The organism is Pseudomonas sp. SIMBA_067, from assembly GCF_046534675.1.
Classification (GTDB): Bacteria; Pseudomonadota; Gammaproteobacteria; order Pseudomonadales; family Pseudomonadaceae; genus Aquipseudomonas; species Aquipseudomonas putida.
Window position 1 is genome coordinate 971,623 of record NZ_JAWRYH010000001.1, and the last position, 182,988, is coordinate 1,154,610.

Genomic DNA, 182,988 nt, shown 5'->3' on the forward strand with positions numbered 1-182,988 from the left:
GACATCGTCGAGCCCCTGGCCCTCAAGGAACCCCGCATAGGTCGCTGATCATGCCTACCGCCCCGCGCTATTGCCCGCACTGCACCACGGAACTGGCCCGGGGCGTTCCCACAGGCGACACCCACGAACGCCTGCACTGTACCGGCTGCGGCTACATCCACTACATCAACCCGAAGATCATCGCCGGCTGCATCATTGAGCGCGATGGCAAATACCTGTTGTGCCAGCGCGCCATCCCGCCACGCCCCGGCACCTGGACCTTGCCGGCCGGGTTCATGGAGGCTGGCGAAACCACCGAGCAGGCGGCGCTGCGCGAAGTCTGGGAAGAAAGCGGCGTGCGTGCCGACATCGTCTCGCCCTACTCCATCTTCAGCGTGCCGAAAATCAGCGAGGTGTACATCATCTTCCGCGCCAGCGTCACCGAAGAAACCGGGCAGTACGGGCCGGAGACCCTGGCATACAAGTTCTTCGAACCCGACGAGATTCCGTGGGACGAGATCTACTACCCGGCAATCCGGCAGATTCTCGAGCGCTACATCCTTGAGCGGCAGGCTGGGGTGTATGGCATTTACATGGGCAATGATGACACCGGCAAGGTGCACTTCATTCGCTAGCACAGACCACCACAAAATACTCGCCAACCGTCTATTCTCGGTGCACCCTAAAGACCTTGAAATAAAGGACCGACAGAGCACATGGCGAAATGGCTAGACGGCGGCGGGCTGATGGCCGAACGCATCCGCAACCACGACTGGGCCAGTACCCCCCTGGGCCCACTGGAACATTGGCCCGATGCGCTGAAGACCACCATGGCCCTGTGCCTGGCCTCGCGCTTCCCGCAGGCCGTACTCTGGGGCCCGGACCTGCTCACCCTGCACAACGATGCCTTCACCCAGATTCTCGGGCGCAAGCCCCTGGCCCTTGGCATCCCCTTCCGCGACGTGTGGCAGGAAGCCTGGGCCGACATTGGCAGCATGGCTGACCGTGCCCTGGCTGGCGAAGCGGTGTACATCGAAGACTTTCCGCTGATCATCGACCGCAACGGCGGCCCGGAGCGGGCCTATTTCACCTTCTGCTACAGCCCGATTCGCGGCCTTGATGGCGAGGTGCTGGGCATGCTCGACACGGTCACCGAAACCACCACCAGCGTGCTCGCCAACAGGCACCTCAACTTTCTCGACGCACTCGGCCGTGCCATAGCCGACGCCACCGCCGCGGACCAGATCCTGGACACCACCACGCGCATGATGGTCGAGCACCTGGGCCTTTCCAGTTGCGCGTATGCGGTGATGGACGCTGACGAGGACGGTTTTACCATCTGTGGCGACGCGGTGGCCCCCGGCTCGCCGAGGCTGGTGGGCCAGTACCAACTGCACGACTTCGGCCGTCTGGCACTCAGCCGCCTGCGCAGCGGCCTGCCGCTGGTGATCAACGACAACCTCAGTGAACTGGCCGCCGACGAAGCCGCCACCTTCCAGGCCATCGGCATTACCGCCACCATCTGCATGCCGCTGATCAAAGGCGGCCGCCTCATCGCGCTGATGGCGATCCATGACAACGCACCGCGCACATGGACACCCTACGAACAGGCGCTGATCAGCGAAGTGACCGAGCGTTGCTGGGCGCATATCCAGCGGGTTCAGGCCCATGCCGAAGTGCGTGAGGCCATGGCTGCACTGGAGGCGCTGAATGCCACCCTCGAACACCGCGTCGACGAGCGCACCACCCAGCTGGTGCACACCGAGGCAGTGTTGCGCCAGGCCCAGAAGCTGGAAGCCATCGGCCAGCTGACCGGTGGCGTGGCGCACGACTTCAACAACCTGCTGACGATCATTCGCTCGTCGTTGCACTTTCTGCAGCGCCCCAACCTTGATGAAAAACGCCGCGAGCGCTACATCAAGACCATATCTGACACAGTCCACCGTGGTGCCAAACTGACCGGCCAGCTACTGGCCTTCGCCCGCCGCCAGGCCCTCAGCCCCGAAGTGTTCGAGGCCGGGCCACGGCTGGAAGCCATGGCCGACATGCTCGACACCGCCACCGGGGCGCGCATCCAGGTCGAGCTGCAACTACCGCAGGCGCCGTGCCACATCCGCGCCGATCTCAGCCAGCTGGAAACCGCGGTGATCAACCTGATGCTCAACGGGCGCGACGCCATGGCCGGCGAAGGCACCTTGCAGCTGCGCCTGCAGGCTGACCAGCGCCTGCCTGCCCTGCGCGGCCAGCCTTCACCGCCAGCCCGGTTCGCGGCGATTTCGGTGAGCGACAGCGGTGTGGGTATTGCCGCCGAACTGCTGGAGCGCATCTTCGACCCGTTTTTCACCACAAAAGCCCCGGGTGAGGGTACCGGGCTCGGGTTGTCGCAGGTGTTCGGTTTTGCCAAGCAGTCCGGGGGCGATGTACAGGTAGCAAGCATCCCCGGCCAGGGCACCACCTTCACCCTTTACCTGCCACAGGAGGATCCGCCTGCGGCCTCGGCCGAAGACGCCTCGGCCAGCAGCCACTGATACCATTGCAGCGCAATGGACGATCAACGGCGCCCTTCTGCCAGCATGCGCAGCGCCAGCCCTGCCAGCACGGTGCCCATCAACCACCGCTGAACCTGTTGCCACAGCGGCCTGCCAGCCAGAAACACGGCGATGGACCCAGCCATGACCGCAATCATCGCGTTGACCGTGACGCTGATGGCGATCTGTGTCGAACCCAGCACCAGCGACTGCACCAGTACGCTGCCATGGCCCGGTTCGATGAACTGCGGCATCAGCGACAGGTACATGACGGCGATCTTAGGGTTGAGCAGGCTGGTGGCAAACCCCATTGTGAACAGCCGCCGCGGGCTATCGGCGGGCAGTTCACGGACCTGGAAGGGTGAACGGCCACCGGGCCGCAGCGCCTGCCAGGCCAGGTACAGCAAGTACAGCGCGCCACCGATACGCAGCGCGTCGTAGGCAAAGGGAACTGCCATTACCAGCGCCGTGATGCCCAGGGCCGCGCAAAACATGTAGATGACAAAGCCCAGAGCCACACCCCCCAGGGAAATCAACCCGGCCTTGCGGCCCTGGCAGATCGAACGGGAGATCAGGTAGATCATGTTCGGCCCCGGGGTCAGCACCATGCCGAGGCAGATCAGGGCGAAGGTAAGCAGTTGGGTGGTTTCAGGCATGGGGCACATCCTGGTTGTGCGTGGGTTTGCGGCGAGTGTATCTGAAGCCATTTGTCACGGGTGAAATCAGTTGATCTGCCCGGCTATCAAACCCAGGGCCACGGTAATCATCGCCACCCCCGATACCCGCCCGACCAGCTTCGCCGCCCCCGGCCGGGTGCTCAGCACGGCTTTGGCGCCATAGCCGACCAGTGAGTAGATCACCAGCGAGCTGCACAGGTGCACCAGGCCTAGCAGCAAGATCTGCAAAGGCACCGGCCAGCTCGACTGCGGGTCGGTGAACTGCGGCAGCAAGGCCAGGAACAGCAGGAACACTTTCGGGTTCAAGCCGCTGACGCAAAACCCTTTCAACGCCCAACGCGAACCCGACTCCCCCTCACCACCCTGCCCGGCCTCGGGCAATGCCGGGCTCAGCAACAGGTTGCCGCCCAGCCACAGCAGGTAGCTGCACCCTGCCAAGGTCAGCAGGGTGAGCGCCAGCGGGTGGCCTGCCAACAGGCTGCCTACACCCGCAGCCACCACCAGTGTCGCCAGGAAATGCCCCGACAACATCCCCGCCACTGCGGGCATCACCCAGCGCCCGCGCATGCCTGCCGAAATGGCGTAAGCCCAGTCTGCACCGGGGGTGATCACGAACAGCATCGACACGGCCCAAAATGCCGTCAGCACACTGATAGCCACTTGAATCTTCCTTATCTACTGCCTTGGGATGTCGAAAGATTACGGATTCCGCTCGGGGATTTTCTTTCATATATTCCCTGTAATCGTTCAATTACCGGAAGATCCTTCTCAATGGACAGAACTGACAGAAAAATACTTGCCGAGCTACAAAAAGACGGTCGGCTGTCGGTAACCGAGCTGGCCGAGCGTGTGGGGCTCAGCCTGTCGCCGTGCCATCGGCGCTTGAAGGCACTGGAGGAGTCCGGGGCGATACTCGGCTATCACGCCCGCCTGGCGCCGAGCGCCTTGGGGCTGAACTTTGCTGCGCTGGTGTTCGTGACCCTGCGCGAGGTCACCCGCCAGCCAGTGGCGGATTTTGAAGCGGCACTTTCGGAGATCCCGCAGATTGTCGAAGCGCAGCGGTTGTTTGGCGATCCGGATTACCTGCTGCATGTGGTGGCCAAGGACCTACCGGCGTTTCAGAAGCTGTACGACGAGAAACTGACCAGCATTCCCAACGTGAAGCGCCTGAGCTCGACCCTGGTAATGAAAGAAGTGATTCAGGACCGGTTGCTGCCGATGTAGCTCCATCGCCTGTAGTGGCCCTTTCGCGGGCTCGGCCGCTGCCACAGGTTCACCACAGGTACTGAACGCTGCGCCATACCTGTGGCATCGGGCAAGCTCGCGAAAGGGCCGATACAGGCAACGATTCAGCTGCCCTGAAAACGCGCATCACGCACCATCAAAGCCCACCGATTTCTACCGACACAGGGCTCAACCCCTCTATCCCAGGCCCTACCGCCAACTGGCACCGTCCTTGCTAACGTCACCCGCTTAAGCTTTTGTCAGCCTTAGGTTTTTTAAGGTTTATGGGTACATATTTACTAATTTCTCGTTATCCCCGCGCCCCGCATCATCCCTCCAACAAGAACGCGTCGCCCATCGCCGGCACGCCCCCGGGCAGCTCCCGATGCCCTACCTTGCCTTGGAGTCAGTCATGACCAGTGCAGCCAATTCGGCACCCCTGATAGAAAAACACACAATCGGCTACGTGCCCCCGCAAGACCGCCATGGAAAGGTAAGGGATCTGTTCACACTGTGGTTCGGCGGCAATATCGCGCCGCTGCCCATCGTCACCGGCGCGCTGGGCGTGCAGCTGTTTCACCTGAACCTGATATGGGGCATCGTCGCCATCCTGGTCGGCCACCTGGTCGGCGGGGTACTGATGGCACTGCACTCGGCCCAGGGCCCGCAAATGGGCATCCCGCAGATGATCCAGAGCCGCGCCCAGTTCGGCACCCTCGGTGCGCTGCTGGTGGTGGTGATCGCCGGCGTCATGTACATCGGCTTCTTCGCTTCCAACATCGTGCTCGCCGGCAAGTCGCTGCATGGCGTGGTAGACACCGTGCCGGTACCGGTGGGCATCGTCATCGGTGCGCTGGGGTCGGGCATCATCGGTATCATCGGCTACCGCTTCATCCACGTGCTCAACCGTATCGGCACCTGGGTGCTGGGCATCGGCATCGTGGTGGGCTTCGGCTACATCTTCACCCACGTGCAAAGCGACGACTTCCTGACCCGTGGCAGCTTCAACCTGGCCGGCTGGCTGGCCACCGTGTCGCTGGCGGCGCTGTGGCAGATCGCCTTTGCGCCCTACGTGTCGGACTACTCGCGCTACCTGCCGGCGGATGTGAAAGTCAGCTCGACGTTCTGGACCACCTACCTGGGCTCTGCCCTGGGCTCGAGCCTGTCGTTCATCTTCGGCGCCGTGGCGGTGCTGGCGATCCCGGCAGGCATGGACACCATGGATGCGGTCAAGCTGGCCACCGGCACCCTGGGCCCGATCATGCTGGTGCTGTTCCTGCTCAGCGTCATCAGCCACAACGCCCTCAACCTGTATGGCGCGGTGCTGTCGATCATCACCCTGGTGCAAACCTTCGCTTATCGCTGGATTCCTACTGCCAAGAGCCGTGCGGTGCTGTCGCTGATCGTGCTGTCGGCCTGTTGCGTGGTGGCGGTGTTCGCCTCGGCAGACTTCATCGGCCACTTCGTCGACATGGTGCTGGTGCTGCTGGTGGTGCTGGTGCCGTGGACAGCGATCAACCTGATCGACTTTTATGTCATCCACAAAGGTGACTACGACATCCAGTCGATCTTCCAGGTCGATGGCGGTATCTATGGGCGTTACAACCCACAGGCTTTGATTGCCTATGCGGTAGGTATCGTGGTGCAGATCCCGTTCATGAACACGCCGCTGTATGTCGGGCCGATTTCCGAGCACATCAACGGGGCTGACCTGTCGTGGCTGGTAGGGCTGGCAATTACCTCGCCGCTGTACTGGTGGCTGGCCAGCCGTGACAGTGCCTACCGTCGTCGGCAGACGAGTGCCAAGTTGGCCATGGGGCACTGATTCAACCTGTAACGGCCTCTTCGCGGGCAAGCCCGCCCCCTACCCAGGCTACGTCAGTACTTGTAGGAGCAGCCTTGTGCTGCGAAGAGGCCAGTAAGGAACAAGATCTTCTTCAGCAGAAATGGCCTCTTCGCAGCACAAGGCTGCTCCTACAACTCCTGTACATGGCTTGAAGGCGATGCCAGGCAGGAGGCAAATCCATCAGAGGTTGTAAGCCCGCTCATTGTGCTCCGCCAGGTCCAGCCCCTGCTCTTCTTCCTCCCGGCTGGCCCGCAGCCCGACAGTCAGCTTGATCGCCCCGAGAATCGCCCAGCTCACCACGAAGCAGTACACGAAGGTGAACGCCACCCCCTTGAGCTGCACCAGTGCCTGCCCAATGGGCGATACGCCCTCCACATAGCCCCCCAGCGATGGCGCTGCGAACACCCCGGTCAGCACCGCCCCGACCATCCCGCCAACGCCATGCAGCCCGAACACATCGAGGCTGTCGTCATACCCCAGCGCCTGCTTGAGCCGGGTCACGGCAAAGAAGCAGATGGCCCCCGTCAGCACACCGATCACCAGCGCACCCAGGGGCCCGACGAACGCGCAAGCCGGTGTGATGCCCACCAACCCGGCCAATGCCCCCGAAGCTGCACCCAAGGCAGTCGGCCGGCCATGCATCACCTTCTCGGTCAGCAACCAACCGACAATCCCCGCACAAGCCGCCACCATGGTCGCCAGCATCACCACCCCGGCCCCCTCGTTGGCCGCCAGCCCCGAACCCACGTTGAAGCCGAACCAGCCCACCCACAGCAACCCCGCACCCACCAGGGTAAAGCCGAGGTTGTGCGGCGGCAAGGCCACCTGCGGGTAGCCCTTGCGTTTGCCCAACATCAACGCAGCAGCCAAGGCAGCCACGCCAGAGTTGATATGCACCGCAGTACCACCGGCGAAATCCAGCACGCCCCAGTTGACCATCAACGCCCCCGGCCCGCCCCACACCATATGGGCGATTGGTGCGTACACCAGCACGAACCACGCCGCCATGAACAGCAACGAAGCGCTGAACTTCATGCGCTCGGCAAAGCCGCCGGCAATCAGCGCCGGGGTGATGATGGCGAACGTCAGCTGGAACACCGCAAACACGCCTTCGGGGATGGTGCCGACCAGGCTGTCATGGCCGATATCCAGCATCAGTGCCTTGTCCAGCCCGCCGATGAAACTGTTGAAGGTGAGCTGGCCCTCGACCATGCCGGTGGTATCGACCACCAGGCTGTAACCGAACAATACCCAGAGGATGCCGATAACCCCGGCCACGGCGAACAGCTGGGTGAACACGGAGAGGAAGTTCTTGGCACGCACCATGCCGCCATAGAACAGCGCCAGGCCAGGGATGCACATCATCAACACAAACATCGCGGCGCAGATCATCCAGGCGGTGTTGCCGGTGTCCAGGGTGGTTTCGGCGGCAGTGGCCTGGGTGGCCAGGGCTAACAACATTACAGCGAGGCTGAGGTGCTTCATCGAGTCACTCCTGTGGAAATGGTGGGGGCCCGTGGGGCTGCTTTGCAGCCCTTTCGCGACACAAGGTCGCTCCTACAGGGGAGCGCGCAAGCTCAGGCACTGCAATCCCCTGTAGGAGCGGCCTTGTGCCGCGAAAGGGTCGCAAAGCGACCCCAGTAACCGATGGATCAGTACTGCGCCTGCCCCGGCACCCAGGCCGTCCCCGCCAACGGCACCCGCGCCATCGCCGCCGCTTCCACGGTCAATGCCACCAGGTCCTCCGGGTCAAGGTTGTGCAGGTGCGACTTGCCACACGCCCGGGCCATGGTCTGCGCCTCCAGCACCAGCACACGCAGATAGTTCGCCAGCCGTCGCCCCGCCTCCTCCGGGTTCAGGCGCTTGGCCAGCTCCGGGTCCTGGGTGGTGATGCCGGCCGGGTCGCGGCCGTTTTGCCAGTCGTCATAAAAGCCGGCGGCCGAGCCAATCTTCCTCAGCTCGCTGTCCAGGCGGGGGTGGTTGTCACCCAGGGCGATCAGCGCCGCCGTACCAATGGCCACCGCGTCAGCCCCCAGGGCCATGGCCTTGGCCACGTCGGCACCGTTGCGGATACCGCCAGAGACAATCAACTGCACCTTGCGGTGCATGCCCATTTCCTGCAGCGCCTGCACCGCCTGCGGTATCGCCGGCAAGATCGGGATGCCGACGTGTTCGATGAACACTTCCTGAGTCGCTGCTGTACCGCCCTGCATGCCATCGAGCACGATCACGTCAGCACCGGCCTTCACCGCCAGCTTGACGTCGTAGTACGGGCGGCTGGCGCCGATCTTCACGTAGATGGGTTTTTCCCAGTCGGTGATCTCGCGGATCTCGGCAATCTTGATCGCCAGGTCGTCCGGGCCGGTCCAGTCCGGGTGGCGGCAGGCGCTGCGCTGGTCGACGCCGATCGGCAAGGTGCGCATGCCGGCCACCCGCTCGGTCACTTTCATGCCCAGCAGCATGCCGCCACCGCCCGGCTTGGCGCCCTGCCCGAGGACGATCTCGATGGCGTCGGCCTTGCGCAGGTCATCGGGATTCATACCGTAGCGCGATGGCAGGTATTGATACACCAGATGCTGCGACTGGCCGCGCTCTTCCGGGGTCATGCCGCCGTCGCCGGTGGTGGTGCTGGTGCCGGCGATGGTCGCACCACGGCCCAGCGCTTCCTTGGCATTGGCCGACAGCGCACCGAAGCTCATGCCGGCGATGGTCACCGGGATTTTCAGGTGAATCGGCTTTTTCGCAAACCGGTTGCCAAGCACCACGTCCGTGCCGCACTTCTCGCGGTAGCCTTCCAGGGGGTAACGCGACACGCTGGCGCCCAGCAGCAGCAGGTCGTCGAAGTGCGGCACACGGCGCTTGGTGCCACCACCGCGAATGTCGTAGATGCCGGTTTCGGCGGCACGCTGGATTTCCTGGATGGTCAGGCGATCGAAGGTGGCCGACTCACGCAGTACCGGTGGGAATTGCTCGCTCATGGGAATGCTCCTGGATCAGTACGCGCTGGCGTTGTCGACTTTGAAGTTGTACAGCTGGCGGGCCGAGCCGTAACGTTTGAAATCGGCGGCCTTGTGGTCAAGGCCAGCCTTGTTCAGCAGTTCCTGCAGCTCTTGCAGGTGTTCGGCGCGCATTTCCTTTTCGATGCAGTCCGAGCCCAGTGACTGCACCGAGCCCTTGACGTAGATGCGCACCTCATACAGCGAGTCGCCCAGCGCATCGCCGGCATCGCCACACACCACCAGGCGCCCGGCCTGGCCCATGAAGCAGCTCATGTGCCCGATGTTGCCGCCTACCACGATGTCCACGCCTTTCATGGAAATACCGCAACGGGCACCGGCGTCACCCTCGATCACCAGCAGCCCGCCATGGGCAGTGGCACCAGCGGCCTGGGAGGCACTGCCTTTGACCCGCACCGAACCGGACATCATGTTCTCGGCCACACCCACACCGACGTTGCCGTGCACGGTGACACTGGCCTGCTGGTTCATGCCGGCGCAGTAGTAGCCGGCATGGCCTTCGATATCCACCGCCACGGCAGCGTTGATGCCCACAGCCAGGTTGTGCTTGCCGCCAGGGTGGGTCACTTGCCATTCAAGGTCCTGCACCTCGTCGTGCAAGGACTGGTTGAGCACACGCACCGAAGTGCTGGACAGGTCGATCGTCTTCATAAGGTTCTCCAAGGGTTCGGTGGCAGGTCAGGCGCTTTCGCGCTCCCAGACGTACAGCGTGGCCGGGGCCGGTTCCCAGACCTTGGCGTGCTCGATGCCTGGCAGGCCGGCCAGTGCCTGGTATTCCGAGGCCATGGCCACGTAGTCTTCCGTCTCGGCCAGCACCGCCGGCTTGCAGGCAATCGGGTCGCGGATCACGGCAAAGCCGTTGCGGGTGCCGATGGCAAAGGTGAAGAAGCCGTCCAGGTCTTCCAATGCGCCATCCAGGGCCTGGGCCAGGCTGTCACCCTGCTGCAGGCGCCAGGTCAGGTAGCCGGCGGCCACTTCGGTGTCGTTGTCGGTTTCGAAACTGATGCCTTCGCGCTTGAGCTCCTGGCGCAGGCGAAAGTGGTTGGACAGCGAGCCGTTGTGCACCAGGCACAGGTCGGCGCCGGTGGAAAACGGGTGGCTGCCTTCCATGGTCACGGCGCTTTCGGTGGCCATGCGGGTGTGGCCGATGATGTGGCTGCCCTTCATGCCGGCCAGGCCGAAGCGACTGGAAATTTCCGCCGGCAAGCCCATGCCCTTGAGGATTTCGATGCTCTGCCCGGCGCTCATGATGCGCACGTCCGGCGCGAGCGCAGCCAGCGCGCCGCGGGCCGCAGCTTCATCGGTATGCACCTTGAGCACTGCGGCGCTGGCGTTCTGGAACCAGTCCAGCGAGCAGCCCAGGTGCCCTTCCAGCTGGCCCATCAGGGTGGTCCACGGGTAATTTATATCGGCCGCTTGCAGGGTCAGTTTGACCCAGCCATCGGCCACTTCGTCGCCGTAGATGGCAAAGCCGGCGCTGTCCGGGCCACGGTCGGTCATGGCTTCGAGCATGGGTTCGAACAGCTTGCCAAGCTGGGCTTCCAGCTCGGGCTTTTTCAGGTACAGGCCTACAATTCCACACATGGTGATGCTCCTTACTAGGCAGTGGGCGACCGCTCTCGTATTGGCCGCCCAGGGGATTGGGGGCGGTCAGAAGAACTCGGTGTAACGCTGGATTTCCCAGTCGGAGACGTGGCGGCAGTACTCCACCCACTCCATGCGCTTGAGCTTGATGAACTCGTCGACGATCTCGGCGCCCAGCACCTCGCGGAACAACGGGTCGGCTTCGAGCGCGTCGGCGGCCTCCTTCAGCGATTGCGGCAGGGTCTTGATGCCGCGTGCGGCAATTTCTTCAAGGCTGAGGTTGTAGAGGTTTTCATTGCACATCTCGCCCGGGTCCAGCTGGCGGTCGATGCCATCCAGGCCGGCGGCAATGATCGCGGCGGTGACCAGGTACGGGTTGCAGCCGGCGTCCGGCAGGCGAAACTCCAGGCGACCATAAGGAATGCGTACCATCGCCGAACGGTTGTTGGCCCCCCAGGCAACGAAGGCCGGGGCCCAGGTGGAGCCCGACAACGACCGGCCCACCACCAGACGCTTGTAGGAATTGACCGTCGGCGCCGCAAAGGCACACAGCGCCGGGCCGTGTGCCATCAGCCCTGCGGCAAAGTGGTAGGCCAACTTCGACAGGCCCATGCCGCTGCTGTCGGACGGGTCGTGGAACAGGTTCTTGTGGGTGCTGCTGGCCAGCGACAGGTGAAAGTGCATGCCGTTGCCGGCGCGCTTGGGGTCGGGCTTGGGCATGAACGAGCAGATCATGCCCAGGTCGTTGGCGATCTCACCGGCGGCCATGCGGAAAAAGGTGAAACGGTCGGCCGACTCCATGGCATCGCTGTAGGTGTAGTTGATCTCGAACTGGCCGTTGGCGTCTTCGTGGTCGATCTGGTAGATGTCGAAGCCCACCGGCTGCAGCGCCTCGGTCAGGCGCTCGAGGAACAGCCGCGAGCGCGACAGGCCCTTGTAGTCGTAGCAGGGTTTGTCGAGGTTGTCGGAGGCGTCCACCAGTTGCAGCTTGCCGCCTTCGTCGCGGCGGAACAGGCTGAACTCAGGCTCAAGGCCGGTATTCAGGGTCCAGCCCTTGTCGGCCAGGCGCTGCACCTGCTGCTGCAACACGTAGCGGGTGTCGTAGGGCCAAGGCTGGCCGTTGACATGGCCCACGCACACCACCCGGCCATAGCCCGGCTGCCAAGGCACCGGAACCAGCGTGGACAGGTCGCCGCGGGCCATGAAGTCCGGGCCGTGCGGCTCCATGCCCATGCCGCAGATGGCGAACCCGGCAAAGCCGGCGCCCTCCTCGGCTACCATCTTCAGGCCCGATACCGGCACCGATTTGGTCTTCGCCGAACCATGGATGTCGACGAACTGCGCCAGCACGTACTTGATGCCGTGTTGGTCGAGGGTGCGTTGGGTTTCTGCTGGCAACATGGTTGAACACTCCTGGGCAAGGGGCAATAATTCCGCAAGGGAAACTTACTTTCCTCTCAGGAATGCAATGCGCTTGCCAAGTTTGTTCAAGGTGCGACCTTGGGTGTCTGTTCGGGCCTCTGCGCGGGCAAGCCCGCTCCCACAGGATTCGCCGCAAAGCCGTATGGGAGCGGACTTGCCCGCGAAGAGGCCGGCACAGGCAAGACAAAACCCAGGCAGGTTTTTCTGTTCTATTTATGGGAAACTTGTTTTCACCTGAGGAAAGAAGCGGCCAGCGCAGCTGCATTTCGCACTTTCCCAGTGCGAAAACTTTTTTCTTGAACTGAAACCGTGCAGGACATTCGATGTCGACTGAAACCGAACCGCGCCTTCGCCTGGAGCAGTACCTTGGCCTGCAGATCAAGCGCCAGCGCCAGGCCCAGTCCCTCAAGCTCGCCGATGTGGCACGCATTGCCGGCATCAGCCAGGGCATGCTGAGCAAGATCGAGAACGCCCAGGTATCCACCAGCCTCGACACCCTCAGCCGCCTGTGCGACGTGCTGGGCATGCCGATGGCCAAGCTGTTCAGCCAATATGACCAGCCCGATGGCAATGCCCTGCTGGTGAAGGCCGGCGAAGGGCTGGAAGTGGTACGCCGCGGCACCGAGAAGGGCCACACCTACCACTTGCTCAATCACGCCAGGGGGCCGAAGAAGAACTTCGAGGCCTATATGGTGAGCATGGACGACGCCAGCGAAGAGTTCCCCACCTTCGCCCACCCCGGCACCGAGTTCCTCCACTTGCTGGAGGGCGAACTGGTGTACCGCCATGGCAACCAGCTCTATCACATGCACGCCGGCGACAGCCTGACCTTCGACGGCGAAACCCCGCACGGCCCGGAGCAGTTGGTGCAGGTGCCCATACGGCTGCTGTCGATCATGAACTACAGCGACGAGTGAGGCGGCGCATGGCCGCTGGTGCTGGGCTTATCGTGCTGGCCACCCTTCCGGCAGCGGCGCGCAAGGCACCGGCCGTGCATTGCAATACCAGCCGCTGCCCGCATTGATCAATGCACTGTGGATAGTTTGCGCTATACGAACAAGCGAGCGTTGGCTGCGGTGGAGCACCCAGCCTATGGACTCATCCAGCGGATGAGCGCCTGGCCGCCAACACTTTTGATTTCTGGTCAAACCAAGCCCGTATCGCCGACCAGGCTAACCTCGACATGCTCTTCTTCGCAGATGTCCTGGGCTTCTACGACGTGTTCGGCGGGAGCGCTGAAGCAGCAGTGAAGTGGGCGGTAGAAGGGCCTGCGAACGACCCGTTGATGATCATTCCGGGGCTAGCTGCGATCACCAGGAATCTGGCATTCGGCGCTACCGTTACCACGACCTACGAGCATCCCTTCACGCATGCCCGGCGCTTCAGCACGCTCGATCACATAAGCGCAAAGCGGCACCTTCCGGTCTCGCCTCAGAGATGACCGCTCGGACCGCCTGCCATCGTCTGCTTATGGAGCGTCTTTCCGACAGCAGTGACTCAGGGCTGAATCGCCCCACACAAAGGGAAGCTTTCGCTCCCCTTTGTGCTCAGGTGGTCACTTCATCGTCACTACGACCTTACCTTTAGCTCTGCCTTGCGCGACGTAAGCCAAGGCATCGCGTGTCGCGTTCAACGGGAAGGTACGATCCACTACAGGCTTGATGACCCCGGCTTCAACCAGCTTCGCCAGCTCAGCAAGTTGCGCACCACTCTCCCTCATGAACAGAAACCTGTAACTGACCCCCTTCTGCTCCGACTTTTTCCGGATCCCCCGGCTGATCAACCGAACGATCTGCTGGAACAGCCAGGAGAGACGAAGCTGCTCTGCGAACTCAGGGGTGGGTGGGCCTGAGATGGAAATCAACTGACCACCCGGCTTCAGTACCTTGAGCGATTTATCGAGAACGTCCGCCCCCAGGCCACTGAGCACCACATCGTAATCACTCAGTTGCGATTCGAACGGCTGCGTCTTGTAATCGATCACCACGTCCGCACCCAGCGCCTTGACCCACGGCACGTTGACGGTACTCGTGGTTGTCGCGACGAATGCTCCCAGATGCTTCGCAACCTGAATGGCGATGCTACCGACGCCACCGGAACCAGCATGGATCAGTACCTTCTGGCCTGGATGAACCTTGGCGATTTCCACTAAAGCCTGCCAGGCCGTCAGAGCCACCAATGGCAGCGACGCCGCGTCCTGCATACTCAGGTTGGCAGGCTTGAGTGCGACTGCCGCTTCGTTGACGCCCACGAACTCCGCGAAACCGCCCATGCGCGCCTGATCTACACGAGCGTAGACCTCGTCCCCAACCCGGAACCGACTGACCTTCCCACCCACCCGCTTCACCGTACCAGCAATATCGTTACCCAGGATCAGCGGCATCCGGAAAGGCAGAATCAACTTGAACTCGCCTTTCCTGATTTTGATATCAAGGACATTCACGCTTGCAGCGTGCGTCTCGACCAGCACATCGAAATCACCCACCTTGGGCTGTGGCACTTCAGTGATGTCACCCTCGACCTCTTTGCCGTAGCGGTCAATCAGAAACGCTTTCATACCTTCAAGATTCCACAATGTAGACGTGCCTCATTTATCCGACTCCAGGCAATGATGGCCTCACCCGTTCACGTTGCCCCTCGTGTGCAACAGCACAGGCCGGCCTGGCCTTACTCTTCCAGGAATTGAAGGGCGTGTTTCAGGAAGCGCTCAGGGAACTGGAAGTGAGCGGCGTGACCGGAGTCGGGGTAGATCAGCAGCTGGGCATTTGGAATGCTCTGCACCAGGCTCCACGAATTGATCGAAGGGATCATGACGTCATCGACGCCATTGACCACCAAGGTGGGTTGCTTGAGTGCGTTGAGGTAGGAGAAGCGGTTCTCACCCTGTGCCGACTGGACATAGGCCGCAAAAGCAGCCCCCTGAGCCATGGCAACCTCAACGGAACTTGGCGCGTCCTGATCGGCACGCTGATTGCGTCGCTCCCAGAACGCCAGGCCCGCGCGTCTGGCAGCATCCGAGCGACCGAAGAAGAGGAACAGGAAGTCTTCGATGGTGGGCACAGGGTTTGACGCGGCTTCTCTCACACCCTCCGCCATGCTTGGATCACCACCGCGCAGACCGGTGCCTATCAGCAGAAGCTTGCGCACCAACCCAGGGTGACGCAGCGCCACTTCCTGAACCTGCAGACCACCGATGGAGAAGCCAAGCAGGTCGACCTGGGTCAGCCCCAGAGCACTGATGGCTGCTGCGATGTCATCCGCCATTTGCTCAATGGTCGTGGCCGGAATACCCGACGACGAAGCCACCCCCCTGCCGTTCAGCAGGATCACTTCACGGCCCGCAGCCAGACCATCGGTGATTATCGGGTCCCAGTGATCGAGACCGCCACGGAAGTGGGCGATGAAGACCAGAGGCACACCCGCAGCATTACCCCAGCGGCGGTAAGTGAAGGTGTCGCCGCCTACTTGTACTGTGCGGGTCGGAACGGTGAGATGGGTATAGCTCATGACGTTTTGCTCTCTCGGTGGAAGACCTGGCTTAATGATGATGATCGTAATCCATTTGGTCAACGACTTTGATGATGAACGTAATCAATGTAAGCTATTGCTTGGCTTGATAGCAGAGAGCGCGGAGAAATGAAGGTCACAAAGGCCCAGGCCCAGGCGAACCGGGCCCGTATCGTAGAGACATCCTCTACGCTTTTTCGTGAGCGCGGTTACGATGGCGTGGGTGTTGCCGATCTCATGGCAGCTGCCGGCTTTACCCATGGAGGCTTCTACAAGCACTTCAAATCCAAGGCGGATCTGATAGAGGAGTCGGCAGCGTGTGGCATTGCCAAGACGATCGATCAGGTGCAGGGCCTCGAACTGACTGAATTCGTGAGCTACTACCTCTCACGAAAACACCGGGACGAGAAGGGTACGGGTTGCACGCTAGCGGCCCTTGGTGGAGATGCCGCACGCCAGTCTGATGACATCAAAACCGCTTATGCGGCCGGAATCGAGGACTTGCTGGAGGCCTTGATACAACCAGCAAAAAGCCGTGAGGATATTATCAATACCTTCGCCCATATCCTTGGTGCCTTGGTTTTATCGCGTGCTTGCCCGGACGATTCGCCACTGGCCGATGAAGTGCTCAGCGTCTGTCGAGACCGCATTCTGGGGAAGCGGCCTACTCCTACAGCTTGAACTTCACACAAATCGTACTGTTCCGGGCGAGCCGGTCCAGCGTGATTGCATTGGCTCCATACCCTGAATAGCTTTTCACCAGCCGCATGCCCAGGCCTGTTCCGCTTGGTTCGGGATAAGACTCAGGAAAGCCCTCCCCCTCGTCCCTTACCGTAATGAAAGCATGGTCGCCTGCATCCTGGACGCTCACGTCTATGGTGCCCTTGCCGTACTTGAGGGCATTGGTGATCAGCTCGGAAATGACCAGGCCCAACGGCGCCATCCGCTGTGGAGGGAGAATGAAAGCGTCGGCATCGAGAACGATCTTTCGCTCAGCCAGCGCCGACCCCAGGTCACTCAACAAGGCGCCAAGATACTCTGATGCCAGGACGCCCTGGGTTTCTGCGGTCCGATAGAGGCGTTCATGCACACTGGCAATCGTCAGCACACGGCTGGCTGCCGTCTGCAGCTGGATCTTGACCGCCTCATCCGCCGACAGATTGGCTTGAAGCTGCAGCAGGGTGTTCACCAGGTGCAGGCTGTTCTTGACCCGATGGTGAATCTCTTCGAGATAGAGATGGCTGTCGCTCAGCTTGGTGTTCTGCACGGCAATCAGCGACAGCAGCTGAGCCTCATGCTGGTGCCGCTCGGTAATGTCCCGCGACACCGCGATCAGTCTGTCCACCTTGCCCTCGGTACTCAGAATGGGCGCGATAGTGACGTCCCACCATCTCGGCTCATCGGTGGCCGTAGGGCAGTAGGCCTCAAACCTTGCCGGCTCGCCGGCCACGGAACGCGCCATGGCATCACGCACCACCGCCTTGGAGTCATCAGGCCACAGCTGGGTCCACGGCTTGCCGCGCACCTCTGCCAGCTCGCCGATGTGCATGAGGCACATCCCGGCCTCATTCATGAATTCGATGTCGCCGTGCGTGGTGAGGATCTTTACGCAGTCCGGACTGGCATTGAGCATGCTCTCGGAATAGCGATCCGGTAACTGGTCATCTGCCGCATTTGCCAGGCGCTCCACGGCCATGGAGATGACGTTGGAGATACCCTCGAGGAAAACCAGGTCGCTTTCGATGAAGTCGTCACCGTCGGTGCTATCCGCCTCAAGCACACCAAAGGGCCTGAGCGCCCCCCGGATAGGCACATTGATGGCGCGTTCGATACCGTATTTTTTCAACAGGTCCGGCGTGCGGAAGCGTTGTTCCTGGCCCAGATGGTTGGAAAGCACCGGCCGGTAGGTGGAAATGGCATAACCCGCCGGACTGGCCACATCCCCACCGACCTTGGCGTGGCCGATATCCGAGGGATCCCAACCGACGCCATGGGTCAGCAAAAAATCGTCACTCCCAGGCAAGGGCATCAACACCTTGGCAAAACGCGTGTTCATGCCGTTGGCTACTACGGTACAAGCCTGCGTGAGCAAAGTATCGAGATTCGTCGACCTGAGCGACGACACGCCATACTCCACCACCAACTGATGCTGCTTGTGTAAACGGGCCTGTGACTTTTGTAGTGCAAGCCTGATCATTTCATCGGGAGGCAGTTGATGCATGGGTTCTCATCCGCAGCTGGCCAATATGGAAGATTATTTTCGAGAGCGCCTTTTGACACCGTGGAGCCTGCGGGCGTGCCGGACAGGGATCGAAAAAGTTTCGGGTCTTCATTTACCAACGATCCTGGATCGATGGCAATGACGAAAACCATCTAAGCGCGACGGTAATGGGCAAGTATAGATCGCTCGGCTTGCCAACAACCCAAGCGCCACCCGTCAGCCGCGTGAAACCACTGGTCATGGCCGCTGGCCGTATGGCTACAGGATCGGGGTTTTTATTATGGCTCGCAGTGTATTGGTAGTAGAGGATGACGAGTTGATCCGAACCCTCGCCTGCGAGGCGCTGGAATCGCTCGACCTCGACGTGCACAGCTGTGGCTGCGTCGATGAGGCGATAACGGTGCTGGAAACAATGGCCCACCTGGACCTCGTATTGACCGATATCCAGATGCCTGGCCAACTCAATGGCGTGGATCTTGCGCACCTGATCATTCATCGCTGGCCGGCCACCGCCGTGATGGTGATGTCGGCCGGCCAACTTGATCCCGGCGTTCGCCTGCCTGAGTGTTCAACGTTCCTGTCCAAACCCTGGACGCTTGACCAGTTACTGAATGCGGTTGAGCGACAGCTATCGCCTAAGGCAAGTGTTTGAGGACGGGGCCTTGCTCGAACACGCTCGGCATCCCACACAGCGGAAAAGGCGCTGGAATGACTTCCCGGCGTTCATTGCCATGATCGAGCGCGGTGTATATCGCGCTGGAGCCGGTGTACGCAATCATCGGCGCGTGGTGGTTGTTTGGTAACCAGCCGAGCTTGCGCATGGCGGCGGGGGCTGCGTTGATCGTGCTGGCGACCATTCTGGCGGCGGGGATGATCAACTTGCTGTCCTGATGCCAAACCCTTTTGCTGTCGCATCTTCATAAGAGGGCGGTGGAACGTATTCAGGCGGTGGGCCATTGAGCGAAGGATCAGTGCTAGAGGAGCTAGGGCGCCTTATAGCAAAGAGAGGGGTATTGTTATATCTACCATGCCATGTGTATTCGTATCCCTTGACCCCTCTGGGAAGCTGCCCTCTGTTCACTGCGAAGACCTGCCCTTCTTTGTGCACAGATACGGTCGGAACAAAGTTTGCAACAAAATCAACATCCGGCCGTTGGAAGCGAATTATCCCTTCAACCTTGGACAGTTTTGTGAATACATGATTATTTCCTGCGGGTAAGGCCAGCAAAGCGTTAACATCAGACGGTTCTTGAGCTAAATGTCGGATAAAAGGTTTGAGCGTCATAGGCGCATTATTTTCCCGTAGCAGAGCGGTGGCACCGGTCTTCTTCATTGCACCCAAAGTTTTAGCCATTCCAGAAAGGCTGACTCTCAACTGACCTGAAGGGTCTGAGTAATTGATGGGGTCACCTGTGCAATAGGCGTATGCATTCAGCCCTCCTCTGTCAAACGGGCTCAATACGTCAGGCCCTGTCAAACGCCTGAGTGATGGGCTGAGCAGTCGATACCCGTTACCCAACGGATAGCACCCCGTCTGTGTATCACGCCATTCGCCAGTGAAACCAACCATTGCCAGTTTTTTCTGGACAGGCGAAAAACCATAGGGTGAATAAGCCTCGCAATCGTGAAGGTTAATAGCGTGGGCTGCCAATACGGTATTGGCTGCGTCGCTTTGCAACAGCGTGGCCGATGTTTGTAACTGGGCTAGCGCCCTGCTATCAGCACGCATTAACCGCGTGTTTTCCAAGCCGATCAAACAAACCAGTCTGGTGTTGGCGTAGAACAGGCGCACACTGGGGACCTTGTTATCTATCGTGCTCATTTTTACGTCACCTCTAGCAGAGGTGTTTGACAGTACACGGTAGATGACAGGGTCGATACTGGTAGATCTGCCAGGTCAGCCTGGCCTTCAGTTATCCGCCTTCAGGTAACAAACTGCGGTCAAACATGAATGCCCGCTCCCCTTGCGGCGTGTACTGGTACAACTGCTGCGGCCGGCCCAGTTTTGGCTGGTGCTTCTCGCCGGTATCCCTTACCCAACCCAGCTCGCGTAAACGCTCCAGACGCTTGCGCACAGAAGTACCGTTCACCGCCTGGCCCAGGCAGGCCTGCACCGCCCCGAGCGCATCCTGCACTGTAAACTTCTGCGCCAACAGGTAAAGCGGCAGGCTGCTGTACACCGTCTTTGCCGCCAGCCGTTCGCGGGCCCGCTCCACCAGCAGATTGTGGTCAAAGGGCAACAGCACCTTGCGCCCCAGCACACTGTCCAGATCGAAAAACGCCAGTTGCTCGCCTTCGACGGCCTGCGCGGGGTTGAGCAACGCCAGGTAACAGGTGCTCAACGACCACCCTCGTGGATCGCGGAATGCATTGCCCTCGGTACCCACCTGCTCCATGTAGCACGGTTGCACCCGGGCCTTCTCGTGCAGGGCCCGGCTGGCGGCATCTTCCAGACTGGTGTCGGGGGTACGCCCATTTACGATGACCCCGGGCAAGGCCCATTGCCCGGCATGCGGCTCGCGCTCACGACGGTGCAACAACACTTGCAGATGCTGGGCATCAGGGGCCAGGCGCAGGGCGACAATGTCGACACTGGCCAGGACTTCGACTGTACTCACCGTGCAGCTCCTTGTTCAGTAGCACAATAATCCACCAGAGCATCTAAGTAAGGCAACCACCAACCCCATATCGTTTGCCACTTGACATACTTAATACACCAGGTGAATTATATAGCCATTCCAGCAAGGAGAACCGCCATGAAGATCGCCAGTTTCGATGTCGACGCGCAAAACGGCTTCACTGCCAACGCCCCGCTGGAGCTGCCCGTGCCCGAAGGCGACGAAATTGCGGATGACCTGAATGCGATGGCCTTGCGCGCCGACCTGCGCCTGGGCAGCAAGGACGCGCACCCGGCCAACGCCGCCTGGGTGGTCGCCGACCCTGCGCACATGCTGCAATCCCTGCAACTGGCCAACGCCGACCTGACCTGGGTCAGCCACTGCGTCCCCGGCACACCGGGCTTCGCGCTGCTGCCCGGCCTGCCCGCCCCCATCGACTACGACTACTTCGTGTGGAAAGGCGTCGAACCTGACCTGCACCCCTACGGCGCCTGCTACCACGACCTTGCCGAGCGCCGCTCTACCGGGGTGATCGAATACCTCAAGGTGCAGCAGGTGGGCGCGGTGATCGTCGGCGGCCTGGCCCTGGACTACTGCGTCAAGACCACCGCCCGCCAATTGCGCCAGGCCGGCTTCCAGGTGCTGCTGTACCTGCCGGCCTGCCGCGCGCTTACCCAGGCCGGGGCCATCGAGGCGTGTGGTGCGTTGGCCGCCGAGGGCGTGATCCTCTGCGGCGACGAGGACGCGCTTGACCACCAGCTTGCCCTGATCAAGGAAGACCGCCCATGAGCGACAGTGTTTTTGGCCCACGCATCATCCAGAACCTGCTGGACACCGACTTCTACAAGATCACCATGATGCAGGCGGTGCTGCACAACTACCCCAACGCCGAGGTGGAATGGGAGTTTCGCTGCCGCAATGGCGAAGACCTTTCCCCCTACCTGGCCGAGATCCGCTATCAGGTGGAGCAACTGGCCGAGGTTACCGTCACCCACGACCAACTGGCCTATCTGGAAAAAATCCCCTTCCTCAAACCGGACTTCATTCGCTTCCTCAGCCTGTTTCGCTTCAACCTGCGCTATGTCCAGGTGGGCCTGGATGGCGCCGGGCAACTGGCAATCCGCGTACGTGGGCCGTGGTTGCACGTGATCCTCTATGAGATCCCGCTGCTGGCGATCATCAGCGAAGTACGCAACCGCTACCGCTATCGCGAAGTGGTGATCGAGCAAGTTGGCGAACGCCTCTACCAGAAGCTGGACTGGCTCAAAGCCGAAGCCAGCACCGATGAGCTGGCCGGCTTCCAGCTGGCGGACTTCGGAACCCGGCGGCGCTTCTCCTACCGCGTGCAGGAAGAGGTGGTGCACATCCTCAAGTACGATTTCCCCGGGCGCTTCGTCGGCACCAGCAATGTGCACCTGGCCCGCGAGTTCGAGCTCAAGCCACTCGGCACCATGGCCCACGAATGGTTCATGGCCCACCAACAGCTCGGCCCACGCCTGGTCGACAGCCAGGCCGCTGCGCTGGAATGCTGGGTAAGAGAGTACCGCGGGCTGTTGGGTATTGCGTTAACCGACTGCATCACCATGGATGCCTTCATTGGCGATTTCGATCTGTACTTCGCCAAGCTATTCGATGGCTTGCGGCACGACTCGGGCGATCCACTGGCGTGGGCGGAAAAAGCCATTGCCCACTATGAGCGGCTGGGGATCGACCCGAGGAGCAAGACCCTGATCTTTTCCGACGGGCTGGATTTTTCCAAGGCGCTGGGGCTGTACCGGGCGTTGCATGAACGGATCAATGTGAGCTTTGGCATTGGTACCAAGCTCACGTGTGATATCCCGGGGGTTGAGCCGATGAACATGGTGATCAAGATGACCGGCTGTAATGGGGCGCCAGTGGCGAAGATTTCCGACAGCCCGGGCAAGACGCAATGCCGGGACGAGAATTTTGTTGCTTATCTGAAGCATGTCTTTCATTTGAATTGAGGTTGCCTGCACCGGCTTCTTCGCGGCAAAAGGCCGCTCCTGCATGTACAAAGCCATTGAATGCTACGTACCCCTGTAGGAGCGGCCTTGTGCCGCGAAAAGGCCGGCACAGTCAACCGACCTGTTGCATACCCACACACAACTCAAGAAACCGCGCCGCCGCCCGCGATGGCGTCGCGGCATGCGGCATCAGAATGGAAAACCGCCTGACCAAAGGCTGCGGCGCAACCTGCAACCTGTGCAGCGCCCCATCCTCATGGCGGATGGACATCGCCGACACAAAGCCAACCCCCATCCCCGCACGCACCGCCTCCTTCACCCCTTCCACCCCGGCAATTTCCAGCGCTACGCGCATCGCCACACCATCGCGGGCAAACGCCCGCTCGACAATCTGCCGCACCCCCGAGCCGCTCTCGCGCAGCACCAACGGGTAAGCACCCAGCGACGCCAAGACCTGCTGGTCACTGCCTGCCAGCGGATGACCACTGGGCACGATGGCAACGATCTCGTCCTCGCGCCAGGCCGTCACTTGCGTACCCAAGGGCAACTCCTGCCCAGGCGGCCCTTCGATCAGGGCGATGTCGACACTGTCCAGCGCAGCGACGATCTCTGCCGTGTTGCCGTGCGATGTAGTCACCAGCACGTCCGGGTGGCGGGCATGGAAGTCGGCGATCAGGTAAGGCAGCAGGTAGCTGGCAGGTGTGGTACTGGCACCGATACGCAAGGTACCGCGCTCCAGGCCACGCATAGCCTCACGCAGTGCCTTGGCCTGGCGGAAGGTTTCGCGCAGGCGCTCGGCATGGGCCAGCAACTGCTCGCCGGCTGCCGTCAACCGCACACCACGGCCGGCACGCTGATACAGCGGCTCGCCAAAAGCCTCCTGCAGCAGCTTGAGCTGGCCGGACACCGCCGGCTGCGACAGGTGCAGCGCCTGGGCCGCATGGCTGATGTTGCCGTGCTCGGCGACAGTGGCAAACGTTATCAGCTGTTCAGGGGTCATGATTAAAAAATATCAGATAAACAGATATTTGCCATTCCAAATTACGATTTTTTATAAGCTTATAACCAGATTAACGTAGGCCTTGTCGAAACACCTGTCCGGAGGACTCACATGGCCACGGTTCCGTCCCACCCCGCTTATTCGCCTACCCTCTCTACCCGAGGGCGGCTCAACGGCATCCTGTTCGTCGCGCTTTTTGCGCTTGCGGTCACTCAGCTGGCGGCCTTGCCTGCCATCGCCAACCTGGGCATCAGCCCGTTGATTGTCGGAATCGTCGCCGGCGCGCTGTACGGCAATGCCTTGCGCGATGGTGTACCGGCCAGCTGGGCTGCCGGCATCAACTTTTCGGCCCGCGGCCTGCTGCGCATTGCCGTGGCCTTCTTTGGCCTGCGGGTCAGCCTGCAGGAAATCGCCGAAGTCGGCTGGTCGGGGCTGCTCGTGTCGTTGCTGGTGGTGTCCAGCACCCTGCTGATCGGCCTGTGGTGTGGCATGAAGCTGTTCAAGCTGGACCGCGATACCGCTCTGCTGACCGCCGCTGGCAGCGCCATCTGTGGCGCCGCTGCCGTGCTGGCCTTCGAATCGGCACTGCGCAGTGCCCCGCACAAGAGCGCCATGGCCGTCGGCAGCGTGGTGTTGTTCGGCACCTTGTCGATGTTCCTCTACCCGCTGGCCATCAACGCCGGCTGGCTGCACCTGGACACCATGGGCGCCGGGCTTTTCCTGGGCGGCACTATCCACGAAGTCGCCCAAGTAGTGGGCGCAGCCAGTAACGTCAGCCCTGAAGCCACCCATATCGCCACCATCGTCAAGATGACCCGGGTGATGCTGCTGGTGCCGGTACTGCTGGTGGTAGGCCTGTGGATCAGCCGCTCGCGCAAGGCCGGCCAGGCGCAGGGCAATGGGCGCATTGCGATGCCCTGGTTCGCCTTCGGCTTCCTTGCCCTGGTGCTGGTGAATTCGCTGCAGGTACTGCCGGGTAGCGTTACCCAGGCGGTGAACAGCCTCGACACTTTTGCCCTGACCATGGCCATGACTGCACTGGGTATGGAAACCCGCTTCAGCCAGATTCGCCAGGCCGGGCCAAAGGCGCTGGCTACCGGGGCGATTCTGAACCTGTGGCTGGTAGGCGGTGGCTTGGCAATTACCCTCGGCGTGCAGAAGCTGTTGGGATAAATCGGGACCGGGTTGGCTTCTTCGCGGGCTTGCCCGCTCCCACAGGGATCCGCACTGCACCTGTGAGAGCGGGCAAGCCCGCGAAGAAGCCAACCCGGTCTCAAGGTTTTTCACCAGCCCCCTCGTTGCCGTCCACATTTCTCGGTATGGTGTTGTCAAAGAAGGATGTTTTACCCGCACAGGAAAGACTTAGATGCCTCAACGCAATGTCATCAATGCATCCGTCAGCCCCAAAGGCAGCCTGGAAACGCTGTCACAACGTGAAGTGCAGCAACTGAGTGAAGTCGGTACCGGTAGCCTTTACACCCTGTTCCGCCAGTGCGCCCTGGCCATCCTCAACACCGGCGCCCATGTCGACAATGCCAAGACTATCCTCGAGGCCTACAAGGACTTCGAGGTTAAAATCCACCAACAGGACCGCGGCGTGCGCCTGGAGCTGCTGAATGCCCCGGCCGACGCCTTCGTCGATGGCGAAATGATCGCCAGCACCCGTGAAATGCTGTTCAGCGCCCTGCGCGACATCGTCTACACCGAGAGCGAGCTGGCCAGCCAGCGTATTGACCTGGAAAGCTCGCAGGGCATCACCGATTACGTGTTCCACCTGCTGCGCAACGCGCGCACCCTGCGCCCGGGTGTAGAGCCGAAGATGGTGGTGTGCTGGGGCGGCCACTCGATCAGCACCGAGGAATACCAGTACACCAAGAAGGTCGGCCACGAACTTGGCCTGCGCAAACTGGACGTGTGCACCGGCTGCGGCCCTGGCGTGATGAAGGGGCCGATGAAAGGCGCCACCATCGCCCACGCCAAGCAGCGCATGCATGGCAGCCGCTACCTGGGCCTGACCGAGCCGGGCATCATCGCCGCCGAGGCGCCCAACCCGATCGTCAACGAGCTGGTGATCCTGCCGGACATCGAGAAACGCCTGGAAGCCTTCGTGCGTGTCGGTCACGGCATCATCATCTTCCCGGGCGGTGCCGGCACGGCCGAGGAGTTCCTCTACCTGCTGGGCATCCTCATGCACCCGGACAACCACGAGGTGCCGTTCCCGGTGGTGCTCACCGGCCCGCGCAGCGCCGAGCCTTACCTGCAACAGTTGCATGCCTTCGTCGGCGCCACCCTGGGCGAGGCGGCGCACCGCTTGTACGAAATCATCATTGATGACCCGGCCGAGGTTGCCCGGCACATGGTCGAAGGGCTCAAGGAGGTCAAGCAGTTCCGCCGTGAGCGCAACGACGCCTTCCACTTCAACTGGCTGCTGAAGATCGAAGAGAGCTTCCAGCGCCCGTTCGACCCGACCCACCAGGCCATGGCCGAGCTGGACCTGCGCCGCGAGCTGCCACCCCATGAACTGGCTGCCAACCTGCGCCGGGCGTTTTCCGGCGTTGTAGCGGGTAACGTGAAGGACAAGGGCATCCGCCTGATCGAAGAGCACGGGCCGTACCAGATCCGCGGCGACAGCGCTGTGCTGGATCCACTGGGCCGGCTGCTGCAGGCCTTCGTCGACCAGCACCGCATGAAGCTGCCGGGCGGCGCGGCGTATGTGCCGTGCTACCAGGTAGTGACCTGACACCCGCTGCCTAAACAGTCATCCCAGGCTATTGGGGCTGCTGCGCAGCCCCATTAGTCTATTGGTTGAGGTCAGCCATCGGCCGCTCAACAAACCGAATGCTATCGCGCCCACTGCGTTTGGACTGGTACAAGGCCACATCCCCCTGCTCGATCAACGCCGCCAGGCTCGCCGGTGGCTGGTCGAACAGGTTCACGCCGATGCTCAAGGTAACCGCGTGCGGGGTGGGAACGGTCTTGCCGGCATACTGCTGGAATAGCTCGCGCAACATCCCACCCAGCTCCACTACCTGCTCGCTACTCGCCCCGCTCAACAAGATGACGAACTCATCACCGCCCAATCGCGCGGCCAGCGCCCGCTCGGGCAGCGCCGTGCGAATCATCTCGCTCAGGGCAATCAGCAACCGGTCCCCGGCAATGTGCCCATGCAGGTCGTTGACCAGCTTGAAGTTGTCAATGTCGATCAGCAGCAACGCCCCAGGCTGCGCCGGGCTCACGTCCTTGAAGAATTGCCCCGCCCGCACCTCCAGCGCGCGCCGGTTGTACAGCGCGGTCAGCGGGTCGCGGGCTGCCAGCCGGGCAATCCGCTCCTCGCGCCGATAGCGCACAGTGCCGGTCATCGACAAGGCAATCAGCATGATCGCCATCGCCCCCTCGACCAGGGAAACCTGAATGATCAGCCCGCCAAAGGTGGCCAGGTCAATCAACGTACCCGGCGTGATCGCAATGATCGCCTTCGCTACATAGAACAGCCCATGAATCAACAACACATAGCGCAACTGCACTGCCCCGACACTCAGCGACTTGCCATGCGGCCGCAGCAGGAAGCTGGCCTTGAGCGTCAGCGAGGCGACCAGCAACGAGTTGACCATCAGCATCACCTTCGACCACTGCGGCCCTACGGGCAGCAGCAGCAAGGCGAACCAGACCACCACAATGATCAGCCAGGCCCGCGACAAGCGGTCCTGGGTAAAACGCAGTACGCCTAGCAGGAAAAACCAGTGCGCCACCACCAGCAAACCGTTGGCAAACCAGATACCGATGAACAACAACCCGACCCCGCGCAACAAGGCCAGGACACAACCGACAGCAATAGTGGCAAACCCGGCACTCCAGAACAGCAGTGATGTTTCGCGGACACTGCGCCACTCAATCGCCAGGTACAGGGCAGCCGCAGCTGCCAGGGCGACCGAGATGGTCAGCATCGTGGGTGGATCTAGCGCCATATACGCATTGGCCTATCTGGTTAACGAGGAAAAGGCCCGATTGTATGCGCTCGTGATGACTTTTCAGAGGGGCCTTGCACGGTTGACTGCAAATGATAGCCCAGCCCCTCTAGATGGAGGCATGCCAGCAATATCATTTTGACATCAAGGCACCGTGTTCACTACAGAAATCGCAGTGGTCTCGCCCCCCGCGCCCGGCCAGTGGATGACCGGCAGGCACCAGCATCACCAGGCGCTCGGTGCGAAACGGCAGCGATACCACGCCCTCACTGGCCTTTCGCGACACAAGGCCGCTCCCCCCAAAAAACGTACAGCATCGACTGGTGCAATGCCTCAGAGCACGCGCTTGATCAACGGCTCCAACCGGCTGAAACGCAACCGCCGCAGAAGCTTGCGTACTTCCTTGGGGTGTTCGGCCTTCACCCCCAACGCCTCTGCCGAGGCAATCTTCGGCGCATGCCGGCGCAGCTCGCTCAGCTCCGCTTCCCTTGGCGCCAGCCATTGCCCTTGCGGGTCATCGATCAGCAGGCCGTTTTCCAGGTCCAGGTTGAACCCGCGCGGGTTCAGGTTGTTCCCGGTCAGCAGCGAATAGCGTTGGTCGACCCACACGCCCTTGGCATGGAAGGTATGCCCGGGATCGTTCCAGATCCGCACTTGTAGCTGGCCGCTGGCAATCGCCGCATGGCGGCGTCGGGCGAAGGCACGCAGGTTGTCTTCGTACAGATAAGGCAAGGCGCCACTGGCACTGAACGGCTCACCCGGGGCGATGTAGAAGTCGTTGGCCGTGCGATCACCGACGATCAGCTCAACGTGCACCCCCCGCTCCAGCGCATGGTCAAGCTCGCGCATAACCACCCGCGGCGGGTTGAAATACGGCGTACTGATGATGAGTTGCGTGCGCGCCGCCGCCAACAGAGCGCACATTGCCCGGTTCAACGGGTTGCCACGGCCCACGCCCAACAGCGGAATCACCCGCAACCCCTGCCCTGCCACGCTGGATGGTGCCTCGTAGGCCATGCGCCGCAACCGCGCTCGCAAGCGCCGGATATCGCCGCGCAGGCTGCGGGTGGCAGGTTGTGCAGGCAAGTCGAGGCGTGGTGTGGCGGTGTGGTGCAACAGGCGCTGTACCAGGTCGACCATGGCGTCGGCAAGCCCCTGCGACTGGAACAGGTGGTAGCGGTCCAGGCGATAGCGGTCGAAGCGGTGCAGGTAGACGTTGTTCAGGCTGGCGCCGGTGTAGATCACGCAATCGTCGATGATGCTGCCCTTCAAGTGCAGCACGCCGAACAGCTCGCGGGTCTGCACCGGCACCCCGTGAATGACGATATCCAGCCCGCGCAACTGGCGCTGGGCCTGATACCAGGCGGCGTTACCCGGCTGACGCCCGCCCCCCAGCAGACCACGGCGGGCACGGAACCAGTCGACCACGATGGTGATTTCCAGACCTGGCCGCTCGGCCTTGGCCTGGTACAAGGCATCCAGCACTTCCTGGCCAGCCTCGTCTTGCTGCAGGTACAGTGCGACGATGACGATGCGCCGGGTCGCGGTGCGGATGCGCTCGAGCAGGCAGGCGCGGTATGCCTTGGCATCGGGCAGCACCTGGATCGACTCGGGCGATATGGCGTAGCCTGGCAATGCCGCCAGCATGGATTCGGGGTTCACGAACGATCACCTTCTCTGTGCAATCACTGTCGGCCCTGCCAGCCGGCGGGGCCATTCCTGGCCGCTGCGCCCGGGGTGTAAGATCAACCCGGCAACGACCTATAACAACAAGAACCACGCGAGGCTGTATTTCTCTCTGCCCCTGACGAACTCTGCCTCAGCTTGCACAGGAACAGCGCAATGGTCCACCCCGCTTCTACAAACCTGTCGCCGTCTATTGTAAAGAGTTGTTCCGTAAAGACCTTCGGCTTTCTGATTTTGCCCAACTTCACCACCATCGGTCTGGCGTCGGCGGTGGAAACCCTGCGCATGGCCAACCTGGCCGCGCGCAAGCTACTGTTTCGCAGCGTGCTGATTGCTGCGGACGAGGCACCCGTGGTCGCCAGCAACGGCATGCGGGTACTGCCCGACTACAGCATCGCCAACGCCCCGGAGCTGGACACGTTGCTGGTGGTCGGCGCCAACCCGATCGACCGTGGCCGTAGCAGCCGCCCGCTGATCGACTGGTTGCGCAAGCTGGCCCGCCAGCACCTGCCATTGGGCGGTATCTGCACCGGTAGCTACCTGCTGGCCAAGGCCGAACTGCTCAAAGGCTACCGCTGCACCATCCACTGGGAAGACCTGCCGACATTGCAGGCGCACTTCCCCGGCATTGTCATTTCCAGCCAGCTGTTCGAACTGGACCGCGACCGTTATACCTGCTCGGGCGGTGTGGCAGCCATGGACATGATGCTGCAACTGGTGGCCCGCGAACCCGGGGGCCAGGACATTGCGGCCAAGGCGGCAGAGCTGTTGCTGTGCGACCGGGTGCGGGGCGAGCGCGATCGCCAGCGGGTACCGCTGCGCACCCTGCTTGGCAGCGCCCAACCCAAGCTGAGCCAGGTGGTGGCGATCATGGAGGCCAACCTGGAAGAACCACTGGGGCTCGAGGAGCTTGCCAGCCTCAACGAGGTGACCGTGCGCCAGCTGGAGCGGCTGTTCCACAAGTACCTGCAGCGCACGCCCAGCCAGTATTACCTGGAGCTGCGGCTGTCGCGGGCGCGGGAGTTGCTGCTGCGCAGCGATGTGCAGGTGCGCGAGGTGGCGCTGGCCTGCGGGTTCAGCTCGCCGGCGCATTTTTCCAAGAGTTACAGCCGGTTCTTTGGCTTGTCGCCGCTGGGGGAGCGGCGGCAGGCCTCTTTACACTGATCCAGATCTTGCAATAGTTTTGCCGGCCTCTTCGCGGGTTCACCCGCGAAGAAGCCAGTACAGGCTTATCAATCTTCCAGTGCCGAGTGCGCCGTTTCCCGGCACATCAGCATCGCCACCAGTGCCACCAGTGCTGCCGCCAGCAAATACCCCGCCGGCGCCAGCTTGCTGCCAGTCACCTGAATCAGCCAGGTGGCAATGAACGGTGCAGTCCCGCCAAACAGCGCGTTGGCCACATTGAAGCTGAGGGCAAACCCACTGAAGCGCACCCGGGTCGGGAAAATCTCGGCCAGCAGGCACGGCAAGGTTCCGTCGTTCATTGCCAGTATCGCCCCGAAGCAAATCTGGATCGCCAGGATGACCAGCAGCGGTTGCCCGTCAAGCAGGCGGAACAACGGCACGGTCAGCCCCAGGAACAACAGCGAAGCCACCACCAACATGGTCTTGCGGCCAAACCGGTCGGACAGCCGCCCCATCAGGAAGATCAAGCCAATATAAGTGGCGAGCGATACTGTCGAAGCAATGAATGAATCCCGCTCGCTCATGCCCATTTCACTGGACAGGTAGGTCGGCATGTAGCTGAGCAGCAGGTAGAACGCCACCGCGTTCAGGCAGGTAACGCCAATGCCGATGGCCAGGCTGCGGCGGTGCTGGCCCAGCAGCTCGCGCAGCGGCGTCGGGGCCATGCCGGCCTTGTGTTCCAGGCGCTGCTCCATCTCCAGGAACTTGGGCGTGTCCTGCAGGCTCATGCGGATATAGCGCCCCACCAGGCCGAACGGCGCCGCCAGCAGGAACGGCAGGCGCCAGCCCCATTCATGCAGGGCTTCGCTGCTGAGCAGTTCGTGCAGTACCGCCACGAACGCCGCACCAAACAGCAACCCCGCTGCCGTGCTGGCCGGCACGATACTGGTGTACAGGCCACGACGGCCGGGCGGCGCGTATTCGGCCAGGAACGCCGCAGCACCGGCGTACTCGCCCGACGCAGAAAAACCCTGCACCAGGCGGATCAGCAACAGCAGCGCCGGCGCCCACAAACCGATTTGCGCATAACCAGGCAGCAGGCCGATGCAGAAGGTCGATACCGACATGATCAGGATCGACCACGACAGTGCGTTGCGCCGGCCATGGCGGTCGCCAAAGTGCCCCCAGACGATACCGCCTAGCGGGCGGACCAGGAACGACAGGGCAAACACGGCGAAGGTTGCCAGCAGGCCGTTGGTCTTGTCGGTCTGCGGGAAGAAGGTGGCGGCGATGATGGTGGCCAGGTAGCCGTAGGCGGCGTAGTCGAACCACTCGACGAAGTTGCCCATGAAACTGGCCCGGGCGGCCTTGCGCAGGGCCTGGCGTTCGGCGTTGTGTGCGGGACCGGCGACGGCGGATGGGTCAAGTGTGGTGCTGGACATGACGGGTACCCTCTGGTTCTTTTAATTGGAGGCAGGGTCTGGTGGTCATACAGTGATATTTTTGTTGTCCGGGTTGGCCTCATCGCCGGCAAGCCAGCCCCCACACGGGACTCCACAGGCATTGCATGCTGTGCAGTATCTGCAGGCGCTGGCTTGCCGGCCATGAGGCCAGCTGCGGTCTTTATTTGCGAATGATGTTGTGCTCCGGCCCATACGGGAACCTGGTGATGTTCTCGGCGCCGTTGTCATTGACGATCAGGATGTCATGCTCGCGGTACCCGCCCGCCCCCGGTCGCCCTTCGGGCAGCATGATCATCGGTTCGATCGACACCACCATGCCAGGCTCCAGCACCGTGTCGATGTCTTCGCGCAGCTCCAGCCCCGCTTCGCGGCCGTAGTAGTGGCTCAAGGTGCCGAACGAGTGGCCATAGCCAAAGGTGCGGTACTGCAGCAGGTCGTGGCGCAGGAAGATTTCGTTCAGTTCACGGGCGATGTCGCTGCAGCGCATGCCCGGGCGTACCAGTTTCAACCCAGCCTCGTGCACCTCCACGTTGGCCTGCCACAGGCGCAGGTATTCATCCGGGCAATGGTCGAGGAACAGTGTGCGCTCCAGCGCGGTGTAGTAGCCAGCGATCATCGGGAAGCAGTTGAGGCTAAGGATTTCACCCTTGCCGACGCGGCGGCTGGTCACCGGGTTGTGCGCGCCATCGGTGTTGAGCCCGGACTGGAACCAGGTCCAGGTGTCCATCAGCTCCGCATCGGGGAAGCGCCTGGCAATTTCACGGACCATCGCCTGGGTGGCATGCAGCGCCACTTCATACTCCGGCACCTGCTCGCGCAGCGCCTCCACCACCGCCGCACCGCCAATGTCGGCCACCTGCGCACCTTGGCGGATCAGCGCCTGCTCCTCCGCCGACTTGATCATGCGCATGCGCATGCACGGCGCGCCAATGTCCAACAACTCGGCTCTGGGGTAGCAGGCGGCCAGCTTGGCGTGGTTCTGCAGGTTGAGGTGGTCGTGTTCGACGCCGATGCGCGAGGCCAGCGGCAGCGCCTGCTGGATGGCAACGAAGTAGTTGTCGCGTTGCCAGTCGGTGTAGACGATGTTGTCAGTGCCGACCGTGCGCCGCCAGGGCTGCCCGCCATCGATATTGGCGCTGATCGAGACGACCTTGTCCTGGGTGATCACCAGCGCATACGGGCGGCCGAACGAGCAGTAGAGGAAGTCGCTGTAGTAGTTGACGTTGTGATACGACGTGAAGATCGCCGCTTCGATGTCCTGCTCGGCCATGTAGGCCCGCAGCCGGGCGTGGCGGGCTGCATATTCCTGCGCCGAAAAGGTCGGCTGCACCTTGTCGCCATTGCGGATTTTCAGGGTCTTGGGCATTTGCATGGTCGGGGTTCCTTGTCGTTGTGAGCACGCTGTTCAGGCCGGCCGCCTGAGAAGCATTGCAACAGAACCGACGAGGACGTTTTTGTATCTATCCGACCTGGAATTGGCGGGATCACCAGGGCCAAGGGGGCTGCTCTGCAGCCCCCCGCAACACCGTTACTTCAGGTCAAAACGATCCAGCTCCATGACCTTCTGCCAAGCGGCCACAAAGTCCCGCACGAACTTGTCACCCCCATCACTGCTGCCATACACCTCGCTCAACGCCCGCAGCTGGGCATGCGAACCAAACACCAGGTCAACCCGGCTACCACTCCACTTCACCTGCCCGGTCTTGCGGTCGCGGCCTTCGAAGGCCTCGTTGTCCGCCGAGGTCGGCTTCCATTCCACGCCCATGTCCAGCAGGTTGCGGAAGAAGTCGTTGCTCAGGGTGCCGGGCTTGTCGGTGAACACGCCCTGCTTGCTGCCGCCATGGTTGGCGCCCAGCACGCGCAGGCCGCCAATCAGCACGGTCAGCTCCGGCGCCGTCAGCGTCAGCAACTGGGCCTTGTCCAGCAGCAGCTTCTCAGCCTTGACGCTATAGCGGGCCTTGGTGAAGTTGCGGAAGCCATCGGCCAACGGCTCTAGCACGGCAAACGACTCGACATCGGTCTGCGCCTGAGACGCATCGACGCGGCCCGGGCGGAACCCTACGCTGCCCGTGTAACCGGCGTCCTTGGCGGCTTTTTCAACGGCTGCGGTACCGGCCAGCACGATCAGGTCGGCCAGAGAAACCCTCTTGCCGCCGTTGTTGAACTCGCCCTGGATCTTTTCCAGCGCCGCCAGCACCTTATCTACCCCCTGGTTTGCAGCCCAGTCCTTCTGCGGTGCCAGGCGCACGCGGGCGCCATTGGCCCCACCGCGCTTGTCGGAGCCGCGGAAGGTCGACGCCGACGCCCAGGCGGTGGCGACCAGTTCGCCCACGCTCAAGCCCGAAGCCAGGATCTTGGTTTTGAGATCTGCGATGTCTTGCTCGCTGATCGTGGCTGGATCTGCCTTGGGCAACGGGTCTTGCCACAGCAACTCTTCGTTGGGCATTTCCGGGCCCAGGTAGCGGGCCAGCGGGCCCATGTCGCGGTGGATCAGCTTGTACCAGGCACGGGCAAAGGCATCCGCCAGCTGGTCAGGGTTGTCCTTGAAGCGACGGGCGATCGGCTCGTAGATCGGGTCGAAACGCAGCGCCAGGTCGGAAGTAAGCATCGACGGTGCGTGTTTCTTGCCCGGATCGTGGGCATCCGGCACGGTGCCTGCGCCTTTGCCCTCTTTCGGCCGCCACTGGTGCGCACCGGCCGGGCTCTTGGTCAATTCCCACTCAAAGTTGAACAGGTTGTTGAGGTACTCGTTGCTCCACTTGGTCGGGGTAGAAGTCCAGGTCACTTCCAAGCCGCTGGTGATGGTATCCCCGCCTTTGCCGGTACCAAACTTGTTGGGCCAGCCCAGGCCCTGCAGCTCAAGGCCAGCAGCTTCCGGCTCGGGGCCGACATTGTCGGCAGGGCCGGCACCATGGGTCTTGCCAAAGGCGTGGCCGCCGGCGATCAGCGCCACCGTTTCTTCATCGTTCATGGCCATGCGGCCAAAGGTTTCACGGATGTCCTTGCCCGAGGCCACCGGGTCGGGGTTACCTTCCGGGCCTTCCGGGTTCACGTAGATCAGGCCCATCTGCACGGCGGCCAGCGGGTTTTCCAGGTTCCGCTCGGCCGACAGGTCGCGATTCTGTTCTTCGCCGTGCTTGGCCGGCTCGGCCACCAGGTCCCCCTGGCCTGGCGGCTGGGCCTTGACCTGTTCCTTGCCGTAGCGGGTATCGCCGCCCAACCAGACCTTTTCCGAGCCCCAATACACATCTTCGTCCGGCTCCCACACATCGGCGCGCCCGCCAGAGAAACCAAAGGTCTTGAAGCCCATGGATTCGAGGGCAACGTTACCCGTGAGCACGATCAGGTCGGCCCAGGAAATCTTGTTGCCGTATTTCTGCTTGATCGGCCACAGCAGGCGCCGGGCCTTGTCCAGGCTGACGTTGTCCGGCCAGCTGTTCAGAGGGGCGAAACGTTGCTGGCCAGAACCCGCGCCACCGCGACCATCGCCGATGCGGTAGGTGCCCGCGCTATGCCAGGCCATGCGGATGAACAGCGGACCGTAGTGGCCGAAGTCGGCGGGCCACCAGTCCTGCGAGTCGGTCATCAAGGCGGTCAGGTCTTGCTTCAGGGCCTGGAAGTCGAGGCTCTTGAACGCCTTGGCATAATCGAAGTCCGGATCGGGGCTGGATTTCGACGAATGCTGGTGAAGAATGCGAAGGTTGAGCTGGTCAGGCCACCAGTCACGGTTGGTGGTGCCGCCACCTGCGGTTTGATGGAACGGGCATTTCGATTCGTTCGACATCTGCGGGTACCTTTGGGTCGGTTATCCAGATTTCCGGTCTATGCCAGGTGTTCTTTCAGCCGAGCGTGTGGGCTCGTGCTACCCCTCATCAGGTCTACACGGGGCCACGGGAAAGACTAGACCAGCTTGGGCAGAGTTCTAATAGAGTGGCTGTTAGGGGTTGATAGGCTGGCTCTGTCAGGTTTGCTTGTGCTGGCCTCTTCGCAGGTGAACCCGCGAAGAGGCCAGCACATTCATACAAGGCAAGCAGGCCAGCGGCGTGCTTCAATACACCGCCAAGCCCTCTATTCCGGAACCTGAGCCCAATGAACCGCAACGACCTGCGCCGCGTTGACATGAACCTGCTGGTGCTGTTCGAAGCCTTGATGATCGAACGCAACCTGACCCGCGTCGGTGAAAAGCTGTTCATCACCCAGTCCACCGTCAGCGCCGCCCTCGCCCGCCTGCGCGAGCTGTTCGACGATCCGTTGCTGATCCGCAGTGGCCGGGCCATGGAACCCACGCCAAGGGCCCTGCAGATTTTTGCCGAACTGGCGCCAGCGATGGACGTGATTTCCGCCGCCATCAGCCGCGCCCGCGAATTCGACCCGGCCAGCAGCTGCAATGTGTTCCGCCTGGGCCTGTCGGACGATGCCGAGTTCGGCCTGTTCCCGGCCTTGCTGCAGGCCCTGCGCGAAGAAGCCCCGGATATCAGTGTGGTTGTGCGGCGCGCCAACTTCCTGCTGATGCCTGGCCTGCTGGCCAGCGGCGAAATCTCGGTAGGTGTGAGCTACACCACCGACCTGCCAGCCACGGCCAAACGCCGCAAGCTGCGCGACATCGGCGTGCGCGTGCTGCGCGCCGACGACCGCCCCGGCCCGCTGACCCTCGACGAATACTGCGCGCGCCCGCATGTGATGGTGTCGTTCTCCGGCGACATGAGCGGCAACATCGACCTGGACCTGGCGCGCATCGGCCGTTGCCGCAAGGTGGTGCTGGCGGTGCCGCAGTTCGGCAGCCTGCGCGCCCTGCTGCGCAACACCGAGCTGATTGCCACCGTGCCGGACTACGCCGCCTGCGCCCTGGCCGACGACGGTAGCCTGCGCGCCGACCCGGCGCCGTTCGACATCTCCGAGGCCGAGCTGTCCATGGTCTGGAGCGGCGCCCAGGACAACGACCCGGCCGAGCGCTGGCTACGCGAACGCATCCTGCAGTTCATGGCCCGGTAGGTAATCACTCACTTCTTGCGCTGCATCCACGCCGCGCCCAGCCCACTGAGGCAGATCACCGAAATTCCCGCCAGGCTCAGGCTATCCGGCACCTGGCTATAGAATAGAAGCCCAAGCAACCCGGCAAACACGATCTGGCAGTAGCTGAACGGTGCCAGCAACGCCGGTGCCGCATGGCGGAAGGCCTGGGTCAGCAGCAGGTGCGCAGTCATGCCAAAGCCACCCAGCGCCAGCATCAGCAGCGCATGGTCCCAACGCGGCACCACCCAGAAGAACGGCACCAGTGCACTCATTGCCAGGGTGTTGCACAGCCCTGCATAGAAGTTGCTGGTGGTCGGGCTGTCATGCGCAGCCAGAATGCGCGTCAGCAACTGATAAAAGCAGAAGCCCAACGCCGAACCGAAAGGATACAGAATGGCCGGGGTAAACATCGCCCCACCCGGGTGCACCACCACCAGCACGCCGATAAAGCCCATCACCACCGCCACCCACTGCCCCACCGTCACCCGTTCTTTCAACAGGGGTGCCGATAACGCGGTGACCAGCACCGGGGCAAGAAAGTTGACCGCAGTGGCCTCGGCCAGCGGCAAGTATTGCAGGCCAGTGGTAAACAGCAGGCTGGTGCTCAGCAGGCTCAAGGCCCGCAGCGTCTGCAACACCGGGCGGCGCGTACGCAGCACGTTAAGGCCTGACTTGGGCAGGAAGATGCCGGCCATCAGCAGCGTATGCACCACGTACCGGGCCCACACCACCATGACGATCGGGTACAGGCCGCCGAGGAATTTGGACAAAGCATCGTGGCTGGCAAACAGCAACGTCGCCACCACCACCAAGGCGATGCCGCGCAGGGGTTGGTTGACGCCGGACAGCGGTGTACTGGAACTCATGGCTCTCTCGATGACGGCGCGCCAGCAGGCAAGCCCAGGGAAGGCCGCACAGGCGTGGCCTGGCGGATGCGACTGCTCGAATTCTAGAAGAGATGCCGCAGCATAAGGAAGTTCATTTGCCGCTTGTCCACGCCGGCTGCAATTACTGTTCGCTGATCGACCACTTTGTGCCTTGAACGCATGGCCCGGGCCTCGCTGATCACCCACCATCGAGTGCGAACCCTGCACACCCTACAAGGAATTTACATGCAAAGGCTCACCACCCGTAACGGTCTGGACCTGCCAGCAATCGGCCTGGGCACCTGGCCAATGACCGGCACCGAATGTACCCAGGCCGTGCACCAGGCGCTGGACGTGGGTTACCGGCACATCGACACTGCCACCGCCTACGAAAACGAAGCGGCCGTTGGCCAGGCCCTGCGCGACAGCGACGTGCCACGCGAGCAGATCCACCTCACCACCAAGGTGTGGTGGGACCGCCTGGAGCCCAAGGCCATGCGCCAGTCGCTGGAAGACAGCCTGCGCGCCCTGGGCACCGAGCAGGTCGACCTGTTCCACATTCACTGGCCCGGCAAGGATTGGGACCTGGCACGCAGCATCGACACCTTGGTAGCGCTGCGTGACGAGGGCAAGGCGCGCCACATTGGCGTGGCCAACTTCCCGCTGGGCCTGCTGCGCCAGGTGGTGGAAACCCTGGGTGCGCCGTTGTCGGCGATCCAGGTGGAATACCACGTACTGCTCGGCCAGCAACCGCTGCTCGACTACGCCCGCCATCATGACCTGTTGCTCACCGCCTACACCCCGCTGGCCCGCGGCCAGGCGGCGGCGCAGCCGGTGATCCAGGCGATTGCCCGCAAGCACGGCGTGCTGCCCAGCCAAGTGGCGCTGAAGTGGTTACTGGACCAGGACGGTGTGGCGGCGATCCCAAAGGCCAGTAGCCGCGAGAACCAGCTGGCCAACCTGGCAGCATTGAACGTGCAACTGGACGACGAGGATCGCGCGGCGATTGCCCAATTACCGAAAGATCAGCGGGTGGTAAGCCCGCCGTTTGCGCCAGACTGGAATAGCTGAAATTCGTAAGCGCGACACGGACCTTGTGGGAGCGGGCGTGCCCGCGAAGAAGCCAACTCGGTGGCTGGCACCGGCTGCGCCGGTGTTCGCGGGCATGCCCGCTCCCACAAGGATTGCACAAGCTCTTAAAATTTGAGCAAGACAATTACCCCCACAATGGGCTGCGTGAGCCGTCAGCTAGGCGTAATGACCTGCTTCAACCGCTCACTCGCCGGTGCCGGCCGCCCGTACAGGTAGCCCTGGAAATGCGAGCACCCTTCCGCCGCCAGCCGGCGCATCTGCTCTTCCGACTCCACCCCTTCGGCCGTGGTCTTGATCATCAGGCTGTTGGACAGGTCGGTAATGGCACGGATGATCGACATCGCCTCACGGCTTTCGCACATGTCATGCACGAACGACTTGTCGATCTTGATCCGGTCGAACGGGAACGACCGCAGGTAGCCGAGCGATGAATACCCGGTGCCGAAATCGTCCAGCGAAATGGACACGCCCAGGTCTTTCAGCGCGCGCAAGGTGCGCACGTTTTCCTCGCTGTTACCCAGCAGCACCGACTCGGTGATTTCCAGCTCCAGGCGCTGCGCCGGTAGGCCCGAGTCGGCCAGGGCCAAGGCCACAACCTGCACCAGGTTGGCATTCTTGAACTGCACCGGCGACAGGTTGACCGACACCGTCTGCTCGCTGTCCCAGCTGGCCGCTTCCTGGCAGGCCAGGTTCAAGGCCCGGGTGCCCAGCTCATGAATCAACCCGGTTTCCTCGGCAATGGGGATGAAGTCCATGGGCATCACCATGCCACGGCTCGGGTGCTCCCAGCGCAGCAAAGCCTCGTAGCCGGTGATGCAGTGGGTCTGCTGGTCGACCACCGGCTGGTAGTGCAGTAGCAACTGGCCCAGGTGCAGCGCAGTACGCAGGTCGGTTTCCACCAGGCGGCGCTGGCGGGCTGCAACGTCCAGTTCGACCTCGAAGCACTCGTAGCGGTTTCGCCCGTTGCGCTTGGCCTCGTACAGCGCCATGTCGGCATAGCCGAGCAACTGCTCGGCCTGGTCATTGTCATCGGGGGCAATGGCAACGCCGATGCTCACCCCCACCGTGAACTGGTGGCCTTCGATCTGGAACGGCGGGCAAATGGCATTGATCAGGCGCTGTGCGGTGTTGCACGCGGCATCGCGGCCATCAAGCCCGGTCAGCACCACGGCAAACTCGTCACCGCCCAGGCGGGCCAGGGTGTCGTGTTCACGCAGCTCACGGCGCAGGCGCTTACCCAACTCACGCAGCAGCTTGTCGCCGAAGGCATGGCCCAGGGAATCGTTGATGTTCTTGAAGTTATCCAGGTCCAGGCACAGCGCAGCGGTCAGCTTGGCGTTCTCGCTGCCACGCACCAGCGCCTGGCGCAGGCGTTCGTTGAACAGCGTGCGGTTGGGCAGCCCCGTGAGCGCGTCATGGTGCGCCATGTGGTGGATCTGCGCGTGGGCGGCCAGTTCCTCGGTGGCATCCTCGGCAACAAACAGCACGTAATCAGCCTGGCCTTCGCGGTTCTGGCTGAGCAAGGTACGGCTGCGCAGGGTACGCGGGCCACGGGCGGTGTCGACCCGGGTCTCGGCAGCATGGCCCTTGGTGCTACGGGCGCCACGGGCCAGCTGCTGCTCAAGGTAGTCGGCAGCCGCCGGGCTCAGGCACTCGCCAGGCAGTTGGCCGATCATGCTGCGCTCTGGCCCGCCGAACAGGCGCTCGGCCTGCTGGTTGGCCAGCAGGATACGCTGGCTCTCCAGGTCCTGGACGATGACGCTGGCGGGGATATTGGCAATGACCGAATCCAGGAACTGCGAAAGCTTGGCCATTTCCTGGCTGTACTGCTCGGCCAGTTCCTTGGCCTGCAGCAGCTCCAGCTCCTGACGGCGGCGTTCGGAAATGTCGCGGGTAACCTTGGCAAAACCCACCAGTTGGCCGGCATCGTCGTACACCGCGTCGATCACCACATGGGCGTGGAAGGCCGAGCCATCCTTGCGCATGCGCGAACCGATTTCTTCAAAGCGCCCGGTGCTGCGCGCCTGCTCCAGGTTATGCGCGGGCAACCCGGCGGCGCGCTCGGCATCGGTGTAGAACAGCGAGTAATGCTGGCCGACGATTTCCTCGGCGTGGTACCCCTTGGCACGCTGAGCGCCGGGGTTCCAGTTGGCCACGACACCTTCGGGGGTGAGCATGTAGATGGCATAGTCCACCACACTCTGAATCAATAGCCGGTACATGATGTCGGGGCTTGCGACTAACGACATGAACTTTACCTGAACCTTCGAAGCGCATGAAAAGGGACCCCGGCAAGCAGTGGCCGGGCTTCTGAAAGCGTTGATGGCATTATGCCGCTCATGACGATTTTGTGAAGTAGCTCACAAAAATGTCGCTATTCCTCTTCAAGGACGAACGAAGGCGGGCAAGCCCTCAATGGCGGGCGCCGCTCACCAGGAAACTGAGCAGGTCCGGTTCATCAGCCAGGGCAATGGCCTGCGCCGGGCGCGACAGGTTCGCCAGCACGGCCTTGCAGAACGCCACGGCCGGGGCATCATGTGCGTAGCACCGCAGCAACCAGTCGCCCTCGCCGCACAGCAACTGCAACGCCACCGCTTGGCCGATGCCCTGGCGGCGGTATTTTTTCAGGATGAACAGGTCAGCCAGTTCCAGCGCGTCGATGCCCGGCAATTCGCTGCGTTCCACCAGTACGAAGCCGGCGATGAAGCCGTCCGCCAGCACCAGGTAGGCGCCCCAGCCGTCGTCCTGCCAGTAGCGGTGCAGGTGCTCGTCGTGGATATAGAAGCGGCCGTCCACTTCGACGTCCTCCTGCTCCCAGTCGGAGGACTCGTAGGAATAGAACTGGTAGAGGTTGCGGATCAGCGGGGCCTGGTCAGCGGTGGTTGGCAGCAGCGCGATGGGCAGCATAGGGTGGGGCTCAGGCAAAAGGTCGATTCTAGATCACCGGGCCCAACAGCAAAAAGCCCAGGCCCTCCCCGCACGGAAAGGCCCAGGCAAAAACACAGCGAAAAATGGTCAGCACGTTGGGGGCGCTACGCGCCCCTTTCGCGACACAAGGCCGCGAATGGGCTGCGCAGCAGCCCCAACGGTTTCAGCCTTCCTGCAACGCACGCGGCCGGTGGCTGCGTGCCTCGGCCTCCAACGCCGTGGCCCCCTGCAGGTGGAAGTCGAACGCCAGTTCGGCAAAACGCTCGCCTTGAACGCCGCGGTCACGCGCCGCCGCAGCATCCTCGACAAAGCGCAGCTCGCCGATCAGCCCGTCACGGGTGGCGTAGGCAAAGTCGTCCCACAGGTACTTGTCACCCTCGAAGTTGATCTGCGTGGTCAGGTGGCGGTGCCCGGGTGCCGAGATGAAGAAGTGCACATGCGCCGGGCGCTGGCCGTGACGCCCGAGCAGGTCCAGGCATTCCTGGGTCGGGCCCTGCGGGTCGCAGCCATATCCCGATGGCACGATGGAGCGCGCACGGTAGCGGCCCTCGGCATCGGTGATGATGCGGCGGCGCAGGTTGTACTCGGACTGGGTCGAGTCGAAGTACGAATATGTACCTTGGGTGTTGGCGTGCCAGAGGTCGACGGTGGCGCCGGCCAGCGGCTTGCCTTCGGCGTCGAACACCTGGCCTTTCAGGAACATCACCACCCCTGGGTCGGTGCCGTCATCCATGCGCGCTTCGCCTTGTACCAGCGGCGCCCCGGCGACATACAGCGGGCCTTCGATGGTACGCGGGGTGCCGCCACCCAGGCCGGCTTCGGCATCCTTGGCGTCCTGCAGCAGGTCGAGGAAGTGCTCGATGCCCAGGCCCGCAGCCAGCAGGCCAGCTTCGTTACGGCCACCCAGGCGGTTGAGATAATCAATGGCGTGCCAGAACTCGTCTTCGGTGATTTCCAGGTCTTCGACCAGGCGCGCGGTGTCTTGCAGCACACGCAGGATGATCTGCTTGAAGCGTGGGTTGCCTTCGGCGTGGTCCAGGCCCGCCACTTTGTTGAAGAAGGCTTGAATGTCGGCAGTGTGGGAAATTTTCACGGTCATCGTGCGTACCTCATATTGTTCTTGTCAGGTAGACAGGTGCGTATCAGCGGTCGTCGCTGTGGATCGACGAGGGATGCCGGCACAGGCCGTCGACCTCGATGTCCATGTACGGGAACAACGGCAGTTGCATCAGGGTGTCGTGCAACGACTCGACGCTGGGCACATCGAATACGCTGTAGTTGGCGTAGTGCCCGGCAATGCGCCACAGGTGGCGCCAGGTCCCTTCACGTTGCAGGCGCTGGGCCAGTTCCTTTTCATCGGCCTTGAGCTGGGTGGCCTTGGCCGGGTCCATGTCCACCGGCAGTTTCACGGTCATCTTCACGTGGAACAGCATGATTATCTCCTTGTTTGCTGATCAGCGACGGGCGAAGCGCGCCAGGCGCTGTTCGTCCAGGGTCAGGCCCAGGCCTGGGGTACGGGGAATGTGCAGCTGGAAGTCGCGATATTGCGGCGGCTCGTTGACGATTTCTTCGGTCAGCAGCAGCGGGCCGAACAGCTCGGTGCCCCAGGTCAGTTGGCGTAGGGTGAGGAAGGCGTGGGCCGAGGCCAGGGTGCCGATCGAGCCCTCGAGCATGGTGCCGCCATACAGGCCGATACCGGCGGCCTCAGCGATTTGCGCGGTGCGCAGCACGGCACGCGGGCCGCCGTTCTTGGCGATTTTCAGGGCAAAGATGCTGGCGGCGCCGTCGGCGGCCAGGCTGAAGGCATCCTCGACGCTTTCGATGGACTCATCGGCCATGATCGGTGCAGGGCTGCGCTGGTTCAGGCGCACCTGGCCACCGCGGTTGATACGCGAAATCGGTTGCTCGATCAGGTCGATGCCGTTGTCGCCAAGCACCTGGCAAGCGCGGATGGCCTGGGATTCGTCCCAGTACTGATTCACGTCCACTCGCACACTGGCGCTGTCGCCCAGTTCGCGTTTTATCGTCACCACGTGTTTGAGGTCCTGCTCCACCGGGTTGGCGCCAATCTTCAGCTTGAACACCCGGTGGCGGCGAATTTCCAGCATGTGCCGGGCTTCGGCGATATCACGGGCGGTGTCGCCACTGGCCAGGGTCCAGGCCACTTCCAGGCTGTCGCGCACGCGGCCGCCCAGCAGTTCGCTGACCGGCAGGCCCAGGCGTTTGCCCTGGGCGTCGAGCAAGGCGCTTTCGATACCCGACTTGGCAAAAGTGTTGCCCTTGGCCAGCTTGTCAAGCTTGAGCATGGCGGCGTTGATGTTGTCCGCCGCCAGGCCGATCAGTGCCGGGGCCAGGTGGGCGTCGATGTTGGCCTTGATGCCCTCGGGGCTTTCGTAGCCATAGGCCAGGCCACCGATGGTGGTGGCCTCACCGATACCTTCCACGCCATCGCTGCAACGCACACGCAATACCACCAGGGTCTGCTGCTGCATGGTGTGCATTGCCAGCTTGTGCGGGCGAATGGTCGGCAGGTCGACGATAATTGCATCAATACGTTCAATCAGCGCGCTTGTCATTGTTGCCAGGTCCCGTCAGGTCGGGCTGCCAGTTGCAGGCCCGAATGGTGCATTACTTGATTGTTCAAGGATTGCGCGAGACCCTGATGAACGTCCAATATCAAATGAATCTCCCACCATACCCTGGAGGTCTGATGGAGCTGCGCCACCTGCGTTACTTCAAGGTCTTGGCCGAGACCCTGAACTTCACCCGCGCCGCCGAGCTGCTGCACATTGCCCAACCGCCCTTGAGCCGGCAGATCAGCCAGCTGGAGGACGAGCTCGGCACCTTGCTGGTAGCGCGCGAACGCCCTCTGCGGCTGACCGAGGCCGGCCGCTTCTTCTACGAGCAGACCTGCACCGTACTGCAGCAACTGCAGAACATCAGCGACAACACCCGCCGCATTGGCCAGGGCCAGCGCCAGTGGCTGGGCATCGGCTTTGCCCCCTCGACCCTGTACAACGTGCTGCCAGAGCTGATCCGCGAGCTGCGCCAGGACAGCGAGCTGGAACTGGGCCTGAGCGAGATGACCACGCTGCAGCAGGTGGAAGCGCTGAAGAGCGGGCGCATTGACATCGCCTTCGGGCGCATTCGTATCGAGGACGCGGCCATTGCGCAACAGGTCCTGCGTGAAGACCCGCTGGTGGCCGTGCTGCCCAAGGGCCACCCGCTGGCGGGCAGCCCGCTCAGCCTCGCCCAGCTGGCTGGCGAAGCGTTCATCCTCTACCCGGCCAACCCCCGGCCCAGTTATGCCGACCACGTGCTTGCGCTGTTCGCCCAGCACGGCATGAGCATCCGCGTCAGCCAGTGGGCCAACGAACTGCAGACGGCCATTGGCCTGGTGGCCGTCGGCGTGGGGGTAACCCTGGTGCCAGCATCGGTACAACAGCAGCACCGCACCGATATCGAGTATGTCGGCTTGCTTGATAGCAGCGCCGTCAGCCCGATCATACTTAGCCGGCGCAAGGGTGACGTGAGCCCGATCGTGCAGCGGTGCCTGGGGTTGATCGAGCAACAGGCACCATGAACAAACCTTGCACCCTGTGGGAGCGGGCGCGCCCGCGAACACGGGCAGAGCCCGTGCCATCCACCGAGTCGCCTGCTTCGCGGGCATGCCCGCTCCCACAGGGTATGTGTTGTGCTCAGGAATGTGCTTGAGCGCGGCGGCGGTAGGCCAGCAGCAGGAACACGAACCACAACGGCATCACGCACAGCGCCAACCGGGTATCCGGCTGCAGCGCCAGCAGCACCAGCACAAAGCCGAGGAAACCCAGGGTGGTGATGGCCATCGGCACCCCGCCCGGCAACTTGAACGCCGAGGCGTCGTGCGCAGTCGGGTTGCGTTTGCGATAGGCAAGGTACGCCGCAAGGATCATCGACCAGGTAAAGATCACCAGGATTGCCGACACGGTGGAAATCAGCGTGAACACCGTCATCACCTCCGGGATGATGAACAGCAGGCTCAACCCGATCAGCATGCACACGCCGGAAAACACCAGGCTGTACACCGGCACGCTCAACGCCGAAAGCCTGGCGAACAGGGCCGGCGCGTTACGCCGCTCGGCCAGCCCGAACAGCATCCGGCAGCCCGAGTAGACACCGCTGTTGGCCGAAGAGGCTGCCGAGGTCAGCACCACGAAGTTGATCATGCCGGCCGCCGCGGGGAAGCCGGCCAGCAGGAACAGCTCGACGAAGGGGCTGCGGTTGGCCGGCACCTCGGCCCACGACACCACGCTGATGATGCACACCAGCGCCAGGATGTAGAACAGCAGAATGCGCAAGGGGATAGTGTTGATGGCCTTGGGCAGCGAGCGATGCGGGTTCTTTGCCTCGGCGGCGGTGGTGCCGATCAGTTCGGTGCCGGCAAAGGAAAACACGGCAATCTGGAAGCCGGCAAAGAACCCGCTGATGCCATGGGGGAGCACGGCGCCCGGCGCGACCACGTTCGACAGCGAAGCAACCACGCCATTGGGTGAGGTATAGGAGGTGGCGATCATCACCGCCGCTGTGATGATCAACAGCACGATGGCGACGATCTTGATGATGCCGAACCAGAACTCCACCTCGCCAAAAATCCGCACCGCCAGCATGTTCAGCCCCAGCAGCACGAACAGGGTGAAGAACGCGGGTAGCCAGGCCGGTGCATCGGGGTACCAGTACTGGAAGAACCCGGCCACCACGACCACGTCGCCGACCACCGCCACGCTCCAGCTCAGCCAGTACGACCAGCTCAGCACAAAGCCGGCGCGCGGCCCCAGGTAATAGGCAACGATATCGGCGAACGACTTGAAGCGCAGGTCGGATAACAGCAGCTCGCCCATGGCGCGCATGACGAAGAACACGAAAAACCCGAGGATGGCGTACACCAGCAGAATCGAGGTGCCGGACAGCGCGATCACCTTGCCGGAGCCCATGAACAGGCCGGTGCCGATGGCGCCGCCTATGGAAATCAGCTGAATGTGGCGGTTTTCCAGTGTGCGTTGCAGGTGCCCTTCACGGTCGGGCGTTACCGGTTTGCTTTGCTCAAGGCATGCGGGCATGTCTTGCATGGCGACCTCTTGTTATTGTTGGCCTGTCACATGTCGCGGTGCCGTAACAAAGCCCTTTACAGGCTTCGCCACGGCTGGTTACGCGGGTTAGCGCGCGCTTTCGAACCCTTGCAGGGTGTTCACGGCGTTGATGCCGATTTCGTCGACCATGTAGCCGCCTTCCATCACGAACAGGGTCGGGATACCCGCACTGGCGATCTCGGCGCCCATGCGCAGGAAGTCTTCGCTGATGAGCTTGAAGTGGCTGATCGGGTCATCCTCGAAGGTGTCGACCCCCAGCGACACAACCAGAAACTGCGGCTTGTGCGCGACAATGCGCTTGAGTGCATCCTGCAAAGCCGGCTGGTACTGGGCCCAGCGCGTGCCCTTGCCCATCGGGTAATTGGCGTTGAAACCCTCGCCAGCGCCTGCGCCTTGTTCATGGGCGTAGCCGGAAAAGTACGGGTAGGACACGTGCGGGTCGCCATGCAGGGAGGCGAAGAACACATCGGGGCGATGGTAAAAGATGTTCTGTGTGCCGTTGCCGTGGTGGAAGTCCACATCCAGCACGGCAACGCGTTTGGCGCCTTGGCTCAGGCAGCGCTCGGCTGCGATGGCGGCGTTGTTCAGGTAGCAGTAGCCGCCCATGTATTCCCGTGCTGCATGGTGCCCCGGTGGGCGGCACAGGGCGAAGGCGCTGTCGGCACCGTCGATGATGCGCTGCATGCCGGTCAAGGCAACGTTGGCGCTGCTGCGCACCGCCTCCCAGGTGCCGGCGGTGATCGGGGCCCCCGCGTCCATGGCATAGAAGCCCAGCTTGCCGTCGATGAAGCCGGGCTCACGGTCAATGGCCAGGTCGCGCACTGGCCACACCAGCGGCAGCGCATCGTGGGTTTTGCCGGTATCGGCCCATTCCGACCAGGCGTTTTCCAGGAAGCTTACATAGCGCTCGCTGTGCGCCGCCACGTAGCAGCCACGGTCGAAGGCCTGTTCGGCAATGACATCGCCAAGGCCGGTGCTGTGCACCCGGGCCAGCACGGTGTCGGCACGCTGGGGGTTTTCGAACGATGGCGTAATGGCGCCGTCCTTGAGTTCCGAGCCATGGTGCAAGCGGTGGTTGTTGCTAAATACTGTCAGCACACGAATGTCCTTTTTCAAGGGGTTACCGGATAACCAATTTTCGCGACAGAGCGGTGAAAATGCTTTGCTTTATGCTCAATCAAACTGGATGCTTGAGCAAAGCATTCACAAGGTTGGCCACCTATGAGCAAAGCCTTTGCTATTGAACAACTGGACGACACCGACCGCGAGCTGCTGCGCCTTTTGCAGGAGGACGGCACCCTGTCGAGCGCTGCGCTGGGCGAGCGTTTGTCGATGACCGTGACGCCCTGCTGGCGCAGGCGCAAACGGCTGGAGGAGCTGGGCATCATCAAGGATTACCAGGCCAACCTCGACCGCAGGAAGCTGGGCTACGACGTGATGGCGTTTGCCCAGGTGCGCTTTGGCAACCATTCGGCCAACGCACCGGATGAGTTCGAGCAGGTGATCCTGAAGCTGCCGCAGGTGCTGTCCTGCCACAAGGTGACCGGCGAGGCTGACTATGTGCTGACGGTGTTGGCAAATGACCTGGAGAGTTATGGGCGATTCGTGGAAGAGGTGTTGCGCCGTCAGCCAGGCATTGCCTCGATCCAGTCGAGCCTGGCGTTGCGCGAAGTGAAGGCGGTTTCCCGAATACCCGTGCCCTGAAACCCACCGCGCTGCGCTTTTGATTTTTGTAGGAGCAGCCTTGTGCTGCGAAGAGGCCATTGCAACTGAAGATAATCTTCAGCCTTACCGGCCTCTTCGCAGCACAAGGCTGCTCCTACCGGGTGATGCGTTAGCCTGATTGATGGTGCAAGACAGTCGATCCCACAAAAAATCAAAAGCAGACCGCGCATGATTTGGGTGCAGCCTACTCCGGCAAGCTGTAGCGCTCGGCAAAGTACTGGCGGAAAAAGTCCACCGCCACCCGCACCTTGGCCGAGCTGGCCAGCGGCGAGGTGTACACCGCCCAGATGTCCGCCGGCTGGTGATAAGCCTCCAACACCTGCACCAGGCGCCCGTCCTGCAAGCTGTCGTGCACGTCCCACCATGAACGCAGCAGTATCCCGCGCCCGTCCAGGCACCACTGGTGCGCCACTTCGCCATGGTTGGTCGACAGGCCGCCGGTCACCCGCACGCTTTCTTCACCCAGCGGACCCATCAGTTGCCACACGCCGAACGGGTGGTCGCGCTCCTTGATCACCAGGCAGTCGTGGCTGCCCAGGTCGCCCAGCACCTTGGGCGTGCCGCGCCGCGCCAGGTACGCCGGGGCGGCGCACAGTACACGGCGGTTTCGGGCCAGCGGCTTGGCGATCAGGTTGGGGGCGATGGCGTTGCCCACGCGGATGTCCAGGTCGACACCTTCGGCAATCAGGTCCACCAGGCGGTCGTGCACATCCAGGCGAATGTCCAGCCGCGGGTAGCGCTCGGCCAACTCCGACAGAGCCGGCGCCACGAAGCGCCGGCCCAGCCCCAGGCTGCTGGCAATGCGCAACTGCCCGGCCGGCTCGCAGTGCTGGGCACTGATGTCATCGCCCATGCGCTGCACGGCGTCGAATATCTGCAATGCCCATTGATACACCCGCTCGCCCTCCTCGCTCACCGTCACCCGCCGGGTGGTGCGGTGCAACAGGCGCACTTCCAGGTTTTGCTCAAGCATGCGAATGCGCTTGCTGATGTACGCCGCCGACATGCCCAGCTCGTCGGCCACGGCCGCGAAGCTGGCGCGCTTGGCCACTTGCAGGAAGATATTGAGGTCGTCGAGGCTGGGCAGATTATTCACGTATCGTGTTCCAAGAATCCATGATTGGCCAGATTATCTCCGGACCAAGCCCTTATAGCATGACCAGCACCTGTTCCCTAGACAACGAGTGCACCCCATGAGCAAGACCTTCAGAATCGCGGCAATCCCAGGCGACGGCATCGGCAACGAAGTACTGCCTGAAGGCATTCGGGTGGTCGAGGCCGCTGCGCGCAAGCATGGCCTGGACATCAGCTTCGAGTTCTTCGAGTGGGCCAGCTGCGACTACTACCTGGCCCACGGCAAGATGATGCCGGACGACTGGTTCGAACAGCTCAAAGGTTTCGACGCCCTGTACTTCGGTGCCGTTGGCTGGCCAGACAAAGTGCCGGACCACATCTCGCTGTGGGGTTCGCTGCTCAAGTTCCGCCGCGACTTCGACCAGTACGTGAACATTCGCCCGGTGCGCCTGTTCCCCGGCGTACCCTGCCCGCTGGCTGGTCGTGAACCCGGCGACATCGACTTCGTGGTCATCCGCGAAAACACCGAAGGCGAGTACTCGTCGCTGGGCGGGCGCATGTTCGAAGGCACCGAGAACGAGTTCGTGCTGCAGGAATCGGTGTTCACCCGCCGTGGCGTCGACCGCATTCTCAAGTATGCCTTCGAAGTGGCCCAGACCCGCGAGCGCAAGCACGTCACCTCGGCCACCAAGTCCAACGGCATGGCCGTGAGCATGCCGTACTGGGACGAACGCACCGCCGCAATGGCAGCCAATTATCCGGAAATCAGCTGGGACAAGCAGCACATTGATATCCTCTGCGCCCGCTTCGTACTGCAACCAGACCGCTTCGATGTGGTCGTGGCCTCGAACCTGTTCGGCGACATCCTGTCCGACCTCGGCCCGGCCTGCGCCGGCACCATCGGCATCGCGCCATCGGCCAACCTGAACCCCGAGCGCAAGTTCCCGTCGCTGTTCGAGCCGGTGCACGGCTCGGCCCCGGACATCTACGGCAAGAACATCGCCAACCCGATCGCGATGATCTGGTCCGGTGCGCTCATGCTCGATTTCCTCGGCAACGAAGGCACCGACCCACGCTACCGCGCTGCCCATGATGACATCCTCAAAGCCATCGAGCAGGTCATCGCCGCCGGTGACGTAACCCGCGACATGGGTGGCCAGCAGTCTACCCAGCAAGTGGGCCAGGCCATCACCGCGCTGATCGAAGCCTGATGTACCTGGGGCCGATTGTCAGAAGTGTCTGACAATCGGCCCTTTGCCTCTTGCGAGCGGCGTGGATTGTATGCAAAATCTGTTAACCATTAGATATTAGTTAACTTACAGTTAACGGCCAAGGAAGGAGTGGTACCGCAACACCCCGGATGCCTGCCGGGTATAACAAGTACGCCAACGTCCAGGAGACGATGATGTCGCACAAGAATAAAAAGATTGATGTGTTCCTGATTACCGTGAGCCTGATCGCCGTACTGCTCACCGTGATCGGCCTTGCAGCCTTCCCCGCCCAGGCTGAAAGCGCCGCCAACCAGTTGTTCGAGCTGTCCACCCGCACCTTCGGTACCAGCGTGCAGGTGCTGGTGTTTGGCAGTACCCTGGCCGTGCTGTACCTGGCCTTCAGCAAGTACGGCAACATCCGCCTGGGCAGTGGCAAACCTGAATACGCCACCGCCACCTGGGTGTTCATGTTCATCTGTGCCGGCATGGGTTCGTCGACCCTCTACTGGGGCGTGATGGAATGGGCCTACTACTACCAGACCCCGGGCCTGAACATCGCCGCGGCCACCCCCAAGGCACTCGAGTACAGCGTGGGCTACTCGTTCTTCCACTGGGGCATCAGCGCCTGGTCGATCTACGCCCTGGCCTCATTGGCCATGGCCTACCACTTCCATGTACGCAAGAAGAGCGGCCTGAACCTGGCTTCGGTTATCGAAGCGGTGACAGGTTTCAAGGCCACCGGGCCGGTGGGCCGTACCGTCGACCTGATCTTCCTGCTGACCATGATGGGCGCACTGACCGTGTCGCTGGCCCTCACCGCCTCTACCCTGACGCGCGGCCTGCATGACCTGACCGGCACCCCGGATACGTTCACCGTGCAATTGATGGTGATCGGCGGCGTGGCGGTGATGTTCTCGCTCAGCTCCTACATCGGAATCGATGGTGGCCTGCAGCGCCTGAGCAAGATGGTGTGCATCGGCGCGCTGGTGTTTGCCGCGGTTGTGCTGTTGGTGGGCCCGACCCAGTTCACCCTCAACAACACTGCCAACTCGATTGGCCTGATGATCCAGAACTACGTGCACATGAGCCTGTTTACCGACCCGGCGGGCGACGGTGCCTTTACCCGCAACTGGACGGTGTTCTACTGGCTGTGGTGGGTGTCGTACGCCCCGGGCGTGGCCATGTTCGTCACCCGCGTTTCGCGCGGCCGGCAGATCAAGGAAGTGGTCCTGGCCCTGCTGCTGGGGGGCAGCTTCGGTTGCTGGTTCTTCTTCGGCGCGCTGGAAAGCTACAGCATGCACCAGTTCATCACCGGCGCCGTGGATGTGCCGAAAATGCTCGCCGAACAAGGCGGCGAATCGGCCGTGACACACCTGCTGCTGGCCTTGCCGTGGGGCCAGGTGTTCCTCGGTGTGTACCTGTTCATCATGGCCATCTTCTGTGCTTCGCACATGGACGCCGCGGCCTATGCGGTGGCTGCCACCAGCACCCGCAACCTGCGTGAAGGTGACGACCCGACACCCACCCACCGCCTGTTCTGGTGCGTGGTGCTGACCTTGGTGCCACTGGCCATGCTGTTCGCCAAGGCCTCGCTGTCGACCATGAAGACCGCCGTGGTGCTCACTGCAATCCCGTTCATGGTGATTCTGCTGGTGAAGATATATGGCTTCTTCAAGTGGATGATCGCCGACTACGGCCAGGTACCGGCCCACGTCATCGAAGAAGAGGCTGCACGGATGGCCGGTGAGCAACCTGCCGACCATGCCCCGCGCAGCGCTGCTGCCGTGCATTGATTGAATCAGAGGGGCCGTACCGCGGCCTCGTTAAATGGCTGCAAATTTTTTTGCCTGATCTGTTAACCAACAGATACGCGTTAACCAATAACTATAAACCGAGCTTGTGAGAAACCTGTCATGAACGACTTCAAACGCCTGCCCGCCGATTTCTGTGCGAACGCCGACGAGGCCTTCACCATCCCGGCCACTTTCTACACCAAGGCCGCGGTGTTCGAACACGAGAAAGAAGCCATCTTCGCCCGCAGCTGGATTTGCGTGGGCCACCGCAGCGAAGTGGCAGACAACAATGCCTACATCACCCGCGACGTGATTGGCGAAAGCATCATCGTCGTGCGCGGCCGTGACAGCGTGCTGCGTGCGTTCTACAACGTCTGCCCGCACCGTGGCCACCAGCTGCTCAGCGGCAGCGGCAAGGCCAAGAACGTCATCACCTGCCCGTACCACGCCTGGACCTTCAAGCTCGACGGCGAACTGGCCCACGCCCGCAACTGCGACAACGTGGTCAATTTCGACAAAGAGAACTCCACCCTGGTGCAGCTGCGCGTCGAGGAATACGCCGGCTTCATCTTCATCAACATGGACATGGATGCGGGCTCCGTCGAAGACCAGCTGCCAGGCATGCAAGCACGCATGCGCGAAGCCTGCGCGGTAATCGACGACCTGCACCTGGCGGCGCGCTTCGTCAGCGACACCCCGGCCAACTGGAAGTCGATCGTCGACAACTACCTGGAGTGCTACCACTGCGCCCCGGCCCACCCAGGCTTCTCCGACTCGGTCGACGTCGGCCAGTACAGCCACACCATGCACGGTAACTGGACCCTGCAATATGGCCTGGCCAAGCCTTCGGAGCAGTCGTTCAAGTTCGACGAAAACGTGAAAGACCCGTCGTTCGCCGGCTTCTGGGCCTGGCCGTGCACCATGTTCAACGTGCCGCCAGGGGCCAACTTCATGACCGTGATCTACGAGTTCCCGGTCGATGCCGAAACCACCCTGCAGCACTACGACATCTACTTCCTCAACAAGGAAATCACCGAAGAGCAGCAGAAGCTGATCGACTGGTACCGCGAAGTGTTCCGCCCAGAAGACCTGCGCCTGGTCGAAAGCGTGCAGAAGGGCCTGAAGTCGCGCGGCTACCGTGGCCAGGGCCGGATCATGGCCGACCGCGAGCGCAGTGGCATGAGTGAACACGGCATTGCCCACTTCCACAACCTGATCGCCGTGGCCCACCTCGACGATTGATGGCAACCGCTCCACGTTTATTTGCACGTAAAGGTGCGCGGCAGGGCCTGCCGCGCACCCAGGCAGTCGAGGTGAACCATGGCCAACACTTATGAAATGTTCAGCGTACGCGTAACCGACGTGGAACACGCCACGCCGCTGATCAAGCGCTTTACCCTGGCCCGCGAAGACGGCGCGGCGATGCCCGCCTTCACCGGCGGCAGCCACGTCATCGTGCAGATGCAAGGCGCCGACGGCAGCCAGTTCAGCAACGCCTACTCGTTGATGAGCGACCCGCGTGACACCCGCAGCTACCAGATCGGCGTGCGCCTGGAAGAACAGTCCAAAGGCGGCTCGGCGTTCATGCACCAGCAGGTGGAAGTCGGCACCCGCCTGACCATCTCCTCGCCCAACAACCTGTTCGCCCTGGACCCTTCGGCTGGCCGCCATGTGCTGATTGCCGGCGGCATCGGCATTACCCCGTTCCTGGCGCAACTGCATGAGCTGGAAGGCGGTAGCGCCGATTACGAGCTGCACTATGCCTTCCGCGCGCCTGAGCACGGCGCGTTCCAGGACCAGTTGGCCAACGGCCCGCACGCCGCCAACACGCGGTTCTACATCGACAGCCTCGACCGCAAGCTTGATCTGGCCGCCCTGTGCGCGGGTCTGGACGAGCAGGCGCACTTGTACGTGTGCGGCCCCAAACCGCTGATCGACGCGGTCATCGCCTGCGCCGCCCAGGCCGGCATTGCCGAGCAGCGCGTGCATTGGGAACAGTTTGCCGCCACCCCGGTCACCGGCAGTGCCTTTACCGTAGTGTTGGCGCAATCGGGCGTGGAACTGCAGGTGGAAGAAGGCATGACCATTCTGCAGGCCATCGAGAAGTCCAAGGCTGCCAAGGTCGAGTGCCTGTGCCGGGAAGGCGTGTGCGGTACGTGCGAGACGGCCATCCTTGAGGGTGAAGCCGAGCACTATGACCAGTACCTGAGCGATGAAGAGAAAGCGGCGCAGCAGAGCATCATGCTGTGCGTTTCCCGCGCCCGCACTGCGCGGCTGGTGCTGGACCTTTAACAACCGCCCGGCTGATGTTGCCCGTACCGGCCTCATCGCCGGCAAGCCAGCTCCCACATGGACCGCATCGCCCTCCAGCCATGTCCATACCTGTGGGAGCTGGCTTGCCGGCGATGAGGCCAGTGCAGGCAGCACAAGGCCATTTCCCCAAAAGAGGCAGCGTGAGCACCCGTCAACCAAAAGTTGACAGCTTGGGTATACTGGCAGGCTCTTGGCCCAGATCAGGACACCCTGCCGATGTTGGAAAACAGCTTCGCCTTCCGCCTCAAGGAACTGCTCGAGCATCACAAGCTGACCCTGCAAGCCGTGGGCACGGCCTTGGGCATTTCGCGCACCGCCGTGCACAAGTGGACCCGCGGCGGCGAGATCGACTACGACAACCTGCGCAAGCTGGCCGACTTTCTCAAGGTCAACTGGATCTGGCTGCGCTATGGCGACGAAGCACTGCAGAACATCCAGCAACCGCAGGTGGTCGAGCTGCCGATGACCGACGTGCGCCGGCGCCTGACCGCCGAGATCATGGAAAGCGAAACGCGTATGAAGCTGGCCCAGGAAGGCGCACGCATCGTTACCTGGGAATGGAACCTGATCAGCGACGAAGTCACCTACTCGCCCAACGTCGAGCAGGTCTATGGCTGGCCCGTCCATCACAACGAAGACTTCTGGAAGCACCTGCCCGACGAAGATGTGCAGCGCATGCAGGTGATGTACGCCGATGCGGTGGCCGACGGCAGTGGCTGTGAATGCGACTTCCGCATCACCCGCCCGGACGGTGAAGTCCGCTGGATTTCTTCCCGCGCCACAGTGGTGCGCGACAGCGCCGGGCGCTCGGTAAAGATGGTTGGCATCAGCATGGACAACACCGAACGCCAGGTGGCCCAACAGGCGCTAAGCCAGAGCGAGGAACGCTTCCGGGCGATCTTCGAGCTGGCCTGGGGTGCCCTGGCCTACATCGACCCGGACGGCACCTGGCAGCGGGTCAACAACAGCCTGTGCGAGTTGCTGGGCTACAGCGCCGATGAACTCTACGGCATGACCTTCCAGCAGATCACCCACGCCGACGACCTGACGCAGAACCTGCAACTGCTGCAACGCATGCTGGCCGGTGAAACCGAGCGCTACGAAGTGGAAAAACGCGTGCGCCACAAGAACGGCGAGTACATCTGGGTACGCGCCCGCACCTCGCTGCAGCGCCGTGGCAATGGCGAACCGGAACACCTGATCAGCGTTTTCGAAGACATCAGCGCCGAGCGCCAGGAACATGAACGGCTCCAGGCGCACATTGCCGCCCTGGAAGCCCGCCTGGCGGCTTCGTGAGCAGGCTTACGCGAAACGTCACGGCCCCGATTGATCGCCGCGCAGCCAGTCGATAAACCGTGCAAACAACTCGGACTGCGAGTTGATCTCCAGCTTCAGGTACAGGTTCTTGCGGTGCATGCGCACCGTCTCCGGTGAGATGCCCAGCTCCAGCGCGGTCGACTTCACCGAGTGCCCGCGCAGGATCATGTGTGCCACCTCCCGCTCACGGTCGGTCAGCACCTGGCAACCAAAGCTGTCGAACGCCGCCTGCAGGCTGCCGTGTTCGGCCGATGCTGCGCCGGGCTCCAGGTTATGCCGGGCATAACGCCCCAACAGTTCCCGCACCATGGGCTCCAGCGCCCGCAGCAGGTCGACCTGCCCGGCACTCAGAGGCGTGCCGCTGTAACCTTGGAACAGGCTCAGCGACAACTTGCGGCCAGGGCTGAGGTCGACGATGTAGTAGCTGTCTTCGCTGCAACCGGTGCCCAGGTAATAGGCCTTGTAGTAGTCGCTGTCGAAGAAGTTGTCGGGGGCGATTTCCTGCAGGTGGTAAAAGCCTTCGGCCAAGCCGCTTTGCACGGCCAGGCAGAATGGGTCGAGCAGGTAGCCGGCACTGAAATAACGCTCAAGCACCGCGGCGTGGTGCAGCTCGGGGATGCCTTGCTGGTACAGCAGCTGCGGCGCCCGCCCTTGGCACTCAAGGCTGATCATCATCGATTCAACCTGCACCAGCTGGCCGATGGCAGCAGCCACATACTCCAGCGCCTCGGGCGTATCGCTATTGGCCAGCGCACGCTGCAGCGCCGCATGCCATTGCTGCAGCGCGCCCATTGTCAGGGTAAGCGGGGTGTCGGGAGTGGCCTGGGTCATGCCCGGCAGTCTAGCCTGCCAGGCACGCCCCCGCACAGCCCTTTGCGCCAGGTTCATCGGCCTTGGTACAAGCCAAGCGCAGTCAGTTCGCGCGCGGTTTCGAGGATGCACTGGCGCAAGGTCTCGACGATCTCGTCCACCTGCGCATGGGTGACGATCAGCGGTGGCGACATCACGTTCAGGTGCATGATCGGGCGCACCAGCAACCCGCGGGCCTGGGCCTTGCTGTGGATGCGCTCACCGATGTTCACCTCATCCGGGAACAGCGACTTGCTGGCCTTGTCGGCCACGAACTCAACGCAGGCCATCAGCTTCATGCAACGCACATCACCCACCAGCGGCAACTCGCGCAGGCTCTGCAGGCGCTGCTCCAGGTAGCCACCCACGTCCTTGACGTGATCGAGCAGTTGCTCGCGCTCGATGATCTCGATGTTCTTCAGCGCCGCTGTACAGCACACCGGGTGACCACTGTAGGTAAAGCCATGGGTGAAGCAGCGGCCCTTGCCCGGCTCGGCAACCACTTCCCAGATCCGCTCGGAGAAGATACACGCGCCCAGCGGCAGGTAGGCCGAGGTCAGGCCCTTGGCGGTGGTGATGATGTCGGGGGTAACGCCAAACAGTTCTTCGCTGGCGAAGAAGGTGCCCAGGCGCCCGAACGAGGTCACCACTTCGTCGGCGACGAACAGGATGTCGTAGGTCTGGCACAGTTGCCACATGCGCTGGAAGTAGCCCTCGGGCGGAATGATCACCCCGCCCGAGCCCATGATCGGCTCGGCGAAGAACGCCGCCACGTTGTCGGCCCCCAGCGACAGGATCTTGTCCTCGAACTCGGCCACCAGGTAGTCGAGGAATTCCGCCTCGTCCATGTCGTGCGGGGCACGGTACGGGTTGGGGTTGGAGACGTGGTGGATCAGGTCGTGGTGATAGTCGAACTCCGGCACCCGGTCGGCGGCCTTGTTGCCGATGGACATGGTCAGGGTGGTGGAGCCGTGGTAGGCGTTGTAGCGGGCAATGATGTGCTTCTTGTGTGGCTTGCCGCGGCAGTTCTGGTAGTACTGGATCAGCCGGTAGGCGGTGTCGACAGCAGTCGAGCCGCCGGTGGTGAGGAACACGTGGTTCAGGTCGCCCGGTGCCAGCTGCGCGAGCTTCTGGCACAGTTCGATGGCCACGTCGTTGGCCATGTCGGAGAACGGGTTTGAATACGCCAACTGGCGCACCTGATCGGCAATGGCCAGGGCCATTTCCTCGCGGCCCAGGCCGATATTTGTGCACCACATGCCGCCGACGGCATCGAGGAAGCGGTTGCCGTGGGTGTCACGAATGTAGGCGCCCTCGCCGGCGACGATGTTCAGCGCGCCTTGCTCGCGGTGCTCGTCGAACACATGGTAGCCGTGCATGTAGTGGGCCTTGTCGGCCTCCACCAGCGGGTCGTGGGCGATAGCGAATGCTTTGCTTGGGGTGGCCATGGGCAGCTCCTTGGCGAGAATTTTTGGGCAGTGTTCAGAAACCGGTCTTGACCGTGCTCCAGACCCGGGTGATGGCGCGCATGTCCTTGGGGCTCTGGGTTTTCTGCGCGAACAGGCGCTCACGGGTTTGTGCGTCGGGGTAGATGGCCGGGTCCTGGCGGATATCGTCACGCACCAGCGCGGTGGCGGCGGCGTTGCTGTTGGCGTAGTGGATGTAGTCAGTGACCTTGGCCATGGTCTGCGGCTGCAGCAGAAACTCGATGAAGCGGTGGGCGTTGGCCGCGTGCGGCGCATCCTTGGGGATGTACAGGTTGTCGAACCAGATCAGCGAACCTTCCTGGGGGATGAAGAACGACAGCTTGATGTCCTTCTTCGCTTCCACCGCACGGGCCTGGGCGGTGGCGTAGTCACCGGACCAGGTCAGCGCCAGGCACACATCGCCGTTGGGCAGGCTGGTGAGGTAGTTGACCGAGTCGAACTTGCGAATGTAGGGGCGGATGCCCAGCAGCAGTTGTTCGGCGGCCTTGAGGTCGGCGGCCGACGCGCTGCGCGGGTCCTTGCCCAGGTACTGCAGGGCCAGCGGGATGACCTCGGTGGGCGCGTCCATCAGGGTGACGCCGCAGTCGGCGAAGCGCGAGACGATCTTGGGGTCGAACAGCATGGCCAGCGAACCGATCGGTGCGTCGGGCATGCGCGCGGTGATCTTGTCGACGTTGTAGGTTACCCCCGAGCTGCCCCAGGTATAGGGCGCCGAGTACTTCAGGCCAGGGTCGTATCCCTGCAGGTTGTTGACCACCTGCTGATCGAGGTTTTGCCAGCTGGGCAGTTGCTGCTTGTCCAGTGCCTGGAACACGCCGGCGCTGATCAGCGGGGGGACCAGCGAGGCGTTGAGCATGACCAGGTCGTAGCCGGAGCGGCCGGTCAGCAGTTTGGTCTGTACCGTTTCGTAGCCGTCGAAGGTGTCGTAGATGACCTTGATGCCGGTGGCCTTCTCGAAATCGGCCAGGGTGGTTTCGCCGATGTAGTCGGTCCAGTTGTACAGCCGTAGCGTGTTGGCGTTGTCCACCTCTGCCGCCTGGGCCAGGCTGGCACCAGACGCCAGCAGCAGACCACCAATCACCTTCAGTACCTTGCGCATGGCAACTCCATCGTGTGAATGCTCCGGAACGAGCCGATGGGTTCACTATCGAGGGATTTGCCGAGGGGCAACATACCCCGAATGTGTGGGTGGTCGTTTTTGGGCAGGTAAGTCTTGTAACAAGGCAACTGGCCTCATCGCCGGCAAGCCAGCTCCCACAGGGAAACCACAGTCCTGAGGCCTCGTGGTTTCCCTGTGGGAGCTGGCTTGCCGGCGATGAGGCCAGTACAGGCGATCACACCAGCGGGTACAACGCCTCATCGAACTGGGCCAGGCGGGGGAACACCAATGGCTGGTCGTCCGAGAGCTGCTCCAGGCGCTGCCGGTATTGCTGCAAAAAGTCCTGCCGCGCCTCAGCGCTGATGTAAGGCACATGCCAGGCCACAAACGGCGGTAGCACCTCGAAACCGACATAGGCCAGCGTACCCCGCAGTATCGGCCGCAGCATGTCTTCCAGCGGGCCATGAATCGCCCCTTCGCCAAACATGTGCGCCCGCCCGCCCAAGGTCACGGTCACCAGCGCCTTCTTGCCCGCCAACCCGCCCTGGTCGTAGAAACGCTTGCCGCCATAGCACACCCCCGACACCAGCACCCGGTCGATCCAGCCCTTGAGCATGGCCGGGGCCGAGAACCAGAAGATCGGGAAGTTCAGCACCAGCAAGTCGGCCCACAACAACTTGTCCAGCTCCTGCTGGATATCCTCGGCAATGGCGCCGCGCTTGACCCCCTGGCGCTGCTCCAGGGCATACACCAGGTACTCGGGGTTCTCACGCTGGGTGAAGTCATCGGCACTGGCCACCGGGTTCCAGCCCATGGCGTACAGGTCGCTGACCTGCACCTGGTGGCCCTGGGCGCGGAAGGTATCCACGGCCTGGTCCCGCAGGGCAGCGGTGAACGATTGCGGCTCGGGGTGAGCGTGGACGATCAGTACATTCACAAACATTCTCCTTACACAAAACAGGTTGTCTTGCAGCGGTGGCTCAGCACTGTACGGCTTTCACCTCGACGAACTCCGCCAGGCCCTCTTCGCCCCACTCGCGGCCGTTGCCCGACTGCTTGTAGCCACCGAACGGCGCCTGGTAGTTGAACCCGCCCCCGTTGATGAAGCACTGCCCGGCCCGTATCTGCCGCGCCAGCGCCAGGCCATGCTCGCGGCTGCCCGCCCACACTGCGCTGGACAGGCCGAACGGCGAGTCATTGGCCAGCGCCAGCGCCTGAGCCTCGTCGGCGTAGGGGATGAGGCACAGCACCGGGCCGAAGATTTCTTCCTGGGCAATGCGCATGCGGTTGTCGACGTCGGCGAACAACGTGGGCGCCACGTAGAACCCGCGCTCGAAGCCGCCGTGATCACCACCGCACAACAAGCGCGCGCCCTCCTCCTGGCCCTGGCGAATGTACTCGAGCACTGTGCGCCGCTGGCCTGCCGAACACATCGGCCCGAGGAAACTGGCCGGGTCACGCGGGTCGCCCATGACCAGTGCGCGGGTTTCGGCCTCGGCGATTTCCAGCGCCTCGGCGTAGCGGCTGGCCGGCAGCAGCATGCGGGTCAGTGCCGTGCAGGTCTGCCCCGAGTTGATCATCACGTCCTGCACGCCGTGGCGCACCGCAGCGTGCAGGTCGGCATCGGCGGTAATCAGCAACGGTGATTTGCCACCCAGTTCCAGGCACACCCGCTTCACCGTCGGCGCAGCCGCTTGTGCCACCCGCACCCCGGCACCGGTCGAGCCGGTGAACGACACCATGTCCACCTGCGGGTGCCGGGCGAGGGCTTCACCGACCTTGGCACCTGGGCCGCTGACCAGGTTGAACACCCCTGCCGGCAGGCCGATGGCGTCGATCATCTCGGCCAGCACAAACGCGTGCAGCGGCGTTTCCTGGCTGGGTTTGACCACCACCGTGCACCCGGCAGCCAGGGCCGGCGCCAGCTTGCCGATCATCTGGTGCAGCGGGTAGTTCCACGGGTTGATGAATGCGCACACGCCAACGGCCTCGCGGTACACCAGCGAATTGCCGATTTCGCGCACCTCATCCATCAGCCCGGCCAGTTCGGCGTACTGCGCAAGGCCCACAATCGGGCCTTCGACCTGCACCGCCTGGCACCACTGCACCGGCATGCCCAGCTCGTCGGTAATAACCTCGGCCATTTGCGCCGCACGGTTTTTCAGCTGTGCGACCAATGCCCGGATGTATCCGGCGCGCACGCTGGACGGCGTGCGCGACCAGCCGTCGAAGGCCCGCCGCGCCGCCATCACCGCCCGCTCGACATCGGCCTCGGCGCCCAAAGGTACCCGGCCAATGGCCTGTTCGGTGGCCGGGTCGATCACCTCAGCCATGCCCTGCCCGCTCGGCACCTGCCAGGCGCCATCGATGTACAGCCGCGCATACTCACGCATGGCCGTACTCCCGTTTCAGCTCGTCGGCACAGCGGGCAATGCGCTGGCAGGCATCGACCAGCGCCGCATCGCCCAGCACCAGGCCCAGGCGGATATGCCCGGCAGCGCTGGGGCCGAACGCTTCGCCGGCGAGCACCGACACGCCCTGGCGGTCCAGCAGGCGGTCGGCAAAGGCCTGGGCACTTACGCCGGTCTCGCGGATATCAACCATCACGAACATGCCACCATCGGGCTTCAGCGCCTTCAGGCCCGGGCAGCCGGCCAGCTGTTCGCACACCAGGTCACGGCGCTGGCGGTAGGCCTCGCGCATGGCGGCCAGCTCGGGCAACGGCTGCTCCAGCGCCACCACGGCGGCGTCCTGAATGAAGTCGGGCGAGCCATACAACATGCACAGGGCGAGGTTTTCCAGGTGGGCGGCCAGCTCGGCCGAACCCACTACCCAGCCCACCCGCCAGCCGGTCATGGCATGGGACTTCGACAAGCTGTTGAGGGTGGCGGTGCGTTCGGCCATGCCCGGCAGGCTGGCAGGGCTGACATGCTCGCCCTCGTACAGCAATTCGCTGTACACCTCGTCAGAGATCAGCCACAGGTCGTGGGCGATGCACAGTTCGGCCAGTGCTTCCCAGGTAGTACGGGGCAGGCTTGCCCCCGACGGGTTATGCGGGCTGTTCAAGGCCAGCGCGCGGGTGCGCGGGGTGATACGCTCGGCCACGTCTTGCGGGCATACCCGAAAGCCGTTTTCCGGCTTGACCGGCACCGGCACCACCTTGGCACCACAGGCACCGAACACCGCCTCATAGGTCACATACATCGGTTCGGCGACAAGCACCTCGTCGCCTGGGTCCAGTACGCACTGGGCCACGCAGTACAGCGCGCACTGGGCCCCTGCCAGCACCGTCACCTGATCGGCGTCGACGGCCTGGCCGCTACGCTGCTGGTGGCGCCTGGCGATGGCCTGGCGCAGGGCCAGCTTGCCGCGTACATCGGCGTAATGGGTGTGACCCGCCTGCAGGCTGTCGATGGCCGCTTCGACAATCGGCGCGGGGGTGTCGAAGTCCGGATCCCCCACCGACAGCAGCAGGATGTCCTTGCCCTCGGCCTGCAGCGCCAGGGCGCGGTAGTGGATGTCCCAGGCCGCAGCCCCGTCGCCGGCGATGCGTTGGGTAAGCTTGGCGTAGCGCATGGCAATCTCCCTTCTTTGGCGGTTTCAGTCGACGAGGATCTTCGGGTTGGAACTGCCCCACACGGTGTACAGGTCGGCCAGCAGCGCGCCGTTGATTTCTTCCATCTCGGCCTGGGTGATTTCGCCCCCGGCCTGCTTGCCGAACAGCACCACTTCGTTGCCACCCTTCACGTCCGGGAAGTCGGTGACATCGACCATCAGCGTGTTCATCGACACCTTGCCCACCACCGGTATGCGGTGGCCGTTGATCAGCACATGGCCCTTGTTGGTGAACACCCGGCGATAGCCATCGGAATAGCCGACGGTGATGTTGGCCAGGCGCGAATCACGGGCCAGGGTGAAGGTGCGGTCGTAGCCGACGGTGTTGCCAGCCGGGTAACTGTGCACCGCCGCCACGTGCGATTTGAACTGCATGGCGCGTTTGTATTCGGTGCGCGCCGGTACGGTGTCACCGAACAGCGCGCCACCGGTGCGTACCATGTCCAGGCGCGCCTCCGGCACCTCCAGCGTAGCGAACGAGTTGGCGGCGTGCAGGGTAAGCTTGCTGCGGTCGAGCTTCGCGTGCTTGATCAACCAGTCGGTCTGTTCGTTGAAGGCCGCCAGGCCCTTGCGCACATCGTCCTTGTCTTCCACGGCGAAGTGGGTCATCAGCGCGACCAGTTTGAGGTGCTTCTGATCGGTGATCTGCAGCGCTTCGCCACGGCCGGACCAGGTGGCCATCTCCACCCCGTTGCGGCTCATGCCGCTGGAGTTGAGCGCCATGTGAATGCGCAAGGTCTTGCCATGGCGCGCGGCGATGGCATCGGCCTGGCGGGCAAATTCGGCGCTGCCCACCAGCTCTTCCATGTCGTACTGCAAGGCATCTTCCAGCTCGCTGAGGCTGGCCAGGCGTACCCGCACCAGTTGCCCGGTGAAGCCACTGGCGCGGACCACGCGGGCCTCCTCGTTGCTGGCCACCGCCACGCAGGGCACGCCCTGGGCGATGATCGATGGCATTACCAGGCCGATACCGTGGCCATAGGCATCGGCCTTGAGCACGGCGCACAGCTTGGACTTGCCGGCCAGCTCGGCCTGCAGGGTGCGGATATTGTGTTGCAGAGCGCTGGCACTGACCTCAACCCAGGCGTTGCTGTTCTGCACGGTCAGGGTGTTGGTGCCGTTGTCCATCGACAACGGGGGGGCCGCATACAGGGGGGCCTGTCCGGTGATCAGAAGTGCCAGGGATGCAGCCAGAAGGGTACGGCGAAAGGGCATGGTGGTTACTCGTGTTCTTTTCGTTGTACGCGCCTTAACAGACGCAGGTGTGTTTGAGTTCGATGAACGTCACGCCGGGGGTGGCGAAGCCGCTGGCCAGGTCGGCTTGCAATGCATCCAGGTCGCGTGGCTGGTGCACGGTGCAGCCGAAGGCGCGGGCCAGGCCGATGAAATCCGGGTTGCGCGGCAGCACGCCGACCGGCTCGATATCCAGACCGAGCATATCGTCGCGGATCTGGCCGAGGGCGTCATTGTTCCAAAGCAACACCACCAGCGGCCGGTTCAGCTCCTCGACGGCAGTGGCCAGTTCCTGGGCGGTGTACAGGAAGCCGCCATCACCCACAAGTACCAGGCCGGGACGGTGGTCGCTGGCGAACATGCCACCGATGCCAGCCGGCAGGCCGTAGCCGAGGGTGCCGTAGCCGGTGGGGTGCAGCCAGCTACGTGGTGCCCGGCTGGTGAAGGCGTAGTTGCCGGTGTAGGCCAGTTGGGTCATGTCGCTGCTGATGAACGCATCGTCGGGCAGCACGGCGGCAATGCGGTCAAGAATCGCCTGATGGGTGGCCTGCAACGGTGCATGCCCATTACGAATGGCCTGGCGCAGGTTGCTCACCGCTTCGCTGGCCTGGGCCGGGTCTCGGTCGAGTGCTGGCAGGTGTTCGAGCAAGCCGGCCAGGGTTTGCCGGGCATCACCTTGCAAGGCAATGGCACAGGGGTAGAAGTCGTTGAACTTGCGCGGGTCGATGTCCACGCGCAGCAGCTCGCCAGTGATCGGCAGGCGCTCGCGCCAGAAGTCGGTGTCGGCCATTTCGGTGCCCACGGCCAGCACCACATCAGCCTGGCTGATCAGCTGCCAGCCGGGTTCCACGCACAGGCTGGAACCGGCATTCAGGGGCGCCTGCGGCGGCAGCAGGCCCTTGCCGGCCACGCTGGTGAATACCGGTGCCGCCAGCCGGGTGCTCAACTGCGCCAGTTGCTCGGCCGCGTGCAGCGCACCACCACCCGCGATGATCATCGGCCGCTTGGCCGCTGCCAGCTTCAGGGCAGCCTGGTCGAGCATTTCGCGGCACGGCTGGCCACGCTCGGGGCGGCGTGCCACCTCATGGCTCCAGTCACGACTGACAGGCGCAGCCAGCACGTCCAGGGGCACCGAAATGTGCACCGGGCGCGGCCGCTCGCTGTCGAACACGGCCCAGGCACGGGCGATCAGCTCGGGCAGGTCATCGCCGCGCAACGCCACGGCCGAAAACGCGGTGATCGGCGCAGTCATGGCGCGCTGGTCCTGGGTTTCATGCAGGCAGCCCCAGCCTTTGCCCAGGCTGGCGGTATGGTTGACGCTGGAAATCACCAGCATCGGGATGGAGTCAGCATAGGCCTGGCCGATGGCGGTGGCGGCGTTGGTCACCCCCGGGCCGGTGATGACGAAGCACACCCCCGGCTTGCCGCTCACGCGCGCATAGCCGTCAGCCATGAAGCCGGCGCCCTGCTCGTGGCGGGTCAGCACATGGCGGATACCGCTGCCTGGCAGGCCACGGTACAGCTCCAGGGTGTGCACCCCGGGGATGCCGAACACGGTCTGCACGCCGTAGTTGGCCAACAGGCGCACCAGCGCCTGGCCGGCCGTCAGGGTAAGGTCATTCATGTCGTTCTCCTTGCGCCTGGCCGAGGCGGATCAGCGCGTCGACCGCGGTGGTGCCGTGGGCACCGACCATCAATGGGTTCACATCCAGCTCCAACAGCTGCCCGGCGTTTTCGCAGGCGTAGTCGGCCACCGCACGGATAGCTGCGACCAAGGCGTCGAGGTCGGCGGCCGGGCGGCCACGGAAGCCTTGCAGCAGGCTGGCACTGCGCAGGTTCAGCAGTGCGGCGCGGATGGCGCTGTCGGTGGTGGGCAACAACAGGCTGACACTGTCCTTGAGCAGTTCGACCAGCACCCCACCGGCACCGATCACCAAGGCCAGGGCAAAGTCGTGTTCACGTTTGATGCCCACTATCAGCTCGGCCAGCGGCGGCTCGGCCATGGGTTCGAGCAGTACCTGGTCGAACGCGACGTGCGGGGCGTAGGCAGCGATGCGCTGGCGCATCTGCAACAGTGCAGCTTCCAGGGCGGCGGCATCACGCAGGTTCAGCGCCACCGCACCGGCTTCGGTCTTGTGCGGCAGCTGTGCGCTGACCGCCTTCAGTACCAGCGGGTAACCCACGCAGGCGGCGTCTGCCACAGCGAGCTCGGGCGTACTCAGCACACCTGCCGGCACCGGCAGACCGAAGGCGCGCAGGGCCTGCTTGGATTGCCATTCGTCCAACAGTCGGCTTTCGCCCGTGAGGGCCTGCGGGCACAGCGGTACCCGCGCAGCCTCGCCCTGGTCCAGCAAGCGGGGGCGGTTCCTTTGGTAAGCGACGATGCGCCCCCAGGCCGCCAGGCCATCTTCCACGCCCTGCAGGGCTGCGATGCCCCGCGCATGCAGGCGCTCACGCGCACTGGCAGGCAACAGTTCCGGGAAAGCCGAGGTGACGAAGCCGATCTTTCCGTGGCGTTCAACGGCATCGCAGTACAGTCCAAGCAGCAGGTCGCATTCCTTGCGCTCGCCGGTGAACGCCGCCGGGTAGTCCAGCACCAGCATCGCCGCGCCCGCGGCGCCGCTCAGGGTGCTGTCGAGCATGCGTTGCAGGGCGGCTTCATCGCCCCAGATGGCAGTGGTGAAGTCCAGTGGGTTGACCAGGTTGGCATAGCCCGGCAACACCTCGGCCAGTGCCGCCACCTGCCCTTGCGCGAGCTTCGGCAGTTGCAACCGGTTGCGTTCGGCATAGTCGGCAATCAGGCCGGCATCGCCGCCTGAGCAGGCCAGCGCAATCAGCTCGCCATCTGCCGGCAAGCGTCCGCAGGCTGCGGCCTTGAGCGTTTCGACAAAGCTCACCGGGCCGCTGACGCGGATCACGCCCAGGCGCTGGAACAGGCTGTCGTACAACGCATCGGAGCCGGACAACGAGCTGGTGTGGCTCAGCGCCAGTTCAGCGCCGATCTGCGACACGCCAGTCTTCAGGGCAATGACCGGTGTACCCTGCTGCAATGCCTTGTAGGCTGCGCGTGAAAAGCCCGGCACGTTCTTCAAGCCTTCCAGGTGCAGCCCGATGGCCGTTACCCGTGGGTCGTCGAGCAGCACGTCCATCAGCTCGGCCACGCCCAATTGCGCCTGGTTGCCGACCGAGGCCATGTAGGCCACCGGCAGCGAGCGGTCGCTCATGGACAGGTTGTAGGCAAAGTTGCCGCTCTGGGTGAGGATCGCCACGCCCTTCTCCACCTGCTGGCCGCCATGGGCCACCGGCCACAGGGCGGCACCGTGCAGGTAGTCAAGCAGGCCATAGCAGTTGGGGCCGAGCAGGGCCATGTTGCCGGCCGCAGCGAGCAGGCGCTGCTGCAACTGGCGGCCCTCTTCGCCGCTTTCGGCAAAGCCGGAGGCATAGCAGATGGCACCCCCGGCGCCACGCGCGGCCAGCTCGGCAACGCACTGCAAGGTCAGCTCACGGTTGGTGGCGATGAACACCGCGTCCGGGGCGTAAGGCAAGTCGGCCACGCGGGCCACGCAAGGGATACCTTCCAGGCTTTCATGCTGCGGGTTGACCAGCCACAGCTCACCGCCAAAGCCGCCTTCGGCGCAGCGCTTGAGCGCCCGCGCCATGCTGCGCCCGCCAACGAAGGCCAGGTGCCGGGGCGCCAGCAGGCGCTTGAGGTTGTCACGAATCGATTGCGACATGGGTGTTCTCCTGGCGCTCAGCGCAGCAGCGGGCGCAGCAGTTCGCGGGCGATGATGTGCCGCTGGATTTCCGAAGTGCCCTCCCAGATGCGCTCGATACGCGCGTTGCGCCAGATGCGCTCAACCGGCCCTTCATCCATCAGGCCCATGCCACCGAAGATCTGCACGGCTTCGTCGGCGACCTTGCCCAGCACTTCGCTGGCAAACAGCTTGGCCATACCGGCCTCACCGTCGGTCATGTTGCCCTGGTCCATCTTCCAGGCGGTGTGCAGGGTGAGCATCTCCGCAGCGCGGATCTGCGTGGCCATGTCGGCGAGCTTGAACGACACCCCCTGGTAGCTGCCGATGGCCTGGCCGAACTGCTTGCGGTCGGCGGCCCACTGCAGCGACAGGTCGAGGGCGCGCTGGGCCTGGCCCACGCAGTTGGCGGCGACCATCACCCGGCCGGCGGTCAGCCAGGCGTTGGCCACTTCCCAGCCCTTGCCGACTTCGCCCAGCACCTTGTTGGCCGGCACCCGGCAGTCGTCGAAGAACAGCTCGTAGGTGTGGTAGCCACGGTTGCTCACGCACTTGGGGCCGCGGCGGATGGTCATGCCCGGTGTGCCGCGGTCGACCAGCAAGGCCGTGACCGCATTGCGCTTGCGGCCGTTGTGCTCGTAGGTGTCGGTGACGGCGAAGACAATGGCAAAATCGGCATGGCCGGCGTGGCTGATGAAGTGCTTGCTGCCGTTGATGACAAAGTCATCGCCCTGGCGCACGGCGCGGGTCTTGATGGCGTTGGCATCGGAACCGGCACCCGGTTCGGTGAGGGCGAAACAGTCGGTTTTCTCGCCCTGCACGCAAGGCAGCAGGTAGTCGTTAACCTGCTCGTCCTTGCAGGCCATGAGGATTTTCGACGGGCGTGCGACAAACACATGCACCGCCCAGGACACCTTGGACAGCTCACGTTCGATCAGCGCCTGGGACAGGTAGTCCAGGCCACCGCCGCCGACTTCCTCAGGCATGTTGAAGGCATAGAACCCGGCGGCGATGGCCTTGCCACGGATGTGCGCGGCCAGCTCTGGCGACACGGCATCGGCGCGGTCCACCGCTTCCTCATGGGGCAGCAACTCTTTGGCAACAAAGCTGCGTACCGCTTCCACCAACATTTCTTGTTCTTGGGTCAGTTGGAAATTCATCTGCGAAGGTCCTGGTCAGGGTCGGTATCGGGTTACTGGCCGGTGAAACGGGGGGCGCGGCGTTCAACCGAGGCTTGCAGCGCCTCGGCGCCATCCTGGCTGCGGCCGCACAGCAGGCCGGCGTGGCGCTCGGCCTCCAGCTGCTCGGCCAGGGTGCGCCGGGCGCCGTCGCGGATCAGCTGCTTGGTCTGCGCATAGGCGAACGTCGGGCCATTGGCCAGGCGCCCGGCCAGCTCGGCCGCCACGGCGGGCAGTTGCTCGTCGGCGCAGACTTCGCTGACCAGCCCGGCCGACAGGGCGCGCTCGGCGCCCCACAGTTCATCGAGGAACAACAGGCGCTTGGCCTGCTCGCTGCCGATCAGCCGTGGCAAGTGCCAGCTGGCGCCGGCATCGGGGCTGTAGCCCATGCTGGTGTAGCCAGCCTTGAAACGCGCAGAGGCGGCGGCGATACGCAGGTCGCAGCACAGGCTGAGGTCCATGCCACCGCCCACGGCGGTGCCGTTGATGGCGGCGATGGTGGGCTTGTCGAGGCTGTGCAGGCGCAACATAAGGGCGTGGGCGGTTTCGGTCCAGCCGTAGCTTTCCAGGGTGCCCGCAGCTTCGGCGGCGGCCCACTCGGCCAGGTCGGCACCGGCACAGAAGGTGCGGCCGCCGCCGGTGAGCACCACCACGCGTACGGCCGGATCGCTGTTGTGGCTTTCGAGCAAGGCGTGCAGTTGCTTGAGGGTGGGGATGTCCAGCGCGTTGCGTTGCTCGGGGCGGTTGAGGGTGATCCAGGCAACGCCGGCTTCGACTTTGCTCAACAGTGACGACGACGGGGTGGTCATGGGGGGCCTCGGTGTTGTTGTGATGGTTTTGGGAGGGCTTGACGAGGGAGATACTAAACGAGTGTTCAACAAGGCGGGATGGGCTGTTACAACTTCGCACAACTCGGTTTTTGCTGTTACGCGGGTTTCTTTTGGCATTGCATTTTCGTTGCCTGTGAGATCGAGCGCCGCCCGCGCGGCGCTTCGCAGCACAAGGCTGCTCCTACATCTGTTTCGGGCCAGTTATTCCTGAGACGAAGGCGCGCGGCCCCTTTGCTTCCACCGCGATATCGCGTCAGGCAAACAAGGCGATCGCGTGCGCAGGCACAGGCGTGACTGGCCCGAAACAGATGTAGGAGCAGCCTTGTGCTGCGAAGCGCCGCGCGGGCGGCGCTCGATCTCACAGACAATAAAAATGTTTCGACGAACACTTACAACCAACGACCCACGGCATCAAACGCCAGGCGCGCTGGGCTCAAAGGCACCCTGCCGGCGGCGATTGACGAAGAAGTACGCCGCGTAGCACAGGGCAATGAAACCAAAGCCCCAGTACAGCGACGGCCGCTGGGTTTCATCCAGTGCCAGGAACACAAACAGCGAGCTGCACAGGGTGATGCACAGCAGCGGCACCAGTGGGTACAGCGGCGCCCTGTACTTCAGGTCCTGCAGTTGCCCACCTTCACGCAGGTAGGCCTTGCGGAAGCGGTACTGCGCCAGGGCGATGACGATCCAGGTTACGGTGCCGGACATGCCGCTCACCGCCATCAGCACCATGAACAGGGTGTCGGCGGCAATGAAGCTGGTCATCAGCGACACCAGGGCAAAGCACAGGGTGATGCTCAGCGCCCGCAACGGCACGCCGCGCTTGCTCAGCGGTGCCAGGCTTTTCGGCGCCATGCCGCTCTTGGACATCGCCCAGAGAATGCGCGTAGAGGCATACAGCCCGGAGTTGCCCACCGACAGGATGGCGGTGAGGATGACGAAGTTCATCACGTCGGCAGCAAAGGGGATGCCGACCATGTCGAACACCTGCACGAACGGGCTTTCCATCAGGCCGGCCTGCTCGAACGGCACAATGGCCGACAGCACGGCAATCGCCAGCACATAGAAAATCAGCACGCGGAACACCACGTTGCGCACCGCCCGCGGGATGCTTTTTTCCGGGTGCTCGGTCTCGCCGGCCGCCACGCCCATGATTTCGCAGCCCTGGAAGGCATAGACCACGGTCATCATCACCGCGAACACCGCCGACAGGCCGTGGGGGAACAGCGACTCGCCCACCAGGTTGTCCAGCATTGGCGCCGGTGCCCCGCTGCTCAGCGGAATGGCGCCGAAGATCACCAGCAGGCCAATGATGATAAAACCAAGGATGGTCGCCACCTTGATGCCCGAGAACCAGTACTCGGCCTCGCCAAAAGCGCGGGTGGCCAGGGCGTTGAGGCCGAACAGCACAACCACGAACAGTGCCGACCAGTACCAGATGGGCACCTCGGGGAACCATCGGGTCATCAGCATGCCGGCAGCGGTGAACTCCAGGCCCACGGTAGTGGCCCAGCTCATCCAGTACACCCAGCCGATCATGAAGCCGGTGGCCGGGCCGATGAACTTCGTGGCGTGGGCCTGGAACGAGCCGGACACCGGCATCTGCACCGACAGTTCACCCAGGCAGACCATCACCAGGTACATCAGCAAGCCGGCCACCAGGTACGCCAGGATCGCGCCCACCGGCCCGCCCTGGTTGATGGTCACGCCCGAACCCATGAACAGGCCGGTGCCGATCACCCCGCCCAGCGACAGCATGAAGATATGCCGGCTTTTCAGGGCGCGGGTGAGCTGGATTTTTTCGTGGTTGTCAGTCATGGCGCACCTCGCCATTGCGGCAGGTGCGGGGGGCGGTACGAAGGAGGGGCTGAGCGCTACGGCATGTCATTATTCTTGTCTCCAATAAGCCTCATGGACCGCGTGCAACACGGTTGCCATGGATTATTGGAAACGGATGTAAGGTGCCGTTGTACGAACGGATCGAAGATGTAAAAAGTCGTAAGTTTTTTGTACGTCAGCTCTGGATCAACTGTTCCAGGGTCGCACGGGCCTGGCCGAGCTGGTTTGCCAGTGGTTCGGCAAGTGCGTTCAGCCCCTGCCCGTCATGCTGGCGGGCTGCGTCTTCCAGGCGTCGCAACAGCGCAGCCAGGCCAGAAAAACCCAGGGAGTCGCAACTGCCGGCCAGGCGATGGGCCAGGTGCAGCACTTCGGTAAAGTCCTGGGCCGGCAGCGCCTCGGCCAACGCCGTGGCGTGCTGCTCCAGTGACTGGCGCAACACCTTCAGCAGGCCTTGCAGCTTCTGCTCGCCCAGCAGCGAGCGGTGGGTGGCCAGCAGCGACCAGTCCATGTTCGCGTCAATACCGGCCTCTTCAGTCGGCTTCGCGTCGGCCAGCGCCTGGCGCAGGTTGGCTAGCCGCAGAGGCTTGGCCAGCACACCTTGCATGCCGGCTTCCAGGTAACCCGACACTTGCCCCGGTTGCACGCCAGCAGTCAGCGCCACTATCCGGCTGTGGTGGTTTGGCCCGGGGGTGGCGCGAAGCTGCCGGCACAGTTCCACCCCGCTCATGCCGGGCAGGTGAACGTCGAGCAGGATCAGGTCGAAGCGCCGCTGTGCACACAGCTGCAGGGCCTGCCCGGCATCCTCGGCAAAGCTCACCCGGTGGCCATCGCGCACCAGCAGGCCGCCCGCCACCTCACGGTTCAGCGCGACGTCCTCGACCACCAGGATATCCAGGCTGGCGCTGACCGACTGGGCTAGCTTAGGAGGTGAATCCGGCTGCCCAAGGGCGATGTCGAGCTCGAACCAGAAGCAGCTGCCCTGCCCTTGTACACTGTCCAGGCCAATGCAGCCTCCCAGCTTTTCCACGAGGTGCTTGCAGATCGCCAGGCCCAGACCGGTGCCGCCGTAGCGGCGTGCCACGGCTTCGCTGGCCTGGACGAAGCGGTCGAAGATTTTTGCCTGGACGGCCGGCTCGATGCCGATGCCATTGTCACTGACAGACAGCCGCAGGCGCTGCGTGGTCGCATCGCTGGCCAGCACCTGTACCTTGAGCCGCACCTGGCCGTGCTCGGTGAATTTGATGGCATTGGCCAGCAGGTTGCTGAGCACCTGACGCAGGTACTGCTCGGCGCCGTGCTGGTAACCGGCTAATTGCTCATCAACCTCCAGATTCAGTGTGTCGCCGTTGTCCGCAGCCATGGGTTCGAGCAGCGCCAGCACTTCCTGGCACAACTGGCGCAGCGAAAAGCCGACCAGCTCGGCGCGGCTCTCACCTTCTTCGAGCCGGGCGAAATACAGCACTTCGTTGAGAATCGCCAACAGCCCCTCGCCGGCCTTGTACAAGGCTTCCAGGCGCTGACGGTCGGCCGCATCCAGCCGGCCACCGCGTAGCAGCTCGGCCATGCCCAGGATACCGTTGAGCGGGGTGCGCAGCTCGTGGCTCATGGTCGCCAGAAAGCGCGACTTGGCCAGGTTGGCGGCCTCGGCTTCATCCTTGGCCCGGGCCAGGCTGGCGGTACGTCGTTCGACCATGGCCTGCAGTTCGTCGCGCTTGTCTTGCAACGCCAGGCGGTCGCGCTCGCGGCGTTCAATGTCGCTGAGGATGGCGCGGCGCATATCGTCCAGGGCATTGGCCACCGTATCGATTTCGTCAGGGCGCGATGAACGGCGGCGCCCCAGGCGCAACGGTTCCTGCCATTGGCCGGCGCCAATACGCCGGGCGAACTCGGCCATCACTTGCAGATGGCGGGTGACCAGACGATAGAACAGCCCCGACAGCGCCACTGCCAGGCCGCACAGGAACACCCCCATCCACAGCAGGCTGGCAAGGCCGGTGGCGTAAAGCCGACGGTGCACAGCTCCCAGGTCGATACTGACTTCCAGCTCACCCAGGTGCCTGGCCGGCCCCGAGGGGGGCTGATAGTTTAGGGGGAAGCGCTCGATGCGCAGCGGCCCTTTGGGTTCGGCCTCCCCTCGTAGCAGTTGAAAATCGTCGCTGACCAGGCGCACCCGGGCCACGTCGGAAAAATCCACCAAACCGCGCAATTGCGTATCGAGCTGGGCCTCGTCCAGGTCCCACAGGCTGCGCTCCAGGCTGGCGAGGTAGCCGGCGCGGATCAACGCCATGCGCGCCTCGATGTCGCGCATCTCGCGGCGGTATTCGAAATACAGCTGCACGCCACTTGCCAGCACCGTGAAACACAGGCTGAACAACAGGATGAACCGCAGCAGGCGGCGCAGCAGGCCATCGGTGTGCAGGCGAATCATCGGGCATCTGCCGGCAGGTTGATCATGTCGCGGTAGGTGACCTCGCTCTGCTCCAGCCAGCGCGCGATCTCGCCAGCCTGGTTCATGCGCCGCAACTGAGCGTCGATTTCGTCCATGTGCTGGCTCAGGGGTGATTGCCGCGATACGGCAACGCGCAGGTAGTCCACGCTCAGCGCGCTGGGCAATACGCGGATGTCCTGCGCGCCTGCCAGGTGCTCGATGAACAGTTGACCGGTGCGCCGCTCCTGGATCACGTAGTCGATGCGCCCGCGGATCAGCTTGCCGAAGTTCTGCTGGCTGGAAGACACCCGCTCGATGTTCTGATGCCGGGCGACGAAGCGGTCGAATTCGGCGCCGTAGCTTTCGCCGTACAACAGGCCGCCGCGGTAACCGGCCAGGTCCTCCAACTGCTGGAACTGCACTGGCCGTTTGCGGTTGTAGAATACAGCCACTTCCTCGCGCATTACCGGCTCCGTGGAAAAATGCATGCGCTGGTCACGTTGGTCGCTGTTGTAGGCCAGCACCACGTCCACCCTCCCGGCGGCAGCGTCCATCAGGCAGCGTTTCCAGTTGCCCAGCACCACGTTCTGCACTTGGTAGCCCATGCGGGCGAACAGCTCGCGCACCACGGTTGGCGCCAGGCCACGCACCTGGTGGCCGTCGCTCCAGGACATCGGCGGGTACACCGGGTAATCGCAGTAGCGCACCGTTTCTGCAGCACCGGCTGGCACGGCAAGCAACGCCAGCACCATCGCCCAGGCACGGCGGGCGCGGTAGATCATGCGGCCACGCTGGCAGTGAACAGGTAGCCGGTGCCGTGAATGGTGATGATCAGTTGCGGCTCGGCCGGGTCATCGTGCAGCTTGCGCCGCAGGCGACCGACCAGCACGTCGATGGAGCGGTCGTTGGGCACCCACTCGCGGTTGCGAATCTGGTCCATCAGCTGGTCGCGGCTCAGGGTATGGCCGCTGTTGCGCAGGAACACGCTGAGCAACTGGAACTCACCGTGGGTCAGCAGGGTTTGCCCGCCGCGTGGGTCGATCAGGCGCCGGCGGTCGGTGTCCAGCGCCCAGTCGGCAAACTGCTTCAACGACTGCGCGCAGGCCGGTGCCGGGTGCACTTCGCGGGCATGGCGCACGCGGCGGATCAGGTTTTTGGCGCGTGATACCAGCTCGCGGGGGTTGAGCGGTTTGATCACATAATCGTCGGCGCCGCACTCCAGGCCGACAATGCGGTCGATGTCATCGTTGCGGCCGGTGATGAGGATGATGCCCACCTCCGAGCGCACGCGCAGCTCGCGGGTCAGGGTGAGGCCGTCCTTGCCAGGCAGGCGGATATCCAGCAGCACCAGGTCGACATCCTGGCTGGCGAGCAAGGCTTCGGCCTTTTCCGCCGTATCGGCGCAGTGCACGTCATAGCCTTCCTGGGACAGATAGGCCTGCAGCAAGTCACGAATAAGCGGATCGTCATCGACGATCAATACCCGAGGCGTCATCGCGTGTTGTCTCTTTTTTATTGGTGTTGTTCTACACACTCGCGCCAGCAGCGTACTCGTTACTGAACAGACGATCAACAGCCCTCGGGCAGGCTGAAGCGCCGCCGACCACCGGCCTGCAGGCCATCGACCCAGGCCTCGCAGATAATCACGCCCTGCTCGGGGGTGAAGGTGCCGGGGTTGAGCCCCGACTCCAGCCACAGGCCATCGAGCAGGGCACTGAGGCTGATGGCCGCGAGGTCGGCATCGAAGCCCTGCCAGCCCTCCTGCGTGGCCAACTCGGCCAGCAACCGGCTCAGCTCCTTGCGGTACTCGCCATAGGAATGGTCATGCACCTGGTTGATCGCGTCGGCCGTCTTTACCGCGCCCCAAAACGCCAACCAGGCGTCGAGCAACTGCGGGTCGAGCAACTCTGCACAGAACGAGGCGCGGAAAAACGCCGACAACCGCTCGCGGGCATTGGGCGCAGCCTGCGCCATGGCTTCACGCAGCAGCCCCATCACCCGGCCGGTGACGGCCAGGTAGGCTTCGGCAACCAGTTCGTCCTTGCCGGCGTAGTGGTGGCTGATCAGCCCGACCGAGACCCCGGCCTCGGCCGAAATCTTGCGGATCGAAGCCCCTTGGAATCCGTGGCGTTTGAGGCACACCAGGGTCGCTTCGACCAGGTTGGCCTTGCGCAATTCCGGCAGCATGCGGTGGTAGCGGGCTTCCTGGCTCATCAAGGGTTCTCGGTTCAGGGGCTGGACTGAACGACTGTACAACAAGCCGGACTGCGTGATAAACCCTTGGCACACGTACCCACAACAACAAAAGCGGCTGCCATGAACGACCTGATCACACGCGAGCTGGACCAAGGCCTGCTGACCCTGGCCTTCAACCGCCCCGACAAGCTCAACGCCCTGAACACCGCCATGTACCAGCAACTGGGCGACCTGCTGCTGGCAGCGGGTGAAGACCCTGGCGTCGATGCCATTATCATCACCGGTGGCGCCCACTGCTTCACCGCTGGCAACGACCTGCGCGACTTCCTCGACAACCCGCCCACTGACCTGGACAGCCCGGTGTTCCGCCTGATGCGGGTGGTCATGGGGCTGGACAAGCCGCTGATCGCGGCAGTCAGTGGCGCAGCAATCGGCATCGGCGCCACCTTGCTGTTGCATTGCGACCAAGTGCTGGTCAGCCGCTCGACCAAGCTGCGCATGCCTTTCGCACCGTTGGGGGTGTGCCCGGAGTTTGGCTCCAGCCTGTTGCTGCCACGCTTGCTTGGCCAGGCCCGCGCCGCTGGCCTGCTGCTGGGTAACGTGTTGCTGGATGGCGAACAGGCGGTGGCTTGGGGGTTGGCCAATGAGCTGCATGAAGATGGCGAACAGTGCCTGGCCGCCGCGCGCAAGCTGGCGCGGCAGCTGCAAACTTACCCGCAGGCGGCGCTGCGCATCAGCAAGCGGCTGATGAAGGACAGCCAGCGGGCGGAGCTGGAGGCCACGGTGGCGCGGGAAAGCCAGTTGTTCATCGAGTGCTTGCGCACCGAAGAAGCACGGGCCGTGCTACAGCGTCTGATCAAAGACTGAAACGATGACGCGTCCCTTGTGGGTGCATGATCGCGGGAATGTATTGCACTAGTACCCGGTCATCTCCAGATACCCGCGCCCACCGGCACTCCCGCTCAACCGCACCGGCCCTTCCCAGTACGGGAACCGTGTGTCCATCCAAGCCCGTGGTTCCACCGCCTCGACCTGCACATCCACCCCATGCGCCGGCACCTGCACCCGCCAGCGCGTCGGTACCTGTTTGCCATGCTTCTGCTCGGCCCAGGCCAGGGCCTGCAACTGAACCTGCGCGCCTTGCAGCGCTACCACTTCACCTTGCGGGCCAACCCACGTGCCGGCGCGGTAGGCATCGCCCTCAGCCTGACGCACCTGGAACAACATCAGCCTGGCACCACTGTCCAGGTGCAGGGAAAACCAGTCCCACCCCGTTTGCCCGGCCGCCAGCGGCTGGCTGCTCCATTCCCGGTCCAGCCAGGCCTGGCCGGTGACCGCGATGCACATGCCATCACGCTCTACCTCCCCGTGCACACGGTAAAACGGCTGGCTGTAATAGTAAGAAGCCTGCCCCTTGCCGGATTTCTCGCTGTAACCCTGGTCGCCGTGCAGCACCAGGGGGCGATCACTGCGCAAACGCAAGGCGTAGCGAAAACCTTCGCCACCGGCAGCCATTTGCAGGCTTTCGATGCCCGCCCTGCCCTGCAACGACCAATCATTGATCCACGCCCGGAACGGCTGGGCCTGCACGCCGGCCTGGCCGATACCGCCGCGGGCCAGGGTTTCGCCAGACTGGTGGCCACCCGGCCCGGTCAGGGCCGCGTGCCCCATCCACAGGTTGGGGCTGTTCCAGTCGGTGGTTTCAGGGCCGGGGCGCAGGGCCGAGCGGAACAGGGTCCACTGGGCGCCCCAGTCACGCCCCTGGGCGTCCTTGAGGTTGGCGGTGACGTACCACCATTCGATGCGAAAGCCATCGTGCGCGCCATGGTCACGCGGGAATTCCAGGCGATGCGCGCGGGCCACCTGGCTGAAACCGTCTGCCTGCTGCCCCAGCCCGGCATAGCTTTGTGGCGCTGGCGGGTCACAAGCGCATAGCAGGCCGCATAGCAACAGCAAGGCGTTACGCTTCATCGGTAAACGGCCTCAACAGTTCGCGGGGCTGGCGGCGCGCCAGTTGCCACAGCGGCCAGGCGCTGGCCAACAGGCTGGAGAACAACCCCAAGGCGGCCAGTTGCAGCAGCTGCACGGGGAATACGTAAAGCGGCAGGCGCCAGCCGAACGCCTGCACGTTGACCACCGCCACCAGGCACCAGGCCAGCAACACCCCCAACGGAATGGCCAGCAGTACCGTGAAACTGCTCAGCATCAGTGTCTGCCCCAGGCTCAACCACACCAGTTGCCTGCGCTGCACACCCAGCGCCCACAGGGGTGCCAGTTGGCTCAGCCGCGTTTGGCCCAACGTCAGCAAGTTGATGAACAGCGCCACGCCGGCCACGCCAAGCGTGAGGCTGTTGAGCGCGGCAGTGGCGGCAAAGGTGCGGTTGAACACCTCGGTAGACCAGCGTTTCAGGCGCGCCTGCTCCACTACGCGGCTGTCGTCCAGGGCGAAGCGCTGCTGCAACGCAGCCTTGATGACGGGCAATTGCTCAGCGGGCAGATCAACGCTCAAACCGGTCAGCGTGGCCTGCGGCCAGTGCGTGCGCAACCAGCTGGCATTGACCAGCACGTGCCCCTTGGGGTTACCGTAATCGGCATAGATCCCCACCACTGTCATCGCCTCTGAAGGCAGCGCCAGGCGGTCGCCCAGTTGCACCTTCAGGCGCCTGGCCAGCTGTTCGCTGAGCATCACCGCATGCCCGCCGGCCAACGCTTCCCAGGCGTGAGGCTGCTCCTGCAGCAACGGCCAACGCTTGAGGTAGCCCGGGTGATCGACGATGCCCTGAAGCTGCACCGGCCAGCCCTGCAACTGCGTTTCTACCCGCCAGCCGGGCAGCACCACACTGGCTGCCGATTGCTGCCCTAGCCATTGCGCAATTTCCAGACCTTGGCCTGTATCCCGAGGGCTGACGTACAGGTCGGCAGACAGGCGCAGGTCCAGCCAGCCGACAAAGGTCTTGCGAAAGCCTTCGGTCATGCTGCCCACGCCAGCACTGGCAGCCAGCGCCAGCAACAGTGCCATCAGCGCCAAACTCAGTGCCGGCAGTTGCTGGCGGCTATCGGCGACGAACCATTGCGCCAAAGGCCGCCGGCAATACCGCGTCAGCAAGGCCAGAGCCCGGTCGAGCAAGGCCGGCAACAACAGCGCCGCCGCCAGCAACAGCCCAGCCAGCATGGCAAACGCGCTGGCCAGGCGGTTACCCAGCACGCCACAGCCCAAGGCCAGCAGCAACAGGACGCCCGCTATGCAAGCCTGGCGCCTCAACCATGGTCCCTGCGCCAGCCGCCAAGCCTGAGGCTGCGCCAACGCCAGCAATGGCAACCGGGCTGCACGTAACACACTGCCCAGCCCTGCCAGCAATGCCCCCAGCACACTCACAAGCACCCCCACCAGCCACCACCACGCGGGCAGGCTCAGGGTACCGGCAACCTGGGCGCCGTACAGGCCGCGCAAACTGGCTGCCACATCGGGCAACAACCACGCGGCCAGCACATACCCGCTGGCCACACCGGCCAGCCCTCCCAGGACGGCGAACAGACCCAGCTCCAGCATCAAGGCGCACAGCAGGGTGTTCAAGCTGACGCCACAGGCGCGCAGATTGCGGATCAACCCACGCCGCTGTTCTAGCGCCAGACCGATTGCGGCATGGGCGATAAACAGGCCTACGACGAACGCCAGCAGGCCGAGAGCAGTCAGGTTGAGGTGAAAGCTCTCAGTCAGCCGCTGCAACCCGCCGTCGTCCTGTTGCGGTTGCAGTTCGAGGTAAACCGCAATATCAGCAGGCAGCGGCCCTGGCTTTCCGGCCACCAGCAACCGCGACAACTGCCCAGGCGCGTGCAGCAACCGCTGGGCATGGCCGATATCGACCACGATCACCCCAGGCGCCAATGCAGGCTGCAGGATCATGGGGGGTAGCAATTGCCCTTCGCTGTCGCGCACCGCTGCCCCACGCTCTGCGCCCAGTTGCCGCAAGGTGTCTGGCCCGGCCCACGCTTGCCCGGGCGTGCCGATGAACGCTTGCACATCGAATGCTTGCGGCTGCACACCGGCAATGCTGCTGGCCGGCGGCAGGCTCAAAGGTTCGATGCCCAACAAGCGCACACTGCGCGCGGGCTCCCCAGGCAAACGCAAGCGCCCTTCCAGCACGGGCGTTACTGGCCAACCCTGCTTGCGCAATTGCACGTAAAGCCCTTGGTCGAAGCGCTCACCGTTGCGCGGCACCAGCTGCGCCTGCAGCGGCCCGGCCAGCACGGCACTGGCGCGGGCGTAGTCGCTGCGTGCCTGGCTGTTCAGCGCCTGCACGCCCGTCCACAGCGCCGTGGCCAGCCACAGACCGGTGAAGATGCTGAAAAACTGCACACGATGGCGCCGCCAATGGCTGAACAACGCCAACAGGGCCAGCGACAAAAGCCTCATCACCCCGACTCTGGCTGAACGCGACCGGCCTGCAGCTGGCAACGCCCCTGCAAGCGTGCCGCCAGCCGGGGGCTGTGGGTCACCATCAGCACACCGCTGCCGGCCTCGGCGACCAGTTGCAGCAACAGGCTCAGCACCTCATCGCTGCTGGCTTCGTCAAGGCTGCCGGTGGGTTCGTCGGCCAGCAGCCAGGCCGGGCGCCCAGCCAGGGCGCGGCCGATGGCGACCCGTTGCTGCTGGCCACCGGACAACTGCTCAGGGTAGCGCGCCAGCAAACCTGCCAAGCCCAACTGCTCTGCCAGGTAACCCACCCATTGTGGGTCATGCCTGCCAGCCAGCCTGGCCTGAAAGGCGAGGTTCGCCGCCACGTCCAGGCTACTGATCAGGTTGTATTGCTGGAACACCAGGCCAATCCCCTCCCGCCGCCACTGCGCCAGCGACGCCTCGGAACGGCCGTCGAGCGGGACGTCGTCGATCAGGATGCGGCCGCTGTCGGCACGGTCCAGGCCGGCAATCAGGTGCAGCAACGTGCTCTTGCCGCTGCCCGACTCCCCCATCAGCGCCAGGCTGCTACCGCGTGCCAGACGCAGGTCCACGCCCTGCAGGACAGGGAGCGGGCCTTGGGGGGTGGGGAATGATTTGTGGAGCTGTTCGATGGCGAGCATCGACGGGCCTTTATGGTATGCGTTTGCTTAGTAATAGCAGGTCCGACACGCAGTGGTGCGAAGCCATCCTCCCCCGCCTCGTCGTATGGTTATCTCTTACGCCACGAAGTTAATGGATCCATATAAATTCGATAATCGCACAATACCCAGCATAAACCGCTAGATTTTATTGACCACAAGTCTGCATCATGCCTCTAATGGATCCATTAAATAAAAACAAAACCCTGGAGAGCCTCCCCATGTACCCCAAAAACACCTGGTACGTCGCCTGCACCCCCGACGAGATCACCACCAAGCCCCTTGGACGGCAGATCTGCGGCGAGAAGATCGTGTTCTACCGCGCCCAAGAAAACAAAGTGGCCGCCGTCGAGGACTTCTGCCCCCACCGCGGCGCGCCGTTGTCGTTGGGCTATGTCGAGGACGGCAACCTGGTGTGTGGCTACCACGGCCTGGTCATGGGTTGCGACGGCAAGACCGTCTCGATGCCGGGCCAGCGAGTGCGTGGCTTTCCCTGCAACAAGACCTTTGCGGCCGTCGAACGCTATGGCTTCATCTGGGTCTGGCCCGGCGACCAGGCGCAGGCCGACCCGGCGCTGATCCCGCATCTGGAATGGGCGGTGAATGATGAGTGGGCGTACGGCGGCGGGCTGTTCCACATTGGTTGTGACTACCGGCTGATGATCGACAACCTGATGGACCTCACCCACGAAACCTACGTGCATGCCTCCAGCATCGGCCAGAAGGAAATCGACGAGGCGCCGCCAGTCACCACCGTCACCGGCGACGAGGTGGTTACCTCCCGGCACATGGAAAACATCATGGCCCCGCCCTTCTGGCGCATGGCCCTGCGTGGCAACGGCCTGGCCGACGACGTGCCGGTGGATCGCTGGCAGATCTGTCGCTTCACTCCGCCGAGCCATGTGCTGATCGAAGTGGGCGTAGCCCATGCCGGCAAGGGTGGCTACCACGCCGAGGCCCAGCACAAGGCGTCGAGCATCGTGGTCGATTTCATCACTCCGGAAACCGACACCTCGATCTGGTACTTCTGGGGCATGGCGCGCAACTTCGCCGCGCACGACCAGGCCCTGACCGACGACATTCGTGAGGGCCAGGGCAAGATTTTCAGCGAAGACCTGGAGATGCTCGAACGCCAGCAACAGAACCTGCTGGCCTACCCCGAGCGCAACCTGCTGAAGCTGAACATCGATGCTGGCGGCGTGCAGTCGCGCAAGGTGCTGGAGCGGATCATCGCCAAAGAGCGTGCGCCGCAACCGCAACTGATCGCTACCAGCGCCACCCCTGCCTGAGGAACAGCCGACATGATCGATGCCGTAGTGGTGTCCCGTAACGATGAAGCGCAAGGTATCTGCAGCTTCGAGCTGGCGGCGGCGGATGGCAGCCTGCTGCCGCCGTTCAGCGCTGGCGCACATATCGACGTGCACTTGCCCGATGGGCTGGTGCGCCAGTATTCGCTGTGCAATCACCCCGAAGAGCGCCACCGCTACCTGATTGGCGTGCTAAACGATCCGGCCTCGCGGGGCGGCTCACGCAGCCTGCATGAGCAGGTGCAGGCCGGTGCACGGCTGCGCATCAGCACGCCGCGCAACCTGTTCCCGCTGGCCGAGGGCGCGCGGCGCAGCCTTTTGTTTGCCGGTGGCATCGGCATTACACCGATCCTGTGCATGGCCGAGCAGTTGTCCCACGGCGGCCATGATTTCGAGCTGCACTACTGTGCCCGCTCCAGCGAGCGTGCGGCCTTTGTCGAGCGCATTCACAACGCGCCGTTCGCTGACCGCCTGTTCGTGCACTTTGACGAGCAACCGGAAACCGCACTGGATATCGCCCGGGTGCTGGGCAACCCGCAAGACGATGTGCACCTGTATGTATGTGGGCCCGGCGGTTTCATGCAGCATGTGCTGGCCAGCGCCAAGGGGCTGGGGTGGCAGGAGGCCAACCTGCACCGCGAATACTTTGCCGCGGCGCCCGTGGATGCCAGCAACGACGGTAGTTTTTCGGTGCAGGTGAACAGCACGGGGCAAGTGTTCGAGGTGCCAGCCGACCAGACCGTGGTGCAGGTACTGGAACAGCACGGTATCGAGATCGCCATGTCGTGCGAGCAGGGTATTTGCGGCACCTGCCTGACCCGCGTGCTGCAAGGCACGCCGGACCATCGCGACATGTTCCTCACCGAAGAGGAGCAGGCGCTGAACGATCAGTTCACGCCCTGCTGCTCGCGCTCGAAGTCGCCCCTGCTGGTGCTGGATATCTGAACCGGTTTACGACGAGGGCAGGATGACTTTCATGCTCGCGTCCGCCGTTGCCCCACCAAAAGTTTCGGCGTAGCGCAAGGTGGCATTGGCGTGCTCGCGCATGATCGCTTCGGCGCGAGCACCCTGACGATTGGCCAGGGCGTCGAACACCGCGTGATGCTGCATATGGGCAAAGTTGAAGCGCCGGTACTCGCGGGCCAGGTCATGGCGGTCCACGGCCAGTGCGGTGACCGAGGCGAACGGCAGGTGGTCGTTGCGTGCCAGGGCATCGGCGATGGCCGGGTTGTGGCTGGCTTCGATGATCACCTGGTGAAAGCGCATGTTCAGGTCGTGATAGGCCTGCAGGTCGTCTTCGGTCACAAAGCCCTTGTCGAACAGCTGGTCGCCATCGACCAGGCACTGCTGCAGCGCCGCGCGTGCTTGCGCTGACAAGCCACGCTCTGCGGCCTGGCGAGCGGCCAACCCCTCCAGCACGCCGCGCACCTCGACCGCACCTGCGATGTCATCGGCGCTGACCGAGCGCACCTGAAAACCCCGGCCACCAAAACGCACCAGCAGGCCTTCCTGCTCGAGGGTACGAAACGCCATGCGCACCGGCATGCGTGAGACGCCGAACAGCTCGGCGGTGGGGACTTCCATCAAGCGCTCGCCGGCCGCCAGCTCGCCCGAGGCGATCATCTTGCGCAACGCGACCAGCACCATTTGACCGGGCTTGCTCATCCAGGCTACTTCCAGGGACATGAGCGCGCATCTTAGCGCAAGGTGAGGGGTTGTTGCTGGCCTGGTAACTTGCTCAAATTCTAAAAGTCTGCGCGGTACCTGTAGGAGCGGCCTTGTGTCGCGATGGGCTGCGAAGCAGACCCTCATTTGATGCATCTGTGCTGAAACCCGGGGGCTGCTTTGCAGCCCATCGCGACACAAGGCCGCTCCTACAAGGACCGTGCTCACCGGGCATATTGCGGCTTAGAGCGTCAGCGGGTAGCTGACGATCAGGCGCGTCTGGTCGAAATCGCTGTTGAAGCTGCGCCGGTTGGTGGCGTTGTTCAGGCGGATGTTGAGGTTCTTCAACGCTCCGCTCTGGACCGTGTAGTTCACCTCGGTATCACGCTCCCACTCCTTGCCATTACTGCCTGCCGCCGTGGTGGCATTCTCGCCATGGCCGTAACGCACCATGGCCAGCAACCCCGGCACACCCAGCGCGGCAAAGTTATAGTCGTAGCGCACTTGCCACGAACGCTCGTCGGCGTTGCTGAAGTTGCCGTTGAACATGTCGTTGCCCAAGGTGCGCCCGCTGCTGCCGTACACCGACATCCACTGGCTGTCGCCACTCACTTTCTGCAACCCCACGTACAACGTGTGACCACTGTGCGAAGCTGACAGCAAGGCGTAGCCCGTGCGGCTCTGGATATCGCCGATGCGCGCCTGGCCGTCATCACGGTCGATGAAGTAACCCAGGTTGGCCCCCAGCGTCCACTCGCCCACTCGCTGGCTGTGCAGCAGGTTGAAGTAGCTTTGCTGGTAGATGTCCTCCAACTGCGAATGCCACGCGCCGATCAGGGTGCGCTGTTGGTTGAAGCGGTACTCGGCGCCAGCGTAGTTGAAGCCGTCCGAGGTGACCCCGGGCGCGGCCCAGGCAGAGAGGTCCTGCATATCGGACGAGTTGCGCAGGCTGACCTCGCGGTACTGGCCGGCTTGCAGGCTCAGGCCTTCGATTTCCCGCGAGTCGAGCATGGCGCCACGGAAGGTTTGCGGCAGCAGGCGGCCATCGTCGTAACGCAGCAGCGGGATATCCGGCAGCAGCTCACCCACCTTCAGCTCGGTCGATGAAATACGCAGCTTGGCCGCCAGCCCTGCACGGCCATAGTTGTCGGCCGCACGTCCGTCGTCGTGCACCGGCAGCAGTTCGGAACCGCTGGTACCGCGGCCACTGTCCAGCTTCATGCCGAACATGGCGATGCCGTCCAGGCCAACACCAATTAGCCCGGGGGTGTAGCCAGAGCTGAACTTGAGGATGAAGCCCTGGGCCCATTCTTCGACTTTGCTCTTGGCCGCCCCCGGGTCACGGAAATCGCGGTTGAAGTAGTAGTTGCGCAGCGTCAGCCCGGCCTTGGCATCTTCAAGGAAGCCCCCCTCCTCGGCCCAGGCCGGCAAACCCAGGCCAAACGCCAGCGAAACCGCCAGGGCCGAACGGGCCAGGGTGCAGTGTGTGTGCATCATTATTATTGTTCTCCGCGTTACTTGGGCGCAGCCGCCCCCCCCGCAGGCTGCCCAGAGCCCGTGGTCGAATGGCTGCATGAATGCCCGGCCCGGGCCGGGCGCTACTCAGTGGCTCAATGCATCAGAACGGATACTGGCGCGGCACGTGCTGCACGCTTACCCAGTGATCGCGGGTGAACTCGTCGATGGCCCAGTCCCCGTTGAAACGGCCAAGCCCCGAGTTCTTCTCACCGCCGAACGGCGCGTTGGCCTCGTCGTTCACCGGGATGTCGTTGATGTGGCTCATGCCTGCACGCACCTGGCGGGCAAAGCGCACGGCACGCTCCAGGTTGCGGCTGAATACCGCGCTGGAAAGGCCGAATTCGCTGGCATTGGCCAGCTCCAGGGCATGCGCTTCGTCACGCGCGCGCAGCAAGCCCACCAATGCGCCGAAGATTTCGTTACGCGCAAGGTCCATGTCGACGGTGACCTCGCCATACACATGCGGCGCCAGCAAGTTGCCGTCGACCCCGCCCTCGTACAGCGGCTCGGCACCTTCGCCGCGTGCCAGGCTGATCTTGTCCAGCAGGCCCTGCAGTTGCCGGGCATTGATTACCGGCCCGATCACCGTAGCTGACGAGTCCGGATCGCCTACCGCCAGCGCCCTGACACGCTCGACGAAGCGCTGCGCAAAAGCGTCGTAGAGGCTGTCGTCAACGATGATCCGGTTCACCGCCATGCAGATCTGCCCCTGATGCAGGAACTTGCCGAACACGGCAGCATTCACCGCCTGTTCAAGGTCGGCATCGTCCAGCACCACGAACGGGCTATTGCCGCCCAGCTCCAGGGCAACGTGCTTGAGGTGTTCGCCACCGCTCGCAATACGGCCAATGCCACGCCCCACCGGGGTGGAGCCAGTGAAGGTGATCAGCGCCGGCACCGGGTGCTCGACAAAGGCATCACCGATATCGCCGCCCGCGCCGACCACCACACTGAGCACCCCGGCTGGCAGCCCTGCCTCTTCGAAGATGCGCGCCAGCAGCAGGCCGCCGCACACCGGGGTGTCGCTGGCAGGCTTGACCACCACGGCATTGCCCAGCGCCAGCGCCGGGGCAATCGAGCGCTGGGTCAGGTGCAGCGGGAAGTTCCACGGGCTGATGACCCCGACCACACCCAGGGCACTGCGGTACACGCGGCTTTCCTTGCCCGGCACGTTGGACTCGACGATGCGCCCGTGCACCCGCGACGGAAACGATGCCGACTCCAGCGCAATTGCCCGCGCCGCGCCCCATTCCAGCTGCGCCTTGAGCCGGGTACTGCCGGATTCGCGGATGATCCAGTCGATGATCTCGTCGCGCCGACGATCAAATATCGCCACCACTTCGTACAGCACCGCCGCGCGTGCGGCGGGGCCCAGTGCCGCCCATTTCGACTGTGCCCGGGCTGCCTCCTGATAGGCGGCATCCAGGTCGGCACGACTGGCCTGTTGGACCTCAAGCAACAAGTCGTCGTTGTACGGGTTGTACACATTCAGGGGCTTACCGGCACTGCCGGCGCGCCACTGGCCGGCAATCGGCAGCAGTTGAAGGTCTTGATAACGAGGGCAATTGGCAGACATGCAAGGCTCCTTGGTCAGCACGTAGGTTTGTTGGCAGCTTCAGGCTCACTGGCCTGTTGTGGCGCACGCACCTGGATGAAGGCGATGGCAAGCGCACCGATCACCCCAGGCAGGGCGAAGGCGAGGAAGTTTTGCTGGATCGGCAGTTGCATCGACAGCAGGCTGCCACCCAGCATGGGCCCGGCGATGGCGCCGAGGCGGCCGATACCCGCAGCCCAGCCCACCCCGGTGGAGCGGATGTGCGCCGGGTAGGCGATAGAGGCATAGGCATGGATTACCGCCAGCGTGCCGATGGTGGTAGCGCCGGCGATCAGCAACAGCAGGTTCAGCAACAGCGGGCCCGGGTTGAGCCCCAGCGCCGCGAGCGACAGCGCTGCCAGCACGAAGAACAGCACCAGCGTGCGCTGCACCCCCAGGCGGTCGGCGAGCCAGCCACCAAACAATGCACCCACCGTGGCGCCAATGTTCAGCGTCACCAGAAACGCCAGGCTCGAGCCCAAGGGGTAGCCGCCCTGCGCCATCAGCTTGGGCAACCAGGTATTGAGGCCGTAGCTCATCAGCATGCACATGGCGAACGCCACCCATAGCAACAAGGTGGCCAGGGCCTGACCAGGGCCGAACAACTGCGCCAGGCGCGCCTTGTCTACCGGTTGGTCGCTGCCCGCCAAATGTAGCTCGGTGCCCGGGCGAAACGCCGGGTCGACCTTCGCCAGCAACCGCTCAAGCTCGGCACGGCGCCCCTTGAGTTCAAGAAACGCAGCCGACTCCGGCAGGTAGCGCAGCATGAACGGTACGGCCAGCACCGGCAGCACAGCCACATAGAACACAGCTTGCCACCCCCACTGCGGGATCACCGCGATCGCCAGCAAAGCCGACAGCACTGCGCCCACCGAATAGAAGCTGGACATCACGGTGATCATGGTGCTGCGCCGCCCTTGCGGGGCGAACTCGCTGATCAGGTTGACGGCGCTGGGCACCAGCGCGCCCAGCGCCAGCCCAGTCACCAGGCGGCAGGCACCGAGCTCCAGCGGGGTTTCTGCATGCCCGGTCATGAACGCCGCCAGGCTGGCCAGCAGTGTGGTGAGGATGATCAGTTTGCGCCGGCCGAAACGGTCGGCCAGTGGCGCCAGCAAAGTACCGCCGAACAACATGCCGAACAGCGCACAGCTGCCGAGCGTGCCGGCTTCGATGGCGCTAAGTTGCCATTCATGCATCAGGCGTGGCACCACCGAGCCGTAAATCACCATGTCATAGCCGTCGAACAGCATGATGAAACAGCCCCACAGCAGTATCAGCAGGTGCGTGCGATTGAAGGGTGCAGCATCGATCACTTCACTTACGGAAGTCGTCTTCATAGCCACCTCGGTTCTTGTTTTTGTGGGTGTCGCGTGGTGTGCGTGTGTGTCGGGTTCAGGGCTCAATGGTCTGGGTCGGCACTTCGATCAGCACTGGCCGGTCGCTCTCCAGCGCTTCACGCAAGGCCTGGGCGAAGGCGCTGCCAGTGGCCGCATGCACCGCCTGCACGCCATAGCCACGGGCGATGGCGCAGAAGTCCAGGCCAGGTACGTCCAGCCCGGGCGCATCGTTGACGTCCAGCACATCGGCGAACCAGCGCAACGCGCCGTAGGTGCCGTTCTTGAGGATGATGAACACCACCGGGATGTTGTATTGCGCGGCGGTCCACAACGCGGTGATGCCATAGTTGGCCGAGCCGTCGCCGATCACGCCGATCACCCGCCGGCCAGGCGATGCCAGCTGCACGCCTACGGCAGCTGGCAGGCCAAAACCCAGGCCACCGGCTGCGGGGAAGAAATAACTGCCCGGCTCACGCATTTCCACGCGGCGCCAGAACGCCCCCACGGTAGAGGTGGACTCCTTGACGTAGATGGCGTCCTTGGGCGCCAGAGCGTTGAGCAGGTCGAACACTGTTTCAGGGCGCAACAGGCCACCGTCATCCACCACCGGTTCAGCAGCAGGCAAAGCGGTGGGCATCGGCCGCACGCTCTGCGGCACGCCGTCCAGCACGGCTTCGAGGGTAAGCGCAATGTCGCCGACCAGGGCGTCGCCCATGGGCGCGCGCGCCGCTTCGCCCGGGTCACAGGTCAGGTGCAGCAGCTCGCAGCCGGCCGGCAGGTAGTTGCCTGGGGCGAACTGGTGGTAGCGGAACACCGGAGCCCCCACCACCAGGACCAGGTCGTGCCCGGCCAAATTGTGGCTGATGCCGGCAATGGCTGCCGGCAATACCCCGCGAAAGCACGCATGCCGAGTGGGGAACGGGCAGCGCGACGCAGAAGGCGCGACCCAGGCCGGCATGCGCAGCTTCTCGGCCAACTGCACAGCCAGGCCATTGGCGGCGCTGCCATCGACATCCGGGCCCAGCACCAGCACCGGGTTGCGCGCCGCTGCCAGGCGTTCGCACAGGTGCTGCAGCTGCGCCGGCGACGGCAGCCCGGCACTGCTCACCTGGCGCCGTGCCAGGTGCTCGACACCGCTTGGCGCTTCGCACGCCCAGTCGTCATATGGGATCGACACGTACACCGGCCCGCGTGGTGGCAGGCTGGCGGTGTGGATCGCCTGGCTCAGGGCGCGCGGCACGTCCTGCGCGGTAGCGGGCTCGTGGCTCCACTTGACCAGTGGTTTGGGCAGCTGTGCGGCATCGACATTGGCCAGCATCGCTTCCACCCCGATCATCGAGCGCACCTGCTGGCCGGCGGTGATCACCAGCGGGCTGTGCGAGTACCAGGCATTGGTCAGGGCGCCCATACCATTGCCGGTACCAGCAGCAGCGTGCAAGTTGACGAAAGTGGGCTGGCCGCTGGCCAGTGCGTAGCCATCGGCCATGCCGACCACGGCGCCTTCGTGCAGGCCGAGGACGTAGCGGAAATCCTCCGGGAAGCCCTTTAGAAACGGCAGCTCGTTGGAGCCGGGGTTGCCGAAGATGGTGGTCAGGCCATGCTGGCGAAGAATGTCGTAAGTGGCGCCGTGAACAGTTTTCATAAAGCCCCTTGCAGCTTGTTTTTGGAATTCGGGTTACTTTTGCAGCCACGGCCAGATTGATCAAATTGATACTATCTTTACTAAAAATAAAACCTATCTATGTGAAGCCAGCGCCCCATGAGCCACATCGACCTGAACCTGATCCGCACCTTCGTCACCCTGTACGAGGCCCGCAGCGTCACCCTTGCCGCCGAGCGCCTGTTCGTCACCCAGCCCTCGGTCAGCTATGGTCTGGCCCGCCTGCGCGAACTTTTTGACGACGCCCTGTTCAGCCGCACGCGTGACGGCATTCAGCCGACCTTTGTTGCCGAGCAGCTGTACGGCACCCTGCGTGACGCACTGACGCGCATAGAAGGTGCCGTGCAGAGCACCCGCCAGTTCGACCCCGCGACCACCGAACGCAGGTTTCGCATCGCCCTTTCCGACCTTGGCGAAATGGGCTTTTTGCCGCTGATTCTGGCGCGCCTGAACCGCGATGCCCCGCAGGCTGAAGTCGAGGTGCTGCCATTGCAGGTCGACCAGGTGGGCGACTGGCTGGCCAGCGGCAAGATCGACGCCGCCATTTGCCGCCCGCCGGTGCCGGGCACGCGTAGCCAGGTACTGATGCGCGAACGTTATGTATGCCTGCTCAGCTGCGACCACCCACGCATCGGCAATGAACTGAGCCTGGAGCAGTTCATTGCCGAGCGCCATATCAGCGTTACCCGCACCACCGGCCACGGCAGTGTCGAAGACGTGCTCACCAGCATGCAGCTGCAGCGGCGCATCAGCTTGCAGGTGCCGCACTTCTCGGTGCTGCCGAAGATCATCCCCGGTACCGACCTGCTCGCCGTGCTGCCGGCACAGATCGGCCGGCTGTTCATGCAGGACGGGGGTTTGAAAATGCTTGAGCTGCCGTTCCAGGTTGCCGAGTTCAACGTGTCGCTGAACTGGCACCCCAACAGCGACAACTCCGCCGCCCTGCAATGGTTCTACGCCACGGTCGCCCAGGCGATCATCGATGGCCAGGCTTAGGCGTCGGCCAGCATTTGCCGCGCGGGGCTGGCCGCCGGGCGCAGCAACAGCAGGCAACCGGCGGCAAGCACGAAGACGCTGGCAAACACCCCGTACAGGTGCAGCGGTTGCCAGCCGCCATCGAGCAACATGCCGGCCACGGTTGGCGAAAGGATTGCGCCCATACGGCCGATGCCGATGCCCCAGCCCACGCCGGTAGCGCGCACCGAGGCGTCATAAACCACCGGCGACAGGGCATACAGGCCGGCCACGCAGCCATTGGAGAACAGCCCGATCAGCAACCCCAACGCCAAGGCGGCACTGACCGACGCGCCATTGACCACGAACAGCACCAGCAGCGCCGCCGTGATCAGCATGAACAGGGCCAGCACGCGGGTGAGTGGCCAGCGCGAAGCCAGGCCACCGATCAGCGCCGCGCCGAGGATGCCGCCAACACTCAACAGCACCCCGCCGGTGATGCCCTGCTGTGCCGACAGGCCGGCGGCGACCAGCAGTTTCGGGGTCCAGCTCATGACGAAGTAGAAGCCGAACATGACCAGGAAAAACAGCAACCAGATCACCAGTGTGGTGCGGCGCATAGCAGGTGTCAGCAGTTGCCGGAAGCCGCGGGGAGCGCCCTGCTCCCTTGCCATGGCTGTTGGCAGTTGTGCCAGCGCCGGCTGGCCAAGGCGCACAGCGAGGCGGTTGACCCGTGCCAAGGCATTGGCCGGGCGACGCGCCAGCAGAAAGTCCAGCGACTCTGGCAGCCACAACAGCACCAGCGGGATCACCAGCACGGTGACAATGCCGCCAAACAGGAACACCGAGCGCCAGCCCCAATGCCCCAGCAGCCATACCGCCAGCAAACCACCCAGCGTCGCCCCCAGGGCATAACCGGTTGACTGCAAACTGACCGCCAGGCCGCGCCAGCGTTTGCTGGCGTACTCACTGGCAATCACGTTGCTGCTGGCCAGGATGCCGCCGATGCCCAGCCCGGTCAGGCCACGCAGCAGCGCCAGTTGCAACGGGCTCTGGCTCATTGCCGAGAGCAGCATGCCGATGCCGGAAAGCGCCAGGCACAGCAGGATCAGCGGGCGACGGCCAAAGCGGTCGGCCCACGGTGCGAGGAACAACGAACCTGCCGCCATGCCGAACAGGCCGGCGCTGAGCAGCAGCCCGACCTGTGCGCCGTTCAAGTTCCACTCGGCGGACACCGACGACGCAGTGAAGGCCATGACCAGTACGTCAAAGCCATCGATCATGTTGAGGACGATGCAAATACCAATGGCCAAGTACTGGAAGCGGCCCATCGGGTCGTTGTCCAGGCGTTGCTTGAGATCGGTATTCATGGAGTCACCTGCCGGTTGGCCACAGGCGGGAGGACAGATGCGCACGCGCAGGCAAGACGGGGGGAACCCTGACAGTTCCGGGCCGCTGGATAGCCATTCATGACTGAACCCTTTTTGTAATTGTTATTGCGTACGGCAGGAGGGCTCCGGCCGTTGTCAGGCGCTAATCAACCAGATAATGGATCCACAAACAACAGGCCGCATGCGCTCACTCCCAGAAAATCTCTTATGACCAAGGCTGAAAATTGATAGTCATTACATTTTCTGCTTGTTTATCAGCGACTTAATAATTTAACACCTAGTCCAATTTTTGTTCGTTTACCGAACACTCCAGATCTATGGATCCATAAAACACTAAAAATCCATACCTGGCCCTTAAGGACTGAGCTGCCATGAACAAATCTTCATGTTCCCCGCCAGCGCCCTGATTGCGGGGCGAACAGCCGTTATCCACCCAGCGCCAGCCGCCGCTCGCCTTGAGGGCGCGGTAGCGGTTGCGTAGCATCCCCGGCCCGATCGCGCGCCCGCACAGCCACCGCGATACCTGCTGAAAAGAGCTACTGATGCCACAACCCATCCCCCTCAAGGACCACGAAAAGGAAAAACACCTGGTCAATCGTCGGCTCCTGGCCTGCGCCATCCTGGTCTTCAGCCTGGTCGCCGTGCTGGTGGGGCGGCTGTATGTCTTGCAGGTGCTGCAGCACGACCAGCAGACCGCCGTGTCGGAAAACAACCGTGTGCACGTGCTGCCCATCGCCCCCGAACGCGGGCTGATCTACGACCGCAACGGCGTGGTGCTGGCCGACAACAAACCCAGCTTCGACCTGACCATGACCCGCGAGCGGACCGGTGGCGACTCGGCCAAGGTGCTCGACACCCTCACCCAGGTGCTAGGCCTGACCGAAGACGACCGCAAGCAGTTCGACAAAGACCTGCGCCGTGGCCGCAAGCCGTTCGAACCGGTGACCCTGATGGTGGGCCTGAGCGAAGAGCAGATCGCCCTGGTGGCGGTGAACCAGTTCCGCCTGCCGGGCCTGGAGGTGGAACCGCAGTTCATCCGCGAATACCCGCTGGCTGGGCATTTCGCCCACTCGGTAGGCTACGTGGGGCGCATCAACGAGAAAGAAGCCAAGGTCCTGGACAGCACCGAGTACCGTGGCACCCAGTCAATCGGCAAGACCGGTATCGAGCACTTCTACGAAAGCCAACTGCACGGCCATGTGGGCTACGAGGAGGTCGAGACCAACGCCCAGGGCCGGGTGATGCGCGTGCTCAACCACAAGGCCCCGACCCCGGGCCAGGACATTGTCCTGACCCTGGACGCCCACTTGCAGGTGGCCGCAGAAAAGGCGCTGGGCGACCGGCGTGGCTCGGTGGTGGTACTGGACCCGGCCAACGGCGATGTGCTGGCAATGGTCAGCAACCCCAGCTTCGACCCCAACCTGTTCGTCAAGGGCATCAGCTTCAAGCAGTACGCCGAACTGCGCGATTCCATCGACCGCCCGCTGTTCAACCGAGTGCTGCGCGGCCTGTATGCCCCGGGCTCGACGGTGAAGCCGGAAGTGGCCATCGCCGGCCTCGACAGCGGCGTGATCACCCCCGGCAGCCGGGTGTTCGACCCGGGCTATTACGAGCTGCCCAACTACGACCACAAGTACCGCAACTGGAACCGCAGCGGCGACGGCTGGGTGGACATGTACACCGCCATCATGCGGTCCAACGACACCTACTTCTACGACCTGGCGCACAAGCTGGGCATCGACCGCCTGCATGACTACATGGCCGAATTCGGCCTGGGTCAGAAGGTGTCGCTGGACATGTTCGAAGAGGCCTCCGGGCTGATGCCGTCGGCCCAGTGGAAGCGCGCCACCCGGCGCCAGGCATGGTTCCCGGGCGAAACCCTTATCCTGGGTATCGGCCAGGGCTACATGCAGGTCACCCCGCTGCAGCTGGCCCAGGCCACCAGCCTGCTGGCGAGCAAGGGCGTGTGGCATCGCCCGCATCTGGCCATGACCGTGGGTGGCGATGCGCCGGTGGACCCCAACCCGATGCCCAACATCGTGCTGCACGACAAGCATGCCTGGGACCAGGTCAGCCAGGGCATGCAGATGGTCATGCACGACCCGCGCGGTATTGCCCGCGCCGCTGCGGCAGGCGCGCAGTACCGGATCGCCGGCAAGAGTGGTACCGCGCAGGTGGTGGCGATCAAGCAGGGTGAGCGTTACAACCGCAACAAGACCCTGGAGCGCCACCGCGACAACGCCCTGTTTGTCGGCTTTGCACCGGCCGACCACCCGAGTGTGGTGGTGGCAGTGATGATCGAGAACGGTGAGGCTGGGGGCCGGGTGGCGGGGCCGGTGGTGCGCGAGGTAATGGATGCTTACCTGCTGGATGAGCAAGGGCATCTGAAGCCGGAGTATGCGGGCGGGGTGCCTGCTCGGGGCGTGCCGCACACTTGAGATTGCCGGGGCCGCTCCGCGCCCCGTCGCGGCGCAAGGCCGCTCCTATCCGCCCTGCGTTGCCCAGACAGGCGCAAAAAAACAAATTAGTCGCATAAGAATATGACTTCTTATTCTTTTTTTTGAGAAGAGTAATCCTTTATAACCTTCCCAACTGTACAGCAGCCAACACCCGGCCAACTGTCTGCAGCGCAACACCCGATCAACAGAGAACGCCCGCACGGCAACACCCGCGCAGACACGGAATTGCGCTAACCCGTTGATCCCAAAGAACATTAAAACCAGGCACGACGATTGCTCAAGCAAAGTCCCGCTCAACCAGAACCGGAGACCTGCCCATGAGCACCCCACTGAACGTCGTAGCCCTGTCCGGCGGCACTTCCCGCCCATCGCGCACCCTGGCCTTGACCGAGGCGATCCTCGCCGAACTGGCCGAACACCTGCACATCAAGCCGCACCTGATCGAATTGGGCGACATCGCCCGCCCGCTGGGTAGCGCACTGTGGCGCAGCGAGCTGCCCGACACCGTCGAACAGCAACTGCGCCTGGTGGAAAAGGCCGACCTGCTGGTGGTGACCACCCCCGTGTACCGCGGCAGCTTCACCGGCCACTTCAAGCACTTGTTCGACCTGATCGGCCAGGACGCCCTGGTCGACACCCCGGTACTGCTCGCCGCCACCGGTGGCAGCGAACGCCATGCATTGGTGCTCGACCACCAGCTGCGCCCGCTGTTCAGCTTCCTGCAGGCCCTGACCCTGCCCATCGGCGTGTTCGCCAGCCAGGCGGAACTGGCCGACTACCGGGTTTCCAGCGATGCCCTCGCCGCCCGTATCCGCTTGGCCGCCGAACGTGCCGTGCCGCTGTTCGGCGCCCACCACGCATTGCGTAAAAGCGCCTGAGGAGCGGCCATGAATGCACCTGTAAATGCCCCCCTGCGCCCGGCCCTGGCCATCGCCCGCGAACTGGCCGGGCAGTTTGCCCAGACCGCCGTCGAGCGCGACGAGCGCGGCGGCACGCCAAAAGCCGAGCGCGATGCCCTGCGAGGCAGCGGCCTGCTGTCGCTGGCAATCCCGCAGGCCTTCGGCGGCCAGGGCGCCAACTGGCACGACACCTTCGCGGTGGTGCGCGAGTTCGCCCGGGTCGACAGCTCCATCGCCCATGTATTCGGCTTTCACCACCTGATGCTGGCGACCGTGCGCCTGTTCGCACGCCCGGACCAGTGGCAGCCGTGGTTTGAACAGACCGCCCGCAAACAGTGGTTCTGGGGTAATGCCCTGAACCCGCTGGACACGCGCACGGTGGTCAAGCACTTCGACGGCTGGTGCGAGTTTTCTGGCAGGAAAAGCTTCTGCTCCGGCGCCAGCGACTCGGAGATGCTCATCGCCTCGGCGGTGGACGAACGTGTCGGCGGCAAACTGTTGATCGCCGCCATTCCCAGCGGCCGCACCGGCATCAGCCTGCACCGCGACTGGAACAACATCGGCCAGCGCCAGACCGACAGTGGCAGCGCCACGTTCGAGCGGGTGCGGGTAGAGCACAATGAACTGCTGCTCGACCCGGGCCCCCTGAGCACGCCGTTTGCTGCCCTGCGGCCGCTGATTGCCCAGCTGCACTTCGCCAATCTGTTCCTCGGCATTGCCGAGGGCGCCTTCGACGAAGCCCGCCAGTACACCCTGAAGGAAAGCCGGCCGTGGTTCCGCTCCAGCGCCGCCAGCAGTGCCGAAGACCCTTACGTGCTGCGCCATTACGGCGAGTTCTGGATCGGCCTGGAAAGCGTGCGCCTGCTGATCGAACGGGCCGCACGCCAACTGGACGCCGCCTGGGCCAAGGAACATGCGCTCACCGCCGAGGAGCGCGGCGACCTCGCGCTGGCCATCGGCACCGCCAAGGTCGCCGCCAGCCGCCACGGCCTGGACATCTGCAACCGCCTGTTCGAAGTCACCGGTGCCCGTGCCACCCATGCCTCGCTGCGCTTCGACCGGCACTGGCGCAACCTGCGCACGCAAACCCTGCACGACCCGGTGGACTACCGCATCCACGAACTCGGCGAGTGGGCCCTCAACGGCAAACGCCCTGCCCCATCCTTCTACTCCTGAGGACTGCCCATGCAACTGCTGACCCTCCCCCCGTCACCGACACTGGCTACCTCGATCAGGGCGACCGCACAGGTCTTCGAAGACCCCAGGTCGCAGGCGCTGCTCGCCCACTTGCAACAGGTCGCCCCCAGCGAGGCTAGCGTCCTGATCATCGGCGAAACCGGCACGGGCAAGGAGCTGGTCGCACGGCACATCCACAACCTCAGCGGCCGGCGCAACGGGCCGTTCGTTGCGGTCAACTGCGGCGCGTTCTCTGAATCGCTGGTGGAAGCCGAACTGTTCGGCCATGAAAAAGGTGCCTTCACCGGCGCCCTGTCGGCCAAGGCCGGCTGGTTCGAGGAGGCTAACGGCGGCACGCTGTTCCTCGACGAGATCGGCGACCTGCCGCTGCCGATCCAGGTCAAGCTGCTGCGCGTGCTGCAGGAGCGCGAGGTGGTGCGGCTCGGGTCGCGCAAAAGCATCCCGATCAACGTTCGGGTATTGGCCGCGACCAACGTGCAGCTGGAAAAGGCCATCAACGCCGGGCATTTCCGTGAGGACCTGTACTACCGGCTGAACGTGGTGACCTTGCAGTTGCACCCGTTGCGCGACCGCCCGGGTGACATCCTGCCGCTGGCCCGGCACTTCATCCGCAGTTACAGCGACCGGCTGGGCTACGGGCCGGTGGAACTGAACCCCAAGGCCCAGGCCAAGCTGGTGGAATACAGTTGGCCGGGCAATATCCGCGAGCTGGAAAACGTGATTCACCACAGCTTGCTGACCTGTGGCGAAGGTACGATACAGGCACAGGACCTGCGTTTGTCCAACCTGCGCATCGAGCGGCAAGAAGAGGAGCCAGCAGGCAATGGTGTGGAGGACTTGCTGCAGCGGGCGTTCAGCCGGTTGTACGAGGAGCAGTCGGGCGACCTGTACGAGAAAGTGGAAAACGCCCTGCTGCGCTCGGCCTATCGGTTCTGCCATTACAACCAGGTGCATACCGCGCAGTTGCTGGGGTTGTCACGCAACATCACGCGCACGCGGCTGATTGCCATTGGCGAGCTGGTAGTCAACAAACGGCGCGGGCAGGAACAGCAGGTGCTGGACAACCGGGTAGTGCGGTTGTCGATCTGAGGCTGGTAGTGCATGTGTAATTTAGGCAAACACAGCCCTGTAGGAGCAGCCTTGTGCTGCGAAGAGGCCATTGCAGGCAAAGATAATGTTTAGCATTACCGGCCTCTTCGCAGCACAAGGCTGCTCCTACAAGGCGATGCGGCAACCTGAGTGATGGTGCAAGACAGCTGCTCCCATAAAGGGCCTCGTAAAGGTTGAGCCTGCGCTGCCCCTGTGGGAGCGGGCGTGCCCGCGAAGGGGTCAGGATGCCGTGCGCGGCATCAGCTCATACGGGTGCTTCCAGCCTGGCAGCGCCTGGATCCGCGCCTTCCACGCTTCGATATGGGTGAACTCCGCCAACGGGATGCCGGTGTCCTCCGGCATGAATACATACCCCGCCAACGACAGGTCGGCGATGGTCAGCCGGCCGCCAACCATGAACGGCGTCTTCGCCAAATGCGCGTCGACAATGCGGTAAGCCGCCGTGGCACGCTCGCGCAGGAACCGGGTCACGTCCGTTTCGCCGGTATTTTTCAGGCAGAACAGAAAGCGCAGCGCGGCGTAATAGCTGGTGAACTTGTGGTTGTCGAACAGCATCCAGCGCCAGATCTCGCGCTTTTCGTCATCGTCACGCGGGCCGAACTGGCCGGTCTGTTCGGCAAGGTATTCCAGGATCAGCGCAGACTGGGTGAAGGTCTTGCCCGCGTGCTCCAGCACCGGCACCTCGCCCTGCTCGTTCACCTCGTCACGCCAGGTTTGCTCCCGGGTCTGGCCATGAAAGAAGTCGACGAACACCGGCTGCCAGTCCTGGCCCGTGAGTTCAAGCATCAGCGCAGCCTTGTAGGCGTTGCCGGATTCGGCGAAGCAATGCAGCTTGTAGTCGGGCATGGTGGGACCTTCAATTTCCTTTGAATGATCATGTAGCCCGAGCAGATCACGCCCGGCCCGGAACGGTCAATGCCCTCAGCCAAAACATCCCATTCCCCGTCCCTCCCGTCATAGTCCCCGCCCAGCCGCCAATGCCATAGTGGAGAAAACAACAGGGATAAAAACCATGTACAGAAACACCTCTACCCCTGCGGACGACAACGGTTGCGGCTGGTTCCACCTCAGCCCGCCGCGCCAGCCACGCGTTGCGCACCGGGGGCGGAGCGAGGCGCGCTGGGTGGTGCTTGGCGCGGGTTTCACCGGGCTTGCCGCTGCGCGCCAACTGGCCCTGCATCACCCTGACGACGAGGTGATCCTGGTCGACGCCCAGGAAGTCGGCTTCGGCGCCTCGGGGCGCAACTCCGGCTTTGCCATCGACCTGCCCCACGATATCGGCGCCGCCGACTACATCGGCGACCTGCCCACGGCGCGGATGAACCTCAAGCTCAACTTGCGCGCGCAGGCGATCTTGCGCGAGCTGATCAACCAGCACGGCATCGACTGCCAGATCCGCCCGGACGGCAAGTACCAGGCGGCCGTCGAAGACAAAGGCCTGGCGGTGCTCGAAGCCTACCGCAGCGGCCTGGAAAAACTCGGCCAGCCTTACCAGATGATCGATGCCCGCGACCTGCCCGAGCACTTCGGCACCACCTTCTACCGCAAGGCGCTGTACACCCCGGGCACCCAGTTGCTGCAACCCGCCGCCCTGGCCAAAGGCCTGGCCGACAGCCTGCCGGGCAACGTGACCCTGCATGAACGCACCACCATCACCCACATCGAGCAGGGCCGGCGCATCACCCTCAAGCACGCCAACGGTGAGATCGTCGCCGACCAGCTGTTGCTGACCAACAATGCCTTCGCCTCGTACTTCGGCTTCCTGCCTGGCCGCCTGCTGCCGATCTTCACTTACGCCAGCATGACCCGTCCGCTGACCGAGGACGAACAAGCCCGCCTGGGCGGCAAGAACACCTGGGGCATCATCCCGGCAGACCCGTTCGGTAGCACCCTGCGGCGCACCCCGGACCAGCGCCTGCTGGTGCGCAACAGCTTCAGCTTCAATGCCGACGGCCGCGCCAACCCACGCCACATCGCCCGTGCCGGGCGCCAGCACCGCGATTCGTTCGAGCGGCGCTTCCCGATGCTGTCGGGCATGGCGTTCGATTACACCTGGGGTGGCTCGATGTGCCTGTCGCGCAACCACCTGTCGCACTTCGGCACCCTCGCACCCAACGTGCACGCGGCGCTGTGCTGCAACGGCCTTGGCATCACCCGTGGCACCGCTACCGGCAGCCTGCTGGCTGACTGGCTGAGCGGCGAACGCGACGAGCTGATCGACTTCCTGCTGGGCTCCGCAGGCCCCAACCGCAACCCGCCGGAGCCGCTGCTGAGCGCGGGCGTCAACCTCAACCTGCACTGGGGCCAGCGCCGTGCCGGCCTGGAAAGCTGACAAGGAGGCACCATGCATAGCCTTGGCATTCTCGGGGTGGGCGAACTCACCGAAAAAGTGGTCATCGGCCTGCGTCGCAGCGGTTTCGAGGGCCCCATCCTGCTGTCACCGCGCAATGCGCAACGGGCAGCCCTGCTGGCCCAGGAGCATGGTTGCCAGGTGTTGCCGAGCAACCAGGCAGTGGTCGACCAGGCAGAACTGCTGATCCTTGGCGTGCGCCCGCATTCGCTCGCCGAACTGGCAGATGAGCTACACCTGCGCCCCGGCCAGCGCCTGGTTTCGCTCGCCGCCGGGGTCAACCTTGCACAGCTGTCCACTGCGTTCCCTGGCGCCCTCTGTGTGCGTGCGATGCTGTCGTACGCGGCGCAGTACAACCAGTCCACGGTAGTGGTTTGCCCACCCGATGCGCTCACCACGCAGTACCTGGGGCCACTGGGCAAACTGGTGGTGCTGCACGGCGAGCCAGAATTCGAGCTGGCCACCGTGGCGGCGTGTATGAATGGCTGGTTCTACTTCCTGCTACACGACCTGCAACAGTGGCTGATGGACAAAGGCCTGCCCGCAGCCGAAGCACGTGCGCTGGTGCTGGGTAACCTGCAAGACTGCGTGGCCAGTGCCGGGCAGCAGCCGGCGTACACGCTGAAGGCCTTGGGCCAGGCCATTGCCACGCCGGGCACTTTCACCGCTGATGGTTTGGCGGTGCTGATGCATCAGCCGGTAAGCGCTACCTGGGGTGCGGCATGCGAAGTGGTGCTGGACGGGTTGTTGACACGCTCAGGGCAGGCAGAGGGATAAACTGCCCCCTACTGTCGTGAACGATAACTGCATGGCTCGCCTTGATAGATTTTTAATTATTGCGAGCCCGTTTTTCTTTTGATTTGGTCCATACGCTCTCGATTTATGCTTTCAAGGGTTTGACTCGACAAGCTTTCCCCCCCTTGTATACCTGCAGTCGTACGAATATCAGTATTCCTTAGAAACAGCTCCTCATCCAATCCCAAACCGGCGTTAATCATACTATTTAAATGGGCGCTTTCAGGACGCTGCATACTTAAATTACCTCCAGCACCGTCGAGCGACTCTCTGGAAAAAACGTCAGTAAAATCACTCAAGCTCCCAATATCCACAGGAACTCGCTGCAAAGCCTCCGGGGGGGTCATATCTATCACTGCAGACGAAGACGAGCGCCGATGAGGTGACGGGGACTGGCCCGCATTATTCACGGGACTGCCCCCTCTTTGTCTCACTATAGGATGTGTCGAGTAATGACCTAGATTAATGAGTGACCTGGATCTTGACGTGCTGTCCGACGAAGATGAGCCTCTAGAATTGAGACGCCTGTGATTGTTTCGAGCAACCGGCCGCCCCCGCTCCCTGCCAGGCATATGTCCAGAGTCATCTTGAAAATTGACAGGATCGCACTTGCAGTAAACATAACTATTGATTTCAGCTCGACCAAATGGGCTCCAACTGTCTGGTGATAGAAAGCGCCTGAGGGCCGGGTTGTATGCTCTGTATCCATTACCTAGCAAATACAGCCCAGCAATGGACTGCCTGGACCACCCGTTAAAACCGAGCGCCCCCTGTTCCAAGCCCAATGGAGAAAAACCATAAGGGTCATATGCCTGGGTTCGTAACGGTGTCACATCGCTCACGGCTCACCTCACTTCGCTAGTCCTCTGAGCTGGAGGATGATCTCGATCAATTACAAGATCTACTGGCAAAAATAACAGCCCATGACTCAGCTCCCCCACTACAGCTGCCGACAGACGCGTGCCGTATCCTCCTCGAAATGCCTCAATTCCGCCTGGTGCCGGTAGGCCAGTGGTATCCGCCAGTCCTCGGCACACCCGGTCATCCCATCCCATGACTCGTCCGAGCCGTTATAGGGCGCCCGCGCCAGCCGGTGCCATAGTGCCGCCACGTTAGTGCACCACATAACAACAAGAGGTAAGCCGTATGTCCGTTTCCAGACGCTCCGTAGAAGATGCGCCGCTCAACGGGTTCCACCGCAAACTGACGGTCTATTCCGCTGGCGGGCCTTTTCTCGATGGCTACGTACTTAGCATCATCGGCGTCGCCATGCTGCAAATTACCAATGCCTTGCAGCTGTCGGCCCTGTGGGAAGGGCTGATCGCCGCGTCAGCATTGATTGGTGTCTTCCTGGGTGGTTTTCTCGGTGGCTGGTTCACTGACAAGTACGGGCGCAAGGTCCTGTACCTGATCGACCTGGTCGCCATCGTCGGTTTTTCAGTGGCGCAGTTCTGGGTCGAGTCGGCCTGGGCCCTGTTCGCCTGGCGGTTGCTGATCGGTATCGCGGTCGGTGCCGACTACCCGATCGCCACGTCGTTGCTGGCCGAGTTCCTGCCACGCAAGCAACGTGGGCCGTTGCTGGCGGCCATGGTGCTGATGTGGTTTGCCGGTGCCGCCGTGGCCTACATGGTCGGCGAACTGCTGCTGCGCGTGGGCGGTGAAGACGGTTGGCGCTATGTATTGGCCAGCGCCCTGATACCCGGTGCGCTGTTCCTGGTTGCCCGCAGTGGCACACCAGAATCGCCTCGCTGGCTGCTGAGCAAAGGCCGAACCGCCGAAGCCGACGCCGTGATCAAGAAAGTCTACGGCCCGGACTACTCCATTGCTGACCTGCCAGAGCAGAGCAGCGACAAACCGGTGTCGGTGTGGTCGCTGTTCCACTCCGGTTACGGCAAGCGCATGGCCTTTGTCACCCTGTTCTGGACCTGCGCGATCGTGCCACTGTTCGCCATCTACTCGTTCGCCCCCAAAGTGCTGCAGGCACTGCAACTGACAGGCGACTGGGCGGCCTTTGGCTCCATCGCCATCACCTTGCTGTTCACCCTGGGCTGCCTGGTGGCCACCAAACTGATCAACCGCCTGGGCCGGCGCAACATGCTGATCCACAGCTTCCTCTGGTCGGGTATGTCGCTGGTGCTGCTGGGGGTGTTCCCGGATGCCTCGCCAACCACCGTACTGGTGCTGTTCGGCGCCTATGCCGTGCTGATCGGCGGCGCCCAGGTGCTTGAATACGTCTACCCCAACGAGCTGTTCCCCACCGAAATCCGTGCGTCAGCGGTGGGCCTGGCCACTTCGTTGTCACGCATCGGCGCGGCCGTGGGCACGTACCTGGTGCCGATATCCCTGGCCTCCTACGGCATTGCCAACACCATGTTCGCTGCCGCCCTGATCTCGCTGTTCGGCGCCCTGATTTCCTGGTGGCTCGCCCCCGAGACCAGCAAGCTCGACCTGCAGCAAGCCGCGGCGCTTGGTAACCCCACCCGCACCTCTACCGCTGCCAAACCCGCTGTTCGTAAAGCCTGAAGGGGCCTTTTCGTGAACCAAGTACTGACTGTCGTGCGCAATGCCCCTCTCGCGTCGCTGGGTGCCCCTGCCCCGGCCCGCCTGCCGATCGGTGAACCCGTCGCCCAGGCAGCCACCGCCCAGGACCAGACCGACGAAGCCGTCGGCGCCAGCATCGGCGTATGGGAAAGCGGCCCGGGCGTGTTCCGCCGGCACCTGAAAAACCGTGAGTTCAGCCACATTGTCAGCGGCTGGTGCACCTTCACCCCCGACGGTGGCGAGCCGGTAGAGCTGCGCGCCGGCGACGCAGTGCTGTTTCCGGAGAACTGCGAGGGTGTCTGGGACATTCGCGAAACCCTGCGCAAGACTTACGTACTGTTCTAAGGAACAAATGGATGATCGAACGTATCAGCCCCGGCAAACGGACCAGCCGGATGGGGATGCAGGCCATCGGCCAGCTCTGATACCCACGCGCTCCTACCGCTGACCGCGATAACTTGTTAGAGCTCCGGGTCCAACCCCGCCTTGTCGCCATGCCAGTCAAACCGCTCCACTTCATGCCTGCGCTTGCGGAAGCTGTACGGCGTCTCGCCATACTGCTTGCGAAACCACAGGATGAAGTGCGACGCATCGGAAAACCCGCACGCCAACGCAATGGTGGTGATGTTCTGGCTGGTGTTCACCAGCAACCGCCGGGCATGGTCCAGGCGCAACTTGCGCCAGTAGTTGGCCGGCGGCTCCTGAGTATTAGCCACAAATTCACGGTGCAACTGCCGGGGGTGGGTGCCCACCGCTTCAGCCACGGCCTTGAGCGTCATCGAGGCATCCAGGTTGGCGCGCATGAAGCTGATCGCCCGCTGCACGCGGTCGTTCTGGTACACGCATTCGCTGGCCGTCTTCTCCTGCTCTTCGGCGCGCTCATCCACCAGCAGGTATTCCAGCCCCTTCTGCGCCCGCACTGCGCCGCAATGCCGGCGGATCAGGTTGGCCGCCAGGTCAATGGCCGTGCCGCCCGGGCAAGTGATGATGCCGCGGTCGTCCACGTAGCTCTTGTCGATCACCGCCGTGGCCAGTGGAAAACGCTCCTTGAACTCGTCACGCAAGGTGAAATGCAGCGCACAGCGCCGGCCATCGAGCAGCCCGGCTTTGCCAAGCACGAACGACCCCGAGCACAAGGCGATTATCGGGATATTCGCCGCATGCACCTCACGCAGCGCATCCAGCAGCCAGGCCGGCGGGTTGCGGGTTTCGTCCAGCAGGCCACCGGCCAGCACCACATAGTCGTACTGGGCAAACAGGTTGAGCGGCTTGGTCGGCGAAATGGGCATGCCGCAACTGGCGGTGATCGGCTGGTCGTCCAGCGTCATCCAGTCCCACTGGCACAACACCTGCTGGCTGCGGAATGACTTGTCCGCAGCAAAGCGCAGCGAGTCCACCAACCCCGCCACCGGCACCAGGGTGAAGTGGTTCATCAGCACGAAGCCTACCCGTAGTTCGGGCTTGACCTGCGCAGTGATGGCGTGGGCTTGTACCGGTTGTTCTTGTTGTTCGGCAAACATGGACGCTGGCCTCGTTACATCGGTAATGGTGCCATTCTAAAGCGCGCCCTGCGTCCGTCATATCATATGCATCCCCACAAATAGGAAATCCGTGACAAAAGGCGGCGCCGTTCTATCAATTGTCATGGCTGTAATATCAGCCCCCAGCCCCGGCTGAGCATCATGTAGGCACAAGACAAACATGCTCAGAGGCACCCCTCATGTACCGTGGATTCTGGTATGCCCAGGCGCTGGACCTGGACAACGACCTGGCCCCTGCCCTGCAGGACTCGATTCAAGCCGACGTGTGCATCGTCGGCGGTGGCTTCCTTGGCTTGTGGTCGGCCATCCGCCTGAAACAGGCGCACCCGGAAAAAACCATCGTCATCGTCGAGCGCGACCGCTGCGGCTCGGGGGCCAGCGGGCGCAACGGTGGCGTGGCCACCAACTGGTGGGGCAAGTACCTGTCGGTGCGCACCATCTGCGGTGATGTCGAAGCGCGGCGCATCTGCGAAGCCGCCGAGTCGGCCATCGACGAGATCGGCAGCTTCTGCCAGGAGCACGGCATCGACGCCCAGTACCGCAAGGACGGCTGGCTGTGGACGGCCACCAACCAGCGGCAGATGAACTCCTGGCGCGTGCTCACCGACGGCCTGCAGAAACTCGACGTAAACCCGTTCCAGGAACTGGACCGCCAGACCATTCGCGGGCGCGTCGGCTCGCCACTGGTGCTGGGTGGCATCTTCGACCCCAACGCGGCCACTGTGCAGCCCGCCATGCTGGCCCGCGGCCTGCGCCGCGTGGCACTGAAACTGGGCGTGCAGATTTTCGAGAAATCGCCGTTCACTCACCTGCAGCGCGGCAAGCACCCTGTGGTGCACACCGCCAAAGGCCATGTAAAAGCCAACCACGTGGTGCTGGCGCTCAACGCCTGGGGCGCGCAATTTCCCGAGCTGCGCCGGATGATCGCGATCATGTCCAGCGACATGGTTGCCACCGCGCCGGTCAAGGCCAAGCTCGACGCCATCGGTTTCAGCGGCGGCGAATGCATGACCGACTCGCGCACCGTGCTCAACTACTGGCGCAACACCCCTGAAGGGCGCGTGGTGTTCGGCAAGCCGCTGGGCCAGTTCGCCTATGCCGGACGCATCGGCGACCTGTATGAAAAACCCTCGCCGGCCGCCGACAAGGTCGCTGCCGAACTGCGCCGCCTGTACCCGCAGTTGCAGGATGTACCGGTGGTCAGCAGTTGGACCGGGCCGATTGACCGGGCCATGAAGGGCCTGCCCAACTTCGGCTACCTCGACCATCACCAGACCGTCAGCTACGGCATCGGTTTTTCCGGCAACGGCGTGGCCACCACCGTGTTTGCCAGCCGCATCATCAAGTCCTTGGCCACCCATGCCAACGACGAGTGGACCAACTGTGGCCTGGTCAACCAGAAGATGAAGCTGCTGCCGCCAGAGCCGTTGCGCTTCTTTGGCGCGCATCTGGTTCGCGATGCACTGGTGCGCAAGGAATCGCTGGAAGACCACGACCAGGATGCCGGCTTCATCACCCGCCAGCTTGTGGGCATGGCGCCCGCCGGTTACGTGCCCGCGCAGAAAAAATAAGGACAAGACCGTGAGCGAACATATCGTCTTCCTTGACGACGAAGGCCTGGCGCCTTCCACCCGCCTCAAGCGCCCCGACTGCGATCACACCTGGCAGCAGTACGCCTACACCCACCCCGACCAGATGCTTGAGCACCTGAAAGACGCGACGGTGGCGCTGACCTGCAGCGTACCCCTGCGCGAAGAGCACCTGCGCCAGCTGCCCAGGCTGAAGATGATCTCGCTGGCCCTGACCGGCCGCGACATCGTCGATGTCGACTACTGCGAAGCCCACGGCATCGAAGTGTCGAGCGTACCGGGCTATGCCGCCAACACCGTGGCCGAGCACAGCCTGGCGATGATCCTTGAGCTGTTCCGCCGCCCGGCCGCGTTCACCCGCCTGATGCGCCAGGTGCATGCCGGCGACAAGCCGTACCAGAACATCTACTTCAACCACCGCATCCGCGATGTGCGCGACAAGCAGTTGGCAATCATCGGCAGCGGCCCGATTGCCCTGCGCCTGGCACACCTGGCGCGGGCATTCGGCATGCAGGTGCTGTTCGAAGACCGCAGCGGCAAGCGCCAGGGCGCCGATTGCCGGCCGCTGGCCGAGCTGCTGAAAAGCTGCGACGTGCTGTCGATCAATTGCCCGCTCACGCCAGAAACCCACAACCTCATTGATGCCGGGCAGCTGGCATTGATGAAGCCCGATGCCATCGTGGTCAACACCGGCCGCGGCGGCGTGGTCAACGAAGCGGCGCTGATTCAGGCGCTGCAACAGCGGCGCCTGGGCGGTGTGGCGCTGGATGTAGTGGAAGTGGAGCCGCTGCACCCCAGCAACCCGTTGTTCGAACTGATCGACCGCGACGACTTCCTGCTCAACCCGCACATCGCCTGGAGCAGCGAAGACGCCATGCAGCAGCTGATGGACAGCGCCGTGGACAACATCAGCGACTTCGTCGCCCGCCAGGTTTCTGAGAAAAGGACTCGCACTGCATGACCCTTGTCACCAAAAACCGCTACGTCGATGGCGCCTTCGTGTTCTTTACCCGGGTGAAGACCACCTACCAGTTGGCCTGACCCTACCTCGGGGGCCGCGCGGCGGCCCCGACAATCTCCAGCCAGCAAAGGGAACTACCCGCCCCCCCGGCCCTCTTAAACACTGAGTGGTTTATTTCCCTGTGCTTCACGCTATTGGAGAACTCGACATGCGCCACCTACTCCTCGCCCCTGCGCTGCTGCTCCTGCTGCCTGCCGGTGCTGCCCTGGCCCGCGTCGATGCGGGCGACGTCGCCACCTCGGCCGGTGTTTCCGCTTCGCTGTATTCGACCTTCAAGGACGACAAACGGATCATCCCGGCGCGTGACGAGCTTTCGGCTTTCGTCGCCAGCGGCGGTGCAATCCGTGGCGCCTATGTAGAGTCGGCGCTGGAACAGGCGCGCAAGGACCATCCTGGGCTGCAGGCCAATGATGAAGAGCTGGCCAGGGCTATTCTTTCCCAGGATGACCGCATAGCCGATCATTGATGCAATCCTGTGCCAGCCCTTTCGCGGGCAAGCCCGCGCAAGGGCTGGCACAGGCAGCATCACCCCCAACCATCCATGCGCATGGTTGCCCGCACCAAACGCTGCTCTTCCTGTTCGATCTCCCGCAAACTGTCGCGTATCCCGTTGATATGCTCACGCGCCGCCCGCTGCGCCTGCTCCGGCAGTTGCTCCATCACCGCGTGATACAGCCGCGCATGCTGCCGATCAATCTGGCGTTTCTGCGCAGGGCGGCAATACAGGTTGTTGACCGACGCAAACACCGTGCTCAAGGTCAGGTCACTGAGCGATTGCAGGGTATGTACCAGCACCGGGTTGTGCGACGCCTCGCTGATAGCCCGGTGGAAGGCATGGTCACGGCGGGCGTGCTCACGGGCGTCCAGCGCCTCTACCGCCTCGTGGGCCGCCAGCATTTCTTCATAACGCCGGCGAATCAGCAAGCGGTCGACCTCGGTGGCGCGTAACGCCGCCAGCCGCGCCGACTCGGCCTCCAGCAACGCCCGCACCTCCAGCAGGTCGAACAGCGTGCGTGGCTGCGAGCTGAACAGGTGCATCAACGGTGTGGTACCCGCCTGCCCCGTCAGGTCGGCAACGAACGAGCCTCGCCCCTGCTCGGTGTCGATGATGCCGCGCCCACGCAAAATGCGTAGCCCTTCGCGCAGGGCCGAGCGTGAACAACCCAGCTTCTCTACCAACCGCCGCTCCGAAGGCAGGGCCTGGCCCACCTTCAGCACGCCGTCGACGATCAGTCGCTCCACCCGCTCGGCCACCTGGTCGGCGACCTTGGCCTTGCCATCAGTAACCACTGCGCACCCTCCTGCTGGTAGGACCAGTTAGACAACGTGCTCCAATCTAGCCGGGTAAACCCATCAATAACCAGTAGACCGAAGAAAAACTGGTAGGACCAGTGCCTGCCATGCTCGACCACTGCTGCTGGCACGCGCAGGCTGCAACGGTGACCGCTTTGCCAACAACAACAAAAACCGTTGCCGAGTGAGCCGATGAATATCCTGTACGACGAACGCGTCGATGGCGCGCTGCCCGCCGTGGACCAGGCAGAGCTGCTGCAGGCACTGCGAAGTGCCCTGCCGGACCTCGATATCCTGCACCGCGAAGAAGACCTCAAACCTTACGAATGCGATGGCCTGTCGGCCTATCGCACGGTACCGCTGCTGGTAGTACTGCCCGAGCGCCTGGAGCAGGTGCAGACGCTGCTCAAGCTGTGCCACCAGCGCCACGTACCGGTGGTCGCCCGTGGCGCCGGCACCGGCCTGTCGGGCGGTGCCCTACCGCTGGCCAAGGGTATCCTGCTGGTGATGGCGCGCTTCAACCGCATCCTGGAGGTCAACCCGCAGGGCCGCTACGCCCGTGTGCAGCCCGGCGTACGTAACCTGGCCATCTCCCAGGCTGCCGCACCCCATGGTATGTACTACGCACCAGACCCCTCCTCGCAAATTGCCTGCTCCATCGGTGGCAACGTCGCCGAGAACGCAGGTGGCGTGCACTGCCTGAAGTACGGCCTGACCGTGCACAACCTGCTCAAGGTGGACATTCTCACGGTCGAAGGTGAACACCTGACCTTGGGCAGCGATGCCCTGGACAGCCCCGGCTTCGACTTGCTGGCGCTGTTCACCGGTTCTGAAGGCATGCTCGGCATCGTCACCGAAGTTACCGTGAAACTGCTGCCCAAACCTCAGGTGGCGCGGGTGCTGCTGGCCAGTTTCGACAGTGTCGAAGACGCTGGCCGGGCGGTGGCCGAAATCATCGCTGCCGGCATCATTCCAGGCGGCCTGGAGATGATGGACAACCTGGCAATCCGCGCCGCCGAAGACTTCATCCACGCCGGCTACCCCGTGGACGCGGCGGCCATCCTGTTGTGCGAACTGGATGGCGTGGAGGCCGATGTGCACGACGACTGCGAACGGGTGGCCGCCGTGCTGACCCAAGCCGGCGCCCGCGAGGTACGGCTGGCCTGCGACGAGGCCGAGCGGGTGCGTTTTTGGGCCGGGCGCAAGAACGCCTTCCCGGCGGTGGGGCGCATCTCCCCGGACTACTACTGCATGGACGGCACCATCCCACGCCGCGAACTGCCGCGGGTGCTCAAGGGCATCAGTGACCTGTCCAGCGAATACGGCCTGCGCGTGGCCAACGTGTTCCACGCCGGCGACGGTAACATGCACCCGTTGATCCTGTTCGATGCCAACCTGCCCGGCGAGCTGGAGCGGGCCGAAGCCATCGGCGGCAAGATCCTCGAACTGTGCGTGGCGGTGGGCGGCAGCATTACCGGCGAGCACGGCGTAGGCCGCGAAAAAATCAACCAGATGTGCGCGCAGTTCAACAGCGATGAAATCACCTTGTTCCACGCGGTCAAGGCCGCCTTCGACCCCCAGGGCCTGCTCAACCCCGGCAAGAACATTCCCACCTTGCACCGCTGCGCCGAGTTCGGCGCCATGCACGTGCACCACGGCCAACTGCCGTTCCCCGACCTGGAGCGCTTCTGATGAGCATGAACCGCGACATCAGCCAGGCCCTGCTGGAGCAGGTCAACCAGGCCTTGAACCAGGGCACGCCACTGCGTATCCAGGGCAGCAACAGTAAGGCCATGCTCGGCAACCCGGTGGCCGGCGAAGTACTCGACACCCGCAGCCACCGTGGCATCGTCAGTTACGACCCGACCGAACTGGTGCTCACCGCCCGGGCAGGCACACCGCTGCGCGACATAGAAGCAGCCCTGCACGAGGCTGGCCAGATGCTGCCCTGCGAACCCCCGCACCTGGGCCCCGAGGCCACTTTGGGCGGCATGGTCGCGACGGGCCTGGCCGGCCCCAGGCGGCCGTGGGCCGGGTCGGTACGTGACTACGTGCTCGGCACGCGGGTGATCACCGGTCACGGCAAACTGCTGCGCTTTGGTGGCGAGGTGATGAAGAACGTGGCCGGTTACGATGTATCTCGGCTGATGGCGGGCAGCTTTGGTTGCCTGGGGTTGTTGACGGAGGTGTCCCTGAAAGTGCTGCCTCGGCCGCGCGAATGCCTGAGCCTGCGCCTGCCGATGGGCTGCCACCTGGCATTGGAAGCGCTGGCCGAGTGGGGGCAGCAGCCACTGCCGATCAGCGCCGCCTGCCATGACGGCGACGCGCTGTACCTGCGCCTGGAAGGCGGTGAAGGCTCGGTGCAGTCGGCACGTCAGCGCCTGGGCGGCGATACCCTCGACAGCGGTTTCTGGAGCGACCTGCGCGAACAGCGCCTGGCGTTCTTCAACGACCCTGCGCCGCTCTGGCGCTTGTCACTGCCCAACGCCACCGGCGAGCTGCACCTGCCCGGCCGGCAACTGATCGACTGGGGGGGGGCCCAGCGCTGGCTGAAATCCAGCGCACCGGCGCAGGCAATTCGCGACCACGTCGCCAAGGTGGGTGGCCACGCCACCTGCTACGCCCCCGGTGCAGCCAGCAGCCCGCCCCTGCCCGCCGCATTGATGCGTTACCACCGCGCCCTCAAGCAGCAGCTCGACCCCCAGGGGGTATTCAACCCTGGCCGCCTGTACCCGGACCTGTGAGGCCAGACCATGCAAACCAACCTGAGCGAAACATCCCGCCAGCTGGCCCGCGCCGACGAAGCCGAAAGCATCCTGCGGTCCTGCGTGCACTGTGGTTTCTGCACCGCCACCTGCCCCACCTACCAGCTGCTGGGCGATGAACTGGACGGTCCGCGCGGGCGTATCTACCTGATCAAGCAAATGCTCGAAGGCGAGCCGGTAACCGCCAGCACCCAACTGCACCTGGACCGCTGCCTGACCTGCCGCAACTGCGAAACCACCTGCCCATCCGGGGTCAAGTACCACGACCTGCTGGACATCGGCCGCGCCGTGGTCGAACAGCAGGTACCACGCCCGCTTGGCCAGCGCCTGCTGCGCCAGGGCCTGCGCGCGGTGGTGCCGCGCCCGGCACTGTTCAAGGCCCTGACCCGCGGCGGCCAAGCCCTGCGCCCGCTGTTGCCGGCCACGCTCAAGCGCAAGCTGCCGGCGCGGATGACCCCACCCGGCCAGCGCCCGGCACCGCGCCATGTACGCCGGGTGCTGATGCTGGAAGGCTGCGTGCAGCCGGCACTGTCGCCCAATACCAATGCCGCCGCCGCACGCCTGCTGGACCGCCTGGGCATCAGCATCGAACCCATCCACCAAGCCGGCTGCTGTGGCGCGGTGGACTACCACCTCAATGCCCAGGAGCAAGGCCTGCAACGTGCACGGCGCAATATCGACGCTTGGTGGCCGGCCATCGAAGCAGGCGCCGAGGCCATCGTGCAAACCGCCAGCGGCTGCGGCGCGTTCGTGCGCGACTATGGCCACCTGCTGGAGCACGACCCGCGCTACGCAGCCAAAGCAGCAAGGGTCAGCGCCCTGTCCCGCGATCTGGTAGAAGTATTGCGCGATGAGCCGGTCGAGCAACTGGGCCTGTGCGCCGAACAACGCCTGGCCTTCCATTGCCCCTGTACGCTGCAACACGCCCTGAAACTGGGGGGCGCGGTAGAGGCGCTGCTGACGCGCCTGGGCTTTACCCTGACCCCGGTGCCGGACGGCCACCTGTGCTGCGGCTCGGCTGGCACCTATTCGCTGACCCAGCCAGCGCTATCGCTGCAACTGCGTGACAACCGCCTCAACGCACTGGAAAGCGGCAAACCGCAAGTCATCGCCACCGCCAACATCGGCTGCCAGGCCCACCTCGACGGGGCCGGGCGCACGCCAGTACGGCACTGGATCGAAATCGTCGAAGCAGCCTTGAACCCGGAGACCCCTCATGCATAGCAAGTTCGTTATCGGCCAGGCCGAAGTCGCCCGTGTGCTGACCGCCGCCCGCCAGGAAGCCCTGGCCCAACACTGGAACGTGACCATCGCCGTGGTCGACGACGGTGGCCATCCCCTGGCCTTGGAGCGCATGGATGGTTGTGCGCCGGCCAGTGCCTACATTGCCGTGGAAAAAGCCCGGACTTCCGCGCTGGGGCGCAAGGAAACACGGGATTACGAGGAAATGGTCAACGGTGGCCGTACCGCATTCGTCACCGCACCGCTGCTGACCAGCCTGGAAGGTGGCGTGCCATTGCGGGTGGATGGCCAGGTGGTGGGTGCCATTGGCGTGTCCGGGGTCAAGTCCGAACAGGACGCCCAGGTGGCCAAGGCTGGGGCTGCTGCCCTGTAAATTCTGTACCGGCCTCTTCGCGGGCTTGCCCGCTCCCACCGGCATCGCACAGGTCTGAATCCCTGCACAGTACCTGTGGGAGCGGGCAAGCCCGCGAAGAAGCCCGCACAGGCGACTGAATTTCCGAAGACCGAACATCGAGCGAACACACAATGCCAAACGAACTCCAGATCGCCCCCACCCTCCAGCGCTTCATCGAAGACGAAGTCCTCCCCGGCACCGGCATCGAAGCCAACGCCTTCTGGCAAGGTTTCAGCACCCTGGTCCACGACCTCGCCCCGCAAAACCGCGCCCTGCTCGCCGAACGCCAGCGCCTGCAAACCGAGTTGGACAACTGGCACCGCCAGCATCCCGGCCCGATCCACGACATGGCCGCCTACCAGCACTTCCTGCAAGGCATCGGCTACATCGTCGACGCCCCCGAAAACGTGCAGATCAACACCGCCAACGTCGACCGCGAAATCGCCGTGCAAGCCGGCCCGCAGCTGGTCGTGCCACTCAGCAATGCTCGCTACGCCCTCAACGCCGCCAACGCACGCTGGGGTTCCCTCTACGATGCGCTGTACGGCACCGATGCCATTGCCGAAACCGCTGGCGCCGAACGCGGCCAGGGCTACAACCCGGTACGCGGCGCCAAGGTGATTGCCTATGGCCGGCAGTTCCTCGACGCTAGCGCCCCACTCGACGGTGCATCACACAGCGACGCCAAGGCCTATGCGATCAACCAGGGTACGCTGCACGTGACGTTGGCCGACGGCCGCCAGGTCGGGTTGCAGAATCCAGCACAACTTCATGGCCACCAGGGTGAGCCGAGCACACCCACGGCGATCCTGTTGCAGCACCACCGGCTGCATTTCGAAATCCGAATCGACCCGACCAGTGCAATCGGCCAACAGGACCTGGCCGGGGTCAAGGACATCGCCCTGGAAGCCGCACTAACCACCATCATCGACTGCGAAGACTCGGTAGCTGCCGTGGATGCCGACGACAAGGTCAACGTCTACCGCAACTGGCTGGGCCTGATGAAGGGCGACCTCAGCGAGCAGGTCAGCAAAGGCGGCAAGACCTTCAGCCGCACCCTGGCCGCCGACCGCCAGTACCAGGGTGCAAACGGCCAACCCCTGACGCTGCCGGGCCGCTCGCTGCTGTTCATCCGCAACGTCGGCCACCTGATGACCAACCCGGCCATCCATGACCGCGATGGCCGGGAAATCCCCGAAGGCATCCTCGATGCCGTGGTCACCAGCCTGATCGGCCTGCACGATCTCAAGCGCCGCGGCAACTCCCGCGAAGGCAGCCTGTACATCGTCAAGCCGAAGATGCACGGGCCGGCCGAAGTGGCCTTCGCCGACCAGCTGTTCGGCCGTGTCGAGGCCCTGCTGGGCTTGCCTGCGCATACCCTGAAGATGGGCATCATGGACGAGGAGCGGCGCACCAGCGTCAACCTCATGGCCTGCATCGCCAGTGCCGCATCACGGGTGGTGTTCATCAACACCGGCTTCCTCGACCGCACCGGGGACGAGATGCACAGCGCCATGGAAGCCGGCGCCATGCTGCGCAAGGGCGACATGAAAGGCACCGCCTGGATCCAGGCCTACGAACGCAGCAACGTGCTAGTCGGCCTGGCCTGTGGCCTGCGCGGCAAGGCGCAGATCGGCAAGGGCATGTGGGCCATGCCTGACCTTATGGCGGCCATGCTCGAACAAAAGGTTGCCCAGCCAAAGGCCGGTGCCAACACCGCCTGGGTACCGTCGCCCACTGCCGCCACGCTGCATGCGCTGCACTACCACCAGGTAGACGTCGCCGCCGTGCAACAGGCGCTTGAACAGGTTGACCTGGGCGCCCAGCGCCAGGCGTTGCTGCATGATCTGCTGAGCATTCCGGTCAGCCCCGAACGGGCGTGGAGTGCCGCAGATATCCAGGCCGAGCTGGACAACAACTGCCAAGGCATCCTCGGTTACGTGGTGCGCTGGGTCGAGCAAGGGGTCGGCTGCTCCAAGGTGCCTGACATTCACGATGTGGGCCTGATGGAGGACCGCGCCACCCTGCGCATTTCGGCGCAGCACATTGCCAACTGGCTGCACCATGGGGTGGTGGATGACGAACAGGTCGAAGCGAGCCTGCAGCGGATGGCCAGGGTGGTCGACCAGCAGAATGCAGGGGACCCGGCGTATCGGCCGATGGCGGCCGGTTTCGAGGCATCGCATGCCTTCCGCGCTGCGCGGGAGCTGGTGTTCAAGGGGCGTGAGCAGCCGAGTGGCTATACCGAACCGTTGTTGCATGGCTGGCGGTTGCGCTTCAAGCAGGAGGTTCAACGCTAGATGAGGCTACGCGGCCCCAACACGGGATCGGTGGAGGCCGGCGAATTTAGCCGCCGGCCTCTACCACCTGCCAGTCAAGGGCGGTAGTTCGGCGCATTCAGAAATTTCTCACAGCCCTCTCGGAAGCGTCCTACTTGCTGCCTCTGCACACAGAAAACAAGATCGGTGTTGGACAACGCAAGGTCGCGATCCAGAGGAGGTTCCGTATGCACCTGTACGCCCGCTCCATTGCCGAACTGCGCAGCAGCCTGCGCGAAATGCTGACCCATGACATCAGCAACCCCGACGAAGACCCCCACCTGTCGGGGGTGATGTTCTTCTGCGCCACCGACGAGCACTCTCGGCAACTGATCGAACGTATCGAGTTGCTGGCCAGCGAGGTGTTCTTCGACCCGAACGGGCGGGCCATTACCGAACACCTGAAAGCTGCCGCAGTGGATGGCGTGCGTATCAAGCGCAACCGCCAGGCGCCAGCGGACGAGACAGTGATCCGCATCGCGGTGGCGGACAAGGGCTATATCACCGTGAGCACCGCCCGGTTCTGAGCATTTTGGGGCTGCTTTGCAGCCCCATGCCCTTCCCTGTCCAATCCGCTATCCTGAGCACTCCCCCGCTCCGGACCACCCCATGGAACTGCACATTCGTCTGGAAGGCCGCAAAGGCCTGGCCGATCAGCTTTACCAGCAACTGCGCGCCGGTATCGACAGCGGCCACCTGGCCGCTGGCACCCAACTGCCGCCCACCCGCCTGCTGGCTGAACAACTGGGCGTATCGCGCAAGACCGTGGCCGAGGCCTACTCACGGCTGAGCTACGACAACCTGCTCAGCGGCGTGGTCGGCCGTGGCACGTTCATCACCCCGCGCCAACCACGGCGCAGCCATGAGTCCGCCAGCGTTCCCCTGGCCGGTGCCGCATCCCTTGAACGCTGGCAGCAGCGCGCCACCGTGCTCGCCCAACGCCAGCTGCAAACGCCCTCGCGCTATGACTTTGTCGGCGGGGCATCGAGCAAGTCGCAGTTCCCGTTCGACCAATGGCGCAGCTGCCTGAATTACGCCCTGCGCCGCAGCCAGCGTCACCCCGAGCGGCAGTTCCAGGCGCAGGGCCTGCCGGAGCTGCGCGAAGCCATTGCCCACCACATCGCCTACGCCCGCGGCGTGCACTGCAGCGCGGCCGACCTGCTGGTGTGCAACGGCGCCCAGCAAGCGCTGGACCTGATTGCCCGGGTACTGGTCGAGCCAGGCTGCCAGGTGGCCATGGAAGACCCCGGCTACCCGCCGGCACGGCAACTGTTCCTGGCCCTCGGGGCACACCTGCAATCGGTGCCGGTAGATGATGAAGGCCTGTGCGTGGAGCAGATCGCCGACGGCACCCGGCTGATCTACGTAACACCCTCGCACCAGTTCCCGCTGGGCATGCCCATGAGCGAGCCGCGCCGGCATGCCCTGCTGGCGCGAGCCGCCGAGTTGGGCGCACTGATCATCGAAGATGACTACGACTGCGAGTTCCGCTACCACGGGCCAGCCTCGGATGCCCTGCAGCGCCTCGACCGGCATGGCCTGGTGGCCTACGTGGGGACCTTTTCCAAAACCCTGCTACCCGAGTTGCGGCTGGGTTATGCCGTGCTGCCACCAGCCGTGCTGCAGGCCGCCTGCGTGGCAAAGCACCTCAGTGACTGGCACAGCCCGACTTTGCTGCAGTGGGCGTTGGCGCGCTTTTTGGGCGAAGGCCACCTGAACAAGCACATCCGCCGCTGCCACGAGGTCTACAGCGCTCGCCGCGAGCGCATCCTGGCGCGCCTGGGTGGCGACCTGGCACCATGGTTCAGCGCAATCCCCGCCAGCGCCGGGTTTCACCTCAGCGCCTTGGCTGCGCCCGGGGTGGATGTGGAAGTGCTGGCCAACCTCGCACGCAAGGTAGAGGTCGGCCTGTATTCACTGGCGCCATTCTTCAGCGAAGCGCCGGCACGCCCGGGGCTGTTGCTAGGCTTCGGCGCCATCGAACTGCTGGACATCGACCCGGCACTGGACCGGGTGCGCGATACCCTGCAACGCCTCAGTTGACTGGCACGGGCTTGCCTGTTGGGACTGGGCGCGCGATGGCTGCGGCATAGCCACGCGGGTTGAAGCAGGTGGTCACCAGCAGCATGGCCAGTACCGTCACGGTGAGCAGCGTCCACGACGCCTGGAAGTCGCCACTCATGTCACGCAGCCAGCCGGTGATATACGGCACGATACCGGTGATGATGAAGCCGATGCCCTGCACGAACGCCGCCAGGCTGCCGGCCTCGGCGGGCGTCTTCAGGTGCTCCAGGGTCAGCGTCAGGCTTTGGCTGAAGCAGGCGCCCAGGCCAAAACCGATCATCGCAACCCACAGCCCCGAAGCCTGCGTAGGTGCCAGCAGCAGGCCGAGGAAGCCGGACAGCTGGATTGCCAGCGCCAACCACAGGCCTGGGCGGCGGTCAGCCCAGCGCCGCAGCAACAGCGGCAAGCCCAGTGCACCGGCTACCTGGAAGACCGTCATCAGGCCAACCAGGTCTGCGCCGCCCTGAGCACTGCCGCCGTGCTCGATATGGTACGCCGGCAGCCACGCCACCATGCTGGTGTAGCCGCCATTGATCAGGCCGAAGTACAAGGCCAGCAACCAGGCCCGGCGCGTGCCGAACCAGTGCCCGCCAGCGGCCCCGGCCAGCTTTGGCGGCCCCTGCCGAGGCCGCAGCACGGCCCAGGCCAGCAGCGCCAGCAGTGCCGGGATCGCCCACACGCCAAGACCGACCTGCCAGTGGCCGAAGTGGCCGCTGATATGCGGGCCAAGCACGGCGGCCATGCCGCCGCCACTCATCAATGCCGCCGAGTACAAACCCATCGCCCCCGCCAGGCGGCTGGGGAACCAGCGGTTGACCAGCCCCGGCATCATGCCCTGCACCACCGCCACGCCCAGGCCGGCGACCACCGCACTGGCAATCAACGCCCAGGCGCTGTCCAGTTGCAGGCGCCACAGGCAGGCCAGGGCAATTGCAGCCAGGCCACCGAGCATGCCGCCATGCTCGCTGATCCAGCGTCGCAGCCACGGCTGCAGCAACGGCACCAGGCCCATGCACAGCACCGGCAACGCCGTCAGCAGGGCGGCCTGTTGGTAGCCCAAGCCGGTGCTGGCGCGCATGGGTTCGAGTAACGGGCCGATACTGGTCAGGATCGGCCGCAGGTTCAGCGCCAGCAGAATCACCAGCAACAGGTTCAAAGCAGCTCTCATTGTGCATCGGTTCTCTGGTAGCAGGACCGGGCCATTATCCCGGCTTGCCAGCCCTGGCAGAAATGAAGAGATTGGATGCTTGTCAGTGGCCACCTGAATGGACGATTGGCCTCCGGCTTATGTGTGCAATTGGCTATCGGGGAGGCCAAAGGGCAGCGCTACAGTAGAGCCATTCCCACCCCACACCTTTTGGAGACAGCCATGCACAACCGTATCGAATGGGCCAAGCACGCCCCGGAAGCCTACAAAGCCATGGTCGGCCTGGAACAGGCCCTGGCCAAGAGCGGCCTGGAGAGCTCCCTGCTGGAGCTGGTGCGCCTGCGGGCCTCGCAGATCAACGGCTGCGCCTACTGCGTCAACCTGCACGCCAACGATGCCCGCAAGGCCGGTGAGACCGAAGCACGCTTGCAGACCTTGAGCGTGTGGCGCGAAACCGCCTACTTCACCCCCCGTGAACGTGTGGCGCTGGCCTGGGTCGAGAGCCTGACCCGCCTGCCGGAGCGTGGGGCACCCCAGGGGGAATATGAAGCCTTGCAGGAGCACTTCGAACCGACCGAAGTGGCCAACCTGACCCTGGCGATTGCCACCATCAATGCCTGGAACCGCTTCGGGGTCGGGTTTGCCATGGTACCGGCCTGATCATTCATTGATCACCGTACCGGCGATAGGGCCGGTACAGGGAACAACTAACGCCCGGCCAACCGCGCCCTATAGCTGCCGGGGCTCTGCCCGGTCCACTTCTTGAACGCCCGGTGAAACGCACTCGGCTCCTGGAACCCGGCCTGCTCGGCTATCTCGGCAATGCTCAACACCCCCTCGCGCAACCGCTCGAAGGCCATCGCCCGGCGCACCTCATCCTTGATCTGCTGGTACGACCGCCCTTCCCGCTCCAACTGCCGGCGGAACGTGCTGGCACTGATCCCCTGCAGCTGCGCCAGCGCCGCCAAGGTCGGCCACTGCCCATAGTGCCGGGCGCGCAAATGCCGGTACACCTCCGCCACCAGCCCGTTCTGGTTGCGAAAGCGGATCACCAACCCCTGCGGCGCACTGCGCAGAAAGGTTTTCAGGGTCGCCAGGTCCTGCACCACTGGCAAACGCAGGTAGGCGCTGTCGAACTCCACTTCGGTACGCCCGCTGCCCAGGCGCAAGTCCGGCCCCCACAGCAGCAGGTCGTCTTCCTGGGCCGGGCGCGACACGGCCAGCTCGGTGCGGTCGATGGCGATGCGCCGCCCGGCCAGCCAGCACAGCATGCCGATCATCAGCACCAGGTAGGTTTCCTCGGCATACACCCGGGTCAGTGGGTCGGCAATGTTCGACTGCACGCTGATCAGCGCGCGCCCAGCGCGCACCGTCAGGCTGCCGCGCAGGTCGCGCAGGAACAGGCCGAAGCCACCCAGGCACTGACGCAAGGCCTTTTCCAGGTTCGGTTCAAGGATCAGCCCCCGGCAGATCAGGGCGAAACTGCCCAGCGGCATGCCATGGCTGTCGAGGCGGAAGAACTCATCGTCCAGGCGCTGAATCTGTGCCAACCACAGCTCGGAGAACGCCTTGGCCGGTACGCGTGCCTGGGGCTGTTCGAGCAATTGCGGGTCGATGCCAACGGCACGCAGCTGCGCATCACGCTCGGCTGGGCAGTCGCGCAGGGCGTGGAGCATGGCATTGAGAAAGTACACGGCGACCGAATCGCTATCGCGCATGGTGGTTTTCGCTGTCTATGCTGAGTGGCAAAAAGTGCCAGGTTGTTTGAACAGATCCGGCATAGGCTGCAACAGAGCCTTTGCCTAGACTCGATCCCACTCCGGGACCGCCGGCCATTCTCGCAGAGCCTGGCCCGGTCCCGCCATGCCTAAGCTTACGGAGCCTCTATGAGCAGCCCAGAAATCTACGTCGTCAGTGCCGTGCGTTCCGCCATCGGTGGTTTTGGAGGCTCGCTCAAGGACCTGCCCCTGGCCGACCTGGCCACTACCATCACCCGCGCCGCCATCGAGCGCTCGGGCGTGGCCGCCGAGCAGATCGGCCATATGGTCATGGGCACGGTGATCCCGACCGAACCGCGCGATGCCTACCTGTCGCGGGTTGCCGCGATGAACGCCGGCATCCCCAAGGAAACACCTGCCTTCAACGTCAACCGCCTGTGCGGCTCGGGCCTGCAGGCCATCGTCTCTGCCACCCAGTGCCTGCTGCTCGGTGATGCCGATGTGGCCGTTGCCGCCGGTGCCGAGTCCATGAGCCGTGGCCCGTACCTGCTGCCGCAGGCACGCTGGGGCGCGCGCATGGGCGACCTGCAAGGCATCGACTACACGGTCGGCGTGCTGCAGGACCCGTTCGAACACTTCCACATGGGCATCACCGCAGAAAACGTCGCCGCCAAACACGGCATTACCCGCGAAATGCAGGATGAACTGGCCCTGACCAGCCAGCGCCGCGCCGCCCGCGCCATTGCCGAAGGCCGTTTCGACAGCCAGATCGTCCCGGTGGAGCTGAAAAGCCGCAAAGGCACCGTACAGTTCGCCGTGGACGAGCACGTGCGTGGCGACGTTACCGCCGAGCAACTGGCCGCCATGAAGACCGTGTTCAAGAAGGACGGCACCGTGACTGCAGGCAACGCCAGCGGCATCAACGATGGCGCGGCCGGCCTGGTGCTGGCCAGCGGTGACGCGGTGCGTCGCCTGGGCCTGAAGCCGCTGGCGCGCCTGGTGGGCTACGCCCACGCCGGTGTCGAGCCCGAGCTGATGGGCCTGGGCCCGATCCCGGCCACCCGCAAGGTGCTGGAAAAGACCGGCCTGAAACTGCAGGACCTGGACGTGATCGAGTCCAACGAAGCGTTCGCCGCCCAGGCCTGCGCCGTGGCCCGCGAGCTGGGCTTCGACCCGGATAAGGTCAACCCCAACGGTTCGGGCATTTCCCTGGGCCACCCGGTGGGTGCCACTGGCGCGATCATCGCGACCAAGGCCATCCATGAACTGCAGCGCATCCAGGGTCGCTACGCCCTGGCCACCATGTGCATCGGTGGCGGCCAAGGCATTGCCGTGGTCTTCGAGCGCGTCTGAGGGAGCCTGACACATGAGTATTGAACAGATCGCCGTGATCGGCGCCGGCACCATGGGCAATGGTATTGCCCAGGTGTGTGCAGTAGCTGGCTACCAGGTGATGCTGGTGGATGTTTCCGACGCGGCGCTGGAGCGCGGCGTGGCCACCTTGAGCAAGAACCTCGAGCGCCAGGTCAGCAAAGGCACCCTGGATGCGGACAAAGCGGCAGCGGCAAAAACGCGCATCCGCACCAGCACCGACTACGCCCAGCTCAGCAGCGCGCAGCTGGTGATCGAGGCCGCCACCGAAAGCCTGCAGCTCAAGCAGCGCATCCTGCAGCAAGTGGCCGCCAACGTCGCCAACGACTGCCTGATCGCTACCAATACCTCGTCGCTGTCGGTCACCCAGCTGGCCGCCAGCATCGAGCACCCCGAGCGTTTCATTGGCGTGCACTTCTTCAACCCGGTGCCGATGATGGCGCTGGTCGAGATCATCCGCGGCCTGCAGACCAGCGACAGCACCTATGCCCAGGCACTGGTGGTCACCGAAAAGGTCGGCAAGACGCCGATCACCGCCGGTAACCGCCCAGGCTTCGTGGTCAATCGCATCCTGGTGCCGATGATCAACGAAGCGATCTTCGTGCGCCAGGAAGGCCTGGCCAGCGCCGAGGACATCGACACCGGCATGCGCCTGGGCTGCAACCAGCCCATCGGCCCGCTGGCCCTGGCCGACCTGATCGGCCTGGACACCCTGCTGGCGATCATGGAGGCCTTCCATGAAGGCTTCAGCGACAGCAAGTACCGACCTGCCCCGTTGCTCAAGGAAATGGTCGCGGCCGGTTGGCTGGGGCGCAAGACCGGCCGCGGTTTCTTCACCTACTGAGGACAAGCCGCCATGCCCCCGGTCAATGCCGCAATGCGCTGTGCCAGCTTTGAGGAGCGACGTGACCGGGCCATGGCGCTGTTTGCCGAAAAGGGCTTTGGCCAGGTCAGCATGCGCGAGCTGGCGGCCCATGTGGGGCTGACGGCAGGCTCGCTGTACCACCACTTTCCCAGCAAGCAGGACCTGTTGTACGACTTGATCGAGGAGTTATACGAAGAACTGCAGGCCACTTTGGACCAAGGCCGCCGGGCCATGGCACGCGGGGCCTCGGCACTGGGCTGCCTGATTGCAGCACACTGGCAATTGCATGCCGAGCGGCCGATGCAGTTTCGGCTGGCGGAGCGCGACTTGTGCTGCCTGAGCGATGACCAGCAGGCGCGCCTGGCCTTGTTGCGCAAACGTTATGAGGCGGGGTTGCTGAGGCTGATCGCGCCGCAGGCGAAGTTGCAGGGGCAGGCATTGGTGGCCACAGCGCATGTGGTGGCGACGCTGCTGAACCAGTTGCCGGGGATGTTGAAGGCATTGCCCGAGGAACAGGGGCTGGGGCTGATGGAGAGCATGTTGGCAGGTGGTATAGAGCGGACCCTGCGATAGCCTGTACTGGCCCTATCGCCGGCAAGCCAGCTCCCACAGTTACGCTGCAGATCTCAAGGCCTGTGCAGTACTTGTGGGAGCTGGCTTGCCGGCGATAGGGCCACCAGCTTTAACGCAAAAGTCTCTGGATCTGCTCGTGCAAGGTGTCCAGGTCAAACGGTTTGGCCAGGATCGGTGCCTTGCGGGTGATCGGGCTGCCTGACTCGAGAATCTCTGCCGGGTAGCCACTGATGAAGATTACCTTCAGGTCCGGGCGCAGCTTCACCGCGGGCTCGGCAATCTCCACCCCGGAGATGCCACCCGGCAAGCGGAAGTCCGTCACCATCAGGTCCAGGTGCGGTTTGCTGGCCAGGATGGCAAACGCCTGCTCGCCATCTTCGGCCACAAGCACGTGGTAACCCTCACCTGCCAGGTAATCACGCAAAATCATGCGAATCGCCGGTTCATCCTCGACGACCAACACCACATCTTGTGCATCTTCACTCATGTTAACGCCTTGAAATTCTTACAGTTGGCCATCAGACCCCAGGCTTACGCAGAGGTTGCCCGAGCCTGGTCGTTTTGTTCTTTGAATGTTGCCAGCGGCAATTGCAGGGTGAATGTGGCGCCCTTGCCTTCCTCGCTTTCAACCCGTATCCGGCCACCGTGCGCCTGCACGATCTGCTCGGAGATGTACAACCCCAAACCCAAGCCCCCGCTGGCTTGCTGGGCAGCGACCCGCTCGAATTGCTGGAAGATCCGCTGCTGGTTGGCGGCGCTGATACCGATGCCGTGGTCCTGCACCTGCACCCAGGCCATGTCCTCCTGCTCGAACACCCGCACCTGCACCGGTTTGCGTTCGCCGTAACGCATGGCATTGGACAACAGGTTGGCCACTACTTGTTCAATCCGGAATTCGTCCCACTCACCCTTCAATGCTTCGCAGCGCTGCAGTTCGATGTGTGTTTCCAGGGCCATCGCCTGGGCGGTGAAGTTTTCCACCAACCCGCGCACCAGTTGGCCGAGGTCGAACAGCCTGGGACGCAGCGACAACTTACCGGTACGGATGCGCGAAACATCCAGCATGTCTTCGACCAACCGGATCAGGCTGTTGATCTGCCGCTCGTCGCGCTCGACCATGGCCTGCAGCTTGTCGGCGCTGAAGGCATCCAGGTTGCCCCTTGCCAGGTGCATCTTGCGCAACTGGGTTTCCAGGATCAGACCATTGAGCGGCGTACGCACTTCGTGGGAGACGATCGACATGAAGTCGTCACGCATGCGCACTGCATGCTCCAGCTCACATCGCGCCACCTGCAGCTGGCTGAGCAACAGCTCCTGCTCCTGGCGGCTATGCTCCAGGGCTTCCAGCTGCCGGCCCAGCACCTTGCGCTGGCGGAACAGGTCGACGAACACCGAGACCTTGCTTTTTACCGCCAGGGTATCGAGCGGCTTGTGCAGAAAGTCCACGGCGCCGCTCTCGTAGCCCTTGAAGGCATAGTTCATCTCGCGACCTGCGGCGCTGACGAAAACGATCGGGATGTTCTTGGTCTTGTCGGTGCCGCGCATCAGCTCCGCAAGTTCGAAACCGTTCATGCCCGGCATCTGCACATCCAGTATGGCCAGCGCGAACTCGTGCTCGAGCAGCAACGACAACGCCGCTTCGGCAGACTGGGCCTGGTGCACCTCGCGGTCGTCGCCCTGGATCAGGGCATCGAGCGCCAGCAGGTTTTCCGGCAGGTCGTCGACAATCAGCAGTTTGGCGGTGGTGTGGCTTAGCATGCGCTGTATTCCAGGGTCGCGAGCAGCTGCCCGATACCACTCAGAGTAAGGATATGGTCGGGCTGGTGCAGGGCCAGGGCGGCCTCCGGCATCAGGGCGACCTGTGCGTCGCGAGGGTCTTGGACTATCGTGCGGCCCCCATTGTTCTTGATATAGGCAAGGCCCCTGGCGCCGTCTTCGTTGGCACCGGTGAGCAGCACGCCAAGCAGGCCGTCGCCATAGGCATCGGCCGCCGAGATGAACAGAAAATCGATTGCTGGACGCGAGAAATGAACGGGTTCTTCCTGGCTCAGCGACAGCGTCAGGTCGTGCTCCACCGACAGGTGGTAACTCGGACCCGCCACATAGATCTGCCCGCTGCTGATGCGTTCCTTGTCACGTGCCTCGTGCACCGGCCGATGCAGCCGACGCTGCAGCACTTCGGCCAGTTGGCTATGGCGGTCGTCCGGCAGGTGCAGCACGCAGAGCACGGGTAGGGCAAACGCAGGTGACAGCGCGCCGAGCACTTCAAACAATGCCGCCACGCCTCCAGCCGAGGCGCCGATCACCACTGCGCGTACGCCGTTCATGATTTCCGGAAGATCCGTTCGGGCTTGACCAGCGGCTCGAACCGGTCGCTGTAGGCCGAAAAGTCCACCGACTCCTTGCTGCCCAGCACCAGGAAACCCCGGTGGCAGAGCGACTCATGGAATAGCCCGAGGGCGCGGTCCTGCAGCTCCTTGTTGAAGTAGATCAGCACATTGCGGCACGACACCAGCTGGGTCTCGGAGAACACGCTGTCGGTGGCCAGGCTGTGGTCGGCGAAGGTCACGTTGTCGCGCAGGCTGCTGTCCATGATGGCGTTGCCATAGGCCGCTGTGTAGTACTCGGTAAAGTCACGACGGCCGCCGGCCAGACGGTAGTTTTCCTCGTACTCGCGCATGCTCTGCATCGAGTAGATACCCTGCTTGGCCCGGTCCAGCGAATGCGGGTTGATGTCGGTGGCGTAGATGATGGTGCGCTCGAGCAGGCCCTCCTCACGCAACAGGATGGCCATCGAATACACCTCCTCGCCTGTGCTGCAGCCCGCGATCCAGACCTTGATCGAGGGCCAGGTACGCAGCAGCGGCACCACTTCGTTGCGCACGGCAAGGAAGTGGTCAGGGTCGCGGAACATCTCGCTGACCGGGATCGTCAGGTACTGCAGCAACTGCATGAACATGCCGGGGTCATGCAGCACGCGCTCCTGCAGCGCCGATACCGTCAGGCAGTCGAACTGGCGCAGCGCATGCAGGATCCGGCGCTTGATCGAGGCGCCGGAATAATTGCGAAAATCGTAGCTGTACTTGAGGTAGATGGCCTCGATCAGCAAGCGGATTTCAATGTCGGTGTTACGTTCGCTAGTCAAATTCGCTCCAGTTGCGGCAGCCATACACGAATCAACGAGAACAAACGGTCCAGGTCGATCGGTTTGGCCAGGTAATCATTGGCTCCGGCCTGCAGGCAACGCTGCTGGTCATCCTTCATGGCCTTGGCGGTCACGGCGATGATCGGCAGTTTGCGCCAGCGCGGTTGCTGGCGGATCAGCCGGGTGGCCTCGAAGCCGTCCATTTCCGGCATCATCACGTCCATCAGCACCAGGTCGATGTCGTCATGCTGCTCCAGGCGCTCGATGGCCTCGCGGCCGTTACGGCCAATCTCGACGATGGCACCCTTGTGCTCCAGGGCACTGGTCAGGGCGAAGATATTACGCACGTCGTCGTCCACCAGCAGCACCTTGCGCCCCTCGAACACCTTGTCGCGGCTACGCGCAGTCTTGAGCATGCGCTGGCGTTCGTTGGACAGCTGCGATTCTACCTTGTGCAGGAACAGCGTCACTTCGTCGAGCAGGCGCTCCGGCGAACGCGCGCCCTTGATGATGATCGACCGCGAGTACTTGAGCAGATCGGCTTCTTCTTCGCGGGTCAGGTTGCGCCCGGTGTACACGATTACTGGCGGGAAGGAGCGGATATCCTCGGCGGTCATGCGCTTGAGCAGCTCGTTACCGAGCATGTCGGGCAGCTTGAGGTCGATGATCATGCAGTCGTAGATGTTCTCGCGCAACAGCGCCAAGGCATCCTGAGCCATGGCCACGGCAGTGATCTCGATGTCGTCGTCGCCAATCAGCCGGGCGATGCTTTCGCGCTGCAGGTCGTCGTCCTCCACCAGCAGGATATGCTTGAGCTTTTGCGTAAGCTTGGCTTCCAGGCGAGCGAAGACTTCCTTGAGCTCCTCGCGGCTGGTGGGCTTCACCGCATACCCCACCGCGCCCATGTGCATGGCCGCCTCGACGCGGTCTTCCACCGAAATGATGTGCACCGGGATATGGCGGGTGCCGGCCTGCTCCTTGAGGCGCTGCAGCACGGTCAGGCCCGAGTGGTCGGGCAGGCGCATGTCCAGCAGGATGGCATCCGGTATGTACTGGGCCGCCAGTTCGAAGCCTTCGTCGGCACCATGAGCCACCAGGCAGCTGTAGCCCAGTTCGTGCGCAAGGTCAAAGAGGATGCGGGCAAAGTTGGGCTCGTCTTCGATCACCAGAATGCACCGGGTATCGAAGGGTGCCCGCTCGCGGTCGTCGGCAAAGGTCGGTGCCGGGCGCATGGCAGCAGAGGACACCGGCACTTGCGGTGCAGGCGGCAACGCGTCGACGGCAGGGCGCAGGCTTTGCGGCTCGATGTCTTCGGCCTCGGCGGCGTAGCGTTCCGGCAGAATCAGGCTGAACACACTGCCTTGGCCAGGGGTGCTTTCGACATTGATCTGGCCACCGAGCAAATGCGCCAGGTCACGGGAGATCGACAGGCCCAGGCCGGTGCCACCGTAGCGGCGGTTACTGGTGCCATCGACCTGATGGAAGGCGCCGAAGATCGCCTGCTGCTGATCGGCAGCAATACCGATGCCGCTGTCGCGCACGGCGAACACGATACCGCTGCCAGCCTGGAAGCTGACGTTCATGCTGACCTGGCCACGCTCGGTGAACTTGATGGCGTTGGACAACAGGTTCTTGAGGATCTGCTCCAGGCGCTGGCGGTCCGTGAAGAGGGTGGCCGGCACCTGCGGCTCGACCTTGACCTCGAAGGCCAGGCCTTTGTGGCCGGCAAGCGGCTGGAACATGCCGCGCAAGCCTTCTGCCAGGCGCTCGACCTGGGTAGTTTCGGGGCGTACTTCGAGTTTGCCGGCCTCGACCTTGGCGATGTCGAGAATGTCGTTGATCAGGTTGAGCAGGTCGTTGCCGGCCGAGTAGATGGATTCGGCGAACTTGGCCTGCTCCTCGCTGAGGTTGCCTTCGCCGTTTTCTGCCAACAGCTTGGCCAGGATCAACGAGCTGTTCAGCGGCGTGCGCAGCTCGTGGGACATGTTGGCGAGGAATTCGGACTTGTATTTGCTCGATCGCTGCAAATCGTCGGCGCGGGCCTGCAATTCCAGCTGCGCCCGGCCCAGTTCATCGTTCTTGCGGTCGAGCGCATCGGTGCGTTCCGACAACTGCTCGTTGGTCTGCTCCAGCTCGGCCTGTTGGGTCTCCAGGTGGGCTTGGGACTCCTTAAGCACTCGTGACTGCTCTTCAAGCTCTTCGTTGGCAGTCTTGAGTTCTTCCTGCTGCACCTGCAGCTCTTCATTCAGTTGCTGGGTTTCGGCCAGCACTTCCTGCAGGCGCTGACGATAACGGGCGCTTTCGATGGACATACCGAGGTTGCCGCCGACGCGTTCCAGCAGCTCTTCATCGCGTTCTTGCAGGGGGCGCAGGAAACCCAGCTCAATCACCCCGTTGATCTGACCGTCTTCGGTGGCCGGCATCAGCAGCGCACTGCGCGGCAAGCCGCTGCCCAGGCCGGAACTGAGGCGATAGAAGTCTTCTGGCAGGTCGTCCAGGCGCAAAAGGCGGCCTTCGCGCACCGCCTGGGCCAACAGGCCGTCGTGGTCCAGCCTGATCTGCTCGCGGGCCTGCTCTTCGGCGCCCATGCCATAACAGGCCACGCGCACCAGGCGGCCATGCTCGTCGCGCACATACACGGCGCCCACCACGCTGCCCAGATAAGAAGCGAAGAAGCGCAGGATGTTGTCGCCGAGCATGGGCAAGGTCAGTTGACCGAGCACCTGTTGAGCCAGCTGGGTCTGGCCGTTGCGCAACCAGGCCTGGTGCTCCAGACGCTGCGCCGAGCGCTGCTGGGCCTGAAGGTTTTCATCGTAGCTGGTCGACAGGGCCAGCAGGTCTCGACGGCCGAGGTACGCCAGCAAACCACTGAGGCTGACGATGAACAGCACGAAGGCCGAAATCGCCGTCACAGTAACCGAGCTGACCGTTTCGTTCCGGGCCATGCGCAGCTGTTGTTCGGTGCTGATCAGGCCATCGAATTCCTTGCGGATTTCATCGGTGATGCGCTTGCCCCGGCCATTGCCGATTGAGGCCTGGTAATCGCCCTGGCTGCGGCGCAGGGTGATCATCTCGTTGCCGAACTCGTTCCAGGCGTGCTGCAAGGCAATCAGCCGGTCGATGCGATCAACCTGCTGCGGGTTGTCCTCGACCATCGCGCGCAGGCTTTGCAGGCTACCGAGAATACGTGGCTTGGCCACCTCGTAGGGGTCAAGGAAACGCTCGTCACCCGTGATCAGGAAGCCGCGCATACCGGTTTCCATGTCGATCGACAGTTTGACCGTCTCGTTGGCATTGCCGATCACCCGGTCGGTATGCTCGACCCACTGCATGGCCGAAAGCAGGTAATTGATAACCGCGACGAAGGCCACCGCACCCAGCAAGCCAACCCCCAAGGGTAGGCCGATGTTACGGCTCAACAGTTTGCGGAAGCTTCGCTGGTCCATCGAGGCTGCTTGAATCATGTGAAAACGCCCGAGCAAGAAAAGTCCATTGGAAAAGAGTGGCGGATTGTTGTTATCTGCCACTGCGCCGTCCTGATAAGCGAGTCTAACCAGCTTTACCGGGTCTGGCAGGGCATTTAGCCAGTATTTGAAGGCGCAGTGCGCCAATCGTTCCATCTGATTGCAGGGATCGGTATCCTCGGGAACTTCTGCTGCCAACCGGAGCACAGATTAAAGACATTCATTGCACAGGACCCAAGCCATGCACCTTCTGGTAGTCGAAGATGACGACATCGTCCGTATGCTGATGGTCGAAGTGCTCGACGAGTTGGGCTACTCGGTCATCGAAGCCGAAGACGCCGCAGCCGCGCTGCGCGTGCTCGAAGACCCGAACCAGACACTGGCACTGATGATGACCGATGTGGGTTTGCCGGACATGCGCGGTGAGGTACTGGCGGTTAAAGCACGCGAGTTGCGCCCGTTGCTGCCCGTGCTGTTCGCCAGTGGCTATGCCGACAGTATCAATGTGCCCGAGGGCATGCACCTGATCGGCAAGCCGTTCAGCATCGACCAGTTGCGCGACAAGGTGATGGCCATTCTCGGTCCGGTTTGAGATTGGGGCGGCCTGGGCCGGCCGCTTCGCGGGTTTACCCGCGAAGCGGCCAGTACAGGCAACACAGCTCACAGCTCCCTGCGCAATAGATAGGTATCCATGATCCACCCCTTGCGCCGCCTCTCCTGCTCCCGCACTTCCAGTATGCGTGCCTTCACCGCCTGCAAGGGCCCGGCAATCAGCACTTCATCCTCGGTCCCCAGGTACGCGCCCCAGTAGATCACCAGCTCCGGGTCATCAAGCTGGGCAAACGCGCACTGCCCGTCGAGCATTACCACCACATTGTCGATAGGCCCCTGCCCGGCCAGGCGCCGCCCTGGCAGCACGGTCAGAGGCTCGCCGATGCGGTTGAGCGGCACCTGGTGCCGCGCCGCCAGCGCCTGCACACTGCTGATGCCAGGGATTATCTGCAGGCGCAGCGCCACGCCGCGTTCGCGGACCAGATCGAGAATACGCAGGGTGCTGTCGTACAGGGTCGGCTCGCCCCACAGCAGAAAAGCGCCGGTTTCCCCATCGCCAATCTCTCGCTCGATCAGCTGGGCGTACAGCGCAGCACGCTGCCGGTGCCAGTCCTGCACCGCGCCAAGGTAGTCATCCGCCTGGCCATCGCGCGAGGGGTCGGCCACCTGCACCAGGCGATAGCCACCTTCGGGACGGTAACGTTGCACAATGGCCTTGCGCAGGCGTACCAGTTCATCCTTGTCGCTGCCCTTGTCGAGCACGAAGAACACACAAGCGCTACGCAGCGCATCAACGGCTTCATACGTGATCTGGCGCGGGTCACCCGCGCCAATTCCGATCAACAACAGGTCTTTCATCGCCCTGCCCTTTGCGGGAACCAGCAGCCATTGTCAGGCGGCTACTGGTATTTGGCAAAATGCCCGCTTAGAAGATCGAGAAGTTGTAGCTGACAATGACACGTGTTTCATCCATGTCACGCGCCCACTTTTCATAGTTGCTGCGGTAGGTGGAATTACGCAGGCGCACGCTGACATCCTTGAAAGTGCCACTTTGCACCTGGTACTTGAACTCGGTGTCGCGCTCCCATTCCTTGCCTTCGGCGCTGCTGCCCGGCACCTTTATATTGTCGCCGTTGATGTACCGGGTGAAGAAGGTCAGGCCGGGCACGCCCAGCGCCTTGAAGTCATAGTCGTAACGCACCTGCCAGGAACGCTCCTGAGCGGCGGCGAAGTCGTTGACCTGGGCATAGTTGACCAGGTACGGGTTGCTGCCATCCAGGTAGGGCATGGCGCTGTCGCCATACATCCGCTGCCAGCCGGCACTGATCTTGTGGCCGCCCAGGCTGTAGCCGAGCATGCCGCTGAAGGCGCGATGGTCGATTGCACCCGCGCGGGCATTGCCAATGTCATCACTCTTGATCAGGCGCAGGTCGGCCGACAGGCTGCCCACCGCCAACGGCTGGCTGGCGACCAGGTCGAGGAAGTGCTGGCGGTAGATGTTTTCCAGCTTGGCCACCTGGTACTGGGCACTGATTCGCTCGTTGAAGCGGTAATCGACACCAGCCAGGTCGAAGTGGTCGGCTTCGATATCGCAGGCATAGCGCTTGTTCTTGCAGTGCACGCGAATGTCCTGGCGGTCGGTGGAATCCCGTGCGGTGTATTTGTCCAGGCGGGCCAGGGTGAACTTCAAGTCGCGCACTTCCTCAGACGTGAGCATGGCGCCATGGAACATGGTAGGCAGCAGGCGGCCATCGTTGTATTTGAGCAAGGGCACATCGGGCATCATCGAGCCGTACTTGAACACGGTATTGGACACTTTGACCTTGGCCGCCAGCCCCATCTTCGCGTACTGGTCAGCCGAGTGCCGAGGATCATGCCCGGAAGAAGGCAGCAAGCCGCTGTTACTGTCGGCCGGGCTGGAGTCGAGTTTGAAACCGAACATGCCCAGCGCATCCACGCCAAAACCTACCGGGCCCTGGGTATAACCCGACTGGACATTAAGGATGAAACCTTGCGCCCATTCTTCCCGCTTGGACGCACCTTGGCTGGAACTGCTATGGCCGTCACGAAAATCCCGGTTGAAATAGACATTGCGTGCTTCAATCTTGGCGCTGCTGTCTTCAAGAAAACCGGCGGCCTGGGCGTTGACGCCGGCACACAACAGGAACAGGCCGGCAACACGGCGCCCAGGGGCGAGGGGGAAAGGGGAAAACATGCGAGGAAACATCCAGAATCAAAGGCGAGTTAACACACTGTGGCACGAACTGGCCACGGCACTGCGACAAGGCCGAACAATCGCCGGCCATCATCTGAAATGATCGCGCAAAGGCTCTGGCACAGGCCATTGGACCATGGTCTAAACGTGCCGAAGGGCAGGTGCAAAAAACCCGGAAAATACCGCACGCAAAACTAGGAAAGTTCCCGCCTTACTTACAAAAGTTAGCAGTTTACCAAGTACCCATGAATGACTACACTCGATATCAGCGAACAGCGGAACCCACCCGCGTGGCTGGCGTTTTTATGCGTATTCAATGTTCGTCACGCCCTGCCACGACCGACGTACAGGAGTGATTACAGTGTCCAGACTTGCAGAGTTTCGTGCTGCCGAAAAAGCGCTCCAGGAGCAGATGGCGCAACTGGAAGCCTTGAAAAAGGATGCCGGCCTCAAACGCGAAATCGAATTCGAGCAGAAACTAGTCGGCCTGATGAAAAGCTATGACAAGAGCCTGCGCGATATCATCGCCATCCTCGACCCCAAGGCGGTAAGCAGGGGTACCAGCACAGCGCCCAAGCAACAGCGCCGCCCGCGCGTGGTAAAGGTTTATCAGAACCCGCACACCGGCGAGCGGATCGAGACCAAAGGTGGCAACCACCGGGGCCTCAAGGCCTGGAAAGAACAGTACGGGGGCGCCACGGTAGAAAGCTGGGTACGCTGATGAAACGTCCACACTTGCTTCACACTTTTTTCACAAGGGCTGGCTCAGTATCGAGACAGCTAAAGGACTAGCGACCCCACGCGCCCGCACATGCGGGCCTCTAATTCTAGCGCCCTGCCTTGTGCAGGGCGCTTTCATTTGCGCAATCAGCGCACTGCCGTATCATGGCCAGCCTGTCTGTTTTGCCGGTGCCCTGCGCCCGGCCCCGTCTCAGGAGTTCCCATGAGCCTGCACGATCTGCAAACCCTGCCTGGCGTCACCGCCCAACCGGATGCCGCTACCGCCCAATTCGTCTTCAACCACACCATGCTGCGGGTCAAGGACATCGAGAAGTCGCTGGACTTCTACACCCGCGTGCTGGGCTTCCGCCTGGTGGACAAGCGCGATTTCCCGGAAGCCGCCTTCAGCCTGTACTTCCTGGCCCTGGTTGACCCGGCGCAGATTCCCGCCGATGACGCCGCACGCCACCAGTGGATGAAGTCGATCCCTGGCGTACTGGAGCTGACCCACAACCACGGCACCGAAAACGATGCCGAGTTTGCTTACCACAACGGCAACACCGACCCGCGCGGGTTTGGCCACATCTGCATCTCCGTGCCGGATGTGCGCGCCGCCTGTGCGCGCTTCGAAGCACTGGAAGTACCCTTCCAGAAACGCCTGCAGGACGGGCGCATGAACCACCTGGCCTTCGTCAAGGACCCGGACGGTTACTGGGTCGAAGTGATCCAGCCGACCGAGCTCAAGGGCTAAGCGTTCGTCGCCGTTCGCTCGTCGGGCCGGGAACTCCCGGCCCCTTGCTGTGGTATATGAAGGTAACTGCTTCACATGCCACAGCGAGGTAAGGACGATGCAATCTCTTCACTGTGAATACCGCGAGCACACCATCACCGCCAGCGTGATGCCCCACCCCGACTCCCCCCTGCCCTATGCCGCCGGCTGCCTGATCACCGCGCCCGACGGGCATACCAGCAAGCGCCTGTCGATGCCGATGAAGTTTTTCTCCAGCCTTGAGAATGCGCAGCATGTGTCGCTGGCCCATGGCCGCGCCCTGGTCGACCAGCAGCTGGATGACGGGCACAGGGTGTTCTGACCCTTCTATGGTCTGTACTGGCCCTTTCGCGGCTAAAGCCGCGAAGGGGCCAGCACAGGAGTAACTAGATATCCCGGGCGTAAGCCACTGCGGCATCCACCTGCGCCCGCGTCGGCCTGATACCCGTGTACAGCACAAACTGCTCCAGCGCCTGCAGCGCAATGACCTCCAACCCGGTGATCACCGGCTTGCCCAAGGCCTGGGCCCGGCGGATCAACGGCGTCTGTGCCGGCATCGCCACCACATCGAACACCCGCTCCGCCGCCGCTATGGCCTGCTCGGCAAACGCCAGCGCCTCTGCCTCCGGCCCGCCTGCCATACCGATCGGCGTCACGTTCACCAGCATCGGCGGGCAGATGTCGCCCAGCTCCGCCACCCATCGATAGCCGCACACATCCGCCAGTTGCCGACCGGCCTGCTCGTTGCGCGCAACGATGATGCCTTCTGCAAAGCCGGCATCACGCAGGGCACTGGCCACGGCCTTGGCCATCCCACCACTGCCACGCAAGGCAAAGGCGGTGCCCGGATCGACCTGATGCTGCGCCAGCAACTGGCGCACGGCCAGGTAATCGGTGTTGTAGGCTTTCAGGTGGCCATCGGTATTGACCAAGGTATTGACCGACTCGATGGCCGCTGCCGACGGGTCGATTTCGTCGACCAGTGCCATGCAGGCCTCCTTGTACGGCATCGACACGCCGCAACCGCGGATACCCAGCGCGCGGATCCCCGCCACCGCCGCAGGCAGGTCATCGGTGCGCATGGCCTTGTAGTAGAAGTCCAGGCCCAACTGCTGGTACAGGTGGTTGTGAAAACGAACGCCGAAGGTGCCGGGGCGCCCGGCCAGGGAGATGCACAGCACGGTATCCCTGCTGGGAGTTGTCGACATAACCTGCTCCTTTGTCATAACTGAAACGTTTGTTCAGCGTAACAGAGCCAACCACTGGTCGTCCCTTACACAACCTTTACCGTTCCCCTGTGCTCAGCTGACAGAGACTGCAGTCATATTAATAAGGCCCCGAACGTGGGGTTTCTCTGCGAGGTTGCTTTATGAACCGTCACATTCCCGGAATCGCCCTGCTGGTCGGCGCCTTGGCCATCAGCGGGCCCGCTGCTGCCCACGGCGGCCATGGCGGCGGTGGCTGGTATGGGCCGGGCCCGCTCCTGGGTGCGGCGGTGGTCGGCGCAGTGGTCGGCGCGACGGTTTATGGCGGGCGTGACCGTACGGTGTACGTCGAACGCCAGCCGGTCTATTACGCGCCGCCGCCGGTGTACGTGCAACCACCGCCGCAGCCGGTGTATTACCAGCCGTACTACGCGCCGGCGCCACCGCCCCCAGGCTACCGCACCTACTACGGCCCGCCCCCGGTGTATTACGGCCCACCGCGCTGGTAACGGTTGATAGAACTAATGACCACTATCGAGGAAGTTGATTTCAAACCGCCCAGGCCGCTGCGTATGGTAGAGCCATGTTTCACAGGAGGTCCTCATGGCCACTATCCAGATCATGTCCGTTGTCGGCAGCGCCGTCCCCACTTCACTGCGTGAGCAGGGCCTGCTGGCATGCTGGTACCTGGTGCGCAACGGCGAAGCCGTGAGCGGGCCAATGCCATCCCTTGCCTCGGCCCAAGCCCTGGCTGAACAGCTGCAACCAGGCACCCTGGTTGCCTGACCGAATTTGTTGTGCGTTGCTCCCTACGCCCTTATGGCCCGCCAATTTGGCGGGCTTTTTTTTTTGGTTTTTGCCGGCCCTGTCACCTCAGTGTTGGCTCAGCGTTGTGAGCTACGCCGCAGCTGGCTGGTCAGCGCCAGTACTTTGCCTTGCAGCCGCCCTACGGTGAGCACCAGATCGTTGCGCTCCCTGGCGAACTGATCAGCTTTGGCTTCTGCCTCTCGGCGGGCGTCCCGCTCACTATCCAGCAACTCGGTCAGGCGGCGGATAACTGCAATATCTGCGTTGTCCATCGCACGCTCGGCTGCATCCCGGGACAGCCACTTGCGCAGCCATAGAAATGCACCTAGCAACACAGTGCCCGTGCCGCTCAGCCAAGTGACTGTGCCCGGGCCGAGGTCGGTCGGATCCATGTAAACCTCATTACCGATGATGATGCGACGAGCCCTGGACAAAAATGCCTCAGTGGCTTTTCTTGTTGATGGATTTAATTTAGCCTACAGCTAACATTTCAACAAGAGCTAATTTAGCCATGCGCACATTTAGCAGCAAGCTAAACACTGGCATGCTTCGCCCTATGGACATCTACGACATTCGCAAGCACAACCTGGTCAAGCTTATCGGCAGCCAGAAGAAGGGATCCTGCGCAGAACGCTGGGGGATGGCGCCTGCACACCTGAGCCAGATTCTTTCCGACAAGACCGCGAAAAACCTGGGCGATGATGTGGCCCGCAGAATCGAGGGCATCGAAGACCTGCCCCGGGGTTGGTTCGACGCACTGTCGGCAGGCGACCCCGTGCAGCCGTCGGTCGAAGCGGGCGAAGGCAAGCTTTCGGCGGCCGACCTGGTCAAGCAGATGCTTGCCCGAAGCGGCAAGGGAATCCCTGAAGAAACCCGGCAAAGGTTGCTGGCCGCTGCAGAAGAACCGCAGGATGCCACGCTGGTAAAGGCTGACTTTGTTCGCCCGGGCCTGGTCGGTGACGAAGTGTGGATCGCCCACTACGATGTGCGGGCCGCCATGGGCGGCGGCCAGATCCCCCACGACTACCCTGAGATGTTCAAGGATGTTCGCGTCAGCCCCAGCCATCTTCGCGAGCTGGGTGTGGCGTTCACTGAACACCACCACCTGAAGATGATCACCGGCTGGGGTCAGTCGATGGAGCCGACCATCAAGCACCGCGACCCGCTGATCGTCGATGTCAGCATCCGCGAGTTTGTCGGCGATGGCATCTACTTCTTCTCTTGGGGTGATCACATCTACATCAAGCGATTGCAGATCGCTGACGATGACCACTTCGAGATGATTTCCGACAACTCGCGGCACAAGGACCGCATGATTCGCCGGGAAGAAACCTACATTCAGGCCAGGGTGCTGTTGGTGTGGAATGCGCACCTGGTATGAAGCCGAAGCCCGCCACCCAGGCGGGCTTTGCATAACGCTCAGAAAGGCGCTGCCGCTTCAACCTCCTCCTTGCTGAACTGCTCGACGATAAAGTCGTCACGCTCCTCCACACTGCTACGCTCCCAGCGCACGGTGACGCTTTCGTCGTCGTTGAACGTCAGGTCCAACTCTGGCGTGTCGGACAGCAGGCCCATCACTTCCTCCCACTCCGCATCACCGTCGGTATCCAGGCGATGCACAACGACCCAGCGCTGCGTCTGTGCGAGCGGGTGGTTGATCATCGACGACACCCGCAGGCTAAGCCGCTCTACTCCGGTCATTTCCTGATGCTGCTGGGGTGCTGCCTTCATGTGCTTAGACATATTCTCATCCTGATAGCTGTATATTCGTACAGTGCTCGAGGAAAGCTTATCTCACCGCCAAATCCAGCGTAAAGCCCTGTCACAGAAAAATTTCGCCAGCAGGTAATTTGTCTCAGAGCGAAATTATTTAGCTGCTGGCTATTGACCGATTTTTAGCTTGTGGCTAATGTTCAATTCGACAGCCAGATGCAAGGCTGCTCGATCGGTTCGTCATTCAAGCCACTTTTTCGTCAGGAGCTCCCATGGCCGTAGACATCAGCAACCTCACCATCGCCACCCCGGTGGCCGTCTCCTCAACCAATCCTGTAGCACTCGAACTCAACGGCGCCGAAGCGATCGCGCGGTTGCCGAGTGTGGTAACGGTACTCAGCGATGGCTCAATCCAGCTTTCAGCCCCTACCAAAGGTGCTTCGAGCAAAAGCACCCGCAGGACCCGCTGCGAGTGGACAGAAACCGAAGACTGGACATTGTCCAGCGCCCAGGATCACTGGAATCGCCAAACCATGACCCTGACCAAGGTCAACTCGGCGCTGAAGGTGGTGATCGCCCAGATGCACGTGCGTGGGGATGACAGCCCGCCGTTGAAGGTGTTCTGGAACAAAGGCAACATCACCCTGGGGTTTCGGCAGACCTACAACCAGACCGACCCGGTAAACTCGACTGTGCTCAAAGGGGTGCCTCTGGGGGCGCAGTTCAACGTGAGCATCCACACCACGTCTGCAGGCGTGGTGAATGTATCGGCCAAATGCAACGGGGTGTCCGGCGCCTCTGGTGATTTACAGCTCGACAGCACCTGGGCGTCGCGCCTGTTCGAATTCCACGGCGGCATCTACAACCAGGTTGACTATACCGATGCAACGCCGGCCTCTGACGGCTCGGTCTGCATCATCAGCGAGCTCTCGCTGATCCATCGCTGAGCCTTGAAAGCCGGGAGGGGCATCCCGATGCCCCGCCCGTCACAGATTGCATCGGGATGCCGGCTGACCAAAAGCGCGTGGTTGACACGCGTGACACGCCACGCCATTGATTAGTCTCGATGAGTCATATTGTTGCCTTCCCGCTCTCAGACTAATAATTAGCTATCTGCCTGGGGAGGCGCGAAACATGCAACCAAGATTCGTTATCGTTCCTGCTGTGCCAGTGGAAGGCGAGTCCTTCTGCATTGGCAACCGGTTCTATGCCGCCACAACTTCGGGCGGCTTCGATATCTACGACAACCAGGAGAAACAGCGGCTCAAGCGCGGCTTTATCAACAAGTCCGAGGCCGCGACTGCGTGCGCATTGATGAACGCCGAATCACGCAATCCAGCGGCGCAGTTCCCGATCTTGCGCACAGATTGATGTGCGGTATCACGCTGCCTTAACGCTAGCGGCAGCAGCGGATCAGTCCGCCCGGTGAAGCGGCAGGAAACAGGCGCTCGAAAGGGCTTGCAGTGTCATGTCGCCGTGCCGTAAATTTGCCCGATCCTGTCATTCCTGCTGGTGTTGAGGAGTGACCTGAAGCCCAACACTTGGTTGGGCTTTTTCGTTTTTGCGACAGGGCCATTTTTCAAGGTGTGCCGATTGTTGCGATTCATTAAAAGAAAGTTCTCCAGAATGCTGCGAAAGTGGTTTGTATACCTCGCGGTTGCAGGGCTGGCGGGTAACTACAGCCGATTGTTCGATCATCTTTCAATCTGGAAACCTTGGCGCTTGGCCAAGGGCATAGCGGCCCACCTCATCGCATCCTGACGCGCCCTCGGCAGCGATGCGACGAGCTTGAGCCACTCCCCTAGCAAGCATCCTCGTCATCGACTCGCCTGGCTGAGAGGTGTATGCCTCTTCGTATAACGCCATCCCTGACCGCGCATAAATCCCCAAGAACATCTGCGTCCCGCCAGGTCGGCAAAGCCTCACCCGAACATCAATACGAGTGCCGTCACTCAGTGTTTCTTCATGACTTTGGTGGTGCAGTGTCGGGTCAGCCCAAGCCCAGTACACGTGGCCCCTCATTCGCATAAAGCCCTCCTTCATCGCCGGCTGGTGGTTGGTGTAACCAGGACTGGCAGACCCCCTTCATTTGGAATTAGGCCTATCCAACTAGCTTGACCACTGGCCACGAACGAAAGCTCCATTTTTTTACCCCACTGCCCTCTATTCACTGCCGCGCTGCGCGGCCTGGCCATGCGCTGCAGTGTATGACGAAGTGGTGGACAGGAACCCGGCGGCATCGATTGAGTTGCCGCGCAAGAAATAGAAGCAGGTAGACCCCTTCACGCTCGAAGAGGCAGAGCCCTTGATCCAGTGGATGCACGATAACTTTTCCCGGTGCAACCCGGTGTTCGCAGCGTTCTACGAGCGAAACTGGAAAAGAACGTAATTGGTACAGAATTGGTAAAGGATTAAATTTCGTTCACCTTACGCCCTTTAGTCATAAGGCATTCGACAGCAATTCAGCCATACTCCAGAATGTATCGGTTTTTGGGGAAAACCCTTGCACAGCCAACGACATACCAACTTTTAGTGAGCCTCAACGTGAAAACATCCCTGTCCATCCTCAGCCTGCTGCTGTTGCTCACAGGTACCGCGACCCTTCCGTCGACTGCTGCTGCACAACCCCAGGCCCAAGTCCAACGTGACCCGTCCAAGTTGCATCTGGCTTCAGGCAGCGCCCTGCTGATCGACCTGAATACCAACCAGGAGCTGTATTCGAGCCACGCCGACCGCGTGGTGCCGATCGCTTCGGTAACCAAGCTGATGACAGCGATGGTGGTGCTGGATGCCAAGCTGCCCATGGATGACATGCTAACCATGACCATTGCCAACAACCCGGAAATGAAAGGCGTGTATTCGCGCGTGCGCCTGGGCAGCCAGCTCGACCGCCGCGAAACCCTGCTGATTACCCTGATGTCGTCGGAAAACCGTGCCGCCAACAGCCTGGCCAACGCCTACCCCGGCGGCTATCCGGCGTTCATCAAGGCGATGAATGCCAAGGCCCGCAGCCTGGGTATGGCACATACCCGCTACGTAGAGCCGACCGGCCTGTCGACGCAGAACGTGTCCACCGCCCGCGACCTGGCCAAATTGCTGATGGCATCGCGCAAGTACCCGATGCTGAGCGAGTTGTCGACCACCCGCGAGAAGACCGTGGCCTTCCGCAAGCCCAACTACACCCTGGGCTTCCGCAACACAGACCACCTGGTAAACAAAAGCAACTGGGACATCAAACTGACCAAGACTGGCTTCACCAACGAAGCCGGGCACTGCCTGGTGCTGTTGACCCGCATGGACAACCGCCCGGTGGCCATGGTCATCCTCGACGCCTTCGGCAAGTACACGCACTTCGCCGATGCCAGCCGCATGCGCCAGTGGCTGGAGACCGGTGCCGCCAAGCCGGCACCGGCAGTGGCCATGCAGTACAAGAGCGACCGGCAGAGCAAGGGGCGCTTGGCGTCCGAATAACCGCCTGTATCTGGCGCTGTGTGTAGGAGCGGCCTTGCGGCCCATCGCGACGCAAGGCCGCTCCTACAGGTTGTTGCGTAAGACAGTCAGGCCGTGGCGCTGACCATCCCGCCCGAGCTGCTGCCACCCTCTTGCTGCAACAGCTCCAGCAACTGCGCCGTGGCAGCCATGATCTGCCCATTGATGGTGGCAATGCTCGCCTGCTTGGCGCCCACCGCAGCCGCCTTGGCAGCGTCATCCATCTTGCTGTTCTGCAATGCGGCCAACTGCTTCTGCTCCTCGACAAGCTGCTTCTGCAGGTCCTTGATCAGCTGACGCAGCTCGGTTACGGCCTCGGACTCACCACTGTCTTCACTGTCCGTAGGTTGCGCCTGGCTACCCGCAGAAACCTTCATGCTATCGCTACTGATGCTCAAGGGGCCCAGTGCCTCGCCAGCCTGTTTTGCCTGTTCGCGTTCGGTCGTTGCGTTCGCGCTCAGCGTCTGCGCTGAAATGCCATTGATCATCAGGTTGCTTGCCGTGATGCCGCTCATGTCGATTCCCTGCCGAAAGATAGGTCCTTGCTGTAACCACCCTATCGGCCCCCCCTCGCAGTTCTTTAGCCCGCTTAAATTCCCCCGCGACTGGCTCGTTCCAACACATGTACTTGCGCAGGAGCCGGAGCCCCGGCGGGCGTCCATATTCGACCATTCAGGGAATCGCAGCCATGAGCCAGTCCTCACAGCAGGAAACCATCAAAGATCTGATCGGCGTGGGCTTCGGCCCTTCCAACCTGGCCTTGGCCATTGCCCTGGAAGAACTCGCCGAGTCCCAGGGCCATGCCCTCGACGCACTGTTCATCGACAAGCAGCAGGACTACCGCTGGCACGGCGAAACCCTGGCCACCCAGAGCGAGCTGCAGATCTCGTTCCTCAAGGACCTGGTGTCGTTGCGCAACCCCACCAGCCCCTACAGCTTCGTCAACTACCTGCACCAGAAGCAGCGCCTGGCCGACTTCATCAACCTCGGCACCTTCTACCCCTGCCGCCTGGAGTACAACGACTACCTGCGCTGGGCCGCCGAACACTTCGCCACCCAGGCGGTGTATGGCCAGGAAGTGCTGCGCATCGAACCGGAGGTGCAGGCTGGCCGGGTCGAGCACCTGCGCCTGGTCTCGCGCGACGCCCAGGGCCGCGAATACAGCCGCCGCACCCGCTCGGTGGTGGTCGGCAGCGGCGGCACGCCAAAAATCCCGGAAAAGTTCGGTGCCTTCAAGGACGACCCGCGGGTATTCCATCACTCCCAGTACCTGAGCAGCCTAAATAAGCTGCCGTGCACCGCCGGCAAACCGATGCGCATCGCGGTGATCGGGTCGGGGCAAAGCGCCGCCGAGGCATTCATCGACCTCAACGACAGCTACCCGTCGGTCAAGGTCGACATGATTCTACGTGGCTCGGCGCTCAAACCCGCAGACGACAGCCCGTTCGTCAACGAGATCTTCTCGCCGGACTACACCGACCTGGTCTACAACGAACCGGCCGACCAGCGCAGCAAACTGCTGGGCGAATATCACAACACCAACTACTCCGTGGTGGACCTTAACCTGATCGAACGTATCTACGGCATCCTGTACCGGCAGAAGGTCGCCCACCAGCACCGTCACAACGTGCTGTGCCGCCGCCAGGTCGAAGCCGTTGTGGCTACCCGCGAAGGCCTGGAACTGACCCTGCGCGACCTCGCCACCGGCCAGCAGCAAACCCACCGCTACGACGCGGTGATTCTCGCCACCGGCTACGAGCGCCGCTCGCACCGTGACTTGCTGGCACCTCTGGCCGGTTACCTGGACGACTTCAGCGTCGACCGCAACTACCGAGTGCTGGCCAGCCCCGACCTGCAGGCCTCGGTGTACCTGCAGGGCTTCTGCGAGAACAGCCACGGCCTGAGCGACACGCTACTCTCGGTGCTGCCGGCCCGCGCTGCGGAAATTGGCCATGCGCTGTACCAGGACCTGGCGCAGCTGCACGGCAAACCGCAACCTGCCGTGGCCCTGACCCGCGCCTGACCCCTCTGCAACTTTTCCTTTCAAGGCCGGCTGACGCCTCGCGCGCAGGCCGGCTTTGCGCTTAGAAACATTTGCTTGCATTTAAAACGGCAGGTTTTCAATTCTCATTCGTCCTTATCAGTACAGCCCTCTTTGGTTGGGCACACGCTCGACCACCCAATGCAGAAGACCGTCTGATGGCCAAATCACCGAAAAAATCCAAATCCAGGCTGTGGTTCCTGGTCCATAGCTGGCTCGCCCTGCCGATCTGGTTCTTTGTGCTGATCGTCTGCTTTACCGGCATGCTCGCCGTGGTCAGCCAGGAAATTGTCTGGCTCGCCAACTCCGATGTGCGTGCCAGCAAGCCCTACGCCGACGCCGAGCGCCTCAGCTTCCAGCAGGTGCTGGACGCCATGCACAAAGCCGATCCGGACATGGTCGTGGAGTCGCTCAGACAACCCGACGGCTCTCACTTTGCCCTCACGGCGGATGTGACATTGCCAGACGGCACCAGCCCGACGCTGTACGTCAACCCGTACACCGGCGCCATCCAGGGCAAATCCCCCGACTTCAACTTCGAAGGCTTCACCCGCGCCCTGCACGGCTGGTGGCTGGTGCCCTTCACCAACGGTTTCAGCTGGGGCTGGTACCTGGTGTCGATTCTCGGCTTGCCCATGCTGGCATCGCTGGTGACCGGGCTGGTGGTGTACAAGAAGTTCTGGAAGGGCTTCTTCAAACCGGTACGCACGGGGCATGGCTCGCGCATCTTCTGGGGCGACCTGCATCGCCTGGCGGGCGTCTGGTCGATCTGGTTCATTGCGGTCATTTCCATTACCGGTACCTGGTTCCTGATCCAGGCAATCCTGTTCGACAACCACATCACCATTTCCAGCCGGCCCATCGTGCCAGTGATCGCCCGCGAAGATGTGCCACAAACACCCGATGGCAGCCCTGCCACGCGCATTGACATTGATGAGGCAGCGCGCATCGCCGGCCTGGCCATCCCGGGCCTCGAAATCAGCTTCGTTTCGTTGCCGTCCACCGCTTACAGCCATGTTTCAATGGGCGGGCGCGGTTGGTATCCGCTGATGTTCCAGAGCGCCCACGTCAACCCTTACACGCGCAACGTCGACAGCCAGTTCCTGCTCAGCGACCGCTCGACGCTGGAGTTCGTCACCGAGTCCATGCGCCCCTTGCACACCGGCGACTTCGGCGGCCTGCCGATCAAGCTGATCTGGTTCTTCTTCGGCCTGGTGCTCACCCTGATGGTGTTCAGCGGCTTGCTGATCTGGACCAAACGCACCGCGCAGGCCACCGCCGCCGCCCTCAAGCGCAGCGAACGCACACCCCGCGCTGCGCGCGCCCAGACCTCCCTGGAGACCCAACCATGAGCCACGCACAGGCCGTGCCCGCCCGCCCACTGAAGCAATGGTGGCTGAAGTGGCGTTTTCACCTGAACATCTTGTTGATCCTGGTGCCGCTGGGCTTCATGCCCAAGTATTTCAACGACGCAAAGCTGTTCCGTGGCGACGCCGGGCTGGGGGCCAACGTGATCACCGGTATCCAGGCAGGCCCCTATACCCTGGACCTGGCTGAACTGCGTGACGAAGCACCACGCCAAGACGGCCCGGCTGGCAATTTCAAATCCTTCAACGCGGCGCTATGCAAAGCCTGCATCAATGACGTCAAGGCCGTTTACCTGCGCATAGGCAAACCGCGCAGCCTGCGTGCCGCCGGCACGATCTTCTTCGGTGCGCCTTATCGCATGGGCACAAACCTGCCCATTCCGCCCCGCACCAAACCCGACGCACAGATCTGGATCACCCTGGAAGGCTGGGACGGCAGCATGCACCAGGCGTCGGTCCCCCTGGCCAAAGCATCGCCAGCCACCGTGGCCTGGCTCGAAAAACAAGGAGGCAAGAAATGAAACAGCTGATGCGATCCCTCGCCCTGCCCTTGCTGGTGCTGGCCGCCGGCCCCGCCCTGGCGCACAACCCGATGTGCGAATGCGAAGAAACGGCCGGCGGCCAGGTCAAGTGCACCGGCGGTTTCTCGGACGGCAGCGGTGCCCCGGGGGTGACCCTGGATGTGATCGGCTATGACGAGCAAGTGCTGGTCGGCGGCAAGCTTGGCGACGACTCGACGCTCACCTTCAAGCGCCCGGACGGCGAGTTCTACGTGCTGTTCGATGCAGGCCCCGGGCACGTGGTTGAAGTCGACTACGCCGATATCGCCCAGCCATGAGCCGCGCCCAAGTGATTCGCCCGGCCGGCGCCGGGCACGAAACCCTGTACGTGCTTTTGATCAGCCTGCTGATTGTGGTGCTCGCTGCCAGCGTAGTGCTGCTGCGTGGCGAGCGCGAAGACGAACAGACCATCGCCAGCCACCAGATCGACGCCCGGCGTGACCTCACCGCCGCCGAACAAGGCCTGTACACCGACCTGCGGGTGGCCTTCGACGAAATCCAGCTGTTGCGTGAAGAAAACGCTGCCGTGCCTAGCGTGCAGGCCCTGGCCGAAGAAGGCCTGCCACCCTTCGTGGTCGATGCCGGCAGCCAGAGCCGCGGCGGCCACCAATGGTCGTGGCTGGAGCCCGGCGCTTACCTGGGCCGCAGCCAGGCCCCGGAAGTCGCCGGCAGCCTGCTGCTGATCCTGCCGGCCGACAGCACTGGCCAGGCCGATGTCTGGCTGCGCCGCGACAGCGCCGCCATGACCCCGGACGACCTCGGCCAGGCGGCCCTGATCGCCGCTGGCTGGCAGCAGGTGGTCAGCCACTACGACGCCGGGGTTACCCGCGAACACCGTCACTGAACCCAAGGACTTCCCCATGTTCCGCTCCGCCCTCGCCCTGCTCCTGGCCCTTGCCCTGCCGGCAATGGCCCTGGCCGATAACGGCAAGCCGCTGCGCATCGGCATCACCCTGCACCCCTACTACAGCTACGTGACCAACATCGTCGGCGACAAGGCCGAAGTGGTACCGCTGATTCCAGCGGGCTTCAACCCCCACGCCTACGAACCACGGGCCGAGGACATCAAGCGCATCGGCACCCTGGATGTGGTGGTGCTCAACGGTGTCGGACACGACGACTTCGCCGACCGCATGATCGCCGCCAGCGAAAAGCCCGGCATCAAGACCATTGAAGCCAACCAGAACGTGCCGTTGCTGGCGGCCACCGGCATTGCCGCCCGTGGCGCAGGCAAGGTGGTCAACCCGCACACTTTCCTGTCGATCAGCACCACCATCGCCCAGGTCAACAACATCGCCCGCGAACTGGGCAAGCTCGACCCGGACAACGCCAAGCTGTACACGCAAAACGCCCGCGCCTACGCCAAGCGCCTGCGCGCGCTGCGTGCCGAAGCCCTGGCCAAGGTCACCGAGGCGCCCAGCGCCACCTTCCGGGTTGCCACCATCCATGCCGCCTACGACTACCTGGTACGCGACTTCGGCCTGGAGGTGACGGCCGTGGTCGAGCCTGCCCATGGCATCGAGCCCAGCCCGGCCCAGCTGAAAAAGACCATCGACCAGCTCAAGGCCCTGGACGTGCGGGTGATCTTCTCGGAAATGGACTTCCCGTCGGCCTACGTCGAGACCATCCAGCGCGAATCTGGCGTGCGTCTGTACCCGCTCACGCACATCTCCTATGGCGAATACACCAAGGACAAGTACGAAGTGGAAATGAAGCGCAACCTCGACACCGTGGTCCGCGCCATCCAGGAGAACCGCGCATGACCGCCGCCGCCAACCTGGTGACGGGCTTCGGGCCGCGCATCGAGTTCGCCGGCATCGACCTGACGCTGGGCCGCACACGCATCCTGGAACAGGTCGGTTTCAGCGTGGCCGCTGGCAGCGTGCACGCCATCGTCGGCCCCAACGGCGGCGGCAAGAGCTCGCTGATCAAGACCCTGCTCGGGCAGATGCCGCATCAGGGCCAACTCACCCTGCATTGGCCAAGCGAACGCGAAGTGATCGGCTATGTGCCGCAGGCATTGGAGTTCGACCGCGGCCTGCCAATGACCGTGGACGACTTCATGGCCGCCATGTGCCAGCGCCGCCCGGCCTTTCTCGGCCTGTCGCGGCGCGTGCAACCGGCCATCGACGCGGCGCTGGCGCGGGTCGGCATGCTCGACAAGCGCAAGCGGCGCATGGGTGCGTTGTCCGGGGGCGAGCGCCAGCGCGTGCTGCTGGCCCAGGGCCTGATCCCCGAGCCGCAGTTGCTGGTGCTGGACGAGCCCATGTCGGCACTCGATGAAGCCGGTATCCAGGTGTTCGAGCAGTTGCTCAAGGGCTGGCGCCAGGCTGGCACCACCGTGCTGTGGATCGAACACGACCTGGAAGCCGTGCTGCGCCTTGCTGACCGGGTAACCGGCCTGAGCCGCAAGGTGCTGTTCGACGCCCCACCCGTCCAGGCCCTGACCCCGGAGCGCCTGCTCGGCCTGTTCTCTGTTCACCCGCGTAGCGAGAGCCTTGCCTCATGAGTTTTGAAGCATTTCGCCAACTGGTCCAGGAATGGGCTACCGCTGGTTACCTGCCCGAGGCACTGGCCTACGGTTTCGTGGTCAACGCCCTGCTGGCCGGCATGATGATCGGCCCGGTGCTGGGCGGCCTGGGCACCCTGGTGGTGGTCAAGCGCTTTGCCTTCTTCTCCGAGGCAGTGGGCCATGCCGCGCTGACCGGCGTGGCCATCGGCATCCTGCTGGGCGAGCCCTACACCGGCCCCTATGGCAGCCTGTTCGGCTACTGCCTGCTGTTCGGCATCTTGCTCAACTTCCTGCGCAACCGCACCGGGCTGTCGCCGGACACGCTGATCGGCGTGTTCCTGTCGGTGTCGCTGGCGCTGGGTGCCAGCTTGCTGCTGATGCTGGCTGGCAAGATCAACGTACACATCCTCGAAAACGTGCTGTTCGGCTCGGTGCTGACCGTCAGCGGCCAGGACCTGGTGGTGTTGGGCATCGTCGCGGTACTGGTGCTGGCCTTGGCGCTGCCGCTGTACAACCGCATCATGCTGGCCAGCTTCAACCCACAGCTGGCGGCCGTGCGCGGGGTGGCGGTGAAAACCCTGGACTACCTGTTCGTGGTGCTGGTGACCCTGGTGACCGTGGCCGCCGTGAAGGTGATCGGGGCCATCCTGGTCGGTGCGCTACTGGTCATCCCCGCTGCCGCCGCTCGCCTGGTCAGCCAGTCGCTCAAGGGCTTTTTCTTCCTGTCGGTGGTGATTGCCACCATCAGCACCCTGTTTGGCATCCTGCTGCCGATCGTTTTCGACCTGCCGGTGCCGTCAGGCGCCGCGATCATCCTGGTCGCCGGCATGTGCTTTGCCCTGGCCGCCCTGGCCCGCGCCCTCGTCCCCCGCCTGCAAGGAAACCCGGCATGAACTTCAAACGCCTGACCCTGACGCTGGCCCTGGCCGGCCTGCCGTCGCTGTCTTTTGCCACACAAGTGCTGACCACCCTGCCCGTCACCCACAGCCTGGCCAGCGCCCTGCTCGACGGCACTGCCGTACAGCTAAAACGTGCGGCGCCGGCCAACCTGCCGGCCAGCCGCCAGCCGTCGTACTTCAGCGGGCGCGGTGGGGCCAGCCTGGAAAAAGCCGCACAACAGGCCGACGCAGTGATCGGCGTGCGTTCGATCTGGCGTGACGACCCGCTGTACCCGATGGCCCGGCGCAGCAACATCCGCATCGTCGAAATCGATGCCGCACGGCCGGTGGACGGTGCGCTGCCAGGGATTGCGGTCTCGGGTGATGACGCCTATGGCGCCTACCCCTGGCTCAACCCGACCAACCTGGGGCGTATGGCCGATGTGGTGGCCAACGATCTGGAGCGCTTGGCCCCAAGTGACAAAGCGAAAATCCAGGGCAACCTGGCGGGCCTCAAACGCAAGTTGCTGGAGCTTTCGGCCAGCAGCCAGACACGCCTGGCCAAGGTCGACAACCTGACCGTGGTGAGCCTGTCCGACCGGCTGGGTTACCTCGCCAGCGGGTTGAACCTGGACGTGGTGGAGCAGCCGCTGCCGGCCGAGTGGGATGCTGCCGCGCTCAAGGCGTTGGAGGAAAATCTGAAAGCGCAGGATGTGGCGCTGGTGCTGGACCACCGACAGCCGGACGCGGCGGTGGCCGAAGTGATCAAGGCAGCCGGGGCGAAACTGGTGGTGGTGGAAAGTGACCCTGACGATGCGTTTGCAGGGTTGAAGGCCAGTGTCGACCAGGTGGTGGGGGCATTGGGCGAAAGCTGACGGTGCCTGTGCCGGCCTCTTCGCGGGTAAACCCGCGAAGAGGCCGGCACAGGCAACACATGACTAACGCTTCATGCACCGCTGATAACGCTCATCCACCCGCCCGGCAAACCATGCCGTGGTCAGCTTGCGGGTAATCTTCGGGCTCTTCAGTTCGATCCCCGGCAATACCGCCCGTGGCACCGGTTTACCGGCCTTGGCATCCGCCAGGGCAAACACTCCGCTGTACAGTTTGCTGTCTTCGAACGCCAGGCTGTCGCCCTCCTCCAGCTGGCTGCGAATCTGCGGGTTACGCAGCCCTAGCTTCACCCCCAACTTTCTCGCGGCCTGCTCGGTGGTGCCTGGCATGATCGCCCCCGGTGCAATCAGGTCGCCGTCCAGGGCAAGCGGCACGCCGGTCGCCTTGCTCAATGCCGCCTGGAACGCCGCGTTGCGGCTGGCGTACCAGCCTGCGTTGAAGTCGGCAAAACGGTACAACTGGCGTTCATAACTGGCCGGGTAGCCCAACAGGTGGGCAATACCGAAATACATACCGCCGCGCCGGGTGAACACTTCCTGGCGAATCGTGCCGTCATGGCTGTAGGGGTAAGCCTGCGCATGCTTTTCGGCGAAGTCGATGCTGACCTGCATCGGCCCGCCGGTGTGCACCGGGTTCAGCCCACCCAGCAAAGTCTTGCCCAGCGGCACACGGGCAATGACCTCGTCATACAGCTCGCTCAGCTGCTTCTCGCTGCGCACTGCCTGCAAACGCTGCTGGTAGCTCTGGCCGTTGCCCGAAGGTGTTTTCAGAGCGCCGTCGACCAGCAGCCTGGGAATATGCAGGCGTGCGGCACGGCGGTCGATTTCCTCACGGGCGATACGCCCCATGTTGGGCACCTGCGGGTCGGCAGTGAAGGTCGACTCTTGCTCGGTCACCGCCAACACGGCGCACAGGTTGCTTTTGCTCGGTGCAATGCGCTGGGCTTCGAATGCCACTTGAATGTCCCTGGCCCAGCCCTCGCGGTCCCTGGCCTGCGCAGGCAGCAACCGCAGCAGCTGGGCGCGGACCTTGGCCGGGTCTGCTTCCGGTGCTTCTTCACGGCGCCCGGCACAACCTTGCAGCAGCGCCAGGGCCATCAACCCGGCAGCCAGTAACCGGCCGTTCAGGGCTGTTCACCGACCAGGTAGGTTTTGCTGATGTGGCGGAACAGCGGGTGGCTAGCACTGCCCATCAATTCGAACAGCACCATCTCGCGGGTCACCACCTGGGCCCCGGCAGCACGCATGCGCGCCAGCCCCGCCGCCTTGCTGGCCGGCGTGCGGCTGTCGCAGGCATCCTCGACCACGAACACCTGCTTGCCCAACGCCAGCAGGCCAAGCACCGTCTGCAGCACGCAGACATGGGTTTCCATACCACAAACGATCACCTGCTCCCGCGCCATCAGGCTGGCCGGCAGGCACTCGGCGGCCACGCAGGAAAAATGGCTTTTTTCCACCACTTCGGCTGCCGGGGCTGCGGCCAGAAGATCCGCCACGGTATGCCCCAGCCCCTTGGGATACTGCTCGGAAATCACCGTCGGCAACTCCAGCTCGGCAGTCGCAGCCAGCAACCAGCGCGCCCGTGCCCGGGTGCCCTCGGGGTCGCTCATGGCGCCGATGAGTTTTTCCTGGATGTCGACGACCAGCAGCGTGGCCTTGTGTGAATCGATCAGCATTGTCCGCCCCTTGCCTGGGAAAAGGCCTAGCCTCCCCCAGGCAAGCGGTGACGTCAATCAGGCAGAAAGCCGAAGCGGTTCCAGCGAAGCAGTCAGCGCGCCGAGCACATGGTCCTCCTGCTCATGGATGAAGAAGTGGCCGCCGGGGAACATCCGCAGCGAGAACTCGCCGTGGGTTTCCTGGCGCCAGGCCTGCAATTGCTCGTCGCTGGCCCGGTCATCCGCGCCGCCCAGCACGTGCAGCGGGCACTGCAACGCCGGTCGCTGGCGGTAGGCGTAGGTGCCGCAGAGCAAAAAGTCCGCGCGCAGGGTCGGCAAGGTCAGGCTCATCAGCTCCGCATTGGCCAGCACTTCCTCGGGCGTACCCTGAAGCTCGCGCAACTCGCTGATCAGCTCGGCGTCACTCTTGGGCTCGCGCCAGCTCTTGCCGTCGTAGTCCTCACGACGCGTGGGCGCCGCCGTGCCGCAGGCGAACAGCGCCAAGGGTGGCGGGCAGCCCAATGCCTGCAGTTCATGGGCCAGCTCGAAGGCCAGCAGCGCGCCCAGGCTGTGCCCAAGCAGCGCATAGGGGGCATTGGCCGCCAGGCGCTGCTCGCTGGCCAGTTGCCGGGCCAGGGCTTGCATGTCGGTGTGCAGCGGCTCGGCCATGCGCGCACCACGACCGGGCAGCTCCACCGGGCGTACTTGCAGCCAGGCTGGCAGCTTGCGCCGCCAGCGGCTGTAGACCATGGCGCTGGCCCCGGAATACGGAAGGCACAGCAGGTTCAGGGCAGTCACTGAGTAGCGGCTTCGGCCATTTTCTGACGCAGGCTCAGCGGGCGCATGTCGGTCCACACCTCGTCGATGTAGGCCAGGCAGTCCTTTTTCAAACCACTCTTGCCCACGGCACGCCAGCCGTTGGGGATGGCCTTGTAGTCCGGCCAGATCGAGTACTGCTCTTCGTGGTTGACCACTACCTGGAACTGAATATCGTCGCGGTCGAAAACGGAAGTCATTGCCTGTCTCCTTGAATGGTAAGTGCCGCCGCACGCCTGGTGCAGGGGGGGCTTTCAAGTAGACGTAGCAAGTGGCAAAAAAATTAGTGTAGGCCTGACTCGAGCCCCTGTAGGAGCGGCTACCACTTCAGGCATCACGCAGCAGGTCGTGGGTATCCAGCAGACGGAAGGCCACCTGCGGGTTGCGCTCCAGCCCGCGCCGAATTGCTGCCGGGATCGACTGCCGGGTCTTGCGGCACAGACCCGGCTGGTCATCCAGTTCAATGACGATACCGCGCATGGTCCGCACTTCGTTGTAGCCGGGGGCAATGTGCACGCGGATGCCGAGGTTTTCGTACAGGCGTTGCTGCAGGCGTTGCAGGTCCTCGAGGTCCTTGAGGTTTTCCAGGCGTTCAAGCAGGCGCTTTTCTTCCTGTCGGGTCAGCAGGAGGATGCGCCGGGCCGCCTGCGGGTGATCGACCAAGTATTCGCGGCCGCAGTCGCAGGCACCAGGAGGGCAAGGTTGGCGCAGAGGCGGTGGTGTAGTCATGGAGCAAGCATAGCCCGGCAAAGGCTTCAAAAAAACTTTCCTGTCAGGATAAAAAATTTCACAAACCGCTAGACCGGCACCCCTCATTTCGCCTATAAATCGCCTAAAGGAAATTTATATTCCTACAAAGAAACACCACTTCGCGCTCTCGCGAAGCTTCTTTTGCCCTTGTGCCCGACCTGCCCCACTCCATCACGAGGCCTATCCGACATGCACCCCGCTCCCGATCACTTCATCCTGCGCGTCAGTTGCCCGGCCGTGTCTGGCATCGTCGCCGCGGTGACCACCTACCTGGCCGAGCACGGTTGCTACATCAGCGAGATGGCGCAGTTCGACGACGAGGACAATGGGCGCTTCTTCATGCGCGCCGTGTTCCGCTTCAACACCGGTATCAGCGGTGACACGCCGCAGCTGGAGGCCGGCTTTACCGACGTGGCCCAACGCTTCGACATGCAATGGAGCCTGCACAGCAGCGCCCGGCCCATGCGTGTGCTGCTGATGGTGAGCAAGTTTGACCACTGCCTGTCCGACCTGCTGTACCGCCACGCCAAGGGCGAGCTGGACATGCACATCACCGCCGTGGTTTCCAACCACCTGGACCTGCGCCCGATGGCCGAGCGCCAGGGCATTCGCTTCGTCTACCTGCCGGTGAGCAAAGACACCAAGGCCGAACAGGAAGCCGCGCTGCTGCGCATCGTCGAGGACACCGGCACCGAACTGGTGGTGCTGGCGCGCTACATGCAAATCCTCTCCGATGACCTGTGCCGCCAGCTGTCGGGCCGGGCGATCAACATCCATCACTCGTTCCTGCCCGGTTTCAAAGGGGCCAAGCCCTACCACCAGGCCTACCAGCGCGGGGTCAAGCTGATCGGCGCCACCGCCCACTATGTGACCAGCGACCTGGACGAGGGCCCGATCATCGAGCAGGAAGTACAGCGCGTTGACCACGCCTACGCGCCAGACGACCTGGTGGCCATCGGCCGCGACACCGAGACCATCGCCCTGTCCCGCGCCGTGAAATACCACCTGGAACACCGGGTGTTCCTTAACCACGACCGCACGGTGATCTTCAAATGAGCGCCCTTCCCAGCGTCAAGCTGATCGACGGCAAGGCCACCGCCACGCGGGTGCTGGCCGAAGTGCGCGCGCAGGTGCAGGAACTGCGCCAGGGCGGCGTGCAACCAGGCCTGGCCGTGGTGCTGGTGGGCGCCGATGCCGCCAGCCAGGTGTACGTACGCAACAAGGTGCTGCGCGCCGAAGAGGTGGGCATCCGCTCGCTGGAACATCGCCTGCCCGCCGACACCACCCAGGCCCACCTGCTGACCTTGATCGACCGCCTTAACCGCGACCCGGAGGTAAACGGCATCCTCGTGCAACTGCCGTTGCCCGCGCACATCGACGAGCACTTTGTGTTGCAAGCCATCAGCCCGCTCAAGGACGTGGACGGCTTCCACAGCGAGAACGTTGGTGGCCTGGCCCAGGGCCGCGATGTGCTCATCCCGTGCACCCCCAGTGGTTGCATGCGCCTGCTGCGCGACGCCTGTGGCGAGCTGCGCGGCAAGCATGCGGTGGTGGTCGGCCGCTCGAACATTGTCGGCAAGCCGATGGCTGCCCTGCTGCTGCAGGCCGACTGCACGGTGACCGTGGTGCACTCGCGCAGCCGCGACCTGCCGGCGCTGTGCCGCCAGGCCGACATCCTGGTGGCCGCAGTGGGCAAACCTCGGCTGATAGGTGCCGACTGGCTCAAGCCCGGCGCGGTGGTGATCGACGTCGGCATCAACCGCGTCGATGATGGCGGCCACAGCCGCCTGGTCGGTGATGTCGACTTCGCCGCTGCCCTGCCCCAGGTCGCCGGCATTACTCCGGTGCCCGGTGGCGTCGGCCCGATGACCATCGCCTACCTGATGAAAAACACCCTGCTCGCCCTCGACCTGCAGCAACAGGCCGCCCACCAGGAGCGCACCGCATGCCTTTCGCCCTGCTGAAATACGGCCTGAGTGCCGACTACCCGGTGGAGGTCGACCTGCCGCCACCGTGCGAACTCAAGCCTCGTTATGACGTGGTGATCATTGGCGGCGGCGGCCACGGCCTGGCCATCGCCTACTACCTGGCCAAGTACCACGGCGTGACCAACGTCGCCGTGCTGGAAAAGGCCTACCTGGGAGGCGGAAACACCGCACGCAACACCGCGGTTATCCGCTCCAACTACCTCACCAGCGAGGGTGTGCGCTTTTACGCAGAATCGGTGCGCATGTTCCAGAACCTGTCGAACGAGTTCGACTTCAACATCATGTATTCCGAGCGCGGCCAGCTCACCCTGGCGCACACCGATGCCACCGTGCGCGCCTTCCGCCAGCGTGCCGAGGTCAACAAACACTTTGGCGGGCGCACCGAAATGATCGACCGCCAACAGATTCACGAACTGGTGCCCAGCCTCAACCTCGACCCTGGCCACCTGCCGGTGCTGGCAGGCCTGTGGCACATCGACGGTGCCACCGCACGCCATGACGCGGTGGCCTGGGGCTACGCCAAACAGGCGGCCAAGCGCGGCGTGGAAATCCACCAGCTGACCGAAGTACAGGACCTGCTGATTCGCAATGGCCGCATCGAAGCGGTGAAGACCAACCGTGGCACGGTGCAGTGCGGCTGCGTGGTCCAGGCCGTGGCCGGCGCCAGTTCGCTGCTGATGGCCAAGGCAGGCATCCGTGCGCCGATCCACACCTACCCGCTGCAGGCCATGGTCACCCAACCGTTCAAGCCATTTCTCGATCCGCTGGTCAGCTCGTCGGCGCTGCATTGTTATGTGCAACAGACCAGCCGTGGCGAAATCGTCTTTGGCGGCGGCTCCGACCCTTACCCGCTGTACAACACCCGCTCCACCCTCGACCTCAAGGAAAGCCTGCTGGCCCACGCCATCGAGATGTTCCCGTTCATGGCCAACGCCAAGCTGATGCGCCAGTGGGCCGGGATGACCGACATGACCCCGGATTACAGCCCGATCATGGGCCTGTCGCCAGTGCACAACTACTACCTGGACGCCGGCTGGGGAACCTGGGGCTTCAAGGCCACGCCCATCTGCGGCAAGACCATGGCCGAGCTGGTGGCCAGCGGCGGCAAGGTACCCGAAATGATCGCCCCCTTCGCCCTGGAGCGCTTCAGCCGCTTCCAGCAAGTCAACGAAATGGGCGCCACTGCGGCCAGCCACTAGGAGCAACGACGATGAAGATCCTGACCTGCCCCTTGAACGGCCCGCGCAACATCAGCGAGTTCACCTACGGCGGCGAGCTCAAGCACATGCCCGACCCCGCCAGCTGCAGCGACGCCGAGTGGGCCGACTATGTGTTCAACAGCGACAACCTGGCCGGGGTGGTGACCGAGTGGTGGCTGCACAACGCTTCCAGCTACTGGTTCCTGGCCGAGCGCCACACGGGAAGCGACCAGGTGCTGCGCACCTTCGACCCGAAAGCACTGTTCGACCGCCGCGTCGACTTCACCCCCGCCGCCACCCCGGAGATCGCCGGATGAACAGCCCTACCCGCCTCCCCGTGCCCATGGGCCTGCTGATCGACCGCGAGCGGCCCCTGCGCTTCGAGTTCGACGGCCAGGCCTGCCAAGGCTTTGCCGGTGACACCATTGCCAGCGCCCTGCTGGGTAACGGCCGCTGGCTGCTGTCTCGCTCGTTCAAATACCATCGCCCACGCGGCCCGCTGAGCATGGCCGGCCAGGACGCCAACACCTTGGTGCAATTGCCTGAAGAACCCAACGTGCTGGCCGACCTGGAAGCCGCCCGCGAGGGCCAGGTGGTCGAAGGGCAGAACTTCAACGGCAGCCTGACGCATGACCGCGACGCCTACCTGGGCAAGTTCTCACGCTTCATGCCGGTGGGCTTCTACTACCGCTCTTTCTACAAGCCCAAGGGCATGTGGAAGGTGTGGGAGCCGCTGATTCGCAAGAAGGCCGGCCTGGGCGTGCTCGACCTTGGCTTCAAGCCGCAGTACTACGACAAAGCCTACCTGTTCGTTGATGTGGCGGTCATCGGCGGCGGCCCCGCCGGCCTGCGCGCCGCGCTGGACGCGGCCAATGCCGGGGCCAAGGTGCTGCTGATCGAACAACAGCCTGTGCTGGGTGGCTCGCTTACCTACGCCCGCTTCGACATCGCCGGCACCCGCGCCGCCAGCCTGCGCCAGGAGCTGCTGGCCACCCTCGAGGGCCACCCGAACATCCAGGTGCTGCTGGAGGCCACCTGCAACGGCTGGTTCACCGATAATTACCTGCCGGTGATCCAGCACAAGCGCTTGTACAAGGTACGCGCCAGCCGTTGCCTGGTGGCGGCCGGTTCGTTCGACCAGCCGGTGGTATTCCGCAACAACGACCTGCCGGGGGTGATGCTGACCAGCGCCGCCCAGCGGCTGATGAAGCTGTACGCGGTCAAGCCGGGCCAGCGCGCGGTGATCCTCACCGGTCACGATGATGGCTACCTGGCCGCCCTCGACCTGCAGGAGCAAGGCGTGGCCGTGGCTGCCGTGGTCGATATGCGCGCAGCGCCAGCCGATGCCGCACTGGCTGCCGAACTGAAGCGCCGCGATATCCCCGTGCACCTGGGCAGCACGGTGTACGAAGCGCTGCACGAAACAGGCATGCGCCATGTCAGCGGCGTGGACATTCGCCCGATCACCGGCCAGGGCAAGGTCGGCGCGCATGGCCTGCGCCTGGCCTGCGACTTGCTGTGCATGTCGGCGGGCTACATGCCGGTGTATCAGTTGCTGTGCCAGGCCGGTGGCAAGCTGGCCTATGACGTCAACCGTGACGAGTTCACCCTCAGCCACCTGCCGGCCGGGCTGGATATCGCAGGCTCGGTGAACGGCCGTCACGCGCTGGCCAACGTGCTGGCCGATGCAACACGCGGGGCCGCCGATGCACTGGCAGCGCTGGGCCTGCAAGCGCCGTCGCAGCCGGTGTTCAGCGCCGAAGCCAAGGTCAATTTCCCCTGGCCGATTTTCCCGCACCCCAAAGGCAAGGATTTCGTCGACTTCGACGAAGACCTGCAAGTGCGCGACATCGTCAACGCCACCCGCAGTGGCTACCGTGACATACAACTGGTCAAGCGCTTCTCCACGGTGGGCATGGGCCCGTCCCAGGGGCGCCACTCGGCGCTGCCCACTGCACGCCTGGTCGCCCATGCCACTGGCCGCAGCATCAGCGAGACCGGGGTGACCACCGCGCGCCCACCGTTCCAGGCCGAAAAGCTGGCGCATGTCGCCGGTCGTGCCTTCGACCCATACCGGCAAACACCCATGCACCGTCGCCACCTGCAAGCCGGGGCGAAAATGATGCCTGCCGGTATCTGGCAACGTCCGGCCTACTACGGCAAGCCAGAGGAACGTGAGCGCTGCATGCAGGAAGAAGCCCGCCATGTGCGCGAAAAAGTCGGCCTGATCGACGTTTCTACCCTGGGCGGCCTGGACGTACGCGGCCCCGACGCTGCAGAACTGCTGGAGCGCGTGTACACCTTCGGCTTTGCCAAGCTGCCTGTCGGCCGCACCCGCTATGCGCTGATGACCAACGAACAGGGCGTGGTGATAGACGACGGCGTCTGCGCACGCCTGGGCGAGCAACACTTCTATGTCACCGCCACTACCAGCGGTGTCGACCGCATCTACCAACAGATGCTGAAGTGGAACGCGCAGTGGCGCCTGGACGTGGACATCACCAACGTTACCGCTGCCCTGGCCGCCGTCAACCTGGCCGGGCCACTGTCACGCCAGGTGCTGGCCAAGGTGTGCGAAGACGTGGACCTGTCGGCAGAAGCCTTCCCCTACCTCGGCGTACGCCAGGGCAAGGTGGCTGGCATTTCGGCGCGCATCCTGCGGGTCGGTTTCGTCGGTGAACTGGGCTATGAAGTGCATGTGCCGGCGCGCCATGCCGAACGCTTGTGGGACGCCCTGATGCAAGCCGGTACGGACCTGGGTATTCGCCCGTTCGGTGTCGAGACCCAGCGCCTGCTGCGCCTGGAAAAAGGCCATGTGATCATTAGCCAGGACACCGACGGCATGACCCACCCGGCAGAGATCGACATGCAGTGGGCCATCGGCCGCAAGAAGCCGTTCTTCGTCGGTAAGCGTTCCATCGAAATCCTTGAAGCGCAGCCGCTCAAGCGCAAGCTGGTCGGCTTCACCCTGCCACAGGGCAGCCCGCAGCCACTTGAGGGGCACCTGGTACTGGACGGGCCGGACATCACCGGCAATGTCACTTCCTGCGAGTACTCGCAAACCTTGGGGCAAATCATCGGCCTGGCCTATGCCGGCGCCCACCAGGCCACCCCCGGCACGCACATCCCGATCCGCGTGGAAGGCGGCGCGATGGTGCACGCCAAGGTGGTGCACCTGCCGTTCCACGATCCCGACAACCTGCGCCAGGAGCTCTGAGCCATGACCAGTTTGCAAGCCGAAGCGTTTATCCCTCGCAGCCCGCGGGCCGAGTTGTTGCACACCTGTGCGTTGACTGACCTGACCGAAGTGGCACGGGTCGGCTTTCGCGGGGGCGACAGTGCTGCCTACCTGCAGCAACGTGGCTACCGTTTACCTCAGCAGCCGAACCAGGCCGCGCGTCAGGACGACGGCGGCTGGGTAGCGCGGTTGTCGCAGACCGAGTACCTGTTGCTGGGCAGCCTGGCCGACGAAGGCGCACGGGTGGCTGCCGCGGAAGCCGAGTGGGTGCAGGATGCACAGCGTAACTACCTGCTGCCGCGCCAGGACAGCCATGCCTGGTTGCAGCTGTCAGGGGTGCATGGCAGTGCGGTGATGGCCAAGTTGTGCGGGGTGGATTTACGTGCCGAGGCGTTTCCGGTCGGGGCGGTAGCGCAGACTTCAGCGGCACGGATCAATGTGATTGTGGTGAATGTGGGCAGTGACGAGCGGCCGGCGTTGCAGTTGCTGTTCGATCGGGCATCGCTGGCTTACTTGCGCGAAGCGATGCTGGATGCCATGGATGAGTTCGATGGCGGTTTGATCGGGCTGGGTGAGTTCACCACATGATTTTCAGCGCCTGGGAGATCGAGCGCCGCCCGCGCGGCGCTTCGCAGCACAAGGCTGCTCCTACAACTATGTCGGGCCAATTATTTCTGTGAGATCTTCGCGCGAACGCCTTGGCGCAGGGCCCGAACAAGGCGGTCGAGCGCGCCAGCCACAGGCGTTACTGGTCCGAAACAAATGTAGGAGCAGCCTTGTGCTGCGAAGCGCCGCGCGGGCGGCGCTCGATCTCTCAGGCGCTGAAAATCTCATGTCGAACGAAAAAACTATACAGAAAAATTATTCTGTATAGATTTCTACAGCGACCTGCACTATACCTTGTACAAAGAACCTAATTTGTACAGGTATTGTGCATGTCCAGCTACCTGCAATCCTTCGCCGAACGCTTTGCCACGCTCGATACACACAACCTCGACTTGCTGAACGACCTGTACAGCGAGGACGTAGCATTTCGCGACCCTCTGCACCAGGTAACCGGCCTACCCGCACTGCGGGCTTATTTCGCCCAGTTGTACGCGAAGGTGCCCGAGTGCCATTACCGCTTCGAAGGCACCGACGAGCTGGAACCGGGCCACGGCTACATTCGCTGGACCTTGCAATATCGCCACCCGCAGCTGGCCCGTGGGCAACTGATCAGCCTGCAGGGGTGCAGCCACCTGCGCTGGCATGAGCGGGTGCACTTTCACCAGGATTACTTCGACGCCGGCGCCCTGCTGTACGAGCATGTGCCGGTCATGGGCAGCGCCATTCGCTGGCTCAAAGGCAGGCTGGCATGAGCCGTTGCTGGCTCACCGGTGCCAGCAGCGGCATTGGTGCTGCGCTGGCATTGCACTTGCTGGAGCAAGGCCATCAGGTGGCGTTGGGTGCACGCCACGCAGACAAGCTGACGGCACTGGCCGCGCAGTTCCCGGGGCAAGTACTGCTGACCGTGGGCGATATCGACCAGCCTGGGCAAGTGGCGCAGATGGCCGGGGAGATCGAGCGCGCCTGGGGCGCACTGGACCAGGTGATCCTCAATGCGGGCACCTGCGAGTACCTGGAGCCGGGGCACTTCGACCCGGCGCTGGTCGAGCGAGTGATACGTACCAACCTGACCGGCACCAGCCTTTGCCTGGCCGCCGCCCTGCCGTTACTACGCCGCGGCCAGCAGCCACACGTGGTGGTGATGGGCAGTTCGGTCAGCTGGTTGGCGCTGCCGCGCGCCGGCGCCTATGGCGCGTCGAAGGCGGCATTGCGGTATCTGGTCGAGTCCCTGCGCATCGACCTGGCGGGTATCGATGTCACCCTGGTCAGTCCCGGCTTCGTCGACACCCCCCTCACCCGCCGCAACGACTTCCCCATGCCCCAGCTATGGAGCGCCGAACGCGCCGCCACTCATATCATCGCGCGCCTGCCACGCCGGCCGCTGGAAATCGCCTTCCCCGCCACCTTCATACTGGTGCTGCGCCTGCTGGGCGCTTTGCCGGCGCGCTGGCGCCTCAAGCTGGGCCGCCATCTGGCTTGATCCTGGCGCCGATCCGGGCGCTCGCCTTGCCGCTGGCGTTGCGCTTCGCGGCAAGGTGCCGAGGCTGGCCTACAACTGCACCAAGCGCTCGCGCAAAAAGCTCACAAACCCCTGCACCGGCCGCGCCACCTGCCTGTGCTGCGGATACACCGCTGATAACTGCAAGGCAGGCGGCGTCCACTCTTCAAGCACATTCACCAGCCGCCCATCCGCCAACGCCTGCCCAACGATGAAGGTCGGCAGGTAGGTCACCCCCATCCCGGCGATAGCGGCATCCCTGAGCAACTCGCCGTTGTTCGCACGCATGCGCCCTGTCACCTGAATCGCCTGCGCCTTGCCGCCCTGGCGGAACTGCCATTGCACCTGTCGAGAATGACCATAGGGCAGGCAGTCGTGCCCGGCCAGATCCTCCGGTTTTAGCGGTACACCCCGCGCCTGCAGGTACGCCGGGCTCGCGCAATACACCCGCTCGACACTGGCAATACGCCGCGCAATCAGGCTGGAGTCCTCCAGCGCGCCAATCCGCAGCGCCAGGTCGTAGCCTTCGCCGATCAGGTCCACGGCACGATCACTGAGGTCCACCTCGACATCGACTTGCGGGTGCAATTGCAAAAACTCGGTCAACAGGCAGCCCAGGTGCGACATGGCGAACGACAGCGGTGCGCTCAACCGCAAGGTGCCGCGCAGGGCCTGGGCCTGGCCGCTGATGTCGTGTTCCACCTGCTGCACCTCGCCCAGCAGGCGCAGCGCCGACTGGTAGTAGTGCTGGCCCAGCGGCGTGGCGTCCAGGCGCCGGGTGGAACGGTTGAGCAGGCGTACGCCCAAGCGCTCTTCGAGCTGCATCAGGCGCCGGCTGACCGATTGCTTGGACATGCCCAGGCGGTCGGCGGCGGCGGTAAAACTGCCGGCCTCCAGGACCTGGGCAAAGATGCGCATGTCTTCGTAGGGGTTCATTGTCTCGCTCATGGTGACAGTAAAACGCTTTATAGCGGCTTTTTCCCGCCAGTGCATCTGCCTAACCTACGCACAAGTCGCAGCGATGGCCCAACAGGCCAGGCAAGACGCCCACTCCCAACACTTGCATGGAAAAGGATTCGCTCATGAACATTGTCCACAAAACCCTTACCGCCTCCCTTCTGGCCCTGTCCGTTTCCAGCGCTTTCGCTGCTGGTAGCCCAGGTGTCGAGCAGCACACCCAGGCGTTTCTCGAAGCCCTGGAACAAGGCGGCGGCAAGCCTCTGGAACAACTCAGCCCGAAAGACGCCCGGGCAGTGCTGACGGGGGCCCAGGCTTCGGTCAAGGTCGACCTCTCCGGTATCGAAGTAAAGGAACGCACCGTCCAGGCCAGCGGCGAGTCGATCAAGCTGCAAGTGGTACGCCCGGCCAATGTGAAGGGTGACCTGCCAGTATTCATGTTCTTCCACGGCGGCGGTTGGGTGCTTGGCGACTTCCCGACCCACCAGCGGCTGATTCGCGACCTGGTGGTCGGCTCGGGTGCGGTGGCGGTCTATGTGGACTACACCCCGTCGCCGGAAGCGCACTACCCGACGGCGATCAACCAGGCCTACGCTGCGACCCGCTGGGTGGCCGAGCATGGCAAGGAGATCGGCGTGGACGGCAAGCGCCTGGCGGTGGCCGGCAACAGCGTCGGCGGCAACATGGCGGCAGTCGTGGCGCTGAAAGCCAAACAGGCCGGCACCCCTGCCCTGCGCTTCCAGCTGTTGCTGTGGCCGGTGACCGATGCCAGCTTCGAGACGGCATCGTACAAGCAGTTTGCCGAAGGGCACTTTCTGACCACCGGGATGATGAAGTGGTTCTGGGACAGCTACACCACCGATGCCAAGGCGCGGGAACAGATCTACGCCTCGCCGCTGCGGGCCAGCAGTGAACAGCTCAAGGGCTTGCCGCCAGCGCTGGTGCAAACGGCTGAGTTCGATGTGTTGCGTGATGAAGGCGAAGCGTATGCCCGCAAGTTGAACGCTGCTGGGGTAACCGTTACATCGGTGCGCTACAACGGCATGATCCACGACTACGGCCTGCTCAACCCGCTGAGCGAGGTACCGGCAGTGAAGGCGGCGATGCGCCAGGCGGCCGGTGAACTCAAAGTCCACCTTCAATAACCTTATCCACCCATGCGGCAGAGGCTGGAATGCCGTCAGGCAGGTCCGGCCTCTTCGCGGGTAAACCCGCGAAAGGGCCATCAGCTCAACATCAGGGTTCAAACCCTTCGACAATGATCACCTCGGCTTTAGCCACATCTTGGCGATGGCTGCACGCCTCCTGGTACAGCGCGGACCGATAACACGCCACCGCCTGCTCGTACGAATCGAACTCGATCACCACGCTACGCTGTGGGGTAGGCCGCCCTTCCATCGCCTCGCTGCGCCCGCCACGTGCCAGGAAGCGACCGCCGAATGCCTCGAAGGCTGCCGGCGCGCGTTGGGTGTACTGCTGGTACTGCTCGGGGTTGGTCACGTCCACATGGGCGATCCAGTAGGCCTTCATGCGCTGCTCTCCTGTTACGGCGATATTTGTGTATGATGGTATACCATAAAAATCACCCCACCACAGTGAGCGTGCAACATGGCATTCAACACCATCGAGGAGCTTCTCGAGGACTACCGGCAAGGCAAGATGGTCCTGCTGGTGGATGACGAGGACCGGGAAAACGAAGGCGACCTGCTGATCGCCGCCGAGCGTTGCGACGCCCAGGCCATCAACTTCATGGCCCGCGAAGCGCGTGGCCTGATCTGCCTGACCCTGACCGACGAACACTGCCAGCGCCTGGGCCTGGAGCAGATGGTACCGGCCAACGGCAGCGTGTTCAGCACGGCGTTCACCGTGTCGATCGAGGCGGCCACCGGCGTCACCACCGGCATTTCCGCCGCCGACCGGGCGCGCACCGTGGCGGCGGCCATGGCTGCCAACGCCCGCCCCGAAGACCTGGTGCAACCCGGCCACATCTTCCCCTTGCGCGCCCGCGAAGGCGGCGTGCTGACCCGCGCCGGCCACACCGAAGCAGGTTGCGACCTGGCGCGCCTGGCCGGCTTCAGCCCGGCGTCGGTAATCGTTGAGGTGCTGAATGACGACGGCACCATGGCCCGGCGCCCCGACCTGGAAGTGTTCGCCGCCCGGCATGGCATCAAGATCGGCACCATCGCCGACCTGATCCACTACCGCCTGAGCACCGAGCAGACCATCAAGCGCATCGGCGAGCGCGAGCTGCCGACCGTGCACGGCACCTTCCGTCTGGTCACCTATGAGGACCGCATTGAAGGTGGCGTGCACATGGCCATGGTCATGGGCGACATCCGCCGCGAGCAACCGACCCTGGTACGGGTGCACGTCATCGACCCGTTGCGCGATCTGGTCGGTGCCGAATACGCAGGCCCCGCCAACTGGACACTGTGGGCGGCGCTACAGAAGGTGGCCGAGGAAGGCGCTGGCGTGGTGGTGATCCTGGCCAACCATGAATCCTCCCAAGCCTTGCTTGAGCGCATACCACAGCTGACACAGCCGGTAAGGCCGTACCAGCGTGGGCAGTCGAAGGTGTACTCCGAAGTAGGCACCGGGGCGCAGATCCTGCAGGACCTGGGTGTGGGCAAGCTTCGTCACCTGGGGCCACCACTGAAGTACGCCGGCCTGGCAGGGTATGAGCTGGAGGTGGTGCAGAGCATCCCGTTCGAGCCAGGCCTCCCGACCTGACACAGTCCCCTTGTAGGAGCGGCCTTGTGCCGCGAAAGGGCCGCATAGCGGCCCCGTCAATTTGTGTGTCGACGCTGAAACCCTGGGGCCGCTGTGCGGCCCTTTCGCGGCACAAGGCCGCTCCTACAAAGGGTTGCGGCAGTTGGCAAAGGCCGGGGTGATGGCCGGTCGCCTCATACCCCTTGCCAAAAGTTTGGAATACCATAATATGATATCCCGTAGACCTTGAATCTGCAGGCCGGCACCTACAATCACAAACGGCCACCAAGACACTTTGTTTTAGCTGCTCCCCGAACACTGTTGGCGGGCGCACCACAAGCCCCGCCTCGAATAACAAAAGCAACGAGGGCGTAACCATGCTGTTGAGCAAACGTGTAACCGCAGTGCTGTCCGCCAGCCTGCTGACCCTGGCATGTCAGGCCGCCGAGGCCGCTGACAGCCTGAACTTCGTCAGCTGGGGCGGTACCACCCAGGACGCCCAGAAAGAAGCGTGGGCCGTACCCTTCACCAAAGCCACCGACATCAAGGTCGTGCAGGACGGCCCCACCGACTACGGCAAGCTCAAGGCCATGGTCGAAAGCGGCAACGTGCAATGGGACGTGGTCGATGTCGAAGCCGACTTTGCCCTGCGCGCCGCCAGCGAAGGCCTGCTGGAACCCCTCGACTTCACCCAGATCAAGCGCGACAAGATCGACCCGCGCTTCGTCTCCGACCATGGCGTCGGCTCGTTCTTCTTCTCCTTCGTACTGGGCTACAACGAAGGCAAGCTCGGTGCCAACAAGCCGGTGGACTGGACTGCACTGTTCGACACCAAGACCTACCCGGGCAAACGCGCCCTGTACAAATGGCCCAGCCCAGGCGTGCTGGAACTGGCCCTGCTGGCCGACGGCGTAGCGCCGGACAAGCTGTACCCGCTGGACCTGGACCGCGCCTTCAAGAAACTCGACACCATCAAGAAAGATATCGTCTGGTGGGGCGGTGGCGCCCAGTCGCAGCAGCTGCTGGCCTCGGGTGAAGCCTCGCTCGGCCAGTTCTGGAACGGCCGTGTCTATGCCCTGCAGCAAGACGGTGCACCGGTAGGTGTGAGCTGGAAACAGAACCTGGTCATGGCCGACTTCCTGGTCATCCCCAAAGGCGCAAAGAACAAGGACGCGGCCATGAAGTTTCTGGCCAACGCCAGCAGCGCCGAAGGCCAGGCCGAGTTCGCCAACAAGACCGCCTACGCCCCGGTCAACGTCGACAGCGTGGCCAAGCTGGACAAGGACCTTGCGCCCAACCTGCCAACTGCCTACGCCCAGGACCAGGTCACCCTCGACTTCGCCTACTGGGCCAAGAACGGTCAGGCCATCGCGGCCCGCTGGAATGAGTGGTTGGTCAAATGAAAGTCGCCATCAACGCCCTGCATAACGCGCAAGGTGCCCCTACGGGCACCGGCGCCCCCGGGACGGCCCCTCGCCGCGCCAGCATGAGCCAGCGCTGGAAGGGCAGCCGCAACCTGCTGCCGGCCCTGCTGTTCCTTGGCCTGTTCTTCTTCGCCCCACTGGTCGGCCTGTTGCTGCGCGGGGTGCTGGAGCCAACGCCGGGGCTGGGCAACTACGAGCAGCTGTTCGCCAACTCGGCCTACGCACGGGTGCTGTTCAACACCTTCTCGGTGGCCGGTGTGGTCACCCTGATCAGCGTGCTGCTGGGCTTCCCGCTGGCCTGGGCGATCACCCTGGTGCCCAAGGGCTGGGGCCGCTGGCTGCTGAACATCGTGCTGCTGTCGATGTGGACCAGCCTGCTGGCGCGCACCTACTCGTGGCTGGTGTTGCTGCAAAGCTCGGGTGTGATCAACAAGGCGTTGATGGCCATGGGTATCATCGATACCCCGCTGGAAATGGTGCACAACCTCACCGGCGTGGTAATCGGCATGAGCTACATCATGATCCCGTTCATCGTGCTGCCGCTGCAGGCCACCATGCACGCCATCGACCCGATGGTGCTGCAGGCCGGGTCCATCTGCGGCGCCAGCCCGTGGACCAACTTCTGGAAGGTGTTCCTGCCACTGTGCCGTTCGGGGCTGTTCTCCGGCGCGCTGATGGTGTTCGTGATGTCGCTCGGTTACTACGTCACCCCGGCACTGCTGGGCGGGGCGCAGAACATGATGCTGCCCGAATTCATCATCCAGCAGGTGCAGTCGTTCCTTAACTGGGGCCTGGCCAGCGCCGCTGCCGCACTGCTGGTGGCGATCACCCTGGTGCTCTTCTACCTGTACCTGAAGCTGCAGCCGGAATCCCCGGTTGGCAACGCGAGGTAAACCGCCATGCTCCTGTCTCCCAATGCCATGGGCCGCCCGCTGCGTACGGGCCTGTACCTGACCACCGGGGTCATTGCGGCCTTCCTGCTGCTGCCGGTGGTGTTCATCGTGTTGCTGTCGTTCGGCTCGTCCCAGTGGCTGGTGTTTCCGCCCCCGGGCTGGACCTTCAAGTGGTACGGCCAGTTCTTCTCCAACCCGGAGTGGATGGACGCCGCACTGGCCAGCCTGAAAGTGGCCGTGCTGACCACCGTCGCCGCCGTGCTGCTGGGCCTGCCCAGCGCATTCGCCCTGGTGCGTGGCCGCTTCCCCGGCCGCGAGCTGCTGTACGGGCTGTTCACCATGCCGATGATCGTGCCGCTGGTGATCATCGCCGTGGCGGTGTACGCACTGTTTCTCAAGCTCGGCTACACCGGCACGCTGTTCGCCTTCGTGGTCAGCCACGTGATCGTCGCCCTGCCCTTCACCATCATCTCGATCATCAACTCGCTGAAGCTGTTCGACCAGTCGATCGAGGATGCGGCGGTGATCTGCGGTGCCTCGCGCCTGCAGGCGATTTTCAAGGTCACCTTTCCGGCCATTCGCCCGGGGATGATCGCTGGCGGCCTGTTCGCCTTCCTGGTGTCGTGGGATGAGGTGGTGCTGAGTGTGATGATGGCCAGCCCCGACCTGCAGACCCTGCCGGTGAAGATGTGGACCACCCTGCGCCAGGACCTGAGCCCGGTCATCGCCGTGGCCTCGACCCTGCTGATCGGCCTGTCGCTGCTTGTCATGTTCATTGCCGCCGCCTTGCGCCGGCGCACCGAAACAAACGCCTGAGCGCGCGGAGAAAACAACAATGAGTGCAGTGATCAAAGACAACGCGCCAGGCAAGACCCTGGTCAGCCTGCGCGGCCTGAACAAGCACTACGGCGACTTCACCGCCGTGGACAACCTCGACCTGGAAATCCAGGACGGCGAGTTCCTGACCTTCCTCGGTTCCAGCGGCTCGGGCAAATCCACCACCCTGTCGATGCTGGCCGGCTTCGAAACCCCCAGCAGCGGCGAAATCCTGGTCGATGGCCAGTCGCTGGTGAATGTACCGCCGCACAAGCGTGACATCGGCATGGTGTTCCAGCGTTATTCGCTGTTCCCACACCTGAACGTGCGCGACAACATCGCCTTCCCGCTGGCCATCCGCAAGCTGAGCGGCAGCGAGACCAACAAGCGGGTCGACGCCATGCTCAAGTTGGTACAGCTGGAGCAGTTCGCCCACCGCAAGCCGTCGCAGATGTCTGGCGGGCAACAGCAGCGCGTGGCGATTGCCCGGGCACTGGTGTACGAACCACGCATCCTGCTGATGGACGAGCCGCTCGGCGCGCTGGACAAGAAACTGCGCGAAGACCTGCAGGACGAACTGCGCCAACTGCACCGCCGGCTGGGTATCACCATTGTCTACGTCACCCATGACCAGGAGGAAGCCATGCGCCTGTCGCAGCGCATCGCCATCTTCAGCCATGGCAAGATCGTCGGCCTGGGCACCGGTTACGACCTGTACCAGAACCCACCGAATGCCTTTGTCGCCTCATTCCTGGGCAACTCCAACTTCCTGCGCATCAAGGCCAGCAGCAATGGCGCCGGCAGCTTCGAGGGCCAACCAGTGGCCATTCGCCTGACCCCGGGCCTGGCCGCCTCGCAAGATGCACTGATCATGGTGCGCCCGGAAAAAGCCCTGGCCCTGACCGCCGAACAGGCTGCGCGCGAGCCGCTGCCGGCGGGCTGGAACGAGGTCAGTGCCAAGGTTGGCGAAGTGCTGTTCCTGGGTGAAAGCCAGACCTGCCATGTGGTGACTGCAGGGGGTACCGAGCTGACGGTGAAGGCACTGTCGGCCGCGGGCATGCCGATGCAGCCGGGCGACAGCGTGAAAGTGCGCTGGGCGGTGGCGGATGCGTGCATCTATACCGAGTGGGCCGAGAGTGACCTGAGCAAATCCGCCGGGGCGCATTGAGATAACCGGGGCCGCTTTGCGGCCCTATCGCGACGCAAGGCCGCTCCCACAAGGAATCGCGGTCGCCTGTGGGAGCGGCCTTGTGTCGCGAATGGAGGGCAGAGCCCTCCCCTACGGACTGTCACATTATCATCACGCCACTGTCGTAATCTGCCGGCCAACTCTATGCCACAGGGCCACCCGGCATGCCCCGCCTGCTTGTATTGCTGCTCACCCTGATCCCGTTTGCGACCTTGGCCGAGCCCATGCACATGCGTGCGCAAGGCTCCAACACCATCGGCGCGGCCTTGCTGCCAGCGCTGGTGCAGGGGCAATTGCGCGCGCAGCAAGCCACCGCCATCGAGCAGCAACCCGGCAAGCGGGCCAACGAGACCGTGATCACCGCACGCGATGCACATGGCCAATCCGTGCGCATCGACATCGCCGCCCACGGGTCCAGCACCGGCTTCGCCGCCCTCGGCCGTGGCGACGCCGACCTGGCAGCTGCCTCGCGGCCGATCAACGACAGCGAGGTGCGCCAGCTTCAGGCCCTTGGCGACCTGCGTGCTGCCAGCGCCGAGCAAGTGATCGGGCTGGACGGTGTCGCGGTCATCGTCCACCCCGACAACCCGCTACCTCGGTTGAACACGCAGCAACTGGCGCAGATTTTCTCCGGGCAGATCCAACGCTGGGAGCAATTGGGCATTGCTGGCGGCGCCATCCACCTGTACGCCCGTGACGACCGCTCCGGCACCTTCGAGACGTTCAAGGCGCTGGTGCTAGAGCCCCAGCACAACGAGCTATCAGCCAAGGCCCGGCGTTTCGAGTCCAGTGACGAACTGGCCGCGCAGGTGGCCACCGACCGCAAGGCCATCGGCTTCAGCAGCCTGGCTGCGGTGCACGGGGCCAAGGTGCTGGCGGTAGCCGAAGGTGACGCACCGGCCATGCTGCCGGAGCGCGCGCTGGTAGCCAGTGAAGATTACCCGCTGTCACGGCGCCTGTACTTCTACTTGCCGGCCAACCCCAAGCCACAGGCCAGGGCCCTGGCCGACTTTGCCCAGAGCCCGGCCGGCCAGGCGATCGTCGCCCAGCAGGGCTTTGTTTCGCAGCAGATCAAGGCCCTGGCAGTAGCGCCCCTGGCCGACATGCCGCCGCGCTACCGCACCCTGGCCCAGCGGGCGCAACGGCTGAGCGTGAACTTCCGTTTCCAGGAAGGCAGCGCCAGCCTCGACAACAAGGCCCTGCGCGACGTGCAGCGGGTGGCCGAGTACCTGCGCCAGGCTGGCAAGCTGCAGAGCAAAGCGGTGCTGGTAGGGTTTGGCGACCCCAAGGAAACGCCTGGCCGCGCCGCCCTGCTCTCGCGCCTTCGGGCCCAGGCAGTGCGCCGCGAGCTGGCGCGCGATGGCGTGGAGTTGCTGGAAGTGACGGGTATGGGCGATGAACTGCCGGTGGCCGGCAATGAGCTGGAGCAAGGGCGACTGCGCAATCGGCGGGTCGAGGTGTGGGTGTATTGAATTGATGCAGGGGGCTCTGGCAAAGAAATGTAACAGCTCCCCATTCGGTATCTCCTGCAATCGGGTCTAGGCTCAAATTCATGTGATACCGGGCCCCTCTGACGGCTGCCAAGCCGCCATGTCGGATCACTGTTGCCATGCAACGTCGACATTCAAGGAGGGGCTCATGACAGCTCTGCAAGCATTCCTCACCACCCCTGTACTCGGTACCAACGCCTGGTTGTGGCTGGTGTTCATGGCCATCGTCATCGGTTTGCTGGTGCTCGACCTGGGCGTGCTGCACCGCCACGACCGGGAAATCGAAATGCGCGAAAGCCTGCTGCTGTACACGGGCTACTTCAGCGTTGGCGTATTGTTCGGCGCCGGGGTCTGGTACCAGCTGGGCGCCCAGTCGGCGCTGGAGTTCTACACCGGTTTCCTGGTCGAGCAGTCGCTGTCGATGGACAACGTGTTCGTCATGGCGATGATCTTCAGCTACTTTGCCATCCCCCGACGCTACCAGCATCGTGTGCTGTTCTGGGGCATCCTGGGGGTGGTGTTCCTGCGGGCGATCATGATTGGCGTGGGCGCCGCGCTGGTGCAGAACTTTGCCTGGGTGCTGTATATCTTCGGTGCCTTCCTGCTGTTTACCGGGGTGAAGATGGCGCTATCGAAGGAAGACAGCCACCCTGATCTGGCCAACAACCCGATCCTCAAGTTCGTTCGCCGGCACATGCGGGTCACCGACCAGATCCACGGTTCGCACTTCTTCGTACACCAGACCCCGGCCGGCCACAGCAAGGCGCTGCGCTATGCCACCCCGTTGTTCCTGGCACTGGTGCTGATCGAGTTGGCCGACCTGGTGTTTGCCGTCGACAGCGTGCCCGCAATCTTCGCCATTACCCAGGACCCCTTCATTGTCTACACCTCGAACATCTTTGCCATTCTTGGGCTGCGTTCGTTGTACTTCGCGCTGTCGGCGTTGATGCACCGGTTTGTTTACCTCAAGTATGCGTTGGCGCTGGTGCTTATCTTTATTGGTTGCAAGATTTTCTATCACGGCATGGTGGGCAAGGTGCCGGCGCTGCTGTCGTTGGGGGTGACGTTCGGGTTGTTGCTGGGTGGGGTGGTGGTTTCGTTGGTGAAGACGCGGGGGGAGAAGGCGGAGATACAACCCAAACAGCCTGCGAATGCCGGTGGTGAATTTAGCAATAAAAAGGAAGACCCGCAGATGCGGGTCTGAAGCTACGAATCTGGGCGGAGATCATTTCTTTATAATGAAATAACCCACCCCCCCCCAGACTGATGAGATCAGGATCAGCCAAAGAGCTGCCCCTAATTTTCGCCTCAACTTGGGCGGAAACCTTTCAAGTTCCGCCTCGTCCAACCATCCCAAGCGCAAATGAAGCCAAGGAAATGTAACCAACGCGCTTACCGTGCTCATCAGTAGACATCGAGACCTCAGATTCCCGCCGCCCCACACGGGCTTCATCTGTTCCAGGTAGGGATTGCTGCTAATTGCTGAAAGAGCGATATCAAAATCCGTCGACAGCGCAATCTGTACATTCATAGCGATACCGACAAGGCCGATAATGAAGGGCGCAACTAAGAAAGCTATTCGCAAGTATGGCGACCAGCTATCAAAGTCAATCATCCATCACCTCATAAATCACTTCACCGACCTTCTCGCCAGCTGCGCCAATACCCATAGAGCCTGCCGCAGAGCCGGCGCTAACCAGGACAATCCCGCATACGGGAACACCAAGGCCGCCGGTACCCACCGCGAAAACACCGCATAGCGCGGCAGCGGCAGCACCTGCGATGTAACCTCCCACCATCCCTCCTCCTAAGCCACCAGCGAAACTGCCCGTTTCGGTGAATCGGACTTTCCGGCAGTCATCAGTTTCACCTGCAACACAGACCTCTTGCACTTTCAGATAAGATGACGTAGCCCCCAGCCCAATTGCAGCATACCCACCATATTCAAGATACTTGCTCAGCCGCGCCACCTTATCCAGATGCGTTGCATACCCCGGAATCTGCCCCGGCCCGCCCGCTTTCGACCAGTGATGGACTAGACTCTTGGTCGAAATATTCAAGCTCCTACTCAAGCGCTCATAGCTCCCAAGGTTCAACTGCTTGTTCAAAAATGCCGTTTTCAACTGTCCATCCAGCTGCTGCAGAAGCCGCCGCCGTTCAGCGAAAAAGCCCGGGCTGTTCAAATGGCCGTGGCGCATGAACTCCCGCTGATGCAACTGCTCGATACTGGTCAATGTATGACTGACCTGTTTCAAACCTTGATCGAGCATGTCCTTGCCGACGCCCATGGACAGACTGGCGTTGCTGAGCAAGCCGGCGATTTCGGCCTGGTGGTGCATCATGAAATCCGCTTCGGCGTAGTCGAGCACCTCCAAAGCACGTCGTGCATGCTGCGCAGCCGCCATCAGTTCTCCCTCTTCGCGCGTACAGGCATTGGCGTTGTCAGGATCACCGATAACGAAGATTTCCCCAGCCTTGAAGCCTTGCTCAAACGTCGGGTTGAGCCGCTGCAACCGGGAGATCGGCAAAGTGGCATCGTGCTCGGCCAGTTGCAGCAGCACCTGGGGGAACGACATGCGTCGAGGAACTACATAGAAGCCAGGCTCTAGCGAATCGGGCAGTGCCCCTACGACGGGTCGGGAGAAGCGCCCGGGGTAGGCGGTGGCTGACGGCTGATTAAAGTGGGTATTGGTACCCCCCGCAATGGAATACATGGACGGCGGTGCTTCATATAACGGTGCGACCACCCGGTTGATCCCCGGCGCACAGCCACAGGCAACCAACGCACCATCCATGGCCACCCGCTGGCCATCGGAAATAAAGTGATCCACACCTTCAGCGACAATTCCCACCTGCCCACAAAGAGGGCATGGCGTGGTGTGGTCGCCTTCACGGAGCACCATTCGGCCTTCGTCCAGGTAGCCCGCCCCGGTCGCAATACAGACAGCACCCGTTGTAGTGACATCACCATCTACCGCCTGACCCTTTCCCTCCAAATTGACGCGCATCCCTAAACTCCCTGTACCTGGTTAGGGTTGAAAACCTATCACCAGCAAGGGAAATTCAGGGGGCCTCAGCCGAAATTCGGATACCTCCTACACATTGCGGGAGTTTGTGCGATCACTGTGGGAGCGGGTTCACCCGCGAAGAGGCCGGCTCAGGCTGACGACTTCATCGCCCGCTACGCAACAGCTCCACCGGCACATACTTGCCAATTTCATATTTGCCAATCGCCGCCCGGTGCACTTCATCCGGCCCGTCGGCCAGGCGCAGGGTGCGCTGCATGGCGTACATGTAGGCCAGCGGAAAATCGCCGCTCACCCCTGCCCCGCCATGCATCTGGATCGCCCGGTCGATCACCTTCAACGCCACGTTTGGCGCCACCACCTTGATCTGCGCGATTTCGCTGCGGGCCACCTTGTTGCCGACGGTGTCCATCATGTACGCCGCCTTCAACGTCAACAGCCGCGCCATGTCGATTTCCATGCGTGAGTCGGCGATCTTGTCGACGTTGCCACCCAGCCGTGCGAGGGGCCGACCAAAAGCAGTACGCTCCACCGAGCGCTTGCACATCAGCTCCAGCGCACGCTCGGCCATGCCGATCGAGCGCATGCAGTGGTGGATACGGCCTGGGCCAAGGCGCCCTTGGGCAATCTCGAAGCCGCGCCCCTCGCCGAGCAGCACATTTTCATAAGGCACCCGTACGTTCTCGAAAAGCACCTCGGCGTGGCCATGAGGGGCATCGTCATAGCCGAACACAGGCAACGGGCGGACGATCTTCACGCCCGGCGCATCGGTGGGCACCAGCACCATCGAATGCTGCTGGTGGCGTGGGCCTTCAGGGTCGGACAGGCCCATGAAGATCATGACCTTGCAACGCGGGTCGCAGGCGCCGGAGGTCCACCATTTGCGGCCATTGATAACCCATTCGTCGCCGTCACGCACGGCAGTGGCGGCCATATTGGTCGCGTCCGAGGAGGCAACGTCGGGCTCGGTCATGGCAAACGCCGAGCGGATCTCACCGCGCAACAACGGCTCCAGCCACTGGCGTTTCTGCGCTTCACTGCCATAACGCACCAGCACTTCCATGTTGCCGGTGTCCGGCGCAGAGCAGTTGAACGGCTCTGGTCCGAGCAAGGAACGGCCCATGATTTCCGCCAGCGGGGCGTATTCCAGGTTGCTCAGGCCGGCGCCGTATTCCGATTCGGGCAAGAACAGGTTCCACAGCCCTTCGGCGCGGGCCTTGGCCTTGAGTTCTTCCATGATTGCCGTGGGCTGCCAGCGGTCGCCCTCGGCAACCTGGCGCTCGAACACGGCTTCGGCGGGGTACACGTAGGCGTCCATGAACGCAGTAACGCGCTCGCGCAGTGCCTGGACCTTGGGCGAATAGGCGAAATCCATCGGGGCTACCTTCACGGTTCGGAGTACATGCGCAGAGCCTAGAGCAGCGCGACCCCATCCACCTAGTCTATTTTCCGCGTGTATAAACATTCATAACCGATATATGATCGGCCAATAATTCCAACAAAGAGCGGCGCCCATGAACCTCAGCAAGGTCGACCTCAACCTGTTCATCGTGTTCGATGCGATCTACACCGAAGCCAACCTGACCCGCGCCGGTCAGATTGTCGGCATTACCCAGCCTGCAGTGTCCAACGCCCTTTCGCGGCTGCGCGAAACCTTCAACGACCCGCTGTTCGTGCGCACCGCACAAGGTATGGTGCCCACGCCGATGGCGCAGAACATCATCGGCCCGGTGCGCAACGCCCTGGCACTGTTGCGTACGTCGGTGCAGGAAAGCCGCATCTTCAACCCGCAACAGGCCAACAAAACCTTCCGCATCAGCATGACCGACCTGACCGAGGCGGTCATCCTGCCGCCGCTGTTCCAGCGCCTGCGCCGCCTGGCGCCGGCGGTGCTGATCGAAAGCTTCCTGTGCAAGCGCCGCGAGACCACCAAGGAACTCGCCGCGGGCCGCCTGGACTTCGCCATCGACGCCCCCCTGAACACCGACCCGCAGGTGCGCCACGTCAAGCTGATGCAAGACCGCTATGTGTGCGCCCTGCGCCAGGGCCACCCACTCGCTGACAGCAAACTGACCCTCGACAGCTACCTGGGCATGACCCATATCCATATTTCCAGCCGCCGTAATGGCCTGGGTTACGTCGACCTGGCGCTGGGCAAGATGGGTGTTCAGCGCAAGGTCGCCCTGCGTTCGCAGCACTACCTGATGGCCTCGCAGGTGTTGCAGCAGACCGACATGGCGATGACCGTTCCCGAGCGTTTCGCCCGTCGCCATCAGTTGCGTTACCAGCCACTGCCAGTGGAGGTGCCCGCACTGGAAACGCACCTGTACTGGCATGAAAGCACTGATCAGGACCCGGCCAACCGCTGGATGCGCGAGCAGATCACCGAATTGTGCGAACGCGTGGTAGCCGAGGAAGAGAAAGCCCTGCAGCCCGCCTGAAGCTGCCTACGAGGGGCGGCCCATCAGCCTCGCCCCTCCCGAAGAAAGATATTCTACCAACGGTTCGAAATAGAGAAATTTTTCTCACACCCATTGAGAAAAAAGCGGCGGGAAGCGAAAAATATCTCAGCCATGGCGGATACGCTTACCCCAACTATCGCCGATTTCACGGCGACAGACATGGACCCGCCCCAATGCCCAGCGCCCCACTTTATTTCGATTACGCCGCCACCACCCCCGTCGACAATCGGGTCATCGAAACCATGCTTGCCTGCCTTGGCAGCGAGGCCAACTTCGGCAACCCGGCGTCCAGTGGCCACGCCTACGGCCAGGCGGCTCGACAGGCCGTGGAGCAAGCCCGCCAGCAAGTGGCCGAGCGCGTCGGCGCGCAAGCCGACAACTTGGTCTGGACGTCGGGCGCTACCGAATCCAACAACCTGGCACTCAAAGGCATTGCCCAAGGCTTCGACCAGCCTGGGCACCTGATCACTAGCCAACTGGAGCACAAAGCCGTGCTCGACACGGTGGCCGAACTGGAGCGCCAAGGCTGGGCCGTGACCCGCCTGACGCCGGATGCCGCCGGCCTGATCCCGCCTGCAAGCGTGCAGGCAGCGTTGCGCGCCGATACCCGCCTGGTATCGTTGATGGCGGTCAACAACGAGCTGGGCACGGTTACCGATTTTGCCGCCATTGGCCAACAGGTGCGTGCCCACGGTGCCCTGCTGCACGTGGATGCCGCACAGGCCGTAGGCAAGCTCGCCATCGACCTGAACGCGATGGCCGTGGACCTGATGTCGTTCTCGGCGCACAAGGTTTACGGGCCAAAAGGGATCGGCGCGCTGTATGTCGGGCCACGCGCCCGTACGCTGATGCGTGCGCAGATGCACGGCGGCGGCCATGAGCAGGGCCTGCGTTCCGGCACCCTGGCAACCCATCAGATCGCCGGCATGGGCAGCGCCTTTGCCCTGGCCGGCCAACCAGGTGACAGCGAGCACCAGCGCCTTGAGCAATTGGCCACGCGCCTGCGCGAGGGCCTGCTGGCTTTACCCGGCGTGACCCTCAACGGCAGCCCCAGCCAACGCATCCCCCACACCCTGAACCTGTGCATCGACAGCAAGGGCTTCAACAGCGCGGCACTGGCCAGCGAGCTGGCCTTGTCGACCACCTCGGCCTGTAACTCGGCGAGCAACGCCGCCTCGCATGTACTGCTGGCACTGGGGCTGGACGAACGTCAGGCACGCAACAGTGTGCGCTTGAGCATCGGCCGATTCACCACCGAGGCGCAAGTGGACCAGGCGCTGGCAGTGTTTGGTCGAGTGCTGACGACGGCGTCGGCTGCACTGTGGTGAACACACGCTAGAACAAGCGGCTGTCCGGGGTAAAATCCTCGACCTGGATTTTCGCGCGCTGCGCCTGTGGGTGCCGTGGGTTGAACAGGTAGTTGATGGTGCTGGGCATGATCGCGCTCGGCACCGGCAGCAACAATGCCGAGCAGTCATCCAGAAAGCGATTGCCCAGCGCCCGGGTCAACTCAGGCTGAGCGGACCAGCCGGGCTCCAAGGCCGGCAGCTGCGCCTGTGAAACCGTTTCGGGCAATTCGATGCGGATCAGGCGCATGGTGGTAGGAAAATCCTCGGGGTCGATCTCCAGGTGCACCAGCACCTCGAGCATGGCCCCGGAAGGGCTGGTGGCGGCATACACTACCGGCCGGCCCGCCTGGTGCCAGCGGCCGCTTACACGCAAGCCCCCTGTGCCGCTCAAATCTGCATAAGCGCTGATACGCCACAGAATCACAGGCCAAAGCCCTCGGCAATCTGCAGCAACATCTCTTCGACCTGAGTGGTGCCTTGCTGGGTGGTGAGCATCTGCATCGGCGTCAGCCCCGAGAAGCGTTCCTTGGGCTTGGACAGCCAGCGCTTGGCCTTGTCCGCTTCGCCGAACACGGCTTCGGCCATGGCGGTGATGTGGGCCGAGCGGAACAGCCGATCACTCTCTTCCACGGTCAGCGGCTGGTCACGCTCGATACGGGTTTTGAGGGTGCGCAGGGGAATGATCTGGTCCCGCTCCACCGGCGTGAATACACCGCGCTCAGTCAGCTTCACCAGCCAGGTGGCAGCAAAACCATGGGTGATGCGGGTGTGGATTTCGAAGTCACTGGCAAGTTCGGGTATTTCCAGCAGCGCCTGCAGGCGCGCCCGGTACTCGTGGTAACCGTTGTCGCGAAGCACTTCGGCAAGCATGGCATACTCCTGTTTCGGCGTTTGCCGACAAGTATGCGGTATTCACCGGATCATTGCCAGTTTGCCTGGCCCCCTTGGTTGTGGGGGCACTGCGCCCCCACACCTTTAGAAGGTACCCGGATACGCCCCGCCATCGATCAGCAGGCTCTGCCCGGTGATATAACCGGCATGCGTACTGCACAGGAACGCACAGTACGCGCCAAACTCCCCGGCATCGCCAAAGCGCGCCGCCGGGATGGCCTTGCGCCTGGCCTGGGCAGTCGCTTGCACATCGCCACCCGCCGCCTGCAAAGTCTTTTGCAAACGCGCCGTGTCGAACGCCCCAGGCAGCAGGTTGTTCAGTGTCACATTGCTGCCCGCCAGGCGCTGCTGCCGGGCCAGGCCGGCAATGAAACCGGTCAGGCCACTGCGGGCGCCGTTGGACAAACCGAGAATGTCGATCGGCGCCTTCACCGCGCCAGAAGTGATATTCACTACCCGGCCAAAACCGCGCTCGGCCATGCCGTCGACCACCGCCTTGATCAGCTCGATGGGGGTGAGCATGTTGGCGTCCAGCGCCTTCAGCCAGTCGTCACGCCCCCAGTCACGGAAGTCCCCCGGTGGCGGGCCACCGGCGTTGTTGACCAGGATGTCGACCTGTGGGCAGGCCCCCAACAGCGCCTGACGCACCTGGGCATCGGCCACATCGCCGGCCACGGTACGCACCTCGATGCCTGGGCATGCCGCCCGCAACTCGCTGGCGGTCTGCTCCAGGGTGGCTTGGGTGCGGGCATTGATGACCAGGTTCACGCCTTCTTTGCCAAGCGCCTCGGCGCAGCCTTTGCCCAGGCCTTGGCTGGCCGCGCAGACGATGGCCCAGCGGCCGGTAATGCCTAGATCCATTGGGTTGCTCCTTGATGAAATGGGGTTACAGGGGTACTGGCAGGCCGTGCCGGGGGTAATCTAGAGCACAGGCAGGGGCGCCGATAATGAAAAGAGCTGATCCACCAATAACCATCGCTTATCCCCACCAGCCCGCCAGCAATGGGCTGGAGGGCGAGCGCCGTCAAACTTCAATTGGCCGTCAATTCCTCTACCAGCAACCGCGCAGCTGGCGATAGCGGCGCCGCCACACGGTGCACGATGCCGAACGGCTCGCTCAACGCCCGTAGCTGCACCGCCAGCGACACCAGCAACCCGCGCTGCTCGGCAAAGGCCGCCACGGCACTGGGAATGACCGCGACCAGCGTCGGGTCATCCTCCAGCAGCATGAACGTCGCGAAGGTGGAGAAGGTTTCCAGCGGGTAGCGGGGCACCTCCACCCCTGCCTCGCTCAACTCGCGCTCCAGCGCCTGGCGCATGGGCATGTTCGCCGGGTAGACCACCCAGCGGTAATGGCTCAAGTCGCTGATCGCCAGTGCCGCTGCCCCGGCAAGCGGATGCTGGGGGTGCGCGACCACCACCAAAGGCTCCTGGGCGAGTTCGACAAAGGTATAGTCCGCCGCGTTGCGGCCCAGCCCCGGCCGGCAGATGGCCAGGTCCAGGCGCCCCTCGTCCAGCTGGGCGAGCAGGTTGGCGCTGGTATTCTCGGCAATTTCCACCGCCAGCTGCGGCTGCTTGCGGCGCAAGCGCCCCAAGGCCCTGACCAGTGTCGGCATGGCCCCCATGATGCTGCCCACCGCCAGACGCCCACCCTGACCTTGGACGATGCCTAGCACCTCTTCGCGCAAATGCCCCAGGTCGCTGTGGATCAGCCGCGCGTAGCGCACCACGCAACGGCCCACGTCGTTGGCTACCAGGCCGCTGGGCAGGCGCTGGAACAATGGTACCCCCAGCACTTCCTCCACCTCGCGCAACGCCTTGGTGGCCCCGGGCTGGGAAATGGCCATGGCTTCGGCCGCCTTGTGCAGCGAACCACAGCGATCCAGCTCGATCAGCAGGCGCAACTGACGCAGGCGCAGGCGAGAAAAAATGGAATCCAGGGAAGGGATCATCAGGCAGGCTCGACATGGGTCTTGTAATGCCGAGCACTATAGAGCGTCGTCAACGGGGGGGCATTGAGTTTTAAGCAAATGACCCTTGATCGCAGAACACGCATGCCACATTTCGCTGTAGGAGCAGCCTTGTGCTGCGAAGAGGCCGGTTCAGGCGATGCATTAGTGTCGCTCGTACTGGCCTCTTCGCAGCACAAGGCTGCTCCTACAGACAAGCGTAACGCTGTAAAACGGGGTAATGATCTGCCACCACCGAAAGCGGCTCCTGCCTCTATGGTTGGTGCTCACAACGAATGGATGCGAGGTGCACAACATGGATCGAGCCGAAGCAAATCTCTTGCGGCGGGGGCGTTTTTCCGAACCTGGCAGGTTGTACTTGCTAACCACTGTTACCCACCAGCGCAGGCCGTTATTCCACGATCTGCGAGCGGCACGCCTGGTCATCAGGGAGTTGAGGCACTCGGACTTCCTCGGCGACTGCCGCTCACTTGCCTGGGTGTTGATGCCTGATCACTTGCATTGGCTGATAGAGTTGCATGCCATCACTTTGAGCAGCCTGATGCGGCAGTTCAAATCCCGCTCAGGCACAGCATTGTGCAAAGCGGGCATTTGCCCAGGCCAGGCCTGGCAGCGTGGCTATCATGACCGGGCGCTGCGCATGGAGGACGATACACGCAAGGTGGCCCGGTACATTGTTGCCAACCCTTTGCGGGCAGGTCTGGCAACACAGATTGGCGATTATCCCCACTGGGACGCAGTGTGGCTCACAGACGCTGACAGCCTGCACAACTCCTTGTAGGAGCAGCCTTGTGCTGCGAAGAGACCGGTTCAGGCGATGCATCAGTGTCGCTCGTACCGGCCTCTTCGCAGCACAAGGCTGCTCCTACAGACAAGCGTATCGCCGTGAAACGGGGTAATGATCTGCCAACACCGAAAGCGGCTCCAGCCTCTATGCGTGGATTGGCGATTATCCCCACTGGGACGCAGTGTGGCTCACAGACGCTGACAGCCTGCACAACTCCTTGTAGGAGCTGCCTTGTGCTGCGAAGAAGCCGGTTCAGGCGATGCATCAGTGTCGCTCGTACTAGCCTCTTCGCAGCACAAGGCTGCTCCTACAGACAAGCGTATCGCCGTGAAACGGGGTAATGATCTGCCAACACCGAA

At 63.3% G+C, this 182,988-nt stretch carries 172 protein-coding genes and 2 pseudogenes (1 of these 174 only partly in view); 88 read left to right on the forward strand and 86 right to left on the reverse strand.

The window, feature by feature from the left end:
• From SB765_RS04470 to SB765_RS04480, 3 genes are all read left to right on the forward strand, one after another.
• A protein-coding gene (locus SB765_RS04470) for a GntR family transcriptional regulator (RefSeq protein ID WP_016499259.1) crosses the window boundary here: on the forward strand, positions 1-48 show its end. 705 nt of this gene lie to the left of the window's left edge; the window shows 48 of its 753 coding nt (coding positions 706-753); its start codon lies off the left edge, out of view; its stop codon occupies positions 46-48.
• Positions 49-50: 2 nt separating this feature from the next.
• Positions 51-614, forward strand: a complete 564-nt coding sequence (locus tag SB765_RS04475; protein WP_049275823.1) for an NUDIX hydrolase — start codon at positions 51-53, stop codon at positions 612-614.
• A gap of 81 nt (positions 615-695) precedes the next feature.
• Entirely contained in the window at positions 696-2,507 is a 1,812-nt protein-coding gene (locus SB765_RS04480) for an ATP-binding protein (protein WP_410930989.1), read from the forward strand.
• A gap of 23 nt (positions 2,508-2,530) precedes the next feature.
• Here SB765_RS04480 and SB765_RS04485 read toward each other — a convergent pair whose 3' ends face one another.
• Positions 2,531-3,163, reverse strand: coding sequence for a LysE family translocator (locus SB765_RS04485; RefSeq protein WP_341798452.1), 633 nt, complete (start codon positions 3,161-3,163; stop codon positions 2,531-2,533).
• Between the two features lie 66 nt (positions 3,164-3,229).
• Positions 3,230-3,844: a LysE family translocator gene (locus tag SB765_RS04490; RefSeq protein WP_016499255.1), complete on the reverse strand. Its 615-nt coding sequence runs from the start codon at positions 3,842-3,844 to the stop codon at positions 3,230-3,232.
• Between the two features lie 111 nt (positions 3,845-3,955).
• On the opposite strand from SB765_RS04490, the gene SB765_RS04495 reads away from it, so the two are divergent.
• Both SB765_RS04495 and SB765_RS04500 read left to right on the forward strand, forming a co-directional pair.
• A complete protein-coding gene (locus SB765_RS04495) occupies positions 3,956-4,408 on the forward strand; it encodes an Lrp/AsnC family transcriptional regulator (protein WP_016499254.1) in 453 nt (150 codons plus the stop codon).
• 412 nt (positions 4,409-4,820) lie between these two features.
• Entirely contained in the window at positions 4,821-6,233 is a 1,413-nt protein-coding gene (locus tag SB765_RS04500) for a purine-cytosine permease family protein (protein ID WP_016499253.1), read from the forward strand.
• Between the two features lie 201 nt (positions 6,234-6,434).
• Here the strand turns inward: SB765_RS04500 and SB765_RS04505 are convergent, their stop codons facing one another.
• The 5 genes from SB765_RS04505 to glnT all read right to left on the reverse strand — a co-directional run bounded on the left by SB765_RS04505 (position 6,435) and on the right by glnT (position 12,256).
• Positions 6,435-7,739, reverse strand: coding sequence for an ammonium transporter (locus SB765_RS04505; protein ID WP_410930990.1), 1,305 nt, complete (start codon positions 7,737-7,739; stop codon positions 6,435-6,437).
• Between the two features lie 167 nt (positions 7,740-7,906).
• Positions 7,907-9,232, reverse strand: a complete 1,326-nt coding sequence (locus SB765_RS04510; RefSeq protein ID WP_016499251.1) for an FMN-binding glutamate synthase family protein — start codon at positions 9,230-9,232, stop codon at positions 7,907-7,909.
• Between the two features lie 15 nt (positions 9,233-9,247).
• Entirely contained in the window at positions 9,248-9,922 is a 675-nt protein-coding gene (locus SB765_RS04515) for a protein glxC (protein WP_341798449.1), read from the reverse strand.
• A gap of 27 nt (positions 9,923-9,949) precedes the next feature.
• Positions 9,950-10,855 (reverse strand): class II glutamine amidotransferase, encoded by a 906-nt coding sequence (locus tag SB765_RS04520; protein WP_341798448.1) that lies wholly within the window; start codon positions 10,853-10,855, stop codon positions 9,950-9,952.
• A 66-nt stretch (positions 10,856-10,921) separates the two neighbouring features.
• Complete coding sequence (gene glnT, locus SB765_RS04525; RefSeq protein ID WP_341798447.1) at positions 10,922-12,256, reverse strand: type III glutamate--ammonia ligase; 1,335 nt, start codon at positions 12,254-12,256, stop codon at positions 10,922-10,924.
• Between the two features lie 344 nt (positions 12,257-12,600).
• Here glnT and SB765_RS04530 point away from each other — a divergent pair, with 344 nt between their 5' ends.
• Both SB765_RS04530 and SB765_RS04535 read left to right on the forward strand, forming a co-directional pair.
• Positions 12,601-13,194 (forward strand): helix-turn-helix domain-containing protein, encoded by a 594-nt coding sequence (locus SB765_RS04530; protein WP_341798446.1) that lies wholly within the window; start codon positions 12,601-12,603, stop codon positions 13,192-13,194.
• A gap of 125 nt (positions 13,195-13,319) precedes the next feature.
• Positions 13,320-13,691: pseudogene (locus SB765_RS04535) on the forward strand (LLM class flavin-dependent oxidoreductase); the annotation flags it as partial.
• 141 nt (positions 13,692-13,832) lie between these two features.
• Here the strand turns inward: SB765_RS04535 and SB765_RS04540 are convergent.
• Entirely contained in the window at positions 13,833-14,834 is a 1,002-nt protein-coding gene (locus SB765_RS04540; RefSeq protein WP_410930991.1) for an NADP-dependent oxidoreductase, read from the reverse strand.
• Positions 14,835-14,944: 110 nt separating this feature from the next.
• Positions 14,945-15,784, reverse strand: a complete 840-nt coding sequence (locus SB765_RS04545; protein WP_341798444.1) for an alpha/beta fold hydrolase — start codon at positions 15,782-15,784, stop codon at positions 14,945-14,947.
• A 129-nt stretch (positions 15,785-15,913) separates the two neighbouring features.
• On the opposite strand from SB765_RS04545, the gene SB765_RS04550 reads away from it, so the two are divergent.
• The gene (locus SB765_RS04550) at positions 15,914-16,465 is read left to right on the forward strand and encodes a TetR/AcrR family transcriptional regulator (protein ID WP_341798443.1); all 552 of its coding nucleotides are present in this window, start codon (positions 15,914-15,916) and stop codon (positions 16,463-16,465) included.
• Here SB765_RS04550 and SB765_RS04555 read toward each other — a convergent pair.
• The gene (locus SB765_RS04555; RefSeq protein WP_341798442.1) at positions 16,455-18,005 is read right to left on the reverse strand and encodes a PAS domain-containing protein; all 1,551 of its coding nucleotides are present in this window, start codon (positions 18,003-18,005) and stop codon (positions 16,455-16,457) included. The genes SB765_RS04550 and SB765_RS04555 overlap by 11 nt on opposite strands.
• A 280-nt stretch (positions 18,006-18,285) precedes the next feature.
• Between SB765_RS04555 and SB765_RS04560 the strand changes: the two genes are divergently transcribed.
• Complete coding sequence (locus tag SB765_RS04560; protein ID WP_341798441.1) at positions 18,286-18,657, forward strand: response regulator; 372 nt, start codon at positions 18,286-18,288, stop codon at positions 18,655-18,657.
• 92 nt (positions 18,658-18,749) lie between these two features.
• The gene (locus tag SB765_RS04565) at positions 18,750-18,896 is read left to right on the forward strand and encodes a hypothetical protein (RefSeq protein ID WP_410910422.1); all 147 of its coding nucleotides are present in this window, start codon (positions 18,750-18,752) and stop codon (positions 18,894-18,896) included.
• Here the strand turns inward: SB765_RS04565 and SB765_RS04570 are convergent.
• Both SB765_RS04570 and SB765_RS04575 read right to left on the reverse strand, forming a co-directional pair.
• On the reverse strand, positions 18,880-19,827 hold the full coding sequence (locus SB765_RS04570; protein WP_410930992.1) for an RHS repeat-associated core domain-containing protein: 948 nt from the start codon (positions 19,825-19,827) through the stop codon (positions 18,880-18,882). The two genes, SB765_RS04565 and SB765_RS04570, sit on opposite strands and share 17 nt — an antisense overlap.
• A gap of 91 nt (positions 19,828-19,918) precedes the next feature.
• Positions 19,919-20,623, reverse strand: a complete 705-nt coding sequence (locus tag SB765_RS04575) for an NUDIX hydrolase (RefSeq protein WP_410930993.1) — start codon at positions 20,621-20,623, stop codon at positions 19,919-19,921.
• A 138-nt stretch (positions 20,624-20,761) separates the two neighbouring features.
• On the opposite strand from SB765_RS04575, the gene SB765_RS04580 reads away from it, so the two are divergent.
• Both SB765_RS04580 and pncB read left to right on the forward strand, forming a co-directional pair.
• Positions 20,762-21,412 (forward strand): isochorismatase family protein, encoded by a 651-nt coding sequence (locus SB765_RS04580; RefSeq protein ID WP_341798438.1) that lies wholly within the window; start codon positions 20,762-20,764, stop codon positions 21,410-21,412.
• Entirely contained in the window at positions 21,409-22,608 is a 1,200-nt protein-coding gene (pncB, locus tag SB765_RS04585) for a nicotinate phosphoribosyltransferase (RefSeq protein WP_410930994.1), read from the forward strand. Before SB765_RS04580 ends, pncB begins: the two co-directional genes overlap by 4 nt.
• Positions 22,609-22,720: 112 nt before the next feature.
• On the opposite strand, the gene SB765_RS04590 is transcribed toward pncB, so the two are convergent.
• Complete coding sequence (locus SB765_RS04590; RefSeq protein WP_341798436.1) at positions 22,721-23,608, reverse strand: LysR family transcriptional regulator; 888 nt, start codon at positions 23,606-23,608, stop codon at positions 22,721-22,723.
• A 111-nt stretch (positions 23,609-23,719) separates the two neighbouring features.
• Between SB765_RS04590 and SB765_RS04595 the strand changes: the two genes are divergently transcribed.
• Both SB765_RS04595 and ppnN read left to right on the forward strand, forming a co-directional pair.
• The gene (locus SB765_RS04595) at positions 23,720-24,781 is read left to right on the forward strand and encodes a YeiH family protein (RefSeq protein WP_341798435.1); all 1,062 of its coding nucleotides are present in this window, start codon (positions 23,720-23,722) and stop codon (positions 24,779-24,781) included.
• Between the two features lie 193 nt (positions 24,782-24,974).
• Positions 24,975-26,348, forward strand: a complete 1,374-nt coding sequence (gene ppnN, locus SB765_RS04600) for a nucleotide 5'-monophosphate nucleosidase PpnN (protein ID WP_410930995.1) — start codon at positions 24,975-24,977, stop codon at positions 26,346-26,348.
• A 58-nt stretch (positions 26,349-26,406) separates the two neighbouring features.
• On the opposite strand, the gene SB765_RS04605 is transcribed toward ppnN, so the two are convergent.
• A complete protein-coding gene (locus tag SB765_RS04605) occupies positions 26,407-27,552 on the reverse strand; it encodes a GGDEF domain-containing protein (protein WP_410930996.1) in 1,146 nt (381 codons plus the stop codon).
• 354 nt (positions 27,553-27,906) lie between these two features.
• Complete coding sequence (gene pssA, locus SB765_RS04610) at positions 27,907-29,235, reverse strand: CDP-diacylglycerol--serine O-phosphatidyltransferase (RefSeq protein ID WP_410930997.1); 1,329 nt, start codon at positions 29,233-29,235, stop codon at positions 27,907-27,909.
• Between the two features lie 180 nt (positions 29,236-29,415).
• Between pssA and SB765_RS04615 the strand changes: the two genes are divergently transcribed.
• Complete coding sequence (locus SB765_RS04615; RefSeq protein ID WP_410930998.1) at positions 29,416-30,423, forward strand: GlxA family transcriptional regulator; 1,008 nt, start codon at positions 29,416-29,418, stop codon at positions 30,421-30,423.
• Between the two features lie 68 nt (positions 30,424-30,491).
• On the opposite strand, the gene SB765_RS04620 is transcribed toward SB765_RS04615, so the two are convergent.
• The 3 genes from SB765_RS04620 to katG form a co-directional block, all read right to left on the reverse strand.
• Positions 30,492-31,826, reverse strand: coding sequence for an MFS transporter (locus SB765_RS04620; RefSeq protein WP_341798431.1), 1,335 nt, complete (start codon positions 31,824-31,826; stop codon positions 30,492-30,494).
• A gap of 181 nt (positions 31,827-32,007) precedes the next feature.
• The gene (locus tag SB765_RS04625; RefSeq protein ID WP_410930999.1) at positions 32,008-33,219 is read right to left on the reverse strand and encodes a M24 family metallopeptidase; all 1,212 of its coding nucleotides are present in this window, start codon (positions 33,217-33,219) and stop codon (positions 32,008-32,010) included.
• A 156-nt stretch (positions 33,220-33,375) separates the two neighbouring features.
• Positions 33,376-35,631 carry a catalase/peroxidase HPI gene (gene katG, locus SB765_RS04630; RefSeq protein WP_341798429.1) on the reverse strand — a complete coding sequence of 752 codons (2,256 nt, stop codon included), beginning with the start codon at positions 35,629-35,631 and terminating at the stop codon, positions 33,376-33,378.
• A gap of 305 nt (positions 35,632-35,936) precedes the next feature.
• On the opposite strand from katG, the gene SB765_RS04635 reads away from it, so the two are divergent.
• A complete protein-coding gene (locus SB765_RS04635; protein ID WP_341798428.1) occupies positions 35,937-36,839 on the forward strand; it encodes a LysR family transcriptional regulator in 903 nt (300 codons plus the stop codon).
• A gap of 8 nt (positions 36,840-36,847) precedes the next feature.
• Here the strand turns inward: SB765_RS04635 and SB765_RS04640 are convergent, their stop codons facing one another.
• Entirely contained in the window at positions 36,848-37,726 is an 879-nt protein-coding gene (locus SB765_RS04640) for a DMT family transporter (protein ID WP_341798427.1), read from the reverse strand.
• Positions 37,727-37,972: 246 nt separating this feature from the next.
• On the opposite strand from SB765_RS04640, the gene SB765_RS04645 reads away from it, so the two are divergent.
• Entirely contained in the window at positions 37,973-38,797 is an 825-nt protein-coding gene (locus tag SB765_RS04645) for an aldo/keto reductase (protein WP_410931000.1), read from the forward strand.
• 173 nt (positions 38,798-38,970) lie between these two features.
• Here SB765_RS04645 and SB765_RS04650 read toward each other — a convergent pair whose 3' ends face one another.
• From SB765_RS04650 to SB765_RS04670, 5 genes are all read right to left on the reverse strand, one after another.
• Entirely contained in the window at positions 38,971-41,067 is a 2,097-nt protein-coding gene (locus tag SB765_RS04650) for a putative bifunctional diguanylate cyclase/phosphodiesterase (RefSeq protein ID WP_341798425.1), read from the reverse strand.
• 163 nt (positions 41,068-41,230) lie between these two features.
• On the reverse strand, positions 41,231-41,725 hold the full coding sequence (locus SB765_RS04655; RefSeq protein ID WP_410931001.1) for a GNAT family N-acetyltransferase: 495 nt from the start codon (positions 41,723-41,725) through the stop codon (positions 41,231-41,233).
• A gap of 184 nt (positions 41,726-41,909) precedes the next feature.
• Positions 41,910-42,845: a catechol 1,2-dioxygenase gene (gene catA, locus SB765_RS04660; RefSeq protein ID WP_341798423.1), complete on the reverse strand. Its 936-nt coding sequence runs from the start codon at positions 42,843-42,845 to the stop codon at positions 41,910-41,912.
• A 43-nt stretch (positions 42,846-42,888) separates the two neighbouring features.
• Entirely contained in the window at positions 42,889-43,179 is a 291-nt protein-coding gene (gene catC / locus SB765_RS04665; RefSeq protein ID WP_234228043.1) for a muconolactone Delta-isomerase, read from the reverse strand.
• A 21-nt stretch (positions 43,180-43,200) separates the two neighbouring features.
• Entirely contained in the window at positions 43,201-44,322 is a 1,122-nt protein-coding gene (locus tag SB765_RS04670) for a muconate cycloisomerase family protein (protein ID WP_016499204.1), read from the reverse strand.
• Positions 44,323-44,456: 134 nt separating this feature from the next.
• On the opposite strand from SB765_RS04670, the gene SB765_RS04675 reads away from it, so the two are divergent.
• A complete protein-coding gene (locus SB765_RS04675) occupies positions 44,457-45,329 on the forward strand; it encodes a LysR family transcriptional regulator (protein WP_410910210.1) in 873 nt (290 codons plus the stop codon).
• A 115-nt stretch (positions 45,330-45,444) separates the two neighbouring features.
• On the opposite strand, the gene SB765_RS04680 is transcribed toward SB765_RS04675, so the two are convergent.
• Both SB765_RS04680 and SB765_RS04685 read right to left on the reverse strand, forming a co-directional pair.
• Positions 45,445-46,851: an amino acid permease gene (locus SB765_RS04680; protein WP_410931002.1), complete on the reverse strand. Its 1,407-nt coding sequence runs from the start codon at positions 46,849-46,851 to the stop codon at positions 45,445-45,447.
• 87 nt (positions 46,852-46,938) lie between these two features.
• On the reverse strand, positions 46,939-47,970 hold the full coding sequence (locus SB765_RS04685) for a histone deacetylase family protein (protein ID WP_341798420.1): 1,032 nt from the start codon (positions 47,968-47,970) through the stop codon (positions 46,939-46,941).
• Between the two features lie 123 nt (positions 47,971-48,093).
• On the opposite strand from SB765_RS04685, the gene SB765_RS04690 reads away from it, so the two are divergent.
• Positions 48,094-48,576, forward strand: a complete 483-nt coding sequence (locus SB765_RS04690; protein WP_016499200.1) for an Lrp/AsnC family transcriptional regulator — start codon at positions 48,094-48,096, stop codon at positions 48,574-48,576.
• A 205-nt stretch (positions 48,577-48,781) separates the two neighbouring features.
• Here the strand turns inward: SB765_RS04690 and SB765_RS04695 are convergent, their stop codons facing one another.
• Positions 48,782-49,693 (reverse strand): LysR substrate-binding domain-containing protein, encoded by a 912-nt coding sequence (locus SB765_RS04695; RefSeq protein ID WP_410931003.1) that lies wholly within the window; start codon positions 49,691-49,693, stop codon positions 48,782-48,784.
• A gap of 97 nt (positions 49,694-49,790) precedes the next feature.
• Here SB765_RS04695 and SB765_RS04700 point away from each other — a divergent pair, with 97 nt between their 5' ends.
• The 5 genes from SB765_RS04700 (at position 49,791) to SB765_RS04720 (ending at position 56,284) form a co-directional block, all read left to right on the forward strand.
• Entirely contained in the window at positions 49,791-50,882 is a 1,092-nt protein-coding gene (locus SB765_RS04700; RefSeq protein ID WP_016499198.1) for a tartrate dehydrogenase, read from the forward strand.
• A gap of 194 nt (positions 50,883-51,076) precedes the next feature.
• Positions 51,077-52,675, forward strand: coding sequence for a BCCT family transporter (locus SB765_RS04705; protein ID WP_049274213.1), 1,599 nt, complete (start codon positions 51,077-51,079; stop codon positions 52,673-52,675).
• A 120-nt stretch (positions 52,676-52,795) separates the two neighbouring features.
• Positions 52,796-53,917, forward strand: a complete 1,122-nt coding sequence (locus SB765_RS04710) for an aromatic ring-hydroxylating oxygenase subunit alpha (protein WP_410931004.1) — start codon at positions 52,796-52,798, stop codon at positions 53,915-53,917.
• 78 nt (positions 53,918-53,995) lie between these two features.
• Entirely contained in the window at positions 53,996-54,967 is a 972-nt protein-coding gene (locus SB765_RS04715) for a PDR/VanB family oxidoreductase (protein WP_410931005.1), read from the forward strand.
• A gap of 237 nt (positions 54,968-55,204) precedes the next feature.
• The gene (locus SB765_RS04720; RefSeq protein WP_410910204.1) at positions 55,205-56,284 is read left to right on the forward strand and encodes a PAS domain S-box protein; all 1,080 of its coding nucleotides are present in this window, start codon (positions 55,205-55,207) and stop codon (positions 56,282-56,284) included.
• Positions 56,285-56,302: 18 nt separating this feature from the next.
• Here the strand turns inward: SB765_RS04720 and SB765_RS04725 are convergent, their stop codons facing one another.
• The 16 genes from SB765_RS04725 to SB765_RS04800 form a co-directional block, all read right to left on the reverse strand.
• Positions 56,303-57,136 (reverse strand): response regulator transcription factor, encoded by an 834-nt coding sequence (locus SB765_RS04725; RefSeq protein ID WP_341798418.1) that lies wholly within the window; start codon positions 57,134-57,136, stop codon positions 56,303-56,305.
• A gap of 53 nt (positions 57,137-57,189) precedes the next feature.
• Complete coding sequence (locus SB765_RS04730) at positions 57,190-58,602, reverse strand: aminotransferase (protein WP_410931006.1); 1,413 nt, start codon at positions 58,600-58,602, stop codon at positions 57,190-57,192.
• A gap of 34 nt (positions 58,603-58,636) precedes the next feature.
• Positions 58,637-59,740, reverse strand: a complete 1,104-nt coding sequence (locus tag SB765_RS04735) for a polyamine ABC transporter substrate-binding protein (RefSeq protein ID WP_410931007.1) — start codon at positions 59,738-59,740, stop codon at positions 58,637-58,639.
• 235 nt (positions 59,741-59,975) lie between these two features.
• Positions 59,976-60,677 carry an NAD(P)H-dependent oxidoreductase gene (locus SB765_RS04740; protein WP_341798415.1) on the reverse strand — a complete coding sequence of 234 codons (702 nt, stop codon included), beginning with the start codon at positions 60,675-60,677 and terminating at the stop codon, positions 59,976-59,978.
• A 43-nt stretch (positions 60,678-60,720) separates the two neighbouring features.
• Positions 60,721-62,133 carry an aldehyde dehydrogenase family protein gene (locus SB765_RS04745; RefSeq protein WP_410931008.1) on the reverse strand — a complete coding sequence of 471 codons (1,413 nt, stop codon included), beginning with the start codon at positions 62,131-62,133 and terminating at the stop codon, positions 60,721-60,723.
• Entirely contained in the window at positions 62,126-63,316 is a 1,191-nt protein-coding gene (locus SB765_RS04750) for a pyridoxal phosphate-dependent aminotransferase (RefSeq protein ID WP_095115448.1), read from the reverse strand. The genes SB765_RS04745 and SB765_RS04750 overlap by 8 nt, the downstream gene beginning before the upstream one ends.
• A gap of 24 nt (positions 63,317-63,340) precedes the next feature.
• Complete coding sequence (alr, locus tag SB765_RS04755; RefSeq protein WP_410931009.1) at positions 63,341-64,570, reverse strand: alanine racemase; 1,230 nt, start codon at positions 64,568-64,570, stop codon at positions 63,341-63,343.
• Positions 64,571-64,604: 34 nt separating this feature from the next.
• Positions 64,605-66,212 (reverse strand): 5-guanidino-2-oxopentanoate decarboxylase, encoded by a 1,608-nt coding sequence (locus SB765_RS04760; protein WP_410931010.1) that lies wholly within the window; start codon positions 66,210-66,212, stop codon positions 64,605-64,607.
• On the reverse strand, positions 66,205-68,322 hold the full coding sequence (locus SB765_RS04765; RefSeq protein WP_410931011.1) for an acetate--CoA ligase family protein: 2,118 nt from the start codon (positions 68,320-68,322) through the stop codon (positions 66,205-66,207). The genes SB765_RS04760 and SB765_RS04765 overlap by 8 nt, the downstream gene beginning before the upstream one ends.
• 17 nt (positions 68,323-68,339) lie before the next feature.
• The gene (locus SB765_RS04770) at positions 68,340-69,500 is read right to left on the reverse strand and encodes an acyl-CoA dehydrogenase family protein (protein WP_410931012.1); all 1,161 of its coding nucleotides are present in this window, start codon (positions 69,498-69,500) and stop codon (positions 68,340-68,342) included.
• 32 nt (positions 69,501-69,532) lie between these two features.
• Positions 69,533-70,327: an enoyl-CoA hydratase/isomerase family protein gene (locus SB765_RS04775; RefSeq protein ID WP_341798408.1), complete on the reverse strand. Its 795-nt coding sequence runs from the start codon at positions 70,325-70,327 to the stop codon at positions 69,533-69,535.
• Between the two features lie 432 nt (positions 70,328-70,759).
• Positions 70,760-72,166: an amino acid permease gene (locus SB765_RS04780; protein WP_016499182.1), complete on the reverse strand. Its 1,407-nt coding sequence runs from the start codon at positions 72,164-72,166 to the stop codon at positions 70,760-70,762.
• A 196-nt stretch (positions 72,167-72,362) separates the two neighbouring features.
• Positions 72,363-74,615 (reverse strand): ATP-binding protein, encoded by a 2,253-nt coding sequence (locus SB765_RS04785; RefSeq protein WP_410931013.1) that lies wholly within the window; start codon positions 74,613-74,615, stop codon positions 72,363-72,365.
• Positions 74,612-75,397 carry a substrate-binding periplasmic protein gene (locus tag SB765_RS04790; protein WP_341798405.1) on the reverse strand — a complete coding sequence of 262 codons (786 nt, stop codon included), beginning with the start codon at positions 75,395-75,397 and terminating at the stop codon, positions 74,612-74,614. Before SB765_RS04790 ends, SB765_RS04785 begins: the two co-directional genes overlap by 4 nt.
• A complete protein-coding gene (locus SB765_RS04795) occupies positions 75,394-76,110 on the reverse strand; it encodes a response regulator (RefSeq protein ID WP_341798404.1) in 717 nt (238 codons plus the stop codon). The genes SB765_RS04790 and SB765_RS04795 overlap by 4 nt, the downstream gene beginning before the upstream one ends.
• A 74-nt stretch (positions 76,111-76,184) precedes the next feature.
• The gene (locus SB765_RS04800) at positions 76,185-76,829 is read right to left on the reverse strand and encodes a TetR family transcriptional regulator C-terminal domain-containing protein (RefSeq protein WP_016499178.1); all 645 of its coding nucleotides are present in this window, start codon (positions 76,827-76,829) and stop codon (positions 76,185-76,187) included.
• A 102-nt stretch (positions 76,830-76,931) separates the two neighbouring features.
• On the opposite strand from SB765_RS04800, the gene SB765_RS04805 reads away from it, so the two are divergent.
• Complete coding sequence (locus SB765_RS04805) at positions 76,932-77,678, forward strand: enoyl-CoA hydratase (RefSeq protein WP_341798403.1); 747 nt, start codon at positions 76,932-76,934, stop codon at positions 77,676-77,678.
• 48 nt (positions 77,679-77,726) lie between these two features.
• On the opposite strand, the gene SB765_RS04810 is transcribed toward SB765_RS04805, so the two are convergent.
• The 3 genes from SB765_RS04810 to SB765_RS04820 are packed head-to-tail and all read right to left on the reverse strand — an operon-like array spanning position 77,727 to position 81,890.
• On the reverse strand, positions 77,727-78,782 hold the full coding sequence (locus SB765_RS04810; protein ID WP_410931014.1) for a lipocalin-like domain-containing protein: 1,056 nt from the start codon (positions 78,780-78,782) through the stop codon (positions 77,727-77,729).
• Complete coding sequence (locus SB765_RS04815; RefSeq protein ID WP_410931015.1) at positions 78,772-81,225, reverse strand: FtsX-like permease family protein; 2,454 nt, start codon at positions 81,223-81,225, stop codon at positions 78,772-78,774. The genes SB765_RS04810 and SB765_RS04815 overlap by 11 nt, the downstream gene beginning before the upstream one ends.
• On the reverse strand, positions 81,225-81,890 hold the full coding sequence (locus SB765_RS04820) for an ABC transporter ATP-binding protein (RefSeq protein ID WP_410931016.1): 666 nt from the start codon (positions 81,888-81,890) through the stop codon (positions 81,225-81,227). The genes SB765_RS04815 and SB765_RS04820 overlap by 1 nt, the downstream gene beginning before the upstream one ends.
• 239 nt (positions 81,891-82,129) lie before the next feature.
• On the opposite strand from SB765_RS04820, the gene SB765_RS04825 reads away from it, so the two are divergent.
• Positions 82,130-83,197 (forward strand): aromatic ring-hydroxylating dioxygenase subunit alpha, encoded by a 1,068-nt coding sequence (locus SB765_RS04825; RefSeq protein WP_341798399.1) that lies wholly within the window; start codon positions 82,130-82,132, stop codon positions 83,195-83,197.
• A gap of 12 nt (positions 83,198-83,209) precedes the next feature.
• Positions 83,210-84,160 (forward strand): PDR/VanB family oxidoreductase, encoded by a 951-nt coding sequence (locus SB765_RS04830; RefSeq protein ID WP_341798398.1) that lies wholly within the window; start codon positions 83,210-83,212, stop codon positions 84,158-84,160.
• 6 nt (positions 84,161-84,166) lie between these two features.
• Here SB765_RS04830 and SB765_RS04835 read toward each other — a convergent pair whose 3' ends face one another.
• The 5 genes from SB765_RS04835 to mdlC form a co-directional block, all read right to left on the reverse strand.
• Entirely contained in the window at positions 84,167-84,880 is a 714-nt protein-coding gene (locus tag SB765_RS04835; RefSeq protein WP_341798873.1) for a GntR family transcriptional regulator, read from the reverse strand.
• A 243-nt stretch (positions 84,881-85,123) separates the two neighbouring features.
• Positions 85,124-86,377: an OprD family porin gene (locus tag SB765_RS04840; RefSeq protein WP_410910191.1), complete on the reverse strand. Its 1,254-nt coding sequence runs from the start codon at positions 86,375-86,377 to the stop codon at positions 85,124-85,126.
• A 121-nt stretch (positions 86,378-86,498) separates the two neighbouring features.
• Positions 86,499-87,974, reverse strand: coding sequence for an aldehyde dehydrogenase family protein (locus tag SB765_RS04845; protein ID WP_410931017.1), 1,476 nt, complete (start codon positions 87,972-87,974; stop codon positions 86,499-86,501).
• 14 nt (positions 87,975-87,988) lie between these two features.
• The gene (locus SB765_RS04850) at positions 87,989-89,329 is read right to left on the reverse strand and encodes an MFS transporter (RefSeq protein ID WP_410910189.1); all 1,341 of its coding nucleotides are present in this window, start codon (positions 89,327-89,329) and stop codon (positions 87,989-87,991) included.
• A 55-nt stretch (positions 89,330-89,384) separates the two neighbouring features.
• The gene (mdlC, locus tag SB765_RS04855; RefSeq protein WP_341798394.1) at positions 89,385-90,971 is read right to left on the reverse strand and encodes a benzoylformate decarboxylase; all 1,587 of its coding nucleotides are present in this window, start codon (positions 90,969-90,971) and stop codon (positions 89,385-89,387) included.
• Between the two features lie 117 nt (positions 90,972-91,088).
• Between mdlC and SB765_RS04860 the strand changes: the two genes are divergently transcribed.
• Positions 91,089-91,985, forward strand: coding sequence for a LysR family transcriptional regulator (locus tag SB765_RS04860; RefSeq protein ID WP_016499165.1), 897 nt, complete (start codon positions 91,089-91,091; stop codon positions 91,983-91,985).
• Here SB765_RS04860 and SB765_RS04865 read toward each other — a convergent pair.
• Complete coding sequence (locus tag SB765_RS04865) at positions 91,982-93,313, reverse strand: MFS transporter (protein ID WP_410931018.1); 1,332 nt, start codon at positions 93,311-93,313, stop codon at positions 91,982-91,984. The genes SB765_RS04860 and SB765_RS04865 overlap by 4 nt on opposite strands.
• A 563-nt stretch (positions 93,314-93,876) precedes the next feature.
• Here SB765_RS04865 and mrdA point away from each other — a divergent pair.
• From mrdA to sfnR, 4 genes are all read left to right on the forward strand, one after another.
• Entirely contained in the window at positions 93,877-95,772 is a 1,896-nt protein-coding gene (gene mrdA, locus SB765_RS04870) for a penicillin-binding protein 2 (RefSeq protein ID WP_410931019.1), read from the forward strand.
• 338 nt (positions 95,773-96,110) lie between these two features.
• A complete protein-coding gene (gene msuE, locus SB765_RS04875; RefSeq protein WP_016711107.1) occupies positions 96,111-96,671 on the forward strand; it encodes an FMN reductase in 561 nt (186 codons plus the stop codon).
• 9 nt (positions 96,672-96,680) lie between these two features.
• Positions 96,681-97,868 (forward strand): acyl-CoA dehydrogenase family protein, encoded by a 1,188-nt coding sequence (locus tag SB765_RS04880; RefSeq protein WP_410931020.1) that lies wholly within the window; start codon positions 96,681-96,683, stop codon positions 97,866-97,868.
• A 9-nt stretch (positions 97,869-97,877) separates the two neighbouring features.
• Complete coding sequence (gene sfnR, locus SB765_RS04885) at positions 97,878-98,978, forward strand: sigma54-dependent transcriptional activator SfnR (protein ID WP_410931021.1); 1,101 nt, start codon at positions 97,878-97,880, stop codon at positions 98,976-98,978.
• Positions 98,979-99,218: 240 nt separating this feature from the next.
• Here the strand turns inward: sfnR and SB765_RS04890 are convergent, their stop codons facing one another.
• Positions 99,219-99,845, reverse strand: a complete 627-nt coding sequence (locus SB765_RS04890) for a glutathione S-transferase family protein (RefSeq protein ID WP_410910184.1) — start codon at positions 99,843-99,845, stop codon at positions 99,219-99,221.
• 166 nt (positions 99,846-100,011) lie between these two features.
• Here SB765_RS04890 and SB765_RS04895 point away from each other — a divergent pair, with 166 nt between their 5' ends.
• Both SB765_RS04895 and SB765_RS04900 read left to right on the forward strand, forming a co-directional pair.
• Positions 100,012-101,331, forward strand: a complete 1,320-nt coding sequence (locus SB765_RS04895) for an NAD(P)/FAD-dependent oxidoreductase (RefSeq protein WP_410931022.1) — start codon at positions 100,012-100,014, stop codon at positions 101,329-101,331.
• Between the two features lie 12 nt (positions 101,332-101,343).
• Positions 101,344-102,126 carry an NAD(P)-binding domain-containing protein gene (locus tag SB765_RS04900; protein WP_063426637.1) on the forward strand — a complete coding sequence of 261 codons (783 nt, stop codon included), beginning with the start codon at positions 101,344-101,346 and terminating at the stop codon, positions 102,124-102,126.
• Positions 102,127-102,182: 56 nt separating this feature from the next.
• Here the strand turns inward: SB765_RS04900 and SB765_RS04905 are convergent, their stop codons facing one another.
• Positions 102,183-102,443, reverse strand: a complete 261-nt coding sequence (locus tag SB765_RS04905) for a hypothetical protein (RefSeq protein WP_152906017.1) — start codon at positions 102,441-102,443, stop codon at positions 102,183-102,185.
• Between the two features lie 285 nt (positions 102,444-102,728).
• Positions 102,729-102,986: pseudogene (locus SB765_RS04910) on the reverse strand (RHS repeat-associated core domain-containing protein); the annotation flags it as partial.
• Between the two features lie 304 nt (positions 102,987-103,290).
• Between SB765_RS04910 and SB765_RS04915 the strand changes: the two are divergent.
• Positions 103,291-104,667 carry an MFS transporter gene (locus SB765_RS04915; RefSeq protein WP_410910182.1) on the forward strand — a complete coding sequence of 459 codons (1,377 nt, stop codon included), beginning with the start codon at positions 103,291-103,293 and terminating at the stop codon, positions 104,665-104,667.
• A gap of 12 nt (positions 104,668-104,679) precedes the next feature.
• The gene (locus tag SB765_RS04920; protein ID WP_341798385.1) at positions 104,680-105,030 is read left to right on the forward strand and encodes a cupin domain-containing protein; all 351 of its coding nucleotides are present in this window, start codon (positions 104,680-104,682) and stop codon (positions 105,028-105,030) included.
• A gap of 116 nt (positions 105,031-105,146) precedes the next feature.
• Here the strand turns inward: SB765_RS04920 and SB765_RS04925 are convergent, their stop codons facing one another.
• Positions 105,147-106,205 (reverse strand): GlxA family transcriptional regulator, encoded by a 1,059-nt coding sequence (locus tag SB765_RS04925; protein WP_341798384.1) that lies wholly within the window; start codon positions 106,203-106,205, stop codon positions 105,147-105,149.
• Positions 106,206-106,405: 200 nt separating this feature from the next.
• Between SB765_RS04925 and SB765_RS04930 the strand changes: the two genes are divergently transcribed.
• From SB765_RS04930 to SB765_RS04940, 3 genes are all read left to right on the forward strand, one after another.
• Positions 106,406-107,797, forward strand: coding sequence for an NAD(P)/FAD-dependent oxidoreductase (locus SB765_RS04930; protein WP_410931023.1), 1,392 nt, complete (start codon positions 106,406-106,408; stop codon positions 107,795-107,797).
• Between the two features lie 10 nt (positions 107,798-107,807).
• The gene (locus SB765_RS04935; RefSeq protein ID WP_341798382.1) at positions 107,808-108,776 is read left to right on the forward strand and encodes an NAD(P)-dependent oxidoreductase; all 969 of its coding nucleotides are present in this window, start codon (positions 107,808-107,810) and stop codon (positions 108,774-108,776) included.
• Positions 108,777-108,984: 208 nt separating this feature from the next.
• Positions 108,985-109,302, forward strand: coding sequence for a DUF2388 domain-containing protein (locus SB765_RS04940; protein WP_016487609.1), 318 nt, complete (start codon positions 108,985-108,987; stop codon positions 109,300-109,302).
• A 59-nt stretch (positions 109,303-109,361) separates the two neighbouring features.
• Here SB765_RS04940 and glcC read toward each other — a convergent pair whose 3' ends face one another.
• A complete protein-coding gene (glcC, locus tag SB765_RS04945; protein WP_410931024.1) occupies positions 109,362-110,126 on the reverse strand; it encodes a transcriptional regulator GlcC in 765 nt (254 codons plus the stop codon).
• Positions 110,127-110,321: 195 nt separating this feature from the next.
• On the opposite strand from glcC, the gene glcD reads away from it, so the two are divergent.
• From glcD to SB765_RS04980, 7 genes are all read left to right on the forward strand, one after another.
• Entirely contained in the window at positions 110,322-111,821 is a 1,500-nt protein-coding gene (gene glcD, locus SB765_RS04950) for a glycolate oxidase subunit GlcD (RefSeq protein ID WP_410910181.1), read from the forward strand.
• Positions 111,821-112,873, forward strand: coding sequence for a glycolate oxidase subunit GlcE (gene glcE, locus SB765_RS04955; protein WP_410910180.1), 1,053 nt, complete (start codon positions 111,821-111,823; stop codon positions 112,871-112,873). Before glcD ends, glcE begins: the two co-directional genes overlap by 1 nt.
• A gap of 9 nt (positions 112,874-112,882) precedes the next feature.
• Positions 112,883-114,118, forward strand: a complete 1,236-nt coding sequence (glcF, locus tag SB765_RS04960) for a glycolate oxidase subunit GlcF (RefSeq protein WP_341798379.1) — start codon at positions 112,883-112,885, stop codon at positions 114,116-114,118.
• A complete protein-coding gene (locus SB765_RS04965) occupies positions 114,111-114,509 on the forward strand; it encodes a heme-binding protein (RefSeq protein ID WP_016499132.1) in 399 nt (132 codons plus the stop codon). Before glcF ends, SB765_RS04965 begins: the two co-directional genes overlap by 8 nt.
• A gap of 152 nt (positions 114,510-114,661) precedes the next feature.
• On the forward strand, positions 114,662-116,830 hold the full coding sequence (locus SB765_RS04970; protein ID WP_410931025.1) for a malate synthase G: 2,169 nt from the start codon (positions 114,662-114,664) through the stop codon (positions 116,828-116,830).
• A gap of 206 nt (positions 116,831-117,036) precedes the next feature.
• Entirely contained in the window at positions 117,037-117,375 is a 339-nt protein-coding gene (locus SB765_RS04975) for a hypothetical protein (RefSeq protein ID WP_016499130.1), read from the forward strand.
• Positions 117,376-117,457: 82 nt separating this feature from the next.
• Positions 117,458-118,891 carry a PLP-dependent aminotransferase family protein gene (locus tag SB765_RS04980; protein WP_341798376.1) on the forward strand — a complete coding sequence of 478 codons (1,434 nt, stop codon included), beginning with the start codon at positions 117,458-117,460 and terminating at the stop codon, positions 118,889-118,891.
• On the opposite strand, the gene SB765_RS04985 is transcribed toward SB765_RS04980, so the two are convergent.
• Entirely contained in the window at positions 118,884-120,080 is a 1,197-nt protein-coding gene (locus SB765_RS04985; protein WP_410931026.1) for a cyanate transporter, read from the reverse strand. The two genes, SB765_RS04980 and SB765_RS04985, sit on opposite strands and share 8 nt — an antisense overlap.
• Before the next feature lie 201 nt (positions 120,081-120,281).
• Between SB765_RS04985 and SB765_RS04990 the strand changes: the two genes are divergently transcribed.
• Entirely contained in the window at positions 120,282-120,719 is a 438-nt protein-coding gene (locus tag SB765_RS04990) for a carboxymuconolactone decarboxylase family protein (protein ID WP_016499127.1), read from the forward strand.
• 47 nt (positions 120,720-120,766) lie between these two features.
• Here the strand turns inward: SB765_RS04990 and SB765_RS04995 are convergent, their stop codons facing one another.
• Positions 120,767-121,777 carry an AraC family transcriptional regulator ligand-binding domain-containing protein gene (locus SB765_RS04995; protein ID WP_410910176.1) on the reverse strand — a complete coding sequence of 337 codons (1,011 nt, stop codon included), beginning with the start codon at positions 121,775-121,777 and terminating at the stop codon, positions 120,767-120,769.
• Positions 121,778-121,945: 168 nt separating this feature from the next.
• Here SB765_RS04995 and SB765_RS05000 point away from each other — a divergent pair, with 168 nt between their 5' ends.
• Genes SB765_RS05000 through SB765_RS05010 form a run of 3 tightly spaced genes read left to right on the forward strand, consistent with a single transcriptional unit; the run spans position 121,946 to position 124,586 of the window.
• The gene (locus tag SB765_RS05000; protein WP_410931027.1) at positions 121,946-123,130 is read left to right on the forward strand and encodes an acetyl-CoA C-acyltransferase family protein; all 1,185 of its coding nucleotides are present in this window, start codon (positions 121,946-121,948) and stop codon (positions 123,128-123,130) included.
• Between the two features lie 13 nt (positions 123,131-123,143).
• Entirely contained in the window at positions 123,144-123,992 is an 849-nt protein-coding gene (locus SB765_RS05005; RefSeq protein ID WP_410931028.1) for a 3-hydroxybutyryl-CoA dehydrogenase, read from the forward strand.
• Positions 123,993-124,004: 12 nt separating this feature from the next.
• Positions 124,005-124,586: a TetR/AcrR family transcriptional regulator gene (locus tag SB765_RS05010; RefSeq protein WP_016499123.1), complete on the forward strand. Its 582-nt coding sequence runs from the start codon at positions 124,005-124,007 to the stop codon at positions 124,584-124,586.
• A 109-nt stretch (positions 124,587-124,695) separates the two neighbouring features.
• Here SB765_RS05010 and SB765_RS05015 read toward each other — a convergent pair whose 3' ends face one another.
• Genes SB765_RS05015 through SB765_RS05035 form a run of 5 tightly spaced genes read right to left on the reverse strand, consistent with a single transcriptional unit; the run spans position 124,696 to position 131,195 of the window.
• Positions 124,696-125,073, reverse strand: coding sequence for a response regulator (locus tag SB765_RS05015; protein ID WP_016487624.1), 378 nt, complete (start codon positions 125,071-125,073; stop codon positions 124,696-124,698).
• 44 nt (positions 125,074-125,117) lie between these two features.
• Entirely contained in the window at positions 125,118-126,344 is a 1,227-nt protein-coding gene (locus SB765_RS05020) for an ATP-binding protein (protein ID WP_410931029.1), read from the reverse strand.
• Positions 126,338-126,913 carry a chemotaxis protein CheB gene (locus tag SB765_RS05025; protein WP_341798371.1) on the reverse strand — a complete coding sequence of 192 codons (576 nt, stop codon included), beginning with the start codon at positions 126,911-126,913 and terminating at the stop codon, positions 126,338-126,340. The genes SB765_RS05020 and SB765_RS05025 overlap by 7 nt, the downstream gene beginning before the upstream one ends.
• Positions 126,910-127,731: a CheR family methyltransferase gene (locus SB765_RS05030; RefSeq protein WP_016499120.1), complete on the reverse strand. Its 822-nt coding sequence runs from the start codon at positions 127,729-127,731 to the stop codon at positions 126,910-126,912. Before SB765_RS05030 ends, SB765_RS05025 begins: the two co-directional genes overlap by 4 nt.
• Positions 127,728-131,195 carry a response regulator gene (locus SB765_RS05035; RefSeq protein WP_410931030.1) on the reverse strand — a complete coding sequence of 1,156 codons (3,468 nt, stop codon included), beginning with the start codon at positions 131,193-131,195 and terminating at the stop codon, positions 127,728-127,730. The genes SB765_RS05030 and SB765_RS05035 overlap by 4 nt, the downstream gene beginning before the upstream one ends.
• A 241-nt stretch (positions 131,196-131,436) precedes the next feature.
• Here SB765_RS05035 and SB765_RS05040 point away from each other — a divergent pair, with 241 nt between their 5' ends.
• Positions 131,437-131,787, forward strand: a complete 351-nt coding sequence (locus SB765_RS05040) for a response regulator (RefSeq protein ID WP_341798368.1) — start codon at positions 131,437-131,439, stop codon at positions 131,785-131,787.
• A 68-nt stretch (positions 131,788-131,855) separates the two neighbouring features.
• On the opposite strand, the gene cobF is transcribed toward SB765_RS05040, so the two are convergent.
• Both cobF and SB765_RS05050 read right to left on the reverse strand, forming a co-directional pair.
• Positions 131,856-132,605: a precorrin-6A synthase (deacetylating) gene (cobF, locus tag SB765_RS05045; protein WP_341798367.1), complete on the reverse strand. Its 750-nt coding sequence runs from the start codon at positions 132,603-132,605 to the stop codon at positions 131,856-131,858.
• Positions 132,606-132,672: 67 nt separating this feature from the next.
• Complete coding sequence (locus SB765_RS05050; protein ID WP_410910173.1) at positions 132,673-133,962, reverse strand: OprD family porin; 1,290 nt, start codon at positions 133,960-133,962, stop codon at positions 132,673-132,675.
• A 361-nt stretch (positions 133,963-134,323) separates the two neighbouring features.
• Here SB765_RS05050 and SB765_RS05055 point away from each other — a divergent pair, with 361 nt between their 5' ends.
• The 3 genes from SB765_RS05055 (at position 134,324) to SB765_RS05065 (ending at position 135,773) form a co-directional block, all read left to right on the forward strand.
• On the forward strand, positions 134,324-134,683 hold the full coding sequence (locus tag SB765_RS05055) for a histone-like nucleoid-structuring protein, MvaT/MvaU family (RefSeq protein WP_338744391.1): 360 nt from the start codon (positions 134,324-134,326) through the stop codon (positions 134,681-134,683).
• Positions 134,684-134,905: 222 nt separating this feature from the next.
• Entirely contained in the window at positions 134,906-135,433 is a 528-nt protein-coding gene (gene gloA / locus SB765_RS05060) for a lactoylglutathione lyase (RefSeq protein ID WP_043196134.1), read from the forward strand.
• A 97-nt stretch (positions 135,434-135,530) separates the two neighbouring features.
• A complete protein-coding gene (locus tag SB765_RS05065) occupies positions 135,531-135,773 on the forward strand; it encodes a hypothetical protein (RefSeq protein WP_341798365.1) in 243 nt (80 codons plus the stop codon).
• A 64-nt stretch (positions 135,774-135,837) separates the two neighbouring features.
• Here the strand turns inward: SB765_RS05065 and SB765_RS05070 are convergent, their stop codons facing one another.
• A complete protein-coding gene (locus tag SB765_RS05070) occupies positions 135,838-136,659 on the reverse strand; it encodes a shikimate 5-dehydrogenase (protein WP_341798364.1) in 822 nt (273 codons plus the stop codon).
• 161 nt (positions 136,660-136,820) lie between these two features.
• On the opposite strand from SB765_RS05070, the gene SB765_RS05075 reads away from it, so the two are divergent.
• Both SB765_RS05075 and SB765_RS05080 read left to right on the forward strand, forming a co-directional pair.
• The gene (locus SB765_RS05075; protein WP_341798363.1) at positions 136,821-137,165 is read left to right on the forward strand and encodes a hypothetical protein; all 345 of its coding nucleotides are present in this window, start codon (positions 136,821-136,823) and stop codon (positions 137,163-137,165) included.
• A 94-nt stretch (positions 137,166-137,259) separates the two neighbouring features.
• A complete protein-coding gene (locus SB765_RS05080) occupies positions 137,260-137,442 on the forward strand; it encodes a hypothetical protein (RefSeq protein ID WP_016499110.1) in 183 nt (60 codons plus the stop codon).
• Between the two features lie 98 nt (positions 137,443-137,540).
• Here the strand turns inward: SB765_RS05080 and SB765_RS05085 are convergent, their stop codons facing one another.
• Complete coding sequence (locus SB765_RS05085; protein WP_341798362.1) at positions 137,541-137,855, reverse strand: chemotaxis protein; 315 nt, start codon at positions 137,853-137,855, stop codon at positions 137,541-137,543.
• Between the two features lie 164 nt (positions 137,856-138,019).
• Between SB765_RS05085 and SB765_RS05090 the strand changes: the two genes are divergently transcribed.
• A complete protein-coding gene (locus tag SB765_RS05090) occupies positions 138,020-138,844 on the forward strand; it encodes a helix-turn-helix transcriptional regulator (protein ID WP_341798872.1) in 825 nt (274 codons plus the stop codon).
• 38 nt (positions 138,845-138,882) lie between these two features.
• On the opposite strand, the gene SB765_RS05095 is transcribed toward SB765_RS05090, so the two are convergent.
• Complete coding sequence (locus SB765_RS05095) at positions 138,883-139,206, reverse strand: DUF1654 domain-containing protein (protein WP_049276605.1); 324 nt, start codon at positions 139,204-139,206, stop codon at positions 138,883-138,885.
• 242 nt (positions 139,207-139,448) lie between these two features.
• Here SB765_RS05095 and SB765_RS05100 point away from each other — a divergent pair, with 242 nt between their 5' ends.
• A complete protein-coding gene (locus SB765_RS05100; protein ID WP_410931031.1) occupies positions 139,449-140,123 on the forward strand; it encodes a polysaccharide lyase family 7 protein in 675 nt (224 codons plus the stop codon).
• Positions 140,124-140,310: 187 nt separating this feature from the next.
• Positions 140,311-140,547, forward strand: coding sequence for an Arm DNA-binding domain-containing protein (locus tag SB765_RS05105; protein WP_016499105.1), 237 nt, complete (start codon positions 140,311-140,313; stop codon positions 140,545-140,547).
• A 129-nt stretch (positions 140,548-140,676) separates the two neighbouring features.
• Here the strand turns inward: SB765_RS05105 and SB765_RS05110 are convergent, their stop codons facing one another.
• Both SB765_RS05110 and SB765_RS05115 read right to left on the reverse strand, forming a co-directional pair.
• Complete coding sequence (locus SB765_RS05110; RefSeq protein WP_341798359.1) at positions 140,677-140,874, reverse strand: hypothetical protein; 198 nt, start codon at positions 140,872-140,874, stop codon at positions 140,677-140,679.
• Positions 140,875-140,877: 3 nt separating this feature from the next.
• Positions 140,878-141,204 carry a hypothetical protein gene (locus SB765_RS05115; protein WP_341798871.1) on the reverse strand — a complete coding sequence of 109 codons (327 nt, stop codon included), beginning with the start codon at positions 141,202-141,204 and terminating at the stop codon, positions 140,878-140,880.
• A gap of 516 nt (positions 141,205-141,720) precedes the next feature.
• Between SB765_RS05115 and pbpG the strand changes: the two genes are divergently transcribed.
• On the forward strand, positions 141,721-142,647 hold the full coding sequence (pbpG, locus tag SB765_RS05120; RefSeq protein WP_410931032.1) for a D-alanyl-D-alanine endopeptidase: 927 nt from the start codon (positions 141,721-141,723) through the stop codon (positions 142,645-142,647).
• 86 nt (positions 142,648-142,733) lie between these two features.
• Here pbpG and SB765_RS05125 read toward each other — a convergent pair whose 3' ends face one another.
• Positions 142,734-143,180: a hypothetical protein gene (locus tag SB765_RS05125; RefSeq protein WP_016499103.1), complete on the reverse strand. Its 447-nt coding sequence runs from the start codon at positions 143,178-143,180 to the stop codon at positions 142,734-142,736.
• Positions 143,181-143,353: 173 nt separating this feature from the next.
• On the opposite strand from SB765_RS05125, the gene SB765_RS05130 reads away from it, so the two are divergent.
• From SB765_RS05130 to SB765_RS05170, 9 genes are all read left to right on the forward strand, one after another.
• Positions 143,354-144,688, forward strand: coding sequence for a lysine N(6)-hydroxylase/L-ornithine N(5)-oxygenase family protein (locus tag SB765_RS05130; RefSeq protein ID WP_410931033.1), 1,335 nt, complete (start codon positions 143,354-143,356; stop codon positions 144,686-144,688).
• 176 nt (positions 144,689-144,864) lie between these two features.
• Positions 144,865-146,058: a PepSY-associated TM helix domain-containing protein gene (locus tag SB765_RS05135; protein WP_410931034.1), complete on the forward strand. Its 1,194-nt coding sequence runs from the start codon at positions 144,865-144,867 to the stop codon at positions 146,056-146,058.
• Complete coding sequence (locus SB765_RS05140; RefSeq protein WP_016499100.1) at positions 146,055-146,594, forward strand: hypothetical protein; 540 nt, start codon at positions 146,055-146,057, stop codon at positions 146,592-146,594. The genes SB765_RS05135 and SB765_RS05140 overlap by 4 nt, the downstream gene beginning before the upstream one ends.
• Positions 146,591-146,911 (forward strand): hypothetical protein, encoded by a 321-nt coding sequence (locus SB765_RS05145; protein ID WP_341798354.1) that lies wholly within the window; start codon positions 146,591-146,593, stop codon positions 146,909-146,911. Before SB765_RS05140 ends, SB765_RS05145 begins: the two co-directional genes overlap by 4 nt.
• Positions 146,908-147,477, forward strand: a complete 570-nt coding sequence (locus tag SB765_RS05150; RefSeq protein ID WP_016499098.1) for a DUF6162 family protein — start codon at positions 146,908-146,910, stop codon at positions 147,475-147,477. The genes SB765_RS05145 and SB765_RS05150 overlap by 4 nt, the downstream gene beginning before the upstream one ends.
• 16 nt (positions 147,478-147,493) lie before the next feature.
• On the forward strand, positions 147,494-148,396 hold the full coding sequence (locus SB765_RS05155; protein ID WP_410931035.1) for a metal ABC transporter substrate-binding protein: 903 nt from the start codon (positions 147,494-147,496) through the stop codon (positions 148,394-148,396).
• Entirely contained in the window at positions 148,393-149,142 is a 750-nt protein-coding gene (locus SB765_RS05160; protein ID WP_338744402.1) for a metal ABC transporter ATP-binding protein, read from the forward strand. Before SB765_RS05155 ends, SB765_RS05160 begins: the two co-directional genes overlap by 4 nt.
• Positions 149,139-150,038: a metal ABC transporter permease gene (locus tag SB765_RS05165; protein ID WP_016499095.1), complete on the forward strand. Its 900-nt coding sequence runs from the start codon at positions 149,139-149,141 to the stop codon at positions 150,036-150,038. The genes SB765_RS05160 and SB765_RS05165 overlap by 4 nt, the downstream gene beginning before the upstream one ends.
• Complete coding sequence (locus SB765_RS05170) at positions 150,035-150,898, forward strand: metal ABC transporter substrate-binding protein (RefSeq protein ID WP_410931036.1); 864 nt, start codon at positions 150,035-150,037, stop codon at positions 150,896-150,898. Before SB765_RS05165 ends, SB765_RS05170 begins: the two co-directional genes overlap by 4 nt.
• A 63-nt stretch (positions 150,899-150,961) precedes the next feature.
• Here SB765_RS05170 and SB765_RS05175 read toward each other — a convergent pair whose 3' ends face one another.
• The 5 genes from SB765_RS05175 to SB765_RS05195 all read right to left on the reverse strand — a co-directional run bounded on the left by SB765_RS05175 (position 150,962) and on the right by SB765_RS05195 (position 154,116).
• Positions 150,962-152,014: a DUF1615 domain-containing protein gene (locus SB765_RS05175; RefSeq protein ID WP_410931037.1), complete on the reverse strand. Its 1,053-nt coding sequence runs from the start codon at positions 152,012-152,014 to the stop codon at positions 150,962-150,964.
• Positions 152,015-152,040: 26 nt separating this feature from the next.
• Positions 152,041-152,592, reverse strand: a complete 552-nt coding sequence (locus tag SB765_RS05180; RefSeq protein ID WP_410931038.1) for a hydrolase — start codon at positions 152,590-152,592, stop codon at positions 152,041-152,043.
• Between the two features lie 57 nt (positions 152,593-152,649).
• Entirely contained in the window at positions 152,650-153,369 is a 720-nt protein-coding gene (locus SB765_RS05185; protein ID WP_341798349.1) for a thioesterase II family protein, read from the reverse strand.
• A complete protein-coding gene (locus SB765_RS05190; protein WP_016499090.1) occupies positions 153,366-153,587 on the reverse strand; it encodes an MbtH family protein in 222 nt (73 codons plus the stop codon). The genes SB765_RS05185 and SB765_RS05190 overlap by 4 nt, the downstream gene beginning before the upstream one ends.
• Positions 153,588-153,714: 127 nt before the next feature.
• Positions 153,715-154,116 (reverse strand): hypothetical protein, encoded by a 402-nt coding sequence (locus SB765_RS05195; RefSeq protein WP_341798348.1) that lies wholly within the window; start codon positions 154,114-154,116, stop codon positions 153,715-153,717.
• 210 nt (positions 154,117-154,326) lie between these two features.
• On the opposite strand from SB765_RS05195, the gene purU reads away from it, so the two are divergent.
• The 8 genes from purU (at position 154,327) to SB765_RS05235 (ending at position 162,648) form a co-directional block, all read left to right on the forward strand.
• Entirely contained in the window at positions 154,327-155,193 is an 867-nt protein-coding gene (gene purU / locus SB765_RS05200; protein ID WP_016499088.1) for a formyltetrahydrofolate deformylase, read from the forward strand.
• On the forward strand, positions 155,190-156,101 hold the full coding sequence (gene folD / locus SB765_RS05205; protein WP_410931039.1) for a bifunctional methylenetetrahydrofolate dehydrogenase/methenyltetrahydrofolate cyclohydrolase FolD: 912 nt from the start codon (positions 155,190-155,192) through the stop codon (positions 156,099-156,101). Before purU ends, folD begins: the two co-directional genes overlap by 4 nt.
• A complete protein-coding gene (locus SB765_RS05210; protein WP_410931040.1) occupies positions 156,083-157,324 on the forward strand; it encodes an FAD-dependent oxidoreductase in 1,242 nt (413 codons plus the stop codon). The genes folD and SB765_RS05210 overlap by 19 nt, the downstream gene beginning before the upstream one ends.
• 11 nt (positions 157,325-157,335) lie before the next feature.
• Complete coding sequence (locus SB765_RS05215) at positions 157,336-157,641, forward strand: sarcosine oxidase subunit delta (protein WP_410910163.1); 306 nt, start codon at positions 157,336-157,338, stop codon at positions 157,639-157,641.
• Positions 157,638-160,541 carry a 2Fe-2S iron-sulfur cluster-binding protein gene (locus SB765_RS05220; RefSeq protein WP_410931041.1) on the forward strand — a complete coding sequence of 968 codons (2,904 nt, stop codon included), beginning with the start codon at positions 157,638-157,640 and terminating at the stop codon, positions 160,539-160,541. Before SB765_RS05215 ends, SB765_RS05220 begins: the two co-directional genes overlap by 4 nt.
• A gap of 3 nt (positions 160,542-160,544) precedes the next feature.
• Positions 160,545-161,150 (forward strand): sarcosine oxidase, encoded by a 606-nt coding sequence (locus SB765_RS05225; RefSeq protein WP_410931042.1) that lies wholly within the window; start codon positions 160,545-160,547, stop codon positions 161,148-161,150.
• Positions 161,151-161,497: 347 nt separating this feature from the next.
• Entirely contained in the window at positions 161,498-161,920 is a 423-nt protein-coding gene (locus SB765_RS05230) for a nuclear transport factor 2 family protein (protein ID WP_341798345.1), read from the forward strand.
• Positions 161,917-162,648, forward strand: coding sequence for an SDR family NAD(P)-dependent oxidoreductase (locus SB765_RS05235; protein ID WP_410931043.1), 732 nt, complete (start codon positions 161,917-161,919; stop codon positions 162,646-162,648). Before SB765_RS05230 ends, SB765_RS05235 begins: the two co-directional genes overlap by 4 nt.
• A 69-nt stretch (positions 162,649-162,717) precedes the next feature.
• On the opposite strand, the gene SB765_RS05240 is transcribed toward SB765_RS05235, so the two are convergent.
• Positions 162,718-163,602, reverse strand: a complete 885-nt coding sequence (locus SB765_RS05240) for a LysR family transcriptional regulator (RefSeq protein WP_410931044.1) — start codon at positions 163,600-163,602, stop codon at positions 162,718-162,720.
• Positions 163,603-163,748: 146 nt separating this feature from the next.
• On the opposite strand from SB765_RS05240, the gene SB765_RS05245 reads away from it, so the two are divergent.
• Positions 163,749-164,768 carry an alpha/beta hydrolase gene (locus SB765_RS05245; protein WP_341798342.1) on the forward strand — a complete coding sequence of 340 codons (1,020 nt, stop codon included), beginning with the start codon at positions 163,749-163,751 and terminating at the stop codon, positions 164,766-164,768.
• A 91-nt stretch (positions 164,769-164,859) separates the two neighbouring features.
• Here the strand turns inward: SB765_RS05245 and SB765_RS05250 are convergent, their stop codons facing one another.
• Complete coding sequence (locus SB765_RS05250) at positions 164,860-165,153, reverse strand: DUF1330 domain-containing protein (protein ID WP_341798341.1); 294 nt, start codon at positions 165,151-165,153, stop codon at positions 164,860-164,862.
• 78 nt (positions 165,154-165,231) lie between these two features.
• On the opposite strand from SB765_RS05250, the gene ribBA reads away from it, so the two are divergent.
• From ribBA to SB765_RS05285, 7 genes are all read left to right on the forward strand, one after another.
• Positions 165,232-166,353: a bifunctional 3,4-dihydroxy-2-butanone-4-phosphate synthase/GTP cyclohydrolase II gene (gene ribBA / locus SB765_RS05255; RefSeq protein WP_016499077.1), complete on the forward strand. Its 1,122-nt coding sequence runs from the start codon at positions 165,232-165,234 to the stop codon at positions 166,351-166,353.
• Positions 166,354-166,709: 356 nt separating this feature from the next.
• Entirely contained in the window at positions 166,710-167,735 is a 1,026-nt protein-coding gene (locus SB765_RS05260) for an ABC transporter substrate-binding protein (protein ID WP_410931045.1), read from the forward strand.
• Positions 167,732-168,649, forward strand: a complete 918-nt coding sequence (locus tag SB765_RS05265) for an ABC transporter permease (RefSeq protein ID WP_341798339.1) — start codon at positions 167,732-167,734, stop codon at positions 168,647-168,649. The genes SB765_RS05260 and SB765_RS05265 overlap by 4 nt, the downstream gene beginning before the upstream one ends.
• Before the next feature lie 6 nt (positions 168,650-168,655).
• On the forward strand, positions 168,656-169,465 hold the full coding sequence (locus SB765_RS05270) for an ABC transporter permease (RefSeq protein ID WP_016499074.1): 810 nt from the start codon (positions 168,656-168,658) through the stop codon (positions 169,463-169,465).
• Between the two features lie 19 nt (positions 169,466-169,484).
• Positions 169,485-170,633 carry an ABC transporter ATP-binding protein gene (locus SB765_RS05275; RefSeq protein ID WP_410910160.1) on the forward strand — a complete coding sequence of 383 codons (1,149 nt, stop codon included), beginning with the start codon at positions 169,485-169,487 and terminating at the stop codon, positions 170,631-170,633.
• A gap of 185 nt (positions 170,634-170,818) precedes the next feature.
• Complete coding sequence (locus SB765_RS05280; RefSeq protein WP_341798337.1) at positions 170,819-172,126, forward strand: phosphate ABC transporter substrate-binding/OmpA family protein; 1,308 nt, start codon at positions 170,819-170,821, stop codon at positions 172,124-172,126.
• 166 nt (positions 172,127-172,292) lie between these two features.
• On the forward strand, positions 172,293-173,348 hold the full coding sequence (locus SB765_RS05285) for a TerC family protein (protein WP_410910159.1): 1,056 nt from the start codon (positions 172,293-172,295) through the stop codon (positions 173,346-173,348).
• 21 nt (positions 173,349-173,369) lie between these two features.
• Here the strand turns inward: SB765_RS05285 and SB765_RS05290 are convergent, their stop codons facing one another.
• From SB765_RS05290 to SB765_RS05300, 3 genes are all read right to left on the reverse strand, one after another.
• Entirely contained in the window at positions 173,370-173,759 is a 390-nt protein-coding gene (locus SB765_RS05290) for a hypothetical protein (protein WP_410931046.1), read from the reverse strand.
• Positions 173,752-175,152: a PAAR domain-containing protein gene (locus tag SB765_RS05295; RefSeq protein WP_410931047.1), complete on the reverse strand. Its 1,401-nt coding sequence runs from the start codon at positions 175,150-175,152 to the stop codon at positions 173,752-173,754. The genes SB765_RS05290 and SB765_RS05295 overlap by 8 nt, the downstream gene beginning before the upstream one ends.
• A gap of 163 nt (positions 175,153-175,315) precedes the next feature.
• On the reverse strand, positions 175,316-176,545 hold the full coding sequence (locus SB765_RS05300) for an acyl-CoA dehydrogenase (protein ID WP_028613239.1): 1,230 nt from the start codon (positions 176,543-176,545) through the stop codon (positions 175,316-175,318).
• Positions 176,546-176,684: 139 nt separating this feature from the next.
• On the opposite strand from SB765_RS05300, the gene SB765_RS05305 reads away from it, so the two are divergent.
• The gene (locus SB765_RS05305) at positions 176,685-177,611 is read left to right on the forward strand and encodes a LysR family transcriptional regulator (RefSeq protein WP_049274693.1); all 927 of its coding nucleotides are present in this window, start codon (positions 176,685-176,687) and stop codon (positions 177,609-177,611) included.
• Positions 177,612-177,805: 194 nt separating this feature from the next.
• A complete protein-coding gene (locus tag SB765_RS05310; RefSeq protein WP_410910155.1) occupies positions 177,806-178,960 on the forward strand; it encodes a cysteine desulfurase family protein in 1,155 nt (384 codons plus the stop codon).
• 7 nt (positions 178,961-178,967) lie between these two features.
• On the opposite strand, the gene SB765_RS05315 is transcribed toward SB765_RS05310, so the two are convergent.
• The 4 genes from SB765_RS05315 to SB765_RS05330 all read right to left on the reverse strand — a co-directional run bounded on the left by SB765_RS05315 (position 178,968) and on the right by SB765_RS05330 (position 181,824).
• A complete protein-coding gene (locus SB765_RS05315; protein WP_410931048.1) occupies positions 178,968-179,405 on the reverse strand; it encodes an RES family NAD+ phosphorylase in 438 nt (145 codons plus the stop codon).
• Positions 179,402-179,851, reverse strand: coding sequence for an antitoxin Xre/MbcA/ParS toxin-binding domain-containing protein (locus tag SB765_RS05320; protein ID WP_016487684.1), 450 nt, complete (start codon positions 179,849-179,851; stop codon positions 179,402-179,404). The genes SB765_RS05315 and SB765_RS05320 overlap by 4 nt, the downstream gene beginning before the upstream one ends.
• Positions 179,852-179,956: 105 nt before the next feature.
• Positions 179,957-180,733 carry an SDR family oxidoreductase gene (locus SB765_RS05325; protein WP_410910153.1) on the reverse strand — a complete coding sequence of 259 codons (777 nt, stop codon included), beginning with the start codon at positions 180,731-180,733 and terminating at the stop codon, positions 179,957-179,959.
• 170 nt (positions 180,734-180,903) lie between these two features.
• Positions 180,904-181,824 (reverse strand): LysR family transcriptional regulator, encoded by a 921-nt coding sequence (locus SB765_RS05330; RefSeq protein ID WP_410910152.1) that lies wholly within the window; start codon positions 181,822-181,824, stop codon positions 180,904-180,906.
• 313 nt (positions 181,825-182,137) lie between these two features.
• Between SB765_RS05330 and SB765_RS05335 the strand changes: the two genes are divergently transcribed.
• Positions 182,138-182,623 (forward strand): REP-associated tyrosine transposase, encoded by a 486-nt coding sequence (locus tag SB765_RS05335; protein WP_341796021.1) that lies wholly within the window; start codon positions 182,138-182,140, stop codon positions 182,621-182,623.
• Positions 182,624-182,988: the final 365 nt, after the last annotated feature.

What these genes read in the sequence shown, in the direction of transcription:
- SB765_RS04475 (WP_049275823.1), top strand. Translation starts at nt 51, where the DNA reads ATGCCTACCGCCCCGCGCTATTGCCCGCACTGCACCACGGAACTGGCC.
- SB765_RS04480 (WP_410930989.1), top strand. Translation starts at nt 696, where the DNA reads ATGGCGAAATGGCTAGACGGCGGCGGGCTGATGGCCGAACGCATCCGC.
- SB765_RS04485 (WP_341798452.1), bottom strand. Translation starts at nt 3,163, where the DNA reads ATGCCTGAAACCACCCAACTGCTTACCTTCGCCCTGATCTGCCTCGGC.
- SB765_RS04495 (WP_016499254.1), top strand. Translation starts at nt 3,956, where the DNA reads ATGGACAGAACTGACAGAAAAATACTTGCCGAGCTACAAAAAGACGGT.
- SB765_RS04500 (WP_016499253.1), top strand. Translation starts at nt 4,821, where the DNA reads ATGACCAGTGCAGCCAATTCGGCACCCCTGATAGAAAAACACACAATC.
- SB765_RS04505 (WP_410930990.1), bottom strand. Translation starts at nt 7,739, where the DNA reads ATGAAGCACCTCAGCCTCGCTGTAATGTTGTTAGCCCTGGCCACCCAG.
- SB765_RS04510 (WP_016499251.1), bottom strand. Translation starts at nt 9,232, where the DNA reads ATGAGCGAGCAATTCCCACCGGTACTGCGTGAGTCGGCCACCTTCGAT.
- SB765_RS04515 (WP_341798449.1), bottom strand. Translation starts at nt 9,922, where the DNA reads ATGAAGACGATCGACCTGTCCAGCACTTCGGTGCGTGTGCTCAACCAG.
- SB765_RS04520 (WP_341798448.1), bottom strand. Translation starts at nt 10,855, where the DNA reads ATGTGTGGAATTGTAGGCCTGTACCTGAAAAAGCCCGAGCTGGAAGCC.
- glnT (WP_341798447.1), bottom strand. Translation starts at nt 12,256, where the DNA reads ATGTTGCCAGCAGAAACCCAACGCACCCTCGACCAACACGGCATCAAG.
- SB765_RS04530 (WP_341798446.1), top strand. Translation starts at nt 12,601, where the DNA reads ATGTCGACTGAAACCGAACCGCGCCTTCGCCTGGAGCAGTACCTTGGC.
- SB765_RS04540 (WP_410930991.1), bottom strand. Translation starts at nt 14,834, where the DNA reads ATGAAAGCGTTTCTGATTGACCGCTACGGCAAAGAGGTCGAGGGTGAC.
- SB765_RS04545 (WP_341798444.1), bottom strand. Translation starts at nt 15,784, where the DNA reads ATGAGCTATACCCATCTCACCGTTCCGACCCGCACAGTACAAGTAGGC.
- SB765_RS04550 (WP_341798443.1), top strand. Translation starts at nt 15,914, where the DNA reads ATGAAGGTCACAAAGGCCCAGGCCCAGGCGAACCGGGCCCGTATCGTA.
- SB765_RS04555 (WP_341798442.1), bottom strand. Translation starts at nt 18,005, where the DNA reads ATGCATCAACTGCCTCCCGATGAAATGATCAGGCTTGCACTACAAAAG.
- SB765_RS04560 (WP_341798441.1), top strand. Translation starts at nt 18,286, where the DNA reads ATGGCTCGCAGTGTATTGGTAGTAGAGGATGACGAGTTGATCCGAACC.
- SB765_RS04570 (WP_410930992.1), bottom strand. Translation starts at nt 19,827, where the DNA reads ATGAGCACGATAGATAACAAGGTCCCCAGTGTGCGCCTGTTCTACGCC.
- SB765_RS04580 (WP_341798438.1), top strand. Translation starts at nt 20,762, where the DNA reads ATGAAGATCGCCAGTTTCGATGTCGACGCGCAAAACGGCTTCACTGCC.
- pncB (WP_410930994.1), top strand. Translation starts at nt 21,409, where the DNA reads ATGAGCGACAGTGTTTTTGGCCCACGCATCATCCAGAACCTGCTGGAC.
- SB765_RS04590 (WP_341798436.1), bottom strand. Translation starts at nt 23,608, where the DNA reads ATGACCCCTGAACAGCTGATAACGTTTGCCACTGTCGCCGAGCACGGC.
- SB765_RS04595 (WP_341798435.1), top strand. Translation starts at nt 23,720, where the DNA reads ATGGCCACGGTTCCGTCCCACCCCGCTTATTCGCCTACCCTCTCTACC.
- ppnN (WP_410930995.1), top strand. Translation starts at nt 24,975, where the DNA reads ATGCCTCAACGCAATGTCATCAATGCATCCGTCAGCCCCAAAGGCAGC.
- SB765_RS04605 (WP_410930996.1), bottom strand. Translation starts at nt 27,552, where the DNA reads ATGCTGACCATCTCGGTCGCCCTGGCAGCTGCGGCTGCCCTGTACCTG.
- SB765_RS04615 (WP_410930998.1), top strand. Translation starts at nt 29,416, where the DNA reads ATGGTCCACCCCGCTTCTACAAACCTGTCGCCGTCTATTGTAAAGAGT.
- SB765_RS04620 (WP_341798431.1), bottom strand. Translation starts at nt 31,826, where the DNA reads ATGTCCAGCACCACACTTGACCCATCCGCCGTCGCCGGTCCCGCACAC.
- SB765_RS04625 (WP_410930999.1), bottom strand. Translation starts at nt 33,219, where the DNA reads ATGCAAATGCCCAAGACCCTGAAAATCCGCAATGGCGACAAGGTGCAG.
- katG (WP_341798429.1), bottom strand. Translation starts at nt 35,631, where the DNA reads ATGTCGAACGAATCGAAATGCCCGTTCCATCAAACCGCAGGTGGCGGC.
- SB765_RS04635 (WP_341798428.1), top strand. Translation starts at nt 35,937, where the DNA reads ATGAACCGCAACGACCTGCGCCGCGTTGACATGAACCTGCTGGTGCTG.
- SB765_RS04640 (WP_341798427.1), bottom strand. Translation starts at nt 37,726, where the DNA reads ATGAGTTCCAGTACACCGCTGTCCGGCGTCAACCAACCCCTGCGCGGC.
- SB765_RS04645 (WP_410931000.1), top strand. Translation starts at nt 37,973, where the DNA reads ATGCAAAGGCTCACCACCCGTAACGGTCTGGACCTGCCAGCAATCGGC.
- SB765_RS04650 (WP_341798425.1), bottom strand. Translation starts at nt 41,067, where the DNA reads ATGTCGTTAGTCGCAAGCCCCGACATCATGTACCGGCTATTGATTCAG.
- SB765_RS04655 (WP_410931001.1), bottom strand. Translation starts at nt 41,725, where the DNA reads ATGCTGCCCATCGCGCTGCTGCCAACCACCGCTGACCAGGCCCCGCTG.
- catA (WP_341798423.1), bottom strand. Translation starts at nt 42,845, where the DNA reads ATGACCGTGAAAATTTCCCACACTGCCGACATTCAAGCCTTCTTCAAC.
- catC (WP_234228043.1), bottom strand. Translation starts at nt 43,179, where the DNA reads ATGCTGTTCCACGTGAAGATGACCGTGAAACTGCCGGTGGACATGGAC.
- SB765_RS04670 (WP_016499204.1), bottom strand. Translation starts at nt 44,322, where the DNA reads ATGACAAGCGCGCTGATTGAACGTATTGATGCAATTATCGTCGACCTG.
- SB765_RS04675 (WP_410910210.1), top strand. Translation starts at nt 44,457, where the DNA reads ATGGAGCTGCGCCACCTGCGTTACTTCAAGGTCTTGGCCGAGACCCTG.
- SB765_RS04680 (WP_410931002.1), bottom strand. Translation starts at nt 46,851, where the DNA reads ATGCAAGACATGCCCGCATGCCTTGAGCAAAGCAAACCGGTAACGCCC.
- SB765_RS04690 (WP_016499200.1), top strand. Translation starts at nt 48,094, where the DNA reads ATGAGCAAAGCCTTTGCTATTGAACAACTGGACGACACCGACCGCGAG.
- SB765_RS04700 (WP_016499198.1), top strand. Translation starts at nt 49,791, where the DNA reads ATGAGCAAGACCTTCAGAATCGCGGCAATCCCAGGCGACGGCATCGGC.
- SB765_RS04705 (WP_049274213.1), top strand. Translation starts at nt 51,077, where the DNA reads ATGTCGCACAAGAATAAAAAGATTGATGTGTTCCTGATTACCGTGAGC.
- SB765_RS04710 (WP_410931004.1), top strand. Translation starts at nt 52,796, where the DNA reads ATGAACGACTTCAAACGCCTGCCCGCCGATTTCTGTGCGAACGCCGAC.
- SB765_RS04715 (WP_410931005.1), top strand. Translation starts at nt 53,996, where the DNA reads ATGGCCAACACTTATGAAATGTTCAGCGTACGCGTAACCGACGTGGAA.
- SB765_RS04720 (WP_410910204.1), top strand. Translation starts at nt 55,205, where the DNA reads ATGTTGGAAAACAGCTTCGCCTTCCGCCTCAAGGAACTGCTCGAGCAT.
- SB765_RS04725 (WP_341798418.1), bottom strand. Translation starts at nt 57,136, where the DNA reads ATGACCCAGGCCACTCCCGACACCCCGCTTACCCTGACAATGGGCGCG.
- SB765_RS04730 (WP_410931006.1), bottom strand. Translation starts at nt 58,602, where the DNA reads ATGGCCACCCCAAGCAAAGCATTCGCTATCGCCCACGACCCGCTGGTG.
- SB765_RS04735 (WP_410931007.1), bottom strand. Translation starts at nt 59,740, where the DNA reads ATGCGCAAGGTACTGAAGGTGATTGGTGGTCTGCTGCTGGCGTCTGGT.
- SB765_RS04745 (WP_410931008.1), bottom strand. Translation starts at nt 62,133, where the DNA reads ATGCGTGAGTATGCGCGGCTGTACATCGATGGCGCCTGGCAGGTGCCG.
- SB765_RS04750 (WP_095115448.1), bottom strand. Translation starts at nt 63,316, where the DNA reads ATGCGCTACGCCAAGCTTACCCAACGCATCGCCGGCGACGGGGCTGCG.
- alr (WP_410931009.1), bottom strand. Translation starts at nt 64,570, where the DNA reads ATGCCCTTTCGCCGTACCCTTCTGGCTGCATCCCTGGCACTTCTGATC.
- SB765_RS04760 (WP_410931010.1), bottom strand. Translation starts at nt 66,212, where the DNA reads ATGAATGACCTTACCCTGACGGCCGGCCAGGCGCTGGTGCGCCTGTTG.
- SB765_RS04765 (WP_410931011.1), bottom strand. Translation starts at nt 68,322, where the DNA reads ATGTCGCAATCGATTCGTGACAACCTCAAGCGCCTGCTGGCGCCCCGG.
- SB765_RS04770 (WP_410931012.1), bottom strand. Translation starts at nt 69,500, where the DNA reads ATGAATTTCCAACTGACCCAAGAACAAGAAATGTTGGTGGAAGCGGTA.
- SB765_RS04775 (WP_341798408.1), bottom strand. Translation starts at nt 70,327, where the DNA reads ATGACCACCCCGTCGTCGTCACTGTTGAGCAAAGTCGAAGCCGGCGTT.
- SB765_RS04780 (WP_016499182.1), bottom strand. Translation starts at nt 72,166, where the DNA reads ATGACTGACAACCACGAAAAAATCCAGCTCACCCGCGCCCTGAAAAGC.
- SB765_RS04785 (WP_410931013.1), bottom strand. Translation starts at nt 74,615, where the DNA reads ATGATTCGCCTGCACACCGATGGCCTGCTGCGCCGCCTGCTGCGGTTC.
- SB765_RS04790 (WP_341798405.1), bottom strand. Translation starts at nt 75,397, where the DNA reads ATGATCTACCGCGCCCGCCGTGCCTGGGCGATGGTGCTGGCGTTGCTT.
- SB765_RS04795 (WP_341798404.1), bottom strand. Translation starts at nt 76,110, where the DNA reads ATGACGCCTCGGGTATTGATCGTCGATGACGATCCGCTTATTCGTGAC.
- SB765_RS04800 (WP_016499178.1), bottom strand. Translation starts at nt 76,829, where the DNA reads ATGAGCCAGGAAGCCCGCTACCACCGCATGCTGCCGGAATTGCGCAAG.
- SB765_RS04805 (WP_341798403.1), top strand. Translation starts at nt 76,932, where the DNA reads ATGAACGACCTGATCACACGCGAGCTGGACCAAGGCCTGCTGACCCTG.
- SB765_RS04810 (WP_410931014.1), bottom strand. Translation starts at nt 78,782, where the DNA reads ATGAAGCGTAACGCCTTGCTGTTGCTATGCGGCCTGCTATGCGCTTGT.
- SB765_RS04815 (WP_410931015.1), bottom strand. Translation starts at nt 81,225, where the DNA reads ATGAGGCTTTTGTCGCTGGCCCTGTTGGCGTTGTTCAGCCATTGGCGG.
- SB765_RS04820 (WP_410931016.1), bottom strand. Translation starts at nt 81,890, where the DNA reads ATGCTCGCCATCGAACAGCTCCACAAATCATTCCCCACCCCCCAAGGC.
- SB765_RS04825 (WP_341798399.1), top strand. Translation starts at nt 82,130, where the DNA reads ATGTACCCCAAAAACACCTGGTACGTCGCCTGCACCCCCGACGAGATC.
- SB765_RS04830 (WP_341798398.1), top strand. Translation starts at nt 83,210, where the DNA reads ATGATCGATGCCGTAGTGGTGTCCCGTAACGATGAAGCGCAAGGTATC.
- SB765_RS04835 (WP_341798873.1), bottom strand. Translation starts at nt 84,880, where the DNA reads ATGAGCAAGCCCGGTCAAATGGTGCTGGTCGCGTTGCGCAAGATGATC.
- SB765_RS04840 (WP_410910191.1), bottom strand. Translation starts at nt 86,377, where the DNA reads ATGATGCACACACACTGCACCCTGGCCCGTTCGGCCCTGGCGGTTTCG.
- SB765_RS04845 (WP_410931017.1), bottom strand. Translation starts at nt 87,974, where the DNA reads ATGTCTGCCAATTGCCCTCGTTATCAAGACCTTCAACTGCTGCCGATT.
- SB765_RS04850 (WP_410910189.1), bottom strand. Translation starts at nt 89,329, where the DNA reads ATGAAGACGACTTCCGTAAGTGAAGTGATCGATGCTGCACCCTTCAAT.
- mdlC (WP_341798394.1), bottom strand. Translation starts at nt 90,971, where the DNA reads ATGAAAACTGTTCACGGCGCCACTTACGACATTCTTCGCCAGCATGGC.
- SB765_RS04860 (WP_016499165.1), top strand. Translation starts at nt 91,089, where the DNA reads ATGAGCCACATCGACCTGAACCTGATCCGCACCTTCGTCACCCTGTAC.
- SB765_RS04865 (WP_410931018.1), bottom strand. Translation starts at nt 93,313, where the DNA reads ATGAATACCGATCTCAAGCAACGCCTGGACAACGACCCGATGGGCCGC.
- mrdA (WP_410931019.1), top strand. Translation starts at nt 93,877, where the DNA reads ATGCCACAACCCATCCCCCTCAAGGACCACGAAAAGGAAAAACACCTG.
- msuE (WP_016711107.1), top strand. Translation starts at nt 96,111, where the DNA reads ATGAGCACCCCACTGAACGTCGTAGCCCTGTCCGGCGGCACTTCCCGC.
- SB765_RS04880 (WP_410931020.1), top strand. Translation starts at nt 96,681, where the DNA reads ATGAATGCACCTGTAAATGCCCCCCTGCGCCCGGCCCTGGCCATCGCC.
- sfnR (WP_410931021.1), top strand. Translation starts at nt 97,878, where the DNA reads ATGCAACTGCTGACCCTCCCCCCGTCACCGACACTGGCTACCTCGATC.
- SB765_RS04890 (WP_410910184.1), bottom strand. Translation starts at nt 99,845, where the DNA reads ATGCCCGACTACAAGCTGCATTGCTTCGCCGAATCCGGCAACGCCTAC.
- SB765_RS04895 (WP_410931022.1), top strand. Translation starts at nt 100,012, where the DNA reads ATGTACAGAAACACCTCTACCCCTGCGGACGACAACGGTTGCGGCTGG.
- SB765_RS04900 (WP_063426637.1), top strand. Translation starts at nt 101,344, where the DNA reads ATGCATAGCCTTGGCATTCTCGGGGTGGGCGAACTCACCGAAAAAGTG.
- SB765_RS04915 (WP_410910182.1), top strand. Translation starts at nt 103,291, where the DNA reads ATGTCCGTTTCCAGACGCTCCGTAGAAGATGCGCCGCTCAACGGGTTC.
- SB765_RS04925 (WP_341798384.1), bottom strand. Translation starts at nt 106,205, where the DNA reads ATGTTTGCCGAACAACAAGAACAACCGGTACAAGCCCACGCCATCACT.
- SB765_RS04930 (WP_410931023.1), top strand. Translation starts at nt 106,406, where the DNA reads ATGTACCGTGGATTCTGGTATGCCCAGGCGCTGGACCTGGACAACGAC.
- SB765_RS04940 (WP_016487609.1), top strand. Translation starts at nt 108,985, where the DNA reads ATGCGCCACCTACTCCTCGCCCCTGCGCTGCTGCTCCTGCTGCCTGCC.
- glcD (WP_410910181.1), top strand. Translation starts at nt 110,322, where the DNA reads ATGAATATCCTGTACGACGAACGCGTCGATGGCGCGCTGCCCGCCGTG.
- glcE (WP_410910180.1), top strand. Translation starts at nt 111,821, where the DNA reads ATGAGCATGAACCGCGACATCAGCCAGGCCCTGCTGGAGCAGGTCAAC.
- glcF (WP_341798379.1), top strand. Translation starts at nt 112,883, where the DNA reads ATGCAAACCAACCTGAGCGAAACATCCCGCCAGCTGGCCCGCGCCGAC.
- SB765_RS04965 (WP_016499132.1), top strand. Translation starts at nt 114,111, where the DNA reads ATGCATAGCAAGTTCGTTATCGGCCAGGCCGAAGTCGCCCGTGTGCTG.
- SB765_RS04970 (WP_410931025.1), top strand. Translation starts at nt 114,662, where the DNA reads ATGCCAAACGAACTCCAGATCGCCCCCACCCTCCAGCGCTTCATCGAA.
- SB765_RS04975 (WP_016499130.1), top strand. Translation starts at nt 117,037, where the DNA reads ATGCACCTGTACGCCCGCTCCATTGCCGAACTGCGCAGCAGCCTGCGC.
- SB765_RS04980 (WP_341798376.1), top strand. Translation starts at nt 117,458, where the DNA reads ATGGAACTGCACATTCGTCTGGAAGGCCGCAAAGGCCTGGCCGATCAG.
- SB765_RS04985 (WP_410931026.1), bottom strand. Translation starts at nt 120,080, where the DNA reads ATGAGAGCTGCTTTGAACCTGTTGCTGGTGATTCTGCTGGCGCTGAAC.
- SB765_RS04990 (WP_016499127.1), top strand. Translation starts at nt 120,282, where the DNA reads ATGCACAACCGTATCGAATGGGCCAAGCACGCCCCGGAAGCCTACAAA.
- SB765_RS04995 (WP_410910176.1), bottom strand. Translation starts at nt 121,777, where the DNA reads ATGCGCGATAGCGATTCGGTCGCCGTGTACTTTCTCAATGCCATGCTC.
- SB765_RS05000 (WP_410931027.1), top strand. Translation starts at nt 121,946, where the DNA reads ATGAGCAGCCCAGAAATCTACGTCGTCAGTGCCGTGCGTTCCGCCATC.
- SB765_RS05005 (WP_410931028.1), top strand. Translation starts at nt 123,144, where the DNA reads ATGAGTATTGAACAGATCGCCGTGATCGGCGCCGGCACCATGGGCAAT.
- SB765_RS05010 (WP_016499123.1), top strand. Translation starts at nt 124,005, where the DNA reads ATGCCCCCGGTCAATGCCGCAATGCGCTGTGCCAGCTTTGAGGAGCGA.
- SB765_RS05015 (WP_016487624.1), bottom strand. Translation starts at nt 125,073, where the DNA reads ATGAGTGAAGATGCACAAGATGTGGTGTTGGTCGTCGAGGATGAACCG.
- SB765_RS05020 (WP_410931029.1), bottom strand. Translation starts at nt 126,344, where the DNA reads ATGCTAAGCCACACCACCGCCAAACTGCTGATTGTCGACGACCTGCCG.
- SB765_RS05025 (WP_341798371.1), bottom strand. Translation starts at nt 126,913, where the DNA reads ATGAACGGCGTACGCGCAGTGGTGATCGGCGCCTCGGCTGGAGGCGTG.
- SB765_RS05035 (WP_410931030.1), bottom strand. Translation starts at nt 131,195, where the DNA reads ATGATTCAAGCAGCCTCGATGGACCAGCGAAGCTTCCGCAAACTGTTG.
- SB765_RS05040 (WP_341798368.1), top strand. Translation starts at nt 131,437, where the DNA reads ATGCACCTTCTGGTAGTCGAAGATGACGACATCGTCCGTATGCTGATG.
- cobF (WP_341798367.1), bottom strand. Translation starts at nt 132,605, where the DNA reads ATGAAAGACCTGTTGTTGATCGGAATTGGCGCGGGTGACCCGCGCCAG.
- SB765_RS05050 (WP_410910173.1), bottom strand. Translation starts at nt 133,962, where the DNA reads ATGTTTTCCCCTTTCCCCCTCGCCCCTGGGCGCCGTGTTGCCGGCCTG.
- gloA (WP_043196134.1), top strand. Translation starts at nt 134,906, where the DNA reads ATGAGCCTGCACGATCTGCAAACCCTGCCTGGCGTCACCGCCCAACCG.
- SB765_RS05065 (WP_341798365.1), top strand. Translation starts at nt 135,531, where the DNA reads ATGCAATCTCTTCACTGTGAATACCGCGAGCACACCATCACCGCCAGC.
- SB765_RS05070 (WP_341798364.1), bottom strand. Translation starts at nt 136,659, where the DNA reads ATGTCGACAACTCCCAGCAGGGATACCGTGCTGTGCATCTCCCTGGCC.
- SB765_RS05075 (WP_341798363.1), top strand. Translation starts at nt 136,821, where the DNA reads ATGAACCGTCACATTCCCGGAATCGCCCTGCTGGTCGGCGCCTTGGCC.
- SB765_RS05080 (WP_016499110.1), top strand. Translation starts at nt 137,260, where the DNA reads ATGGCCACTATCCAGATCATGTCCGTTGTCGGCAGCGCCGTCCCCACT.
- SB765_RS05085 (WP_341798362.1), bottom strand. Translation starts at nt 137,855, where the DNA reads ATGGATCCGACCGACCTCGGCCCGGGCACAGTCACTTGGCTGAGCGGC.
- SB765_RS05090 (WP_341798872.1), top strand. Translation starts at nt 138,020, where the DNA reads ATGGACATCTACGACATTCGCAAGCACAACCTGGTCAAGCTTATCGGC.
- SB765_RS05095 (WP_049276605.1), bottom strand. Translation starts at nt 139,206, where the DNA reads ATGTCTAAGCACATGAAGGCAGCACCCCAGCAGCATCAGGAAATGACC.
- SB765_RS05100 (WP_410931031.1), top strand. Translation starts at nt 139,449, where the DNA reads ATGGCCGTAGACATCAGCAACCTCACCATCGCCACCCCGGTGGCCGTC.
- SB765_RS05105 (WP_016499105.1), top strand. Translation starts at nt 140,311, where the DNA reads ATGCAACCAAGATTCGTTATCGTTCCTGCTGTGCCAGTGGAAGGCGAG.
- SB765_RS05110 (WP_341798359.1), bottom strand. Translation starts at nt 140,874, where the DNA reads ATGATCGAACAATCGGCTGTAGTTACCCGCCAGCCCTGCAACCGCGAG.
- SB765_RS05115 (WP_341798871.1), bottom strand. Translation starts at nt 141,204, where the DNA reads ATGCGAATGAGGGGCCACGTGTACTGGGCTTGGGCTGACCCGACACTG.
- SB765_RS05125 (WP_016499103.1), bottom strand. Translation starts at nt 143,180, where the DNA reads ATGAGCGGCATCACGGCAAGCAACCTGATGATCAATGGCATTTCAGCG.
- SB765_RS05130 (WP_410931033.1), top strand. Translation starts at nt 143,354, where the DNA reads ATGAGCCAGTCCTCACAGCAGGAAACCATCAAAGATCTGATCGGCGTG.
- SB765_RS05135 (WP_410931034.1), top strand. Translation starts at nt 144,865, where the DNA reads ATGGCCAAATCACCGAAAAAATCCAAATCCAGGCTGTGGTTCCTGGTC.
- SB765_RS05140 (WP_016499100.1), top strand. Translation starts at nt 146,055, where the DNA reads ATGAGCCACGCACAGGCCGTGCCCGCCCGCCCACTGAAGCAATGGTGG.
- SB765_RS05145 (WP_341798354.1), top strand. Translation starts at nt 146,591, where the DNA reads ATGAAACAGCTGATGCGATCCCTCGCCCTGCCCTTGCTGGTGCTGGCC.
- SB765_RS05150 (WP_016499098.1), top strand. Translation starts at nt 146,908, where the DNA reads ATGAGCCGCGCCCAAGTGATTCGCCCGGCCGGCGCCGGGCACGAAACC.
- SB765_RS05155 (WP_410931035.1), top strand. Translation starts at nt 147,494, where the DNA reads ATGTTCCGCTCCGCCCTCGCCCTGCTCCTGGCCCTTGCCCTGCCGGCA.
- SB765_RS05160 (WP_338744402.1), top strand. Translation starts at nt 148,393, where the DNA reads ATGACCGCCGCCGCCAACCTGGTGACGGGCTTCGGGCCGCGCATCGAG.
- SB765_RS05165 (WP_016499095.1), top strand. Translation starts at nt 149,139, where the DNA reads ATGAGTTTTGAAGCATTTCGCCAACTGGTCCAGGAATGGGCTACCGCT.
- SB765_RS05170 (WP_410931036.1), top strand. Translation starts at nt 150,035, where the DNA reads ATGAACTTCAAACGCCTGACCCTGACGCTGGCCCTGGCCGGCCTGCCG.
- SB765_RS05175 (WP_410931037.1), bottom strand. Translation starts at nt 152,014, where the DNA reads ATGGCCCTGGCGCTGCTGCAAGGTTGTGCCGGGCGCCGTGAAGAAGCA.
- SB765_RS05180 (WP_410931038.1), bottom strand. Translation starts at nt 152,592, where the DNA reads ATGCTGATCGATTCACACAAGGCCACGCTGCTGGTCGTCGACATCCAG.
- SB765_RS05190 (WP_016499090.1), bottom strand. Translation starts at nt 153,587, where the DNA reads ATGACTTCCGTTTTCGACCGCGACGATATTCAGTTCCAGGTAGTGGTC.
- SB765_RS05195 (WP_341798348.1), bottom strand. Translation starts at nt 154,116, where the DNA reads ATGACTACACCACCGCCTCTGCGCCAACCTTGCCCTCCTGGTGCCTGC.
- purU (WP_016499088.1), top strand. Translation starts at nt 154,327, where the DNA reads ATGCACCCCGCTCCCGATCACTTCATCCTGCGCGTCAGTTGCCCGGCC.
- folD (WP_410931039.1), top strand. Translation starts at nt 155,190, where the DNA reads ATGAGCGCCCTTCCCAGCGTCAAGCTGATCGACGGCAAGGCCACCGCC.
- SB765_RS05210 (WP_410931040.1), top strand. Translation starts at nt 156,083, where the DNA reads ATGCCTTTCGCCCTGCTGAAATACGGCCTGAGTGCCGACTACCCGGTG.
- SB765_RS05215 (WP_410910163.1), top strand. Translation starts at nt 157,336, where the DNA reads ATGAAGATCCTGACCTGCCCCTTGAACGGCCCGCGCAACATCAGCGAG.
- SB765_RS05220 (WP_410931041.1), top strand. Translation starts at nt 157,638, where the DNA reads ATGAACAGCCCTACCCGCCTCCCCGTGCCCATGGGCCTGCTGATCGAC.
- SB765_RS05225 (WP_410931042.1), top strand. Translation starts at nt 160,545, where the DNA reads ATGACCAGTTTGCAAGCCGAAGCGTTTATCCCTCGCAGCCCGCGGGCC.
- SB765_RS05230 (WP_341798345.1), top strand. Translation starts at nt 161,498, where the DNA reads ATGTCCAGCTACCTGCAATCCTTCGCCGAACGCTTTGCCACGCTCGAT.
- SB765_RS05235 (WP_410931043.1), top strand. Translation starts at nt 161,917, where the DNA reads ATGAGCCGTTGCTGGCTCACCGGTGCCAGCAGCGGCATTGGTGCTGCG.
- SB765_RS05240 (WP_410931044.1), bottom strand. Translation starts at nt 163,602, where the DNA reads ATGAACCCCTACGAAGACATGCGCATCTTTGCCCAGGTCCTGGAGGCC.
- SB765_RS05245 (WP_341798342.1), top strand. Translation starts at nt 163,749, where the DNA reads ATGAACATTGTCCACAAAACCCTTACCGCCTCCCTTCTGGCCCTGTCC.
- SB765_RS05250 (WP_341798341.1), bottom strand. Translation starts at nt 165,153, where the DNA reads ATGAAGGCCTACTGGATCGCCCATGTGGACGTGACCAACCCCGAGCAG.
- ribBA (WP_016499077.1), top strand. Translation starts at nt 165,232, where the DNA reads ATGGCATTCAACACCATCGAGGAGCTTCTCGAGGACTACCGGCAAGGC.
- SB765_RS05260 (WP_410931045.1), top strand. Translation starts at nt 166,710, where the DNA reads ATGCTGTTGAGCAAACGTGTAACCGCAGTGCTGTCCGCCAGCCTGCTG.
- SB765_RS05265 (WP_341798339.1), top strand. Translation starts at nt 167,732, where the DNA reads ATGAAAGTCGCCATCAACGCCCTGCATAACGCGCAAGGTGCCCCTACG.
- SB765_RS05270 (WP_016499074.1), top strand. Translation starts at nt 168,656, where the DNA reads ATGCTCCTGTCTCCCAATGCCATGGGCCGCCCGCTGCGTACGGGCCTG.
- SB765_RS05275 (WP_410910160.1), top strand. Translation starts at nt 169,485, where the DNA reads ATGAGTGCAGTGATCAAAGACAACGCGCCAGGCAAGACCCTGGTCAGC.
- SB765_RS05280 (WP_341798337.1), top strand. Translation starts at nt 170,819, where the DNA reads ATGCCCCGCCTGCTTGTATTGCTGCTCACCCTGATCCCGTTTGCGACC.
- SB765_RS05285 (WP_410910159.1), top strand. Translation starts at nt 172,293, where the DNA reads ATGACAGCTCTGCAAGCATTCCTCACCACCCCTGTACTCGGTACCAAC.
- SB765_RS05290 (WP_410931046.1), bottom strand. Translation starts at nt 173,759, where the DNA reads ATGATTGACTTTGATAGCTGGTCGCCATACTTGCGAATAGCTTTCTTA.
- SB765_RS05295 (WP_410931047.1), bottom strand. Translation starts at nt 175,152, where the DNA reads ATGCGCGTCAATTTGGAGGGAAAGGGTCAGGCGGTAGATGGTGATGTC.
- SB765_RS05300 (WP_028613239.1), bottom strand. Translation starts at nt 176,545, where the DNA reads ATGGATTTCGCCTATTCGCCCAAGGTCCAGGCACTGCGCGAGCGCGTT.
- SB765_RS05305 (WP_049274693.1), top strand. Translation starts at nt 176,685, where the DNA reads ATGAACCTCAGCAAGGTCGACCTCAACCTGTTCATCGTGTTCGATGCG.
- SB765_RS05310 (WP_410910155.1), top strand. Translation starts at nt 177,806, where the DNA reads ATGCCCAGCGCCCCACTTTATTTCGATTACGCCGCCACCACCCCCGTC.
- SB765_RS05320 (WP_016487684.1), bottom strand. Translation starts at nt 179,851, where the DNA reads ATGCTTGCCGAAGTGCTTCGCGACAACGGTTACCACGAGTACCGGGCG.
- SB765_RS05325 (WP_410910153.1), bottom strand. Translation starts at nt 180,733, where the DNA reads ATGGATCTAGGCATTACCGGCCGCTGGGCCATCGTCTGCGCGGCCAGC.
- SB765_RS05330 (WP_410910152.1), bottom strand. Translation starts at nt 181,824, where the DNA reads ATGATCCCTTCCCTGGATTCCATTTTTTCTCGCCTGCGCCTGCGTCAG.
- SB765_RS05335 (WP_341796021.1), top strand. Translation starts at nt 182,138, where the DNA reads ATGGATCGAGCCGAAGCAAATCTCTTGCGGCGGGGGCGTTTTTCCGAA.